214 protein-coding genes (1 of these 214 only partly in view) are annotated in these 227,843 nt (G+C 69.0%); 86 read left to right on the forward strand and 128 right to left on the reverse strand.

Annotation, left to right across the window (positions count from 1 at the left end):
• Positions 1–2: 2 nt before the first annotated feature.
• Positions 3–557, reverse strand: coding sequence for a MarR family winged helix-turn-helix transcriptional regulator (locus ACZ5BU_RS13970; protein WP_465698747.1), 555 nt, complete (start codon positions 555–557; stop codon positions 3–5).
• Between the two features lie 46 nt (positions 558–603).
• On the opposite strand from ACZ5BU_RS13970, the gene ACZ5BU_RS13975 reads away from it, so the two are divergent.
• Entirely contained in the window at positions 604–1,059 is a 456-nt protein-coding gene (locus ACZ5BU_RS13975; protein WP_465698749.1) for a pyridoxamine 5'-phosphate oxidase family protein, read from the forward strand.
• A 96-nt stretch (positions 1,060–1,155) separates the two neighbouring features.
• Here ACZ5BU_RS13975 and ACZ5BU_RS13980 read toward each other — a convergent pair whose 3' ends face one another.
• The 6 genes from ACZ5BU_RS13980 to ACZ5BU_RS14005 all read right to left on the reverse strand — a co-directional run bounded on the left by ACZ5BU_RS13980 (position 1,156) and on the right by ACZ5BU_RS14005 (position 5,558).
• Positions 1,156–1,908: a DivIVA domain-containing protein gene (locus tag ACZ5BU_RS13980; protein ID WP_465698751.1), complete on the reverse strand. Its 753-nt coding sequence runs from the start codon at positions 1,906–1,908 to the stop codon at positions 1,156–1,158.
• 134 nt (positions 1,909–2,042) lie between these two features.
• Complete coding sequence (locus tag ACZ5BU_RS13985; protein WP_465698753.1) at positions 2,043–2,348, reverse strand: YggT family protein; 306 nt, start codon at positions 2,346–2,348, stop codon at positions 2,043–2,045.
• 50 nt (positions 2,349–2,398) lie between these two features.
• The gene (locus ACZ5BU_RS13990) at positions 2,399–2,965 is read right to left on the reverse strand and encodes a cell division protein SepF (protein ID WP_465698755.1); all 567 of its coding nucleotides are present in this window, start codon (positions 2,963–2,965) and stop codon (positions 2,399–2,401) included.
• An 81-nt stretch (positions 2,966–3,046) separates the two neighbouring features.
• Positions 3,047–3,760, reverse strand: a complete 714-nt coding sequence (locus tag ACZ5BU_RS13995; protein ID WP_465698757.1) for a YggS family pyridoxal phosphate-dependent enzyme — start codon at positions 3,758–3,760, stop codon at positions 3,047–3,049.
• A 76-nt stretch (positions 3,761–3,836) separates the two neighbouring features.
• A complete protein-coding gene (pgeF, locus tag ACZ5BU_RS14000; protein ID WP_465698759.1) occupies positions 3,837–4,565 on the reverse strand; it encodes a peptidoglycan editing factor PgeF in 729 nt (242 codons plus the stop codon).
• Positions 4,566–4,574: 9 nt separating this feature from the next.
• Positions 4,575–5,558, reverse strand: a complete 984-nt coding sequence (locus ACZ5BU_RS14005; RefSeq protein WP_465698761.1) for a S41 family peptidase — start codon at positions 5,556–5,558, stop codon at positions 4,575–4,577.
• Positions 5,559–5,614: 56 nt separating this feature from the next.
• Between ACZ5BU_RS14005 and ACZ5BU_RS14010 the strand changes: the two genes are divergently transcribed.
• Complete coding sequence (locus ACZ5BU_RS14010) at positions 5,615–6,127, forward strand: ArsR/SmtB family transcription factor (RefSeq protein ID WP_465698763.1); 513 nt, start codon at positions 5,615–5,617, stop codon at positions 6,125–6,127.
• Positions 6,128–6,252: 125 nt separating this feature from the next.
• Here the strand turns inward: ACZ5BU_RS14010 and ftsZ are convergent, their stop codons facing one another.
• From ftsZ to mraZ, 13 genes are all read right to left on the reverse strand, one after another.
• Positions 6,253–7,791: a cell division protein FtsZ gene (gene ftsZ, locus ACZ5BU_RS14015; RefSeq protein ID WP_465698765.1), complete on the reverse strand. Its 1,539-nt coding sequence runs from the start codon at positions 7,789–7,791 to the stop codon at positions 6,253–6,255.
• Positions 7,792–7,950: 159 nt separating this feature from the next.
• On the reverse strand, positions 7,951–8,691 hold the full coding sequence (locus ACZ5BU_RS14020; protein ID WP_465698767.1) for a cell division protein FtsQ/DivIB: 741 nt from the start codon (positions 8,689–8,691) through the stop codon (positions 7,951–7,953).
• 18 nt (positions 8,692–8,709) lie between these two features.
• Positions 8,710–10,170 carry a UDP-N-acetylmuramate--L-alanine ligase gene (murC, locus tag ACZ5BU_RS14025; protein ID WP_465698769.1) on the reverse strand — a complete coding sequence of 487 codons (1,461 nt, stop codon included), beginning with the start codon at positions 10,168–10,170 and terminating at the stop codon, positions 8,710–8,712.
• Entirely contained in the window at positions 10,167–11,255 is a 1,089-nt protein-coding gene (gene murG / locus ACZ5BU_RS14030; RefSeq protein WP_465698771.1) for an undecaprenyldiphospho-muramoylpentapeptide beta-N-acetylglucosaminyltransferase, read from the reverse strand. The genes murC and murG overlap by 4 nt, the downstream gene beginning before the upstream one ends.
• A 23-nt stretch (positions 11,256–11,278) precedes the next feature.
• Positions 11,279–12,571: a putative lipid II flippase FtsW gene (ftsW, locus tag ACZ5BU_RS14035; protein ID WP_465698773.1), complete on the reverse strand. Its 1,293-nt coding sequence runs from the start codon at positions 12,569–12,571 to the stop codon at positions 11,279–11,281.
• Positions 12,531–13,964 (reverse strand): UDP-N-acetylmuramoyl-L-alanine--D-glutamate ligase, encoded by a 1,434-nt coding sequence (murD, locus tag ACZ5BU_RS14040; RefSeq protein WP_465698775.1) that lies wholly within the window; start codon positions 13,962–13,964, stop codon positions 12,531–12,533. Before murD ends, ftsW begins: the two co-directional genes overlap by 41 nt.
• Entirely contained in the window at positions 13,961–15,028 is a 1,068-nt protein-coding gene (gene mraY, locus ACZ5BU_RS14045) for a phospho-N-acetylmuramoyl-pentapeptide-transferase (protein WP_465698777.1), read from the reverse strand. Before mraY ends, murD begins: the two co-directional genes overlap by 4 nt.
• A complete protein-coding gene (locus ACZ5BU_RS14050) occupies positions 15,025–16,416 on the reverse strand; it encodes a UDP-N-acetylmuramoyl-tripeptide--D-alanyl-D-alanine ligase (protein WP_465698778.1) in 1,392 nt (463 codons plus the stop codon). The genes mraY and ACZ5BU_RS14050 overlap by 4 nt, the downstream gene beginning before the upstream one ends.
• Positions 16,413–17,939 carry a UDP-N-acetylmuramoyl-L-alanyl-D-glutamate--2,6-diaminopimelate ligase gene (locus ACZ5BU_RS14055; RefSeq protein WP_465698780.1) on the reverse strand — a complete coding sequence of 509 codons (1,527 nt, stop codon included), beginning with the start codon at positions 17,937–17,939 and terminating at the stop codon, positions 16,413–16,415. The genes ACZ5BU_RS14050 and ACZ5BU_RS14055 overlap by 4 nt, the downstream gene beginning before the upstream one ends.
• A gap of 68 nt (positions 17,940–18,007) precedes the next feature.
• The gene (locus tag ACZ5BU_RS14060; RefSeq protein ID WP_465698782.1) at positions 18,008–19,945 is read right to left on the reverse strand and encodes a peptidoglycan D,D-transpeptidase FtsI family protein; all 1,938 of its coding nucleotides are present in this window, start codon (positions 19,943–19,945) and stop codon (positions 18,008–18,010) included.
• Positions 19,946–20,209: 264 nt separating this feature from the next.
• Positions 20,210–20,836: a cell division protein FtsL gene (gene ftsL, locus ACZ5BU_RS14065; protein ID WP_465698784.1), complete on the reverse strand. Its 627-nt coding sequence runs from the start codon at positions 20,834–20,836 to the stop codon at positions 20,210–20,212.
• Positions 20,836–21,801 (reverse strand): 16S rRNA (cytosine(1402)-N(4))-methyltransferase RsmH, encoded by a 966-nt coding sequence (rsmH, locus tag ACZ5BU_RS14070; RefSeq protein WP_465698786.1) that lies wholly within the window; start codon positions 21,799–21,801, stop codon positions 20,836–20,838. The genes ftsL and rsmH overlap by 1 nt, the downstream gene beginning before the upstream one ends.
• A gap of 232 nt (positions 21,802–22,033) precedes the next feature.
• Positions 22,034–22,465 carry a division/cell wall cluster transcriptional repressor MraZ gene (gene mraZ, locus ACZ5BU_RS14075; protein ID WP_184833762.1) on the reverse strand — a complete coding sequence of 144 codons (432 nt, stop codon included), beginning with the start codon at positions 22,463–22,465 and terminating at the stop codon, positions 22,034–22,036.
• A 586-nt stretch (positions 22,466–23,051) separates the two neighbouring features.
• Here mraZ and ACZ5BU_RS14080 point away from each other — a divergent pair.
• The 3 genes from ACZ5BU_RS14080 to ACZ5BU_RS14090 are packed head-to-tail and all read left to right on the forward strand — an operon-like array spanning position 23,052 to position 27,649.
• Positions 23,052–23,990, forward strand: a complete 939-nt coding sequence (locus ACZ5BU_RS14080; protein WP_465699258.1) for an AAA family ATPase — start codon at positions 23,052–23,054, stop codon at positions 23,988–23,990.
• A 3-nt stretch (positions 23,991–23,993) separates the two neighbouring features.
• Entirely contained in the window at positions 23,994–25,280 is a 1,287-nt protein-coding gene (locus ACZ5BU_RS14085) for a DUF58 domain-containing protein (protein WP_465698788.1), read from the forward strand.
• Complete coding sequence (locus tag ACZ5BU_RS14090; RefSeq protein WP_465698790.1) at positions 25,277–27,649, forward strand: transglutaminase TgpA family protein; 2,373 nt, start codon at positions 25,277–25,279, stop codon at positions 27,647–27,649. Before ACZ5BU_RS14085 ends, ACZ5BU_RS14090 begins: the two co-directional genes overlap by 4 nt.
• Before the next feature lie 255 nt (positions 27,650–27,904).
• Here the strand turns inward: ACZ5BU_RS14090 and ACZ5BU_RS14095 are convergent, their stop codons facing one another.
• Positions 27,905–28,306 carry a DUF3040 domain-containing protein gene (locus ACZ5BU_RS14095; RefSeq protein WP_238332624.1) on the reverse strand — a complete coding sequence of 134 codons (402 nt, stop codon included), beginning with the start codon at positions 28,304–28,306 and terminating at the stop codon, positions 27,905–27,907.
• 656 nt (positions 28,307–28,962) lie between these two features.
• Positions 28,963–29,709, reverse strand: coding sequence for a methyltransferase domain-containing protein (locus ACZ5BU_RS14100; RefSeq protein WP_465698793.1), 747 nt, complete (start codon positions 29,707–29,709; stop codon positions 28,963–28,965).
• Between the two features lie 194 nt (positions 29,710–29,903).
• Between ACZ5BU_RS14100 and ACZ5BU_RS14105 the strand changes: the two genes are divergently transcribed.
• Positions 29,904–30,263 carry a cupin domain-containing protein gene (locus ACZ5BU_RS14105; RefSeq protein ID WP_465698795.1) on the forward strand — a complete coding sequence of 120 codons (360 nt, stop codon included), beginning with the start codon at positions 29,904–29,906 and terminating at the stop codon, positions 30,261–30,263.
• Between the two features lie 10 nt (positions 30,264–30,273).
• Here ACZ5BU_RS14105 and ACZ5BU_RS14110 read toward each other — a convergent pair whose 3' ends face one another.
• Genes ACZ5BU_RS14110 through ACZ5BU_RS14125 form a run of 4 tightly spaced genes read right to left on the reverse strand, consistent with a single transcriptional unit; the run spans position 30,274 to position 32,804 of the window.
• Complete coding sequence (locus ACZ5BU_RS14110) at positions 30,274–31,485, reverse strand: DUF480 domain-containing protein (protein ID WP_465698797.1); 1,212 nt, start codon at positions 31,483–31,485, stop codon at positions 30,274–30,276.
• Positions 31,486–31,525: 40 nt separating this feature from the next.
• The gene (locus ACZ5BU_RS14115) at positions 31,526–31,774 is read right to left on the reverse strand and encodes a hypothetical protein (RefSeq protein WP_465698799.1); all 249 of its coding nucleotides are present in this window, start codon (positions 31,772–31,774) and stop codon (positions 31,526–31,528) included.
• Between the two features lie 29 nt (positions 31,775–31,803).
• Entirely contained in the window at positions 31,804–32,277 is a 474-nt protein-coding gene (locus tag ACZ5BU_RS14120; protein ID WP_465698801.1) for an SAV_6107 family HEPN domain-containing protein, read from the reverse strand.
• A complete protein-coding gene (locus tag ACZ5BU_RS14125) occupies positions 32,274–32,804 on the reverse strand; it encodes a DUF6504 family protein (RefSeq protein WP_465698803.1) in 531 nt (176 codons plus the stop codon). The genes ACZ5BU_RS14120 and ACZ5BU_RS14125 overlap by 4 nt, the downstream gene beginning before the upstream one ends.
• A gap of 408 nt (positions 32,805–33,212) precedes the next feature.
• Here ACZ5BU_RS14125 and ACZ5BU_RS14130 point away from each other — a divergent pair, with 408 nt between their 5' ends.
• Entirely contained in the window at positions 33,213–33,683 is a 471-nt protein-coding gene (locus tag ACZ5BU_RS14130) for a YbaK/EbsC family protein (protein ID WP_465698805.1), read from the forward strand.
• On the opposite strand, the gene ACZ5BU_RS14135 is transcribed toward ACZ5BU_RS14130, so the two are convergent.
• On the reverse strand, positions 33,670–34,407 hold the full coding sequence (locus ACZ5BU_RS14135) for a nucleotidyltransferase domain-containing protein (protein ID WP_465698807.1): 738 nt from the start codon (positions 34,405–34,407) through the stop codon (positions 33,670–33,672). The genes ACZ5BU_RS14130 and ACZ5BU_RS14135 overlap by 14 nt on opposite strands.
• A 10-nt stretch (positions 34,408–34,417) precedes the next feature.
• Complete coding sequence (locus ACZ5BU_RS14140) at positions 34,418–36,340, reverse strand: N-acetylmuramoyl-L-alanine amidase (RefSeq protein WP_465698809.1); 1,923 nt, start codon at positions 36,338–36,340, stop codon at positions 34,418–34,420.
• Positions 36,341–36,506: 166 nt separating this feature from the next.
• Here ACZ5BU_RS14140 and ACZ5BU_RS14145 point away from each other — a divergent pair, with 166 nt between their 5' ends.
• The 3 genes from ACZ5BU_RS14145 (at position 36,507) to ACZ5BU_RS14155 (ending at position 40,718) form a co-directional block, all read left to right on the forward strand.
• On the forward strand, positions 36,507–37,103 hold the full coding sequence (locus ACZ5BU_RS14145) for a DUF4126 domain-containing protein (RefSeq protein ID WP_465698811.1): 597 nt from the start codon (positions 36,507–36,509) through the stop codon (positions 37,101–37,103).
• Positions 37,096–38,403, forward strand: a complete 1,308-nt coding sequence (locus ACZ5BU_RS14150) for a phytoene desaturase family protein (protein WP_465698813.1) — start codon at positions 37,096–37,098, stop codon at positions 38,401–38,403. Before ACZ5BU_RS14145 ends, ACZ5BU_RS14150 begins: the two co-directional genes overlap by 8 nt.
• A 146-nt stretch (positions 38,404–38,549) precedes the next feature.
• A complete protein-coding gene (locus tag ACZ5BU_RS14155) occupies positions 38,550–40,718 on the forward strand; it encodes a HelD family protein (RefSeq protein ID WP_465698815.1) in 2,169 nt (722 codons plus the stop codon).
• On the opposite strand, the gene ACZ5BU_RS14160 is transcribed toward ACZ5BU_RS14155, so the two are convergent.
• The gene (locus tag ACZ5BU_RS14160) at positions 40,715–41,254 is read right to left on the reverse strand and encodes a SixA phosphatase family protein (RefSeq protein WP_465698817.1); all 540 of its coding nucleotides are present in this window, start codon (positions 41,252–41,254) and stop codon (positions 40,715–40,717) included. The genes ACZ5BU_RS14155 and ACZ5BU_RS14160 overlap by 4 nt on opposite strands.
• A gap of 4 nt (positions 41,255–41,258) precedes the next feature.
• Positions 41,259–42,176 (reverse strand): methylenetetrahydrofolate reductase [NAD(P)H], encoded by a 918-nt coding sequence (metF, locus tag ACZ5BU_RS14165; RefSeq protein ID WP_465698819.1) that lies wholly within the window; start codon positions 42,174–42,176, stop codon positions 41,259–41,261.
• Between the two features lie 58 nt (positions 42,177–42,234).
• Between metF and ACZ5BU_RS14170 the strand changes: the two genes are divergently transcribed.
• Entirely contained in the window at positions 42,235–43,302 is a 1,068-nt protein-coding gene (locus ACZ5BU_RS14170; RefSeq protein WP_465698821.1) for a polyprenyl synthetase family protein, read from the forward strand.
• On the opposite strand, the gene ACZ5BU_RS14175 is transcribed toward ACZ5BU_RS14170, so the two are convergent.
• Positions 43,283–43,711 carry a helix-turn-helix domain-containing protein gene (locus ACZ5BU_RS14175; protein WP_465698823.1) on the reverse strand — a complete coding sequence of 143 codons (429 nt, stop codon included), beginning with the start codon at positions 43,709–43,711 and terminating at the stop codon, positions 43,283–43,285. The two genes, ACZ5BU_RS14170 and ACZ5BU_RS14175, sit on opposite strands and share 20 nt — an antisense overlap.
• Positions 43,712–43,787: 76 nt before the next feature.
• Between ACZ5BU_RS14175 and ACZ5BU_RS14180 the strand changes: the two genes are divergently transcribed.
• Positions 43,788–44,126, forward strand: a complete 339-nt coding sequence (locus ACZ5BU_RS14180) for a DUF4180 domain-containing protein (protein ID WP_465698825.1) — start codon at positions 43,788–43,790, stop codon at positions 44,124–44,126.
• Here ACZ5BU_RS14180 and ACZ5BU_RS14185 read toward each other — a convergent pair.
• From ACZ5BU_RS14185 to thiE, 3 genes are read right to left on the reverse strand one after another with little or no spacing between them, the layout of a single operon-like run.
• On the reverse strand, positions 44,109–44,519 hold the full coding sequence (locus ACZ5BU_RS14185; protein ID WP_465698827.1) for a barstar family protein: 411 nt from the start codon (positions 44,517–44,519) through the stop codon (positions 44,109–44,111). The genes ACZ5BU_RS14180 and ACZ5BU_RS14185 overlap by 18 nt on opposite strands.
• Positions 44,516–44,947: a guanyl-specific ribonuclease gene (locus ACZ5BU_RS14190; RefSeq protein ID WP_465698829.1), complete on the reverse strand. Its 432-nt coding sequence runs from the start codon at positions 44,945–44,947 to the stop codon at positions 44,516–44,518. Before ACZ5BU_RS14190 ends, ACZ5BU_RS14185 begins: the two co-directional genes overlap by 4 nt.
• Positions 44,944–45,585 (reverse strand): thiamine phosphate synthase, encoded by a 642-nt coding sequence (gene thiE, locus ACZ5BU_RS14195; RefSeq protein WP_465698831.1) that lies wholly within the window; start codon positions 45,583–45,585, stop codon positions 44,944–44,946. The genes ACZ5BU_RS14190 and thiE overlap by 4 nt, the downstream gene beginning before the upstream one ends.
• Before the next feature lie 42 nt (positions 45,586–45,627).
• Between thiE and thiO the strand changes: the two genes are divergently transcribed.
• From thiO to ACZ5BU_RS14220, 5 genes are all read left to right on the forward strand, one after another.
• Positions 45,628–46,755 carry a glycine oxidase ThiO gene (thiO, locus tag ACZ5BU_RS14200; RefSeq protein WP_465698833.1) on the forward strand — a complete coding sequence of 376 codons (1,128 nt, stop codon included), beginning with the start codon at positions 45,628–45,630 and terminating at the stop codon, positions 46,753–46,755.
• Positions 46,756–46,924: 169 nt separating this feature from the next.
• Complete coding sequence (locus ACZ5BU_RS14205; protein ID WP_465698835.1) at positions 46,925–47,854, forward strand: lytic transglycosylase domain-containing protein; 930 nt, start codon at positions 46,925–46,927, stop codon at positions 47,852–47,854.
• Positions 47,855–47,927: 73 nt separating this feature from the next.
• Positions 47,928–49,919 (forward strand): Stk1 family PASTA domain-containing Ser/Thr kinase, encoded by a 1,992-nt coding sequence (gene pknB, locus ACZ5BU_RS14210; RefSeq protein ID WP_465698837.1) that lies wholly within the window; start codon positions 47,928–47,930, stop codon positions 49,917–49,919.
• 42 nt (positions 49,920–49,961) lie between these two features.
• Positions 49,962–50,843 (forward strand): DMT family transporter, encoded by an 882-nt coding sequence (locus tag ACZ5BU_RS14215; protein WP_465698839.1) that lies wholly within the window; start codon positions 49,962–49,964, stop codon positions 50,841–50,843.
• An 8-nt stretch (positions 50,844–50,851) separates the two neighbouring features.
• On the forward strand, positions 50,852–52,048 hold the full coding sequence (locus ACZ5BU_RS14220; protein WP_465698841.1) for a glycoside hydrolase family 15 protein: 1,197 nt from the start codon (positions 50,852–50,854) through the stop codon (positions 52,046–52,048).
• Here ACZ5BU_RS14220 and ACZ5BU_RS14225 read toward each other — a convergent pair.
• The gene (locus ACZ5BU_RS14225) at positions 52,045–53,115 is read right to left on the reverse strand and encodes a glycoside hydrolase family 172 protein (protein ID WP_465698843.1); all 1,071 of its coding nucleotides are present in this window, start codon (positions 53,113–53,115) and stop codon (positions 52,045–52,047) included. The genes ACZ5BU_RS14220 and ACZ5BU_RS14225 overlap by 4 nt on opposite strands.
• Positions 53,116–53,247: 132 nt before the next feature.
• Here ACZ5BU_RS14225 and ACZ5BU_RS14230 point away from each other — a divergent pair, with 132 nt between their 5' ends.
• Both ACZ5BU_RS14230 and ACZ5BU_RS14235 read left to right on the forward strand, forming a co-directional pair.
• Positions 53,248–53,745: a SigE family RNA polymerase sigma factor gene (locus tag ACZ5BU_RS14230; protein WP_465698845.1), complete on the forward strand. Its 498-nt coding sequence runs from the start codon at positions 53,248–53,250 to the stop codon at positions 53,743–53,745.
• Positions 53,735–54,937, forward strand: a complete 1,203-nt coding sequence (locus ACZ5BU_RS14235; protein WP_465698847.1) for a hypothetical protein — start codon at positions 53,735–53,737, stop codon at positions 54,935–54,937. Before ACZ5BU_RS14230 ends, ACZ5BU_RS14235 begins: the two co-directional genes overlap by 11 nt.
• Before the next feature lie 23 nt (positions 54,938–54,960).
• Here ACZ5BU_RS14235 and ACZ5BU_RS14240 read toward each other — a convergent pair whose 3' ends face one another.
• Entirely contained in the window at positions 54,961–55,485 is a 525-nt protein-coding gene (locus ACZ5BU_RS14240) for a hypothetical protein (protein WP_465698849.1), read from the reverse strand.
• A 61-nt stretch (positions 55,486–55,546) separates the two neighbouring features.
• On the opposite strand from ACZ5BU_RS14240, the gene ACZ5BU_RS14245 reads away from it, so the two are divergent.
• The gene (locus ACZ5BU_RS14245) at positions 55,547–55,984 is read left to right on the forward strand and encodes a VOC family protein (protein WP_465698851.1); all 438 of its coding nucleotides are present in this window, start codon (positions 55,547–55,549) and stop codon (positions 55,982–55,984) included.
• A 100-nt stretch (positions 55,985–56,084) separates the two neighbouring features.
• Here ACZ5BU_RS14245 and ACZ5BU_RS14250 read toward each other — a convergent pair whose 3' ends face one another.
• The gene (locus tag ACZ5BU_RS14250) at positions 56,085–56,639 is read right to left on the reverse strand and encodes an SAM-dependent methyltransferase (RefSeq protein ID WP_465698853.1); all 555 of its coding nucleotides are present in this window, start codon (positions 56,637–56,639) and stop codon (positions 56,085–56,087) included.
• A gap of 86 nt (positions 56,640–56,725) precedes the next feature.
• On the opposite strand from ACZ5BU_RS14250, the gene ACZ5BU_RS14255 reads away from it, so the two are divergent.
• Positions 56,726–57,598, forward strand: a complete 873-nt coding sequence (locus ACZ5BU_RS14255; protein WP_465698854.1) for a DUF222 domain-containing protein — start codon at positions 56,726–56,728, stop codon at positions 57,596–57,598.
• A 624-nt stretch (positions 57,599–58,222) separates the two neighbouring features.
• Here the strand turns inward: ACZ5BU_RS14255 and ACZ5BU_RS14260 are convergent.
• The 3 genes from ACZ5BU_RS14260 to ACZ5BU_RS14270 all read right to left on the reverse strand — a co-directional run bounded on the left by ACZ5BU_RS14260 (position 58,223) and on the right by ACZ5BU_RS14270 (position 59,887).
• Positions 58,223–58,912 carry an alpha/beta hydrolase gene (locus tag ACZ5BU_RS14260; protein WP_465698856.1) on the reverse strand — a complete coding sequence of 230 codons (690 nt, stop codon included), beginning with the start codon at positions 58,910–58,912 and terminating at the stop codon, positions 58,223–58,225.
• A gap of 9 nt (positions 58,913–58,921) precedes the next feature.
• Positions 58,922–59,059, reverse strand: coding sequence for a hypothetical protein (locus ACZ5BU_RS14265; RefSeq protein WP_465698858.1), 138 nt, complete (start codon positions 59,057–59,059; stop codon positions 58,922–58,924).
• Positions 59,060–59,365: 306 nt separating this feature from the next.
• Positions 59,366–59,887 (reverse strand): hypothetical protein, encoded by a 522-nt coding sequence (locus ACZ5BU_RS14270; protein WP_465698860.1) that lies wholly within the window; start codon positions 59,885–59,887, stop codon positions 59,366–59,368.
• 46 nt (positions 59,888–59,933) lie between these two features.
• On the opposite strand from ACZ5BU_RS14270, the gene ACZ5BU_RS14275 reads away from it, so the two are divergent.
• A complete protein-coding gene (locus ACZ5BU_RS14275; RefSeq protein ID WP_465698862.1) occupies positions 59,934–60,422 on the forward strand; it encodes a WapI family immunity protein in 489 nt (162 codons plus the stop codon).
• Between the two features lie 10 nt (positions 60,423–60,432).
• Here the strand turns inward: ACZ5BU_RS14275 and ACZ5BU_RS14280 are convergent, their stop codons facing one another.
• From ACZ5BU_RS14280 to ACZ5BU_RS14300, 5 genes are all read right to left on the reverse strand, one after another.
• Positions 60,433–61,410, reverse strand: coding sequence for a ribose-phosphate diphosphokinase (locus tag ACZ5BU_RS14280; protein ID WP_465698864.1), 978 nt, complete (start codon positions 61,408–61,410; stop codon positions 60,433–60,435).
• An 85-nt stretch (positions 61,411–61,495) separates the two neighbouring features.
• A complete protein-coding gene (locus tag ACZ5BU_RS14285) occupies positions 61,496–62,518 on the reverse strand; it encodes a threonine aldolase family protein (protein WP_465698866.1) in 1,023 nt (340 codons plus the stop codon).
• Positions 62,515–63,888, reverse strand: coding sequence for a class II 3-deoxy-7-phosphoheptulonate synthase (locus ACZ5BU_RS14290; protein ID WP_465698868.1), 1,374 nt, complete (start codon positions 63,886–63,888; stop codon positions 62,515–62,517). Before ACZ5BU_RS14290 ends, ACZ5BU_RS14285 begins: the two co-directional genes overlap by 4 nt.
• A gap of 43 nt (positions 63,889–63,931) precedes the next feature.
• Entirely contained in the window at positions 63,932–64,324 is a 393-nt protein-coding gene (locus ACZ5BU_RS14295) for a DUF2237 family protein (RefSeq protein ID WP_465698870.1), read from the reverse strand.
• Positions 64,325–64,336: 12 nt separating this feature from the next.
• Complete coding sequence (locus ACZ5BU_RS14300) at positions 64,337–65,101, reverse strand: lysophospholipid acyltransferase family protein (RefSeq protein WP_465698872.1); 765 nt, start codon at positions 65,099–65,101, stop codon at positions 64,337–64,339.
• Positions 65,102–65,356: 255 nt separating this feature from the next.
• Between ACZ5BU_RS14300 and ACZ5BU_RS14305 the strand changes: the two genes are divergently transcribed.
• From ACZ5BU_RS14305 to ACZ5BU_RS14320, 4 genes are read left to right on the forward strand one after another with little or no spacing between them, the layout of a single operon-like run.
• Positions 65,357–66,127, forward strand: coding sequence for an alpha/beta hydrolase (locus ACZ5BU_RS14305; protein WP_465698874.1), 771 nt, complete (start codon positions 65,357–65,359; stop codon positions 66,125–66,127).
• Positions 66,120–66,830, forward strand: coding sequence for a hypothetical protein (locus ACZ5BU_RS14310; RefSeq protein WP_465698876.1), 711 nt, complete (start codon positions 66,120–66,122; stop codon positions 66,828–66,830). Before ACZ5BU_RS14305 ends, ACZ5BU_RS14310 begins: the two co-directional genes overlap by 8 nt.
• 54 nt (positions 66,831–66,884) lie before the next feature.
• Entirely contained in the window at positions 66,885–68,114 is a 1,230-nt protein-coding gene (locus tag ACZ5BU_RS14315; protein ID WP_465698878.1) for an ornithine cyclodeaminase, nickel-pincer nucleotide-dependent, read from the forward strand.
• Between the two features lie 25 nt (positions 68,115–68,139).
• Positions 68,140–68,559 carry a YybH family protein gene (locus ACZ5BU_RS14320; protein WP_465698880.1) on the forward strand — a complete coding sequence of 140 codons (420 nt, stop codon included), beginning with the start codon at positions 68,140–68,142 and terminating at the stop codon, positions 68,557–68,559.
• A 36-nt stretch (positions 68,560–68,595) separates the two neighbouring features.
• Here the strand turns inward: ACZ5BU_RS14320 and ACZ5BU_RS14325 are convergent, their stop codons facing one another.
• The gene (locus ACZ5BU_RS14325) at positions 68,596–69,558 is read right to left on the reverse strand and encodes a hypothetical protein (protein WP_465698882.1); all 963 of its coding nucleotides are present in this window, start codon (positions 69,556–69,558) and stop codon (positions 68,596–68,598) included.
• A gap of 105 nt (positions 69,559–69,663) precedes the next feature.
• Between ACZ5BU_RS14325 and ACZ5BU_RS14330 the strand changes: the two genes are divergently transcribed.
• Together ACZ5BU_RS14330 and ACZ5BU_RS14335 are read left to right on the forward strand one after the other, a co-directional pair.
• Positions 69,664–70,413: an enoyl-CoA hydratase-related protein gene (locus tag ACZ5BU_RS14330; RefSeq protein ID WP_465698884.1), complete on the forward strand. Its 750-nt coding sequence runs from the start codon at positions 69,664–69,666 to the stop codon at positions 70,411–70,413.
• A gap of 40 nt (positions 70,414–70,453) precedes the next feature.
• The gene (locus tag ACZ5BU_RS14335) at positions 70,454–71,191 is read left to right on the forward strand and encodes a phytanoyl-CoA dioxygenase family protein (RefSeq protein WP_465698886.1); all 738 of its coding nucleotides are present in this window, start codon (positions 70,454–70,456) and stop codon (positions 71,189–71,191) included.
• Here the strand turns inward: ACZ5BU_RS14335 and ACZ5BU_RS14340 are convergent.
• From ACZ5BU_RS14340 to ACZ5BU_RS14370, 7 genes are read right to left on the reverse strand one after another with little or no spacing between them, the layout of a single operon-like run.
• Positions 71,181–71,873, reverse strand: coding sequence for an endonuclease/exonuclease/phosphatase family protein (locus ACZ5BU_RS14340; protein ID WP_465698888.1), 693 nt, complete (start codon positions 71,871–71,873; stop codon positions 71,181–71,183). The genes ACZ5BU_RS14335 and ACZ5BU_RS14340 overlap by 11 nt on opposite strands.
• A complete protein-coding gene (locus tag ACZ5BU_RS14345) occupies positions 71,870–72,997 on the reverse strand; it encodes an ROK family glucokinase (protein ID WP_465698890.1) in 1,128 nt (375 codons plus the stop codon). Before ACZ5BU_RS14345 ends, ACZ5BU_RS14340 begins: the two co-directional genes overlap by 4 nt.
• 58 nt (positions 72,998–73,055) lie before the next feature.
• Positions 73,056–74,000 (reverse strand): ROK family glucokinase, encoded by a 945-nt coding sequence (locus ACZ5BU_RS14350; RefSeq protein ID WP_465698892.1) that lies wholly within the window; start codon positions 73,998–74,000, stop codon positions 73,056–73,058.
• Positions 73,991–74,389, reverse strand: a complete 399-nt coding sequence (locus tag ACZ5BU_RS14355; protein WP_465698894.1) for a hypothetical protein — start codon at positions 74,387–74,389, stop codon at positions 73,991–73,993. Before ACZ5BU_RS14355 ends, ACZ5BU_RS14350 begins: the two co-directional genes overlap by 10 nt.
• Positions 74,386–75,702, reverse strand: coding sequence for an ArsA family ATPase (locus tag ACZ5BU_RS14360; protein WP_465698896.1), 1,317 nt, complete (start codon positions 75,700–75,702; stop codon positions 74,386–74,388). Before ACZ5BU_RS14360 ends, ACZ5BU_RS14355 begins: the two co-directional genes overlap by 4 nt.
• A 4-nt stretch (positions 75,703–75,706) precedes the next feature.
• Complete coding sequence (locus ACZ5BU_RS14365; RefSeq protein ID WP_465698898.1) at positions 75,707–76,138, reverse strand: SRPBCC family protein; 432 nt, start codon at positions 76,136–76,138, stop codon at positions 75,707–75,709.
• A gap of 4 nt (positions 76,139–76,142) precedes the next feature.
• The gene (locus ACZ5BU_RS14370) at positions 76,143–76,610 is read right to left on the reverse strand and encodes a hypothetical protein (RefSeq protein WP_465698900.1); all 468 of its coding nucleotides are present in this window, start codon (positions 76,608–76,610) and stop codon (positions 76,143–76,145) included.
• 105 nt (positions 76,611–76,715) lie between these two features.
• On the opposite strand from ACZ5BU_RS14370, the gene ACZ5BU_RS14375 reads away from it, so the two are divergent.
• The 6 genes from ACZ5BU_RS14375 (at position 76,716) to ACZ5BU_RS14400 (ending at position 82,535) form a co-directional block, all read left to right on the forward strand.
• On the forward strand, positions 76,716–78,503 hold the full coding sequence (locus ACZ5BU_RS14375) for an AMP-dependent synthetase/ligase (RefSeq protein WP_465698902.1): 1,788 nt from the start codon (positions 76,716–76,718) through the stop codon (positions 78,501–78,503).
• A gap of 90 nt (positions 78,504–78,593) precedes the next feature.
• Positions 78,594–79,496 carry an ABC transporter ATP-binding protein gene (locus ACZ5BU_RS14380; protein WP_465698904.1) on the forward strand — a complete coding sequence of 301 codons (903 nt, stop codon included), beginning with the start codon at positions 78,594–78,596 and terminating at the stop codon, positions 79,494–79,496.
• Positions 79,493–80,227 (forward strand): ABC transporter permease, encoded by a 735-nt coding sequence (locus tag ACZ5BU_RS14385; protein WP_465698909.1) that lies wholly within the window; start codon positions 79,493–79,495, stop codon positions 80,225–80,227. The genes ACZ5BU_RS14380 and ACZ5BU_RS14385 overlap by 4 nt, the downstream gene beginning before the upstream one ends.
• Positions 80,228–80,231: 4 nt before the next feature.
• Complete coding sequence (locus tag ACZ5BU_RS14390; RefSeq protein WP_465698911.1) at positions 80,232–81,479, forward strand: sensor histidine kinase; 1,248 nt, start codon at positions 80,232–80,234, stop codon at positions 81,477–81,479.
• Complete coding sequence (locus ACZ5BU_RS14395; protein WP_465698913.1) at positions 81,472–82,116, forward strand: response regulator; 645 nt, start codon at positions 81,472–81,474, stop codon at positions 82,114–82,116. Before ACZ5BU_RS14390 ends, ACZ5BU_RS14395 begins: the two co-directional genes overlap by 8 nt.
• Before the next feature lie 20 nt (positions 82,117–82,136).
• Complete coding sequence (locus tag ACZ5BU_RS14400; RefSeq protein ID WP_465698915.1) at positions 82,137–82,535, forward strand: STAS domain-containing protein; 399 nt, start codon at positions 82,137–82,139, stop codon at positions 82,533–82,535.
• On the opposite strand, the gene ACZ5BU_RS14405 is transcribed toward ACZ5BU_RS14400, so the two are convergent.
• From ACZ5BU_RS14405 to ACZ5BU_RS14420, 4 genes are read right to left on the reverse strand one after another with little or no spacing between them, the layout of a single operon-like run.
• Positions 82,536–83,408, reverse strand: coding sequence for a carbohydrate ABC transporter permease (locus ACZ5BU_RS14405; protein WP_465698917.1), 873 nt, complete (start codon positions 83,406–83,408; stop codon positions 82,536–82,538).
• Positions 83,405–84,445, reverse strand: a complete 1,041-nt coding sequence (locus ACZ5BU_RS14410; RefSeq protein ID WP_465698919.1) for a carbohydrate ABC transporter permease — start codon at positions 84,443–84,445, stop codon at positions 83,405–83,407. Before ACZ5BU_RS14410 ends, ACZ5BU_RS14405 begins: the two co-directional genes overlap by 4 nt.
• The gene (locus ACZ5BU_RS14415; protein ID WP_465698921.1) at positions 84,442–85,692 is read right to left on the reverse strand and encodes an extracellular solute-binding protein; all 1,251 of its coding nucleotides are present in this window, start codon (positions 85,690–85,692) and stop codon (positions 84,442–84,444) included. Before ACZ5BU_RS14415 ends, ACZ5BU_RS14410 begins: the two co-directional genes overlap by 4 nt.
• Positions 85,689–86,918, reverse strand: coding sequence for a hypothetical protein (locus tag ACZ5BU_RS14420; protein ID WP_465698923.1), 1,230 nt, complete (start codon positions 86,916–86,918; stop codon positions 85,689–85,691). The genes ACZ5BU_RS14415 and ACZ5BU_RS14420 overlap by 4 nt, the downstream gene beginning before the upstream one ends.
• Positions 86,919–87,029: 111 nt before the next feature.
• Here ACZ5BU_RS14420 and ACZ5BU_RS14425 point away from each other — a divergent pair, with 111 nt between their 5' ends.
• Together ACZ5BU_RS14425 and ACZ5BU_RS14430 are read left to right on the forward strand one after the other, a co-directional pair.
• Positions 87,030–88,748: a glycoside hydrolase family 36 protein gene (locus ACZ5BU_RS14425; protein ID WP_465698925.1), complete on the forward strand. Its 1,719-nt coding sequence runs from the start codon at positions 87,030–87,032 to the stop codon at positions 88,746–88,748.
• Positions 88,749–88,760: 12 nt separating this feature from the next.
• Positions 88,761–89,756 carry a LacI family DNA-binding transcriptional regulator gene (locus ACZ5BU_RS14430; protein ID WP_465698927.1) on the forward strand — a complete coding sequence of 332 codons (996 nt, stop codon included), beginning with the start codon at positions 88,761–88,763 and terminating at the stop codon, positions 89,754–89,756.
• A gap of 11 nt (positions 89,757–89,767) precedes the next feature.
• Here ACZ5BU_RS14430 and ACZ5BU_RS14435 read toward each other — a convergent pair whose 3' ends face one another.
• The gene (locus ACZ5BU_RS14435; RefSeq protein WP_465698929.1) at positions 89,768–90,652 is read right to left on the reverse strand and encodes a LysR family transcriptional regulator; all 885 of its coding nucleotides are present in this window, start codon (positions 90,650–90,652) and stop codon (positions 89,768–89,770) included.
• 69 nt (positions 90,653–90,721) lie between these two features.
• Here ACZ5BU_RS14435 and ACZ5BU_RS14440 point away from each other — a divergent pair, with 69 nt between their 5' ends.
• Positions 90,722–91,462, forward strand: a complete 741-nt coding sequence (locus tag ACZ5BU_RS14440) for an SDR family oxidoreductase (protein ID WP_465698931.1) — start codon at positions 90,722–90,724, stop codon at positions 91,460–91,462.
• On the opposite strand, the gene ACZ5BU_RS14445 is transcribed toward ACZ5BU_RS14440, so the two are convergent.
• Complete coding sequence (locus ACZ5BU_RS14445; protein ID WP_465698933.1) at positions 91,422–92,624, reverse strand: MFS transporter; 1,203 nt, start codon at positions 92,622–92,624, stop codon at positions 91,422–91,424. The two genes, ACZ5BU_RS14440 and ACZ5BU_RS14445, sit on opposite strands and share 41 nt — an antisense overlap.
• 67 nt (positions 92,625–92,691) lie before the next feature.
• Here ACZ5BU_RS14445 and ACZ5BU_RS14450 point away from each other — a divergent pair, with 67 nt between their 5' ends.
• The 3 genes from ACZ5BU_RS14450 (at position 92,692) to ACZ5BU_RS14460 (ending at position 95,380) form a co-directional block, all read left to right on the forward strand.
• Positions 92,692–93,669: an ArsR/SmtB family transcription factor gene (locus ACZ5BU_RS14450; protein WP_465698935.1), complete on the forward strand. Its 978-nt coding sequence runs from the start codon at positions 92,692–92,694 to the stop codon at positions 93,667–93,669.
• Positions 93,670–93,758: 89 nt separating this feature from the next.
• Entirely contained in the window at positions 93,759–94,367 is a 609-nt protein-coding gene (locus ACZ5BU_RS14455) for a hypothetical protein (protein WP_465698937.1), read from the forward strand.
• 44 nt (positions 94,368–94,411) lie between these two features.
• On the forward strand, positions 94,412–95,380 hold the full coding sequence (locus ACZ5BU_RS14460; RefSeq protein WP_465698939.1) for an EamA family transporter: 969 nt from the start codon (positions 94,412–94,414) through the stop codon (positions 95,378–95,380).
• Here ACZ5BU_RS14460 and ACZ5BU_RS14465 read toward each other — a convergent pair.
• From ACZ5BU_RS14465 to ACZ5BU_RS14495, 7 genes are all read right to left on the reverse strand, one after another.
• Positions 95,373–96,536: an alanine--tRNA ligase-related protein gene (locus ACZ5BU_RS14465; protein WP_465698941.1), complete on the reverse strand. Its 1,164-nt coding sequence runs from the start codon at positions 96,534–96,536 to the stop codon at positions 95,373–95,375. The two genes, ACZ5BU_RS14460 and ACZ5BU_RS14465, sit on opposite strands and share 8 nt — an antisense overlap.
• A 234-nt stretch (positions 96,537–96,770) precedes the next feature.
• Positions 96,771–97,889 (reverse strand): glycosyltransferase family 4 protein, encoded by a 1,119-nt coding sequence (locus ACZ5BU_RS14470; protein ID WP_465698943.1) that lies wholly within the window; start codon positions 97,887–97,889, stop codon positions 96,771–96,773.
• On the reverse strand, positions 97,886–99,124 hold the full coding sequence (locus ACZ5BU_RS14475; RefSeq protein ID WP_465698945.1) for a M48 family metallopeptidase: 1,239 nt from the start codon (positions 99,122–99,124) through the stop codon (positions 97,886–97,888). The genes ACZ5BU_RS14470 and ACZ5BU_RS14475 overlap by 4 nt, the downstream gene beginning before the upstream one ends.
• The gene (locus ACZ5BU_RS14480; RefSeq protein WP_465698947.1) at positions 99,117–100,586 is read right to left on the reverse strand and encodes a hypothetical protein; all 1,470 of its coding nucleotides are present in this window, start codon (positions 100,584–100,586) and stop codon (positions 99,117–99,119) included. Before ACZ5BU_RS14480 ends, ACZ5BU_RS14475 begins: the two co-directional genes overlap by 8 nt.
• Before the next feature lie 258 nt (positions 100,587–100,844).
• Complete coding sequence (locus ACZ5BU_RS14485; protein ID WP_465698949.1) at positions 100,845–101,906, reverse strand: C40 family peptidase; 1,062 nt, start codon at positions 101,904–101,906, stop codon at positions 100,845–100,847.
• A gap of 291 nt (positions 101,907–102,197) precedes the next feature.
• The gene (locus tag ACZ5BU_RS14490) at positions 102,198–102,401 is read right to left on the reverse strand and encodes a hypothetical protein (protein WP_465698951.1); all 204 of its coding nucleotides are present in this window, start codon (positions 102,399–102,401) and stop codon (positions 102,198–102,200) included.
• Positions 102,402–102,509: 108 nt separating this feature from the next.
• Entirely contained in the window at positions 102,510–103,817 is a 1,308-nt protein-coding gene (locus tag ACZ5BU_RS14495) for an NYN domain-containing protein (protein ID WP_465698953.1), read from the reverse strand.
• A gap of 174 nt (positions 103,818–103,991) precedes the next feature.
• Here ACZ5BU_RS14495 and ACZ5BU_RS14500 point away from each other — a divergent pair, with 174 nt between their 5' ends.
• Positions 103,992–105,785: a DEDD exonuclease domain-containing protein gene (locus ACZ5BU_RS14500; protein ID WP_465698955.1), complete on the forward strand. Its 1,794-nt coding sequence runs from the start codon at positions 103,992–103,994 to the stop codon at positions 105,783–105,785.
• Here the strand turns inward: ACZ5BU_RS14500 and ACZ5BU_RS14505 are convergent.
• Positions 105,782–106,201 (reverse strand): hypothetical protein, encoded by a 420-nt coding sequence (locus tag ACZ5BU_RS14505; RefSeq protein WP_465698958.1) that lies wholly within the window; start codon positions 106,199–106,201, stop codon positions 105,782–105,784. The two genes, ACZ5BU_RS14500 and ACZ5BU_RS14505, sit on opposite strands and share 4 nt — an antisense overlap.
• An 84-nt stretch (positions 106,202–106,285) precedes the next feature.
• Between ACZ5BU_RS14505 and ACZ5BU_RS14510 the strand changes: the two genes are divergently transcribed.
• The 4 genes from ACZ5BU_RS14510 (at position 106,286) to ACZ5BU_RS14525 (ending at position 112,835) form a co-directional block, all read left to right on the forward strand.
• A complete protein-coding gene (locus ACZ5BU_RS14510; RefSeq protein WP_465698962.1) occupies positions 106,286–107,083 on the forward strand; it encodes an MmyB family transcriptional regulator in 798 nt (265 codons plus the stop codon).
• A 51-nt stretch (positions 107,084–107,134) separates the two neighbouring features.
• Positions 107,135–107,419: an Lrp/AsnC family transcriptional regulator gene (locus ACZ5BU_RS14515; protein WP_465698964.1), complete on the forward strand. Its 285-nt coding sequence runs from the start codon at positions 107,135–107,137 to the stop codon at positions 107,417–107,419.
• 123 nt (positions 107,420–107,542) lie between these two features.
• Positions 107,543–111,103 (forward strand): hypothetical protein, encoded by a 3,561-nt coding sequence (locus ACZ5BU_RS14520; RefSeq protein WP_465698965.1) that lies wholly within the window; start codon positions 107,543–107,545, stop codon positions 111,101–111,103.
• 1,045 nt (positions 111,104–112,148) lie between these two features.
• Entirely contained in the window at positions 112,149–112,835 is a 687-nt protein-coding gene (locus tag ACZ5BU_RS14525; protein WP_465698967.1) for a hypothetical protein, read from the forward strand.
• Between the two features lie 39 nt (positions 112,836–112,874).
• On the opposite strand, the gene trpD is transcribed toward ACZ5BU_RS14525, so the two are convergent.
• The 3 genes from trpD to ACZ5BU_RS14540 are packed head-to-tail and all read right to left on the reverse strand — an operon-like array spanning position 112,875 to position 115,306.
• On the reverse strand, positions 112,875–113,918 hold the full coding sequence (gene trpD, locus ACZ5BU_RS14530; RefSeq protein ID WP_465698968.1) for an anthranilate phosphoribosyltransferase: 1,044 nt from the start codon (positions 113,916–113,918) through the stop codon (positions 112,875–112,877).
• Between the two features lie 4 nt (positions 113,919–113,922).
• Complete coding sequence (locus tag ACZ5BU_RS14535; RefSeq protein WP_465698970.1) at positions 113,923–114,342, reverse strand: Rv3143 family two-component system response regulator; 420 nt, start codon at positions 114,340–114,342, stop codon at positions 113,923–113,925.
• A 46-nt stretch (positions 114,343–114,388) separates the two neighbouring features.
• Positions 114,389–115,306: a cytochrome c oxidase assembly protein gene (locus tag ACZ5BU_RS14540; RefSeq protein WP_465698972.1), complete on the reverse strand. Its 918-nt coding sequence runs from the start codon at positions 115,304–115,306 to the stop codon at positions 114,389–114,391.
• A gap of 142 nt (positions 115,307–115,448) precedes the next feature.
• Here ACZ5BU_RS14540 and ctaE point away from each other — a divergent pair, with 142 nt between their 5' ends.
• The 4 genes from ctaE to qcrB are packed head-to-tail and all read left to right on the forward strand — an operon-like array spanning position 115,449 to position 119,633.
• The gene (gene ctaE, locus ACZ5BU_RS14545; protein ID WP_465698974.1) at positions 115,449–116,051 is read left to right on the forward strand and encodes an aa3-type cytochrome oxidase subunit III; all 603 of its coding nucleotides are present in this window, start codon (positions 115,449–115,451) and stop codon (positions 116,049–116,051) included.
• Positions 116,048–116,914: a cytochrome bc1 complex diheme cytochrome c subunit gene (gene qcrC, locus ACZ5BU_RS14550; protein WP_465698976.1), complete on the forward strand. Its 867-nt coding sequence runs from the start codon at positions 116,048–116,050 to the stop codon at positions 116,912–116,914. Before ctaE ends, qcrC begins: the two co-directional genes overlap by 4 nt.
• Complete coding sequence (gene qcrA / locus ACZ5BU_RS14555; protein ID WP_465698978.1) at positions 116,911–117,966, forward strand: cytochrome bc1 complex Rieske iron-sulfur subunit; 1,056 nt, start codon at positions 116,911–116,913, stop codon at positions 117,964–117,966. The genes qcrC and qcrA overlap by 4 nt, the downstream gene beginning before the upstream one ends.
• A 5-nt stretch (positions 117,967–117,971) precedes the next feature.
• Positions 117,972–119,633 carry a cytochrome bc1 complex cytochrome b subunit gene (qcrB, locus tag ACZ5BU_RS14560; protein ID WP_465698979.1) on the forward strand — a complete coding sequence of 554 codons (1,662 nt, stop codon included), beginning with the start codon at positions 117,972–117,974 and terminating at the stop codon, positions 119,631–119,633.
• 45 nt (positions 119,634–119,678) lie between these two features.
• Here qcrB and ACZ5BU_RS14565 read toward each other — a convergent pair whose 3' ends face one another.
• Positions 119,679–120,143 (reverse strand): MarR family winged helix-turn-helix transcriptional regulator, encoded by a 465-nt coding sequence (locus ACZ5BU_RS14565; RefSeq protein WP_465698981.1) that lies wholly within the window; start codon positions 120,141–120,143, stop codon positions 119,679–119,681.
• Between the two features lie 40 nt (positions 120,144–120,183).
• Between ACZ5BU_RS14565 and ACZ5BU_RS14570 the strand changes: the two genes are divergently transcribed.
• Positions 120,184–120,957, forward strand: coding sequence for an alpha/beta hydrolase (locus ACZ5BU_RS14570; RefSeq protein WP_465698983.1), 774 nt, complete (start codon positions 120,184–120,186; stop codon positions 120,955–120,957).
• 50 nt (positions 120,958–121,007) lie between these two features.
• Here the strand turns inward: ACZ5BU_RS14570 and ACZ5BU_RS14575 are convergent, their stop codons facing one another.
• The 4 genes from ACZ5BU_RS14575 to ctaC all read right to left on the reverse strand — a co-directional run bounded on the left by ACZ5BU_RS14575 (position 121,008) and on the right by ctaC (position 125,490).
• A complete protein-coding gene (locus tag ACZ5BU_RS14575; protein ID WP_465698985.1) occupies positions 121,008–122,255 on the reverse strand; it encodes a L,D-transpeptidase in 1,248 nt (415 codons plus the stop codon).
• Positions 122,256–122,432: 177 nt separating this feature from the next.
• Positions 122,433–122,828 (reverse strand): cytochrome c oxidase subunit 4, encoded by a 396-nt coding sequence (locus tag ACZ5BU_RS14580; protein WP_465698987.1) that lies wholly within the window; start codon positions 122,826–122,828, stop codon positions 122,433–122,435.
• Positions 122,825–124,606 (reverse strand): aa3-type cytochrome oxidase subunit I, encoded by a 1,782-nt coding sequence (ctaD, locus tag ACZ5BU_RS14585; protein WP_465698989.1) that lies wholly within the window; start codon positions 124,604–124,606, stop codon positions 122,825–122,827. The genes ACZ5BU_RS14580 and ctaD overlap by 4 nt, the downstream gene beginning before the upstream one ends.
• A complete protein-coding gene (gene ctaC, locus ACZ5BU_RS14590) occupies positions 124,603–125,490 on the reverse strand; it encodes an aa3-type cytochrome oxidase subunit II (protein WP_465698991.1) in 888 nt (295 codons plus the stop codon). The genes ctaD and ctaC overlap by 4 nt, the downstream gene beginning before the upstream one ends.
• Positions 125,491–125,584: 94 nt before the next feature.
• Between ctaC and ACZ5BU_RS14595 the strand changes: the two genes are divergently transcribed.
• The 16 genes from ACZ5BU_RS14595 to ACZ5BU_RS14670 all read left to right on the forward strand — a co-directional run bounded on the left by ACZ5BU_RS14595 (position 125,585) and on the right by ACZ5BU_RS14670 (position 147,375).
• The gene (locus tag ACZ5BU_RS14595; RefSeq protein WP_465698993.1) at positions 125,585–126,700 is read left to right on the forward strand and encodes a cysteine desulfurase family protein; all 1,116 of its coding nucleotides are present in this window, start codon (positions 125,585–125,587) and stop codon (positions 126,698–126,700) included.
• Positions 126,697–126,909 (forward strand): sulfurtransferase TusA family protein, encoded by a 213-nt coding sequence (locus ACZ5BU_RS14600; RefSeq protein ID WP_465698995.1) that lies wholly within the window; start codon positions 126,697–126,699, stop codon positions 126,907–126,909. Before ACZ5BU_RS14595 ends, ACZ5BU_RS14600 begins: the two co-directional genes overlap by 4 nt.
• Before the next feature lie 29 nt (positions 126,910–126,938).
• Entirely contained in the window at positions 126,939–127,661 is a 723-nt protein-coding gene (locus ACZ5BU_RS14605; RefSeq protein ID WP_465698997.1) for an SIR2 family NAD-dependent protein deacylase, read from the forward strand.
• A 72-nt stretch (positions 127,662–127,733) separates the two neighbouring features.
• Positions 127,734–133,385 carry a pullulanase-type alpha-1,6-glucosidase gene (gene pulA, locus ACZ5BU_RS14610; protein ID WP_465698999.1) on the forward strand — a complete coding sequence of 1,884 codons (5,652 nt, stop codon included), beginning with the start codon at positions 127,734–127,736 and terminating at the stop codon, positions 133,383–133,385.
• Between the two features lie 27 nt (positions 133,386–133,412).
• Positions 133,413–134,822: a serine hydrolase domain-containing protein gene (locus tag ACZ5BU_RS14615; protein WP_465699000.1), complete on the forward strand. Its 1,410-nt coding sequence runs from the start codon at positions 133,413–133,415 to the stop codon at positions 134,820–134,822.
• A gap of 47 nt (positions 134,823–134,869) precedes the next feature.
• Complete coding sequence (locus tag ACZ5BU_RS14620; protein ID WP_465699002.1) at positions 134,870–135,808, forward strand: NAD-dependent epimerase/dehydratase family protein; 939 nt, start codon at positions 134,870–134,872, stop codon at positions 135,806–135,808.
• Positions 135,809–136,082: 274 nt separating this feature from the next.
• Positions 136,083–137,666 carry an amino acid permease gene (locus ACZ5BU_RS14625; RefSeq protein ID WP_465699004.1) on the forward strand — a complete coding sequence of 528 codons (1,584 nt, stop codon included), beginning with the start codon at positions 136,083–136,085 and terminating at the stop codon, positions 137,664–137,666.
• A complete protein-coding gene (locus ACZ5BU_RS14630) occupies positions 137,663–138,283 on the forward strand; it encodes a DUF1989 domain-containing protein (protein ID WP_465699006.1) in 621 nt (206 codons plus the stop codon). The genes ACZ5BU_RS14625 and ACZ5BU_RS14630 overlap by 4 nt, the downstream gene beginning before the upstream one ends.
• Positions 138,280–138,912 carry an urea amidolyase associated protein UAAP2 gene (locus ACZ5BU_RS14635; protein ID WP_465699008.1) on the forward strand — a complete coding sequence of 211 codons (633 nt, stop codon included), beginning with the start codon at positions 138,280–138,282 and terminating at the stop codon, positions 138,910–138,912. The genes ACZ5BU_RS14630 and ACZ5BU_RS14635 overlap by 4 nt, the downstream gene beginning before the upstream one ends.
• Positions 138,913–138,914: 2 nt before the next feature.
• A complete protein-coding gene (locus ACZ5BU_RS14640) occupies positions 138,915–140,870 on the forward strand; it encodes a 5-oxoprolinase/urea amidolyase family protein (RefSeq protein ID WP_465699010.1) in 1,956 nt (651 codons plus the stop codon).
• Complete coding sequence (gene atzF, locus ACZ5BU_RS14645; RefSeq protein WP_465699012.1) at positions 140,867–142,456, forward strand: allophanate hydrolase; 1,590 nt, start codon at positions 140,867–140,869, stop codon at positions 142,454–142,456. Before ACZ5BU_RS14640 ends, atzF begins: the two co-directional genes overlap by 4 nt.
• 238 nt (positions 142,457–142,694) lie before the next feature.
• Positions 142,695–143,957, forward strand: a complete 1,263-nt coding sequence (locus ACZ5BU_RS14650; protein ID WP_465699014.1) for a M20 family metallopeptidase — start codon at positions 142,695–142,697, stop codon at positions 143,955–143,957.
• Positions 143,958–144,010: 53 nt separating this feature from the next.
• On the forward strand, positions 144,011–144,781 hold the full coding sequence (locus tag ACZ5BU_RS14655) for an amidohydrolase family protein (RefSeq protein ID WP_465699016.1): 771 nt from the start codon (positions 144,011–144,013) through the stop codon (positions 144,779–144,781).
• Entirely contained in the window at positions 144,739–145,140 is a 402-nt protein-coding gene (locus ACZ5BU_RS14660; RefSeq protein WP_465699018.1) for an amidohydrolase family protein, read from the forward strand. The genes ACZ5BU_RS14655 and ACZ5BU_RS14660 overlap by 43 nt, the downstream gene beginning before the upstream one ends.
• Before the next feature lie 33 nt (positions 145,141–145,173).
• Positions 145,174–146,475, forward strand: coding sequence for an amidase family protein (locus tag ACZ5BU_RS14665; protein WP_465699020.1), 1,302 nt, complete (start codon positions 145,174–145,176; stop codon positions 146,473–146,475).
• 90 nt (positions 146,476–146,565) lie between these two features.
• A complete protein-coding gene (locus tag ACZ5BU_RS14670) occupies positions 146,566–147,375 on the forward strand; it encodes a MerR family transcriptional regulator (RefSeq protein WP_465699022.1) in 810 nt (269 codons plus the stop codon).
• Here ACZ5BU_RS14670 and ACZ5BU_RS14675 read toward each other — a convergent pair.
• Genes ACZ5BU_RS14675 through ACZ5BU_RS14685 form a run of 3 tightly spaced genes read right to left on the reverse strand, consistent with a single transcriptional unit; the run spans position 147,362 to position 150,212 of the window.
• Positions 147,362–147,853 carry a DUF3830 family protein gene (locus ACZ5BU_RS14675; protein ID WP_465699024.1) on the reverse strand — a complete coding sequence of 164 codons (492 nt, stop codon included), beginning with the start codon at positions 147,851–147,853 and terminating at the stop codon, positions 147,362–147,364. The two genes, ACZ5BU_RS14670 and ACZ5BU_RS14675, sit on opposite strands and share 14 nt — an antisense overlap.
• Positions 147,850–149,235, reverse strand: coding sequence for an amidase (locus tag ACZ5BU_RS14680; RefSeq protein WP_465699026.1), 1,386 nt, complete (start codon positions 149,233–149,235; stop codon positions 147,850–147,852). The genes ACZ5BU_RS14675 and ACZ5BU_RS14680 overlap by 4 nt, the downstream gene beginning before the upstream one ends.
• Positions 149,232–150,212, reverse strand: coding sequence for a D-2-hydroxyacid dehydrogenase (locus tag ACZ5BU_RS14685; RefSeq protein WP_465699028.1), 981 nt, complete (start codon positions 150,210–150,212; stop codon positions 149,232–149,234). Before ACZ5BU_RS14685 ends, ACZ5BU_RS14680 begins: the two co-directional genes overlap by 4 nt.
• A gap of 65 nt (positions 150,213–150,277) precedes the next feature.
• Here ACZ5BU_RS14685 and ACZ5BU_RS14690 point away from each other — a divergent pair, with 65 nt between their 5' ends.
• From ACZ5BU_RS14690 to ACZ5BU_RS14700, 3 genes are all read left to right on the forward strand, one after another.
• Positions 150,278–151,027 carry a maleate cis-trans isomerase family protein gene (locus ACZ5BU_RS14690; protein WP_465699030.1) on the forward strand — a complete coding sequence of 250 codons (750 nt, stop codon included), beginning with the start codon at positions 150,278–150,280 and terminating at the stop codon, positions 151,025–151,027.
• A gap of 68 nt (positions 151,028–151,095) precedes the next feature.
• Positions 151,096–152,280: a M24 family metallopeptidase gene (locus tag ACZ5BU_RS14695; protein ID WP_465699031.1), complete on the forward strand. Its 1,185-nt coding sequence runs from the start codon at positions 151,096–151,098 to the stop codon at positions 152,278–152,280.
• A 5-nt stretch (positions 152,281–152,285) separates the two neighbouring features.
• Positions 152,286–153,473 (forward strand): aminotransferase-like domain-containing protein, encoded by a 1,188-nt coding sequence (locus ACZ5BU_RS14700; protein ID WP_465699033.1) that lies wholly within the window; start codon positions 152,286–152,288, stop codon positions 153,471–153,473.
• Here ACZ5BU_RS14700 and ACZ5BU_RS14705 read toward each other — a convergent pair.
• Positions 153,462–156,368: an FAD-binding and (Fe-S)-binding domain-containing protein gene (locus tag ACZ5BU_RS14705; protein ID WP_465699035.1), complete on the reverse strand. Its 2,907-nt coding sequence runs from the start codon at positions 156,366–156,368 to the stop codon at positions 153,462–153,464. The genes ACZ5BU_RS14700 and ACZ5BU_RS14705 overlap by 12 nt on opposite strands.
• Before the next feature lie 45 nt (positions 156,369–156,413).
• Between ACZ5BU_RS14705 and ACZ5BU_RS14710 the strand changes: the two genes are divergently transcribed.
• Positions 156,414–157,139, forward strand: coding sequence for a maleate cis-trans isomerase family protein (locus tag ACZ5BU_RS14710; RefSeq protein WP_465699037.1), 726 nt, complete (start codon positions 156,414–156,416; stop codon positions 157,137–157,139).
• Positions 157,139–157,801, forward strand: coding sequence for a GntR family transcriptional regulator (locus ACZ5BU_RS14715; protein ID WP_465699039.1), 663 nt, complete (start codon positions 157,139–157,141; stop codon positions 157,799–157,801). Before ACZ5BU_RS14710 ends, ACZ5BU_RS14715 begins: the two co-directional genes overlap by 1 nt.
• An 85-nt stretch (positions 157,802–157,886) precedes the next feature.
• On the opposite strand, the gene ACZ5BU_RS14720 is transcribed toward ACZ5BU_RS14715, so the two are convergent.
• Positions 157,887–159,347 (reverse strand): NAD-dependent succinate-semialdehyde dehydrogenase, encoded by a 1,461-nt coding sequence (locus tag ACZ5BU_RS14720; RefSeq protein WP_465699040.1) that lies wholly within the window; start codon positions 159,345–159,347, stop codon positions 157,887–157,889.
• An 82-nt stretch (positions 159,348–159,429) separates the two neighbouring features.
• On the opposite strand from ACZ5BU_RS14720, the gene ACZ5BU_RS14725 reads away from it, so the two are divergent.
• A complete protein-coding gene (locus tag ACZ5BU_RS14725; protein WP_465699042.1) occupies positions 159,430–160,683 on the forward strand; it encodes an aspartate aminotransferase family protein in 1,254 nt (417 codons plus the stop codon).
• 94 nt (positions 160,684–160,777) lie between these two features.
• Here the strand turns inward: ACZ5BU_RS14725 and ACZ5BU_RS14730 are convergent, their stop codons facing one another.
• Positions 160,778–162,139: an MFS transporter gene (locus ACZ5BU_RS14730; RefSeq protein ID WP_465699044.1), complete on the reverse strand. Its 1,362-nt coding sequence runs from the start codon at positions 162,137–162,139 to the stop codon at positions 160,778–160,780.
• A gap of 226 nt (positions 162,140–162,365) precedes the next feature.
• Positions 162,366–163,076: a TetR/AcrR family transcriptional regulator gene (locus tag ACZ5BU_RS14735; RefSeq protein WP_465699046.1), complete on the reverse strand. Its 711-nt coding sequence runs from the start codon at positions 163,074–163,076 to the stop codon at positions 162,366–162,368.
• A gap of 102 nt (positions 163,077–163,178) precedes the next feature.
• Here ACZ5BU_RS14735 and ACZ5BU_RS14740 point away from each other — a divergent pair, with 102 nt between their 5' ends.
• Complete coding sequence (locus tag ACZ5BU_RS14740; protein ID WP_465699048.1) at positions 163,179–164,627, forward strand: DHA2 family efflux MFS transporter permease subunit; 1,449 nt, start codon at positions 163,179–163,181, stop codon at positions 164,625–164,627.
• On the opposite strand, the gene ACZ5BU_RS14745 is transcribed toward ACZ5BU_RS14740, so the two are convergent.
• The 6 genes from ACZ5BU_RS14745 to ACZ5BU_RS14770 form a co-directional block, all read right to left on the reverse strand.
• Positions 164,614–165,585 (reverse strand): glycine betaine ABC transporter substrate-binding protein, encoded by a 972-nt coding sequence (locus ACZ5BU_RS14745; protein ID WP_465699050.1) that lies wholly within the window; start codon positions 165,583–165,585, stop codon positions 164,614–164,616. The two genes, ACZ5BU_RS14740 and ACZ5BU_RS14745, sit on opposite strands and share 14 nt — an antisense overlap.
• Positions 165,582–166,412 (reverse strand): ABC transporter permease, encoded by an 831-nt coding sequence (locus ACZ5BU_RS14750; RefSeq protein WP_465699052.1) that lies wholly within the window; start codon positions 166,410–166,412, stop codon positions 165,582–165,584. The genes ACZ5BU_RS14745 and ACZ5BU_RS14750 overlap by 4 nt, the downstream gene beginning before the upstream one ends.
• Positions 166,409–167,605 (reverse strand): ABC transporter ATP-binding protein, encoded by a 1,197-nt coding sequence (locus ACZ5BU_RS14755; RefSeq protein WP_465699054.1) that lies wholly within the window; start codon positions 167,603–167,605, stop codon positions 166,409–166,411. The genes ACZ5BU_RS14750 and ACZ5BU_RS14755 overlap by 4 nt, the downstream gene beginning before the upstream one ends.
• Positions 167,598–168,206, reverse strand: a complete 609-nt coding sequence (locus ACZ5BU_RS14760) for an ABC transporter permease (protein WP_465699056.1) — start codon at positions 168,204–168,206, stop codon at positions 167,598–167,600. Before ACZ5BU_RS14760 ends, ACZ5BU_RS14755 begins: the two co-directional genes overlap by 8 nt.
• 147 nt (positions 168,207–168,353) lie before the next feature.
• On the reverse strand, positions 168,354–168,710 hold the full coding sequence (locus ACZ5BU_RS14765) for a HesB/IscA family protein (RefSeq protein ID WP_130446795.1): 357 nt from the start codon (positions 168,708–168,710) through the stop codon (positions 168,354–168,356).
• 182 nt (positions 168,711–168,892) lie between these two features.
• The gene (locus ACZ5BU_RS14770; RefSeq protein WP_465699058.1) at positions 168,893–169,987 is read right to left on the reverse strand and encodes a glycerate kinase family protein; all 1,095 of its coding nucleotides are present in this window, start codon (positions 169,985–169,987) and stop codon (positions 168,893–168,895) included.
• Between the two features lie 104 nt (positions 169,988–170,091).
• Here ACZ5BU_RS14770 and ACZ5BU_RS14775 point away from each other — a divergent pair, with 104 nt between their 5' ends.
• Positions 170,092–170,487 carry a VOC family protein gene (locus ACZ5BU_RS14775; RefSeq protein WP_465699060.1) on the forward strand — a complete coding sequence of 132 codons (396 nt, stop codon included), beginning with the start codon at positions 170,092–170,094 and terminating at the stop codon, positions 170,485–170,487.
• Between the two features lie 10 nt (positions 170,488–170,497).
• On the opposite strand, the gene ACZ5BU_RS14780 is transcribed toward ACZ5BU_RS14775, so the two are convergent.
• Entirely contained in the window at positions 170,498–171,229 is a 732-nt protein-coding gene (locus ACZ5BU_RS14780; protein WP_465699062.1) for an SDR family oxidoreductase, read from the reverse strand.
• A gap of 182 nt (positions 171,230–171,411) precedes the next feature.
• Here ACZ5BU_RS14780 and ACZ5BU_RS14785 point away from each other — a divergent pair, with 182 nt between their 5' ends.
• Genes ACZ5BU_RS14785 through ACZ5BU_RS14795 form a run of 3 tightly spaced genes read left to right on the forward strand, consistent with a single transcriptional unit; the run spans position 171,412 to position 174,438 of the window.
• The gene (locus ACZ5BU_RS14785) at positions 171,412–171,921 is read left to right on the forward strand and encodes a PadR family transcriptional regulator (RefSeq protein ID WP_465699064.1); all 510 of its coding nucleotides are present in this window, start codon (positions 171,412–171,414) and stop codon (positions 171,919–171,921) included.
• Entirely contained in the window at positions 171,918–172,655 is a 738-nt protein-coding gene (locus ACZ5BU_RS14790) for an ABC transporter ATP-binding protein (protein ID WP_465699066.1), read from the forward strand. The genes ACZ5BU_RS14785 and ACZ5BU_RS14790 overlap by 4 nt, the downstream gene beginning before the upstream one ends.
• A 1-nt stretch (position 172,656) precedes the next feature.
• Positions 172,657–174,438 carry an ABC transporter permease gene (locus ACZ5BU_RS14795; RefSeq protein ID WP_465699068.1) on the forward strand — a complete coding sequence of 594 codons (1,782 nt, stop codon included), beginning with the start codon at positions 172,657–172,659 and terminating at the stop codon, positions 174,436–174,438.
• Between the two features lie 10 nt (positions 174,439–174,448).
• On the opposite strand, the gene ACZ5BU_RS14800 is transcribed toward ACZ5BU_RS14795, so the two are convergent.
• The 8 genes from ACZ5BU_RS14800 to ACZ5BU_RS14835 all read right to left on the reverse strand — a co-directional run bounded on the left by ACZ5BU_RS14800 (position 174,449) and on the right by ACZ5BU_RS14835 (position 182,855).
• Complete coding sequence (locus ACZ5BU_RS14800; RefSeq protein WP_465699070.1) at positions 174,449–175,156, reverse strand: SRPBCC family protein; 708 nt, start codon at positions 175,154–175,156, stop codon at positions 174,449–174,451.
• Entirely contained in the window at positions 175,153–176,007 is an 855-nt protein-coding gene (locus ACZ5BU_RS14805) for an FAD binding domain-containing protein (protein WP_465699072.1), read from the reverse strand. The genes ACZ5BU_RS14800 and ACZ5BU_RS14805 overlap by 4 nt, the downstream gene beginning before the upstream one ends.
• On the reverse strand, positions 176,004–178,403 hold the full coding sequence (locus ACZ5BU_RS14810) for a xanthine dehydrogenase family protein molybdopterin-binding subunit (protein ID WP_465699074.1): 2,400 nt from the start codon (positions 178,401–178,403) through the stop codon (positions 176,004–176,006). The genes ACZ5BU_RS14805 and ACZ5BU_RS14810 overlap by 4 nt, the downstream gene beginning before the upstream one ends.
• A complete protein-coding gene (locus tag ACZ5BU_RS14815) occupies positions 178,400–178,906 on the reverse strand; it encodes a (2Fe-2S)-binding protein (RefSeq protein ID WP_465699075.1) in 507 nt (168 codons plus the stop codon). The genes ACZ5BU_RS14810 and ACZ5BU_RS14815 overlap by 4 nt, the downstream gene beginning before the upstream one ends.
• A gap of 92 nt (positions 178,907–178,998) precedes the next feature.
• On the reverse strand, positions 178,999–180,114 hold the full coding sequence (locus ACZ5BU_RS14820; protein WP_465699077.1) for an XdhC family protein: 1,116 nt from the start codon (positions 180,112–180,114) through the stop codon (positions 178,999–179,001).
• Positions 180,107–181,144, reverse strand: coding sequence for a vWA domain-containing protein (locus tag ACZ5BU_RS14825; RefSeq protein WP_465699079.1), 1,038 nt, complete (start codon positions 181,142–181,144; stop codon positions 180,107–180,109). The genes ACZ5BU_RS14820 and ACZ5BU_RS14825 overlap by 8 nt, the downstream gene beginning before the upstream one ends.
• Before the next feature lie 114 nt (positions 181,145–181,258).
• A complete protein-coding gene (locus ACZ5BU_RS14830; protein WP_465699080.1) occupies positions 181,259–182,134 on the reverse strand; it encodes an AAA family ATPase in 876 nt (291 codons plus the stop codon).
• A 106-nt stretch (positions 182,135–182,240) separates the two neighbouring features.
• Positions 182,241–182,855, reverse strand: coding sequence for a nucleotidyltransferase family protein (locus tag ACZ5BU_RS14835; RefSeq protein WP_465699082.1), 615 nt, complete (start codon positions 182,853–182,855; stop codon positions 182,241–182,243).
• 73 nt (positions 182,856–182,928) lie between these two features.
• Here ACZ5BU_RS14835 and nadA point away from each other — a divergent pair, with 73 nt between their 5' ends.
• Complete coding sequence (gene nadA, locus ACZ5BU_RS14840; protein ID WP_465699084.1) at positions 182,929–184,119, forward strand: quinolinate synthase NadA; 1,191 nt, start codon at positions 182,929–182,931, stop codon at positions 184,117–184,119.
• 8 nt (positions 184,120–184,127) lie between these two features.
• Here nadA and ACZ5BU_RS14845 read toward each other — a convergent pair whose 3' ends face one another.
• The 5 genes from ACZ5BU_RS14845 to ACZ5BU_RS14865 are packed head-to-tail and all read right to left on the reverse strand — an operon-like array spanning position 184,128 to position 188,234.
• The gene (locus tag ACZ5BU_RS14845) at positions 184,128–185,363 is read right to left on the reverse strand and encodes a glycosyltransferase (RefSeq protein ID WP_465699086.1); all 1,236 of its coding nucleotides are present in this window, start codon (positions 185,361–185,363) and stop codon (positions 184,128–184,130) included.
• Positions 185,363–185,779 (reverse strand): FAD synthase family protein, encoded by a 417-nt coding sequence (locus ACZ5BU_RS14850; RefSeq protein WP_465699087.1) that lies wholly within the window; start codon positions 185,777–185,779, stop codon positions 185,363–185,365. The genes ACZ5BU_RS14845 and ACZ5BU_RS14850 overlap by 1 nt, the downstream gene beginning before the upstream one ends.
• Positions 185,776–186,501, reverse strand: a complete 726-nt coding sequence (locus ACZ5BU_RS14855; RefSeq protein ID WP_465699089.1) for a CDP-alcohol phosphatidyltransferase family protein — start codon at positions 186,499–186,501, stop codon at positions 185,776–185,778. Before ACZ5BU_RS14855 ends, ACZ5BU_RS14850 begins: the two co-directional genes overlap by 4 nt.
• A 13-nt stretch (positions 186,502–186,514) precedes the next feature.
• A complete protein-coding gene (locus ACZ5BU_RS14860) occupies positions 186,515–186,955 on the reverse strand; it encodes an adenylyltransferase/cytidyltransferase family protein (RefSeq protein WP_465699091.1) in 441 nt (146 codons plus the stop codon).
• Positions 186,956–187,010: 55 nt separating this feature from the next.
• Positions 187,011–188,234: a glycosyltransferase gene (locus ACZ5BU_RS14865; RefSeq protein WP_465699093.1), complete on the reverse strand. Its 1,224-nt coding sequence runs from the start codon at positions 188,232–188,234 to the stop codon at positions 187,011–187,013.
• 73 nt (positions 188,235–188,307) lie between these two features.
• Between ACZ5BU_RS14865 and ACZ5BU_RS14870 the strand changes: the two genes are divergently transcribed.
• Complete coding sequence (locus tag ACZ5BU_RS14870; protein ID WP_465699095.1) at positions 188,308–190,020, forward strand: right-handed parallel beta-helix repeat-containing protein; 1,713 nt, start codon at positions 188,308–188,310, stop codon at positions 190,018–190,020.
• A 172-nt stretch (positions 190,021–190,192) separates the two neighbouring features.
• A complete protein-coding gene (locus tag ACZ5BU_RS14875; RefSeq protein ID WP_465699096.1) occupies positions 190,193–191,875 on the forward strand; it encodes a right-handed parallel beta-helix repeat-containing protein in 1,683 nt (560 codons plus the stop codon).
• A 155-nt stretch (positions 191,876–192,030) separates the two neighbouring features.
• Here the strand turns inward: ACZ5BU_RS14875 and ACZ5BU_RS14880 are convergent, their stop codons facing one another.
• On the reverse strand, positions 192,031–193,407 hold the full coding sequence (locus tag ACZ5BU_RS14880; RefSeq protein WP_465699098.1) for a mannitol dehydrogenase family protein: 1,377 nt from the start codon (positions 193,405–193,407) through the stop codon (positions 192,031–192,033).
• Positions 193,404–194,405: a LacI family DNA-binding transcriptional regulator gene (locus ACZ5BU_RS14885; protein ID WP_465699100.1), complete on the reverse strand. Its 1,002-nt coding sequence runs from the start codon at positions 194,403–194,405 to the stop codon at positions 193,404–193,406. Before ACZ5BU_RS14885 ends, ACZ5BU_RS14880 begins: the two co-directional genes overlap by 4 nt.
• Before the next feature lie 173 nt (positions 194,406–194,578).
• Here ACZ5BU_RS14885 and uxaC point away from each other — a divergent pair, with 173 nt between their 5' ends.
• Both uxaC and ACZ5BU_RS14895 read left to right on the forward strand, forming a co-directional pair.
• A complete protein-coding gene (gene uxaC / locus ACZ5BU_RS14890) occupies positions 194,579–195,991 on the forward strand; it encodes a glucuronate isomerase (RefSeq protein WP_465699102.1) in 1,413 nt (470 codons plus the stop codon).
• Positions 195,992–196,020: 29 nt separating this feature from the next.
• Positions 196,021–197,535: a right-handed parallel beta-helix repeat-containing protein gene (locus ACZ5BU_RS14895; RefSeq protein WP_465699103.1), complete on the forward strand. Its 1,515-nt coding sequence runs from the start codon at positions 196,021–196,023 to the stop codon at positions 197,533–197,535.
• Here the strand turns inward: ACZ5BU_RS14895 and ACZ5BU_RS14900 are convergent.
• On the reverse strand, positions 197,521–198,798 hold the full coding sequence (locus ACZ5BU_RS14900; protein ID WP_465699105.1) for an O-antigen ligase family protein: 1,278 nt from the start codon (positions 198,796–198,798) through the stop codon (positions 197,521–197,523). The genes ACZ5BU_RS14895 and ACZ5BU_RS14900 overlap by 15 nt on opposite strands.
• Before the next feature lie 5 nt (positions 198,799–198,803).
• Positions 198,804–200,408 carry a Wzz/FepE/Etk N-terminal domain-containing protein gene (locus ACZ5BU_RS14905; RefSeq protein WP_465699107.1) on the reverse strand — a complete coding sequence of 535 codons (1,605 nt, stop codon included), beginning with the start codon at positions 200,406–200,408 and terminating at the stop codon, positions 198,804–198,806.
• Positions 200,409–200,578: 170 nt separating this feature from the next.
• On the opposite strand from ACZ5BU_RS14905, the gene ACZ5BU_RS14910 reads away from it, so the two are divergent.
• Both ACZ5BU_RS14910 and ACZ5BU_RS14915 read left to right on the forward strand, forming a co-directional pair.
• Positions 200,579–202,798: a LamG-like jellyroll fold domain-containing protein gene (locus tag ACZ5BU_RS14910; protein WP_465699109.1), complete on the forward strand. Its 2,220-nt coding sequence runs from the start codon at positions 200,579–200,581 to the stop codon at positions 202,796–202,798.
• Positions 202,799–202,930: 132 nt separating this feature from the next.
• Positions 202,931–204,460 (forward strand): fibronectin type III domain-containing protein, encoded by a 1,530-nt coding sequence (locus tag ACZ5BU_RS14915; RefSeq protein WP_465699111.1) that lies wholly within the window; start codon positions 202,931–202,933, stop codon positions 204,458–204,460.
• On the opposite strand, the gene ACZ5BU_RS14920 is transcribed toward ACZ5BU_RS14915, so the two are convergent.
• The 6 genes from ACZ5BU_RS14920 to ACZ5BU_RS14945 all read right to left on the reverse strand — a co-directional run bounded on the left by ACZ5BU_RS14920 (position 204,457) and on the right by ACZ5BU_RS14945 (position 211,072).
• Positions 204,457–205,728: a hypothetical protein gene (locus ACZ5BU_RS14920; protein WP_465699113.1), complete on the reverse strand. Its 1,272-nt coding sequence runs from the start codon at positions 205,726–205,728 to the stop codon at positions 204,457–204,459. The two genes, ACZ5BU_RS14915 and ACZ5BU_RS14920, sit on opposite strands and share 4 nt — an antisense overlap.
• Before the next feature lie 14 nt (positions 205,729–205,742).
• A complete protein-coding gene (locus ACZ5BU_RS14925; protein WP_465699115.1) occupies positions 205,743–206,525 on the reverse strand; it encodes a WecB/TagA/CpsF family glycosyltransferase in 783 nt (260 codons plus the stop codon).
• On the reverse strand, positions 206,522–207,508 hold the full coding sequence (gene gmd, locus ACZ5BU_RS14930) for a GDP-mannose 4,6-dehydratase (protein ID WP_465699116.1): 987 nt from the start codon (positions 207,506–207,508) through the stop codon (positions 206,522–206,524). The genes ACZ5BU_RS14925 and gmd overlap by 4 nt, the downstream gene beginning before the upstream one ends.
• Positions 207,505–208,434 (reverse strand): GDP-L-fucose synthase family protein, encoded by a 930-nt coding sequence (locus tag ACZ5BU_RS14935; protein WP_465699118.1) that lies wholly within the window; start codon positions 208,432–208,434, stop codon positions 207,505–207,507. The genes gmd and ACZ5BU_RS14935 overlap by 4 nt, the downstream gene beginning before the upstream one ends.
• Entirely contained in the window at positions 208,435–209,910 is a 1,476-nt protein-coding gene (locus ACZ5BU_RS14940; protein WP_465699120.1) for a sugar transferase, read from the reverse strand. It lies immediately after the preceding gene.
• Positions 209,911–210,178: 268 nt separating this feature from the next.
• On the reverse strand, positions 210,179–211,072 hold the full coding sequence (locus ACZ5BU_RS14945) for a phytanoyl-CoA dioxygenase family protein (RefSeq protein ID WP_465699122.1): 894 nt from the start codon (positions 211,070–211,072) through the stop codon (positions 210,179–210,181).
• Positions 211,073–211,274: 202 nt separating this feature from the next.
• On the opposite strand from ACZ5BU_RS14945, the gene ACZ5BU_RS14950 reads away from it, so the two are divergent.
• Entirely contained in the window at positions 211,275–212,048 is a 774-nt protein-coding gene (locus tag ACZ5BU_RS14950; RefSeq protein WP_465699124.1) for an SDR family oxidoreductase, read from the forward strand.
• Positions 212,049–212,094: 46 nt separating this feature from the next.
• Here the strand turns inward: ACZ5BU_RS14950 and ACZ5BU_RS14955 are convergent, their stop codons facing one another.
• The 16 genes from ACZ5BU_RS14955 to ACZ5BU_RS15030 form a co-directional block, all read right to left on the reverse strand.
• Positions 212,095–213,129, reverse strand: coding sequence for a hypothetical protein (locus ACZ5BU_RS14955; protein WP_465699125.1), 1,035 nt, complete (start codon positions 213,127–213,129; stop codon positions 212,095–212,097).
• The gene (locus tag ACZ5BU_RS14960) at positions 213,126–214,064 is read right to left on the reverse strand and encodes a glycosyltransferase family 2 protein (protein ID WP_465699127.1); all 939 of its coding nucleotides are present in this window, start codon (positions 214,062–214,064) and stop codon (positions 213,126–213,128) included. Before ACZ5BU_RS14960 ends, ACZ5BU_RS14955 begins: the two co-directional genes overlap by 4 nt.
• A 13-nt stretch (positions 214,065–214,077) precedes the next feature.
• Positions 214,078–215,421, reverse strand: coding sequence for a hypothetical protein (locus tag ACZ5BU_RS14965; protein ID WP_465699129.1), 1,344 nt, complete (start codon positions 215,419–215,421; stop codon positions 214,078–214,080).
• Between the two features lie 10 nt (positions 215,422–215,431).
• Positions 215,432–216,421: a GHMP family kinase ATP-binding protein gene (locus ACZ5BU_RS14970; RefSeq protein WP_465699131.1), complete on the reverse strand. Its 990-nt coding sequence runs from the start codon at positions 216,419–216,421 to the stop codon at positions 215,432–215,434.
• Complete coding sequence (locus ACZ5BU_RS14975; RefSeq protein ID WP_465699133.1) at positions 216,418–217,134, reverse strand: nucleotidyltransferase family protein; 717 nt, start codon at positions 217,132–217,134, stop codon at positions 216,418–216,420. Before ACZ5BU_RS14975 ends, ACZ5BU_RS14970 begins: the two co-directional genes overlap by 4 nt.
• The gene (locus ACZ5BU_RS14980) at positions 217,131–218,243 is read right to left on the reverse strand and encodes an NAD-dependent epimerase/dehydratase family protein (RefSeq protein WP_465699135.1); all 1,113 of its coding nucleotides are present in this window, start codon (positions 218,241–218,243) and stop codon (positions 217,131–217,133) included. Before ACZ5BU_RS14980 ends, ACZ5BU_RS14975 begins: the two co-directional genes overlap by 4 nt.
• A complete protein-coding gene (locus tag ACZ5BU_RS14985) occupies positions 218,240–219,403 on the reverse strand; it encodes a glycosyltransferase family 4 protein (RefSeq protein WP_465699137.1) in 1,164 nt (387 codons plus the stop codon). Before ACZ5BU_RS14985 ends, ACZ5BU_RS14980 begins: the two co-directional genes overlap by 4 nt.
• Positions 219,393–220,580 (reverse strand): HAD-IIIA family hydrolase, encoded by a 1,188-nt coding sequence (locus tag ACZ5BU_RS14990; RefSeq protein WP_465699139.1) that lies wholly within the window; start codon positions 220,578–220,580, stop codon positions 219,393–219,395. The genes ACZ5BU_RS14985 and ACZ5BU_RS14990 overlap by 11 nt, the downstream gene beginning before the upstream one ends.
• A gap of 2 nt (positions 220,581–220,582) precedes the next feature.
• Positions 220,583–221,731 (reverse strand): methyltransferase C-terminal domain-containing protein, encoded by a 1,149-nt coding sequence (locus ACZ5BU_RS14995; protein ID WP_465699141.1) that lies wholly within the window; start codon positions 221,729–221,731, stop codon positions 220,583–220,585.
• 35 nt (positions 221,732–221,766) lie between these two features.
• Positions 221,767–222,342, reverse strand: coding sequence for a dTDP-4-dehydrorhamnose 3,5-epimerase family protein (locus tag ACZ5BU_RS15000; RefSeq protein WP_465699143.1), 576 nt, complete (start codon positions 222,340–222,342; stop codon positions 221,767–221,769).
• A 25-nt stretch (positions 222,343–222,367) separates the two neighbouring features.
• Positions 222,368–223,081 carry a PIG-L deacetylase family protein gene (locus ACZ5BU_RS15005; RefSeq protein WP_465699145.1) on the reverse strand — a complete coding sequence of 238 codons (714 nt, stop codon included), beginning with the start codon at positions 223,079–223,081 and terminating at the stop codon, positions 222,368–222,370.
• A complete protein-coding gene (locus ACZ5BU_RS15010) occupies positions 223,018–223,836 on the reverse strand; it encodes a sugar phosphate nucleotidyltransferase (RefSeq protein ID WP_465699147.1) in 819 nt (272 codons plus the stop codon). Before ACZ5BU_RS15010 ends, ACZ5BU_RS15005 begins: the two co-directional genes overlap by 64 nt.
• 48 nt (positions 223,837–223,884) lie before the next feature.
• Entirely contained in the window at positions 223,885–225,117 is a 1,233-nt protein-coding gene (locus ACZ5BU_RS15015; RefSeq protein WP_465699148.1) for a methyltransferase domain-containing protein, read from the reverse strand.
• Positions 225,117–226,178 carry an NAD-dependent epimerase/dehydratase family protein gene (locus ACZ5BU_RS15020; protein ID WP_465699150.1) on the reverse strand — a complete coding sequence of 354 codons (1,062 nt, stop codon included), beginning with the start codon at positions 226,176–226,178 and terminating at the stop codon, positions 225,117–225,119. Before ACZ5BU_RS15020 ends, ACZ5BU_RS15015 begins: the two co-directional genes overlap by 1 nt.
• Before the next feature lie 172 nt (positions 226,179–226,350).
• Positions 226,351–227,007, reverse strand: a complete 657-nt coding sequence (locus ACZ5BU_RS15025; protein ID WP_465699151.1) for a hypothetical protein — start codon at positions 227,005–227,007, stop codon at positions 226,351–226,353.
• On the reverse strand, positions 227,004–227,360 hold the full coding sequence (locus tag ACZ5BU_RS15030; RefSeq protein WP_465699153.1) for a hypothetical protein: 357 nt from the start codon (positions 227,358–227,360) through the stop codon (positions 227,004–227,006). The genes ACZ5BU_RS15025 and ACZ5BU_RS15030 overlap by 4 nt, the downstream gene beginning before the upstream one ends.
• A gap of 166 nt (positions 227,361–227,526) precedes the next feature.
• Here ACZ5BU_RS15030 and ACZ5BU_RS15035 point away from each other — a divergent pair, with 166 nt between their 5' ends.
• Positions 227,527–227,843, forward strand: the 5' end (the start) of a protein-coding gene (locus tag ACZ5BU_RS15035; RefSeq protein ID WP_465699154.1) for a UDP-glucose dehydrogenase family protein. 1,006 nt of this gene lie beyond the right edge of the window; the window shows 317 of its 1,323 coding nt (coding positions 1–317); it begins with the start codon at positions 227,527–227,529; its stop codon lies off the right edge, out of view.

Consider the following 227,843-nt stretch of genomic DNA (forward strand, 5'->3'; position numbering starts at 1 on the left):
TACTAACCCCGTGAGGGCCAGTTCTCGCCCACGCCAAAAAGGGCACCACCCGGCCTGCTTGGGCGCCGGCCAGGACCCAGCAAAAGAGTATAAAGCACCCCCCCCCCCCCCTCCCCCGCCCCCCCCCCGAGACGGTCGACGACGCCGAGCAGCAGCCGCCGCGCCCTCTCCACCCGTGCATCCCCGAGCTCCTCGCGGAGTTCGGCGTCCAGCGCCGCCCGGTGTTCGCGCGCGGCGGCGATCACGGCCTGCCCGCGGTCGGTGAGCACGACCTGCCGGGCGCGGGCGTCGGCGGGATCCGGCCGGCGGGCGACGTAGCCCCGCCGCTCCAGGTCGGCGATCGACTTCGAGGCGGCCTGCTGGGTCACCCCCAGTCGCTCCGCGAGTGTGCTGATCGTCACCGGGCCGGCGACCAGATGCTGGAACACGACACCGTCGGCAAATCGCGAGTCCGCGAATCCGTCGTCCGCGAGCCGGCGCTGCAGCTCGTCGGCGAGCGCCCAGCCGGCGAACAGCGAGGCCAGCGAGAGGTCGGCGGCAACGGGATCGAACTCCACGCCCGGGACTATACAACCGCGGTTGTGGATCGGCTAATCTACAACCATGGTTGTGCAAGAGGAGTTCGTCGAGCGGGCGCACCGGATCGTCTGGTGCACGGTCGCCACGGCCGGGCCGGAAGGCCGGCCGCGGAGCCGGATCCTGCACCCGATCTGGGAGTACGACGGCCGGCTGACGGGGTGGATCGTCACCCGTCGGACGCCGGTGAAGACGCGGCACCTGGCGCATGCGCCGTACCTGAGCTGCAGCTACTGGGAGCCCGGACACGACGTGGCCGTCGCGGATTGCGAGGCGGAGTGGGTCGACGATGCCGCGACCCGGCAACGAGTGTGGGAGCTGTACCGCGACGCTCCCCCACCACTCGGTTACGACTTCTGGAGTGTGTTCCCCGATGGACCTGCCGCGGAATCACCCGCGCTGCTCCGGCTGATGCCGTACCGGCTGCGGCTGACCGATGTCGAGACTCTCAGCGGCCGCAAGCCGCCATCCGTCTGGCCCTGACAGCCAGTCACCAGGACAGGACCGTCAGTCAGAGGTGTCCAGACATGACGAAGAGGCGGTGCCGCCGGAAAGCACCGCCCCTTCGTGGAGATTTCTTTAGACGCCGTGACCGCCGTGCGCCTGGGCGCGGGCCTCGGGACGGAAACCGTTCCGCGGGCTGAGCGTGTCGTCGCCGTTGCCGAGCGCCTTCAGCTGCTCGGTGAAGTACGTCTTCAGGCGGCTGCGGTACTCGCGCTCGTACGCGTGCAGGTCGTCGATGGTGCGCTCGAGCTGGCCCTTCTGCTTCTCCAGGGTGCCCAGCATCTGCGCGCGCCGCTCGGCGATCTCGCCGTCGAGCTTCTCGGCGCGGGCGCGGGCCTCGCCGGTCATCCGGTCGGCCTTGCCGCGCGCCTCGTTCTCCAGGCGCTCCGCCTTGGCGCGGGCCTCGCCGATGATCTTGTCGGCGGTGTCCTTCGCCTCCTGGACCAGGTCGTCGGAGTGCTTGGTGGCCATCTCCAGCAGCCGCACCGCGGAGCTGGAGGCGTCACCGACCGTGCCGGCCGCCGCGGCCACACCCGGAACCGGAACCGGCGGCTTCGGCTCCTCGGGCTTCTCGACCACGACCGGGGGCTTCGGCTGCTGCACGACCGGCGGCAGTGCGGCGGTCTGGTCGACCGGCCGCTGCTGGTCCGCGCCCGCGCGCTGGGCCGCCGCGAGCTTGGCCCGCAGCTCCTCGTTCTCGGCGAGAAGTCGCTCGAGCTCGGCTTCCACCTCGTCGAGGAAGGAGTCGACCTCTGTGACGTCGTAGCCCTCCCGTAGTCGGACGGGCGTGAACTGCTTCGAGCGGACGTCATCCGGCGTCAGCGGCATCTTTCACCTCGTTTGTCTGTGTCTTGGCGGAGTCCCCGTGGTCTCGCCTTGGCGACTCAGTAGATCACGTTATCGCTTCGTTGTCTTAGAACGGAATCCGGGCTCTACCTACCCACTCCTGAAGACCCTCACCCTCACAACGATCGAAGGGCCGTCGAGTTGATGGCCATCGCCACCGAGACGATCACGAACAGCATCAAAGTGGACAGGTCGATCCGCACTCCACCGGCCCCGATCGGGGGCAGGATCCGCCGCAACGGCTTCAGGAACGGATCGGTGATCGAGTAGATCAGCTCGAACAGCAGCAGCAACGGCCCCTTCGGGTGCCACTGCGGCGCGAACATCACGATCAGGCTGAGCACGAACCGTGCCACCAGCACCAGGAAGAAGGCGAGCAGCACCCAGTAGAGAACGATGAGGACGAGCGCTAGAGCATTCATGTCGAGAACGAGTGTAGAAGACGCCGAAAGCCAGGTCGCGAACCAGAGCGTCAGCTCTGGTTGTAGAACCCGTCCGCGGCGATCTTCTCCTTCTCCTCGGCGGCCACCGTGACGTTCGGCGGGCAGACCAGGAACACCTTGGTGGTGATCCGCTCGATCGAGCCCCGGCAGCAGAAGATCAGGCCGGCGGCGAAGTCGACGAGCCGCTTCGCGTCGGCGTGGTCCATCTCGGTCAGGTTCATGATGACGGGCGTGCCGTCGCGGAAGTGCTCACCGATGACGCGCGCCTCGTTGTAGCTGCGCGGGTGCACGGTGGTGATGCGGGCCAACTCGGTAACCTCCGGGGACGGCGCGACCCCGCGCCGGTCTGGGAACTTGCTGACCGTCGCGCCGCCGCCAAGGTCCGTACGGTCCTGGCGCTCCTCGCGGTGTTCGCGAACTTCGCGGCTCTCCCGGCCGGCTGGCACCGGCTCGGTCTCCTGGGAGTCCCCGTCGACGGCTTCGTCGTACTCGTCTTCGTACTCGTCGTCGTAAGTGTCGTCGTAGCGGGCGTTGTAGCGCTCCCCGTCCTCGACCAAGCCGAGGTACACACCCATCTTGCGCAGTGCGCCGCTCATGGCCCCTCAGCACCTCGATCCGGTTCGACGACACTTCAACAACAACAGTGAGCAGGAAGCGAAACCCGCTCGATGTCGACACTAACCCAGTGGAGACCGCGTACCGAGTAATGCGCGCCCGAGCCGGACGTGTGTCGCACCGTGCTTGATCGCGACCTCCAGATCGTCGGTCATCCCGGCCGAGATCCAGTCGGCACCAGGGTGTTCGGAGCGTAGTCGCGACGCTACGTCCCGCAGTCCCGCGAAGGCTTCCCCGGCATCCGCACCGAGCGGAGCGACCGCCATCACGCCACTGATCTCGAGGCCGTCCGCGGCCGCGATCGCCGCGGCCAGTTCGAGCACGCCGGAAGGCTCGACGCCGCCACGGCTCGCGCCGGTCGCCGCGTCCGCGGACCCGTACGCCGCCAGGCTCACTTGGATCAGGCAGCGCAACGACTTCTCCTCGGCGACGGCCGCCTTCGACAACGCGTCGACGAGGGACGGCCGGTCGACGGAGTGCACGACCGAGGCGTACTTCACCACCGAGCGTGACTTCTTCGACTGCAACTGCCCGACGAAGTGCCAGGTGAGGTCCGGGCAGTCCGGCGCCTTCACCTTGAGCTCCTGTTCGCGGTTCTCGCCGGTGTCGGTGATCCCGAGGTCCGCCAGCGCCCGTACGTCGCTGACTGGGAAGGTTTTGGTGATCGCCACGAGGGTCACCTCGTCCCGGGACCTCCCGGCCGCCTGACAGGCCTTCTCGATCCGCTCCTGCACCAGCTCCAGATTCGCCCGGAGCTCTTCGGCGCGATAACTCATCCACGTCCTCGCTTCGCTGCGGGCGCGGATGAGGCACAAGGTGGGCTGTGCTTTTTGATGCCCTCGCTCCGCTCGGTCATGCGGAGACCAGCTTGATCAGTCCGGCCATCCGGCCGCTCTCGGGGCCTTCGCGGCGGTACGAGTACAGGTTCTCCGACTCGATCGTGCACGCCGTCCGGTCGACCACCTCGACGCCGAGCTCGGCCAGTTGCGCCTTCACACCGGCGGCGACGTCGATCGCGGGCGTGCCCCAGCTCGTCTCCGAGTACGACGCCGGCACCCGCTCGGCGACCTCGGCGCGCATCTCGTCCGGTACTTCGTAGCACTTACCGCACGCGTACGGCCCGAGGACGGCGGTGATGTGCGAGGCGCCGAGTTCCTTCATCGCGTCGACGGTCGCCGGGACGATGCCGGCGTACATGCCCTTGCGGCCGGAGTGCGCGGCGCCGATCACGCCGTCGCCCGACAGCAGGACCGGCAGGCAGTCGGCCGCGCGGACGGCGAGTACGACATCGGACCGGGTCGTGACCAGCCCGTCGGCCTTCGGCGCGGGTCTCATCGGCAGTTCGTCGCCGGGACGTACGACGTGCACGTCCCGCCCGTGCACCTGGTTGAGCAGCGCCATGTGCTCGGCGGGGACACCGAACTCGGTCGCGACCAGCCGGAAGTTCGCCCGGACACCCTCCACGTCCGGACCGGCCGCGGTGCCAAGGTTGAACTCGCCGTACGGCGGTTTGCTGGCGCCGCCGTACCGATCGGTGAAGGCGACCCGGGCGGCGGAGAGGACCTCGTCGTAGCCGAACACGACTGAAGGTTACCCAGCGCCGACCGCCGCACCCAGCACCGCCTGCGCCTCGTCGGTCACACCGTTCCGCTCGGGATCCGGCGGCAGCTCGAGCACATACCCGGCCGCCAGCCGGTAGGCCTCGGCAAAGGCCTGGTCCGCCGGTACGCCGAGGTCGGGAACGACCCCGGTGCCCTCCCAGTTGGTCCCGGTGACCGAGTTCACCGAGCGCGCCACCGGCACGCTCGCCTCGAGCTGTTCGTGCAACTTGAACCCCTCGCGCGGGTGCGCGCCGCCGCCGGTCCGCTCACCCACGACGACCGCCCGCCCGAACTGCTGCAAGTTGTACGCCAGCTCCTCGCCACCCGAGAACGTCGCGGGGCCGGTCAGCACCCAGATCGGCTTGGCGCCGCTGAACCGCGGACCCGGCACGTACGGCGTGGTCCAGAACTGCCGCGTCGTACCGTCGGCCGGTTTGACCAGATCCTGCAGATGGATCGCCTCGTCGGAGTCGAGCAGATGACTGCAGACAAAGGCGACCTGATCGGGAGATCCACCCACGCAGCGGCGCAGATCGATGAGCAACGCGTCGGTCGACGCGAGCAGCGACATCGCTGCCGTGACCGCCGGTCCGGCCAGGTTGGGCGGATAGAGCAACGGCCGGATCTCCAGCAGCCCGATGTTGCCGTCGAGCCGTTCGACCCGCGCCATCCCGCCGGCGTCGAGCGCTGCCCGGCGCCGCCAGTGCGCTTCCTCGGCCACCGGGTCCGTCTCGTCCGGCAGTCCGTCACGGCGGAAGATGAGGCGCAGGTGTTTGTCGAGGTTGCCGACCTGCAGGTCGGCCGTGACCCGCTCGGCGAGTTCCTCCGGGGTCCGGAGCTCGTCGTACCGGCCGTCGGCGGCCGCTGCCGCCAACCGGTCCGCGACCTCGGCGCCGACCTCCGGGAACACGTAGTGCTCGCGGACCAACGCCCCCAGCCGGCCGAGCACGGCCGTGATCTCTTCGATTTCCATGCCAGGAGTAGAGCATCCGGATTGACAAAGCGTCAAGAATCTTCGACGCTTTGATCATGGCGGAGATCGTGGATCACCTGGACGTGTCGAGCGCGGCCCAGTTCAAGGCGCTCGGGCACCCGCTGCGGCACCGGCTGCTGTTCGCGCTGGGGCAGGAGGCGGCGACGATCAGCCAGCTGGCGACCGCGCTCGGTACGGCGAAGGGCAACGTCGCCCATCACCTGGGTGTGCTCCGCGACGCCGGCATGGTGCACGTCGCCGAAACCCGGCAGGTGCGCGGCGGGACAGAGCAGTACTACCGCCGGTCGGTCCGGCGGTTCGGCTTCTCCGGCGAAGGCGCACGGGCGAACAACACCATTGCGCTGCAGGCGGTCGCGGCCGACCTGGAAACGGCCGACGACCCGATGTTCACCGTACGGAACTTGCGGCTGACCGCGGCCCAAGCCGCGGAGCTCGCCGCCACACTCGACCGAGCGGTCGGCGACCTGGCCGACGCCGGACCCGGCGAGTCCCGCTACGGCGTCGTCGTCTCCGTCTACCGACCCCGCCAAGCCGACCCGTCCGCCTGACCTCCCCCACCACTTTGAGAACCCACCAACCAATTTTTCGCTCGCGAAATGGTCGGTGGGTTCTCAAAGTCGGCGAGCCTGAGGCACGCGCGGGCCGATTGAGGTGGTGGGCGTGGTGGTTGGGTTTACTTGAGGAAGTCCGGGATATCGAGGTCTTCCTCGGGTTCCGGCTTCTTCGGCTTGGGCTGGCTCGCGGGGGTGCCGGCGTTGCCGGCGTTGCTCGGGCCGTTCGTCGGCCAGGAGTGCTGGGTCGACGGAGAGGCCGGGGTGTGCGGCGCCTGGCCGGACTGAACCGTACGTACGCCTTCGCCTGCTTGGGGGCGGGCGGAGTTGGTCGTGCCCGTACGGGGCTCCGTCGGGGCCGGCACCGGGACGGTGTCGTCGGTCGGCTGGGGGGACGAAGGTGCCGCCTGAGGCTGGGCGCCCTGTTGGCCCGGGACAGCCTGCGGAGCAGTTGTGCCCGGGTGGCCCTGAGTGGGTTGGGCTGGGTTGGTGCCCGGCTGCCCCGCGCCCGGTCCGCCCGCCTGCCCGGCACCCGCGCCCGGCTGCGCGAAGCCTGACTGGCCCGGCTGTTGCGGCTGGCCGGCCTGCTGGTTCGCGGGGGGCGGTGGGGTCTGGGTCGGGTTGGAGACCGTCATCGGCTGCGAGTACGACTGCGGAGCCGGACGGGTGGTCTGCGGGCGCGCCTGGTTCATGGCCTGTTCGCGGCGCTTCGGCATGCCGCCGTCGAAGCCGGCCGCGATCACCGTGACCCGGACCTCGTCGCCGAGCGCGTCGTCGATGACCGCGCCGAAGATGATGTTCGCGTCCGAGTGCGCGGACTCCGACACCAGTTGCGCGGCCTCGTTGATCTCGAACAGGCCGAGGTCGGAACCGCCCGCGATCGACAGCAGCACACCGTGCGCACCCTCGATGCTTGCCTCCAGCAACGGAGACGAGATGGCCGCCTCGGCGGCGGCGACCGCGCGGTCCTCGCCGCGGGACGAGCCGATGCCCATCAGCGCGGAGCCGGCGTTCGACATCACTGCCTTGACGTCCGCGAAGTCCACGTTGATCAGACCGGGCGTGGTGATCAGGTCGGTGATACCGGAAACACCCTGCAGCAGCACCTGGTCGGCCTGCTTGAACGCGTCCAGCACGGACACGGCGCGGTCGGAGATGGTCAGCAGCCGGTCGTTCGGGATGACGATCAGCGTGTCCACCTCCTCGCGGAGGGTGGCGATGCCGTCCTCGGCCTGGGTGGCGCGGCGCTTGCCCTCGAACGAGAACGGCCGGGTCACGACACCGATGGTCAGCGCGCCGAGCGACCGGGCGATCCGGGCCACCACGGGCGCTCCGCCGGTGCCGGTGCCACCGCCCTCGCCGGCGGTGACGAAGACCATGTCGGCGCCCTTCAGCGCCTCCTCGATCTCCTCGGCGTGGTCCTCCGCGGCCTTCTGCCCGATCGCCGGGTTCGCACCGGCGCCCAGGCCGCGGGTCTCCTCGCGGCCGATGTCGAGCTTGACGTCCGCGTCGCTCATCAGCAACGCCTGCGCGTCGGTGTTGATGGCGATGAACTCAACGCCCTTCAGACCGTGCTCGATCATCCGGTTGACGGCGTTCACGCCGCCTCCGCCGATGCCGACGACCTTGATGAGTGCCAGGTAGTTCTGCGGTGCCGCCACGTCCGCGCCTCTCGCCTCGTTCGTTTCCCGTTGTCCAGCGAAAAGACTGAACCTCAAGTGGATGCTTAGACTTATGTCAACTTTAGATTACGCCGCACGCTACGGGACGCCCGAGACCAAAGTCCACGCGCCTCGCCGGACCGTCCGCGATGTGACCTGTCACCGCTTTTCCCCTTTGGTGACAGGGAGATCGGGCGCCGAGACGTCGTACACCTTGGCGTCCCGCTTCATCAGCACGCTCAGTACCCCGGCCTTGCGCTCGCTGTCATCGGAACTACCCCAAACGACCTTCACCCCGGAGCTCAGGTTGAGCGTGATCGAGTCCGGCGAGGTCGCCGAGATCGTCCCCACCTGGGTCCGCAGCGTGTCCGGCAACGCGGCCGAAACCGTCACCACCGAATGGATCGTGACGTCCCGCCGGACGCCGGTCACCTTCGCCTCCGGCAGCCCGGCCGGCCGGTCCGGGACCGTGCGGTACGACGTACCGGTGGCGTCCACCAGCTCGTACCGCGAGCCGTCGGTGACCACCACGACCGGGACCCGTTCGGTGACCACGATCACGATCTTCCGCGGCCAGGCCCGGGTCACCTGCGCGTCCGCGACCGCCGGGATGGTCCGTACCCGGTCCGCGATCGCCCGCAGATCCACCTTCGCCAACGGGGTTCCGACCGGCGCGGCCGCGGTCTGCTCGATCGTTGCCACCGGCACCGTGTCGGCACCGCTGATCCGGACCCCGGAGACCGCGAACGCCGACGAGAAGTAGAACAACCAGACGACCAGGCCGGCCAGCACGACCAGCCCGCCGCCGATGGCCCAGGGCAGCCAGCTACGCCAGCGCACCAGCCGTTGCCGGCGCGCGAACCGCTGCTGTGCCCGAGCCAGATCGACGCTCTGGCTCATTCAACAAACCCCACCCAATTACTCCACCACAGCAACCGGCGTTGCCTCGGAAGGCTCGCGGGTGGCGGCGCGTTCGGCCAGCAGACCAACGACTTCCGGACCGATCAGCGTCACGTCGCCGGCCCCGAGGGTGACGACCAGGTCGCCCGGCGCGGCCAGGTCCGCGACCAGCTGCGGTACGGCGGACCAGGACGGCTCGAACCGGACCTGATCGGGCTTCAGCGGCACGTGGTTCGCGATCAAGGCCCCGGTGACGCCGGGCTCGGGATCCTCCCGGGCCGCGAAGACGTCCATCACCACGACCTCGTCGGCCAGCGCGAGCGCCTCGGAGAACTCGGTCGCGAAGATCCGCGTCCGGCTGAACAGGTGCGGCTGGAAGCACGCGATCACGCGCCCCTCCCCCGCCACCTGACGGGCCGCGGTCAGGTCGACGGCCAGCTCGGTCGGGTGGTGCGCGTACGAGTCGAAGACCCGGACGCCGTCCTCGAGACCCTTGAACTCGAACCGCCGGCCGGTCCCGGTGAAGGACGCGAGCCCCTCGGCCAGGTCGGCCGCGGAGAACCCGAGCCCGAGCCCGACGGTGAGCGCCGCCGACGCGTTCAGCGCGTTGTGCTTGCCGGCCTGCTGCAGGTGCACCACCGGGAGCTTCCGCCCGCGGTACACCGGTACGAACGACTGGGTCGCCCCGGTCGCGGTGATCTCGGTGACCTGCAGGTCCGCGTCCTCGGACTCGCCGTACGTGCGGACGTCGAGGTCGTGTTCCTTCGCGTACGACGCGAGCTTGCGAGCCCCGGCGTCGTCGTGGCAGATCACCATGAACCCACCCGGCAGCACCCGCCCGCAGAACTCCTCGAACGCCTTGCGGTAGCTGGCCTCGTCGCCGTAGTTGTCCAGGTGGTCCGGCTCGACCGACGTGACGATCGACACCTCGGGCGCGTACGTCAGGAAGGACTTGTCCGACTCGTCGGCCTCGGCGACGAACAGGTCGCCGGTGCCGTCGTGGGCGTTCGACCCGGATTCGTTGAGGTTCCCACCGATCGCGTACGACGGGTCGGCGCCGCAGTGCTGCAGCGCGACCGTGAGCATCGACGTGGTGGTGGTCTTGCCGTGCGTGCCGGCCACGGCGAGCGTACGGCGGCCGACCATCACCGAAGCGAGCGCGGCGGCCCGGGGCAGGATCGGGATTCCGGCCGCGCGGGCGGCGACCACCTCGGGGTTGGTCTCGCGGATCGCGGTCGACACGACGACCGTGTCGGCATCCTTGACGTGCTCGGCTGCGTGGCCGACCCAGCAGGTGGCGCCGAGCGCGCGGAGCGCGGCCAGCACCTTGCCGTCCTTGGCGTCCGAGCCGGACACCTCGATGCCGCGGGACGCCATGATCCGGGCGATGCCGGACATCCCGGCGCCGCCGATACCCACGAAGTGCACGCGGCCCAGCTTTTCGGCAGGCAGCAGCGTGTCAGGTGCGGTGACGATCACGACGCAGACCTCACCACATCGAGGATGATCCGCGCCAGTCGGTCGTCGGCGTCGGTCCGGATCACACCGGTCGCAGCTGTGGACATAGCTGTCAGACGCTCGCGGTCGAGCAGAAGTTGTGGCACGTTCGCCCGGACCCAGTCGACGGTCAGGTCGGCGTTGTCGATCAGCACACCACCACCTACGTCCACCACGGGCTTCGCGTTCAGCCGCTGCTCACCGTTACCGATCGGCAGCGGGACGTAGATCGCCGGCAGCCCGACGCCGGACACCTCGGTCACGGTGTTCGCGCCGGATCGGCAGACCACCAGGTCGGCGGCCGCGTACGCCAGATCCATCCGGTCCACGTAGTTGAGTACGACGTACGGCAGCGGGCCGGTCTGCGGAACCTCGAGGGTGTTCTTCGGGCCGATCGCGTGCAGCACCTGGATGCCGGCCGCCTGCAGGTCCGCGGCGGCGCCGGATACCGACTCGTTGATCCGCTGCGCGCCCTGTGAGCCGCCGGTCACGAAGAGCGTCGGCGCGTCCGGGTGCAGCCCGAAGAACTGCCGGGCCTCGGCCCGGCGCGCGGCCCGGTCCAGCGTCGAGATCGCCCGCCGGATCGGCAGCCCGACGTACTCGGCGTGCGGCAGGTCGGTGCCCGGGAACGACGTCTTCACGTTCTCCGTGCAGTACCGGGCGGCGAACTTGTTCGCGATCCCCGGCACCGCGTTGCCCTCGTGCACCACGATCGGCGTCTTCCGCCGCCAGGCGGCGACGTACGCCGGGGTGGACACGTAGCCGCCGAACCCGACCAGGACGTCCGCCTTGGCGTCGTCGAGGGCCTTCCGGGCGGCGCTGACCGAGGCCAGCATCTTGCCCGGTACGGCGAACAGCGCCGGTGTGGGTTTGCGCGGCAGCGGCACCGGCGGGATCAGCTCCAGCCGGTACCCGGCCTCCGGCACCACCCGGGTCTCCAGGCCGCGCTCGGTCCCGAGGGCGAGGATCTCGATGGTCGGGTCGATCCGGCGCAGAGCGTCCGCCGTGGCGATCAGGGGTGAGGTGTGACCGGCGCTACCGCCACCGGCCAGAACGATGCTGGGCAAGGCTTCCAACGCTCCCGCGGGGTTCATTTGTACGACATACGCCGCGAAGACAACCAGCCGAAACGAGGTCGCCGAGTCTCTTTCAGGGCGGCCTGCGCGCCGGGCTCGGCCTTCGCGAAGGACAGCAGCATGCCGATCGCGATCAGCGTCGGCAGCAGTGCGGAACCACCGTACGACAAAAGCGGGAGCGGGATACCCACGATGGGTAGCAGTCCGATCACCGCGCCGAGGTTGACCACGGTCTGCGCCATGATCCAGACGGTGATCCCGGCGGCCGCATAACGGACGAACGGCTGGGTGTTCCGGGTCGCGATCCGCACCCCGGCGTAGGCGAGCAGCAGGAACAGCGCGATCACGGTCAGCGACCCGACCAGGCCGAGTTCCTCGCCGATCACCGAGAAGATGAAGTCGGTGTGCGCCTCGGGCAGGTTGCCCCACTTCTGCCGGCTGTTGCCGATCCCGACGCCCCACCAGCCGCCGGTCGAGAGCGCGTAGAACGAGTGGTACGCCTGCCAGCCGACGCCGGACGGATCACCGAACGGGTCCAGGAACGACGTCACCCGCTGCATCCGGTAGCGCTCCGCGTTGACGAAGTACGCCGCCACGAGGCCGACCACGCCGATGGTCCCGACGAACAACCGGGTCGGTGCGCCGACGACCCAGATCATGCCGATCATCACGGCCATCAGCACCAGCGCCGTACCGAGGTCGTGCTGGCCGACGACCAGCGCGATCACCAGACCGCACACCGGCACCATCGGCACCAGCAGGTGCTTCCACTGGGTGAGCAGCTTCTCCTTGCGGGCGTACAGGTCCGCGCACCACATCACCATCGCCAGCTTGGCGAACTCGCTCGGCTGGATCTGCAACGGACCGCCGAGGCGCAGCCAGTTCGTGTTGCCGTTCACGCCGACGCCGAGGCCCGGGATGAACGTCAGCACCAGCAGGAACGTCGAGCCGAGCAGCGCGACGTACGCGAGCATCCGGAAGTGCCGCGGCGTCATCCGGGAGGCGACGTACGCCATCGGCAGACCGACGACGACCCAGATCAGCTGCCGGATGAAGATCGTGTAGCTGCTGCCGTACGCGCGGAACGACAGCACGCTCGACGCCGAGAGCACCATCATCAGGCCGAGCACCAGCAGCAGGCCGGTCGCACCGAGCACGATGTGGTACGACGTCAGCGGCCGGTCCAGCACCTCCCGGATCGCGGCGATCCACGGGCGTTCGTTGCTCTTGCGGCGTTCCGGCTGATCTGCGACCGACGTCACGCGATCACCCCAGTCGGCGTACGGCTTCGGCGAAGGCGTCGCCACGCGCTCCGTAGTTGGCGAACATGTCCCAGGACGCGCAGCCAGGGGCGAGCAGCACGGTGTCACCCACCTGTGCGAGCTTCGCCGCCTCCCCCACCACGATCTGCATGGCACCAGTGTCGGTTGACTCGACGACGATCCTCGGGACATCCGGTGCGTGTCGCTGGAGAGCTTCGGCGATCACCACCTTGTCCTGGCCGAGCAGTACGACGGCACGTAAACGATCGCGTGCTGCGACGACCAGGTCGTCGAAGGTCGCGCCCTTGGCCTGACCGCCCGCGATCCACACCACGTGTTCGTACGCGAGCAACGAGGCCTGCGCGGCGTGCGGGTTGGTGGCCTTCGAGTCGTCGACATAGTTGACTCCGGCAACCTCCGCGACGTGCGCGATCCGGTGCTTGTCCATCCGGAAACCACGTAGCGCGTCGCGAACAGCAGTCGCCGGTACGCCGAAGGAACGGGCCAGTGCCGCCGCGGCCAGTGCGTTCGCGACGTTGTGCGGCGCGGGCGGGTTGACGTCGTTGATCGTCGCCAGTTCGAGCGCAGACGTCGCGCGCTGCTCGACGAACGCGCGGTCGACGAGCAGGTCGTCGACGATGCCGAGCATCGAGAGTCCCGGCGTACCGAGGGTGAAGCCGATCGCGCGGCAGCCCTCGACCACGTCGGCTTCCTCGACCAGGTGCTCGGTGGCCGGGTCGGCGACGTTGTACACGCACGCGACCTGGCAGTTCTCGAAGATCCGGCCCTTGTCCGCGGCGTACGCCTCGAGCGATCCGTGCCAGTCGACGTGGTCCGGTGCGATGTTCAGGACGGCGGCCGAGTGCGCCGACAACGAATGGGTGAAGTGCAGTTGGTACGACGACAGCTCGACCGCGATCACGTCGTACGGCTCGGGGTCCATCACGGCTTCCAGCAGCGGCAGGCCGACGTTGCCCGCGGCAACGGCCCGATGGCCGGCCGCCTGCAGCATCGCGGTCAGCATCTGCACTGTCGTGGTCTTGCCGTTCGTCCCGGTGATGCACAGCCACGGCGCGGCGTTGGCCGGATCACGCAGCCGCCAGGCGAGTTCGATCTCGCTCCAGATCGGTACGTCCCGCTCGGCCGCCTGCGCGAGCAGCGGCGCGTGCGGCGGTACGCCGGGCGACGTCACGACGACGTCGACGTCCTTCGGGAGTTCCTGCGTACTGCCCGGACCGAGCGTGATCGTGGCGCCGAGGGTCTCCAGGATCTGCGCCTTCTCACGCAGCGCCTCGGTGTCCCGGTCGTCGAGTACGGCGAGGTGCTCCGCGCCGGCCTGGAGCAGCGAGTCGGCGCAGGCGTAGCCCGCAGTACCGAAGCCGAGCACGACGAACCGCGTCGTCGCCCAGCCGTCGTCGGTGCGTGTCTCGAGACTCATCCGGTGACCCATTCCGCGTAGAAGACCCCAAGTCCGATGACGACGCACAGGCCCTGGATGATCCAGAACCGGATCACCACGTTCACCTGTTCCCAGCCGAGCATCTCGAAGTGGTGGTGCAGTGGCGCCATCCTGAACAACCGTTTGCCGTGGGTCAGCTTGAAGTAGCCGACCTGCAGGATGACCGACGCGGTGATCAGGACGAACAGACCGCCGAGCAGCAGCACCAGCAGTTCGGTGCGGGTCATCACGGCCATGCCGGCGAGCGCACCGCCCAGCGACAGCGAACCGGTGTCACCCATGAAGATCTTCGCCGGCGACGCGTTCCACCACAGGAAGCCGAACAACGCACCGGTCAGACAGGCCGCGACAACCGCCAGATCGCGTGGATCCCGTACTTCGTAACACTTGGCGCCGACGCCCCGCTCGGTCGCGCAGCTCTGGTTGAACTGCCAGATGCAGATCAGCGTGTACGCGCCGAACACCATCATCGACGCGCCGGTCGCCAGCCCGTCCAGGCCGTCGGCGAGGTTCACACCGTTCGACATACCGGCGATCAGTAGCAGGATCCAGATGATCACCAGGATGGCCGGCAGCTCCAGCCAGCCGATGTCCCGGATGAACGAGATGAAGGGCGAGGCGGGCCGCTGCCCGCGGTCGTCCGGGAACTGCAGCGCGAGCACTGCGAAGATCACCGCGACCATCGTCTGGCCGGCCAGTTTCGCCTTGCTGCGCAGGCCCAGGCTGCGCTGCCGGAAGATCTTGATGAAGTCGTCCAGGAAGCCGACGACGCCCATCCCGGCGAACAGGAACAGCACCAGCAGCGCCGACGCGGTCGGCGGCTGCATCGTGAACAGCTTCGCCGCGAAGTACCCGACGATGGTCGCCACGATGAAGACCGTGCCGCCCATGGTCGGCGTACCGCGTTTGACCATGTGCGACTGCAGACCGTCGTCGCGGATCTCCTGGCCGTACCCGCGGCGGGCCAGCCACTTGATCGCGTACCGGGTGCCGATCAGGGTCAGCACCATCGAGACGGCACCGCCGAACAGGATCGAGATCACTGCTGTTCCTCCAGCAGGGCGTCGGCGAGGCTGCGCAGTTTCGCGGCCTTCGAAGACTTCACCAGTACGACGTCACCGGCGCGGAGCTCCCCGCGCAGGAACTCCAGCGCCTCGGGGATGGTCTCGACGAACGTCGACTCGTTGCCCCACGACCCTTCCAGCGAGGCGCCGAGGTGGATCGGTTTCGCACCCTGGCCGACCACGAGCAGCCGGTTCACGTCGAGCCGGACGGCCAGCCGGCCGATCGCGTCGTGCGCCTCCTGCGAGGTGTCGCCGAGCTCGAGCATCTCGCCGAGCACCGCCCACGTCCGCGCGCCGCGGGACCGGCCGATCGCGACCAGCGACTTGAGCGCCGCGCGGGTCGACTCGGGATTCGCGTTGAAGGCGTCGTTGATGATCGTCACGCCGTCGGCGCGCTCGGTCAGCTCCATCCGCGCCGCGGACACCGGGACGGCGGCGTTCAGGCCGTTCGCGATCTGCTCCGGGGTCAGCCCGATCGCTGCCGCGACGGCCGCGGCGGCCAGCGCGTTCGAGACGTAGTGCTCGCCGATGAACTGCAGCTGGACGTAGCCGCCGAAGCCGCCCAGGTGGAGCGTGAACGCGGGCCGCCCCTCGCCGTCGACCTTGACGTCCGTCGCCCGGACGTCGGCCTCGGGCGCCTCCCCGAAGGTCAGTACCTTCTGCGCCGTCCGCGAGCGCATGGCGGCGACCCGATGGTCGTCGGCGTTCAGGATCGCCGTACCACCTGCCGCGACGGCCTCGACCAGCTCGCCCTTGGCGAGCGCGATGTTGTCCTGGGAGCCGAGCTTGCCGATGTGCGAGGTGCCGACGTTCAGCACCAGGCCGATCTTCGGCGGCGTGATCCCGGTCAGGTAGGTGATGTCGCCCAGGCTCCGCACGCCCATCTCGGCGATCAGGTACTTCGTGGACGGGGTCGCCTGCAGTGCGGTGAGCGGGTGCCCGATCTCGTTGTTGAACGAGCCTTCCGGCACCACGGTCTCGCCGTACGGGCTGATCAGCTGCCCGATCAGGTCCTTGGTGCTCGTCTTGCCGGACGAACCGGTCAAGCCGATCACCGTCAGGTCCGGGAGCTTGGCGATCACGTGCCGGGCCAGGTCACCGAGCGCGCGCTGGGCGTCGTCGACAACGATGCACGGGCTGCCGTCGACCGGCCGCGTGGTGAGCGAGACGGTGACGCCTGCGGAGGTCGCCGTACCGACGAAGTCGTGACCGTCGACGCGTTCGCCGGGCAGGGCGACGAACAGCCCGCCCGGTCCCGCGACCCGCGAGTCGATCACCACCGGGCCGCCGACGACAGCGGTGGGCTCGACGCCCACGAGCTCACCGCGGACGGCGTCGGCGATCTCGCCGCAACTGACAGGGATCACCGGTCTGCCTCCAACAGCTCACGCACGGTTTCGCGGTCGTCGAACGGATGGATCACACCGCCGACGTCCTGGCCTGTCTCATGGCCCTTGCCGAGCACGACGACGGTGTCGCCCGGGCCGGCCAGCTCGATCGCGGACGCGATCGCCCGCCGCCGGTCACCGATCTCGTGCAGGTCCACGTCCGGTACGGCGTCCCGCGCGCCGGCGATCGCGGCGGCGCGGATCGCGGCCGGGTCCTCGCTGCGCGGGTTGTCGTCGGTGACGATCACGACGTCGGCCGCCTTCGCCGCCTCGGCGCCCATCGCGGGCCGCTTCCACGGGTCCCGGTCGCCACCGCAGCCGACGACCGCGAACAACCGGCCCTTGGTCGCCCCGCGCGCCGCCCGCAGCGCCAGCGCGACTGCGTCCGGCGTGTGCGCGTAGTCCACGATCACCGCCAGCCCGTCCTCGCGGGTGAACATCTCCATCCGCCCCGGCACGCTCGCAGTCCGCAGCCCGGCGGCGATCGCTTCCGCAGGTACGTCGAGCTGCCGCAGCATCGCGGTCGCGAGCAGCGCGTTGGCGACGTTGAAGTCACCGGGCAGCCCGATCTCCACCGTCAGCGTCTCCCCCGGCCCTTGGATGTCGAGCACCGTCGTGCCGTGCTCGGAGCGGTGCCGGTGCGCAACGGTCCAGTCGGCGTCACCCTTCGTGGACACGGTGACCAGCGGTACGACGGTCTGCGCGGCCAGGCGGCGCCCGTACTCGTCGTCGATCGTCACCACGGCGACATCGCAGCGCTCCGGGGTGAACAACGAGGCCTTCGCCTGGAAGTAGTCCTCGAACGTCTTGTGGAAGTCCAGGTGATCCTGCGTCAGGTTCAGGAAGCCCGCGACCGCGAAACGCGCGCCGTCGACGCGGCCCAGCGCCAGCGCGTGGCTGGACACCTCCATCGCGCACCAGCCGACGGACCGCTCGCGCATCACCGCGAACAGCGCCTGCAGGTCGGTCGCCTCCGGCGTGGTCCGGACGCTCTTCACGACCTCGTCCCCAACACGCGTTTGAATCGTGCCGATGAGCGCCGTCCGGCCGAGCTGCCGCAGGACCGAGTCGAGCAGGAAGCTGGTCGTGGTTTTGCCGTTCGTCCCGGTCACGCCGAGCAGCCGCAGCTCGCGCGTCGGCTCACCGTAGATCCGGGACGCGACCGCCCCGAGCACGTTCCGCGGCTTGTCGACGACCAGAACAGGAAGACCGGTGGCCTCCGCCCGTTCGGCGCCGGCCGGGTCGGTCAGTACGGCGACCGCGCCCGCCTGCTGGGCTTTCGCGACGAACTCCGCGCCGTGCGTGACCGCACCGGGCAGCGCGGCGTACAGGTCGCCGGGGAGGATGGAACGCGAGTCGAGGGACACGCCGGTCACAGCTGCCGGCGACGTTGCCGGAGCTTGTGCATGCGCGACGTTCGCGAGGTCGGCGAGGGACACGGGCACAACGTGCCGTGGCCTGATCGCTGCGACCGCGCCGCCGGCGGCGGTTGGGGTGGACACGGGCCCTGAGGCTACCGCTCCGGACCCGGTGTCTCCTACCTGACCCTGCGTCACCAGCTGCTGGTTCATCACCAGGTGAGCGGGATGTTCGGCTGCGCAGCCCCCGTCGGCGGGACGACGTACTTCTGCAACGCGTAGCTCATCACGTCTCGGAACACCGGACCTCCTTGCAGGCCTCCACCCCGGGCACCCTGGGGATCGTGGAGTACGACGTACGTCACGAACCGTGGGTTGTCGGCCGGGGCGAATCCGGCGAAAGAAGTCGCCCAGTTGCCGTACTTCCCGGTGCCGGGCACGACCTGCTGCGCCGTACCGGTCTTGCCGGCCACCAGGTAGCCGTCGATCGCGGCCAGCGGCGCGGTGCCCTTCTTCGCGGTCACCGACTCCATCATCGTGGTGACCTCCTTGGCGGCCTGCTCGCTCACCACCCGGCGGGCCGGAGCGGTCTGGTTCGGCGTCAGCGTGCCGTCTGCCTGGATGTAGTTGCGGACCAGCTTCGGCGGCTCGTACACGCCGCCGTTCGCGACCGCGTTCACCGCGGCCGCCTCCTGGACCGCGTTCACCGACAGGCCCTGGCCGAACGCGACGTTCGACCTGGTGATCTCCGGCCACTCGTCGCCCGGCGCCAGCCGGCCGTTCGTCTCGCCCGGGAAGTTCAGCCCGGTCGGCTCGCCGAAACCGAACTCGTGCAGATACTTCACGAACTGCGCGATCGGCATCCGCTGCGCGGCCATGATCGTGCCGACGTTCGACGACTTCGCGATCACGCCGGAGATGGTCAGGTTCATCTTGTCGTGCGACCAGTGGTCCTTGATGATCCGGCGCTGGACGTCGATGCTGCCGGGGACCTGCAGCTTGGTGTTCAGGTTGATCTTCCCAGCGTCGGCGAGTGCGGCCATCGTGACGACCTTCTGGACGCTGCCGGGCTCGAAGCTGCGATCCAGCGCGGTGTTGCCCAGGTTGCCCCAGGTCTTCTTGTTGTTCGGGTCGAACGACGGGTAGTTCGCCAGCGCGAGCAGCTCGCCCGTCTTCACGTCCATCACCACGACCGTGCCCGCACTCGCCTTGTACTGCTCGACCGCCTGCTGGATCCGCTTCTCCGCGAAGTACTGCAGGTCGGTGTCCAGGGTCAGCTGGACGCCGATGCCGGGCTTCGGTTCCTGGACGGTGTGGTTCGCGTTCGGGATCTGGTTGCCGCGGGCATCCACCTCGTAGACGGCCTTGCCGTCGACGCCGGAGAGTTTGCCGTTCAGGCCGTACTCCAGTCCGGACAGACCCTTGCCGTCGTCGCCGGTCACCCCGACGAGGCTCGCGGCGATGGTGCCGTTCGGGTGGCTGCGGATCGGGTCTTCTTCGGTGTACAGGCCGGTCAGCAGCGGGACCTGCTGCTCCTTCGGCTTGCCCTTGTTCTGTGCGGCGAGCGGGATGTTCGCGGCCTTCATCTCGGCCTGGATCGCGCTCCACGTCGTCGGGCTCACCTGATGCGCGACGTACGTGAACCGGCCGGTGCCGGACAGTGCGGCGATCAGCTTCGCGGTTGTCGTACCGGGGAGCTTCGGGGCGAGGATCGCGGCCAACTGCTGCGCGACCGGCTTGGTCTGCTGCGGGTCCGCGGTGATCGCGACAGCATCCTCGGTGACGGCGAGCTCGACGCCGTTGCGGTCCTCGATGGTGCCGCGGTCGGCGTGGAGTGTGTACGAGCGGGCGTTCTCCTTGGTCGCCGCGGCGGCGTAGCTGTCCGGGTCGACGCCCTGTAGCAACACCAGCCGCCCGGCAAACAGCGACAGCACGAAAGCCATCACCCCGAACGTCAGCCGCAACCGCAACGCCGGCCGCCCCAACCGCAACATCCGCGGCGCCTTCTTGACCTTCCGCTTCTTCGGCCGACCCTGCGGCCTGTTCTGCGGCGGCCGCTTCTTCCCACCAGCCTTCTTCACCGGCCGCTTCGCAGCGCCCTTCTTCGCCCCCACAGAGCGCGCCGCACCAGCAGCCTTCTTAGCCGGCACCTGCCGCCCAGCACCACGACCCGCCGACGCACGCGGCGCGGCCGCGCTGGAGCGGCCATCGCCGCCCGGCGCTGCACGGCGCGCTCCTCTTCTGCTTTGCGGAGGAGGCGGTCTCGGGTGGATTCGGGGCGTGGGGGGTTCGCGCGCGTACTGTCGGTAGCGGACGGACGACGGGGCTGAGCCTTGCGAGGCGGGTTGCCCCCGCCTGTCGCGGCACCACGCTTACGTGGTGGCGGCTCGTTTCCCCGTCGGTCCGTCATCCGATCATCCCCGTGTGGTCGTGATGGGCTTCTTCGTCGTGACCGGCTTGGTGGTGCCGGTCGTCGGCTTGGTGGTGCTCGTCGGTCTGGTGGTCTTCGTCGGCGGTTTGGCGGTGCCCGTCGTCGGTTTGACCGGTGTCACCGGCTTGACCGGCGTCGTCGGCTTCACCGCAGGCTTGGTGGTCGCCTTCGTGGTCGGCGTCTGCGGGCCGAACATCGTCGTACCGGCCCCGGCCTTGCCCTCCGCCGGTACGCCGAGCACGCGCCCGTCGGACAGCCGCAGGAAGACCGGGTTCGGGTTCGGCACCATGCCCATCCGCAGCGCCCGGTCGGACAGGTTCTGCGGCGACTCCAGCGCCCGTACCTGCTTCTCCAGCTGCTGCTGCTGATCGCGCAGGTCGTTCGCCTGGCTGTTCAGCTTGGTGATGTCGAAGGTCCCGCTCTGCAGCTGCGTGTTCAGCAGCAGCAGGCCGACCAGCCCGGCGGCGAGCAGCGACACCACGAAGATCACGAACGGCATCCGCGGCGGCCGGAACGGCGCGCCGTACACCACCCGCAGCCGTGGCTGCTCCTTCTTCGCGACCGGGGCCGGAGTCACCCGCGCCTTCTGCGGGCTGAAGACAGTACTCATCAGGCCACCAGTCCCCTCTCCCGGATGCGTTCGGCCGCCCGTACGCGAGCGGAGGCAGCGCGCGGATTCGTCGCGACCTCCTCCTCGGTCGGCCGTTCGGCGCCCCGGGTCAGTAGCTTCAGATACGGTTCGTGCCCGGCCGGGATGATCGGCAGGTCGTCCGGTACGTCGGACTTCGTGCCCGGCGCGAACGCCTGCTTGGTGATCCGGTCCTCGAGCGAGTGGTAGCTCATCACCACGATCCGGCCGTGCAGCGCGAGCGCTTCGAGCGCGGCGGGCAGCGCGCGACGCAGTACGTCGAGCTCGCCGTTCACCTCGATCCGCAACGCCTGGAACGTCCGCTTCGCGGGGTGTCCACCGGTACGGCGGGCCGCCTGCGGGATCGCGTTCCGGACCAGCTCGGACAGCCGCGCGCTGTTCGTGAACGGTTCGGTCTCCCGCTCCCGGACGATCCGGTCCGCGATCCGGCGGGCGAACTTCTCCTCGCCGTACTGGAACAGGATCCGGGCCAGGTCGGCCGCGCTGTAGGTGTTGAGAATGTCGGCGGCCGTGGTCGGGCCGGTCGGGTCCATCCGCATGTCCAGCGGCGCGTCCTGCGCGTACGCGAACCCGCGGTCCGCCTCGTCCAGCTGCATCGACGAGACGCCCAGGTCGAACAGGATCCCGTCGATCGCCGGTACGCCGAGGTCGACCAGCGCCCGCGGCAGCTCGTCGTACACCGCGTGCACAAGAGTGATCCGCTCTGCGTACGACGCGAGCCTCTCGCCGGCCAGGCGCAGCGCGTTCGGGTCCCGGTCGAAGCCGATCAGCCGGACCTCGGGGAACCGCCGCAGGAAAGCCTCCGAATGACCACCGAGGCCGAGGGTCGCGTCGACGAAGACCGCGCCGGGACGCGCGAGCGCCGGTGCCAGCAGCGCGACCACGCGCTCCAGCATCACCGGCACATGCCGCTCCGCAGCGTCCATCTCGACCCTTCCCGTCAGTTCCCTGCAGCCGCGGGAACGACCCTGCCCCCGCAGGTCACGTGGTGGTGCGTGGGTAGACAACACCGTCCGGTCAGATCGCGGGTACGCCTTCCGGGGAAGTACCTGCTTGGTCTTGGCGCCGGGGAAGTGACGCCAACACTCCAGGTCGGAAGTCGGACCCGTGATCTCACCGGACGGTCGGTGTCTCTCGGTCCACACACTCTGTTCAGCTTTAGAAGATGCCGGGCAGTACTTCCTCGGAGAGATCGGCGAACGCCTGCTCCTGCTCCGCGGAGTACCGGTTCCAGTTCTCCGTGTTCCAGATCTCCACCCGGTTCATCGCCCCGATGACGACGCAGTCGCGATCCAGGGTTGCGTAGTCGCGCAGCATCGGTGGGATGGTGACCCGGCCCTGCTTGTCCGGCATCTCGTTGGAGGCGCCGGCGAACAACATCCGTAGGTAGTCCCGGGCACCCTTGTTGGTGATCGGAGCCTGCTTCAACTGCTCGGTCAGCTGGACGAACTCACGCTCCGGCCACACGGACAGCGATCGCTCCTGTCCACGCGTGATCACCAGACCGTCGGCCAGCTCGTCGCGGAACTTCGCCGGCAGGAACAGCCGCCCCTTGTCGTCGAGCTTGGGGAAGTGAGTTCCGAGGAACACGCTCCACCTCCCCGTTGCGGACTCTCCGACTCAGGCGAGTGCTTCCACCACTTCAGTTCCACTGCGCTCCACCTTACTCCACTTTCCACCACCGTCAACCAACTTCCGCCCCATTCCGCCCCTGTGCCGCCTGAATCCACGCTCAGCGCCCGCGTGTCGCTGCTGCCTCAACTGCCGCTCGGAACGGCGTGTGGAGCGTGCTGGAGCGCCTTGGTGGAGCGAAGTGGAGCGTCGTGTGGAGCGATGTGGAGGACTGGGTAGAGGACCAGGTGGAGGAAAGTGGAGGACGTGGTTGCGGCTGGTGCGCCCGGGCAGGCATGAACCATTCGTCCGGCCCGCTCGTGAACCAGGTACCGGTTCGCAGCGTCGTACGTCCGACACGCCGCTGGTACCGCCCGTACGCTTGGAGGGACGACTACCGACCCTGAGGGCGTGCGCCGTGACGATCGAACCGCCAACCGACCAGACTCTTGGCCCGACCCCTACCCAGGGTGAGAATGTGTCGGCAGTCAACGAATGGGGAGGACTCAGAGTGAGCACCACCGCGACCAGCTCGCCGCTGGCAGGAGCCGGGGACTTCGACGAGCTGTCCGAGGTGGCGGGACGCGTCCGCCGCGCCATGGAGCAGGTGATCGAGGGCAAGCCCGACGTCGTCGAGGTCGCCATCACGGTCCTGCTGGCCGAGGGCCATCTGCTGATCGAGGACGTGCCGGGCGTCGGCAAGACGATGCTGGCGAAGGCGCTGGCGAAGTCGATCGACTGCAGCGTGCGGCGGATCCAGTTCACGCCGGACCTGCTGCCCTCCGACATCACCGGCGTCTCGGTCTTCAACCAGGAGATCCGCGACTTCGAGTTCAAGCCCGGCGCGGTGTTCGCGAACATCGTGGTCGGCGACGAGATCAACCGGGCCTCGCCGAAGACCCAGGCCGCGCTGCTGGAGTCGATGGAGGAGCGCCAGGTCACCGTCGACACCACGACGTACACGCTGGAAGCGCCGTTCATGGTGATCGCCACCCAGAACCCGATCGAGATGGAAGGTACGTACCCGCTGCCGGAAGCCCAGCGCGACCGCTTCATGGCCCGGGTCTCGATGGGTTACCCGGAGCCGGCCGCCGAGCTGCGGATGCTGGACGGGCACGCGGCCGACGACCCGCTGGCGAACCTGCAGCCCGTCACCGACGGCCAGCAGATCCTCCGTCTGGTCAAGACGGTGCAGTCGGTACACGTGTCGGAGTCCGTGAAGGAGTACGCCGTCGCTCTCGTCGGCGCGACCCGCCGCTCGCAGGAGCTCCGGCTGGGTGCGAGCCCGCGGTCGACGCTGCACCTGATCCGGGCCGCCCGCGCGGCCGCGGCGCTGGACGCCCGCGAGTTCGTACTGCCGGACGACATCCAGGAGCTCGCGGTGCCGGTACTGGCGCACCGGGTGCTGCCTGCGGCCGAAGCGCATCTCGGTGGGCGCGGTGCGGCCGACATCATCTCCGGGCTGGTGGCCACCGTGCCGCTGCCCCGTACCCGTCGGGACTGAGACATGCGGCAGGCTCTGCGCGGACTGACCACCAGGGGGCGGGCGTTCGTCGCGGCCGGGATCACGGCATCGCTGTGCGCACTGCTGCTCGGCCAGAAGGACCTGCTGCGCGTCGGTATCCTGCTCGCCGCTCTACCGGTGGTCGCGGCGCTCGTGGTCGGCCGCACCCGGCTGCGCCTGCAGGTACGCCGGAGCCTCGCGCCGGACCAGGTCCCGGTCGGGACGCAGGCGACGGTCGAGCTGACCCTCAGCAACCAGGGCCGGATGCCTGCCGGGCTGCTGCTGCTCGAGGACCGTATTCCTTATGTACTGGGCCACCGCCCGCGCTTCGTCGTCGACCGCGTGAGCCCGAACTGGCGCCGTACCGTCACTTATCCGGTGAAGTCCGACGTCCGCGGGCTGTTCCAGGTCGGTCCGCTGATGCTGACCGTCGCCGACCCGTTCGGGTTGGTGGAGACGAGCCGGACGTTCACGCGCAGCCAGCACCTGCTGGTCACGCCGCGGGTGTTCAAGCTGCCCGAGATACGGCTGGGCGCGGACCGGGCCGGCGCCGGCGAGAACCGGCCGCGGGCCATCGCGTCCGCGGGCGAGGAGGACGCGACGGTCCGCGAGTACCGCGACGGCGACGACCTGCGCCGGGTGCACTGGCGGTCGACGGCGCGCCGCGGCGAGCTGATGGTCCGGCGCGAGGAGCAGCCGTGGCAGAGCCGGTGCGCGCTGTTCCTGGACGCACGGACGATCTCGCACCACGGGCACGGTCCGTCGTCGAGCCTGGAGTGGGCGGTCAGCGCGGCCGCGTCGGTCGGCATCGACCGGATCCGCCGCGGGTACGTGACGATGATGCTCGGCGGGCCGACCACGCTGTCCGCGATCACGCACCGGACGTCGGCTGCCGTACACCAGCCGCTCTCGCAGCAGGAACTGCTGACCGAGTGCGCGACCGTCGAGGAACACAAGTACGCCGAGCTCGGTCCGCTGCTGAGCGTCGACCGGCGCCCGCAGGAGCCGAGCCTGGTGGTCGCGATCCTGGGCGCGTGCAGTACCGATGACGTGATCGCCCTGAACCGCTGGCGGACCAGCCAGGCGACCGGTGTCGCCCTGGTGCTGGACGCGGCCAGCTGGGCGGTCGGCGCCGAGGCGACCGAGAAGGGGGCCCGCTTGAGTGCCGCCACGGAAGCCACCGAGAACGAACTGCGCCGCAACGGCTGGCGAGTCGCCCGCGTCCGCCGCGGCGACCACCTCCCCACCGTGTGGTCCGGCCTGGGCCTGAGAAGTGGACGTATCGCATGACCGGTCACGCGAGGATCTCGATTGCTGCTTGGGGGGCGACCGCGCTGGGGTCGCTCGTGCTGACGCCGGTGTTCTCCGGGCCGTTCCTGTTCGTCAGCGTGTTCCTGTGTGCGCTGATCACCGCGGTCGGCGTCGGCCTGCAGCACCTGCGCATCCCGCGGATCGTCGTACCGATCGTTCAGCTGCTCGTGCTCGTCGAGCTGCTGTCGCTGTTCTTCCTGCACAGCACGATGAAGTTCGGGCTGATCCCCTGGCGGGCGACCGCGATCGAGTTCAACTCGCGGATGGTCGACGCGATGGACTCGATCAACCGGTTCAGCGCGCCGCTGCCGCAGGACCCGCACCTGACACTGTTCGCGGTGTCGGTGATTGCCGTGACCGGGTTCCTCGTCCACGTGATCGCCGTCCAGCTTCGACAGGCCGCGTGGTCCGGGCTTCTGTTGCTGATCATGTACACCGTGCCCGCGGCGACCGTGCACGGCGGACTGCCGTGGCTGCTGTTCATCCCGCCGGCGATCGGGTACATCGTGCTGCTGTCCTCGGAGGGGCGGAGCCGGCTCAGTCGCTGGGGCCGCCGGATCTCCGGGGTGTCGCACCTCGACGCGTCCGAGCCGGTCGAGGCGTCGGCACTCGGCCAGGCCGGCCGCCGGATCGGGCTGACCGTGGTCGCTATTGCCGCGCTGCTGCCCGCCCTGCTGCCGGCGCTGCCGGAAGGTGTCATCGGCAACGGTCTCGCCGGCGGCACCAACGGCACCGGGATCGGTGCGTCGATCTCGTCCACCGACCCGATGCTCGACATGGGCCGCAACCTCAAACGCGGCGACAACGTCGTCGCGCTCACCTACAAGGGCGGCCCGACCGGCGGTACGTACCTGCGGCTCACCGCGCTCGACCTGTTCGACGGCAACACCTGGCGGATCGCGCCGCGCGGCGCGGAACAGAAGCTGAACGGCAACCTGACCCCGCCGCCCGGCTTCAGCGGCGACCTCTCGAAGGTCCCGGTCACCTCGATGGAGATCAGCGTCACCCGGGACCTGCGCTCGCAGCTCGTCCCGGTCCCCTACCCGCTGCAGTCGATCTCGCTGAAGAAGGACTGGAAGTACGACTCCGGCGCGCTGGACGTGATGTCGAGCAACGGCGGGATCGTCGCGGGCAAGAAGTACAAGCTGACCGCGTACGACCTGGAGCCGACGCCGGACCAGCTGCACGACTCGATCACCACCGGCGCCCCGGACCGGTACACGATGAGCGTTCCGGAGAAGACCCCGGACGCGATCAAGCACCTCGCGTACAGCCTCACCGCGTCGGCCAAGGAGAACAAGTTCGAGGCCGCGGTCCTGCTGCAGAACTGGTTCCGCAGCGGTGGCCAGTTCACGTACAGCACGGAGAACGTCAAGGGCAGCGGAATGGCCTCGATCGAGGACTTCCTGCTCACCAGCAAGAAGGGGTACTGCGAGCAGTTCGCCACCGGGATGGCACTGCTGGCCCGCATCCTCGGCATCCCGGCTCGGGTCGGCATCGGCTTCCTGCCCGGCACGTCCGACAAGGATGGCCTGTACACGGTCCGGATGCACGACATGCACGCCTGGCCGGAGCTGTACTTCCAGGGTGTCGGCTGGGTCCGGTTCGAGCCGACGCCATCCGCGCGGGTCGCGACGACCCCCGGCTGGACGATCGCCGCGAACGAGCCGACGACCACCCCGACGACCGCGCCGACCAGTGGCCCGACGACGCCGGGCGACAAGGCGACCGACCCGGTCGACAGGGCGCGGCATGACCCGAACCTGCCGGACCACAGCGGCAGCCCGATCGTTGGCGGCGGCAACTGGTTCACCCGGGGCGGCGGGCAGGTGATCGCCGGTGGGTTCGGCGTTCTGCTACTGCTGTGCATCCCGTGGCTGGTCCGGACGCTGACCCGCAGGCGACGGTTCCTGCGACTGCCGGGACGGGCCGGGGCCGAGGGGTTGTGGGCGGAGATCCGCGACACCTCCCGCGACCTGGGCCTGGACTGGTCCGAAATCTCGACGCCGCGGCAGACCGGTCAGTGGCTGGTGTCGAAGGTCCCCGACGAGACGCAGCCGGCCGCGCGCCGGCTGGCCCGCGGTATCGAGGCACTCCGGTACGCCGGCGACGAGCACCACGAGGTCGACCTGCGCGCCGACGCGACCGACGTACGGAAAGCACTGTGGGCACAGGCGCCTGCGCGCCGCCGCTGGCGGGCGCGGCTGCTGCCGCCGTCCTGGCGCTGGTACCTGAGCCGCGGCACAACCGAGGCGTCAGACCTACTGGACGAGTTCGACCTGCTGCTGGCCCGCCTGCGTTCGCTCGTAATCCCGAAGCGCCCAACAACAGGCCCAGACCGAGGATGAACCCGCGCCTCCCGGTCACCTGCTAGTAGAACCGCCCTGCGGCCGCGCTCGACTCACGGGTCGAGCGCGCCCCCCGGCCGCACTCCCGCACTCGCGGACACCCCGGCTGCACTCCCGCTCGCGCGTACATTCGGCGGCCGCGCCGATGAGCTCCCGTACCGCACCGCACACCGGGCGTAGAACTCTTCCGACATAAAAACAGCCACACCCGTCCCACCAGGGCACGGGTGTGGCCGGAGACTCAGGCTGTGGCCGTCAGAGGTCTTCTTCGCGGCGCCGGCGCCAGCGATCCTCCATGCGCTCCATGAAGCTGCCGGACGAGTCGTGCTTCGTCCGGTGCCGCTTGGTCGGCGGAGGCGGCGGGATGTCGTCGGACTCCCCCGCGTTGCTGATCCGCTTCATGCTCAGCGCAGCGATGTACAGGCAGGCAACCATCATCACGAAGCCGATGACTCCGATGATGGTATTGGGAATGATTGCACCGGTCATCAGCACCGCGATGCCCAGCACGAAACCAACGCCGGCAAGCACTGCACGGCGCCGGTAGTACAAGCGCACATTGGTCCCACGCATGGCGGAAACGAACTTCGGGTCTTCCGCAGCAAGGGCACGTTCGAGCTGCTCGAACTGGCGCTGCTCTTCTTCCGAGAGGGGCACCGTCGATCCCTCCATGATGAGCGCGATCTCGATAGGCCGCCTCCAGTCTAGGCCGCGCCCGCGTCACACGAAACCCTGACCGCCTGTCCAGCGCGTCACGGTCCCGCAACTGCCCCGCCAACAGACGTCCCAAACCACTCCAACCGGCGTGTCGCCCACACCCGCCCACAGCAACCAAGCCCCAGGTAGCACCCCCATCACCCTCCGTCGCATCCCACCACACTCCGACCAGCCGTGATGCGGGTGCAGCGCGCGGTGCGGTGCGGGTGCGCGCTGCGGCGCGCGGCGGCGCGGGTGCGCGGTGCGGGGGTGGTGCGGTGCGGGGTACCGGTTGCTGCGGTTGCCGGGTGGTACGGGGTGGGGCGGTGCGCCGTGCGGTTGCGGTGGTGCGGTACGTGGGGCGGGGCCGTGCGCGGTGCGAGGTGCTGCGGCGCGCGAGGCGAGGCGGGTGCGCGGGGCGGGGCGGCTGTGCGGCGGTGCGGGGTGGGTGCGGGGTGGTGCGGCGCGGTGCGCGGTGTCGGGTGGTGCTGGGTGCCGGGTGGTGCGCGGTGGCCGCGCGGGTGCGGGGTGCCTGTGCGGGACGCGGGGTGCGGTGTGACGCGCGGGGTGGTGTACCGGGCGGGGGGCAGGCGGGGGGTGAGTGCGGGGCGGTGGGGTCAGTGGGTGGCGAGGATGTGTAGTTGGGTGGCTAGGGCGCGGAAGGCGGGGTGCTGGCTGGCGGCGCGTTCGAGGGCTGCCAGTGAGTCGGCGGCGCCTGGTTCGGAGTCGACGAACGCGGACGGGACCAGATCGGCGAACGTCCGGACGCCGTGCACCGTGTGCACCATGAACCCGGCATCGGCCAGCTGGCCGGTGATCCCGGCCTCGTCGAACCGCCGCGGCATCGGGTCGGTCGCACCCCAGCGGCCGTCCGGGTCCTGCAGCGCGATCCGCGCCTCGGCCAGATGCCCGGCCAGCGCCCGCGCGAGCACGACGGCGTTGCGCTGGGCAACCAGCAGGCTCAGTACGCCGCCTTCCCGCAGTACGGAAGCCATCGCCTGCAGCGCCTGCGACGGGTCGTCGACGACCTCGAGGACCCCGTGGCAGAGCACGGCGTCGGCGCTCGACTCCCCCGCCAGGCCGAGGAGCTCGGCCGCATCGCCCTGAACGCCGCGGACCAGTTCGCTGACGCCTTCGTCGCGCGCACGCCGTTCGAGGGAGGCAAGCGCGTCCGGACTCGGGTCGACCACAGTCACCCGGTGGCCCTCGACCGCCAGCGGTACGGCGAACCCGCCGGTACCGCCGCCGAGGTCGACGATGTCCAGCCCGGCACCCGGATCGGTCCGCTCGCGCGCCGCCAGGGCAACGCGTAGCGCCTCACCCACCAACGCCGTCCGTACGCCACGCCGCCGCCGCTCCACCATCAACCCTCCGCCTCATGACCCCCGACATCTCGCCGCGCCACACCCTACTTCCATCCCCTCGCCCGTCCGGCAGACGCACCCGGCCCGACCCGGGGTACGGGCGTAAGCGGCCGATAATTCTCGGCCTCTTCCTGTGGCGACGCCGGAGCGCCATCGTCGGAAGGAAGGGGAGAGCCGATCACCAGGGAGGGATCATGGCCATCTTCAGCAAGTCCTTCGACGAGCCGGACGAGCAACGTTCACCGGACAAGACGCAAGTCGACGTCGTCAAGCTGCCGGGGGCGAGCGTTGCCCGGATCACCTTCCAGCCCGGCTGGCGCTGGTCCGAGTGCATCCGCCCCGTCGTCGGCGGCGACTCCTGCCAAGTGCACCACGTCGGAACGCTGCTCTCAGGAGAGTTGGAGATCGTGCACGACGACGGCAGCAAGGCACGGCTAACGCCCGGCATCGCCTACGTGATCGAACCCGGGCATGACGCGTGGGTCGTCGGCGACGAGCCTGCGGTCGGCTTGGAGTTCGAGTCGCTCGCAGCGGAGAGGTACGCCAAGTCCTGAAAAGCATGGGTCAGGACGGGGTGCGGGCGATGACGTACAGGCGACGAGTGGTTTCGGCGCGGGCGGTGATGGGTCCGCGGAGGTACCACTCGACGTCGGTGAGACCGGCTGACTCGAGGACGTTCACGACCTGGGTCGGCTCGTGCAGGACGTAGTCCAGCTCGACCTCGTGGCCCAGGAGTTGCTCCACGTGCAGGACCTCCGCGCCGGCGTGCAGCGCGAGCACCAGCCAACCGCCCGGGTCGAGCGGACGCGTCAACGCGGTAATCGCGTCGGGGAGCTCCGAAGCGGCCAGGTGGATCAGCGAATACCACCCGAGGACGGCGGCCCAGCCGGAGCTCGCCGGTGGGCGGGCGAGCCGACGGAGGTCGCCGACCTCGAAGTGCAGGTGTGGGAACCGGCGGCGTGCCTCGGCGACCATCTCCGGCGACATGTCGATCCCGGTCGCGTCCGCGTGCCGATCGGCGAGGTACGCCGTCACGTGCCCAGGCCCCGAACCGACCTCGACCACCGGGCGACCGTTGGCGTGGGCAACGACCCGGTCGAGCAGCCACCGCTCGAACGGCAGCCCGTCGAGCTCGTCGAGCAGCTCGTCCGCGTACGTCGTCGCGACCGCGTCGTACGCCGAACGCACCCGGTCGTCACGTACGTCTGTTCCGTCGGCGATCACCGTGTCGCGGTCGACGGTCTCCACCGGCGCGACTGTCTCCGCTTCCGGCACCGGGCCCAGGAGGTGGATCCAGCGCCGGTCGTGCTGCCCGGCGCGGCGCTCGAGCTCGCGGACCAGCGGCTCGGGGCGGGCCGCCATCCGCTGGAGGCACGCTTCCACATCGGTACGGTCGTCGAAACGGTGCAGGCGCTCGGTCCGCGTCCGCAGCTCCCCCGGCGCCTGCGCACCACGCAGCAGCAGGACCGTGATCAGCGCCCGCTCGTCCGCTCCGAGCTCGAGCTTCTCGTCCAGGATCTGGTGATACTTCAACGTCCGGCGACCCGTGTCCGCCCAGACGATCCGCAACAGCTCACGGTCCCGGAGCCCACGGGCGACCCGCTCGACGGCGCCCTGGTCGTAATCGACGACCGGCTCGCGGTTGCTGGTCTGGTTGCAGGCGCTCCGCAACGCGTTCGCCGTCAACGGGTACGACGCCGGCACGGTCAACTGCTTCTCCAGCAAGCTCCCCAGAACCCGCTGCTCCTCGACATCCAACACCGGAAGTCCGCTCACCCGGCTGACCCTAATTCAGAACCCGGGCCGCGCGGGGCCGTCAGCCGGGTTGGTAGGTCTCCGGCAACGTCAGCGGCTCGAACGCAGTGCCGTTGCAGGACGGGCAGAGAATGTCGGATGCCAGACCAGAGCCCGCGCACTCGGTGCAGAGGCCGTCATGCCAGGAGTCGCCGGACAGAGCCTGGTGCGGTCGTGGGTAGTGCGTGTCCGGCAGGTAGCACTCGGCGCCGGTGACGGCGTGGACGCGACCGCACAGGTCCTTGCCCAGGCCTCGGGTGGGTTCGCTCACGGTCGGGATCTCCTCAGGTGCGTGGTGGTTCAGCTGGCTTGCATCCAGGACTGGGTGAGGACGGACTGCGGGTCGGTGGTGGCGGTGAGCACCGGGCTGGTGGACAGCCGCAGGCTGGCCTCCACCTGGGTGTAGAACGTGTCGACCGCGCGGACCAGGTCGTCGGCCTCACGCGTGCTGACGGCGCGCTCCAGGCCGGCCTCGGCAGCGGCGCGCTGCGCGGCGCCGGCGGCGAAGAACGTCGCCCACTCGCCGAACTCCGGCGCGACCTCGGCGAGCAGCACCCACGCGTTGCGCTGGACGCGGCGGCGGCTGCCTGAGCGGACCGGACGGGCGCGTACGGCGAGCACCGCGGCCGCAACTCGGAGCGCCGCGACATGCGCGCTCGAGTAGCGGATCAGGTGGTCGCTGGTCTCGGTTGCCTCGGCCAGCGCGGCCCGGGCACGGAACAGCTCGCGGCTGGCCGCACCGGCCGCAGCCGGCGATACCGGTGAAACTGTCATCGGTCGGTCACCCTTTCCAGTTGCCAACGGCCCGAGTCCGGGTCGTGGGCGAGATCGAACATCTCCTGCCGTCCGAACCGGCCGCAGCCGGCTTCCACCCGGAACACCGAACGCTCCGGGCCCCATTCCGCGTCCAGCACACCGGTGGCAGCCGGCGAGTGGGTGGGGAGCGTGGCCACGCCGGCCTGGTGGGTCCGGGCCGGCCGGGTCCGGGCCGCCGAACAGACCTCGGCGACCGTGGCCGCGTCGATCCGCGAGAGCGAGTCGTCAGCGGCCGGCCGGCGGCCGTCCCGGGCGTCGAACGCGAGCATGCCGCCGGTCCGCAGCGCCGGGTCCGCGAACGCCAGCGGGTCGTGCGTCCGGCCGGTGCCGATCACGCCGCGCTCCCACCAGGCGGCGGTCTCGGTCCACTGCGACCGGATCGCGCGCACCCGCCACAGCCGGCCACGCCAGAGGAACTGGTCGGGGGTCAGCACACCGCCAACGTTCACCGAGTGCACCTCGACGGCGTCGTCGAACTCCCACATGGTCCATCTCCTCCTGCTGTCCAAAGCTTCCCCGGGTCGGCGGCCCGGCGGGTGGGCACGGGGTGGGGGTCGAGGACCACCCCGGTGCCCGGCCCGCCGGGGCCACCGGATTCCGATGCGGCCGCAACTCCGCACCGGAGCCGTCCAGCTGTCCGATCCGCCCCGGGCCGGCCTCCCGACGAAACCGGGACCGAGGCAATCGAACATCTGTTCGAACACTGGAAGCGTATCGCCGCCCGCCGACAGTCGTCAACGGGAGCGTGGATCGGCGCGCCGGGGACCGGGGCAGCACCGGTCGCCAGGCGGCTGCGCAGGGTCCCGATCTCCATGACCTCATCGTCGACGACGCCACCGACAATTTCCGGACGGCGGTCAAATCGGGGTGACAAGGTACCTAAGCTCACCAGGGTGAGCAGTCATCCCAATGTGCAGAAAGTGGCCGCCGCGCTGCGGGCGGCCGGTGCGACCGGCGAGATCGTGATCCTGGGCGAGGCGGTGCCGACCGCGGCGGCCGCGGCGGCGGAGCTCGGCTGCGAGGTCGGCGCGATCGCGAACAGCCTGATCTTCGACGGCGACGGCGCGCCGGTACTGATCCTCACCTCGGGCGCGCACCGGGTGGACACCGCGAAGGTCGCCGCCGGGCTCGGGATCGGGAAGCTGAAGCGGGCCACGCCGGAGTTCGTCAGGGAGCACACCGGTCAGCCGATCGGCGGCGTCGCCCCGGTCGGGCACCCGGGCCGCGTCCCGACGTACGTCGACACCGCCCTCGAGCAGTACGCCGTGATCTGGGCCGCAGCGGGCATCCCGCACTCGGTGTTCCCGACCACCTACGCCGAGCTGCTGAAGCTCACCGGAGGTACGGAGCTCACGGTCGACTGAGGACCGTGGGAATCGCGGTCTGTACGAAGCGCCGGGTCAGCCCAGCGCGGGTGTGCCGCCACCAAGGCCCGGTCCGGACGTCGTCGGTGTACCGGCGCCGGCGGATGTCCTCGACGACGTCCGCGGGCGCCCCGAGCCGAGGCAGCACGTCGAACGCGGCCCGCTTGCTGATCAGGTCCCCGGTCGCCAGCGTCACGTGCGCCCGCGCGATCGTGAGCAGGCCCAGGTCGACCCAGATGTCGGCGTACCACGGCGTGCGCTTCCGGGTGGCCGGCAACCAGAACTCGCGCAGGTCCCGGCGGACGAACTCGAACAGCTCCTCGTCGGTCGTTGCCGGCAGCAACTCCGCGGGCGCCGGGCCGAACAGCGTCCGGTTGCCGATGGCAAGCTCCCGCCTGGTCACCGGCGTCACCGGCCGGTCGAAGTACCGCTGGTGGGCGAACGTCGGGTGCCGGACCGACAGATCCGCCAACCGGTCCACGGCCATGTAGGAGCAGTGCAGCTTGGCCGCCAGCGGGTCGGCCCGGATCAGCTCCCGGTGTACGTCGGCCACGGCCGGAGACGGCGGCTCCGAGACCACGACGATCACGTCCAGGTCGCTGCGCCCCAACTGGTAGTCCCCCAGCGCCAGCGACCCGTGCAGCCAGACCGCCTCGACAGCGGCCGCGGAACGCACAGAACTGACAAAGCCGTCCAGCAACGGCTGGACGGCTTCGTCGATCACGCGGGCAAGGTTAGACGGCCGGGCGGACGTCCACGTCGGCGGCCCGTACGTAGGCCATCCGGTGCCCGAACCAGATCTGGTAGTACTTGTCCGCGCCGAGCACCTGGACGTGGTCGGTCGGCGGCTGCCCGTCGAACGTCACGGCCCGGTAGTAGTCGGTCTCGATGTTCAGGTCACCGACCGGATAGGCCTGACCCGCACCGATCGAGTACTGCAACGGCGTCACCTTCTGGTACGGGATGCCGGCCGGGTACGCCGACTGCTCCGGGTACGCCCGTCCGTACACCGGCACCGACGCGAGACCGGCCTTCGGCTTCACGACCAGACCCGGCTTGGCGAACGCGTCCGGCGCCGACGCCGGGCTCTTGAACCAGCCGAGAGCGCCCAGGTACCAGACGGCCACCCAGTCGCCCTGACGTTGCGCCACGACGTACTCCGAACCTGCGGCGGCCCGCGAGCCCATGTCGGACACCTCGGTCGTACCGTCCGAACCGTCCGGGTGCAGACCGAGGTCCTTGACCAGCGGCGCGTTGTCGTCCGGCGCCTGGCGCAGGTAGACGAAGTTGGTGCCCTGCGGCGTGCACGGCGTACCCGGGGTGTCGCAGCTGTTGACGACCTGGACGTTGCCCTGGAAGCCCGGCTTGATCGTCACGATCGAGCCGGCCCGAACCGGCAGCACGGACTTGCCCCAGATCGGCGCGCCGAGCAGGTCGAAGTAGTGCTCCCAGTCCCAGTACGGTCCCGGGTCCCAGTGCATGCCGCGGACCGTGGACGGGACCGTGCCCGGCACCTGGTCGTGGCCGATGATGTGCGCCCGGTCGAGCGGGATGTCGTTCTTCACGGCCAGGTAGCGCACGAGTTTGGCCGAGTTGCGGTACAGCGACTCGGTGAACCAGGTGGCGCCCTGCGGCGCGAAGCCCTCGTGCTCGATGCCAATGCTGTGCATGTTCACGTACCAGTTGCCGGCATGCCAGGCGACGTCCTTGGCCTTCACGTGCTGCCAGACGTGACCGTCGTTGGACCGCATCGTGTAGTTCCAGCTGACGTACGTCGGGTCCTGCACCAGGTTCAGCACGCCCTGCCAGGTGCCCTCGGTGTCGTGGATGATGACGTAGTCGATCTTCCCGGTCTTCGGCCGATCCGCGAGGTCGTGGTTGCCGTAGTCACCATCGGTACCGAAGGTCGAGTACGGCGCCGGCAGCCACTCGCAACCGAGCGACACGGGGCACTCCACGTTCGAGGTGGACGGCTGGACGCCGGCCGGCAGCGACAGCTTGCCCAGCTGCGACTTGTCCGGCGTCACGGCCAGCGCCGGCATCACGATCTGCTGGCCGGTGTTCGTGGTCCGGGCGGCGCCCTTGGCCATGATCGAGTAGACGTCGTCGGCGAAACCGCCGGCGCCGACCTTGTCCCAGGCCTCGGCGTACGAGGCGACCGCGCCGTACCACTGAGCCGGTGAGGTGCTCGTGCCGACCGGCAGGCCGAGCGACTTCTGGTACGACGCCAGCACCGCGGCGCCGCCGTCGATGTTCGAGCTGGTGTCGGTACGCAACGTGGACTGGTCGATGCCGGTCAGCTCGGACGCCGTCTTCAGCGTCTGCAGCGACTCGGCGGTCGCGACCTTCTGCTTGCCGGACAGGTCGGCGACCTCGGACGCACCCAGGCCGGTGAGGTGCATCGGGCCGTAACCACCGGTGGTGCTCGGCGCGCCGGCGTGGTCGTCCCAGCGCGACTCGGCGTACGAGACGGCCAGCAGGACCGGCTCCGGTACGCCGTACTTCGCGGCCGCCGCACTGTAGGCCGACTGACCGCTGACGGTCGCGGCAGCAGGCTGTGAGGCCTGGGCTGGTGGACTTCCCAACGACACGCCGACCACGGCGGTCGGCAGCGCTACCGCAGCGAGTGCGGCAAGAATCTTCGGACGACGCAGCATGTTGATCTCCTGAACCCGTGGGCGGGGTGCCTGCCGGTCACACAGACCGGCAGCCTAGTCACTGTGGGTCTGGACGACGCGGATGTCAACGGTTAACGAAAACTCACGTCGTCGGGTTCGATACTGACGAAAAGACGACGGACACCTCGGGTTACGGAGTACCGCGATGGAAGTGCTGCCGCTGGCGGTGACGACCGGCTGGGCGAGTGGTGTGAACGCCTATGCCTGCGTACTGATCCTCGGTCTGCTGGGCCGGTTCGCCGGTGCCGGCGACGTACCGCACGCACTGACCACGACGCCGGTGCTGATCGCGGCCGGCGTGCTGTTCGCGTTCGAGTTCGTCGCCGACAAGATCCCGTACGTCGACTCCGCGTGGGACGCGATCTCGACGGTGATCCGGCCGACCGTCGGGGCGATCATCGCCGCGCTGCTGTCCGGCCACGCGAGCACGCTGCACCAGGCGGTGGTCACGACCGTCGGCGGTCTGGTGGCGCTGCTCTCGCACACGGTGAAGGCGAGTCTGCGGCTCGCGATCAACACCTCCCCCGAGCCGGTCACCAACATCGCCGCCTCGTCGGGAGAGGATGTCGCGGTCGCCGGTGTGGTGTCGCTGGCCGCGTTCCATCCGGTGGCGGCGCTGATCATCGCCGGGATCCTGCTGGTGATCGGCCTGATCGCGGTCTACTTCGCGTTCAGGTTCATCCGGCGCGGGTATCTCAGGTTCAAGGCGTGGCGAGAGAAACGTGGGAACAGTAGTGGCTGACGTGATTGTGGTCGGGGCCGGTCTGGCCGGTCTCGCGAGTGCTGTGCGCTTGGCGAAGCTCGGCCACCAGGTGACCATTTGCGAACGTGACGAGCACCTTGGTGGTGTGCTGGGTCGCGTAGCTGCTGACGGCTTCACCTGGGACGCAGGAGCTGCCAGTACGACGCTCCCGGCCGCACTGCGCGACCTGTTCCGCAAGAGCGGCCGCCCGATCGAAAGCCTCGTCCAGCTGGAGCCAGTCAGCGAGCCGCGCCGCCACATGTTCTCCGACGGCTCAGTGCTCGACCTGCCGATCGGCGACCGTGGCTCGCAGGAGGAGGCCTGGACAGACCTCGCGGGTGCGCCCGTGGCTGCGCAGTGGACCAAGCTGGTCGACGGGTACGGCGACACGTGGCAGCTGCTCCGCAAGACGTCGCTGGAGCCGCCGCTCGAGGACAAGCTGCCGATGAAGACCATCCGCGCTCTCAAGCCGTGGCAGTCGCTGGAGAAGGTCGCACAGCGTGAGCTGACCGACGAACGCGCCCGTGCAGTACTCAGGCTGTTCGCAGCACAGGGCGGGTCCGACGCAGGGCTCACACCGGGGTACGTGGGCGTCTGGTCGTACCTGGAACGTACGTTCGGCCGCTGGACGATCCCAGGTGGCTTCGGCGCGCTGGCCGACGCTCTCGTGCAGCGTGCGAGCGAACGGAAGATCACTGTCCGCACCAGCGCGGAGGTGGTTGCGGTGACGACGGCCAACGGCGCAGTGAGCGGCGTACGGCTGTCGGACGGTGAGGCGATCCCTGCAGACATCGTGGTGAGCGACATCGACCCGCGGGTGCTCTACGAGAGCATGGTCGACGACCCTGCCGCCAAGAAGGTGCGCAAGCGGATCCTGTCGACACACCAGGCACAGGCGGCGTACGTCGTACACCTGGGCCTCAAGGACCCGGTGCCGGCGCTGCCGTTCGAGACTGTGCTGCACGGGACACCGACCGTGGTCGTGCGGACAGGTGGTACAGCACCGGCCGGTCACCAAGCGTGGTCCGTGCTGGTCCACGGCTACCCCACCGACGACGTACTGGACCTCTTGGTCGCCCGTGGTCTGCCCGTGAGAGACAACGTGGTGTCGCGGCAGACCTCGCCGTCCTGGTGGGCCGGTGTGGCCTGGGAGGGCTACAGGACCGCTCGCCGCCGCGCCTCGAACGTGTCCCCGGTCAAGGGCCTCTACTGCGTCGGCGCGGGCGCGCACCCGGGCTCAGGGGTACCCGCGACCACCCTCGGCGCGGCGATCGTGGCGGACGCGATCGGGAAGGCCTGAGACCCGCGTGGGGTTATGCACCTGGGACAACTAAGATTGGTTGTTCCTGTTTTCTGAGTCGGGCTGTGTCGGGACTGTGCCCGGCGGTAGAGAGGACCTCGGTGGATCAAACCCCCACATCGGCCGATCACGACAACCATGAGGCTGTGGAGCGGGCTGAGCTGGCGGCTGAGCAACAACATGTCGACCGGGTGTACGGCCGGGTCGAGGAGGCCGCCCGGTCCGCGTCCCGGATCGCCGTCGAAGGACACCAGCGCGGCCAGGCGCAGAACGTCGGCCGCGTCCGCGAGGAGGAGCAGACCGGTCTGTACGAGCGGGACGTCCTGGTGTTCGCGGCCGCCCGCCGGATCGCGGAGCTGGACGCGGAGCACGAGGGCCTGGTGTTCGGCCGGCTGGACTCCGACCGCGGCGACGACCAGCCGGCCGCCGCGACCGCGGACGAGCTCGACAAGCTGTACGTCGGGCGCATCGGGGTCCGCGACGCGGAGTACGAACCGCTCGTGATCGATTGGCGGGCCCCTGCGGCAGAGCCGTTCTACCGGGCTACGCCGACCGACCGGCAGAAGGTGGTCCGGCGGCGCGTGCTCCGGAACAAGGGTGCGAAGATCGCCGGCCTCGAGGACGACCTGCTGGCGCCGGAGCGGGCGCCGGAGGACCTGCCGGTAATGGGCGAGGGTGCGCTGATGGCGTCGCTGTCGCGGGCCCGTGGGCACACGATGCGCGACATCGTCGCCACCATCCAGGCCGAGCAGGACGAGGCGATCCGGGCACCGGCCCGTGGCGTCACCGTGATCGGCGGCGGACCGGGGACCGGCAAGACCGTGGTCGCGCTGCACCGCGCGGCCTACCTGCTCTACAGCGACCGCCGGCGCTTCGAGCGTGGCGGCGTACTGGTCGTCGGTCCCTCGGCGGCGTTCATGGCGTACATCGAGCGGGTACTGCCGAGCCTTGGCGAGAACACGGTGTCGCTGCGGGCCGTCGGTGAACTGGTCGACGGCGTGAAGGCGACCGCGGTGGACAACGCCGAGGTGGCCGCGATCAAGGGCTCGCTGCGGATGCGCAACGTGCTGGCGCGCGCGGCACGGGACCGGGTGCCGAACGTGCCGACGACGCTGCGCGTGTTCATCGGCGGTGCGACCGTCGAGCTCGACGCCAATCAGCTCGACAACGTCCGCCGCAACGCGTTGCGTCGGACGGCGCGCAACCGGGCGGCTGCCGAGGCGCGGAAGGGTCTGGTCGCCGCGTTGTGGCAGCGGTTCCCGGAGGACCTGCGCAACGGACCGCTCGGCGACCGTGAAGCATTCGGCGACCGGGTGACCGACACTCCGGCGTTCCGGACGTTCTTCAGCCAGTGGTGGCCGGTACTGACCGCAGAGTCCGTACTGCGCTGGCTGGGCGACGCACGGCGCCTGCAGCGTTGGGGCCGCAACGACCTGACCCCGGCTGAGGTCAACGCGCTCGCTACCGCGATCCGTACGACGGACGAGTTCACCATCGCCGACGTGGCGTTGCTGGACGAGCTCAGTACGTTCCTGGGCCGCCCTCCGGTCGTGGAGAACACCGACGAGGAGTTCGACTGGCTGGAAGGGCTCACGGACGGCGTCAACGAGGTACTGACCAGCTCCGAGCGTCGTGCCCGGGCGGCGGCCGCCCGCGAGGCGGAGGAGCCGGAGGAGTACGCGCACGTCCTGGTGGACGAGGCGCAGGACCTCTCCCCCATGCAGTGGCGGATGGTCACCCGGCGCGGCCCGCAGGCCAGCTGGACGATCGTCGGCGACCTCGCGCAGAGTTCCTGGCGGGACCCGGCCGAGGCTCAGGCCGCGATGGACTCGATGCTGTCGCACCTGCAGCGGCACACGTTCCGGCTGTCCACCAACTACCGGAACTCGGCGGAGATCTACGCGTTCGCGGGTGAGGTGATCCGGCAGTCCGTCCCGAACGCCGACCTGCCGAACGCGGTCCGCAGTACCGGCGTCGAGCCGGAGCACCGGGTCTTCGACGCGGCCAAGGTGGCCCAGGCCGCCGGCGACGCGGCCATGGAACTGCTCCAGCTGGTCGAGGGCACCGTCGGTGTCATCGTCCCGCCGGCGCTCCGCCCGGCCGTCGACCCGGTGCTGGCCGAGCTGGGCGATCCGCGGGTCGTTGCCGTCAGCCCCTTGGACTCCAAGGGGCTGGAGTACGACGGTGTCGTGGTCGTGGAGCCGGACCGGATCGTCAGCGACACACTGGGTGGTGTACGCGCCCTCTACGTCGTACTGACCCGGGCGACCCAACGGCTCATCACCGTCAACAGCACCACCCGCTGGCTGCCTTAACCCCGCGGTACGACGTACTGCACAAGGTCGGCCTCGTTCGCGGCGAGGTCGGCCCAGCGGGTGGTGAGGTGCAGGATCGCGAGACCGCTCGTCGGGTACTTCTGGGTGAGCTCGACGCGCTCCGGGCTGGTGCCGTCCAGTGCGAGCTCGTCGGCCAGCCACGGGATGCCCGGCGCGTGGCCGACGACGACCACCGTACGGGCCTCCGCCGGGGCCTCGTGGATGACGTCGAGCAGGGTGTCGGTGTCGGCGTTGTAGACGCGCTTGTCGTACCAGACGTCCTTGGCGGTCACGCCCGCGTCGGCGAGGTACTTCCAGGTCTCCCGGGTGCGCTTCGACGGCGAGCACAGGACCAGGTCCGGTTCGATGCCTTCGGCAACGAGATGCCGGCCGGCCGCGCTCGCGTCCGCGCGGCCGCGGTCGGCCAGCGGCCGTTCGAGGTCCGGCAGCTCCGGCCTGCTCTCCGGCGGCACCGCCTTCGCGTGCCGGAGCAGGACGAGGGTACGGTCGATCAACAGGTCCGACGGGTCAGCCATCAGGTCAGGATACGACGGCCGTCTTGAGGTTGAGGAAGACCTGTCGTGTCGCCGTGGATCTGTTCAAGGTGATGAAGTGAATGCCCGGTGCGCCGCCCTCGAGCAGGCGTTCGCACAGCTCGGTCGCGATCTCGATCCCGACCTCACGGACAGCGGCCGGCTCGTCCTCGACGGCGAGCAGCCGCTCGGTGACGGCGGCCGGCAACGCCATCCCGGTGAGCTCGGCCATCCGCTGGATCTGCTTGATGTTCGTGACCGGCATGATGCCCGGCAGCACCGGGATGTCGCAGCCGAACGCGGCCGACCGCTCGACCAGCCGGAAGTAGTCGTCGGCGCCGAAGAACATCTGCGTGATCGCGTAGTCGGCACCGGCCTGCGCCTTCGCCGCCAGCACCTGGGCGTCGGCCTCGAGCGAGGCCGCCTCGGGGTGCTTGTCCGGGAAGGCGGCGACGCCGACGCAGAAGTCCCCGAGCGAACGGATCAGCTCGACCAGCTCGACCGCGTGGTTCAGGCCCTCGGGGTGCGCGACCCACGGCTGGTTCGGACCGCCCGGCGGGTCGCCGCGCAGCGCGAGCATGTTCCGGACCCCGGATCCGGCGTACGCGCCGATCACCGAGCGGAGCTCGTCGCGGGAGTGCGCGACACAGGTCAGATGCCCGAGCGGCGTCAGCGACGTGTCCTGTGCGACCCGCTCGGTGACCCGGATGGTGCCGTCCCGGGTGGTGCCGCCGGCGCCGTACGTGATCGAGACGAAGGTCGGGTGCAGCTGCTCGATCTCGCGGATCGACCGCCACAGCACCTCCTCGGCCTCGGGCGTCTTCGGCGGGAAGAACTCGAACGAGAAGGACCGCTCCCCGGACGCGAGCAGCTCGCGGATCGTCGGCGCACCGCCGGGCAGCGTCGAGGGAAGTCCGTTCGCCATGGCGTTCAGGTTACCCGGGGTGAACGTGCGCGTCTGCAGACCGACTACGCTCCGAGACGTGGACGATGTCGACATCCCGGGCGGAATCCAGCGGGCGCTGAGTGGGTTCCTCGACCGGCAGGAGCAGCGGCTGGCCGCGATCGGGCCGGAGCTGACCGAGCAGGTACAGGCCGCGCGGGACGCGACCAGCGGCGGCAAGCGGCTGCGTCCGTCCTTCTGTTACTGGGGTTTCCGGGCCGCCGGCGGTGATCCGGCGCTGCCGATCCTGCCGGCCGCGGCGAGCCTGGAGATGCTGCACGTCAGCGCGCTGGTGCACGACGACGTGATGGATTCGTCCGACGTACGGCGGGGTCAGCCGGCCGCCCACCGCCGGTTCGAAGCGCTGCAGCGGGAGCGCGCCGAGAAGACCGGGCGCGGCGGCGACCCGGTCGGCTTCGGCGTCGGCGCCGCGATCCTGCTCGGCGACCTGTGCCTGATCTGGGCCGACGAGCTGCTGCACACGTCCGGGTTCGACGCGGCCGCCCTGGCCCGGGCGGAGCAGTACTTCGACGCCGTCCGGGTCGAGGTCACCGCCGGGCAGTACCTCGACCTGGTCGCGCAGGCGAGCGGCGAGTCGGACATGGACCTGGCGCTGCGCGTCCTGCGGTACAAGTCGGCGACGTACACGATCGAGCGCCCGCTGCACATCGGGGCCGCGCTGGCGGGCGGGGACGAGCGGCTGATCGCGTCCCTGTCCGGGTACGGCGCGCCGCTGGGTGAGGCGTTCCAGCTGCGCGACGACCTGCTCGGTGTGTTCGGGGACCCGGCCCTGACCGGGAAGCCGGCCGGCGACGACCTGCGCGAGGGCAAGCGGACGGTGCTGATCGCGTACGCCGTCGACCACGCGTCGGAGATCCAGCTGACCGAGTTCAACCGCCTCTTCGGCCGGCCCGACCTGGACGACGACGAGATCCAGCTGCTCCGCGAGATCCTCACCGACTCCCGCGCCGTACAGGCCTGCGAGGACCTGATCACCGACCGCACCGAGGACGCGCTCGACGCCCTCGACCGGGCGGACCTCGCCGACGACACCGCACGGAAGGCGCTGACCGACCTGGCGATCGCGGCTACGTCGCGGGTGGTGTAGCCAGCAGGTTGATCAGGCGGAGCAGGTCTGCGGTCGCGGACAGGTCGCCGAGCACGATCACCTTGAGGACGGCACGTTCCTCGTCGTAGATCGTCTCCGCCTTGAGGTGGACGGCCTCCGGCTGGTTCAGCGCACCGTGGATGTGGGTGGTGAGCCGGTCCGCGGTGGCGCGGTCGACCGCGTCGATGTGGACGATGCTCGACGCCTCGACGTGCCGCGCGGAGGCGTCCACGTCGACGACGGCGGTCGGCGTACCGGTGAACTCCTCGAGGTCCTCGCGGCTGATCCGGTACTGCTTCCCGATCCGGACCGCCTTCAGCCGGCCGTCGCGGACGTAGTTGCGGATCGTACGGACGTGCAGGCCCAGCCGGTTCGCCACCTGCTCCACCGAGTACAGCTCCTGGGCCATGCTGTCAGCCTAAGGCACTTTCCTTAGAATTCCCTATAAATGGTCATCGACCGGCACTTAGGGTAGTTTGAGGTACATGGTTCAGGTGTACGTCAGCGAGGTACCGCTCACCGAGGAGAGTCAGACGGTCCAGCTCATCGTCGACGCGTACTACTCCCATCAGGCGGAGTGGATCGCGTTCACGCCGGAGCAGCTCGGCGACGAGTTCTTCGAGCTGCGGACCGGGCGGGCCGGGGCGATCACGCAGAAGTTCGTGCAGTACCAGATGGGTCTGGCCGTGGTCGGCGACATCGCCGACCGGGTCGCTGCGAGCAAGCCGCTGGCGGACTGGGTGCGGGAGAGCAACCGCGGGCGCAGCCTGCTGTTTGCGGGGAACCTCGACGAGTTGCAGGAGCTGCTACAGCACCGGCAGTGAGCGCAGCAGGTCGGGCGTGGTCGCTTCGGCGATCAGGACCCGGAGCTGGCCCGAGTTCGTGGTGTCCTCGGTGAAGATCTGCAGCGCCACGTCGACGGTGTCGTGGTCGTGCTCGAGCAGGTTGCGCAGCCCGGTCCACAGCACGACCTCGGGCGTTCCGGTCGACCGGTCGCTGAGTGAGTCGGCCAGCGCGTCCCAGTTGCGCCCGAACCAGCGCGGCAGGTCGAACGCGGTCGCGCACAGGTCGAGAAAACCGGTCTTGTCCTGGATCTCGCTCGTGTCGAGCAGCACGAACCCGAACCCGGCGGCGGCAGCGTCCCGCCGTACGGCGTCCGCGCCGGGAGCGGACGGCCAGCGGTAGACGCCGGGCGCCAGCCCGCGCAGTGACTTCATGAAGTTCCCCCGTCTTCCGCGATGCGGCGGAAGGACTTGTAGTGGTCGTCGGTGTAGTAACGCTCGCCGGCGTTCCCGGTCACGATCCGGCGGGCACCGCGGTCCTTCTCCCCCGGGGTCTTCACGGTGTACTCGTGGTAGTAGCCGCGGTCGTGCTTCGGCAGGATCTTCTCCAGGTTGCCGAACACCACACCGTCACGGCTGTACGGGTACGGGCCGCCCTGGTCGATCAGCTTCAGCGTGTTCTGCGCCTCCTGCGGGAGGTCCGCCACCGCGACGTACTTGAGCCCGCTGGTCGGATCCGTACCGCCGGACTTGCTGCTTGAGGTCTTGGCCGAGCAGCCGAACAGCGAGGCAGCCAGAGTGATCACCATCATCGCGATCACCACGACCGCGACGACCCGCGCGGTCTTCTGGTTGTTGATCACGCCAGGAGCCTCCGGCTGAACTCGGCCGCCGCGGCTCCCGGGTCGTCCGCCTCGGTGATCGCCCGGACCACGACGACGCGGGTCGCGCCGGCCTCGATCACCTCGTCCAGCCGCTCCAGGTCGATGCCGCCGATCGCGAACCACGGCTTCGGCTGCCGCCGGCCGGCGGCGTACGACACCAGTTCCAGCCCTGCTGCCTGCCGTCCCGGCTTGGTCGGCGTGGCCCACGTCGGACCGACGCAGAAGTAGTCCGAACCGACCTCGTCCACCGCCGCGTTCACCTGGCTGAACGAGTGCGTCGACCGCCCGATGATCGGCCCTGGACCGACGAGCGCCCGGGCGGCATGCACCGGCAGGTCCCGCTGACCCAGGTGCAGTACGTCGGCTCCCGCCGCGAACGCGATGTCCGCACGGTCGTTGACCGCCAGCAGCTTGCCGTGGCGCTTGCAGGCATCCGCGAACACCTCCAGTGCGGCCAGCTCGTCCGCGGCCTCCATCTCCTTCTGCCGGAGCTGCACGATGTCCACGCCACCGGCCAGCGCGGCGTCCAGGAACTCTGCGAGGTCACCCTGCTTCTCCCTCGCGTCAGTACACAAGTAGAGCCGGGCATCCGCGAGACGGTCGGTGTGGTCAGTCACACCGCAAAGCCTGCCATGACGTGCCAGACGTAGGGTTACGGCATGCCTGATGTGGTTGTTGTAGGCGGCGGACTGATCGGGCTGGCGACAGCGTGGCGGCTGGCCGTGGAGGGGATCCAGGTAACTATCTGCGACCCCACACCGGGCGCGCAGACGTCCAACGTCGCTGCGGGCATGCTGGCTCCGGTCACAGAGGTCGAGTTCGGCGAGGACGACCTGCTGGCGCTCAACCTGGCCTCCGTCAACGCCTGGCCCGCTTTCGCCGCCGAACTGGAGGAGCTGACCGGACAGCCCGCAGGACTGCACCAGACAGGCACGCTGTCGGTCGCGTACGACGTCGACGACATGGCAGTGCTCCGACGGGTCGCTGACTACCAGCGCCGACTCGGCCTTGAGGTGGAGGACCTGTCGGGACGTGACGCCCGCAAGCGTGAGCCCTTGCTCGCCACAGGTGTCTCCGGCGGCGTCTGGGTCCCTGGTGACCACTCGGTCGACAACAGGCAGGCCGTGGCCACTCTCCTGCGCGCAGTGGAGCTGTCCGGCGTCGAGCTCATCCGCCGGCGCGTGACGCGGATCATCACCTCCGGTACGACAGCTACCGGCGTACTGCTCGACAACGGCGACACCCTGCAGGCAGGGCAGATCGTTGCGGCAACGGGTCCGTGGTCCGCGCAGCTGGACGGCGTACCGGACGAGCTGCGTGCGCCGGTACGGCCGGTGAAGGGCGAAGTACTGCGATTGCGTGTACCCGAGGCGTACCGCCCGGCGTTGCGGCACACCGTACGTGCGACGGCCCGCGGGTTTTCCGTCTACCTCGTCCCGCGTCCGGGTGGCGAACTGGTCGTCGGTGCCACGAGTACCGAACTCGGTTACGACACCCGGGTGCTCGCCGGCGGGGTGTTCAACCTGCTCCGCGACGCCCGGACCGTACTGCCGATCACCGACGAGCTCGAACTCGTCGAGGCGATCGCCGGGCTCCGGCCGGCGACTCCGGACAACGCGCCGGTGCTCGGGCCGTCCGGCCTGGATCGGTTGCTGTGGGCAACTGGTCATTACCGGAACGGCGTACTTCTGACCCCGGTCACCGCGCAGATCCTGGCCGACACCGTGCGTACCGGAACCCTGCCGGAGCTGGCCAAGCCCTTCCTGGTCAGCAGATTCGGCCACTGACTCACAGTTGCCCGAAGCAACCGGAAAGATTGTGAACGACAACAATGTAGTTCAGCCTTGAATTGTAACCTTTACGTTACAGGCGTAACACCAACCCCATTCGCCCCTGTTGTCACATCAGTCCCAGCACATACGGTCAAGGGACGTACACAACGGGGAGTTGGTTGCGATGCGCAACGTTGTTCGGATTCTGACCGGCCTGGCCGTGCCGGTACTGACCGCGGCCGTGATCACCGCCGGCTCGCCGGGCTTCGGCTCGTACAAGATCAAGGACGGCGACACCCTCGGCCAGATCGCCGGGCGGTACGGCACCACGGTGAGTCAGCTGGTCGCGCTGAACAAGCTCCCCGGCAACGGCAACGCGATCTACGCGGGCGAAGTACTGAGGGTCCCGGTCAAGACCTCGACGCCGGCGAGGCGCTCGCAGCTCGGGCGGGTGACGTACGTCGTGAAGTCCGGCGACACGATCTCCGCGATCGCCAAGCGCTTCAGGTGCTCGCAGGCGAACCTGCTCGCCGCGAACCGGCTGAAGCCCGGCGACCGCATCTATGCCGGCAAGCCGCTGCTGGTCCCGGTGAAGATCCGGCCGAAGAAACGCACCGACAACACCTTCGCGGGCCGCAGGTACGCCGACCACATCGTCGCCCAGGCGAACCGCAACCGCGCGATCCTGAAGAAGCGCAAGCAGCCGACCCGCAGCCAGCTGCGGTCACTGATCGTGAGCGCCGCCAAGCGGTACGGCGTCGACCCGCAGCTCGCGCTCGCCGTCGCCTGGCAGGAGTCCGGCTGGAAGCAGCGGGTGGTCTCGCCGGCGAACGCGATCGGCGCGATGCAGGTGATCCCGTCGACAGGGCGGTTCGCGTCCCGGATCGTCGGCCGCGACCTCGATCTGCTGATCGCGCGCGACAACGTCACCGCGGGCGTCGTACTGCTCAGCCGGCTGACCGGTGCCGCCCAGCTGAACATCGCGGTGGCGGGCTACTACCAGGGCCTCGGCGGCGTGAAGAAGAACGGCATGTACGCCGACACGAAGTCCTACGTGGCGAACGTCCTCCGGATCAAGGCGCAACTGGAACGCGGGTGGGACCCGCTGCGGTGAGCCTGGCGCAGCGACACTGAGCCGTTATCTACACTCTCTGCAGAACGGTTTGGGGAGAGGCGGCTCACCGCAAGTGACGGACGACGTGGACACGCAGGTCAGCGACCGCCTCGTCGGGCGTGTGCTCGACGGTCGGTACCGCGTGGGTGCCCGTGTCGCGAAGGGCGGGATGGCCACCGTCTACCAGGCGCTCGACATGCGCCTGGACCGGACCGTCGCACTCAAGGTGATGCACGACGGGCTCGGTGACGACGCGCAGTTCACCCGCCGGTTCGTGGCCGAGGCCCGCGCCGCCGCCCGGCTCTCGAACCCGAACGTGGTCGCCGTGTTCGACCAGGGCGACGACGACGGGACGTTGTTCCTCGCGATGGAGTACGTCCCGGGCCGCACGCTGCGTGACGTCATCCGCGAGGAGGCACCGCTCTCCCCCGCTCGCGCGCTCGACCTGCTGACACCGATCCTGTCCGCGCTGTCGGCCGCACACGACGCGGGCATCGTGCACCGCGACATCAAGCCCGAGAACGTCCTGATCTCGGACAAGGGCGCGGTGAAGGTCGCCGACTTCGGTCTGGCCCGCGCGGTGAGCGCCAGCGGAAACACCGCCACCCAGGGCCTCCTGATGGGCACGGTGTCGTACCTGGCGCCCGAGCTGGTCACGGACGGCAGCGCCGACGCCCGCTCGGACGTGTACTCGGCCGGCATCCTGCTGTACGAGCTGCTCACCGGCAACAAGCCCCACTCCGGCGACACCCCGATCCAGGTCGCGTACGCGCACGTGCACAACGACGTACCGCCGCCGTCGCTCGAGCAGCCGGACATCCCGCCGTACGTCGACGCGCTCGTGCAGCGCGCGACCGCACGGGACCGGGATCTGCGGCCCACCGACGCGCGGGTGTTCAGCCGTCAGGTGCACCGGGTACGTAGCGCGCTCGACGAGGGGCTGCCGGACGACCCGGAGCTGACCGGCGACCTGACTGTTCCGATCCAGCAGATCCGGCAGGACAGCGGGTACGACGACGGCTACACCCGCGGCGAACCCGACCCAGCGAGCCAGCCGATCCGCCACGACACGATCGTCGTACCGGTGGACCACGGACGGCCGACGGGTGCGCCCGCCCAGACACCACCGGCAACACCACCGGCAACACCGCCGGCGCCGGTCGGCAAGGCCCAGCCGCCGCGCCGTTCGCGCGGGCCGATCGCGCTGATCGCAATCCTGGCGCTGGCGATCGGCATCGGCACCGCCGCCTGGTACTACGGCATCCACCGCTACACGTCCACGCCGTCGCTCGTGGGGATGACGGTCGCCGCTGCTGAGGCCGAAGCGGGGAAGGCGGGGCTGAAGGCGAGCCTGGACAATCAGGACTTCTCCGAGGACGTGCGCAAGGGCGATGTGATGCGCACCGACCCGGCGCCGGGCGACCGGATCCGGAAGAACGGTGACATCGGTCTCACCGTCTCGAAGGGTCCCGAGCGGTACCGGGTGCCGCAGCTCGTCGGGCTGCAGCTGGACGCGGCGCAGCAGGCGCTGTCGCCGATCAAGCTGATCACCGGGCAGATCAACGAGCAGTACAGCGAGACCGTCCCGCAGGGCCGGGTGATGGCGATCAGCCCGAAGTTCAACACGGTCGTGAAGCCCGGGACCGCGGTGAACTTCGCGGTCAGCAAGGGCCGCAAGCCGATCGACGTACCGGACCTGACCGGCAAGCCGTACCGGGACGCGAGGGCGACGCTGAGGAACCTTGGGTTCACCGTCACCCGCAGCACGCAGTACGACCAGAAGGTGCCCGAGGGCAACGTGATCAGCCAGAGCCCGAACAGCGGCACGTTGTTCGCCAAGGACAAGGTCACGCTGGTCGTCTCGCTCGGACCGCCGCTGGTCGAGGTGCCGAACGTGAAGAGGAAGACCACCGCCGAGGCGCAGCAGATCCTCACCGACGCCGGCTTCAAGGTCACGGTCCAGAAGGCGCCGTTCAACCTCGGCCTGAACATCGTCGCCGCGCAGAACCCGGGCGCCGGCCAGAAGGTGAAACCGGGTTCGACGATCGTGATCACCGTGCTCTGATCGTTTTGCCTTACAGATAAGCGATCTGATCTGATGTAAGGCGTGAATCACCCTCGTGTTGCTGTACTGGCGCTCCTGTCTGTTGCGGCGGCCTGGGGGTCGACGTTCTTCCTGACCAAGGACTTGCTCACCAGGATGGACGTCGCCGACTACCTGGCGTTGCGGTTCCTGATCGCGTCGGTCGCGCTGCTGCTGATCCACCCGCCCGCGATCGCCCGGTTGAGCCGGCTGGACCGCGGCCGGGCCGTTGCCCTCGGCATCACGTACGGCATCGCGCAGCTGGTGCAGACGGAGGGCTTGCGGCACACCTCCGCCAGCGTCTCCGGCTTCGTCACCGGCATGTACGTCGTGTTCACGCCGCTGCTCGGCGCGGTCATCCTGCGGCACAAGATCGGCCGCTGGGCCTGGTTCGCCGTGATCCTCGCCACGGTCGGCCTCGGCGTTCTGTCGCTGCGCGGCCTCAGCCTCGGCACCGGTGAGCTACTGACGCTCGCGTCCGCCGGTCTCTACGCGCTGCACATCATCGGTCTTGGTGCCTGGTCGACACCCAAGAATGCGTTCGGCCTGTCGTCGCTACAGATGATCGTGATCACGTGCGTCTGCGCGATCGGCGCCGTACCGGGAGGGTTCTCGTTGCCGCCGACGGGTCACGACTGGGTCAGCGTGGTCTACATGGCGCTGATCGCCGGCGCGCTCGCGCTGATCGTGCAGACCTGGGCGCAGGCCCACCTGACTCCCACCCGGGCGGCGATCGCGATGACAATGGAGCCGGTGTTCGCGTCGGCGTTCGCGGTGCTGTTCGGTTCGGACAGCCTGAACTGGCGGATGCTCGTCGGCGGTGCGCTGGTGGTGTCCGCGATGTACCTTGTCGAACTGGCGCCACGACGTAAGTTCGAGGCGGAAGTGCAGCACCTGGCGCAGTAGGGGGACTCATGCGGGAGGACCGGCGACGCGACCGGTGGTTCCCGTACGTCGTCATCTTTGTGGTACTGGCCGTTCTGGCGGGCGGGACGATCAACAACCTCGTCCGCAACCCGCAACCACGGTTGGTCTCCGACGGCATCCCGCACGCGGCGGTGCGTTCGGCGCTGGGCAGTGAGCCGTACGACGACCTGGTCCGGCACGCGCTCGCCGACCTCGACTCGCTCACCCTCCCGAGCGGCGGCACGCTCGCGGGCGAGAACGGCCCGTGGCGGTACGTCTGGCCGCGGGACGCTTCGTTCGTCGCCGTCGCCCGCTGCGCGATCGGCCAGTACGACGATGCATTGAAGGTGCTGTCGTTCCTCAACCGCGTCCGCCCGTCGACCGGCCGCTGGGAGGCCCGGTACACGGCCGACGGCACGCATGTCCGCGATGGCCGCGAACCTCAGCTGGACGCGTCCGGATGGGTGCTGTGGGCAACATGGTTCTGCCGCGCCGGCCGTCAGTACTGGGGCATGGTGACCGAGTCGGCCGACCAGATCGTCCGCGAACTCGGCCCTGACGGACTACCGGCCCGCTCCCCCGACTACTGGGAACGTCCCGAGAAGGAGGTGACGCTGGGTACGGTCGCGCCGCTGCTGACGGGTCTGCGTTCGGCCGTCCGGATCGCCACCGAACAACACCAGCCGGCCCAGGCCGCCCGGTGGCAGGCGGGTCTCGACAAGTTGTCGGCGGCAACCGATCGGGTCTTCGGACCGGACTACCCGCGGACACCCGCTCGCGCCACGGGCCTGATCGAACCAGGGGTCGAGCCGATCGGCCTTGGCGGCGGCGCCGACGCGTTCGTGACAGTCCTCGGGCCGCCGTTCGCCCCGGCCCGTCCGGTCGTCAGTACGGCGATCGACAACGCGTACGCCGCACTGACCCAACCGAACGGCGGTGTGACACCAGGAGAGGACTGGCGGGCGGACGGGGTGTCATGGACGCCCCAGACCGCCCTGTTCGCGTTGAGCGCGGCCGCGCGCGGTGACCAGGACACTGCCAACACCCTGCTCACCTGGTTGGACCACCACCGCACCAAGCTCGGTGCCCTGCCGGAGAAGGTCAACCGAGACCTGGAGCCGGCCGGTGAAGCACCACTGGCCTGGACTGCGGCCCTGGTGGTTCTTACCGACACGGCCCTCCACAACCCGCTGCTGATCCCCTAGCAGATCTCCATGTCGTCGTGGCTCGGCGTTGCCGGCCGGTGCGTGCTGGTACGGGTGGAGTAGAAGAACGCGGTCGACGCGATGTCGTCCTGCAGCGGGAGGTAGCGGCCGCCGGAGCGCCAGCCCAGGGCCTGTACGTCGACGCTGAGCCGCTCCTTGAAGCGGATCGGGTCGGGCAGGTGGAACCGGTACATGCCGAAGCGTTGCTGGCTTTGGTACTGCCCGTCCGGGCGGATCACCTGCGGCATGCCGAGGTACGGCGTACTGAACTCGGTGTAGCCGCCGAGGTGCGGTACGTCGAAGTTCCACGCGCCGCCGAAGTAGTCCTCGGTACCCGTACCGCAGATGGTCGGGAACTCCTCGTCGCCGTCCAGGTAGAACTTCACCTCGCCCTCACCCCACCAGCCGGTGCTGTTGACGCCCCAGGCGAGATACGTACCCACGTAGTGCCCTGGACCTTCTACACCGTCCAGCAACGTGTGGACCGTCTTAGCGGCCAGCGGGTTGCTCCTGCGCCACTGCGCATGCAGGTGCGCCGCCTTGTCCGGTACTGCGCCCAGCCAGTAGTCCACCTGGAAGTAGACGATCACGGGCTCGTCGTGGGTGTTCTCGATCGTCAGCTCGGCCTGCTGCCTGAACGGCATCTCCCAGTAGCAGTTGAAGCCGCCGTTCGGGTTCACCGCGACCGGCAGCGAGTTCACCTGGGCGAACTTGCCCCAGCCCGAGCAGAAGAAGTCACCGACCGGCGTCTCGACGGCCGGGTTGTCGTCGCCGTCCCAGAACGCCCGCAGGATCAGGCGGCGCCAGTTGTCGACGTGGGTGGTCAGCCAGACATGCGTGATGCACCCCGGCCCGGTGATGTCCGCGAGGGTCGCGGTCTCCCCCGGACCGATCTCGATCGACGGCGAGACCTTCCAGCCCTGGCCGAGGTCGCGGGCCGCGTGCGCCCCGGTCCCCTCGGTCCGCCGCCCGCCCTGGCCGGGCTCGCCGGTCGGGTTCTCCGCACTGATGGAGCGCGTCTCGACGTCGGCGAGCGCGCTGATGCCGGTGAGGTTCCCAAGTGTCATAACGCGACCTTAGGCCGGAGCGGGCTCGGTGAGAAATCGATTGCCCATGTTGTGGACCCAGCGTGGACTCAGCAGATCGGCCCTAGGCGTCGTCTGTACTGGTGTAGGCCGTTATCAACGGGAGGGGACGTAGTGACGTTCGACGAATGGCTCCGCTCCGGGTTGCCACCGCTGCTGCGGTTCGCGACCGTGCTGTGCGGGTCGCCGCATCTGGCCGAGGACGTCGTACAGGACGTCGCGATCAAGGCCCAGAAGAAGTGGGACCGGATCGGGAAGGCGGAGAACCCGGACGCGTACGTCCGCCGGATGGTGGTCAACGAGTACCTGTCCTGGCGCCGCAAGTGGTCCCGGTACGTGCCGATCGCCGAGGTCGAGCAGGGCAGCAGTCCGGATCACGCCGACCGTACGGCGGACCGCGACGAACTGCTCGGCGAACTCGGCAAGCTTCCGCGCCGGCAACGGGCGGTGCTGGTCCTGCGGTACTACGGCGGGCTGACCGACGCGGAGATTGCCGAGACCCTCGGCTGCTCCGGAGGCACCGTCCGCGCGCACGCCTCCCGTGCACTCGCCACCCTGCGCATCGAACTCCGGCGCGCACCTCTGACCGAGGAAGTCCACCATGCGTACTGAACAAGACCTCCGTGAAGCTTTCGACCAGTTGGCCGGCACCGCACCACATCCGGGCGATGTCCGCTTGGCGCTGCAGGACCGGCCTCCTCGCCGTACCGCGCTGATCATCGGCACGGCGGTGGCCACCGCAACCGCAGCGACGGCCGCGGTCGTCGTACCGCACGTCATCTCGTCCGGCACCCCGGTGGCCGGCCAGGGCAAGCCGGACTCGGCGTGGTCGTACTGGGTCGACCTGAACCTGCCGAAGACCGTGGAAGCGGCCGGCGAGCGGTTCAGTGCGAACCGCCAGGACTACGAGCTGTTCGACACCAGCAAGCCGACCACGCCGACGTACTGCCAGCTGCAACTGCATCGCAACGGCGACTTCGACCCGTCGACGATTCCGGCCGGCAGTCCGACGATCGACCTCGGCGGGCGCAAGGCCCGCGTGGTCACGTCGTCACCGTCGAAGCCGTTCCTGCCCGCACCCCGGACGTACTTCTTCTCCTTCGCCGCGAAGGTCGACAAGGTCCTGGCATGGCAACCGACCGCCGGTGTTTGGGCCCTGCTCACCTGCGAGTCGACGAGCCCGACCGGAAACGCCGTGGAGCCCTCGCTCAAGGCCGACCTGGGCCTGGCGACCAGCCTCGCCAGGTCGATCGCGCCGCCGGCCCGCGTCCTGCACTCGCCCTTCAGGCTCGGCAAGCTCCCCGACGGCATCACACCGCGCCAGGTCGGCTACCAGCCGGCCCGGTCAGGTGTCGCCCTCTCCGGCGGCTTCACCGTGCTGGCGAGCGACGACAACCCTGCGACGGGCTACGTGCCGATCGCGCCCAAGCCGGCGAGTCTCGTCACCGGCAATCCCTGGGACCCGGAGGCCGGTGACGATCTGTCGATCCGGTACGACACCAGCCCGCTGTGGAACCAGGCGACCCTGCTGCGGGGCGGCAACGCGGTCGCCGTCATCCACGGCATGAAGGCGTACCTGATCAATCAGACGATCACGTACTCGAAGAAGGACCCGACGAAGGCGACCGCGTCCGGCCCGCTGAACACCCTGCGGCTCGAGAAGGACGGCGTCGCGGTCGTGATCACCAGCTACAGCGCACACCCGACTCTCGAGAGCCTTCGTCGGATTGCCGACAATCTGCAGTTGACCAAGAGCCCGCAGAGCCCGGCCAATTGGTTCGACGCCGCGACCGCGATTCCGTGAACCGGTCTTCTTAGGATCAGAGGTCAACAGGGGCGGACCGTGGCGTCGAGGCTCGTGAAGGAGAGACAGGCCCACGGCCGGCCCTGGTCGCGCTTGGCGCGGACGATGAGCGGGTACGCGTCCGCGCCATGCACCTGCGGGCTCTTCTCGGTCGGGAACGACCCGACCGCTCCACCGCGGGCCTCGGCCGCCGCCTTCACGTCGGCGACGGTGACGCTGCTGCTGGACGACTTCTCGGCCGCGGCCTTCGCGTCGGTCGCGACCTGCAACGCGAACTTGATCTCCGGCGGCTTCGACCAGGTCGTCTGCGACACCGGGATGATCAGCCCGAACATCACGAGCCCGATCGCCGTGACGATCTGCCGCAACCGCCGCGTCTGATCAGTCAGCAGCAACGCGGCACAACAGATCGCCAGGAACAGCGTCAGCCCACGCAGCACCCAGTGCCGATCCAGCCGACTGTCCACCGCGAGCCCGGCCGCGACTGCGATCACCAGACAGATCCCGGCAGCACCCAGCGCGCGAACCCGTGGAGACAGTGATTGCATGCCGCAGACAATAGACGCTCGCCCCTAGGGTGGTCGCACACACCACGTGGGAGGTAACAGGATGGCGCTGCTCCGGATGGACAACGTCGGAATCGTCGTCGACGACCTCGACGCCGCGATCGCGTTCTTCGAAGAACTCGGCCTGGTACTGGACGGCCGCGGCGAGGTCGAGGGCGACTGGGTGGATCGTACGGTCGGCCTCACCGATGTCCGCTGCGCGTTCGCGATGCTGCGCATGCCGGACGGCCGCGGTCGCCTCGAGCTGGCGAAGTACCACTCCCCGGCCACGATCGACGCAACGCCGCCGAATCCGCCACACAACACGCTCGGCATGCACCGGGTGATGTTCGCGGTCGACGACATCGACGACACCATCGACCGGCTCCGCCGGCACGGCGCCGAACCCCTCGACGGGGTGGGCGAGTTCGACGGCGGGTTCCGCCTCTGCTACCTCCGCGGCCCAGCCGGCATCATCCTGGCCCTGGCCGAACAGATCTAGAACGTCGTCCGGGCCTTCCGCCTCCCCCACCTGGCCATACGCAATCCTCTAGCTGTTCCTACGCGCGATCACTCGGGTGAGACCCAGCGTCCGACCCCCATCAGCACGCAACATGCGCGCCTCCTCGCGCCCCGGCCGGCGGCAACACCTCGTACTCCTCCACCGGCCCCGGCTGCACAATCCCGATCCGCCCACCAGGCTTCACGAACCGCGACGAAAACCCTTCCGCATAACCCAATGACCGAGCCTCTGCGTACACCGGATGAACCCGCCCCTCCACGCCCGCCTCGACCACCCGCCGCAGATTCTCCTCCGGCGCGATCCACAGGTCCGTGGCCCAGACCTCAACCCCGAACTCCTTGGCCAGAAACACCGAACTACAAGCGTTCCCGCACCCCAGATCAAGCACCCGCATCCCCGCGTCGAACGGCATCAACCCAGCCAGCGCCTCCGCCTGCCACACCGGATTGGGCCCCATCGAAGCATCAACCATCCACCTCGCCGAGTACCCCGCGGACCGCGGATACCGCACGTTCCTCAACAGCCGCTCAAGCTCCGCATCATCCATGCGCCCGAAGTCTCCGCTCCCACCCAACCCCACGCAAACCCTTATCCAGCACGTCAGCTGACCATCCCAACCCGCCTCAACACCCACCGGCAGACTCCTTTCTCCTTACAGGCAAGGGATTCCCGGCACCGCGCGATTTGGCCGTCACCGTTCCGTGACCTACAATAGAACACATGTTCGACACCGACCTGGACGACCTCGACACCACGGCCCTGCTCTCCGTGGCCGCCGAGTACGCCCAAGCCCAGGAAGAGGCCGCGGTCGGCATCCTGCGTACGACGCTCGCCTTCGCCGACCGCAACGCCGTCGTCGAATGGATCGACGGCGAACCGCTTCCCGGCCACGAACGGATCCGCGTCTACGGCGGCGAGGGATGCCCCGGAGTCGCCGAGTTCGCTCCGATCGAGCTCGGCGCCGTACTGCGCATGTCCTCCGGTGCCGCCTCCTCATTGCTCGGCGAAGCCCTGGCCCTGCGCCACCGCCTCCCCAAGATCTGGGCGGCCGTCCTCGCCGGAAACGCCGTTGCCTGGCGCGCCCGCAAAGTGGCCCACGCCTGCCTGCCCCTACCGCTCGAGGCCGCCGCCCTCGTCGACGAGCGTGTGGCCGACATCGTGAACACCGTCACCCCGGGCCAACTGGCCAAGATCGTCACCGCAGCCCTCTGGCAAGCCGACCCCGAACGCGCCAAGGCCCACGCCGAATCCACCGCCCGCACCCGCGGCGTGTTCGTCTCCCAGTCCGACCCCGCCGATGACCACGGCACCAAAAGCATTTGGGTCCGCGCCGCCACCGGAGCCGTCATCCGCTTCGACGCCACCATCGAAGACCTGGCCTGCGCCCTCAAGACCCTCGGCGACCCAGACACCCTCGACGAACGCCGAGCCAAAGCCATCGACTGGATCTCCGACCCAGCCGCAGCCCAGCACCTACTGGAGGTAGCCCGCCACCTGGCCCAAACCCAACCCCACAAACCAACTTCGGAGCCAACTCCCGAGCCGAACGAGCCCGCAGCGGACCCGACTACCGGAGACGCGTCGCCCCACTAGCCCTCGCCGACACTCTCCAGGAACGGCTCGCCGCAATCAAACAAGACGCCTACAGCAACGGATCCGGCGGAAGCAGCAAACGCAGACAACACACGCTGTACGTGCACCTGACCGACCAGACCCTTGCCACCGGCAACGGCGTGCTCCGGGTCGAAGAGCTCGGCCCACTCCTCGCTACCCAGTTGACCGAACTACTCGGCCACGACCAGGTGATCCTCAAACCAGTCATCGACCTGAACGACGAGATCAGCGTCCACAGCTACGAGATCCCCACCCGGATCCGCGAACGTGTACGGCTACGACATCCGGTCGACATGTTCCCGTACGGCACCGCCGAGGCAACGCCACGGATGGACCAAGACCACATCACGCCGTACGACGGAACCGGCCCACCAGGCCAAACCTCGACCCACAACCTCATACCGCTGAACCGGCTCCACCACCGCGCGAAAACCTTCGGCGGCTGGAGCAACCGACGCCTGCCCACCGGAGCCATCGAATGGACCAGCCCCCACGGATTCCGCTTCCACGTCGACCACACCGGCACCCACCCACAACCACGCAGCAACCGAGCAGCCGCAAACCGCACCCACACCGTCGACCCTGAACAGCACGCCCGCCCAGCTACTTTGCAGCCGCCCCACCAGCCGACGACAAGGCATCGAGTACGTCCGCAAGACCCTGCGGATCACGCCGAGCAATGTTGTGCCCCACCGGAATCTCGTGCACCTTCCAGTCCGGGGCCTTGCGCAACCGCTCCGTCAACTCCACGAACGGGCTTCCCGTCCACGCGCCACCACTGATGTACGTCCGCCCAAGCCCGAGCCACGACCGGCCTTCCAGCCTGACCGACTGCACGAAGCTGGCCAACGGGTGCGGCCGTGCCCGGGGATCCATCCCGTCAGGCACGCCGACCCACCGACCGTCAGCGCTCGCCCCCGCGATGAACAGCTCCCGGAAGACATCGCTGGTCAGCGACCAACAGGAATCCCCGTCCTCCGGAACGTATGCGTCAATGAACACCAGCTGCTCAAGCCGATCCCCCAACCGATCCGCAACACCGGCAATCACCAACCCGGCATAGCTATGCCCACACAACGCGAGCGGTCCTCCACTACTCCGCTCAACAACCTCAGCAACCTGGTCGATGTGCACCTCAAGATTCGCCGGCCGCTCCACATCCCCCGGCCCGTGCAACTCCAACCCAGCCAGCGTCACCGCCACAACCTCATGCCCGCGCTGCCGCAACTCCTGCCCCACCGAGTCGAAAGCCCACCCGCCCTGCCATCCACCAGGCACCATCAGAAACTTCACCGCGCCATCCTAGGCAGGCTCCTCAGGACCGCTGCTCACGATCGCTGCCCGCTCGGTACCGGTGTCGAAGAAGCGATCGAGGTACGCCCGCGGCTTGCGCTTGCTCTCCCGTATCAAGGAGAAGATCTCGGCACCGTCGCCCGGCACGTCGGACAGGAGATACGCTGCGCGAGACCCAGATATCGGTCGGAACCGCCGGCAATCGTCGCCGCATACTCGAGGGCCTCAGCCTCAGCGCGCTCAATGGCGTGATCGAAGGAACGAGCCCGCCACAACGTGATGCGCTCCTCGTACGCCTTACCTTCGACCCCTGCCGGACGCCCGAGCCGAAAGACGCACCGCACCGCATACCAACCGGCATCACCTTCATCAGCCACAGCCGGCAGTCTGCTAGCACGCAGGCCGGTCACGCATTCATATTTCGGGCTCCTGCGGCGCCGGACGAGCTTCGGGTCAGGCGGTGCTGTCAGGTTCGGACGCACCCGCATCACGTTGACGATCCACGTCGTCGCGGCGCCACCGTCGGTTTTGGCCCCACATCGCGGCTCCGCTCACAGCTGCGGCCACCCAAGGGAACCACAGCCAGGCTCTCGACCAGGCGCCGGTGTGCACGACGTTGTTCTCGTCGTCCCCCATCGGACCGCCCGGTCGGTAACTCGCTCGCACGGAATGGCCTGGTTCGACGAAGCCATCAAGCTTCACGTCGTCCTTGATGATCGTCCCGTCGTCGCTCGCCCATCGGCCCGAGTTCGTGCAATGCCCTCGCGGGCCGGAATCGCAGACGGTCGAGGTCTCGGTGAACGTTCCCCAGTACACCGGCTGGTCGCGGTGAGCGACGGCAAGGACACCCATCACAATGAACGCTACGCGGGCGCCCGCCGTGCTCGCGTAGAAGAGGCCATGCCCGATGGAACGCAAGCCGTTCCAGACTCCGCTCCGACTCGCCACGAGCCAAGCATTCCAGTAGGGATCCACGAGCCCGTCCCCCGGCATGCGCTCGTTCCGGCCTAGCATCAGGCGCGTGAGACTCGAGTCCTTGACCGGTTACTACCTGGACCTGGCTGTGGTCGCCTACCAGTTTGATTCCGGCGAGTCGACGTCGGAGCAGGCGGACTGGGACGCCAATTGGCTCGTCATCCACGGCAAGGTGTGGGACGGCGTTCGGTCGTGGGAATTCCACGACCCGTGCATGACGACGTGGGAAGCGCGAGAACTCGCGTCCTGGCTGCGCGGCCTGGGCGACGCGAATCCGGCAACCGTCGCAGCCGCCGGTCGTGACGAAGAGTGGCTTTGTTTCACGGAACCGAATCTGATGTTCGATCTCGCCGGAGCGTCTCAAGGCATCACGACATTGGATATCTACTTCAACGCAGAATCGCGCCCGCCTTCCGGCTCGAACGACAACCGCAATGGGCTCGGTCACCTGGTTCGGCTAGCAATTCCGCAGGCCGGCATCGCACTAGCCGTGAGCGGTTGGGAAGTGGACCTCACCAACTTCCCTGTGCGGTGACTCCCGAGTACTAGAAGGGGAGTTTGGGTTGGGGTGGGGCGTGGGTGGGGTCTACGCCGTCGAAGAGGCTGCTGACGGATTCGCCGGCGTGGATTCGTTTGATGGCTTGGGCGAAGAGGCCGGCCACCGAGGTGATCTGGAGTTCGGGGAAGCCGGCAGGGCGTGGGACGGTGTCGGTGCTGATGACCTCGGTGATGGAGGGGTGGGAGCGGAGACGTTCGACAGCTGCGCCGGCGAAGAGGCCGTGGGTGCAGGCGACGGCGGCTTGGGTGCAGCCGAGGTCTTTGAGACGGTCGAGGAGTTCGATGATCGAGCCGCCGGTGGCGATTTCGTCGTCCAGGACGATGGCGCGCTTGCCGGCCACGTCGCCGACGATCGCGTCGATCACGACCCGGTCGTCGGCCAGGCGTTGCTTGCTGCCGGCCGCGACCGGTACGCCGAGCAGCCGGGCGAACTGGGTCGCGGTCTTCGCGTTGCCGAGGTCGGGGCTGACGACAACGGTGTCGGAGAGGTCGCGGCCGCGGAAGTGGTCGGCGAGTACGCCGATCGCGGTCAGGTGGTCGACCGGGACCGAGAAGAACCCGTGCACCTGCGGGGCGTGCAGGGCCATGGTGAGGACCCGGTTGGCGCCCGCGGTGGTCAGCAGGTCGGCGACCAGGCGGCCGCCGATCGAGATGCGGGAGGCGTCCTTCTTGTCGGAGCGCGCGTACGCGTAGTGCGGCATGACGGCGGTGATCTGCGCGGCCGACGCGCCGCGGGCGGCGTCGATCATCAGCAGCAGCTCCATCAGGTGCTCCTGCGTCGGCGGTACCAGCGGTTGCACGATGTACACGTCTCGTTGCCGGCAGTTCGTCTGCAGTTGTACCTGCAGGCAGTCGTTGCTGAAACGGTGGATCTCGACCGGCGAAAGCGGTACGCCGAGATCACCGCAGATCTGCTCCGCCAACTCGATGTGGGCACTTCCGCTGAACACGACGATCTCTCGCACGGCTCTCCCCGAACGCTGCAACCCGATACCGGCAGCCTACCTGGCGCATCCCGTCCAGGACTGCCGAGGATCGCCGGCTGCCGGTTCAGGTGAGGATGCGGGCGAGGACTGTTGCGGCTGTGCGGCAGTCCTCGGCGGAGGCGTCGAGGTGGGTCACGATCCGGAGTTGGGTGGCGCCGACGCCGCCGACCAGTACGCCGGCTTCCTTCGCGGCCGCCACTACCTCGGCGACTGTGCGACCGGTGGCGGCGAGATCGGCGACCACGATGTTCGTCTCGACCTGGTCGGGCTTCACCGAACCAGGCGCCGCGTCCGCGAGCACCGCGGCGATCGCCCGCGCGTTCGCATGGTCCTCGGCGAGGCGGTCGACGTTGTGCTCGACGGCGTACAGCCCGGCCGCGGCGAGCACACCCGCCTGCCGCCAACCGCCACCGAAACGCTTCCGCCAGACGCGGGCCTCACGGATCAGCTCGGCAGAACCGACCAAGACGGAACCGACGGGAGCGCCGAGCCCCTTCGACAGGCAGACACTCGCCGCGGCGGCCCGCGAGGCGTACGACGAAACGGTACGGCCGGTCGCCACCGCGGCGTTCCACAGCCGGGCGCCGTCGAGATGCAGCGGCAACCCACGCAAGGAGAGTTCGTCGGCGAGGGCGTCGAAGGAATGCTGGATCGACCCGCCGCCGAAGTTGTGCGTGTTCTCGACCGAGACGGCCGATGTCACGACGAAGTACGGCCCGAGGTCGGGGGCGATCAGCGCGCGGATCTGCTCGAGGTCGATCTGCCCCGACGGCGCGCTCCACGTCCGCGTCGTCACACCGCTGACGGCCGCATGCGACCCGAGCTCGGCGCGGACGATGTGTGCGCTCGCCTCGCACAGCACCTCACCGCCGGGCGGTACCAAGGCCCGTACGCCGAGCATGTTCGCGAGCGACCCCGTGACGGTGAACAGTCCGGCCTCGTGCCCGAGCAGACCTGCGACGTGCTCCTCGAGCGCGTTGACGGTCGGGTCCTCGCCGTACACGTCGTCGCCGACCGGAGCCGACGTCATCGCGGCCAGCATCCCAGCCGACGGGCGGGTGACAGTGTCCGAGCGCAGATCGATCATGCCTGCGCGCCCCGGAGCCGCTCGGCGACCAGGAACGCGAGCTCCAGTGACTGGTGCCGGTTCAGCCGCGGGTCGCAGGCCGTCTCGTACCGGTTCACGAGGTCCTCCGCGACCAGCTCCTCACCACCGCCCAGGCATTCGGTGACGTCGTCGCCGGTCAGCTCCATGTGGACGCCGCCCGGCCAGGTCCCGACCTGCTCGTGCGCGTCGAAGAAGCCCTGCACCTCGTCCATCACGTCGTCGAAGTTACGGGTCTTGTAGCCGTTCGGCGTCTCGAACGTGTTCCCGTGCATCGGGTCGCACACCCACGCGATCGGCGAGCCGTGGTCGCGTACGGCCTCGAGCAGCGGCGGCAGCGCCGAGCGGATCTTGCCCGCGCCCATCCGGGTGATGAAGGTGAGCCGCCCCTCGATGCCCTTCGGGTTCAGCTTGTCGATCAGCGCCCGGATGTACTCCGGGGTCGTGGTCGGGCCGATCTTCACGCCGAGCGGGTTCGACAGCGAGGCGAGGAACTCGACGTGCGCGCCGTCCAGCTGCCGGGTCCGCTCGCCCACCCAGAGCAGGTGGCCGGACACGTCGTACGGCTGCTCGGTGCGCGAGTCGATCCGGGTCAGGGCGTGTTCGTACTCGAGGATCAGCGCCTCGTGCGAGGCATAGAAGTCGACGGTCCGGAACTCGTCCGACGTCGCGCCGCAGGCCCGCATGAACGCGAGCGCGCGCTCGATCTCGGACGCCAGCTGCTCGTAGCGCCGGCCGACCGGCGACGACTTCACGAAGTCGGTGTTCCAGGCGTGCACCTGGTGCAGGTCGGCGTACCCACCGGTGGTGAACGCGCGGGTCAGGTTCAGCGTCGCGGCGGCCGCGTTGTAGACGCCGCGCAGCCGGGCCGGGTCCGGGATCCGGGACTCGGGAGTGAACTCGAAGCCGTTGACGGCGTCACCGCGGTACGACGGCAGCGTCACGCCGTCCCGCGTCTCCTCGCCGGACGACCGGGGCTTCGCGTACTGCCCCGCGATCCGGCCGATCTTCACGACGGGAACGCTGGCGGCGTACTGAAGGACGACGGACATCTGCAGCAGCACCCGGAGCTTCGCGCGGATGTTCTCCGCGGTCACACCCGCGAACGTCTCCGCGCAGTCGCCGCCCTGCAGGATGAACGCCTCGCCGCGCGCAACCGCACCGATCTTCGTGGTCAGGTCGTCGCACTCACCGGCGAACACCAGCGGCGGCAGCGTCCGGAGCTCGCCGATCACCTGCTCGAGGGCGGCCGGGTCCGGCCACTCCGGCTGCTGCAGCGGCTTCAGCGCCCGCAGCTCGTCCAGCGTCGGAACCCCCGGCACCTGCCCAGTCGTCAACGTCGCGAATTGCATGCAGCCAACTCTAGGCGAACCGCCAGAACGGACGGTTACCGTCTCAGGTCAACGACCCCGGATCGGACGGTACGTCGACCGCATGCGCACGCAGTACGGACAGCGGGATCGTGTCCAGCGCCCGCGCATGGGTGGACGCCAGTACGACGGGAGCCGCCGCCCCGTCGTGGTACGCCTGAAGCCAGCGGGCCGCCACGACGCACCAGCGGTCCCCCGGCTGGAGGCCGGTGAAGCTGTACTCCGGACGCGGTGTGACGAGGTCGTTCCCGACGGAGGTCTGATGCGTCAGGAACTCCGCGGTCATCACCGCGCAGACGGTGTGGCTGCCGAGGTCCTCGGGACCGCTCGTGCAGCAGCCGTCGCGGTAGAAACCGGTGACCGGGTCGGTCCCGCACTCCTGCAGCGGCTCGCCGAGGACGTTGAGGTCGCTGTCCATCCGCGCAGGCGCTCAGCTTGCCTTCGTGTCGCCGAAGCGGACGTGTTCGTCGATCGATTCGCCGGCCTTGAGCAGTTCCTTGGCCTTCTCGGCGTACATGTCGACGTACTCCTGGCCGGACAGCCCCATCAGTGCGTACATGATCTCGTCGGTGACCGAGCGGAGCACGAAGCGGTCGCGCTCCATGCCCTCGTAGCGGGAGAAGTCCATCGGCGCGCCGAACGCGACGCCCGGCCGGACCAGGCGCGGCAGCAGCCGGCCCTTCTCGCGGTAGAACAGGGTCGGCTTCATCCGGCCCGCCGGCTGCAGCTTCTCGGTGTCGATCATCGCCACCGGGATCACCGGTACGCCGGCCACGATCGCCATCCGGGCCACGCCGGTCTTGCCCTTGTACAACCGGCCGTCGGGCGAGCGGGTGCCCTCCGGGTAGATCCCGAACAGGCCGCCCTTCTCGAGGATCTCCAGGCCGGTGTTCAGCGCGGCCAGCGAGGCGCGGCCGCCGGAGCGGTCGATCGGGATCTGGCCGACCGAGCGGAAGAACGTGGCGACCAGCTTGCCCTTCAGGCCGGGGCCGGTGAAGTACTCGGACTTGGCCGGGAAGACGATCTGCCGGGGCACCGAGACGGGCAGGAAGATCGAGTCGCAGAACGCCAGGTGGTTGCTGACCAGCAGTGCCGGTCCGTCGGCCGGCACGTGCTCGAGGCCGGTCACCTTCGGCCGGAACAGGAGCTTGATCAGTGGTGCGACAAGGAACCGTCTCAGGAACAGATACAGCATCCGCCTCGACCTCCGTCAACTCGCCCCGACACACATCTACCCAGACACGACAACCCCGGCGCGTCAACCGTTCCGGTGCGGACACTACGTTCCAGCTTCCCCCTCAGGCAATGTCACCGCCAGGAATGCGGGTGTTGCTCACCGTGTTGTCACCTGGATGCAGACTGGATGCAGACTGATCGCAGCCTTGATGCGACGATTGTCACGCGCACTTGAGGCGCGTTTGTGAGGACCGTGAACGGCGAGGAGTCGAGCGTGCCAGTGCTAGCCCACGCGGAGGAGTTTCGCAGTCCCGGGACCGGGGAGAACGCCGCCGTCGGCGTCCTGCTCAGTCACGGATTCACCGGCTCGCCGCGCTCGATGCGGCCGTTCGGCGAGCACCTGGCCGCCGCGGGGTACGGCGTGGCCGTTCCGCGACTGCCCGGTCACGGCACCACCTGGCAGGAGATGAACAAGACCTCCTGGCAGGACTGGTACGCCGTTCTCGACAACGAGCTGGAGCGCCTCCGCAAGGAGCACGACCAGGTGTTCGTGATCGGCCTGTCGATGGGCGGCTGTCTCACTCTGCGGCTGGCCGAGGAACACGGTACGGACATTTCCGGTCTGGTCCTGATCAACCCGTCGGTACAGACCGACGACAAGCGGCTCGCCCTGCTCCCGGTGCTGGCTCGGCTCCTGCCGTCGTTCCCCGGCATCTCCAACGACATCAAACTGCCGGGCGTGGACGAGGGCGCGTACGACCGGATGCCGCTGCGCGCGCTGCTCTCGCTGTCGCAGCTGTGGAAGCTCACCCGGGCGGACCTGGCGAAGGTCACCCAGCCGGTGCTGTTGTTCCGCAGTACTGTCGATCATGTGGTGGAACCGAGCTCGGGACGGACGGTACTGTCCTCGATCTCGTCCCGCGACGTGACCGAGACCCTGCTCGAGGACAGCTATCACGTGGCAACTCTGGACAACGACGCACCGCGGATCTTCGCCGACTCCGCGGCCTTCATCGGCCGGCTGAGCGGTCGCGTCGATGCGTGACAACGGACTGACCGCGACGTCGTACACGTCGCTCGGGGGGATCGACCCGCTGGTGGCCGAGCCGGTGCTGGACGCCCTCAAGGCGGCCGGCATCGCGGCGTACTGCGAGAACCAGAGCGAGGCCCTGAGTGAGGTCGTGGCGCCCGAGGAGGCCGAGGAGCCGGTCCGGATCCCGGTCGGGTACGACGAGATCTTCGTCGACGCCGAGGCGGTCGAACGGGCCCGTCCGGTGATCGACCGCAGTACCGAGGACGCGGAGTGGAAGTCGCTGGTCGAGCAGTTCAACCAGCCGTCCGCGCCCGGGCACGACGGCGGCGAGGACCCTGTACCGCGGTGGCCGGCCAGCGAGGACGTCGACGACAAGTACGAGCCGCTGATCGACGTACCGGCCGGGCTGACCATCCAGGACGACGCGCCGGAGGAGGACGAGAAGCCGGCCAAGAAGGCCGACGACCCGCACGACCACTTCGTCCCGCCGGAGCCGCCGCGCGGCCCGCGGCTGGACTGGATCAGCCGGGCCGCCTGGCTCGGGCTGCTCGGCGGTCCGCTGCTGCTGATCGCGGCCGCGGTCTTCGACTTCGGCACCGGGCGGATCACCACGCTCGCGGTGGTCGGGTTCATCGGCGGATTCCTCACCCTGGTGCTCCGGATGAAGGACCGGCTGCCCCCCGGTGACGGCGGCGACGACGGGGCGGTCGTCTGAGTTAGCATGCGGATCGTCGGACAATCCGACGACGTCGCGTTTGGGAGGTACCCCGTGCAGGTCACCGAGACGGTGGAGATCACCGGCCACCTGATGGACACCGGGCTGCTGTCCCGCGTCCTCGACGACATCCGCGGGTACGGCGGCGAGTACACGCTGGACAAGTTCGACCTCGGGTACGACAAGGACGACCCGTCGACCGTACGGATGACCGTCGGCGCGGAGGACGAGGAGTCGCTGCAGCGGCTGCTGATGCGGATCCAGACCAAGGGCGCGAACCTGGTCGACCCCGGTACGCCGGAGATCACCGAGGTCACCCAGGACGGCGTGTTCCCGGACGGGTTCTACTCCACCACGAACCTGCCGACCAGCGTGCGGCTCGGCGGTCACTGGGTCCTGGTACAGAACCCGGAGATGGACTGCGGTCTGCTCGTCGAGGGTGACGCCGTACGGACCATCCCGATGTCCGACGTACGCGCAGGGATGAAGATCATCACGAGTGCGCAGGGCGTGCGAGTCACTCCCCCGATCGTGGCGAGCACCGAGGACGGGTTCGGCTTCATGGAGTCCGACGTGTCGTCGGAGAAGCCGCAACGGGTGCTGGTGAAGCAGGTCGCGGACGGAATGCGCGAGGCGAAGGCGAACGGGCAGAAGGTGCTGTGGGTCGGCGGCCCCGGCATCGTGCACACGGGCGCCGCGCCCGCGATGGTCGCGATCGTCGAGGCCGGGTACGTCGACGTACTGTTCGCCGGCAACGCGCTCGCGACGCACGACATCGAGTCGTCGCTGTACGGGACGTCGCTCGGGGTGGACCTGGCCCGCGGGCGTGGTGTCGAACACGGCCACGAGCACCACATCCGCGCGATCAACACGATCCGCAAGGCCGGGTCGATCCGGGCGGCGGTCGAGCAGGGCGTCCTGACGTCCGGGGTGATGCACGCACTGGTCCGGCAGGGCAAGAAGTTCGTGCTCGTCGGGTCGGTACGCGACGACGGACCGCTGCCGGACGTCTACACCGACGTACTCGAGGGTCAACGGGCGATGCGGGCCGAACTCGAGGACGTCGGGTACTGCCTGATGGCCGCGACCATGCTGCATTCGGTTGCTACCGGCAACATCTTGCCGGCGTCGATCCCGTTGACCTGCGTGGACATCAACCCGGCGACCGTGACCAAGCTCGCCGACCGCGGGTCGTCGCAGGCCCGCGGGATCGTGACCGACGTCGGGCTGTTCATCGAGCACCTGGCACGTGAGCTGTCTCCCACCTACGCCGACACCAAGTGACCCCTCCGCGGGTGAGGCTGGTCGCATGGAAGACTTCGAGACGTTCCTGCGCCGCTTCGAGGAGGCCAACACCGCGTTCGTGAACGGGGATCCTTCGCTCTGGCTCCCGTTGGTGTCGCGCAGCGAGCAGACCTCGATCTTCGGCGGGTTCGGCGGGCAGGAGGTCGGCTGGTCCGAGATCGGGCCGCGGTACGAGTGGGCGTCGGCGCAGTTCCGCGACAGCGGCGCGGAGATCCGGTTCGAGTACCTGGACAAGCACGTCGGCGCGGACACGGCGTACACGGTCGCGATCGAACGCGGCACCGTCCACCACGTCACCCAGACCGAGCCGGTCCCCCACCTGCTCCGCACCACCATGGTCTTCCGCGCCGAGAACGGCCAGTGGAAGATCACCCATCGCCACGCCGACCCCCTGAACCCGAAGTCCACCCCGTCCGGCCCGTAAACCCCACCCGCCGTACGCCGGCCGTACGGCGGACCGTCACTCCCGCCCGAGGCGCGTCGGGAGGCGGGTGCCGGGGGTGCGTTGGGGGCGGTCAACCGCCCCGAGTTCCGCGTCGGTCGCGCCGGAGCGGTCCGGGCCGGAGCCGCGGGCGAGGGAGCGGTCCAGGGCGAGGGAGGCGAGGTTCTGCTGCCGGACGCTCCGGTCCAGCCGACTGGCGAAGTCGCCGACCGCCCGGGACTCGTCCTCGACCGTGGAATGCACCGGGAACCGCTGCTGCCACGGCACCGCGAGATGATGGTTCGCGACGATCGCGCCGGTGTAGGTGGCGTCCGGGTCGATGTACCCCTGCCCGCCGATGGGGATCACGACCAGGCTGTTGTGGTCCAGGCCGGAACTCTGCCCGGCGACGACCTGCGAACCGTCCGGGCTGGCCGCCTCGTAGTACTGCGTGCCGTACATGCTGTCCGGCACGCAGCACGCCTTGATCGAGGTGATCAGGTCAATGCCGGTCGTCGGCCGTTCGAACCGGACCGCCTGCCGGGTGGCCGTCTCGCTCAGCTCGACCGGCTGCACCGCATGCTCCGCGTCCTGCCCAAGGTCCTGCCCGAGGTCCTGTCCCGTGTCCGACCCGACCTGCCGCTGGAGGTCGGCGCCGAACTCCTTCATCGAGGCGACGATGTTCCGGAGGCTCGCGTTCTGCGGACGGACCTTCGATCCGGCGTCCCACAGATGATGGTGCGCTACCACCACGGAGTCGTACGACGCCTCCGGATCCAGGTACGGCCGGGCGAGATCCTGTCCGATGACGACGCCGCGCTCCAGGTGCTCCGAGGCGCGGCCGACCTCCACGACCCAGGCGTTGTAGTACGCCTCTTCCTCGTGATGGACGTCACCGGACCGTTCGGTCGTAGCCTTCGCCGCGGCCGCGATCTGCGCACCGGTGGCCGGCGGGTCGAAGTGCACCACGTGCCAGGCGTTCGTGTCGCTGAGGTCGAGCATCGGTCTCCTCCGAGCGGGTCGTCGGGCGTCGATCCTAGTGACGGAAGGGGTCTCCGCCCGCGCCGGAACTGCTGCGCGGGCGGCGATGGGTGTTGGATGGGTTCCATGACCGAACTCGTGCACCTGGCAGTGGACGGCGGCGTGGCGACGATCACGCTCGACTCGCCGCACAACAAGAACGCGTTGTCGCAGCAGTTGACCGGGGAGTTGCTGGCTCACCTGGAGACGGCCGGTGCGGACGACGCCGTGCGGGTGATCGTGGTTCGGTCGGCGCTGGACGTGTTCTGCTCGGGCGCCGACCTGTCCGAGGCGACGACGGTCGGGATGGGCGTCGGCGCGCAGCGGATGGTCGACGTACAACGGGCGATCGTCGCGAACCCGAAGCCAGTGGTCGCGCGGGTCGCCGGGCCGGTGCGGGCGGGTGGCATCGGGATCGTCGCGGCGGCCGACCTCAGCGTGGCGGGAGAGAGCGCGACGTTCGCACTGACCGAAGTGCGCCTCGGCCTCGCGGCGGCGACCATCTCGCTCACGGTCCTGCCCCGCCTCACCGACCGGGCCGCGGCGTACACCTTCCTCACGGGCAACGCGTTCGACGCCCTCGAAGCAGCGCGGCTCGGCCTGCTCACGCTGACGGTCCCCGACGCGGACCTGGACGACGCCCTCGACACGGTCCTCACCTCCCTCCTGAAGGGCGTCCCTCAGGGCCTCCGCGAAACCAAGAAGCTCCTCAACCGCGAGCTCCTTGCCGATATCGATGCCCGCGGCAAGGACCTTGCGGAGCTGTCCGCGAGTCTCTTCGGCTCCCCCGCCGCCCAGGACGCCATGCTCGCCTTCCTCAACCGCAAGAAGAAGTAATTCGTTTGCCGGTCCGGTACCCCGCTGCTGGACTGGCTCCATGATCACCGGCGCGCAGTTGACGCAGTTCCGGGAACAGGGGTACGTCGTCGTACCCGGCGTCCTCACCGACGAGCAGGTCGCCGCCGGCCGCCGGGTCGTCGCGGCGATGCTCGAGCGCAAACCGCCGGAAGGTGCCGGTGTGCACTTCCTCTGGCCGGAGCTCCACGACACGCATCCGCTGCTGAGGCTCTACCGGGCGGCGGGGATCGGCGAGCTGGCGTCGCAGTTGGTGCGGCCCGAGCTCGGGTTGCTGGAGCCGGACCAGGCGCAGGTCGCGACCACCATCCCACCGTGGCCGCACGTGCCGGGCGGACCGCACGTCGACGGGATCACGCCGTGCCTGGAGGACGGTACGCCGGGGACGTTCACGATGCTCGCCGGTGTTTGGCTGACACCGCACGAGGTGGTTGATCGCGGCAACCTTTACATCTGGCCGGGTACCCACCTCGGGTTCGGCGCCTATCTTGCCGAGCGTGGCGCGGATGCGCTCGCCAGGGTCGACGAGATGAACCCAGGACCGTACCCGGACATCCCGCTCGGCGACCCGATCCAGGTCACCGGTCCAGCGGGCAGCGTGCTGTTCGCGCACTACTTGCTGGCCCACAACATCGGCGGTCACGCCGGCAGCGCGGACGACGTACGCCGCGAGACGCTCTACTACCGTCTCCGCACCGAGACCCACCGCGCCAACTGGCGCCAGGTCGTCACCGATCCTCTGCTGGAGTTCAGAGACTGAGCTCGACGAGCAATGGCAGGTGGTCGGAGGCGGCGGACAGATCCTCGTGCGTAGCCGGGAGGTCGCGGAGGCGGCCGGTCAGCTGGGGTGAGAGTTCGGCTGCGTCGATGCGCCTTTGTGGGTTACTGGAGCTGAACGTAGGACCCGCGTCGGCCCCCAGGTCGACCAGACCCTCCTCGGCCAGCCGCTTCCAGACCGGGCCATCGGGTTCTTCGTTGAGGTCGCCGGCCAGGAGGTAGGGCGTGTCGAAGGACCGGCACAACGTCAGGACCTGAGCCACTTCGTGGATGCGGCCGCGGGGGTGGAGGCCCAGGTGGCAGACGACCACTGCCAGGCGGGTGGCGCCCAAGTGCAGGACGCCGCCGACCGCGCCGCCGGGGAGCTGGGTCGCGATGAAGTTCAGCCGGCGGCGGACGAACGGGCGCCAGATGCGGCGGGACCGGATCCCGGTGAGATGGATGCCATCGGCAACCAGGATCGCGTTACGGGCGGACGCGGCGACGTACCGCATCCCGAAGGTCGCGGCCATCGCGCGGCGTTTGCGGCGGGTGCCGAACCAGGTCGGCGCCTCCTGGACCAGCATCACGTCAGGTGCGCAGGCGCGGACAACCCGCGCGAGTGCCGTACTGTCGTCGCCCCAGCGGTGCACGTTGTACGACAGCACCCGTAGACCGTCGGTCACGCGTCAGGATCGCCGTTCGCGTCGGCGTGATGCAGGTCGGCGTCCGTACGCATGCCGGTACGGCGGCCGGCCGACTTGCGGGCCGCCCGTTCCAGCCGGGTCGACCGCGCCGCAGCGGTCTTCGCTGTCACCGCAGTGGTCTTCACCCGGACGCGGCGCAACCAGGTCGCCTCTTCACGCGCCAGGTCCGCCGCACCGACCAGCCCCGCCTCGGGACCGAGCACCGCACGGACGATGCGCGCCTCGGGCCGGAAGCCGCGGCCGGTCAGCGTCCGCTTGAACGCCTCCCGGGCCGGCGCGAGCAGCAGCTCGCCCGCGTCGGACACGCCGCCGCCGATCACGAACGTACCGGGATCGAGCGCGGCGGCCAGGTTCGCGAGGCCGATGCCGAGCCAGCGGCCGACCTCCTCGAGCAGCTCGACCGCGACCGGGTCGCCGTCCTTCGCCAGCTCGGTCACCATCGGGCCGTTGATCTTGCGCGGGTCGCCGCCGGCCGCGCGGAGCAGGTTGTGCGCCACCGGCGACCCGGACAGCGCCAGCTCGCGCGCCTCCCGGGTCAGCGCGTTGCCGGACGCGTACTGCTCCCAGCAGCCGCGGTTCCCGCACTCGCAGCGGTGACCGCCCGGGACGATCTGCATATGCCCGAACTCGCCCGCGATCCCGAACTTCCCGCGCTGCAAGGCGCCGTCGTTCAGGATCGCGCCGCCGATACCGGTACCGAGCGTGACGCAGACCAGGTGGCTCTCACCCTGCCCGCCGCCGAACCGCCACTCCGACCAGGCGGCCGCGTTGGCGTCGTTCTCGACCACGACCGGCAGGCCGAGCCGGCGCTCGACCGCGTCCCGCAGCGGCTCGTGCCGCCAGGCCAGGTGCGGCGCGAACAACACCGACGAACGCGTCCCGTCGACGAACCCGGCGGCACCGATGCCGACCGCGATCACGTCGTGCCGCGACTCCAGGTCGTGGACGATCTCCGCGATCGCGTCCTCGGTCTCCTTCGGGTCCTTGGTCGGGGTGTCCCGGCGCAGCCGGTCGAGGATGTTGCCCTCCGGGTCGACCACCCCGGCGGCCACCTTGGTCCCGCCGATGTCGATCCCGATCGTCAAAGCCTGCGTCAGCGCCACGGCACGCCTTTCGTCGCGGTATCCCCCGCGAGACCAGTATCCCAGGTCAGGTCGCAGGTCATCGTCTGGCCAGGTCCGCGGCACCGATCAGGCCCGCGTCGTTGCCCAGTTCGGCCAGGCTGAAGGCGGCGTGCGGCCGGTTCGCCTTCGCCGGAAGCACCTTCTCGAACGCCTGCACCGCGGCCTTCATGATCAGGTCCTTCGCGGCGCTCACGCCGCCGCCGACCACGATCAGCGTCGGGTCGAAGATCGTGGCGAAGCTGGCCAGGCCCTCGCCGAGCCAGCGGCCGAGGTCCTCGAGCAGCTCGACCGCGCACGGGTCGCCCTTCATCGCGGCCTCGGTGATCATCGGCCCGGTCAGCGCGGCCGGGTCGGTGATCCCGCACACGCTCAGCATCTGCGCCGCCCCGAGCGACCCCGACTCGGCGCGGGCCCGTCCTTCGCGCACCAGCGCCGTACCGGACGCGTACTGCTCCAGGCAGCCCCGGGAACCGCAGCCACACCGATGTCCACCCGGTACGACGCGCATGTGGCCGAGCTCGGCCGCGACACCGTTGGCGCCGCGCAGCAGCTTGCCGTCGATCACCACACCGCCGCCGATCCCGGTACCGACCGTGATGCAGACCATGTGCTCGACGTCCTTGGCCGCGCCGAACGCGAACTCGCCCCAGGCGGCCGCGTTCGCGTCGTTCTCGACCACGACCGGAACCTTCAGGGTCTTCGCGACGCGCGCACCGAGCGGCTCGTCCCGCCAGGCCAGGTTCGGCGCGAACAGCACGGTCGAGCGGTCCGACGAGACGAAACCGGCCGCGCCGATCCCGACCGCCGTCACGTCGTGGCCGGCGATCAGTTCGGCGGCCGCGTCGCAGATCGCCGCCGCGGTCGCGTCGGTCGATTCCGCCGGGGTGTCGCGGTGCGTCCGCGCGATGATCGTGCCGTTCTCGTCGACCACGCCGGCCGCGATCTTCGTACCGCCGACGTCGATGCCGATGGTCAGTCCCATGGTTCGGGGTCCTCACTCACGTCGATCCGGTCCACCCGGGACCGGGCCGATTCCTGGGCCGGTTCTTGGGCCGGTTGCTCCTCCGGCGGCGAGGACCGCGACGCTGCGTCCTCCCGCGCCTGCCGGGCCGCGTCCGCGGCGGCCTCGAGCAGAGATCTCAGCGAGCCCAGGACGTGCGCGGCCGCGGTCGACAGCTGCTCGATCGTCTCCGGGCTGGTGTTCCGGACCCGGTGGATCAGCTGACACACGGGGCACCAGACACAGTCCGGCCCCAACTTGTGCTCGTGCTCATGCTTCGCGTCGTCAGGTGGCGCGTCGCTCGCCGCGTTCTGCAGTACGGCGAACAGCTTGGCGGCTTCCTCCGCCACCGAACCAACGGGTTCCTTCACCGGCCTTCCCCGATCGCCGCTTCCCGCCGCGCGAGCTGCTCGTGGTACTCCGCCGTCAGACCCTGCGCCAGCTCCTGCGCGGACTCCAGCGGACCGGCGCCACTCGGCACGTCGGCCGGCACCGGGCGCGTGGTCTCCTTCGGCGCGAACCGGACCTGCAGCCGTCCCTCGTCCAGTCGCGCACCCGCGACCACACCACGCGCCAGCGCGGCCGGCAGCGGCAGCACCCGCCGGTAGGAACCGACGGTGATGATCAGCTCGTCGCCGTGCCGGGCGAGTTCCAGTTCGTCGGCCGATGCCAGCGGCAACGGCATGGTCAGCGTGTAGGTCCGCCCGTCGGTGTCGATGTGCCGGTCCACCCACAGCGACGTGTCGTCGGTGGCCCGCGCAAACGGGTCGTCCCCGCCGTACATCTCGACCGCGAACGCCGCCAGCTCCTCGACGCCGACCGGTTCACAGACCCGGTACGGCGACTCCCAGATCGGCAGCGGCCGGAACGAGTCGGCGACCTCCTCGAGGATGCCCCGCTGGGCGGCGACCCACTGCCGGCGCCACGTGTCCGCGCCGGCGGCCGGGAACACCCGGTTCGCCACGACGCCGTCCACGCGGTACCCGTACAGCGAGAGCCTGGTCAGCGAACGGCGGGCCTCCGCGACCACAACCGCCTCCGGCGTCAGCACCAGCCGCACCGACGCGTCCGGACCGGCCAGCAGCGTACGGATGTCCGACAGGTCGCTCTGCAGCCGGCGCAACGCGTCGAACACGTTGTCGTCCGGCATCGGCAGACTCGACCCGCGGCTCAGGAACGGCCGGAACGTGCGCATCATCTTGCGCTCGGCGTTGAAGATGCGGTCCATGTACCAGTTCAGGGCCTCGGGCAGCGCGAGCAGCCGGAGCGTCTCCGCGGTCGGCGCGCAGTCCACGACGATCACGTCCCAGCGGCCGGACCGGACGTGGTCGCGGACCTCGAGCAGCGCGAGCACCTCCTCGGCGCCCGGCAGCACGGTCAGCTCCTCGGCCTCGATCGGGTCGACGCCGACCATGTGCAGCACCGAGCGAAGGTAGCTCTGGATGTCACCCCAGGACCGCTCGAACTTGCGCTGCGCGTCGATCTGCTGGACGAACAGCAGGTCGTCGATCTCGGTCGGCTCCGGACCCACCTCGGAGTCGAACGCGTCCGACAGCGAGTGCGCGGCGTCCGTCGACAGCACCAGCGTGCGCAGCCCGCGGAGCGCCGCGAGCGTGGCCGTCCCGGCAGCGGAGGTCGTCTTGCCTACGCCGCCCTTACCTGTGTAGAGCAGTACCCGGGTCACTGGATCAGGACTCGACGCGCTTCTTGAGGCCCTTGAGGGCGGTGTCGATGATGACCTTCTCGGCCTTGCGCTTCAGCATGCCGATCATCGGGATCGCCACGTCGACGGCGAGCCGGTACGTCACCTCGGTCCCCTCCGCACCCAGGTCCTTCAGGACGTAGGCGCCGTCCATTCCCTTGACCATCTTCGCCTCGACCAGCGTCCAGGTCACCTCGTTGCGGGACCAGACGTAGGCCAGCGTGTACTCGTCGGAGATCGCGCCCGCGTCGACCTTGAAACGGACCTTGTTCGGCCGGCCGGCCTCGTCGGTGGACAGCACCTCGGTCTCGCGCATCGAGTCGGCCCATTCCGGATAGGCCGCGAAGTCCGCGATCACCGCCATGATTTCCTTGGGTTTCGCGTTCACCACAATGGTCGAGGTGGTCTGTTCCGCCATCGATTCACCTCTTAGCCGGCCTGGGTCGGATGTGTTGCGGGACCGCCGGACCCCCCGATGGATCCGCGTCCTCCCCGGAGACTATCGCGGGATCGGATCCGGGACGGCGTTCGCCCGCCGCGCGGCCCGCCTCGGCCTCGTCCTTGAAGCGCCACAAGCGCTCCCGGTACGCCGCGACGTACCGCTCCTTCAAACGCTCGACGCCCCGCCCGCGGACCGGTTTCGCCGGGTCGACCCGCAGGTACCAGTGCACGACGACGCCGTCGCGGACCGCCTCCAGCCACCACTCCGCCGTACCGGTCGCGGCGCCGGTGACCGACCAGCGGACGCCCTCGAGACCGCGCCGCTCGGACGGGGTCAGGGTCAGCTCCGGCCACCACTCGCGCCAGAGGGTGTCCGAACCGAGTCGCTCGGCGACGTAGGCTGGATCAGCAACGACCAGGTCGTCGCAACTGATGTCGAGCAATGGCATGGCTGAAACCTAGTTCCGTGGGTCACATAAAGGTGGCTACTAGTGGGTAGGTGACTGTAGCGTGCGCCGGAAGTCGACAATTCGTGACCGACTGAGGAGACGCGGATGCGTGAGTACACCGTTCCTGCTGTGACCGAACCGCCCACCGGGAGCCTGAGCGACCCGGTGTGGGCGAACGCGTCCTCCCATCCTGACACCGCCGTCTTCAGCCGCCGTACCGGTGCCACCTGGACCGACGTCACCGCGGCGGAGTTCGCGCAGCAGGTGACCGGCGTGGCGAAGGGCCTGATGGCGGCCGGGATCAAGCCTGGTGAGCGGGTCGCCCTGCTGAGCCCCACGCGGTACGAGTGGACCCTGATCGACTACGCGATCTGGAGCATCGGCGCGGTCACCGTACCGATCTACGAGACCTCCTCGGCCTCGCAGATCCAGTGGATCCTGACCGACTCCGAGGCGGTCGTCGCGATCGTCGAGAACGCGACGCACGGTGCCGTGGTGGAGTCCGCCCGGGCCGAGGCGCCCGCGCTGCGGGAGGTCTGGCAGATCGAGGCCGGTGCGGTCGACCACCTGACCGGGCTCGGCCAGGAGGTCACCGACGCCGAGTTCGACAAGCGCCGCTCCGCGGTCACGCCGGCCGACCTGGCCACGCTGATCTACACCTCGGGTACGACGGGCCGCCCGAAGGGCTGCAAGATCAGCCACTCGAACTTCCTGGACGAGCTCGGCCCGGCGGTGAAGATCCTCGACGACCTCTTCGACACCACCGGTGCCAGCACGCTGCTGTTCCTGCCGCTGGCGCACGTGTTCGCCCGGATCATCCAGGTCGGCTGTGTGATGAAGCGGGTCAAGGTCGGGCACAGCGCGGACGTGAAGAACCTGGTCGAGGACCTCGGCGCGTTCAGGCCGACGTTCATCCTGAGCGTGCCGCGGGTGTTCGAGAAGGTGTTCAACTCGGCCGCGCAGAAGGCGCACGCGGACGGCAAGGGCAAGATCTTCGACGCCGCCGCGGAGACCGCGATCGCGTACTCGCAAGCGCAGGACAAGGGCGGCGCGGGCTTCGGGCTGAAGGCCAAGCACCTGCTGTTCGACAAGCTCGTCTACGGCAAGCTGCGCGCGGTGCTCGGCGGCCAGGTGCAGTACGCGGTGTCCGGTGGCGCGCCGCTCGGCGACCGGCTGGGGCACTTCTTCCGCGGGATCGGCGTGCCGGTCCTGGAGGGGTACGGCCTGACCGAGACCACCGCCGCGGTGTCGGTCAACCTGCCCGACGACATCCGCATCGGCACCGTGGGCCGGCCGCTTCCTGGTGTGACGGTCGGTGTCGCGGACGACGGCGAGCTGCTGTTCAAGGGCGGCCAGGTCATGCAGGGCTACTGGAAGAACGACGACGCGACCGCGGCCGCGATCGACGCGGACGGCTGGTTCCACACCGGCGACCTGGGCGAGTTCGACGTCGACGGGTTCATCAGGATCACCGGCCGGAAGAAGGAGATCCTGGTCACCGCGGGCGGGAAGAACGTCTCGCCGACGCAACTCGAGGACCAGATCCGCCTGCACCCGCTGGTCTCCCAGTGCATGGTCGTCGGCGACGGCAAACCGTTCATCGCCGCCCTGATCACGATCGACCCGGAAACCATCGTCCCGTGGGCGACCGAACGCGGTAAGCCGACGGATGTCGCCTCCCTCACCGACGACCCGGACCTGATCGCCGAACTCCAGAAGGCCGTCGACGACGCCAACGCCACGGTCTCCCACGCCGAGGCGATCAAGAAGTTCTCCGTCCTCCCGATCGACTGGACCCAGGAGTCCGGCGAGCTCTCCCTCAAGCTCTCCCTCCGCCGCCACGTGGTCATGAAGAACCACACCTCCGACGTCGAGGCCCTCTACGGAAAGTAGGTAGTACTCCCGGGATCAGCCGATCGGATGATCCCGGGTCGAGCTTGTCGGGCGATGTGGGGGTGGTGCCGGTTCGGCGAAGCTCGTCGCATGAAGATTGTTGAGGTTTCCGGCCTGCGGAAGGTCTACGGCGGGCGGACGGTGGTCGACGACGTCTCGTTCAGCGTCGACGAAGGGGAGATCTTCGGGATCCTCGGGCCGAACGGTGCCGGGAAGACGACGGCCGTCGAGTGTGTCGAGGGGCTGCGGGTTCCGGACGCTGGGCGGGTTCGGGTCGCGGGGCTGGATCCGGTTGCGGATCACGCCGCTGTCACCCAGGTGCTCGGGGCGCAGCTCCAGGAGAGCGAACTGCAGGCCAAGCTGACCGTACGCGAGGCCCTCGAGCTGTACGCCGCCTTGTACCCGCACCCCGCCGACTGGCGACCGCTCGCGGAGCGCCTCGGCCTGACCGCCCAGCTGAACTCCCGCTTCGGCGTCCTCAGCGGCGGTCAGAAGCAACGCCTGTTCATCGCGCTCGCGCTGATCGGCAACCCGCGCGTGGTCGTACTCGACGAGCTGACCACCGGCCTCGACCCGCGCGCCCGCCGCGACACCTGGGGGGTCGTCGAGGACGTCCGCGCCCGCGGGGTCACCGTCCTCCTGGTCACGCACTTCATGGAGGAGGCGCAGCGGCTCTGCGACCGGATCGCGCTGATCGACAAGGGCCGGATCACCGCGCTCGACACCCCGCAGGGCCTCATCAGCCGGACAGCGGGAGCCACGGTCATCTCGTTCACGCCGTCCGCCCCGCTCGACGACGAGGACCTGGCCGGTCTGCCCGCGCTCGCGTCCGTCGAGCAGAAGGACGGCCGGTTCACGCTCGGCGGATCCGACGAGACCGTCACCGCGCTGCTGTCGCTGCTCGCCCGGCAGCGCATCACCGCCCACCAACTCCGCGTCACCGACGCCACCCTCGACGACGCCTTCCTCGACCTCACCGGAGCCACGAAATGACCACGATCGCTGTCGTGCGGTCCGAGGCGCGGTTGTTCCTCCGCGAGCCGGGCATCCTGTTCTCGATCATCGGCTTCCCGCCGCTGCTGCTGGTGATCCTCGGCTCGATCCCGAGCTTCCGGAAGGTCGACGACGGCCTCGGCGCGCGGCTGATCGACCTCTACGTGCCCGTACTGGTCCTGGTCGCGCTGATCGTGACCGGACTCCAGGCGATGCCGCCGCTGATCACCGGCTACCGCGAGCGCGGCGTCCTACGCCGGATGTCGACGACGCCGGTCCGGCCGTCCGCGCTGCTGACCGCGCAGATGGGGCTGTTCGGAGCCACCGGCCTCGTCTCGGTCGTACTGTGTCTGGCGATCGGCCGGCTCGCCTTCGACGTACGGCTGCCGCAGCAGCTCGGCGGCTACGTGCTCGCGCTGCTGCTCACCGCCGTCGCCGCGCTCGCGCTGGGTGCACTCGTCTCGGCGCGAGCGCGGACCGCACGGATCGCGACCGCGTTCGGCATGGCGGCGTTCTTCCCGAGCCTGTTCTCGGCCGGACTGTGGCTGCCGGTCCAGTCGATGCCGCACACGTTGCGGGAGATCGTCGTACTGCTGCCGTTCGGTGCCGCGTCACAGGCGCTGAACCAGGCTGCGGCCGGGCACTGGCCGGCGTGGTCACATCTCGGAGTACTGGCCGGGTGGACGGTGCTGGTGTCGGTCGCGGCCGCGCGCTGGTTCCGCTGGGAGTAGCTTCGTGCAGACTGAGCAGGTGACGACGGCCGACAGCGATCTCGATCAGCGCCGGGCGGCGTTCCAGCGCTGGGCGCCGTACTTCCTGCTCGGCCTCGGCACCCTGCTGGCGCTCGCCACCTCGGGGATCCTGACCCCGATGGCCCGCGACCGGGAGATCGGGCTCGCGCTGGTGGCGACCGCGCTGGTCATGCAGGTCTGGTGGACCTGGAGCGGCCGCATGCATCGCGGCCCGAACGCGGTCTCGGTCACGTTCTACGTGGTTCGCTGGGTGATCGCTTGCGCGCTGACGGCGCTGAACGGCTTCTTCGCGTTCTACGTCGTCGCGGGGTACTACGACGCCGATGAGATGATCCCCGGGCGCAAGCGGCAACGGCTGGCGCTGTTCGCGTGTACGCTCCCGGTCGCCGGCGCACAGAGCGGCCACTGGCCGCCGCACGGTCCGATGTGGCTCGCGTTCGCCGGACTCGTGATCGCCAACAACGTCCTGCTGACCGTCGTGAAGCACTTCGCCGAGCAGCAGGAGGCGCGGTCGCAGGCGCGGGCCGACACGATCACCGAGCTCGAACAGGCCCACAAGGAGAACGCCGCGCTGCAGGCCCAGTTGCTCGTCCAGGCACGCGAGGCCGGTATCGCCGACGAGCGCCGCCGGCTGGCCGCGGAGATCCACGACACGATCGCGCAGGGTCTGACCGGCATCATCGCCCAGCTCCAGGTGGTCGCCAACACGTCGGACCCGGCCGTGATCCACGACCGGGTCGGCCGGGCGAGCGAGCTGGCCCGGCACAGCCTCGGCGAGGCGCGCCGTTCGGTGCAGAACCTCGCGCCATCGGGCCTGTCGCACGACGGTCTGCCCGAGGCGCTCCGCAAGACCGTCGACCAGTGGTCCGAGCGGACCGGCATACCCGCCGAGTTCACCCTGACCGGTACGGCGCAGCACCTGCACGGCGAGTTCTCCGCGACGCTGCTGCGGATCACGCAGGAGGCACTCGCGAACGTGTCGAAACACGCCGCCGCGACCCGCGTCGGCGTGACGCTCAGCTTCATGGACGACGAGGTGACGGTGGACATCCGCGACGACGGCAAGGGCTTCGACCCGCTGGCGGTACCGGCCCGGTCGGGCACCGGCGGCTTCGGGCTGGACGGGATGCGGGCCCGCGCCGAACGGATCGCCGGCGCCCTGACGGTCGAGTCCGAACCGGGTTTCGGTACGGCGATCTCGGCTCACGTACCGTTGGTGCTCCATGCCTGAGAAGATGCCTGACATCACCTTGCTGCTGGTCGACGACCACCCCGTCGTCCGCAACGGTCTGCGCGGAATGTTCGAGGCCGCCGACGGTTTCACCGTGCTCGCGGAAGCGCCGGACGGCGTCCAGGCGGTCGAGCTGGCCGCCGAGCTCGAGCCGGACGTGATCCTGATGGACCTGCGGATGCCGGGCGGTGGCGGCCTGGACGCGATCACCGAGCTGACCCGCCGGCGGATCCGGTCGAAGGTGCTGGTCCTCACCACCTGGGACACCGACACCGACACGCTGCCCGCGATCGAGGCCGGCGCCACCGGGTACCTGCTCAAGGACGCGCCGCAGGAGGAGCTGTTCAACGCGGTCCGTCAGGCGGCGGAAGGCCGTACGGTCCTCTCCCCCGCGGTCGCCTCCCGCCTGGTCACCGCCGTCCGCAACCCGGCACCGGCTCCACTGGCCGCCCGGGAACGCCAGGTCCTCGCACTGGTCGCGAAAGGTACGTCGAACCGCGACATCGCCCGCGAGCTGTTCATCAGCGAGGCGACCGTGAAGACCCATCTCAGCCACGTTTTCACCAAGCTCGGCGTGACCGATCGCGCGGCCGCGGTGGCCAAGGGCTACGACCAGGGAATCCTCGGCCGCGATTAAGCGCTGGGTACTTGTCCGGCATGACGGCTATCCCGAAACCACAGGTGGCCCGTTCCGTCCGCACGCCGGCGGCCGTGAGCGGGCCTTTCGTCTGCAGCTGGAGCGCGGTCGGTGACTGCGCGATCGTCCGCGTCGCTGGTGCGATCGACGTCGGTACGCTGACCACGCTCGCCGAGGAACTCCGGCACGTGATCACCACCAAGCTCCCGCGGCTCGTCGTCGACCTCCGCCGCGTCACCAGGATGGAGGCCGCCGCACTCGAAGTACTGGCCGACGCCCACGACCTCGCCGTCGAACACGGCGGCTGGCTACGCACCTCCGGCGCCGACCAATGGCTCCCCGACCTGATGCGCAACACCCGCCCCGTCGCCCACTATCCCAACCTCGCCGACGCCCTCCCGTCCTACCGCCGCAGCTGATCACTTTCCGCCGGTGAAGGTGATGCCGTTGGTGAGTTGTTTCTGGGCGGTGAAGAAGATCAGCAGGCACGGGATCGTGATCAGTACGGACGTTGCCATCAGCAACGGGGTGTCGGTGCCGTTGACGGACTGGAAGCCGGCCAGGGCGAGTGGGAGGGTCTTCCACTGGTCGGAGTTGATGTAGATCGCCGGGCCGAGGAAGTTGTTCCAGTAGCCCATGAAGAGCAGGATCGAGACCGCGACGACCGCGGGGCGGGCCAGTGGCAGGTAGACGAGCAGGAACATCCTGAACCAGCCGCAGCCGTCGACGACCGCCGCGTCGGCCAGCTCGTCCGGCATCCGGGCGAAGAACTGGCGGAACAGGAAGATGTAGAACGGCGACCCGAAGAACGCCGGCAGGATCAGCGGGTACAGGGTGTCGACCATGCCGAAGTTGTTGAACAGCATGAACTGCGGCACCATCGTCACCTCCCCCGGCAGCAGCATCGTCGCGAGTACGACGGCGAACAGCACGCCCGCGAACCGCACATGCAGCCTGGCGAACGCGAACCCGGCCAAGGAACACGAGAACACCGTGCCGATGATCGGGACGAGCGTGGTCAGCACGGAGTTCAGCGCGTACCGCCAGAACGGGAACGACGTCACCGCCCGCACGTAGTTGTCCCACAGGAACTCGTGCGGTACGACGCTCGCCCCCGAACTGCCGACGCCCGCGAGCGAACGCAGCGAGGTCGCGATCATCCACAGGAACGGGTACACGAAGACGAGCGACCCCAGCGCGAGGACGACGTACAGGACGACCGTCGTGCCGAGGTTGCGGCGCCAGAACGGCCGGTCAGCCCGTAGCGCCAGGGGTTCAGCGATCGCGGTCATCGGCGTCTCCGTTTTCCCGACAGCTCGGTCTCGTAGTAGACGGCGAACGCGCTCCCGCGCAGGGTGACCGCGGTCAGTGCCAGGATCACCACGAACAGGATCCAGGCGAGCGCGGACGCGTACCCCATCCGGAAGTTCTGGAACGCGTTGTCGTACAGGTAGTAGACGAAGAACAGCAGCGAGTCCTTCGGGCCGCCCTTCGCGATGAAGCCCTGGGTGAAGATCTGCAGCGAGCCGATGATGCCGGTCAGTGCGTTGAACAGGATGATCGGCGACATCTGCGGCAGCGTCACGTGCCAGAACTGGCGTACCGGCCCGGCGCCGTCGAGCGCGGCCGCCTCGTACAGGTTGGACGGCACGTCCTTCAGCCCGGCCAGGTAGATGACCATCGCGCCGCCGACCGTCCAGAGGCTCATCAGGATCACCGTCGGCAGTGCCCACGACGCATCGTTGAACCAGCCCGGCCCGTCGATCCCGAAGCGGCCGAGTACATCGTTCATCAGGCCGTACTGCGGGTTGAACACCCACAGGAACAGCACCATCTGCGCGACGCCGGAGACCAGGCTGGGGAGGTACCAGACCGTACGGAAGAACCGCATGCCCGGTAGGTCGGTGTTCAGCAGCAGGGCGACGAGGAACGCCAGCACGGTCTGAAGCGGCACGCTGATCACGGCGTAGAGCAGGGTCACCTTCAGCGCCTGTGCGACCTTCGGGTCCTGGAGGGCTTCGGTGTAGTTGGCGAGGCCAACAAATCGAGGCGGCGTGATCAGGTCCCACGAGGTCAGGCTGACGTAGATCGAGGACGCCATCGGGCCGACCGTGAACAGGCCGAACCCGATCAGCCATGGTGACACGAACAGCCAGAACGCGATCGTCTTGTCGGCCCGCGGCCACCTCCGCCGCGCCCCGTACGCCGCCAGCCCGATGACGGCGTACAGGGCGATCAGCAGGAGCAGGAACGGGACCAGCGGGACCAGGGCGCTCGGCACGCCCCAGGACGACGCCAGGTTCCGGATCCAGCCGACGGTGGGATTCACTTCTTCAACGCCTGCGTGCACTTCTCGCCGAGTTGCGGCAGCACCTTGGCTACGTCGTCCTTGCCGGTGCCGAGCGCGGTGTAGCTGGTCATACCCTTCTCGGCGTCACCGGAGATCTGCGCCTCCTTCGGCACCGACACGTCCACCACGCCGGACTTCAGCGCGGTCGTGAACGCGGCCAGGTTCCGGTCGGCCGGCAGTACCTTCTCCAGGGTCGGCGCGGACGCCTCGATGATCGGTACGCCGAGCGCGGTGTTCCCCTGGATCAGCTGGTCCTGCGCAACCTGCTGCGTGCTGGCGAACTCGACGAACTTCTTCGCGGTCTCGAGCTGCTTGCCGCTCGCGTTCTTCGCGATGCCGAGTCCGTCGACCTCCATCGGGAACCCCTTGCCCGGAACCGGGACGAGCGTCCAGCCGGGCTTGCTGATCTTGGCGAAGTCGGCCACCGTCCACGGCCCGAAGTCGCTGAACGTGGCGAGCCGCCCGGCCGCGAACCACTGCGCCTGGTCCTGTCCCTGGATGTCTGTCGACGTCGGCGCGTACCGGTTCTTCTGCATGTCGACGACGTACTGCGCGGTCTTCACGCCGGTCGGGTCGCCGAAGGTGCACGCGGTCGCGTCGGAGTTGTAGTAGCTGCCGCCGGCCGCGGTCAGCCAGCCGCGGAACCAGAGGTTGCTGGACCCGTACACGCGGGCCTTCCCGTCACCGTGCGAGAGCTTCGCGGCAATCGCCTTGAACTCGTCCAGCGTCAGCGGTGTCGTTGCGCTGGGCAACGGTACGCCAGCGGCCTTGAAGGCGTCGGTGTTGATCGCCATCACCTTCGGTTTCGCGGCGAACGGCATCGCGTAGTACTTGTCCTGGTACTTCATCGCGCCCGAGATGTTCGGCTGCACGTACTTTCCCGGATCGACGGTCTGTTCGGCGAAGCTCGGCGCGAACCCGGCCAGGCTGGTGTTGCTGATCTCCATCACGGTCGACTGGGTACCGGCCGCGATCGACGTCTGCAGCTTCTGCTCGTAGTCGGACTGGATCCAGTTCGTGGTCACCTTGGTCCCGGGGTTGGCCTTCTCGAAGGCGGCGGCGATCGCCTTCAGCGAGGCCGCCTCGGAGTTCGTGCCCCAGAACGAGAAGGTGATCTCGGCGCTGTCGTTCGCCGGGTTGTTCGCGGTGCTGGACGCGGGCGCGTTACCGGTCGCGCAGCCGGCGGCCAGCAGGACGGCGAGCGCGGCGGGGAGGAGCTTCTTCATGAACGGTCCTTGGGGTGGACGACCCGGGCGGTGCTGCCGGGCGCGATCGAATGGGTCTGGGTGCCGACCGTCACGGTGAGCGGACCCGGTCCGCTGTGCACGGTGACTTCGGTGCTGTGCTTGCGTTCTTGCTGGATCCGGAGGGTCCAGGCACCGATCGGCAGATTGTCGACAATCAGATTGCCGACCTCGGTGGGCAGGTGGGACGTGATGCTCAGGGCGGCGTTCGGTGCGTCCGGGCGCAGCCCGAGCAGACCGGCGACGAGGTGCTCGACGACCGTGAACGAGATCTCCGGGTAGTCGTCGCGGCTGTCGATCAGGTGTTTCGTCCAGCGCCAGGCCGACTCGTCCCGGCCGTGGTCGAAGAGGAACTCCGGCCAGTAGCTGAACGACTCGATGTTCTGCGGCGGATGCTGGGTCATCTGTGCCTCGAGGTAGTCGAGGAACTTCTCGTTGCGCTCCCCCTTCCCACTAAGCCCGAACAGCGGGACGAGTGTGTGCGACTCCAGTCCCCAGTCGAAGTCGAGCCCGTCCTTGGTGATGCCGCGGGCGAAGTGGTCGCCGTTCCACCACTCGTCGTAGCCGGCCTGGATCTTCTCGGCCTCCGCGTGCCGGCCGAGTTTGCGGAGTGCTGCGTACTGCGCGGCGAGGCCGTCACCCGCTCTCAGCAGGGGCGCCTCGCGTTCGTTGTACGTTGCCGTACCGAGGAAGATGTCGGCGGTTCCGGCGGCCTCGGGGATGCCGTCGCCGTCGGAGTCGTGCGCGGCGACGAACTCGCCGACGCTGTGCCGGTAGTACGCGGCCAGGTCGGGGTCGTCGATCCAGCGCCGGTCGCCGGTCCAGTCGTACTGTTCCAGCGCCCGGTAGGTCAGGTCGAACACCGCGGGGATCTCCCGGACGAAGTGCTCGTCGGAGTGGTAGTCGAGGGCCGCGATCCGGCCGTCGAAGTGGAATGCCCAGATCGGGAACCACTTCCGGACCGGGGTCGCCGACCGGGCGAAGTGCCGGAACATCGCGAAGTTCTCCGCATCGAGGCCGAGCAGGTGCGCGCCGGCCGCCTGGTGGCAGACGTCGCGGGAGTAGAACATCGGCCGCGACGGGTAGCCGGCCCAGTAGGACGGCAGGTTGCCCGGGGCGGCGTCTGTCTGGACCCACGCCAGGGCCCGGTCCCGCGCCCAGGTGTAGGCGTCCTCGACGTACGCCAGATCGGAGCTGACAGCCAGCACAGGCGGTCTCCTCGCACAATGCAAAATCGGATATTAGCGGTAAAATTAGAGAGCCGGTCGAGTTGTGTCAATAGCTTCTTAGCGGCGAGTTTTACCGCTATAGTCCAGCTCGTGACGACATTCGAGATCCGCTCTCCCGATGGTCGGACCGCCCGGACGGCGAGCCTGAGCGGGCCCGGCACGGTGACCGAGCGCGCTGGGGGCGAGCCCGGAGTCCTGCGCTACGACGTGGCCACGGACGGACCCGTGACGCTCCGGTGGACGTGGCCTGCGGAGGACGCGGTGACGTTGTGGCAGGCGACGCAGGATTCCCGCCGCAACCTCCCCACCGACTGGGGTTCGCACCGCGACGTCCGCTCCGTCCGCTCCGCCCCGGTCGCGGCGCTGGTCGACGCGCAGAGCCGCGGATTGTTGACAATCTCCTTGTCGTCAAACGTACGAGCGTGCGACTTCGCAGTCGGCGTGAACGAGGAGACGGCGGAGCAGCTGATCGAGCTCACCGTCACCGATGTCGAGGGCGACGGTTTTGTCCTGCGGATCGATCTGAGAGCCCAGCACTTCTCCGACGCATTGCGTGCTGTCACCGCCGAGTGGGCGGACGAGTTGGGCTCGCGGGTCGCCGCGGTGCCTGAGGTGGCTCGGGAAGCGATGTACTCGACCTGGTACAGCGACCACCAGCACGTGTCGGCCGCGTCGGTCGAGCGGCACGCCCGGGCGGGTACGGCGTACGGGACCAAGGCGGTGATCGTCGACGACGGGTGGCAGACGGACGACACGCGGCGCGGATACGCGTACTGCGGCGACTGGGAGCCGACAAGCGAGACCTTCCCCGACATGGCCGACCATGTACGGCGGGTGCACGACGTCGGGCAGCGGTACGTGCTGTGGCTCGCGCCGCCGTTGATCGGCGTGTACTCGAAGGCGTGGGAGCAGTTCGAGGACCGTACGCTCGGATTCGCCGACGGCGAGGTGACCGCCGTACTCGACCCGCGCTACCCGGAGGTCCGCGAACACCTGGTGGAGTGCTGCATCCGTCCGGTACGGGACTGGGGTGTCGACGGGCTGAAGCTCGACTTCATCGACTCCTGGGCGCGGGACCACGGTCCCGCAGGCCCGGGCACCGACTGCGAGTCGGTCGACGAAGGGGTCGAGCGGTTCCTGCAGGCGGTCACCGACGAGCTGCGCAACCTGCGGTCCGACGTGCTGATCGAGTTCCGGCAGGACTACGTGCATCCGCGGCTGTGGCAGTACGGCACGTTCCTGCGGGCCGGCGACTGTGCGCTCGACCCGGTCGAGAATCGGGTTCGGATTGTAGATTGTCGACTGTTGGCAGGTGACCGCGCGGTTCACTCGGACATGCTGATGTGGCACCCGTCGGCGTCCGTCGAGAACGTCGCACAGCAGTTCATCGGCGCGCTGTTCAGCACAGTGCAGGTGTCGATGGAGCTGGACGCGCTGTCGGCGGAACACGAGCGCCTCGTCCGGCACTGGCTCGGCTTCCTGCGCGACCACGCCGACGCCCTGCTGCATGGCGTCCTGCTGCCGTCGAGGCCGGACGCGCGCTACCCGCAGGTGCGTGCGGTCGGTACGGCGGAAACCGTCGTCGCCGTGTTCACTGACCCCGTGGTGCGGGTAGAGGACCCCTGCACCCTTGTGGTGAACGGAAGCGCCGGGTGCCGGCTGTACGTCGAAGGTGCGTCCGGTGGGCCTGTGGATCTCGTAGTGTCGGACTGCTCCGGCCTCGAGATGTACCGGGAGACCACGACGGCGCCCGACGTCTGGGTGATCGACGTACCGGTCGGCGGCGTGGCCCGGATCGTCCGGAACTAGGGGGAATAGACTTTGGTTGCACAGAAGCCGCGGCGGACGACGGTCGCGGACGTCGCCCGGCTGGCCGGAGTGTCGGCGATGACGGTGTCGAACGTCCTGAACGCACCGCACCGGGTCGCGCCGCCGACCGTACAGACCGTGCGCGCCGCGATCGAGGAACTCGGGTACATCCCGAACCACGCGGCCCGCGCACTGTCGTCCGGACGCAGCCAGGTGATCGGCCTGCCGCTGTACTTCGAGGACGACGACAACGACGCCGGTCTCGGCGGGTTCCTGCACGGCCTGCTCGGCGGGCTGGTGAAGGCGGCCGCCGTCTCCGGGTACGGCGTCCACGTGACCACACCGACCGAGGGCGCGACCGAGATCGCCCTGTACGAGAAGCTGATCGCGGCGCGGCAGGTCGACGCGATCGTCGTGCTCGAGACGATGCCGCACGATCCGCGAATCGAGTTCCTCAGCCGCCGGCGGTTCCCGTTCGTCGCGTTCGGGCAGACGGCGGCGGACCAGCGGCAGTGCTGGGTCGACGTGGACAACGCGAAGTCGATGGCGGGGATTGCCGACTTTCTACAATCGACGGGGCGCGAGCGGGCGGTGTACCTGGCGACCGACAACGCGCTGCCGTGGGTACGTCAGCGGCAGGACGGCTTCGTGCGGCAGTTCCCGTCGACGGACGTGAAGTCGTTCGAGTCACTGGAGGCGGTGGCGGCGTACGTCCAGGAGGCCCCGGAACTGCCGGACGCCTTCGTGGCGGACAACGACGCGTACGCCGTGGTCGCGATGCGGACGCTGCAGCGGCGCGGGATCGCGGTCGGTCGGGACGTCGCCGTCACCGGGTTCAACGACTTCCCGTTCGCGAGCATGCTCGACACTCCGTTGACCACCGCCCGGATCCCGCTCGGTGACATCGCCGGCTGTCTGTTCGACCGGGCATTGCACGAGATCGCCGGCGAACCCGACGAACCCGGCCGCCTGGTCACCGCCCCACTGGTAGTCCGCTCCAGCGCCTGACCGGCTCTCCGTCAGTGCGCGGCCGGTGGTTCGGTCGAGTGCCTGACCGCGGCCTCGACGAACTTGGCGAGGGCGGCCGATCGACTGCCGGCGGGCCAGACCACCAGCATTCGGTACGGCTCGACGTCAGCCACCGGGCGGTAGACCACGTCCGGGCGGATGTTGCGCTCGGCCATCGACCGCGGGACCAGCGCGACCGCCTGCCCGAACGCGACCACCTCGAGCAGCTGTGACGAGTCCTGCACGATCGGCCCGTCCACCGAGTCGTCCGGCCGCGCCGACCAGTAGTTGCGCTCAGCAACCTCAGACCGGCTCCACCGCGGCGCCGGAATCCCGGCCAGGTCATCGGCCCGCAGCACCTCCCGCGCGGCCAGTTCATGCCCGGCCGGCAACGCGGCTACGCGCGGCTCCTCGTACAGCTCCTGGGTTTCCAGTCCGCGATCGTCGAACGGCCGGCTGACGAGTGCGACATCCGCACGCCCGTCGCGGATCATGTCCGCCTGCTCCCCGAATCCACTCACCACCACCTGCACCCCGGGCAGCTCCCCTCCGAGCTCACCGACGATCCGGTGCAGCAACTCCGTGGCGACCCCGGGTTTCGCCGTCACGATCAGCCCACGTGCGGACGTGCCCGCCCGCTGCGTCCGCCGTACCGCCGAATCCAGCGCGTCGAGCACCGGCCCCGACTCCTTGAACAGCATCTCCCCCGCCGTCGTCAGCGCGAGCCGCGTCCCCGACCGGTCGAACAGGTCGATGCCGAGCCGGTGCTCGAGCTGCCTCATCGCCCGCGACAACGGCGGCTGGGCGATCCCCAGCCGCTCGGCCGCCCGGGTGATGTTCAGCTCCTCGGCGACCGCACGGAAGTAGCGCAGCTCGCGGATCTCTGGTTCCGGCATACCTCCAGGGTATGGCGGACCACCTGATCGGTGTTGGTGTACGCCGGCCCGGCGCGCTGGACTGGTGGCATGAATCAGAACGAAGTCGCCCTGGTCACGGGCGCGAACAAGGGCATCGGCCACGAGATCGTCCGGCAACTCGCCAGCCGCGGGTTCACCGTCTACCTCGGCGCGCGCAACACCTCCCTGGGTACGGCGGCCGCGGCCGAGCTGGACGGTGATGTGCGGTTCGTCCAGCTCGACGTCACCGACGTCGACTCGGTCGCCGCCGCCGCGAAGCAGATCGAGGCCGACTCCGGCCGGCTGGACGTACTGGTGAACAACGCCGGCATCGTCGCCGAGTGGGGTACGGCGGTCGCCGACATCACCGCCGAGCAGGTACGGACGGCGTACGAGGTGAACGTCATCGGCGTGGTGTCCACGATCAACGCGTTCGTACCGCTGCTCCGCCGCTCGCCGAATGCGCGGATTGTCAACATGTCCAGCGGCCTCGGCTCGGTCAACCTGTTGTCGGAACTCGACGGACGCCTCGCAACGCAAGGCCTGCTCGCGTACAGCTCCTCGAAGGCGGCCCTCAACGCACTCACGCTCGTCTATGCGAGCGCCCTGCGCGCAGACGGCATCAAGGTGAACGCCGCGACGCCCGGCCTCGTCCCCACGGACCTGAACACGCAGGCCTCCGTACCGCGAGGCACCCGGACCGTCGCGGACGGCGCCGCCGTACCGGTTGCACTGGCGACGCTCCCCGCCGACGGACCGACCGGTGTGTTCAGAGGGCCTGAGTCGCTGGACGACGTGGCTCCGTGGTGAGTGCCTGACGGGCGATCAGCAGCGTGGTCGCCGTACCGAGGAGACCGGCCAGCGCGATCGTGAGGTTCGGTGCGAGGAACGAGCCGACCACGCCGCCGAGCGCGATGCTGACGCCCTGGATCGCCATCAGCCCGCTCGTTTGGATTGTGAACAATCGACCGCGGTACGCCGGTTCGACCTCGTTCAGGATCAACGGATCGACGCCCTGGTTGAACGCGTACCCGGCACCGGAGACCGCCAGCAGGACAGCCGCCACCGGGATCGGCGGCGTGGACAGGAACGCGACCATCGGCAGCTGACTCGTGAGCAGGAACGGGACGACGAGCCGCCGCCGCGTGGACGGAGCGAACCGCGCGACGACGAGCTCGCCGAGCACGCTGCCGACCGCGTACCCGGTGAACAACGCACCGGCGGTCGCGGCCGCGGTACCGACCTGCGCCGTGTACGCGACGGCGAGCCCGTCCGGGAGGGACGAGAACGCCGGCGCCACCCAGGTCAGCAGGATCAGGTTGCGGAGCTTGACGTTGCCGAACAGCAACTGCAGCCCGGCCCACGAATCCCGGACCGCGTTCCGCCGGCGCTCCCCCGGCGGCGTGTACGGCGTCCCGGTGCCGATGAGGATTGCCGACAATCCGAATGTCAGCACTTCGACGATCAGCAAGGACTTCGCGCCGATCGCCGCGACCGCGATCCCGCCGAGCGCGAACCCGGTCAGCACCGCCGCCTGACCGATTGCCCGAAGCAACGACCGGCCGACCGGGAACAGCTCCGCCGGCAACAGGTACGCCAGGCTCGCGGCCCGGGCGCCGGCGAAGATCGGCGCGATCATCCCGAGGCCGACCAGCAGCCCGAGCAGCCCCACGACCGGCATCCCCGGCAGCAACATCGCCAGCACGCACGTCGCACTCAGCACGTCGCACGTCACGAGCACCCGGCGCGCGGGGAACCGGTCCGTCATCGACGACAGCAGCACGCCGCTCACGGCGTACGGCAGGAACGAACACACCAGGACCAGCGCCGACAGCAACGGTGAACCTGTGCGTTCGAAGATCAGGATCGACAGTGCGACCTGCGCGCCGACCGTTCCGAGCATGGAGACGGTATGGGCGGCGTACACGGAACGCATGCCGGGGACACGGAGTACAGCACGGTAGGACCTCACGCAGCGAGCGTGTGGCACAGTCGGCCCGCGGGCGTAGAGTTTTGGTTGTGGCCGAAAGTTCTGTCCGATGACGGTACTGCGCTTCACGCAGGCCGACACGCTGCGCTGCCGCTTCGGCGCCTCGCAGCTGTGGGAGACGATGTCGGCGGTCCGGGTCCTGAACGGGTCACGGCACCGGCAGTTGTACGCGGACTGGGTTGCGGCCAAGCAGGAGGCGGCCGGCAAGCTGGACCTGCGCGGACTGAAAGCCGTCCAACCGCGGGTCGGGTTCACACCGGACTTCCTGACGCCGCCGCCGAAGGCGTCCCGGGCGAAGTTCGCGACCGAGATCGCGCGGGTTCGCAGTACGCCGCTGGAGAAGGTCCGCGCGGAACTCATCCAGTCCCGCGACGACCTGAGGAACCCGGCCGCACCCCAGATCGACAAGATGCTCGAGGACCTCGCGGGCACCCGTGAACGGCTCGCGGACGAGATCGAGAGCGCGTGGGAGGCCCTGGTCGAACCGGACTGGCCGTTGATCAGCCGCGTACTCGAGGACGACATCGCGTACCGCGGCCGGCAACTGACCGACGGCGGCCTGGCCGGGCTCTTCGACGACCTGCATCCGACCCTCGCCTGGGAGGACGACAAGCTGATCGCGACGCGGTACCGCTCCGAGGACCGCGACCTGTCCGGCCAGGGCCTGCTGCTCGTACCGGGCGTCTTCGCCTGGCCGTACCTCGTGATGGTCGTCGATCCGGCGTACCACCCGACGCTCGTCTACCCGGCCCGCGGCGCCGCGCGGCTGTGGTCCGACGCGCCCGCTCCCCCGGATTCGCTGGCCCGCCTCCTCGGCCGGACCCGCGCCACCCTGCTCGTCGCGCTCGATCCGCCGGCCACCACGAGCGACCTCGCCGCGCAGTACCACCTCGCCCTCGCCACGGTCGCCGAGCACCTGTCGGCGCTGTCCGGCGCGGGGCTCGCGACGCGGCGGCGTACCGGTCACCAGGTGCACTACCGCCGTACCGAGGTGGGACAGGCCGTCATCGACGCCTCCGTCGGATAGCTGTCCGGCGGCGCGAGAATGCTGCAGTGAACAAGCCTACGAAGGTCCCGCCGCCAAGCACGCGCCACACGCGACGGTGGCCGGCCTCCTTGGCCGTCATCGCGGTACTCGCCCTGCAGGTCCTGGTCCCTCCACAGATCAACGCGCTGCCGCGCTGGCTGATGCCGGTCCTCGGTGGGCTTCTCCTGCTGCCGCTGGTGTACATGAACCCACTTCATCTGCACCGCGATGAGCCGTGGTTGCGAAAAGTCGAGGTCGTGCTGGTCTCGATCCTGGTCGCGGTGAACGCGTACTACCTGGCCGGGATGATCTTCTTCCTCAACAACGGCGACGCGAACGAGGCCAAGGTGCTGGTGAAGAGCGCGGTGCTGATCTGGGTGACGAACGTGGTCGCGTTCGCGGTCTGGTACTGGGAGATCGACCGCGGCGGGCCGTTCGCCCGGGCGCCCGAGCACGAACGGGAGGCGGAGCGCGCCGACCTACTGTTCCCGCAGATGACGGTCGACCTGGCCGGCTGGAAAGGCTGGCTGCCCGGCTTCACCGACTACCTGTACGTCGCGTTCACCAACGCGACCGCGTTCAGCCCGACCGACACGATGCCGCTGACGGCCCGGACCAAGGTGCTGATGGGGATCCAGTCGGCAATCTCATTGTTGACAATCGCCATCATCGCGGCGCGCGCGGTGAACGTCCTGTGAGATCTCACTCGACAGGCTTGTAATGGGCGTGAGACCGTTTGCCCATGTACAGCACGAAGTCGGTGGGGTTGGGGTTCGCGGTCTTCTCCGCGGTCACGTTCGGCGGGTCGGGCCCGTTCGCGAAGGCGCTGATCGGAGCCGGTCTCACGCCGCAGCAGGCGGCCTGGTTACGGATCCTCGGGGCCGCCGCGGTGCTCGTTCCGCTGGTCCTGGTGTTCCGTGGCCGCGCCGGTCTGCGCGCGGCGCGGGCGTCCTGGAAGGCCCTGGTGCTGTACGGCCTGACCGGGATCGCCGGGTGCCAGACGCTGTTCTTCGTCGCCGCGAGCCGGCTGCCGGTGGGCGTCGCGCTGATGCTCGAGTTCTCCGGTCCGGTGCTGGTGGTCGGGTGGCTCAAGTTCGGCCAGAAGGTCGCCGTACCGCGATCGGCCGCGATCGGCGTGAGCATCGCGGTGGTCGGGCTCGCGACGGTGGCCGAGATCTGGTCCGGGTTGCGGATCGACGCGATCGGTCTGCTCGCCGGGCTCGGCGCGGCCGCGTGTCAGGCGACGTACTTCATCCTGATCGACAAGCTCACCGGGGCTGCCGATCCGTTGGTGATGACGGCGGCCGGCAGCGTGGTCGGTGCCGGCGTCCTGACGTTGATCGCGGCGCCGTGGACCACGCCGTGGCACGTGCTCGTGGACACGATCGCGATCGGCCACCGGCACGCGCCCGGCTGGGTGATGGCCGCGTGGTTGATCCTCGTCAGTACGGTCGTCGCGTACCTCGCCGGAGCGGCCGCGGTGCAGCGGCTGTCGGCGCCGATCGCGGGCGCCGTCGCGTACGTCGAGGTGGTCGCCGCCTGTGTCTTCGCGCTGATCCTGCTCGGCGAGATGCTGCGGACCAACCAGATCATCGGTGGCGCGATCGTCCTGGTCGGCGCGTTCGTGGCCCAGTCGTCGGTGGGGAAGGTCGCGTCTCCGGAGATTCCCGACGCTCCCCGCACCGACGACGTGCCGGCCACGGTCATCTGAGCGAGTCCACCAACTCCCGCGGCAGCCCGTGGGTCTCGTGCAGGTACTCGTAGTCGGTGTCGTCCAGCAACTTGTGGAACCGCTCGTGGCTGAGGACCTTGCGGCCCCGGTCGAGCAGGTCCCCGAACCGGATCTCCTCGTCGATCAGGATCCGCCGGATCAGCGTCACCGTCTCGCCCTGGTGGAAGTGGTTCTGGGTGTGCTCGAACAGCTCGACCGGCAGGTCGGACAGCGAGCGGGACTCGTCGTCCTGCCAGAGGATTGTCAACAATCTGCGGATCAACCGGCGGAGCACGTAGCCGCGACCGGTGTTCGACGGGTGCACGCCGTCGCCGACGATCACGATGCTGGACCGCAGGTGGTCGATGACGATCCGCTGAGATCGCTCGTCGAGCTTCCACAGCTGCGGGATGATCCGCATCCACGGCTCGAACAGCGAGGTCTCGTACACCGAGTCCTTGCCCTCGAGCAGCATCGTCAGCCGGTCCAGCCCGAGACCGGTGTCGATGTTCTGCTGCTTCAGTTCCTCGAGCGAGCCGTCGTCGAGGCGGCGGTACCGCATCATCACGTGGTTCCACACCTCGACCCACCGGTCGTCGGTGGTCGGCGTACCCTCCGGCTCCCTGTCGCCGGTCCAGACGAAGATCTCCGAGTCCGGGCCGCACGGGCCGGTCGGGCCGTTCGACCACCAGTTGTCCTCGGTGGTCAGCTCGATCGGCAGGCCGAGCTCCTGCCAGGTACGCAGCGATTCCTGGTCCAGCGGCACCTGCTCGTCGCCGCCGAAGACGGTCACGTACAGGTGCTTCGGGTCCAGGCCGTAGCCGGTGGTGAGCAGCTCGTACCCCCACCTCAGCGACTGGCTGCTCCCGTAGTCCCCGAGCGACCACGAGCCGAGCATCTCGAACACGGTCAGGTGGGTGGAGTCCCCGACCTCGTCGAGATCCGTGGTGCGCAGGCATCGCTGGATGCCGGTGAGTCTGCGCCCCAGCGGATGAGGTTCGCCTTCCAGGTACGGCGTGAGTGGATGCATGCCGGAGGTGGTGAAGAGCACCGGATCACCGAGCCGCGGGATGAGCGTGGACCCGGTCGTCGGGACGTGGCCGCGGTCGATGAAGAAGTCGATGAAGGTCCTGCTGATGTTCCCGTTGAACGTCATGGTTCTGTCCTTTGAGAGAGGACCGGAACCAGACCACCGGGCTACAGAAACAACAACACCGGCGAACCGTTTCCGGTCGCCGGTGGAAGTTTCAGGATGTCAGGCCGCGGCAGCCGGAGAGCGTGAAGCTCGTACGGCTGCGGCAAGTCGGAACATCCGGTGCATGTCGGCCAGAGTACACGAACCCTGGCACCTCGTGTCCACACCCATTCCTCGTCCGGCGAGTCAGGCGCGTCAGACGTCCAGCAGCTCCCGCAGCACGGCCCCCGACCGATCCCAGCCCCACTCCGACTCGACCCACTTGCGACTCGCCGCCCCCATCGCCACCCGGTCCTGTGGGTTTGTCAGCAATCCGACGATGCGCACACCAACGGCCGCTGGGTTGTACGGATCGACCAGATAACCCGTCGTACCGTGCAGAACCGTGTCGGCCGCACCACCCGAGTCGCCCACCACAACCGGCTTCCCGCACGCGGAGGCCTCCAGCGTCACGATCCCCAAAGCTTCCGGCTCCAGCCCGAACCGCCGCGTTCGGCACGGCATCGCGAACACGTCCCCCGCATCGACGTACGGCGGAATCTCCGCCCACGGCACCGGCCCGGTGAACACCACCGCGTCCGACACCTCGAACCGGCTGGCGAGCTCCTCGAGGTACCCGCGATCCGGTCCACCACCGACCAACAGCAGCCGCGCACCAGGCACCGACTGCAGGACCCGCGGCCACGCCCGGATCAAGGTGTCCTGCCCCTTCCGCCGGATCAGCCGCGACACGCAGACGACCACCGGAACCCCGACCAGCCCGAGCCCCTGCCGGATCTGCTCCCCGCCAACTCCCGGGTGGAAGCGAACCGGATCCACTCCCGGCGTCAGCCGCTGCACCCGCCGAGCAGCGTCCGGCGACAGCGCTGGGGTGATCTGCTCCGCGCACCACGACGAGACCATGGTGAGCGTGTCCGCCGCGTCCCCGATCCGCCGCAACGCCTGCCGCGCGCCCGGTACGCCCGCCCACCAGGTCTCGTGCCCGTGCGTCATCGCGACGATCCGCCGCGCCCCCGCCCGCCGCAACGCCGGCCCCATCAACCCGAGCGGCGCGGCGGCCCCGAACAGCACCCGATCAGCCTCGTACGAGCGCATCAGCTCCACGGCCTGCCGGGTGACCCGTGCCGTCGGCAACAACATCGACGTCCGGTCCCGTACGACCGGGAACGGCAGCCGGGCGTCGTACGCCGAATCGCCCGGCTCCCGTGAGGTGTACACGACGACGTCCGGCAGTTCAGCACACAACGAGCGAACGAACGTCTCGATCCCACCTTGGCGCGGCGGGAAGTCGTTGGTGACAACGAGGACCGTCATCGCTTCGCCAATGGCGGCACCGACGAGCCGTTCTGCGCGGCCCATGCGCGGCCCATCGCGATCCGCTCCGGCGGGGTCGGGTGGGTGGCGAACATCCAGTATCGCCACCGGCTCGGGTCCAGGCCGGAGATGTTCCGGACCGCCAGGTCGCGCTGCATCGCGACGAAGTCCTGCGGGTCGTTCGTCAGCTTCAGCGAGTGGTAGTCGGCGCGCGCCTCGATCTTGCGGCTGACCAGGTTCTGCACCGGGCTCGCCAGTGTCGTGGCCGCAACGACGAGCGCCACGAACAGGCCGGTACGGCGTGGATCCGCCATCCGGGCCCCGAGCAACAAGTACAGCAACGTGACGCCGAACGCCGTACCGAGAACGCCGATCAGGGTGCCGTGCAGTACGTCGTCCTCGGCCGCGTGACCGAGCTCGTGCGCGACGACGAGTCGCACCTGCTCGGGCGGCGTGCCCTTGAGCAGCGTGTCGTAGACGACCAGCCGGCGGGTCGATCCGAACCCGGAGACGTACGCGTTCAAGGCGGTCGTACGTTTGGACGCGTCCGCGACCAGTACGTCCTTCACCGGTAGGCCGTCCTCGGCCGCGAGCCTCAGGAAGTCGTTGCGCAGGGCACCGGCCGGCATCGACGTGAAGTGGTTGAACCGCGGCTCGACCAGCACCGGATAGGCGAACGAGACACCCAGTACCAGCAACGCCGCGATGATTGCACCCGGCAACCACCAGCCGCGCTGCCACCGTTTCGCCAGCGCGATCAGCACCACCGCGACCACCGCGACGCCGAGCGACGTGATCAGCCAGTTCACGCCGCGGTCCCAGACCCAGAGCCGCCAGTTCTCGACGGACAGCCCGTACTTCCGGCTGACCCGCTCGGCGAGGACGTCGGTCGGTACGGTCAGCAGGTTCGTGATCAGGGCGATCCCGGCGACCGTGACCGGTACGGCGAAGACCCAAGGACGCACCCGCAGCGCGTCGTACAACTTGCGCCCCAGCGGGCTGAAGCCGATCGCGAGCGGGACGACGACCGAGATGATCCAGGACGCCGTCGACCACCGAAGGATCTCGTGCCGGAACGCGTTCTGCCGGGCGATCTGCGCACTGGTGAAGTCGAGCGCGGCATCCGGCTTCGGCAGGTCGATCAGGTGCCACGGCGTGGTGACGGCGATCGTGAAGACCAGCGCGACCGCCAGCAGACCACCTGTCGCCCACGGCGCACGAGAACTCTTAGGCACCTGCGAGCCGTTCGAGGTACTTCTGCCACTGCACGACGAACTCCGCCTCGGTCGTCCCGAGGACCGACTTGAACGCGTCGGCCAGCCCGGTCGAGCTCTTCGACGCGTGGACGGCGCGGTAGAACGCCACCAGCTTGTCCTGCCCTTCACGCTCCGCGATCAGCCGGCACGCCAGCCACGCCGACTCGTACGCCTGCGGCAACTCGCTCGCCGACGCCGCGAACGCCTCGGGAGTCGGCAATGTCGGCGGCACGTGACCGGCCCGTACCGCCTTGAACAGCTCCTTCGCCGCCGAGTCGTCCTGCACCGGTACGGCCGTGAACGCGACGTAGTCCGCGAAGCCCTCGGCCAGCCACAGCGGGACCGGCGAGGCGGTCGCGTTCGACGCGACGTGGGTGGTCTCGTGGGTCAGCACGATCCGCCGGCCCTGCTTGCCGAGCTCCTCGAACAGCTTCGGGTTCGCGACGATCCGGATCGGCGCGCCGACGGCCGGTGTGTCCAGCTCGGCCATCGTGACCGCGGCGATCTGGGTGTACGTGTTCGGCTGCGCGCCGAGCACGCCTTCCATCTGCGACTGCTTGGCGGGCAGCAGGATGACCACCTTCTGCCGCCAGTTCTTGCCCCAGACCTTGCTGACCGACTCGACCGCCTTGTCGGCGACCGAGACGTAGCTCTTCGCGTCACTCTCCGAATCGAGGCTGATCACCAGGCTGTGCTTGCCCTTGGCCAGCTCAATCGGGCCGAGGGCCCAGACCGCCTGCCGCTGCCCGGTCGCGAACCGCTCCGAGAACGAGGCCGCGTACGTCTTCCCGTCGCGGTTCACGAACGTCACCGGAAGCGTCTCGCGCGCCGGCGTCACGTCGTACCCCGAGAGCTGCCAGGAGACCTCGACCTGCGCGAGCCAGGACTCCGACCCGCCGAGCTCGGCCTGCCGGTCCGGGGTCAGCGCGCCGGTGTCGTCGCTCACGTACCGTAGCTGGAACGTACCGAGCGGGAGCTTGCCCAGGTTGCCGAAGATCGTCCGCGCACTGGCCCGGAACGCGGTCGCCTTCGGGTCGATGACGCTCATGAACTCGGTACGGTTCTCGTTCTCGACCGCGTCGGTCAGCTTCTGCAGGACCGCCTCGCCGGCGACCGCCCGCTGGACACCGGCCTCGGCCTGGTCGGGCGTGCTCGGGGTCGAGGCCGCGGGCTGGTGCGTGCCGCGCGAGTTGGGGTCGGCGGGCGCGTTGGCGACGTGCTGCAGTCCGGCGTACCCGGCCCCGGCGACCAGGCAGACCGCGACGCCGAGGGCGACCTTCTTCAGGATCGGCCCGAACGGCGGCCTCGGCAGCTGCTCAGCGTCGCCGGCAGGTGCCTGTGGGTCACCGTCGGAGGGGACCATCGGCAGCGGAACCGTGTCGCCGTGCTCGTCGATCACCTCGGCCCCTCGCTGCTCACCTGCCCCAGTCAGGCGGGACACCCGGCCTCCTCCGACAGTACGGCATCACGAAATGACTCAGCGGCCCCGGGGACAGGAATCCCCGGAGCCGCAGAGTATGTCAGAGGGTGTCTGAGAACTCTGCGCCGTCGCGAGCAGGTGCTCGGTGCGGTGCATCGGCGTGCGGGAGCGAAGGTCTCGATGCGGAGCATCGTGGCCTTTGCTCACGTGCGGCGAGGTGCCGTGCCGAGTGCCGCGCAGTAGGCGCAGAGTTCTCAGACACCCTCTCAAGATCTCAGGTCAGCCCGGGCGGACCATCGTGTTGATGGGCATCTCGTCGAGCGGGGCGATCTCCACGCTCTTGCCCGGACGCGGCGCGTGCACGATCCGGCCGTTGCCGAGGTAGATCGCGACGTGGCTGATCGGGCTGTAGTAGAACACCAGGTCGCCCGGCGCCAGCTCCGAGCGGCTGACCTGGCGGCCCTCGCCGGCCTGCGCCTTCGAGGAGTGCGACAGCGAGACGCCGGCCTTGCCCCAGGCGTACATGCTCAGACCGGAGCAGTCGTACGAGCTGGGGCCGTCGGCACCCCACACGTACGGGTCGCCGAGCTGGGACAGCGCCGCGTTCACCGCGATCGCGCCGCGGCCGCTGGCCGGGATGTTCGGGAAGTTCTTGTCGTCGCCGGTCCGGTCGCCGTCGCGGGTCGGACGCTGGTTGCGCGCGTTCTCCGCGTCCTTGGCGTTCTCCTCCTCGATCCGCTTGCGGTCGGCCGCGCTCAGCTTGTCGAGCACCTTCTGGGCCTTGTCGAGGTTGCCGTTCAGCTGGTTCACGAAGCCGGTCTGCTTGGCCTGCACGGCCTGCAGTGCGGCCAGCTCGGTCTGCTCGCTCGCCTGCAGATCGGTGAGCTTGCCCTGCGCGAGCTGGTAGCGACGGAGCGCCGAGTTCTGCTGGCCGGCGAAGGCCTGGGCCGTGGACGCCTGGCTGAGGAACTGGTCGGGGTTGTTCGAGAGCAGCAGCTGGGCGGTCGTCGAGATCCCGGAGGTCTGGTAGCCGGCGACCGCGAGCGAGCCGATCTGGCGCTTCACGGCGTCGACCTGGGCCTGCTGCTTGGCGATACCGGACTTCAACGCGTTCACCCGGGCCTGGGCGGCCGTGATCTGCCCGCGGAGGTCGTTCGCCGACTCACCGGCCACTTCGGCCTGGTGCTGCAGGTCGGCGACCTGCTGCTTCGCCTCCGAGAGGGTGGGCGCGGGATCGGCGTCGGCCGCTCCCTGGATCAGGATCACGCCGGCAGCGACAGCAGTGCTGGTGATGGCGGCGAGGGCGATTCCCTTGGTGCGGTTGATGCGTCCGATGGACACAGCCCGGTCGGTCCCTTCCTCTGCTCGCGCCGTCCCCGTTGACCGGGTCCACCACGGACTCGCACGTCCGCGGTAGCCGCCGGATCACTCCCTCGGCTTACCGTTGCCCGGTCGGCCGGTGCGGCCGACACCCTGAGGCGACGAGAGGTAACAGTAGTGACCGTTTCGTGACCAGTGCAATTCGCCCCTCGGGTTTGATCGAAAATTAACGAAGACAGTTCGCGGCCGGACGACCGTTTCGCCTTCGGTTACAAGGGTTTCGGCCGGCTCGGGACAGATGGTCCTGACATATCAGCCGGTCCGCTCCCCGGGGTCCACGTCCGGCTGGATGCTGTCCACGGCGTGCACCAGGCGCAGCGGTGGGACCAGCCCCGAGTCGGCGAGCGCGTCCAGGGCGGCCTTCTCGTCGTCGTCGATGCGCAAGCTGCCGGACCGTTCGGCCGAGAACCCGAGCACAACCGTGACGACGCAGTCCTGACAACCCGGACCTCTCATCACACAAGCGTCGCAGTCGATCAGCACAACATCCTCCAAGTGGGGAAGCACCCGGACTTGCATCCGGCTGAGAAGGACGCTAGAGAACCCCACCGACAGTTTCTGCGACTACGTTCGGGCGATCCGCGCCACCAGGCTCGTTGCCGACAGCGCGCGGGCGCCGAGTTGGACGATGCTTTCGGCAACTTCGCGGTCGGTGGAGACCACGACCACCGGGCGGCCCGGCGGCTCCGCGCGAACCAGTTGCCGGATCACCTCGTCGGCGATCACCCCGGCCGGGCTGAACCGCACCCGGACGCCGCGCGGTGGGTTGAGTTGCACCGGCCCGGACAGCTCCGCACCGTCGAACACCACCGTCACTTCGACACGACGCTGCGCGACCAGCGCCCCCAACGCCGTGACCAGGCGCTGACGCTGCGAATGCAGGGGTGAGTTCGGCCAGGCGGTCTTCGTGACGTTGTAGCCGTCGACGATCAGATGCACCTGCGGCAAGGCCAACAGTTCGTCGAACAGCGCCGGGTCGTCCGCAGGCGCCGTACGTCCGACCGGAGCAGCCTCGGGCTCGTAGCCGGCCACCGTGTCCGCCGGACGGAGCTCTCCCCCGGGCGGCAACGCCAGCTCGCGACGCAGTCCACTCGCTGCCTCCAGCAACGTGTCCAGCAACAAGCGGGTCCGCGTCGTCGCGAGCTCCCGTTCCTGGCCCGCCGTCCGCCGGGCCGCGTGCTCGATCGCTTCCAGCTCGGTGATCCGGGCGCGGAGTTTGCGCAGCTCACGGTCCACTTCGGCACGGGCCGCGTCGACGCGTTCGTCGGCGGTCTCGGCCTCCTTGGTGCGCTGCTCGACCTCGGTCTGCAGGCCGGTGATCCGCTGGCGCGCCTCGTTCAGCTTGCGGCGGAGCGTGACGTTCTCGGCCTTGAGCTCGTTGACCTGTTCACGAAGGCGTTCGCGGACCTGACGGGTCTCGGTACGGGCCTGGTCGAGCTGGTCCGCCAGCCGATCGACCGCGGCGGCGTCTGCACGCGGGTTCTCCACCGGGACCTGTGCGGCGGCCGCGACGCGCTGCTCCCAGTCGTCCGGGCGGAGCAGGTACGCGAGCGCGGCGACCTCGACCGGGTCGGCCGCCGGTACCGGTACGCCGTCCGCGACCGCGTCGCCGAGCTCGGGGTGCTCACGCCGTACCTCGAACGCGGTCAGCTTCCGGAAGTGGTCGTCGGTCTCCAGGATCGGTCCGAGGACCGAGGCCGACAGCTTCGCCCGCTTGGCCGGCGCGAAACTCGCGAACCGGCGCAACGGGGCCGGGACGTCGGTCGCCGGGAGCTGGCCAAGAGCGTGTGCGGCGAGGGTCAGGACACGTTGCCGGACCGGTTCAGGCAGAGTCGTAGCGGCGGAGCTCGCGGCAGTGCCGGCCTCAGTCACCGGTCCGCTGTCCGGCTGGAACGGCGGCCAGAACGGGCCGGTGACGCGGACCACAGTGAACGGGCCGCCGGGCCTGATTCACGGTGATCGCCTGTGTACGCATACAGAGAGCCTAGTCGACTCGCAGGCGTGTCACCTGCGGAATTGTCGGTGGCGGCTCCTAGCGTCGTGACCATGACCAGCCCAGGGCGTGCGCACACCACGGATTCGCTGTCTCCGATCCGCGGTGTCCAGCACAGTTTCGACGACCTGGGGACACCGCTGCACGCCATCACGTTCTGCGTCGTCGACCTGGAGACCACCGGCAACCCACCGGGCGAGGGCGGCATCACCGAGATCGGAGCGGTCAAGGTGCGCGCCGGTGAGGTGATCGGTGAGTTCCAGACGCTGGTCCACCCGCCCGAGTCGATCCCGCCGTTCATCGCCGTACTGACCGGCATCTCCGACCTGATGGTTGCCTCGTCGCCCCGGATCGAGTCGGTGCTGCCCGCGTTCCTCGAGTTCGCGCACGGATGCGTGATGGTCGCGCACAACGCGCCGTTCGACATGGGCTTCCTGAAGCACGAGACCCAGGTGCACGGGTACGACTGGCCCGACTTCGCCGTCGTCGACACCGCGCTGCTGGCGCGCCGGGTGATCACCCCCGACGAGGCACCGAACTGCAAGCTCGGCACGCTGGCGAAGTTGTTCCGTACGACGACCACGCCGAACCACCGCGCCCTGTCCGACGCGCGCGCGACCGTCGACGTGCTGCACGGGCTGTTCGAGCGGGTCGGCTCGTTGGGCGTGCAAACGTTGGAGGACCTGCAGACGTTCTCGTCCCGGGTCGCACCCGCGGTCCGGGAGAAGCGCCACCTGGCCGAGTCGTTGCCGCACGCACCGGGTGTGTACCTGTTCACCGACGACCGCGGCGAGGTGCTGTACGTCGGGAAGTCCAAGGACCTGCGCACCCGCGTCCGGTCGTACTTCACCGCCTCCGAGACCCGGAACCGGATCGGCGAGATGGTCGGCATCGCCACCGGGGTCCGCGGCATCGAATGCGGGACGCCGCTGGAGGCCGAGGTCCGCGAGCTCCGGCTGATCGCCGAACACAAGCCGCGGTACAACCGGCGCTCGAAGTTCCCCGAGCGGCAGCACTGGCTGAAGGTCACGGTCGAACCGTTTCCGCGGCTGTCGCTGGTGAAACAGGTCCGCGACGACGGCGCCGGGTACCTCGGCCCGTTCAGCTCGCGGAAGACGGCCGAGCGGGCGATGGCCGCGCTGCACGAGGCGTTCCCGATCCGGCAGTGCACCGCGCGGATGTCCAAGCACCCGTCCCTGTCGCCGTGCGTGCTGGCCGAGATGGGCCGCTGTGTCGCGCCGTGCGACGGGCGGATCTCGGCCGATTCGTACGGTGAGTTCGTCACCGGGCTGCGTGCCGCGCTGACCGCCGACCCGACCCCGGTGGTCGAGGCGCTCGACCGGCGGATCGACGTACTGTCCGCCGACGAGCGGTTCGAGGACGCCGCGGTGCACCGGGACCGGCTGAGCGCGTTCGTACGGAGCTCGGCGCGGATGCAGCGGATGGCGTCGGTGTCCGGGTGCGCGGAGATCTGCGCGGCCCGGCGTACCGACGACGGCGGCTGGGAACTGCACGTGATCCGGCGCGGCCGGCTGGCGGCGGCCGGGTTCAGCCCGCGCGGGACGGATCCGCGTCCGCACCTGGAGATGCTGCGCGCGTCGGCCGAGACCGTACTTCCCGGGATCGGCCCGGTGGCGACCGCGACACCGGAGGAGATCGAGCTGATCCTGCGCTGGCTCGAACTCCCCGGCGTCCGCCTAGTCGAGATGGACGGCACCTGGACCTGCCCGGTCAGCGGCGCCGGCCGTCACGTGGGTCGCCTCGACAATGCCCACTCCGACCTCCACCAGCACCCGACCGAGCGGCGGCGGCACATGCGTCCGTTGGGCCCTGTGCGGGTCGGTTAGGCCTCGACGAACTGGTAGTCGGTGCGGATCCGGCCGTCCGGGGCGAGCAGGAGCAGGTCGATGCCGATGGCAAGCGCCTCTCCCCCGCCGGCAGGCACCATCGCCCAGCGCAACTTCACCAGGTCGTGGAGTACGGCAGCCTCACCATGCGGGACGAATTCGTACTGCCCGGGAGCGACGAACTCGCCGTACGCCGTGCTCACCCGGTGCATGAGCTCCTCGTGCCCGCGGGCCTCGAGGGACGCGGTGACACCGATCTCGGTGGCGCGCTTGACGATCTCCTCCGGCGGTTCGAGGAGATGCACGCCGTCCTCGGTCCACAGTTCCTCGACGGCCTTCCGTCGGGCGTCGGCGTCGGGCTCGTTCCAGACTGCTACATAACGATTTGCCAGCTCTTGGGCTGTGTTGTTGTTCACGTATCCGAGCTTCTCTGGCGCGGTGCCGGCCGGACAATTCCCTTGGCGGTATGGACTGTCGGTGGCATGCGTTAGAACTCTGACATGGGATCCGAGTTGGCGGTGGGGTTGCGGTCGTGGCGAGCGCGGCGGCGGGTGAGTCAGCTCGAGCTGGCGGTCCGGGCCGGGACGACACAGCGGCACGTCAGCTTCATCGAGAGCGGGCGGTCGGTGCCGGGCCGGGACATGGTGATCCGGCTCGCGGAGTCGCTCCAGGTCCCGCTGCGGGAACGCAACCAGTTGCTGGTCGCCGGTGGGTACGCTCCGGCGTACGAGGAGACGCCGTACGACGCGCCCAGCCTGCGGGCGATCCGCTCGGCGTTGAGCGGCATTCTCGAGGGGCATCGGCCGAGTCCGGCGGTGGTCGTCGACCGGCGCGGTGACGTGGTGCTCGCGAACCGTTCGTTCGACGCGCTCGTCGCGGGCGTCGCGCCGTACCTGCTGGAAGGGCCGGTCTCGGTGCCCCGGCTGTTCCTGCACCCGGACGGGCTGGCGCCACAGATCGTGAACCTGGCCGAATGGTCGTGGCACGTGATCGACGGGCTCACCCGGGAGGCGGCACTTGTACCGAACCTCGAGGCGGACCAGCTGATCGCGGAGCTCGTCACGCTGATCCCGCCGCGCCCGATGACCGGGCCGGACCATCTCGGGTTCGCCGTACCGCTGCGGCTGCGCTCCGGCGACGGCGAGCTGCGGCTGGTCACGACGCTGACGAGGTTCGGTACGGCGATCGACGTCACCGTCTCCGAACTGCGGATGGAGGCGTTCCTGCCCGCGGACGAACCGACGGCGCGGGCGCTGCGGGGTCTCGGCCGCACTATGCTTCAGCGGGTTGAGACGTGAGTACAGCGTGAGTTCCGGAACCGGTTCTGAGGATTCTGAGGAGAGGACGGCATGGTCACCGCGATCGTGTTCATCAAGGCCGACGTCGCACGGATCCCGGAGGTCGCCGAGGCGGTCGCCGCCATCGACGGCGTCAGCGAGGTGTACTCCGTGACCGGCGGGCTCGACCTGATCGCGCTCGTACGGGTCGCACGGCACGACGACCTGGCCACCGTCATCCCCGAACACGTCAACCGGGTCCCCGGCGTGCTGAGCACCGAGACGCACATCGCGTTCCGCGCGTACTCCAGCCACGACCTGGAGGCGGCCTTCAGCCTGGGCGAGGAGGGTGTCTGAGAAGCGGTCCGATCGGATCCGGCTGACACGAGCTGAAGTTACGGTTGACCACATGAACGTCTGGGGTCAGTTCCGAGTCGTGCGGGTCCGCGCCTGCACGCCGGCCACACAGCGAGGACGCGGATGAGCAACCCACCCGCCGGCTGGTACCCCGACCCCACCGGGCAGCCCCACAGGATCCGCTTCTGGAACGGCGAGAAGTGGACCAACCAAACCGAACACGAAGACATGGCGGAACAACTGGCCGCCGCGGCCGACGAAACCTCCGCCGACCACACGCCGGCGTCTGACGACCGTGGGCCCACGCCTGCCGATCGTGCTCCGGAGCCGAGCGACCGTGGGGACGGGGTGAGCGACCGTACGTCGTCCTCCCCCGGCACGCCCGCGTCCAACCAGCCGTCGTGGACCAACACCACGCCCACGCCCCAGGAACAGCCGGCGCCCAACCAGTCGTCATGGCCCGCGCCTGACCAGGAACCGCAGCAATGGCCCGGTCAGCAACAGTCGTGGCCCGTCCAGCAACCCGACGCCCAGCAGCAGTGGCCGACGCAGCAGACCGGCGCCGACGCGAACCAGCCAGCCTGGTCCGCCAACCAGCAGCCCTGGGGTGCCGACCAGTTCAGCTCCTACGACCAGCCAGGTGCTGACCAGCACCAAGCAGACAACGCCACACCGCCGCAGCAGCAGTGGACCCGCAACCAGAACCAACCAGCCTGGTCCGCAGACCAGCAACCGTGGAGCCCCGACCAGTTCACGTCATACGACCAGCCCGACGCCGAGCAAACCCAGCTCCCACCCACACAAGAACATTGGCCAACCCAGCAGCCAGGCCCCGACGCCCAGCCGCAGTGGCCGGCGCAGCAGACCGGCGCCACCACGCCCCAGCAGCAGTGGCCCGCGCAGCAGAGCGGCGCCGCCACGCCTCAGCAGCAGTGGCCGGCACAGCAGACCGGTGCCGACGCGAACCAGCCCGCCTGGTCGGCCGAACCGCAACCGTGGGGCGCTGACCAGTTCACGTCCTACGACCAACCCGACGCCGAACAAACCCAGATCCAGCCCGCACAAGAACAATGGCCAACTCAGCAGCCGAACCCCGACACCCAGCAGCAATGGCCAGCACAGCAGCCCGGCCCCACGACGCCTCAGCAGCAGTGGCCCGCGCAGCAGAGCGGCGCCGCCACGCCTCAGCAGCAATGGCCGGCACAGCAGACCAGTGCGGACGCGAACCAGCCCGCCTGGTCGGCCGAACCGCAACCGTGGGGCGCTGACCAGTTCACGTCCTACGACCAACCCGACGCCGAACAAACCCAGATCCAGCCCACGCAAGAGCAGTGGCCATCCCAGCAGCCGAGCTCCGACGCCCAGCCGGGCCCCGGCGCCCAGCAGCAGTGGCCGGCGCAGCAGAGCGGCGCCGCCGCGCCTCAGCAGGAGTGGCCGGCGCAGCAGGCGGGCGGGGACGCGAACCAGCCCGCCTGGTCGGCCAACCAGCAGCCGTGGGGCGCTGATCAGTTCACGTCGTATGAGGAGCCGAACCCGGCGGCTGGGCAGACCCAGATCCAACCGTGGCCTGATGCCGAGCAAACCCAGCAACAGCCGTGGTCCGGTCAGCAGTTCCCGATTCACGAACAGGTAGCGCCTGAGCCCTCCTGGAACGGGTTGCGGTCCGTGCAGGAGGACGGTGCGACTGGTACCGCCTCGGCCGAGCAGTCGGGTGGTGATTGGTGGCAGCCGGTGGAGACCCCGCCACTCTGGGGTGCGGCGCAACCCAGCAACGAGGTACCAGCAAACGACGGGCCGCGCCTTCGAGCCGTCTCGCCGGACCAGTACGCCCAGTCGCAAGCGTCGACGCAGACGGCCGACGTACAACCCGCCGTGCCCGCCTCGAGCGGACCGACCGCGGCTGAGCGTGCCCGCGCAACCTGGGGCGCCCCCGAGCTCGCCCCCGCCCCGGCAGAACACTGGACCCAACGCGACCCCGCCGAAGCAGAAGCAGCCGAAGCCGCCCTGGCCGTCGACGACGACGACGACGACGACGAAATCGAAGCCACCTCCGACCAACCGGCCACCCCAACCCTCCGACTCGCCGCAACCGCAACCGCAGCCGACACCGACGCCGACGCAGCAACTCAAGCGGACGCTGACACCGACCAGCCAGCAGGCGACGCCGGTACGCAGACCGCCGACGTCTCCAGCGCGAGCGCCGCAGGCGCGGCCTCGACGGAAGCGACCGCTGAGAGCTCGGCACAGGACACGGATGAGGCGGCTGCTCGGGCGGCTGATGCCGAGACCGATCAGCAGGCAGCGGAGGATGCCGAGGGACTTGTACTGCCGCCTGACTGGGGTAGCCCCGCGGATGGCGAGCAGGACGACGAGGCCGGTGACGTACCGTCCTGGGGCGTCGAGGCCTCGGACGAAGAGGACCTACAGACCCCCGACGAGGCTGCTCCGCTCTGGACGGTTCCCGAGCAGACGCCCACCACGCCTGAGCCGCCAGTGCAGCTCTGGGGCGACCAGCCCAGCCCCCAGAACCAGCAGGCCGCGCAGCCCGCAGGTAACCAGCAGACCGGGCAGGACCAGCCTGGTAGCGGTCAGCTCTGGGGACCGCAACAGCAGGGTACGGCGGGTGCCGAGGCTGCCCCGGCTGACAACGGCTGGGGTGTCGGCGACCAGCACGGCGTACAGGAATCCGCTCCGTGGGGTCAGCAGAACGGCCAGAACGCCAACCAGGCATGGAGCGGCGGTCAGAGCTGGCCGGTACAAGAGGCTCAGCAGAGCAGCAACGGCTGGGGCGGCGACAACCAGCAGTCCGGTCAGCAGCAGTGGGCCGCCCAGCAGGGCGCGGGTACTCAGCAGGCCCCGCAGCGCGCCTGGGGTGACGACGGCAACCAAGCGTGGGGCGGTCAGACGGACCTGAGCTCCGGCGTCGGCAAGCGCGAGAAGGGCAAGACCAAGAAGTCGAAGAGCCCCGGTGGCGGCGGTCCGTTCAGCGGGAAGCTGCCACTGGTCATCGGCGGTGGCATCGGTCTCGTCCTGGTCATCGTGACCGTGGTGGTACTGCTCACCAGGGGCAACGACAAGACCGCGGACCCGAACCCGACCAGTTCGCCGACGCAGACCACGTCGGCCTCACCGACCGGCGGGACCACTCCCGGACAGTCGAAGAACCCGAAGCTGCACGAAGGCGACAACCGGATCGCGTCGACGGCGATCTCGTTCCCGCGCCGGAACCCGCCGTGGTCGGACCGCAAGCGCCTGGTCCGGCAGCTGCAGAACTCGAACGGCCAGCGCATCGTGCTGACCGAGAAAGCGGTCGACCAGGACGACTGGTCCGCGGACATCTTCGTCGGCGGACTCGGTACGGCGGCCGGCTTCACCGGCGACCCGAAGGCGACCGCGCTGTCGCTGTCGACGCAGCTGCGCGACGACATGTACGGGAACATCCCGGTGACGTTCAAGCCGCTCGCGAACGGTGCCGTGAAACGCTCGGACAAGTCCGGGTGGTTCGTACAGCAAACCGTGACCACGACCGCGGCCAAGGTGACCGACCGGGTGCTTACGCTGACGGTTGCCGTCTTCGACCTCGGTGACGGAACGGCGGTCGCGTACATCAGTGAGATCCCGAACAACCGCCCGGATCTGAGAGAGGCCGCGGCCGAGGCCTACAGAGGAATTCAAGTTGGCTGAGAACGAAGACCCCACCCCGCCGCCGACCCCGTCGGACGGTGCGGATCCATTGGCCGGTACGCCGCAAGCACCACCGGCGCCGGCGCTGCGTCCTGCGCAACCGGAGGACCCGACTGCTTCCGCAGACCCACTGCTCGGCCAGTCGCCCGCGCCCGCACCACCTCCGCCGCCCCAGGCACGCCCCCAACACGCAGCCCCACCCCAACAGCCCCACTGGACCACCCAGCCGGCCGCACAGCCGCAGGGCGGGCAGCCGCAGGGCGGGCAGCTTTGGGGTGGACCGCAGCCCCAACAGCAGGCCGGGCAGCAGCCCCAACCGCGGCCTCAACAGCAGGCTGGACAGCAGCCCCAGCAGCCACCCCAGCAGCAGCCTGGGCTGCCGCCGCAGCCGCCGCAGCAGCAGCGGCCCGGTCCGCAGCATGCTGGGCCACAGCGGCCCGGCGCTCAGTCGGCGAACCCGCAACAGCCGAACCCGCAGCAGCAGCCCGGCCAGCAGCCGGCGCGTGCTCAGCACGCGGCTCCTCCCCAGGGACCGCAGTACGCGGCTCAGCAGCGCCCACCGCAGTCCGGTCCGCCCCAGGGCGGACAGATGTGGGGTGTACAGCCGCAGCAGCCAAGCCAGCAACCTGGTCAACGGCCCGCAGGCTGGCAAGCACAGGCGATGGGACAACAGCCAGGCCAACCACAGCCAGGCCAACCGCAGCCGGGTGGACCGCAGCCAGGCGGACCGCAGTCAAGCCAACCGCACCCACGCGGACCCCAGCCAGGCCAACCGCAGCCAGCGGGACCACAGGCAAGCGGACCGCAGCCAGGCCAAACAAGCAGCCCGCAAGGCGGGCACAACAGCCCCCAGGGCGGCCAGCACGGCGCTCAGCAACGAGCTGTGTTCACCGAGGTGATCGCCCAGGCAGCTGGGCCCAACGTGAAGCCGGCAGGCACTCACGCTCGGGCAGCCGTGCCCAACACGCCGCCAGGGAGCGGGCCCGCCATCAGCCCGGCAGGGAGTGGGCCTGCCATCAGTGGGCGGGCCAGGACTGTCGGCGCCGTGGTGCTCGCGGTGGCTGCCTTGGCGGCTACCGGGCTGAGCGTCGGCTGGATCTGGAACAAGGCCGACGCGACCACCCCGGTAACACTCCCCACGAGCGGACAGCCGTTGGAGACGGTCAGTCCGTCGGTGAAGCCTTCGGCCACGCCGACCCCGGTCGGCAAGGTGCTCGGCACCGAGATGATTGCCGCGAACAACGACTCGATGCCGAACATGAGCTCGGCGTGGAGCAACACGTACGAGCGCACCGGCCTGTTCGGCGGCGCCGCGATCTGGTTCACGGTGCACAGCAACTACGACGGCAAGGGCGCGAGCTGGGGCAACTACACGGCCTTCGGCCAACTCCCGCCGGACATCCCGTACAAGAACTCGGCGGCCGGTCTGAAGGAGGCCGCCATCCAGATCGGCGCGCGAGCGATCAGCAGCCTGTACGGCCCGAAGACCACGATCATGCCGCATCCCACTCACACGGTGCTCACGGTCAACGGCCACCCCGGCCACGAGATCGTCGCCAAGGTGCCGGTCAAGGTGCCGAAGCTGGCCGAGACGTACTCGACCGTGATGATCGCCGTGATCGACCGCGGTGACGGCACCGCGGACGTGTCGATCGCCGACATCGCCGGCTCAACCCCGGCGTGGCAGAACGTCTGGCGCTACAAGGTCAGCCAGATCAAGATCAACCGATAGCAGCTGCGGGCCGGCCCCAACGGCCGGCCCGCAAAGCAATCAGCCGCGAACGTCAGCGCAGGCAGCGATCCACCGGTCCAGCACGTCCTTCGCCGCACCGGAGTCGATCGCCTCGGCGGCCCGGTCCATCCCGGTCCGGATCCGCTCCGTCACGCTGCCGGCCTCAGGCGTGTACGCCGCCAGCGCGGCACCGGCGTTCAGCAGTACGACGTCACGCACCGGCCCCGTCTCGCCATCGACGAGCGCCCGGACGACCTTCGCGTTGTACGTCGCGTCCGCGCCCTTCAGCGCGTCCGCCGACACCGGCTCGATCCCGAGCTCCCGTGGATCCAGCGTGACGGGACCCTCGACGTTGCCGCCGCCAACGGTCCACACCTGTGACGTCGTACGGGTGGTCAGCTCGTCGAGGCCGTCGTCGCCGTGGAACACCAGCGCGTCGATCCCACGCCGTGCCAGCACGCCGGCCATCAGCCCGGCCACCCGCCCGTCCGCGACGCCGACGGCCTGTGCCGACGGGTCGCCCGGGTTCGCGAGCGGGCCGAGCAGGTTGAAGGTCGTCGGTACGCCGAGCTCGCGGCGCGGTACGGCGGCGTTCCGCAGCGCGGGGTGGAACGCCGCTGCGAAGCAGAACGTGATCCCGGCCCGCTCCCCCACCTCGGCCACCTGCGGGCCGGTGAGGTCGAGCGGGATGCCGAGCTCCTCCAGGACGTCGGCAGCGCCGCACGCGGACGACGCCGCCCGGTTGCCGTGCTTGACGACCTTCGCGCCGGCACCCGCGGCGACGATCGCCGACATCGTGCTGATGTTCACCGTGTGGGCCTGGTCGCCGCCGGTACCGACCACGTCGAGCGTCCGGCCCGGCACGCTGATCGGCGTCGCGAACTCGCGCATCGTCCGCACGAGCCCCTCGACCTCGGTGACCGTCTCGCCCTTGGACCGCAGCGCGATCACGAACCCGGCCAGCTGGGCCGGCGTCGCGGCGCCGGACAGGATCTGCTCCATCGCCCACGCGGTGGCGGCGGCCTCCAGGTCCTCGTGCCGCAGCAACGGCCCGAGGACGTGCGGCCAGGTGTAGGCGCTCACGGAGTCAGGAAGTGATGGCGGGGAGTGCGGCCAGCCGCTGCCGGAGCAGGTCGGCGGTGACCTCGGCCAGCTTGATCGGGTCGATCGGGTGCGAGACCGCGCCCTCGGCCCGCGACCAGGTCGCCAGCCACGCGTCCTGCGGGCGGCCGGTGATGACCAGGATCGGCGGGCACTGGAAGATCTCGTCCTTCAACTGCCGGGCGATGCCCATGCCACCGGCCGGAACGGCCTCGCCGTCCAGGACGGCCAGGTCGATCCCGCCCTTGTCCATGGTCTTGATCACGGCCGGCTCGGTCGCGCACTCGACGTACTCGAGCTCGGGCAGATCGGCCGCCGGCCGCTTGCCGAGGGCCAGCCGGACGGACTCCCGCGTCGTACGGTCGTCGCTGTAGACCAGGACCTTCAGCGGACGCTCTGAACTCATCGATCCATCCCAAGCTGTGTACTCGTTAAAGCGGACACCGCGAATGCTACCGGGGCGGCTGTCCGGCCCGGCGAGCCTGTTCCTCCAACCGGTCCAGCCGCCGGTCCTCGCGCCGCGCCTCACGTTGCGATTCGCGAACCCACTGGACGAACAGTACGGCGAAGAACACCACGCCGACGAGGTCGCCCGAACCCCACAACAGGCCGCCCGCGATGTACTGGTCGCGCAGCGGCGACGGCGGCCACGACCGGACGAAACTCGTGTACCAGTCCTCCGCGATCAGCTTGTTCGCGCCCATGATCGTGATCCCGAGGAACGCGTGGAACGGCAGCGTCAGGAACGTCAGGATCAGCCGGAACGGGTAGATCACCCGGCCGGGCACCGGGTCCAGTCCGAGCAGCGGCCAGAAGAACAGCGATCCGACCAGGATGAAGTGCAGGTGCAGCAGGTCGTGCAGCACGGCCGAGCGGAGCGTCGCGTCGTACCAGCCGCTGAAGTACAGCGCCCAGGGGCTGAGGACGAACAGCGTGAAGCCGATCAGCGGGAAGCAGATCACCTTCGCGAACCGCGAGTGCAACACGGAGAGCAACCACTTCCGCGGCCGTCGCGGCAGCGTCCGGAGCGCCAGCGTGACCGGTGCGCCGAGCGCCAGCGCGAGCGGCGTCATCATCGACAGGATCATGTGCTGCACCATGTGCACGCTGATCAGGACCGTGTCGTACGTGCCGATGGCGGACTGGGTCGCGATCACGGCACTGCCCAGACCGACGCCCACGAACGAGAACGTGCGGCCGCGGGACCATTTGTCGCCACGCTTCCGGAGCTTGTGGACGCCGTACAGGTAGAGCGCGCCGAGGACCACGATCACGCCGAGTAACACCGGTTCGAAGGTCCATGCCGTCAGCAACCGGAGCGCGGTCAACGGCTCGATCTGGTCGCCCGGGGCGGCGTGAAGGGGAAGCACGCTTCCACAGTAGGAACAGCCCGTCGGCGACATGCACGGGGGTGGTCGTAGCGCTGAACGCGAGGACCGACATAATGACCGCGTGGCCACTGCAACCGCGCTCCCAGCGTCTCGTGAACACGGTCATGCCGACCGTCCCAGCATGGTCAGTGTCGGCACGATCGTCTGGCTCTCGAGCGAACTGATGTTCTTCGCCGCCCTGTTCGCGGCGTACTTCACGATCCGGTCGGTGACGACCGCCGCCGCAGCTCCGGGAACGGACAACCTCTGGAAGCTCATGACCGAGCATCTGGACGTCCCGTTCGCCGCGGTGAACACGACGATCCTGGTGCTGTCGTCGGTCACCTGCCAGCTCGGTGTCTTCGCCGCCGAGCACGGGAAGGTCGGCCGGAACGGCTCGGCGCTGAACCCGCGGAACTGGGGCATGCGTGAGTGGTTCATCCTCACCTACCTGATGGGCGCGGTCTTCGTCGCCGGACAGGTGACGGAGTACACCGGGCTGGTGCAGGAGGGCCTGACGATCTCGTCGAACGCGTACGGATCGGTCTTCTACCTGGCCACCGGGTTCCACGCCCTGCACGTGACCGGCGGCCTCATCGCTTTCATGTTCGTCCTGGCCAGGACCTACATGGCTCGTAAGTTCACCCACGAACAGGCCGTCTCGGCGATCGTCGTGTCGTACTACTGGCACTTCGTCGACGTGGTCTGGATCGCCCTGTTCGCGACCATCTACCTGCTCAAATGAGTGAGAAGAGAAATCCCTTGTCACCGGCGCGCTTTCTCTCCGCGCGACGACGGCACCGGTCCGCCGGCCTCGTCGTGCTCCTGTTCGGCCTCCTGGCAGTGGGTTCGGCGTACGCCGCCTTCGCCCCTGACAACGCGGTGGCGGACAACTCGGCCCAGTCCCAGCAGATCGAGGAGGGCAAGAAGCTCTTCGCGGTCGGCTGCGCCAGCTGCCACGGCCTGAACGCCGAGGGCGGCACGAACGGCGCGGGCAAGTTCGCCGCTCCGTCGCTGATCGGCGTCGGTGCCGCGGCGGTCGACTTCCAGGTCGGTACCGGCCGGATGCCGGCGATGCAGCCGGGCGCGCAGATCCCGCGCAAGACCCCGGCGTACTCGCAGGAGGAGATCGAGGCCCTGGCCGCGTACGTCGCCTCGCTCGCCCCCGGCCCCGCGGTCCCGGCCTCGGAGTCGTACGACGTGAGCAAGGCCACCGACGAGCAGATCACCCGCGGTGGCGAGCTGTTCCGCACCAACTGCACGGCCTGCCACAACTTCGCCGGCCGCGGCGGTGCGCTGCCGAACGGCAAGTACGCGCCGTCGCTGATGGGCGTCAGTGAGAAGCACATCTACGAGGCCATGCTGACCGGCCCGCAGCAGATGCCGGTGTTCTCCGACCAGGTCATGCAGCCGCAGGACAAGCAGGACATCATCGCCTACCTGAAGGCGCTGCAGAACCAGAAGGACCCGGGTGGCTTCGGCCTCGGCCGACTCGGCCCGGTCTCCGAGGGCCTGTGGGGCTGGTTCGTCGGAATCGGCCTGCTGGTCGCCGTAGCCGTCTGGATCGGCGCCAAGGGCGTCAAGGCCAAGGGAGCGAAGGCCGAATGAGCGACGAGAAGAACCTTCCGGTCAAGGCGGAGGACGAGCACCACGGCACCGCCCTCGAGGTGGCGGAGCCGATCCCGGACCCGGGTCTGGAGCCGCACGAGCCGCGGATCACCGACATCGACCCGAAGGCCGCCGACCGCGTCGAGCGCCAGGTGTCGTCGATGTTCGGCCTCGCGACCGTGCTCGTGCTGGGCGCCTGCGTGGCGTACTTCGCGATCCCGCGGTACTCGATCCTCGAGTTCGGCCCGCTGTCCGGCAACGCGAACAACATGGTGATGGGCCTGTGCATCGGGCTCGCGCTGTTCCTGATCGGGGCCGGCGCGATCCAGTGGGCCAAGAAGCTGATGGTCGACGAGGAGATCGCCGAGGACCGGCACGCCGCGCACTCGTCGCCCGAGCAGATCGCCGAGATCACCGAGGCGTTCAAGCAGGGCGCCGCGGAGTCCGGGTTCGGCCGCCGCAAGATGATCCGGAACTCGCTGATCGGTGCCCTCGGCGCCCTCGGCCTGCCGGCCATCGTGCTGCTCCGCGACCTCGGCCCGCTGCCCGGCCGGTCGCTGTACAACACGATCTGGGCCAAGGGCATCCGGGTCGTCAACGACGTCACCGAGCGTCCGATCAAGCCGTCCGACCTGGTCGTCGGCCAGCTGGTCAACGCGGCGCCGGCGAACCTGGCCCCGATGCAGGAGTCGGACCCGGTCGGCTACCAGAACGCGAAGGCGAAGGCCGCGGTCATCGTGGTCCGGATCAAGCCCAGCGAGATCCGCACCAAGCCGGGCCGGGAGAACTGGGGCGTCGACGGGATCCTGTGCTACTCCAAGATCTGCACCCACGTCGGCTGCCCGATCTCGCTGTACGAGCAGACCACCCACCACGTGCTCTGCCCGTGCCACCAGTCGACCTTCGACCTCTCCGATGCTGCGAAGGTCGTCTTCGGCCCTGCTGCGCGGCCGCTGCCTCAGCTACCGTTGGCAGTGGACAGTGAGGGCTACCTGGTTGCGCAGAGCGGCTTCACCGAGCCGGTCGGCCCGAGCTTCTTCGAACGAGGGTGACAACAGTGTCAACAAACACAGAGTTCCCCGGACCGGTCAAGTGGATCGACGACCGCCTCGGTATCGCGAAGATCGGGAAGAAGAACCTCCGCAAGATCTTCCCGGACCACTGGTCGTTCATGCTGGGCGAGATCGCGCTCTACAGCTTCATCATCCTGATCCTGACCGGCACGTTCCTGACGTTCTGGTTCAAGCCCTCGATGGCCGAGGTCGAGTACCAGGGCTCGTACAGCCTGCTCAAGGGTCTGCACATGTCGGAGGCCTACGCCTCGACGCTGAACCTGAGCTTCGACGTCCGCGGCGGGCTGCTGATCCGGCAGATCCACCACTGGGCGGCGGTGCTGTTCATCGCGGCGATGATGGTGCACCTGCTCCGGATGTTCTTCACCGGTGCGTTCCGCAAGCCGCGTGAGCTGAACTGGCTGATCGGCTTCGGGATGCTGTTCCTCGGCATCATCGAGGGCTTCATCGGGTACGGCCTCCCCGACGACCTGCTGTCCGGTACCGGTCTGCGGATCACCAACGGCATGATCCAGGCGTCGCCGGTGGTCGGCACGTACATGAACTTCTTCATCTTCGGCGGTGAGTTCCCCGGCGGCGACTTCGTCTCCCGGTTCTTCATCGCGCACGTGCTGCTGATCCCTGGCATCATCCTGGGGCTCGTCACGGCGCACCTGTTCCTGGTCGTCTACCACAAGCACACGCAGTACGCCGGTCCCGGCCGGACGCAGAAGAACGTGGTCGGCTACCCGCTGTTCCCGGTGTACACGGCCAAGGCCGGCGGCTTCTTCTTCGTGGTCTTCGGCATCACCGCGCTGATGGGCGCCCTGATGCAGATCAACCCGGTGTGGCTGTACGGGCCGTACAACCCGGCGGAGGTGACCGCGGGCTCGCAGCCGGACTGGTACATGGGCTGGCTGGAGGGCTCGGTACGTATCTTCCCCGGGTTCGAGTCGCATTTCTGGGGCATCACGCTGAGCTGGAACCTGATCATCCCGGCGCTGATCGTGCCACCGGCGTTCGTCACGCTGGTCGCGCTGTATCCGTTCATCGAGGGGTGGATCTCCGGCGACAAACGGGAGCACCACCTGCTCGACCGACCGCGGGACGTGCCGACCCGGACCGGTGTCGGCGTCGCGTTCATCACCTTCTACGCGCTGCTGTGGATCGGTGGTGGTAACGACCTGATCGCCACCCACTTCGGCATCTCGCTGAACCACGTGACCTGGTTCCTCCGGTTCGCGGTGATCCTCGGCCCGATCCTGGCGTTCTGGGTGGCCCGCCGCTGGGCGATCTCGCTCCAGCGCGCGGATCAGGACCGGCTGCTGCACGGTCTGGAGACCGGCGTCATCGTCCGCTCCCCCGAGGGCAAGTACACCGAGAGGCACCAGCCGATCTCGACGTACGAGGCGTACTCGCTCACCGCACGGGACCGCCTCGTGCCGCACGAGCTCGGCCCGGACACCGACGACAACGGCGTCCGAGCCCCGCGCCGCGCGCTCAACAAGGCCCGCGCCGCACTGTCCCGGTTCTACTACGCCGACGCAGTGCAGAAGCCGACCACCCAGGAGCTCGACGAGGCGCGCGAGCACGCTCACGACGCCGACGAGATCCACGAGCTGTCGGAGACGGAGACCTACCGAGAGGTCACCAGCGACCGCTCCTGACGTGGTACCACGCAAAAGGCCCCGGCTTGCCGGGGCCTTTTCGTTTTATCCCAGGGCTTCGGAGACGGCGCCGAGGTAGTCCTTCACCAGGGTCTGCTGGCCTGTGTCCAGGGCCTGGGTGGTGCCGATCAACCGGTCCAGCAGCGGGCCGAAGAACTGCCAGCCGAGGTCCACTGCTCTGTCGGAAACCTGGAGCTGGGCGCTGCGGCCGTCTGTACGGCTCCTGAGGCGTTCTACCTGCCCGGCGGCCTCCAGACGGTGGATGACAGCCGTTGTCGCCTGAGAAGTCATCCCAAGCTGTTGGGCCAGCCAGCTGGGCGTCGCATCCACTCCGGCCCGCTCGGCATCCAGAAGCCGCACCAGAGCCCGTACGTCGGTCCCATGCAAACCGGTCGTCCGAGCGAAGTCCCCGATCGCCAGCTCCAGCTTGAGCGCAACGTCGCGCAGCCGGTGCACCAACTCCAGCGCAGCGGCCCGCTCGGGATCGGCCGGCATCACTCCTTCACGCATACCCTCAATTTACCTCACTCAGTGAGCTATTCTCGGCAACATGAGCTTCCACGACGCGTACGACGCTCTGCTCGAACGGTGGGGCGTACCGCTCGAACACCTCGACATCGCCGGCACCCACGTCATCGCCTGCGGCCCGTCCGACGCCCCGCCGGCCTTGCTGCTCGCCGGCCACGGCGCCACAGCTCCCGTGTGGTTCGCCGTCGCGCCCCGCCTCGCGGAGCGGTACCGCGTCTATGCCCCGGACCTCCCCGGCGACGCCGGCCTCAGCACAGCTCCCCCACCCCGCACCGTCGTCGACCTCATGACGTGGCTGTCCGGCGTCACGAAGGGCCTCGACGAGCCGCTGATGATCGGCCATTCGTACGGCGCCTGGATCGCGCTCACGTACGCACTCGAGGCACCTGTACGGAAGCTGGCCCTCCTCGACCCCACAGACTGCTTCACCGGCCTCAGACCCAGCTACGTGGCCCGAGCCCTCCCGATGCTGCTGCGCCCGTCAGAGGCCCGCTACAAGTCATTCATCCACTGGGAGACCCAGGGCCTCCCCGTAGACCCCACGTGGCTCCAGCTGGCCGCTCTAGGCTCTTGTCAGCCCACAGCACGCCCCGTCAAACCCCAACGCCCCAAGAGCTTCCAAAAGCTGCCTCAGACAGTCGTAGTAGTCGCCGACCGCACCAAGGCCCACGAACCACACCAACTGGCCCAGAGAGCCGCCTCCGCCGGCGCAGCCGTCGTACACCTCCCGACCGCAACCCACCACTCCCTCCCAGCCCTCCACGCCGAAGACCTGATCACTGCGTTGGGCATATGAAACGGCCCTGACACCGGGGTGGGTGCCAGGGCCGTTCAGAGACTGCTGGGTCAGGACAGGGCGGAACCGGCCTTGTAGGCGGCCCAGGTGGTGTTCCAGTCGGTCCAGCCGTTGCCGGGCTCCATGGTTCGGGTGGTGCCGGTCACGGTGACCGGGTCGCCGATCAGGGTCTGGTTGAAGTACCACTGGGCGTCCGCGAGGCTCATGCCGACGCAGCCGTGGCTGACGTTGACGCTGCCCTGGCTGCCGACCGACCACGGTGCGCCGTGCAGGAACTCACCGGAGCTGGTGACGCGCTGGGCCCACTTCACGTCCGGGATGTTGTAGTAGTTCGGGTCGCCGGGCTTGATGCCGACGGTGGCCGCGTCCATCCGCTTGGTCGTGAACTTCTCCATGATCACCTTGACGCCGCTGCGGGTGGTGAACCCGTCCTTGCCGGCGGTGATCGGGATGGTGCGGGCCAGCTTGCCGTTGATCGTGACCGTCATCACGTGCTTCTTCACGTCGACGTGGCTGACCACGGACCTGCCGATGGTGAACTGGATCGTCCGGCTGGCCGTGCCCCAGGTGTTGTTCCCGGCGTTGACACCCTGGGTGTCGACGTTGACGGTCACCTTCGTGCCGGTCGGCCAGTAGTTCTTCGGCCGGTAGTTGACCTGCTTGCTGTTCACCCAGTGCCAGGTGCCGTCGACCGGGACCGAGGTCTTCACCGAGAGCCGCTTCTCGACCGCGGCGCGGTCCTTGACCGGGTTGTTCCAGTAGATCTGGACCGGGTACGCGACGCCGACGGTGTCGTTGTTCAGCGGGGCGATCGAGGCCTTCAGGCTCCTGGAGGCCCGCAGCGTCCTGAAGTTCGAGCTGACCGGCACGGTGGCGCCGTCGGCGCCCTCGGCCGAGCCGTTCAGGGTGTACGTCGCGCCCGGCTTCAGCAGGTCGGCCGACGTCCACTGGGTCTTGTCGCCGTTGAAGTTGCCGGCGACCTCGTCACCGTCGTCGTCCTTCAGCGTGATGGCGGTGAGCTTGCCGCCCGTACTGGTGACCGTGACCGGCTTGTCCGGCTGCACCGACGTGGCGCCCTTGGCGGGCACGACAGCGATGCTCGCGGCCTGGTTGCTCCCCGACGGGGTGGTCGAGTCACCGGGCGTGCTCGAGGCGCCCGGGGTACTGCTCTGCGACGTGGAGGCGCCTGGCGTCGACTGACTGCCGTTGCCGTTCCCGTTGGCCTTCGTGTCGCTGCACGCCGTACCGGCCAGCAGCAGGACACACACGCCCGCCACGGCAAGGCCGTGCTTCCGCACCGAACCGCTCACCATTCCCCAGCTCTCCCCTGTTTAGTCAAACCGCGGTAAGGGTAACCTCCCGCAGCGACATTTCCCTGCATCGCGGTGTTGATCGGGTACCCGTTCGCACTAGACAAGACGCACGAAAACGCCGTCCGGTTCGTTCCCGGACAGCGTTTCTCGTACGAGTCTCAACTAGTGAGCGTGGTCCCCACGGTAGTACTCGAAGATGAAACCGCTCAGTGTGATGATGCCGATCCCGACCCCCGCGATGAACAGCCACCAGCCGAACACGATGCCGAGCACGACCACCGCCAGCGTCAGCCCGCACCACAGCGGCCACCACGAGTACGGCGGGAAGAAGCCGAGCTCACCGGCTCCCTCGACGATCTCCGCTTCCTTGCGGTCCTCCGGACGGGCGTCCATCCGGCGTGCGGTGACGCTCAGGTAGAAGGCCACCAGCAGCGACAGGAAGAACGTCATCACCAGTGCGGTGGTACCGGTGGGGTCCTCCGACATCAGCCAGTAGATCGGCGTGACGACGACCAGGAACACACTCAGGATCCCGAAGACCCAGGCCTCGACCTTCACGCCTCGTCCTTCCCGTCGGTCTCGGTACCGGACTCGTCGAGCCGCTCGGCCAGATGGCCGACCCGGCCCTGGTCCTCGCCCGCGTCCAGCAGGTTGTCCTTACCAGCCCCGTTCGCCGGGTACTCCGCCAGTGCGAGCTCGGCGTGGTGCAGGTCGAACGCCGGGGACTCCGAGCGGATCCGGGGCAGCTTCTCGAAGTTGTGCCGCGGCGGCGGGCAGCTCGTCGCCCACTCCAGCGACCGGCCCCAGCCCCACGGGTCGTCGACGCCGACCGGCTGCTTCTTGCGCGACTTGTAGATGTTGTAGAAGAACGGCAGCATCGACGCGCCCAGGATGAATGCGCCGACGCTGGAGACCTCGTTCAGCGTGGTGAAGCCTTCGTTCGGGCTGTAGTCGGCGTACCGCCGCGGCATGCCCTCGACACCCAGCCAGTGCTGCACCAGGAACGTCGTGTGGAAGCCGATGAACAGCAGCCAGAAGTGCAGCTTGCCGAGCTTCTCGTCGAGCATCCGGCCGGTGAACTTCGGCCACCAGAAGTAGAACCCGGCGAACATCGCGAACACCACGGTCCCGAACACGACGTAGTGGAAGTGCGCGACCACGAAGTACGAGTCGGACAGCTGGTAGTCCAGCGCCGGCGAGGCCAGGATGACGCCGGTCAGACCGCCGAAGAGGAAGGTGGTCAGGAAGCCCACCGACCAGAGCATCGGCGTGTCGAACGACACCGAGCCGCCCCAGATCGTGCCGATCCAGTTGAAGAACTTCACCCCGGTCGGGACCGCGATCAGGAACGTCATGAACGAGAAGAACGGCAGGTTCACCGCGCCGGTCACGAACATGTGGTGCGCCCACACCGCCACCGAGAGGACCGCGATACCGAGCGTCGCGCTGACCAGGCCGATGTAGCCGAAGACCGGCTTGCGGCTGAAGACCGGCAGGATCTCGGTGACGATGCCGAAGAACGGCAGCGCGATGATGTACACCTCGGGATGGCCGAAGAACCAGAACAGGTGTTGCCAGAGTATTGGCCCACCGTTGGCCGCGTCGAAGACATGGGCCCCGAGTGTTCGATCCGCCTCCAGCACCAGCAGCGCCGCCGCCAGGATCGGGAACGCGATCAGCACCAGGATCGAGGTGACCAGGATGTTCCAGGTGAAGATCGGCATCCGGAACATCGTCATCCCGGGCGCGCGCATGGTGATGATCGTGGTGATGAAGTTGACCGCGCCCAGGATCGTGCCCAGACCCGCCATCCACAGACCCATGATCCACAGGTCGCCGCCGACGCCCGGCGAACGCACCGCGTTCGACAGCGGGGCGTAGGCGAACCAGCCGAAGTCGGCCGCGCCGCCCGGGGTGAAGAAGCCGCTGATCGTGATCAGGCCGCCGAACAGGAACAGCCAGTAGCTGAACATGTTCAGCCGCGGGAACGCGACGTCCGGGGCGCCGATCTGGATCGGCATGATCTCGTTCGCGAAGCCGACGAACAGCGGGGTCGCGAACAGCAGCAGCATGATCGTGCCGTGCATCGTGAAGAGCTGGTTGTAGACCTCTTCGTTCACGATCTGCAGGCCCGGCTTGGCCAGCTCGGCGCGGATCAGCAGCGCCATCACGCCGCCGATCAGGAAGAACGCGAACGACGTGATCAGGTACATGTGCCCGATCAGCTTGTGGTCGGTCGTGGTCAGGTACTTGACCAGCAGCTGGCCCTTGCTGCGCCGCCGCGGCAACACGGCGGTGCTACCGATGGCGCCGGTGCGCTCGGCGAACTCGGTCACTTCTGGCCCTCCCCTGAACCGGGAATGGTGGTGGCGTCGGCGCCACCGGTGGCGGCTCCGGTCTGGCCCTTGGCGGCCAGGTCCTTCAGATGTGCGTCGTACTCGTCACGGGAGACCACCTTGACGCTGAAGACCATGCGGCTGTGATAGAGCCCGCAGAGCTCCGCGCACTTGCCCTCGAAGGTGCCGATCTTCGTCGGGGTCAGCTCGAACTTGTTGGTCCGGCCGGGGATGACGTCGAGCTTGAAGTAGAACGACGGCACCCAGAAGGAGTGGATGACGTCCGGCGAGGTCAGGTCGAAGTGGACGGACTCGTTCACCGGCAGCCACAGCGTGGCCGGCCTGTCCATCGTGCCGGTCTCCCAGACGCCCTGCTGCCCGTCGACGGTGTCCTTGTAGTTGAAGGTCCACTGCCACTGCTGGCCCACCACGTTCACGGTGTGCTGCGGGCTGGCGTCCATCTTCGTGACCTGGTTGCCGTGCTCGACGGTGTAGAAGAAGAGCACGCCGATGATCGCGAACGGCGCCAAGGTGTAGAGCACCTCGAGCGGCAGGTTGTACCGCACCTGCCGGGGGGCGTCGTCATTGCGCTTGCGGTACCGCACGCTGACCCAGAGGATCAGGCCCCAGACCATCACGCCGACGATCAGGGCTGCGGTCCAGGCACCGATCCAGAGGCTGCGGATCGCCTCGGTCCGGTCCGATGCGCCCTCGGGCAGACCGAGTCGCTTCCACTGCTCAGTGGTCGCCGACGAACAACCGGTCAGCAGCGTGGTGCCGAGCACCACAGCCGCACCGACCAGCAGGCGTCGCTTCGCCGGACGTGTGGCGCCGGCAGAACTTGCCGGTCGCTCCTCCACTCCGGGCGTGCCGTTCGAACCCACGGGGCGCCTTTCCCTTCCCAAGTGAGACTGACGACCAAACACTACTGGACACCATTCGCGTCCCTGCGCATAGGTAGGGCTTAGCGTTTCCCGTGTGAGCGAGCGTGCGTATCTGGACGCGGCGTCGGCGGAGCCGTTGCACCCGGCAGCGCGCGAAATGTTGCTGTCGGCAGTGGATTCCGGATGGGCCGATCCGGTCCGGCTGCACCACGAAGGCCGGACCGCGAGGCTCCTGCTGGACAACGCCCGCGCGGTGCTCGCGGACGCGGTCGGCGTACGGCCGGACGAGCTGTACCTGACCACCTCCGGTACGGCGGCGATCCAGGCCGGTCTGACCGCCGTACGGTCCGCGCGCCGCCGCGTCGGGACCGCTGTCGTCCACACGGCCGTCGAGCACTCAGCGGTCCTGCACAGCGCCGGGTCCGACGGTGTCGAGGTCGCGGTGGACGTACGCGGCCGAGTGGATCGGGAGGCCTTCAAGGACGCGGTACGGCGACCCGGCGTGGCGGTGGCCGCTGTTCAGTCCGCCAACCACGAGGTCGGTACGAGGCAACCGATCGCAGCGATCGCCGAGGACTGTGGCGACGTACCGCTCTTCGTGGACGCGTCGGCGTCGGTGGGACACGACGTCGTACCGGACGGGTGGTCGGTGCTGGCGGCAAGTGCTCACAAGTGGGGCGGCCCGGCCGGGGTCGGGCTGCTGGCGGTTCGGAAGGGTACGCGGATCGCTCCCGCGTGGCCGATGGACGAGAGGGAGGACGGCCTGTCCCCCGGCTTCCCGAACGTGCCGAACGCACTGGCCGCGGCCGCAGCATTGCAGGCCCGGCTGGCGGAGGCCGAGGAGCTCGACAAACAGCACAGAGCCTGGATCGACGAGGTACGGCATCGTGTGGCCGAGGACATCCCCGACGTAGAGGTAGTAGGCGATCCGGACGACCGCCTGCCGCACATCCTCACGTTCTCGTGCCTGTACGTAGACGGTGAAGCTCTGGTGACCGCACTGGACGCGGAAGGCTTCGCCGTCTCCAGCGGCTCCGCCTGTACGTCCAGCACGCTGCGGCCGTCACACGTACTCGCAGCAATGGGTGTGCTGACTCACGGCAACGTCCGGCTCTCTCTGGCGCGTGACACGAAGCATGACGACGTACGCCGGTTCTGCGCCGTGCTGCCCGGGATCGTGCAGCGGATCCGGGCGGAGGTGGGGATGTGAACGTCGACCTCGACTGCACCGGCCTGCTCTGCCCACTCCCGGTGATCAAACTCGCCAAAACACTACCGACCGTCGCCATCGGCGACACAGTCACAGTCCTGGCCGACGACCCAGCAGCAGCCACAGACATCCCCGCCTGGTGCCGAATGCGCTCCCAGGACCTCGTGTCGGCAACCGAAAACCAGTACGTCGTCCGCCGAACCAAGTGAAACACCACCGAATGGATACCGTCGGGGGTGTGATCGACGCTGAGCGCATCGCTGTGCTGACTGGGGCGGGTATCTCTACTGCCTCGGGTATCCCTGACTTTCGGGGGCCTGAGGGGGTGTGGACGAAGAATCCGGCTGCGGAGGCGATGTTCGACATCGACGAGTACGTCGCCAGCCGGGAGGTTCGGGTGGCTACGTGGAAGCACCGGCTCGCCGTACCGGTCTGGACGGTCGAGCCGAACCCCGGCCACCTGGCCCTGGTCGAGCTGGAGCGGCAGGGCCGGCTGACCGGGCTGATCACCCAGAACGTCGACGGGCTGCACCAGAAAGCGGGTTCGTCACCAGAGCTGGTCCACGAGCTGCACGGCACGGTCTGGTACGTCGACTGTCTGCAGTGCGAGCGCCGGCTTCCCGTGGCTGACGTACTCCCCCGGCTGGAGTCCGGGGACGAAGACCCGGCCTGTGAGGTCTGCGGCGGCATTCTCAAGTCGGCCACGGTCTCCTTCGGTCAATCCCTCGACAGAGCCGTGCTGGACCGAGCCGTCGCCGCGACCGAGGCAGCAGACCTCTTCCTGGCCGTCGGCACCTCTCTGCAGGTCTATCCAGCCGCAGGTCTCTGCGACCTCGCGTTGAACTCAGGCAAGCCGCTGATCATTCTGAACGCGCAGCCAACACCGTACGACGAGCAGGCGACCACGGTGCTCCGTACGCCGATCGAGACCACGCTCCCGGACCTCGTGACCTTACCGTGATCTTCGAGGCCTCCTCACGGTAGAACCAGGGGGCTACCGTCCCCGGCATCAGATGGCGGGGAGGGGTGCGTGATGCGCGGGTTCAGGGGTTGGACGGCAGGATTCACCGCGGCCGCGGTGGTGGTACTCGGACTGGGCACACCGACCCAGGCCCCGGCAGCAGCCGCGGCGGAGCGGGTGGTCACACTCGCGGGCTCGCTGCAGAGCGAGCTGGGGTGTGCGGGTGACTGGGACCCGGCCTGCGACGCGACCAGTCTCGGTACGAGTGCGCCGTACACGAAGGTGTTCGACGTACCCGCCGGTTCGTACGAGTACAAGGTCACAGTCAACAAGAGCTGGGACGAGAACTACGGCGCCGGCGGCGTCCTGAACGGGCAGAACATCCCGCTGCGGATCGAAGGCCCGGCGAAGCTCGAGTTCAGCTACAACGACACCAGTCACCTCGTCACGGTGAAGCCGATCGACCTGGCCGGCCCGACGGTGACGCCGGCCGACAGGACGCTCGCGACACCAAGCCTGCGGCAGGGCCTCACGAAGGAACGCTTCTACTTCCTGATGGCGGACCGGTTCGCGAACGGAGACAAGTCGAACGACTCCGGCGGCCTCACCGGCGACCGGCTGCAGACAGGGCTGGACCCGACCGACAAGGGCTTCTACCACGGCGGCGACCTGGCCGGTGTGATCCAGAAGCTCGACTACATCAAGTCCCTCGGTACGACGGCCATCTGGCTGACGCCTTCGTTCAAGAACCGCCCCGTGCAGGGCTCCGGCGCGGACGTGAGCGCCGGGTACCACGGCTACTGGATCACCGACTTCACCCGGATCGACCCGCATCTGGGCACCAACGCGGACATGAAGCGGCTGATCGACCTCGCGCACCGCAAGGGCATGAAGGTCTTCTTCGACATCATCACCAACCACACCGCGGACGTCATCGACTACCAGTCCGGCAACCACAGCTACATCCCGAAGTCCACCTCGCCGTACAAGGATGCCCAGGGCAACGTCTTCGACGACAAGCAGTACGCCGCCGGGGACACGTTCCCGGCGCTGGACCCGAACACGTCGTTCCCGTACGTGCCGATCTTCGACTCCGCGGCCGACCAGACCGTGAAGGTGCCGGCCTGGCTCAACGACCCGACGCTGTACCACAACCGCGGCGACTCGACCTTCGCCGGTGAGAGCGCGGAGTACGGCGACTTCTCCGGCCTGGACGACCTGTTCACCGAGCAGCCGAAGGTCCGCGACGGGATGATCGACGTCTACAAGACCTGGGCCGAGTTCGGCATCGACGGGTTCCGGATCGACACCGTCAAGCACGTCAACCTCGAGTTCTGGCAGAAGTTCTCGCCGGCGATCCTGGCCGCGGCGCGCGGCGCGGGCGCGAAGAACTTCTTCATGTTCGGCGAGGTGTTCGACGCGAGCCCGCAGTTCATGTCGACGTACACGACCAAGGGCGACCTGCAGGCGACGCTCGACTTCGGCTTCCAGCAGAACGCGGTCGCCTATGCGAAGGGCGACCCGAGTACCAAGCTGCAGGACTTCTACGCGGACGACGACTACTACACCGACACGGACTCCAACGCGTACGAGCTGCCCACGTTCCTGGGTAACCACGACATGGGCCGCGTAGGTACGTTCTTGAAGCAGAGTGGTGCCTCTGGGCAGGACCTGCTCGCACGGGACGAGCTTGCGCACTCTCTGATGTACCTCACGCGCGGCCAGCCGGTTGTGTACTACGGCGACGAGCAGGGCTTCACAGGTCCTGGCGGCGACAAGGACGCGCGGCAGGACATGTTCGCGACCAAGACGGCCGAATACACGGACGACGAGGTTGTCGACGGCACGGGTACGACGACGATCGGCAGCAAGGACAGGTACGACGTCAACGCGCCCATGTACAAGCACATCGCGGCGATGGCGCAGCTGCGGGCGCAGTACCCTGCGCTGTCGGACGGGCGCCAGGTGAACAGGTACGCGTCCAACAACAACGGGCTGTACGCGTTCAGCCGGCTCGGTAGTGACAACGTCGAGTACCTGGTGGTGGCGAACAACTCCAAGACGGCTGCGTCCGCGACCGTACCGACGTACGGGCCGAACACGTGGCTCAAGCCGATCTACGGCGGCAGCAGGTCTGTGAAGACCGACCGTGAAGGCAGGGTCGTCGTCAGCCAGGGCCCTCTGTCCGTGACGGTGTACCAGGCCCAGACGAAGGTCCCGCCGCGCGCCAAGGCACCTAGCGTCTACATGAGCTCCCCTGAGCTCGGTGCGACGGTCGGCGGGCGTGCGGAGATCGCTGCTGCGGTTCCTGAGAACACACCGGCCACTGTGACGTTCGGCTACCGGCCCGTGGGTACGACGGCATGGCAGCGGCTGGGGTCCGACGACAACGCGCCGTACCGCGTGTACCAGGACGTCACCGGGCTTCCCAAGGGCACGCTGCTGGAGTACCGCGCAGTACTACGTGATGTGTCCGGCAACTACTCGGTCTCCGGCTCGTACGGCGTTGTTGGTGACGCTGCCGCACCGGGTGGTGGTGGCGGCTCCACCGGACCGGTCGTACAGCCGGCCAACGTGTCCGTGCCTGGTGACCACAACACCGAGATGGGCTGCGCAGCGGACTGGGCGCCGGACTGCGACCAGGCACAGCTGAAGCTGGACCCCAACGACAAGGTGTGGAAGGGCACGTACACCATCCCGGCCGGCGAGCACGCGTACAAGGCAGCCATCAACAAGACCTGGGACGTGAACTACGGAGCCGGTGGCGTGCAGAACGGCGCCAACATCTCCTACACCGCACCGACCGGACCAGTCACCTTCTACTACGAGCACGGGCGGCACTACGTCACGTCCAGTGCGCAGGGACCGATCATCACCGCGCCGGGCTCGTACCAGAAGGCACTGGGCTGCTCGGCGGACTGGGACCCGGCCTGCATGCGACCCTGGTTGACCGACGAGGACGGAGACGGGACCTACACCTGGTCCACCAGTGAGCTGAAGGCGGGCAACTATGAGGCGAAGGTCGCGCACAACCTGTCCTGGGACGAGAGCTACCCGGCGCAGAACGTGCCGGTCGTGGTACCGAGTGACGGCCTGGTCGTCACATTCTCGTACGTGCTCGCGACCCACCAGTTCACGGTGACCACCTCCAAGCCCGGCGCACACCCGGATCTCAGCCAGGCGAAGGCGTACTGGCTCAACCGGGACACGCTCGCCGTACCGGCCGTCGACCACCCGGAGCGGTACCGCTGGCGGCTGCACTGGTCCGACACCGGTTCGCTGAAGGTGGACGCCGACGACATCGGCGGCTCGTCGACAGCACTGCGCTACGACCCGACAGAGGTCAAGCCGGGCTACACCACGCTGCGGCTCGACTATGCAGACGTGGAAAAGATCTTGAAGGGCCAGCTCGGCCTGGCGCAGTACGACGACACCGGACGGCTGCTGGACGCCACAGGCGTACAGATCCCAGGCGTGCTCGACGATGTGTATAGCAGCGCAGTCAATCGCTCCTATGGCGTCACCTGGCAAGCCGGCAAACCCACCTTCACGGTGTGGGCCCCCACGGCGCAGGACGTCCGCCTACTGGTCGGCGCAGGTGCTGTGGCGATGCACCGCAACTCAGACGGATCCTGGGAGGTCACCGGGCCCCGCTCTTGGAAGGACGCTTCGTACCGCTTCGAGGTCACGGTCTACGCGCCCAGTACTGGAAAGGTCGAGAAGAACGTCGTCACTGACCCGTACTCGGTTGCGTTGACGACTGACTCGACCTACTCGGTTGCAGCAGACCTGAGCGACCCCGCGGGCAAGCCGGCGTTGTGGAAGGACACCGCCTCGCCGAAGCTCACCCGTGGTGTCGACTCGACGATCTACGAGCTGCACGTACGGGACTTCTCGATCAACGACAGCACAGTGCCGGCAGCGCACCGCGGTACCTACCTGGCGTTTGCCGACAACGGCAACGGCACGAAGCACCTTCGCTCCCTGGCAGCCGCTGGCCTCAACACGGTGCACTTACTACCTACCTTCGACATCGCTTCGATCCCAGAGACCAACCAGCAGGCACCTGCGTGCGACCTGAAGTCCTTGCCGGCCGACTCCGACCAACAACAGGCCTGTGTCACCGCCGTAGCAGCCAAGGACGGCTTCAACTGGGGTTACGACCCGTACCACTGGCTGGCACCGGAGGGGTCGTACGCAACGCAGAAGGACGGCCTGCCACGGGTAGCCGAGTTCCGCACGATGGTCGGCGCACTGCACAAGTCCGGCCTGCGCGTGGTGCTGGATCAGGTCTACAACCACACCCCGGCCGCGGGCGAGGCACCGACGTCGGTGCTCGACCAGATCGTGCCGGGGTACTACCAGCGGCTGGACGCGACCGGCAAGGTCGAGAACTCCACCTGCTGCAGCAACATCGCCACCGAACACCTGATGGCCGAGAAGATCATGGTCGACGGCACGGTGAGCTGGGCGCGCAACTACCACGTGGACGGCTTCCGGTACGACCTGATGGGCCACCACAGCAAGGCGAACATGCTGAAGGTCCGCGCCGCGCTGGACCAGCTGACGTTGGCGAAGGACGGCGTGGACGGCAAGTCGATCTACCTGTACGGCGAGGGCTGGAACTTCGGCGAGGTCGCGGACGACGCACTGTTCGTCCAGGCGCGGCAGGGCAACCTCGGCGGCACCGGCATCGGCACGTTCTCGGACCGCTTGCGCGACGCGGTCCGCGGCGGCGGGCCGTTCGACGACGACCCGCGGATCCAGGGCTTCGGCTCCGGCGAGGCGAGCGACCCGAACGGGGCCGCGGTGAACGGTACGCCGGCCGACCGCGCGAAGCGGCTCGCCCACGACACCGACCTGGTCCAGCTCGGCCTGGCCGGGAACCTGCGGTCGTTCACGTTCAAGTCGGTCTCCTCGGGTACGGACGTCCGCGGTGACCAGGTCGACTACAACGGAACGCCGGCCGGGTACGCCGACCAGCCGGACGAGGTGGTGACGTACGTCGATGCCCACGACAACGAAACGTTGTGGGACACCCTGACGTACAAGCTGCCGTCGGACCTGCCGATGCCGGACCGGATCCGGATGAACACGTTGTCGCTGGCAACGACCGCGCTGGCGCAGACGCCGTCGTTCTGGCACGCCGGCGCGGACCTGCTGCGGAGCAAGTCGCTGGACCGGAACTCGTACAACTCCGGCGACTGGTTCAACACGCTGGACTGGACCGGCACGGACAACGGCTTCGGCCACGGCCTGCCGCCGAAGACCGACAACGAGGCCAAGTGGCCGTTCATGAAGCCGCTGCTCGCCGACCCGGCGTTGAAGCCGTCCGCGGCCGATGTGACCACGGCGTCCGCGGCCGCTGCCGACCTGCTCAAGCTGCGGTTCTCCACTCCCCTGTTCCGGCTGGGGACCGCGGCGCTGATCAACCAGAAGCTCACGTTCCCGGTGAGTGGTACGACGCCTGGCGTGATCACGATGCGGATCGACGACACCGTCGGTGCTGATGTCGACCCGGCGCTGAAGGGGGTGCTGGTGGTGTTCAACTCCACCAACGCCGCTGTCACGCAGCACGTGCCGGGGCTGGCGGGCGCCAACCTCACGCTGTCGCCGGTACAGGCAGCTGGTTCGGACCCGGTGGTCAAGCAGACGACCTGGACGGCCGGCACCGGTACGGCAACGGTCCCGGCGCGGACAGTCGCCGTACTGGTCCAGCATTAGAGCGCACGGAGGGATAGCGTGCTGGGGGTGACCAGACTTCCACGGAGTACACCAGAGGCCCAGGGCCTGTCCGCCGCCGCGCTCGACAGTTTCGTCGGAGCGCTCGACGGCGGGCAGCCGGAGATCCAGACAGTCATGGTGGTGCGGCACGGACACGTGGTGCTGGAGGACGCGTGGGCGCCGTACCGGTTCGACGATCGGCACCTGTTGTTCTCGGTGTCGAAGAGTTTCACCTCGACGGCCGTCGGGCTCGCGGTCGACGCAGGATTGTTGACAATCGACGATCCGGTGATCTCGTTCTTCACCGCGGACGTGTTGCCGGAGACGATCAGCGACAACCTGGCCGCGATGAAGGTCCGGCACCTGCTGACGATGACGACCGGCCACTCGAAGGACACCGTCGAGGCGCTCAGCCGCGACCGCCGGATGGTGAAGGTCTTCCTCGGCCTCGACGTCGAGCACGAGCCCGGCAGCCTGTTCGTGTACAACAGCGGCGCGACGTACATGTTGTCGGCAATCCTGCAGCGACTCACCGGCGAGAACCTGCTCGACTACCTGCGGCCGCGGCTGTTCGAGCCGCTCGGCGCGACCGAGGCGACCTGGCAGGTGTCGAAGGAAGGCATCACGGTCGGCGGCTGGGGGCTCAGCCTCAACACCGAGTCGCTGGCCTGCTTCGGGCAGCTCCTGCTGCAGCACGGCGAGTGGAACGGCACACGGCTCGTACCGGCCGAGTGGTACGAGGCCGCCACCTCGAAGCAGGTCCCCAACGACAATGAGGAGAACCCGGACTGGAAGCAGGGCTACGGCTACCAGTTCTGGCGCGGCCGGCACAACACGTACCGCGCCGACGGTGCGTTCGGGCAGTTCATCGTGGTGTTCCCGGAGTACGACACGGTACTCGTCACCACGAGCGCGACCGGAGACATGCAAGCGATCCTGAACACCGCGTGGGAGTACCTGCTGCCGGCACTCGAGGGCAAGGACGTGCCCGAGGCACCGCGGCCGGCGCAGCTCGAGCTGCCACCACCCGGCGGCGCGACACCCGAGCCGGGTGACGGGCAGACGTACCGTTTCGCGGGGCGGAACGCGGCAGGTCTGACCGCGGTTCGGCTGGACCCGGACGGCACCGGCACGTTCACGTTCGAGGACCCGCGAGGTGGGACGCACGATCTGGTCTGCGCACCCGGTTCCTGGCGCGAGCAGACGGCGCAGGGCACCGTTGCGGACGCCGGCCCCGACAGCGGTGAGCGGATCCTGACCAGCGCGTACGGCGACGGCGACGCGTTCGTCGCGACGTTCCGCTGGGTCGAGACGCCGTTCGTCGCGACGCTCAGCTGCCGCGTCGACAACGGCCGGATGACCGTCGACGGAAAGCTCAACGTGTCGTTCGGGCCGACCGAGTTCACCGAGGTTTCGGAGCAGATGTCACAAAGCTGAGCCGCCACGTGTCCTCCGGGTCGTAATCAGAGACGACGGAGGACGAGATGAAGGTCTTGGTGGCAGGCGCGACCGGCGGACTGGGCCGGTCGCTGGTACCGCAGCTGGTCGCGGCCGGACATGAGGTGACCGGGATGATCCGGTCCGAGTCCGGCGCGGCCGGCGTCCGCGCATTCGGTGCGGACGTCGTACTCGCCGACGGTCTGGACGCGGACGCGGTCCGCGCCGCGGTGGAGTCGGTCCGCCCGGAGGTCGTCGTCCATCAGATGACGGCGCTCAAGGGCGGCATCGACTTCAAGCACTTCGACGACAGCTTCGCGCTGACGAACAAGCTGCGGACGGTCGGTGTCGACAATCTGATTGTCGCCGCACAGGCTGCCGGCGTACGGCGGTTCGTCGTCCAGTCGTACGCCGGCTGGAACCTGCAGCACGGTGGACCGCCGACCCGGACCGAGGCCGACCCGCTCGACTCGGACCCGGTGCCCGCGCAGCGGCAGACGATGGCCGCCATCAAGCACCTGGAGTCCGCGGTACTGAACGCCGACGGCCTCGAAGGGATCGTGCTGCGGTACGCGAACTTCTACGGGCCGACCGCCGACCTCGGCAAGGGCGGGTCGATGGTGGAGCTGATCCAGAAGCGCCGGCTGCCGGTCATCGGCGACGGTACGGGCGTCTGGTCGTTCATCCACTACGACGACGCGGCCGCGGCCACGGTGAAGGCAGTGGAGAGCGACGTCACCGGCGTCTTCCAGATCGCCGACGACGACCCGGCCGAGGCGGCCGTCTGGCTGCCCGAGTTCGCCCGGATCCTCGGCGCGAAACCACCCCGGCACATCCCGTCCTGGCTGGGCCGCCTGGCCGTCGGCGACGTAGGCGTGGCCGCGTTCACCGAGATCCGCGGGGCCGACAACACCCTCGCCAAGAAGACCTTCGGCTGGCAGCCGCACTACGCCTCCTGGCGCGAGGGTTTCAGCCAGGGGCTGTGAAGCCGGAACGGTGAGAGGTTTTCTTTACTTCTGCGTTACCGGCGATGACGCCCGCCGAAATCGGCGGGTCCTGAACTGAAATGGACCCGCCGCAACGGCGGGGCGCCCCTAGGGTTCCGCTGCCGGCCTGGCCGGCAGGACTGGTCCGAGAGGGGAGGCGGGACCGTCGGCGTCGTCGCGACGGTGTCGTTCCACGGCGGGACAAAAGCCCGGGAGGCCTTGAAAGGCCCCGGGCTGCTGTGCGCATTCCCGGGCCGATCCAGCGGAGGCCGGAATGCCAGGATCAACTGCAGCATCCCCCGAAACACTGACCACGGATCAACTGGGCGCGCGAGATCTCGGCCACTTCGGCTACGCCCAGCAACTCTCGCGCCGGGTCGGCAGCTACGCGTCGTTCGCGGCCGGATTCTCGTTCGTCTCCATCCTCACCACCGTGTTCCAGCTGTTCGGGCTGGGCTTCGGCTTCGGCGGTACGGCGTTCTTCTGGACCTGGCCGGCCGTCCTCGCCGGGCAGTTGACGGTGGCGTTGTGCTTCGCCGAACTCGCCGCGCGGTACCCGTTGTCGGGCGCGATCTACCAGTGGGCAAGGCGGCTCGGCGGCGCCGTCGCCGGCTGGTTCGCCGGCTGGACGATGGTGATCGCGCAGATCATCACGCTGGCGACGGCCGCCATCGCGCTGCAGGTCGTCCTGCCCGCGGTGTGGCCCGGCTTCCAACTGGTCGGCACCGACTCCGCCCTGGCGTCCAAGGACGGCGCCGCGAACGCTGTTCTCCTCGGCTGCATACTGCTCGCCGCGACGACCCTGCTGAACGCGACCAGTGTGCGGATCACCGCGTTGGTCAACTCGGTCGGCGTGACGTGTGAGCTGATCGGGGTCGTGCTGATCGTCATATTGTTGACAGGCAAGGCCGAGCGCGGACCGTCCGTCGTCCTGCACACGACGAACCTCGACGCCTCGACCGGGTATGTCGTACCGCTGCTGATCTCGGCGTTGATGGCGGCGTACGTACTGGTCGGATTCGACAGCGCCGGCGAGTTGTCGGAGGAGACGCACAAGCCGCGCGCGACGACGCCTCGTACGATCGTGCGTGCGGTCGTCGCCTCCGGGATCGGCGGCGCGTTCCTGATCGTCGCGGCGCTGATGGCCGCGCCGTCGCTGACCGACGGCAATCTGGCGACTCAGGGTCTGCCGTACGTGCTGACGAGCCGACTGGGCACCACCACCGGCAAGCTGCTGCTCCTCGACGTCGCGCTCGCCGTTTGCGTGTGCACGCTCGCGATCCAGACCGCGGCTGCTCGGATGATCTTTTCGATGGCACGCGACAACGTGCTGCCGGGATCACGACAGCTGCGGAAGGTGTCCACGCGAACCGGAACACCGGTGGCAGCGACAGTCGTACCCGGTGTGCTGGCCGGGGTCTGCCTGGTCGTGAACGTCGGCAACGCCGGCCTCTTCCTCGGCCTCGCCAGCGTCTGCATCATGCTGCTGTACGTCGCGTACCTGATGGTCACGACGCCCTTGCTGGTACGACGGCTGTCCGGCCGCGGGCTGCCGGCCGGCACCGACGAGAACGGGCGCCCGCTGTTCTCGCTCGGCCGCTTCGGGCCGCTCGTCAATATCGTTGCCGTCGGCTACGGACTCGCGATGGCGGTGAACCTCGGCTGGCCACGCGCCGCGGTGTACGACCCGGCCGGTGCCGGCTGGTACCTGCACTACCTTCCGCTGATCACGCTCGCCGTCGTCGCTGCCGGTGGTGCGATCGCGTTCCTCGGCCAGCGCACGGCGTACTACGCCTCGATCGGCCTGCCCGCCGAGGTCGGCACCCCGGCCGTCGAGCCGGAAGGAGCGAGCGCGTGACCCCGGCCCACGCGCACGACATTCCACCGGCGGCGGCGTGGTCCGCGCCGGTTCGCGCGGGACGCACCGTCCGGCTGACGGCTTTGGGCGACGACGCGAACGCATCGGTGCTGCTCGTCGGCGCCGACCGGCTCGATCGTCTGAACGTCCCCGACACGTTGAAGGCGCAGATGTCGGCGCGGATCAAGCCCGGCATGGTGCTCATGTCGGACCGCGGCCTGGCACTTGCGACCGTACTGGATTCCACGCTGGACTGGCACGACTGCCTGACCGGCGCACTCCCCGACCGGTTGCTCCTGCTCGAGCTGATGAAGCACGGGCTCGGCGAGGCTGATCTGCACGGCTGCATCAACTTCTTCAGCAAGGTCGCGGTCGCCGACGATGGGGCCCTTGCCTTCGTGCCGGGGCACGCACACGCGGGTGACTCGGCAACGCTTCGGGCCGATCAGGATCTGCTGATCTTCATCTCGACCGCCCCGCACGCATTGTCGGACCTGCCCGGCGCGGGGGTGGCCGTACACATCGAAACACCCGAGCACACGGAGAATCCCGTGGATCCCGAGCTGCGAGAGGAAGCGCACCGCGCACTACGACTGACCCGGGAGCTGATCGCGTGACGGCCACCGCGACCACCGGCACCGCAACCACCGTCGCACTCGATGCGGTAATCGAGGCGGGCGACGGCGCCCTCGTGACCGTGCCCGCCGGTGGACGGTTGCGGATCGTCGACCTGCACGGCAACCAGGCCGTAGACACGTTGTTCTACGACGCCCACGACATCGGCAACCGGTACTCCGCCTTCGACACGATCCGCGAACAGCGGGCCGTCTTCCTGACCACCGGATCGCGGCTGCTGTCGACCAGGCTCGACGAGCTCGCGGTGATCACCGACGACACCTGCGGCCGGCACGACACCGTCGGTGGTGCGTGCTCGCAGGAGAGCAATGTCATCCGGTACGGCGAGTTCACGCGGCATCAGCACGCCTGCCGGCAGACGTTCCTGCGGTACGGCGCGGAAGCTGGCATCGGGCAGCGTCAACTCACCCACAACGTCAACTTCTTCATGAACGTACCGGTGACCCCGGACGGCGGCCTGACCTTCGAGGACGGGCTGTCCGCGCCCGGGAAGTACGTCGAACTGACCGCGAGCCGCGACCTGTTCGTCCTGATCAGCAATTGTCCGCAGGTCAACAATCCTTGCAACGGCTGGAACCCGACGCCCATCCAGCTGCTGGGCAGGTGGTGAGGATGGCGGCAACCGTCACCGTTGTTGCCCCGGGCACCCAAACGACCGTGCAGGATCTGGCCGGCCGGCCGGGACTGTGGGACGTCGGAGTACCGCCGTCCGGTGCGGCCGACGAATTGACGTTCGCGCTCGTGAACGCCGCGGTCGGCAATCCGGACACCGCGGCCGGGCTGGAGTGTGTCCTCACCGGGCCGGTGCTCACCTGCGACGAGGACCGGCTGATCTGTGTCGGCGGGGCTGTCAACAATGCGACTGTCGACAATTGGCGGCTCCGGCCGGGGCTGGTCGTCCGATGGCCGGCCGGCACCGTACTGGACGTCGGTCCGATCGACGGCCCGGGGATGCGCGGGTACGTGGCGATCCAGGGCGGCCTCGAGGTGCCGCGCGTCCTCGGCAGCCGCTCCACGTTCGTCCTCGGCGGCTTCGGCGGCCACGAAGGCAAGCCGCTCGCGACCGGCGGACGGCTTCGCCTCGGCCGGCGGGAGAACCTCCTGACCCCACTGTCCGTCGAGCTTCCCGTGATGTCGGACTCCTGGCAGGTCCGGGTGATTCCTGGACCGCACGGGGCGCCGGAGCACCTCACGCTCGAAGGGGCCGAGGCCTTCTTTGCCAACAAGTGGATTGTCGACCATCGATCGGACCGCACCGGCGTCAGGCTGATCGGGCCGGCGCCCGGCTGGTCCCGCACCGACGGCGGCGAGGCGGGTCTGCATCCGTCGAACGTGCACGACTCGGCCTACCCGGTCGGCGGCATCATGCTGTCCGGTGACACCCCGGTCGTGGTCGGGAAGGACGGCCCGTCGCTCGGTGGCTTCGTCGTACCCGCGGTGGTCATCGAGGCAGACCGGTGGATGCTCGGCCAGTTGCGCCCCGGAGACTCGGTGCAACTCGTACCGGTGACGCCCGAGGTCGCGTCCGAGGCGATCCGGTCCCGCCGCCGCTGGCTGACCGATCTCCGGCAGGAACCCGTACCGGTCGCTGTCTCGGCCGGTACGCCGGACCGTCCGAAGGCCCTGCACCGCGGCGACCGGTCGGCAACGGCACCGGCGTACACGATCAGATGCGCGGGCGAGCGGCACCTCCTCGTCGAGGCGGGACCGGCCGAGCTCGACCTCGCGGTCCGGGTCTGGATCCACCTGCTGGCGCAGGCGTTGCGGGACGACCGGCCGGCCGGCGTCACGGAGATCGTCGAAGGAGTGCGTTCGCTGCTCGTCGCGGTCGACTCGGCTCGCATCGGGCTGACCGAACTCGCGGAGCGGCTCGCATTTCTGGCCGCGGGCCTGGACGATCCCGAGACGGTCGTGCTGCCGGCCCGCGAGGTCGTACTGCCGATCGCGTTCGACCATCCGGAGGCGCACGAGGCGATGCGCCGCTACGCCACGTCGGTCCGGCCGGACGCGCCGTGGTGCCCGGACAACGTCGAGTTCATCCGGCGCGTCAACGATCTCGCCGAACGCGACGAGGTCTTCGACATCGTGCAGGCCGCGACGTACCTGGTGGTCGGCCTCGGCGACGTGTATCTCGGTGCACCCGTCGCCGTACCGGTCGATCCGCGGCATCGGCTCGTCACCACGAAGTACAACCCGGCGCGGACCTGGACACCGCAGAACGCCGTCGGGATCGGTGGGATCTATCTGTGCGTGTACGGGATGGAAGGCCCCGGCGGGTACCAGCTGGTCGGGCGCACCGTCCCGGTCTGGCGCTTGTCCCCCGCCGACGAGCAACCTTGGTTGCTGAGGCAGTTCGACCTGATCAGATTCACTCCGGTGAGTGCGGAGCAACTCGCGCACGAGCGGGCCGAGATCGCTGCCGGGCGCGCGGACCTGAAGACCGCGCCCGCAACGTTCTCGCTCGCCGACGTACGCCGGATCGAGCAGGAGGCACCGATGGAGATATCGACCGTACGGGCCCGCCGCCGCGCCGCGTTCGAGGCCGAGCGGGCGAGGTGGGGCGCATGAACAACGAGTGGATCACGCGGGTCGAGCCGGTCGTGCCGCTGCCCGGGCCGTTGCACGGCCTGACGATGGCGCTCAAGGACAACATCGATCTCGCGGGTGTGCCGACGACGGCAGGTGACCCGCGGAACTCGTTGCCCGCGGCACGCAACGCGTTCGTCGTCGACCGGTTGATCGCGGCCGGTGCCGTACCGCTGGGCAAGGCGAACCTGGACCAGTACGCGACCGGCCTGGTCGGCACGCGGTCGCCGTACGGGCCCTGTCACTCCCTCTTCTCGGAGCGGCACGTGTCGGGCGGCTCGAGTTCGGGCAGCGCTGTCGCGGTGGCGAGTGGGCAGGTCGACTTCGCGCTCGGGACCGACACGGCCGGGAGCGGCCGGGTACCGGCGGCGTTCAACCGGCTGGTCGGTATCAAGCCGAGCCGTGGGCTCGTGTCGGCGCGTGGCGTCGTACCGGCCTGCCGGTCGCTGGACTGCGTGACCGTGATGGCGCGCACCGTCGCAACCGCGCGGGCGGCGTACGAGGTGATGGTTGCCTACGACCCCGACGATGCGTGGTCGCGCCGGGCCGCCGACCTGCCGCGGCGTCGGCCTGGCCGCGCGGAGAGTCCTGTCATCGGCGTTCCGGATCAGGCACTCGACCTGGATCCCTTGCACGACAGGGCCTGGCAGGCAACGCTCGACGAGGCCCATCGCCTGGGCGAGGTCGTCAAAGTGGACGTGCGGCCGCTGCTCGAGGCCGCCGACCTGCTGTACTCCGGACCTTGGCTGGCCGAACGCTGGCTGGCGTTCGGCGACAAGCTCGACGACGACCCGGCCGTCGACCCGACCGTGCGGACGATCGTGCGTGGTGGCGAGGCACTCACCGCCGCGGCAGCGTTCGCGGGCTTCGACAAGCTCGCGACACTGGCCCGCGCGAGTGAGTACGTGTGGACGCAGGTCGATGCGCTGCTTCTGCCGGTGACGCCCGGGCATCCGACGTTGGCCGAGGTAGCGGCCGATCCGATCGGCGTGAACAACCGGCTGGGCCGGTTCACCAACATGGTCAACCTGCTCGACCTGTGCGCGGTTGCCTTCCCGGGTACGGATCGGGCCGACGGTCTTCCGTTCGGGATCCAGTTGCTCGCGCCGGCCGGCCACGACCACGAGCTGATCTCGTTGGCGGCCCTGTGGTGCGGTGAGTCCGTGCCGCCGGGTGCTCCGGACGACGAGATCCTGCTGGCGGTCGCCGGCGCTCATCTCTCCGGTCAGCCACTCAACGATCAACTGGTACGGCGCGGCGGCCGGCTCGCGTACACCGCCCGCACCGCGACGTCGTACCGGATGTATCTCGTCGACGGCCCACGTCCCGGGTTGACCCGGACGCTGAGCGCCGCCGACGGTCCGGGGATCGAGGTCGAGGTGTGGAGCATGCCTGGCGCCGAACTCGGTGGGTTCGCGTCGACCGTCGACCCGCCGCTGGCAATCGGTCCCCTCGAACTGTCGGACGGCCGGCAGGTGCTCGGTTTCCTGTGTACGGCGGACGCCGCGGACCCAGCCCGCGACATCACCCCCTCCGGGAGTTGGCGCGCGTACCTGACCGGACGCTGAGCCCGAGGCGGGCGTACCCGGCCGGGGTCGATGCCGAGGCGGGTGTACCTGGCCGGGCGCTGAACCCGGCGCGGGCGTACCCGGCCAGGCGCTGAGTCCGAGGCGGGCGCATCCGGCCGGGGTCGAGGCCGTGAACACCTCCTAGGGACTGGCGATAGGCAATTACCTATCGCCAGTCCCCATTTCCTGTCTCCACCTCCGGCTCTGGGCAAGTTGTGGCGCTCTAAGGTGGGTGAGCATGAGCCTGACGCCCGCTGAACAACAGGTACTGGACCGGATCGACGAAGAGCTGGTGGTCCGGATCACCCAGGATCTGCTCCGCGCCCCCGGTCAGAACCCGCCGGGCGAGGAAGCCGCCACGGTCGCCACTCTCGCGGCGGCAGCGCGCGAACTCGCCCTCGACGTGGCAACGGTTCCCGTCGAACCGGGCCGCGACAACGTGACAGTGACTCTTGCCGGCGGCAACAACCCTGGCCTGTTGTTCCTCGGTCACACCGATGTCGTGCCGGTCGGTGACGGGTGGACGCTCGATCCGTACGGCGGGGCGGTCCGGGACGGGCAGATCTACGGGCGCGGCGCCTCCGACATGAAGGGCGGCCTGGCTGCCGCGCTGGCCGCCCTCGCAGCGCTCCGCGGTACGGCGTTGAGCGGGCCGGTGGAACTGGCCGCCGTGGTCGACGAGGAGGAGACCGGCAAGGGCATTCGCGCGTACATCGAATCCGTGCAGCGCCCGCCTGTGGATAACTCGAGTCCGAGCAGCTCGCCCACGGATAGACTTGAAGCGGAAAGGACAGGGGCGCAACAGCAGTACGTCGGGTGCATCACCGCCGAGCCAACGGATTTGCAGACGATTGTCGCTGCGCGGGGCGACTCGTACTTGCAGGTTGCGGTGCACGGGCGGGCCTCGCATGCGGGGAACCCGGACGGTGGCGCGAACGCGATCTACGGCGCGGCAGCCGTCGTCGCCGAGATCGAACGCCTGCACGCCGAGCTCGCCAAGGCACCGCATCCCCTGCTCGGCCCCGCGACCTGGAGTGTCGGCCAGATCAACGGGGGTACCGGCGGCTCGATCGTCCCGGCCGAATGTGTAGTGGTCGCCGACCGCCGGCTCCTTCCGGGCGAGTCCCCCACCGACGTACTCGCCGACCTAGGTCGCCGCGTTGCCGCGCTCCGGTTGGAGGATCGTGGACTGACCGTCGAGCTCTCGATGCCGATGGAGATGCCCGCGTTCGAGACGCCCGAGGATGACGAGCTCGTCCGCGTGACCGAGGCCGCGCGGTTCGACGCCGGCGGTCCGCCGATGCCGCTCGCGGGGTGGACGGCCGCATGCGACGGCGGGTATGTCGCGCGCGATCTCGGCGTACCGGTCGTCGTCCTCGGCCCCGGGTCGGTGACCACGCAGGCGCATCGCGCCGACGAGTCGGTCGCGATCGCGGAGCTCGTGACGGCGGCGCGCGCGTACGCGTTGATCGCACTGCGGCTGCTGGGCCCGGCGAAGTGAGTCGGCCGGCTCTGCACTCGGGGTCGGATCGCCGGGTCCTGCATTCGGGTTCGGTGCTGGACGTCCAGTCGGGTGAGGTGCGGGCTGCGGACGTTCTCCTTGTTGACAATCGGATTGTCGACGTAGGGATCGGGCTGGACGGGGAGGAAGGCGTCGACTGCACCGGGACGTTGCTGGTGCCCGGGTTCATCGACTGCCACACGCATGTGGCCTTCGGACCGCCCGGTATGGACGCGCTGCGGCTGCCGCGGTCGGCTCGGGTGTTGTCGGCGGTACCGGCGTTGCGGACAGTGCTGCGGCTCGGGGTGACGACGGTACGAGATGCGTGGGGCGCTGACGCCGGCGTACGGCTCGCGATCGAGAACGGGTGGATCGAGGGGCCCGAGCTGTTGCTGAGCCTGCGGCAGGTCGGTACGACGGGCGCGATCGGGGACGTGTGGGCGCTGCGGACCGGGCCGCTCGAGTTCTACGGGGATCCGTCGCTGCCGGATCCGATCTTCGACGGGGCCGATGCCGGGCGGGCCGTCGTACGGCGGATGGTGCGGGCGGGCGCGGACTGGATCAAGGTGACGGCGACCGGGTCGATGGCGCTCGGGACCGGCGTGCACGATCTCCAGCTGACATTCGACGAGCTGGCTGCGGTGGTCGACGAGGCCCAGCGGCGTGGTGGGCGGCGCGTGATGGTGCACGCGCACGGGGCGCGGGCGGCCGAGCTCGCGGCACGTGCGGGTGCGGCGAGTGTCGAACATGGGACGTACCTGGACGAGCCGCGGTTGCTGCGATGGCGGAGGCCGGTACCTGGTACGTGCCGACGTTGTCGGTGACTCAGTCGGATCCGGAGCATGCGCCGGAAGGGGCGGCCGAGGCGCATCGGGTGTCGATGCGGCTGGCGATCGACGCCGGGGTCCGGATCGCGATGGGGACCGACAATCCCGTGCGGCCACATTCGGAGGCGTTGTGGGAGCTGAGGCATCTGGCGGCGGCCGGGCTCGGTGACGCAGGGGCGTTTCGGGCGGCGACGATCGACGCGGCGCGGCTGCTGGGGCTGGCGGACGACCGCGGGGAGATCGCGGCCGGCAAGCGCGCTGATCTGGTCGTGCTGGAAGGCGTTGGGCTGGACTGCGCGGCCCTGGAGGATCGGGTCCGGCGGGTGTTTCACAACGGGGTCGAGGTCGGGGGTTGACCCTGACACAGTGTCAGACCGTAGACCTGGCGCATGTTCACAGCTGGAGAGGTTGCAGAGCGGATTCGGACAGGTCGGACGACGTCGAGGGCAGTCACCGAGGAGCTGCTTGCCCGGATCGCGGCTGACACGACGGTCAACGCGGTCGTCGAGGTAGGTCGCGAGCACGCACTGGAGGCAGCAGACCGCGCCGACGAAGCACGCACGGGCGGCGGGCCGCTCGGGGTGTTGCACGGGGTGCCGATGACGGTGAAGGACTGTTTCAACGTTGCCGGCCTGCACACGACCTGGGGGAATCCAGCGTTCGCAGGGTACGTCGCCGACGACGACGCGATCATCGCGGAACGGTTGCAGCGCGCCGGGGCGAATATTGTCGGCAAAACGAATGTCCACACGATGCTCGCCGACTTCGGACAAACGTCGAACGAGCTCTACGGCCGGACCAACAACCCGGCCGACGTGACCCGGACCCCAGGCGGCTCGTCCGGTGGAGCCGCGGCAGCACTCGCTGCGGGGCTCACCTACCTCGAGTACGGATCCGACCTGGTCGGATCGATTCGGCTCCCGGCCGCCTACTGCGGGGTCTACGGGCTGAAGCCCACCAACGGACTCGTCCCGCAACGAGGCTTCCAGGTCCCCGGTACGCCGTACCTTCCGAGCGAACTGCCCAGCTTGTCGACAATCGGACCACTCGCCCGCTCGGCCGCGGATCTGCGGATCGCACTCCGCGCAACCGCCGGACCCGAGGCCCCGTACTCGTACACCCTCCGCCCACCGAGGCACCAGCATCTGAAGGACTATCGCGTCGGCGTCGTCACAGACCACCCGGCCGCTCCGGTCACCGGCGAGGTCGGCGCTGCGCTGTCCGACACGATCGATCGGCTGGCGAGCAGCGGCGCGAAGATTGTCGACAGTTGGCCGGACGGTGTCGAACCGAACGAACAGGCCGAGGAGTTCGGGCGTCAGGTCGAACTGTTCTTCGCGCTCTACGGCGGCGAACCGACCTCGTTGACCGTCGACCAACTGCTCACCACCGAACGGAACCGCCTGGCAGCCCGGGCGAAGTGGCAGCAGTACTTCGAAGACATCGACGTGTTCCTGTGCCCGACGAGTTTCACCGTCGCGTTCCCGCACGGCTCGACGACCATCGACGGACGGCCGTACGAGGCGCAGGTGTTCTGGATCTCCCACGCCTCGCTCACCGGCCACCCTGCGCTCAGCATGCCGATCGGCCGAACGGCGACCGGACTGCCGACAGCTGCTCAGGTCATCGGCCCCTGGCACGAGGACGACACGGCCATCACGTTCGCCGAACTCCTGCGGCAAGGAAGCTGATTGCCGGCCGACGAGTTCCGCCCAGCCGCAGGGCGACACGCTCGCTGTTCACATGAGGATTGTTGACAAACTACTGGTTGACTGGCTGGCATGTTCGCGATCGGTGAGTTCGCCCGCCACGGCCGGGTGTCGATTCGGATGCTGCGGCACTACGACGCGATCGGCCTGCTGCGTCCGGCGTACGTCGATCCCGCGACCGGGTACCGCAGCTACACCGCGGCCCAGCTCGCCGACCTGAACCGGATCGTCGCACTGAAGGACCTCGGCTTCTCCCTCGACCAGGTCAACAAGATGACTGTCGACAATCTGACGCCGGCCGAACTCCGCGCGATGCTCACCCTGCGGCGCGCGCAACTGGAGGATGCCGTTGCCGAGAGCAACGCGCGGCTCACCCAGGTCGAGGCCCGGCTGCGCGGTCTGGAAGCCGACATCCCGGCCGCGGACATCATCGTCAAGGAACTGCCCGCAGTACGGCTCGTCGGGCTGACCGCGACCGCCGCGAGCTTCACGCCCGACGACATCACGCCCGTCGTACACCCGCTCTGCGCGGAACTCGGCCGACGCCTGCCGGACTCGGACGTACGACCGGCCGGCCGCCTGACCTGCCTGTACGAACAGGACAGTGACGAGGTCGTCGTACGAGCGACCGTACCGGCGGCGGTCGATGCCGGAGGCAACCTCAACAGTCTGGAAATCTTCGACCTGCCGGCCATGCAGGCGGCGACCCTGGTGCATCGTGGCCCGATCGACGAGGTCCTCCCGTCCTGGCAGGCACTCGCGCGCTGGCTCGACGACAACAGCCGTCGCGCCGCGGAACCGGCCCGCGAGCTCTACCTCGACACGCCGGAAGACCCGTCAGGTTGGGTCACCGAGCTACAGCAGCCGTTCACAACCGATTGAACGAGAGCGTCTCCCCGCGCGCCCCGCCCATCCACAGGTCCTGGCACGCCGCCGCGAACTCGTCGAGGTTCTCGGTCACCGCGCCGAACACGTTGCCCGGGACCCAGCCTTGATCGCCGTTGATCAGCAGGTTGTTGCGTCCGTAGAACACCGCCAGGTCGACGATCGCACCCATCGTCCCGGTTCCGGTGCTGTTCTCGTAGCCGTACGCCGGGTTCCCGAGATCGTCGGAGTCGAACGAGAACCAGCACAGGTCCCCAGGGATCGGCGTGACCGTCGTGTTCTCCTTCCCCGGATCGGGCGCGAAACCGGGCAGCAGCGTGTAGATCTCGTTCCGCGCGTACTTCCCGTGGAACACCGGCGCCGACAGCGGCAACGCGTCCCACACCGCCGCGCAGGTCCGTGGCGCGACGTCGTCGAGGAGCTTCGCGACGCAGGTCACGCCGCGCTTGTCCAGGCTGACGGTGATGTGCTTCATCGTGCCTCCAAGGTCGGGGTACGGCGATGCCAGTCGGTCGCGGCCTGGTAGGCCTGACCGACCCGCAACGTCAGATTGTCGGCATGCCGATTGCAGACAATCTGCAATCCGACCGGCAGATCGGCCGAGGTGAACCCGCACGGCACGCTCAGCGCCGGCTGCTGGGTGAGGTTGAACGGATAGGTGTACGGCGTCCAGTCGGTCCAGTCCGGCGACGCCGAGCCGTCCGGTACGTCCTGCCCGACCGGGAACGCCGTGATCGGCAGCGTCGGCGTGACGAGAACCTCGTACTGCTCGTGGAACCGCCCCATCAGCGTCCCGAGCTCCATCCGGACCGCGGTCGCGTCGAGGAAGTCCGAGGCCGAGTACGCCGCGCCGAGCTCGGCGACCCGTCGCAGTCCCGGGTCGACGCGATCGTCAACGGTATAAGCGGAAAGTACCTTCGCGGCGCCGGACCACCACAGCACGTTGAACGCGTCGATCGGATCGCTGAAGCCCGGATCGACCTCGGTCACCTCGGCGCCGAGGCCGGCCAGCACGTCGACCGCGCCGCGCACCAGAGCCTCGACCTCAGGATCATTGTCAACAAAACCAAGATCGGGCGAGAAGGCGATCCGCAGGCCGGCAATCCCGTCGTCCAAGCCGTCCAGGAACGACCGTGCCGGCGTCGGCATCGCGGACCAGTCCCGCGGGTCGTAACCGGTCACGATGTCCAGCAGCGCCGCCGCGTCGCGCACGGTCCGGGTCATCGGCCCCGCGTGCGACAAGGTCCCGAAGGCGCTCGGTGGGAACAGCGGGATCAGCCCGTACGTCGGTTTGAGCGCGACCGTGCCGGTGAACGCCGCCGGGATCCGGACCGAGCCGCCGCCATCGGTGCCGAGCGACCACACGCCCATCCCGAGCCCGACCGCCGTCGCGGAGCCGCCGCTCGAACCGCCCGAGGTCTTCGTCGGATCCCACGGGTTGCCGGTCGCGCCGTACGAGAAGGAGTCGGTGACGCCCTTCCACGAGTACTCCGGCGTCGTCGTCTTGCCGAGGATCACCGCGCCGGTCTCACGCAGCCGGGCGACCGCCGGGGCGTCCTCGTCCCACGGCCCGGCCGCGTCGATCATCGTGCTGCCGCGCAGGGTCGGCCAGCCCTTCGTCCACAGCGCGTCCTTGATCGATGTCGGTACGCCGTCACCGGGTCCGAGTGGCTTGCCGGCGTGCCAGCGGGCTTCCGACTCCTTCGCCGCGGCGATCGCGCCTTCCGCGTCGACCAGCACGAACGCGTTGACCTGATCGTCGTACCGCTCGATCGCGTCGAGCGCGGCCTGGGTCGCCTCGACCGGGGACAGCGCGCCGGTCCGGTAGCCCTCGATCAACTCGGTTGCTTCAGTCATCGATCTCCTGTCGGAATGTAGCCGAGCTTCTTGTCGACAACGTTCAGCAACGGCTCGCCGGCCAGCCAGCGGCGCGCATTGCCGGCGAACTGGGCCGCGAGGGTGTCACGCCAACCGATCACGTCGCCGGACATGTGCGCGGTGATCGTCACGTTCTGCGCGGTCCAGAGCGGGTGTTCCGGCGGCAGCGGTTCACGGTCGAAGACGTCCAGCGTGGCCGCGATCCGTCCGGTCGCCAGCGCGTCGAGCAGTGCAATTTCGTCGACAATCGGACCACGGGCAACATTGATCAGGTGCGTCCCCGGCCGCATCGCAGCGAGTACGCCGGCGTCGACGAGACCGCGGGTCGCCGCGGTCAACGGCGCCGCGAGTACGAGGTGATCCGCCCAGCCCACCTCAGCCGGAAGATTGCTGCTGGCAACGATCTCGCCGAAGTCCGGGTCGTCCCCTCGCGCGACCCGGCCGGCCCCCCGCACCCGCAACCCGGCCGCGCGCAACAGCCGGGCGGTCTCTCGCCCGATCGCCCCGGTCCCGAGGACCAGCGCCGTCGTGCCCAGGACGCTCCGGGTCTCGCGGTGCTGCCATCGCTGCTCGCGCTGCAGTCCGTAACTGCGCCGGCTGTCCTTCGCATGTGCGATCACCGCACCGAGCACGTACTCCGCGATCGGGCGGTCGAACACCCCGTGCGCGTTGGTCACCACGACCGCCGAGTCGCGCAGTTCGTCGAAGAGCAACGTGTCGACCCCTGCTGCGGTCACGTGGATCCACTCGAGTGATCCGGCGTCTGCCCACACGTCCCGAACCGCGGTCGAGAAGAAGTCCCAGAGCAGCAGCGCCCGCGCTCCCCGAACCGCCGCGCTCAGTCCGTCCGCGGCGCAGTACCGGAAGTCGATCGGCAGGCCGGCCAGGCCCGGCGGACGGTCCGTCGCCTGCTCACAGAGCACCGCGACAGCGGGCTTCCCGGCGGCGGCTGGCACGGTTCGAGGCTAGGAACTTGCTGGTAGGATTGTCAACAATCTACTCATAGCCGCACACTGGCTCGATGAGCACGCGTCCCCACACGCACCCGCTGCCGGCCGCGGTGCCTCCCCTGTTGCAGACCGGCATCGGCGTCGTCGCACCGTACGACTTCGCGCTCGACCGCGAACTCTGGCGCTGGGTCCCCGACGACGTCACGCTGCACGTCACCCGGACGCCGTACGCGCCGATGGCAGCGACCGTCGAGATGGCCGTGCACATCTCGGATCCGGAACTGATCGCGCGCACCACGTACAACGTGCTCGCGGTCGCCCCGCTCGCGGTCGCGTACGCGTGCACGTTCGGCAGCTTCGTCGGCGGGACGGCCGGTGAACTCGCGCTTGTGGATGCAATGGTCGGCGCGGGCGCCCCGGCCGCGGTGACCACGAGCGGCGCGCTGCTGCTCGCACTCCGGCGGCTCGGGATCAACCGGATCGCGACCGTCACGCCGTACACGAACGACCTGACCGCCGGGCTGACCGCGTTCCTCGCTCAGGCCGGCATCGAGGTGGTGGCGACAGCCGGGCTCGGACTGATCGCGCAGATCTGGGCGGTTCCGTACGAGACGACCGTCGAACTCGTCCGTAGTGTCGACAGCGAACGCGCCGAGGCGATCTTCGTCAGCTGCACGAACCTGCCGACGTACGACGTGATCGCCGGGCTGGAGGCGACGCTCGGCAAGCCGGTGCTGACCGCGAACCAGGTGACGATGTGGGCGGTCCTCGAGCTTGCCGGCCGGACCGGGATCGGACCGGGGCAGCAACTGCTCGTGTGACAAGGAGCTGACAAGAAAGCTGACAAGAGGATTGTGGACAATCCGCCGAACGGAAGGGGTGACCAAAGGTGTCCGACCTGCTCGAGCAGGCGGTCGAGCCGGACGAGTACGCCGGGCGGCTGGCCCGCGTCCGCACCGTCCTGGCCGAGCGCGGCCTCGGCGCACTGGTGGTCAGTGATCCCGCGAACCTCTTCTACCTGACCGGGTACGACGCCTGGTCGTTCTACACACCGCAGTGTCTGCTCGTTCCGGCCGACGGCGAGGTGCACCTGTTCGCGCGGGCGATGGACGCGGCCGGCGCGTCGTACACGTGCAACCTGCGCACCGAGCAGATCCACGGTTACCCCGAGCAGCTGGTACACCGGCCCGACGTCCATCCGTACGACTGGATCGCGAGCGTCTGCCACGACCTGGTGCCGGCCGGTGCCGACGTCGCGGTCGAGGCCGACGCGCACTACTTCACGCCGCGCGGTTACCTTGCCCTCAGCAACGGGTTGCCCGGCCGCCGGCTGGTCGACTCGGCCGAGCTGGTGAACTGGGTCCGGCTGGTCAAGTCCGAGCACGAACTGCGCCAGCTGCGGGTCGCCGGCTCGATCGCCGAGCAGGCGATGCGGATCGCGCTCGACCAGCTCCGGCCCGGCCGCCGACAGTGCGACCTCGTCGCCGAGATCCTCGCCGCGCAGGCCACCGGTACGCCCGAGCACGGCGGCGACTATCCCGCGATCGTCCCCATGCTGCCGACCGGCCGTGCCGCCGGTACTCCGCACCTGACCTGGACCGACCGCCCGTTCGTCGCCGGTGAGGCGACCACGATCGAACTGGCCGGCGTGTTCGGCCGGTACCACGCGCCGCTCGCCCGGACCGTGATGCTCGGCGACCCGCCGCGGCGGCTGCGCACTACCGCGAAGATCGTTGCCGATGGTATGCGTGCCGCATTGTCAACAATCCGGCCAGGCGTCACCGGTGGCGCGGTGCATGCAGCGTTCAACGACGTCATCTCCGCGCACGGCCTGGTGAAGGAATCGCGGATCGGGTACTCGATCGGTATCGGGTACCCGCCGGACTGGGGTGAACGCACCGTCAGCCTGCGTCGCGAGGAGACCACCGTCCTGACCGCGGGCATGGCGTTCCACGTCATCCTCGGGATGTGGATGGACGGCTGGGGTTACGAGCTGTCCGAGCCCGTGGTGGTCACCGCGGACGGAGTGGAACGACTGACCGGTCTGTCCCACGAACTGACGATCAGGAGGTAATCGCCTTGTCAGCACTCCCGTACGCCGCACGCGCCACCGGTCTGGTGGGCTCGGTGATCGACTCGAGTACGTCGCTGCTGCACAAGCAGACCCACGACATCGTCCGTTTCGCGATGGGATCACCCGCGGCCGAGGCCGTACCGTCGCAGATTCTGTCCGCGATCGCGGCCGACGAGCTGAGCCGCCCGGACGCCTACGACTACGCCGCCACCGAGGGCGATCCGCCGCTGCACGCGGCGGTGCTGGAGATGCTGCGCGGTACCAGCGACGAGACGACCGCGGACCGGCTGACGATCACGGCCGGCGGCATGCAGGGCCTCGACCTGTTCTGCAAGATCTTCGTCGACCCGGGGGATCTGGTCGTCGTCGAGTCGCCGACGTACACGAACGGCAGCGCGACCGCGCTCTCGTACGGCGCCGAGCTCTTGGAGGTACCGGTCGACGACGATGGGATGATTGTCGACAATCTACCGGGCCTGCTCGACGGGCGCCGGCCGAAGGCGATCTACACGATCCCGACGTTCCAGAACCCTTCGGGCGCGACGCTTTCGCTGGTACGACGGCAACGCCTGCTGGAGCTGGCCCGGTCGTGGGGCTCGATGGTGATCGACGACGATCCGTACGGGCTGCTCCGGTTCGCCGGTGACCCGCTGCCGACGTTGCGGGAGCTGGGTGCGGGCGATCCGCTGGTGTTCTCCGTGCGGACGTTCTCGAAGATCGTCGCGCCGGGGCTCCGGGTCGGTTGGGTGGATGCGGATCCGGAGCTGCAGCAGCTGTTGATCAATGCGAAGCAGGCGATGGACACATGTACGAACCTGCCGGCGCAGCGGCTGCTTGCCGGGTTCCTGCGCGGCGGTCATCTCGAGGAGCACCTGGTCGCGCAGCGAGCGGAGTACAAGCGACGCAAGGAAGCCATGCACGCGGCGCTGACCGAGCACTTCGGCGACATCGCGCGGTGGACCGATCCGGAGGGCGGGTTCTTCTTGTGGATCACGCTGGAGAACGGCGTCGACACCGAGGAACTGTTCGAGGTCGCGCTGGCTGAAGGTGTCGCGTTCATCCCTGGCACGGCCTTCTCCCCCAGCGGCCGGTTCTCGGACGCGTTCCGCGTCTGCTTCGCGTCCACCACTCCCGACCGCATCCACGAAGGTATCGCCCGCCTCCGCCGAGCGACAGACAAGCTAGCGGGCTAGTCCCTGGGCGAGTAGGTGGGCCAGGTGGTGTGCGGTCCGGGGGGTGCCTTGGGCGATCTGGGTGCGGCAGCTGAAACCGTCGGCCAGGACGGTTGTTGTCTCGGGCAACGAGCGTACGGCGGGCAGCAGGCTGCGCTCGCCGACCGCCTTGGAGATGTCGTAGTGGTCGCGCTCGAAGCCGAAGTTACCGGCCAGGCCGCAGCATCCAGGCGCTGCGAGTTCAGTGTCGATGCCGGCGGCCGCCATCAGCTTGCGATCGGCGTCGAAGCCGAGGACGGCGTGCTGGTGGCAGTGCGGTTGGACGAACGCCGCTCCCCCGGCCTGCGGTGGTTCCCAGCCGGACTCGAGGAGCAGCTCCGAGAACGTCCGCGTGTTCGCTGCCAACAATGCGACAAGCGGATTGTCGACAATCAGCGCAGGCGCGTCGTGGCGGAGAGCCGCCGTACAACTGGGTTCGAGCCCGACAATCGGTGTGCCCGCCTCCAGATGTGGCGCCAGGGTCGCGAGTGAGCGGCTGAGGACGCGGCGGGCGGTCGTCAGTTGACCGGTCGAGATCCAGGTGAGGCCGCAGCAGACCGGCTTGTCCGGGAGTACGACCTCGAATCCCGCGGCCTCCAGCACAGCAACCGCATCGCGCCCGATGTCCGGCGCGAGGTAGTTGGTGAAGGTATCCGGCCACAACACAACCCGCGAGCCACCACCAGCTGATCGACCCCGACTCTTGAACCAAGCAGTGAAGCTCTGCGCGGCGAAAGCCGGGACGTCCCGTTCAGCAGCGATGCCACCGAGTCGCTTCGTCAAGGACAGCCCGGCAAACCGGTTCGCAACCTTCGGCGCCCGGGACGCGAGCCGCGACCACAGCGGCAGCCAACCCATCGACCAGTGCGACAACGGCCGCGCCCACGGACGACGCGCGTAGTGGTGGTGGGTGAACTCGGCCTTGTACGTCGCCACGTCCACGTTGACCGGGCAGTCGGAAAGGCACCCCTTGCAGGACAGGCACAGGTCGAGGCCGTCGCGTACCTCGGTCGATCGCCAGCCGTCCGTGATCAGGTCGCCCTGCAACATCTCCCAGAGCAGGTGCGCCCGCCCGCGGGTCGAATGCTGTTCTTCCCGGGTCACCTGATAGCTCGGGCACATCACGCTGCCCGACGTCTGCCGGCACTTGCCGATCCCGACGCAGCGCCGTTGCGCCTGCGCGAAGTCGTGCCCGTCGTCCGGATAGTCGAAGATTGTCAACAATCGACGATCCTTCGCCGGACCGTCGTGGCGGATCGCGGCGTCGAGCGGCGGCGGGCCGACGATCATCCCCGGGTTCATCACGCCGCCCGGATCCCAGATCCGCTTCAGCTCACCGAACAGGGCGACGCCGTCCGCGCCGTACATCTTCGCGAGCAGTTCACCGCGTGCCCGCCCGTCGCCGTGCTCGCCGGACACCGATCCGCCGAGCCCGACGACGAGGTCCGCGGCCTGCTCGACGAACTCTCGGTACGTCGCGATCCCCCGAGGACTGAGCAGATCGAAGTCGATCCGCATGTGCATGCAGCCCTCACCGAAATGCCCGTACGACGCACCCGACAATCCGTGCCGCCCGAGCAGTTCGTCGAGTCCGCGCAGATAGGCACCGAGACGTTCGGGCGGTACGGCAGCATCCTCCCAGCCGCCCCACGCCTCGGCCCCGTCCGCGCGCCGGGTCGCGAGGCCCGCGGCGTCAGTACGGCACCGCCACAACACGGCCTGCGCCCGAGGGTCGGTCACCAGCGAGGCGGTCGCGCCCGAGTCGCGCAACTCCGACAGCATTGCCTCCGCTCGGGCGGCTGCGACCCCCGCGTCGTCGCCGCCCAGCTCGACCAGCAGCCAGGCTTTCCCATCAGGGAGACCGGCGTGGACCGCGGCATCGCGGACCTCCGTCGGCAGCCGGTCGACAAGTTCGTCGTTGATCGATTCCATCGTCAGCGGCGCGTGCCGCAGTACGACCGGAACGCAGTCCGCCGAGGTGATCGAGTCGGCGAACCCGAGGACACAGAGAACCCTTGCCTTGGGCAACTCAACCAGCCGGACGGTCGCCCGCAGCGTCGCCGCCAGTCCGCCTTCGCTTCCGGACAGCAGGCCAGCCACGTTGTAGCCGTCGAGCAGCCGGTGCAGCGCGTACCCGGAGATCTGCCGGGTGAACTGCCCGAACCGCCGCCGGATGAGCAACTCGTGCCGGTCCGCGAACGCCTGGAGCGCCCGGTGCAGTTCTCCTCCGAAGCCAGGACGCACTGCCATGACCGCACGGTCACCGGCCGAGCCGACAGTCAGCCGTGTCCCATTGCCAACAATCAGATCGAGCGATTGCAGATTGTCTGCAGTAGTACCCCAGGCGACTGAGTGGGCGCCGCAGGCGTTGTTCGCGATCATCCCGCCGAGCGTCGCCCGGCTCGCCGACGACGGGTCGGCACCGAACGCGAGCCCGTGCGGTTTCGCCGCCGCCAGCAGGTCGGTCAGTACGACACCCGGCTCGACCACTGCGGTACGCGCGACCGGGTCGAGGTCGAGGATCCGGTTCACGTGCCGCGATGCGTCGATCACCACGCCACCGGTCCGTACGCTGCCGATCGCGTTGCCCGCCATCGACGTACCGCCACCGCGCACCACCACCGGCGCTCCGGCCGCGGCGGTCAGCGCGACGGCCGCCGCCAGGTCGTCGGCGTCGGCCGGTACGACGACCAGATCGGGTACGGCGCGATAGTTGGAGCCGTCCGCGGCGTACAAAGCGCGGGTCCCGCGATCGTCGCCGACGGTGCCCCGGAGTTCGTGACGGAGCGTGCCGAGCAGCCGCCGAACGTCGTACGCCGAGTTATCCACAGGGCCGTGCGCAGCAGGTCCAGTCGCCGGGCGCTCTGGGGTTAGCATTGTCGACAATCTACCTATTCGGCGCATTTCAAGCCAGGAGGTCCGATGGTCACGGTGGGGCTGCTCTATCCCGGACACAGCGCCGAGGACGATTATCCCGCGCTCGAGGCGAGGCTGAACGGCGAGGTCAGGTTGCCGGTCGTCATCACCTCGGTGGGCGAGGACGCGCACCGGGTGGACGCGCTCCTCGACCTCGGCCGGGCGGAGCGGCTTGCCGAGGGCGCAGTGCAGCTGAAGCAGGCGCAACCGGACTCGGTGATGTGGGCGTGTACGTCGGGCAGCTTCGTGTTCGGCCGGGAGGGTGCGAACATCCAGGCGGGCGGGGTCGCGCAGGCGGTCGGCGTACCGGCGTCGTCCACGTCGATCGCGTTCGTGGACGCGTGCAAGTCGCTGGACATCTACCGGGTCGCGGTCGCCGCGTCGTACCCGGAGGACGTCGCGCAGCACTTCGTCCGGTTCCTCGCCGCGGCCGGCATCGAGGTCGTGTCGATGGGCAGCAACGGGATCGTCACCGCGGCCGAGGTCGGTACGCTGACCGCCGACCAGGTGATCGACATGGTGAAGGCCGCCGACCACCCGGACGCCGAGGCGGTCCTGGTCCCGGACACCGCGATGCACACGCTCGCGATCATCGAGGAGCTGGAGCTCGCGACCGGCAAGACCGTACTGACCGCCAACCAGGTGACCGTGTGGAAGGGGCTCGAGCTGGTCGGGCCGGTCCCGTCGTTGCCGGACCTCGGGACGTTGTTCTCGACAGGGGAGATCGAGTAGTGACCGGTTACATCGAGCCGCTCGCGCAGCAGTCGACGCCGAGCATCATCGCCGACAAACTGCGCAGGGCGATCGGCAGCGGGGAACTGAAGCCCGGCGCCCAGCTCAACGAGGCGGCGCTCGCCCGCCAGCTCGGCGTCAGCCGCGGACCGCTGCGCGAAGGTATGTCGCGACTGACCCAGGAGGGTCTGCTGGTCTCGATCCGCAACCGCGGACTGTTCGTGATCGACATGACGCCCGCCGAGATCCGCGACATGTACTTCACCCGCGAAGCGATCGAGTGGGCCGCCGCGTACCTGATCCTCCGCGACGGCGACTTCGAGACGGTCGGGCTGCAGCTGCACGGGATCGTCGAGAAGATGAAAGCCGCCGGCAACGACTCGGCCGCGGTCGGCGAACTCGACATCGCGTTCCACGAGCTGCTCGTACGATCGTCCGGCAGCAAGCGCCTGCTGCGGATGCACCAGACGTCCATCATCGAGACCCGGATGTGCATCCACGCCCTGGAGAAGACGTACGCCACCGAGGACAAGCGCATCCTCGAGCACCACCAGCTCGCCTCGGCGATCCGCAGGGGCGAGGTCGAACGCACCGAAGTACTCCTGTCCGACCACATGGACGACGCCGTCCAGCGCCTCACCAAACAGGCCTCCGGCCGCTGACCCCCCAGGCCGTCGGCCGCTGACCCGCTGGACGAGTCCGGCGACCGCGACCCGGTCGACACCGCGGAGCAGGCGGTCTACGAGATCAGCTGTTCACTGCGATGCCGATGTACTTGGTCTCGAGGAATTCGTCGATCCCGACGGATCCGCCCTCGCGGCCGAGGCCGGACTGTTTGACACCGCCGAACGGGGCGGCCGGGTTCGACACGATGCCCTGGTTGAGTCCGACCATGCCGGTCTCGATCGACTCGGCGACGCGGAGCGCGCGGCGTAGGTCGTTCGTGAAGACGTACGCGACCAGCCCGTACTCCGTGTCGTTGGCCGCCCGCACCACCTCGTCCTCGGTCTCGAACGGGGTCAGCGGTGCGACCGGACCGAAGATCTCCTGGTCCGCCATCGCCGCCTCCCGGGGTACGCCGGTCAGCACTGTCGGCGGATAGAAGTACCCGTTGCCCGCGGCAACCTCTCCCCCGGTGAGCACGGTCGCGCCGCGGTCGACCGCGTCAGCGACCAGCGACCGTACCTTCTCCAACCCGGCCGCGTCGATCAGCGGACCGACGTCCACTCCCGCCTCGGTCCCGCGGCCGACCGTCAGCGCACCCATCCGCTCCGCGAGCCGCCGACCGAACTCGTCGATCACCGAATTGTGGACAAACAGACGATTCGCCGCCGTGCAGGCCTCGCCCATGTTCCGCATCTTCGCCGCGACCGCCCCGGTCACCGCCTCGTCCAGGTCGGCGTCCTCGAACACGATGAACGGCGCGTTCCCGCCGAGCTCGAGCGACGTCCGCAGTACCTTCTCCGCGCACTGCTCCAGCAGGATCCGCCCGACCCGGGTCGACCCGGTGAACGACAGCTTCCGCGCCAGCCCCGAGCGGATCAGCGGCTCCATCACGCCGCCCGCATCCATCGCGGTGACACAGTTGACGACCCCGGCCGGTACACCGGCCTCGGCCAGGATCTCCATCAACGCGAGCATCGACAGCGGCGTCTGATGCGCCGGCTTGATGACACTGGTACAGCCCGCGGCGAGCGCCGGCCCGAGCTTGCGGGTGCCCATCGCCATCGGGAAGTTCCACGGCGTGATCAGCAGGCACGGACCCACCGGCTGCTTGGTGATCAGGAACCGCGCGTTGCCGGCCGGCGCGGTCTGGTACCCGCCGTCGATCCGCAGCGCCTCGGAGGAGAAGTGCCGGAAGAACTCGGCCGCGTACGCGATCTCGCCGCGCGCCTCGGCCAGCGGCTTGCCCATCTCCAGCGTCATCAGCAACGCCAGCTCGTCGGCCCGCTCCATCAACAGCCGGTACGCCGTCATCAGCAGGTCGGACCGGTCACGCGGCGACGTTCGCGCGAAGTCCGCCTGCGCCGCAACCGCCGCGTCGAGCGCGGCACGACCGTCGGCCGGTGATGCGTCGGCGACCGCGCAGAGCACCTCGCCGGTGGACGGATCTACGACGTCGAACGTCGCGCCGCCGGCGGCATCGGTCCACTTGCCGTCGACGAACAACCGCTTCTCGACCGCCTGGACCACGCTGGACTCGTCCATCTGCACCCCTTCACCGGCCTCAACTGCTGAGATACGCTGATTGTCAACAATCCTACAGTCTAGGAGAGAAGAGGGAAGTCCCGTGGCCGAGCTCTCGCAGATCCTCAAACAGGCAACCGGCGTGGTGGCGGCCCGTGGCCAGGGCGTCCAGTTGTTCGACGAGGACGACCGCCGGTACCTGGACTTCACCGCCGGCATCGGCGTCACGTCGACCGGGCACTGCCATCCACGGGTGGTCGCCGCCGCGCAGGAGCAGGTCGGCCGGATCATCCACGCGCAGTACACGACCGTCATGCACCGGCCGCTGCTGACGTTGGTCGACCGGCTCGGCGAGGTACTCCCCCGGCACCTCGACCGGCTGTTCTTCGCGAACTCGGGCAGTGAGGCGATCGAGGCGGCCCTGCGGCTGACCCGGCAGGCCACCGGACGGCCGAACGTGATCGTGTTCCACGGCGGCTTCCACGGCCGGACCGTCGCGGCCGCGTCGATGACGACGTCCGGCACCAAGTTCCGCTCGGGCTTCAGTCCGCTGATGGCCGGCGTCCACGTGTCGCCGTTCCCGGACCCGGGCCACTTCGGCTGGCCGGTCGAGCAGGCGACGGACTTCGCACTCAGCCAGCTGGACTACGTACTGCAGACGTTGAGCACGCCGGCCGACACCGCGGCGTTCTTCGTCGAGCCGGTGCTCGGCGAAGGCGGTTATGTCCCCGCCAACGAACGGTTCTTCGCCGGCCTGCGCGAACGCGCCGACGCCCACGGGATCCTGCTGGTCGTTGACGAAGTACAGACCGGCTTCGGGCGGACCGGCAAGTTCTGGGGCGGTGACCACTTCGGTTCGCGTCCCGACGTGCTCGTGACCGCGAAGGGTCTCGCCTCGGGCTTCCCGCTGTCCGCGATCGCGGCGTCGTCGGAGTTGATGGAGAAGGCCTGGCCCGGTTCGCAGGGCGGTACGTACGGCGCCAACGCGGTCGCCTGCGCCGCCGCGCTGGCCACTCTCGACGTGATCGAGGACGAGGGCCTGGTGCAGAACTCGGCCGATCGCGGTGCTCAGCTGAAGCAGGCGCTGCAACTGGTCGCAGACAAGTACGAGCAGATTGTCGACGTTCGCGGCCTCGGACTGATGATCGGCAACGAGTTCCGGGACGCGGACGGAAAGCCCGACGCCGCGACCGCGGCCGCCGTACAGCAGGAAGCCGCGCGGCGCGGACTGTTGCTGCTCACCTGTGGCGCTTGGGGCCAGGTCGTGCGGTTCATCCCGGCGCTGGTCGTCTCCCCCGACGAGATCGACGAAGCCGCCGGGCTCTGGTCGGACGCGGTCTCCGCCGTTCTCGGCTGACCGCACCCCGCTCGAGAAGCACCCGGCCCGCCTTTCCGGAAACTAATTCGCTCTCTGCGGCGAATTGTTTCCGGAAAGGCGGGCCGGGTTGCCGTCAGGCCTTGGCGGGCGCCGGCTCGAGTGCCACTGGCGGCGGGGCGTCCTCGGTCCCCGGGATCTCGGTGCCGTTGATCGGGCAGCGCGACGTCTCCGGGACCTTGGCCAGCGCGAGCGCGCCGATCAGACAGGCCGCCATCATGTAGTACGCCGGGACGAGCGAGTCGCCGGTCTTCGCGGTCAGCCAGTCGTTGACCGCGGGCGCCGTACCGCCGAACAGCGAGGTCGACACGTTGTACGCGATCGCGAATCCGGCGTACCGGACGTGTGTCGGGAACATCGCCGGGAAGGTCGCGGAGATGGTCGCGAGCTGCGGCACGTACAGCAGGCCGAGCACCGCGAAGCCGACGATCGCACCGGCCAGGTTCGTCCCCATCAGCAGGAACATCGGTACGCCGAACACGAACAGCCCGGCCAACGATGCCCACCACAACGGTTTCCGCCCGAGCCGGTCCGACGCGCGGCCGGCGAACGGGACGAACACCATCATTGTCAACATTCCTATGATCGGCACGATCAGCGACTGGTCCGAACTCAGGCCGATCTCCTTCTCCAGGTACGTCGGCATGTACGTCAGCAGCGTGTAGTTCACGACGTTCAGTGCGATCACCATGCCGCCCAGGCGCAGGATCGGCGCCCAGTACCCGGACAGCAGGTCCTTGAACTGGGTCGCGGTCTCCTCCTCCTTCTGGCCCTTCGCCTCGAGTTCGCGGAAGACCGGCGTGTCCTCGAGCCGGGACCGCAGGTAGACGCCGACCAGGCCGAGCGGCGCGGCGACCAGGAACGGCAGCCGCCAGCCCCACGCGTGCATCTGCTCGTCACCGAGGACGAGCGAGAAGCCCAGCATCAGCAGCGCTCCGAGCGAGAACCCGGACAGCGTGCCGAACTCCAGGAAGCTGCCGAGGAACCCGCGCTTGCGGCTCGGCGCGTACTCGGCCATGAAGGTCGCGGCACCGCCGTACTCGCCGCCGGTCGAGAAGCCCTGGATCATCCGCAGCAGCACCAGCAGGACCGGCGCCCAGTACCCGATCGTGTGGAACGAGGGGACCAGACCCGCGCACAGGGTGGCGCCCGACATCATCAGGATCGTGATCGCCAGCACGTGTTTGCGGCCGAGCCGGTCGCCGAGCGGACCCCAGACCAGACCGCCGAGCGGACGGACCAGGAACGAGACGGCGAACGTCATCAGCGCCAGCAGGGTCTGGCTCTGGGTGTCGCCGGGGAAGATCGCGGCCGAGATGTACGTCACGCCGTACGCGTAGATGCCGTAGTCGAACCATTCCGTGGCGTTTCCGATCGCCGACGCGGCGATCGCCTTCTTCAGAACTCCGGGCGGTTGCTCCTGTTCGGTCGGGCTCACGGGCGGACTCGGCGGGCCGTCCTGGGGCCGCGGCTGCGGGCTCGCTGGCGGCCGGCTCGCCGGCGGCTGGCTCTCGGCGTCCACGATTTCCTCCTGTCGTCTTACGGCCTCACCCGGGTGCCCCGCCCGCCATATTCCACACGTCCACGTCAGGTCGTAGTTTTGTTGACAATCCGAAGATTAACCATGTGCATTCGTGAACCACAAGCAATCGGAGAGAGTTGGATCAGGCCCGGCCGGCGAGCGCGGCGAGACCCGCGGTGATGACCGTGATGCCGAACTCGAAGCGCTCGTCGCCACTGGCGCCGGCCGTCAACGGGCCCGCGAGCGCCACCACCAGCGGGAACCGGTCGACCGGTTGCTCCGCGAGGAAGGTGCGCAAGCCGCTCACGAAGGCTTCGACGTCCTCCGGCGTCCAGTTCGTCGCACTCTGAACCGTTTCCTCGAAGGCGACGGCCGTGACGTAGAGCGGAATCAGGTCGACCGCCCAGGCCGCGGCCTGGTCCGGAAGGTTGCCGGCCTTCAGCAACGCCAGCATCCGCTCGGTGGTCTGTAGCGCCCGCTCCCCCAGCGGCACCGTGCCGATCGCGGCCCGCGCCACCCCCGGATTGGCCCGCATCGCCCGCAGCATCTCGCGCATCAGCGCCTTGAGCTGCTCCTGCCAGCGCGCGGCGTCCACCGGTTCGTCGAACACCATCTGTGCGTTGGCCCGCTCGACCAGGAGCTGATCGAGCTCGCGCTTGTTCGCCACGTGGGCGTACAGCGACGCGGGCCCGGTCCGGAGCTCCTGCGCGATCTTGCGCATCGAGACTCCTTCGTACCCCTCCTTGCGGAGGACCTCCATCGCGGCGTCGACGATCCGCTCGCGGGTGAGCGGCGCCTTGCGCTCGCGAACGGGCTTGGCGGGGGGAATCGGCTGCCACGGGGATTGACTCATGCGATCACTGTAGCGAACACCGTACTTGACGCGAACACTGTTCGCGTGTAGAACAGTGTTCGTCAACGAACACCGTTCGAAAACTCCTCCTGGAGGCCAATTATGAGCACCACACTCGAGAACTCACCACAAACCACGACCACCCCACGCGGTACGCCGTACCGCTGGCGCTGGCTCGTCCTCGTGACGATCCTGATCGCCGAGATCATGGACCTGGTCGACGCGACCATCGTCAACATCGCGGCGCCGTCGATCCGGGCCGACCTCGGCGGCTCGGAGTCGGCGATGCAGTGGATGCTGGCCGGCTACACGCTGGCGTTCGCGATCGGCCTGATCACCTTCGGCCGGCTCGGCGACCTGGTCGGCCGCCGGCGGCTGTTCGTGATCGGCGCCCTCGGGTTCACGGTCGCGTCCGGGCTCTGCGGCCTGGCCACCAGCCCCGAACTGCTGATCGGCAGCCGGGTCGCGCAGGGCCTGCTCGGCGCGGTGATGATCCCGCAGGGCTTCGCGATCGCGAAATCCGTCTTCCCGCCGGACGAACTCGGCAGGGCGTTCGGCATGTTCGGCCCGGTGATGGGGCTGTCCGCGGTCGCCGGGCCGATCCTGGCCGGCGTACTGATCGACGCCAACTGGTTCGGCGCCGGCTGGCGGACCATCTTCTTCATCAACGTCCCGATCGGCATCGCCGCCCTGGTCGGTGCGCTGCGCTTCATGCCCGAGGTCAAGACACCGGGCGCCACCCGGCTCGACACGATCGGCGTGCTGCTGGTCAGCGCGGCCTCCGGCCTGCTGATCTACCCGCTCGTGCAGGGCCGCGAGCTCGGCTGGCCATTGTGGACAATCCTCATGTTGACAAGCTCGGTGATCGTCTTCGCCTTGTTCGGCTGGCGGGAGCGCCGGTCCGGCAACCCGGTCATCGACCCGTCACTGTTCCGCAACCGCGGCTATGTCGCCGGCCTCGCCGTGATCACCACGTTCTTCCTCGCGATGAACGGCTTCATGATGGTCTTCAACCTGTTCACCCAGCTCGGTCTGCACTACAGCCCGTTGAAGGCCGGCCTCGCGATGGTGCCGTTCTCGCTCGGGATCGCGATCGGCGCACCGCTGTCGGCCGGGCTCCTCGCCCCGAAGCTCGGCCGCACGGCGCTGCAGCTCGGCGTCGCGGTGATGACGCTCGCGATGACCGGCGTCTGGTTCACCCTGCACTCGTACGGCGACGCGACCACGATCTGGAACCTGGTCCCCGCGACCCTGGCCACCGGGATCGGCGCCGGGATGGTGTTCGCGCCGCTGTTCGACATCATCCTGGCGTCCGTCGACGACCAGGCCGCGGGGTCGGCGTCCGGCGTACTGACCGCCATGCAGCAGTACGGCGGAGCGATCGGCGTCGCCGTGATCGGCACGATCTTCTTCCAGCTGCTGCCGGCCCACTCGTTCCTGGGCGCCACCAAGACCTCGGTCCTGGTCGCGATCGGGTTGTTCGTCGTCAGCCTCGCGGTGACGTACTTCCTCCCGAAGCGGGCCCGGGAGGAGAGCGTCAGTCACGGCTGACGAACCCCTCCTTCACCAACCAGTCCATGGCGACGTCGGCGGGCTCGCGCCCCTCGACGTCGACCTGGGCGTTCAGGTCGATCAGTACCGGGTCCGTGAGCTTGTCCGACACCGGCTGGAACAGATCCCGTAGCTGCGGGTACTTGTCCAGCACCTTCTTGCTGAACACCGGCGCGACGTTGTACGCCGGGAAGTACTTCTTGTCGTCCTGCAGTACGACCAGGTCGAGCGACTTGATCCGCCCGTCGGTCGTGTAGATCTCCCCGAACCGGCAGTCACCGTGACTCGTCGCGGCGTACACCGCGCCGGTGTCCAGCGTCCGGATGTTGTTCCGCGGTACGCCGGAACCGATCGGGATCCCGTAGTGCTTGAGCATCGGCTCGAACCCGTCGTTGCGGTTCGCGAACTCCGACTCGACGCAGAACGTCCGCTCCTTGACCGGCAACGACCGGACCTGCGACAGCTTCGTGATGTGCAGCCGATCGGACTCCTTGCGGGTCATCGCGAAGCCGTAGCTGTTGTTCATCGGCGCCGGCTTCAGCCAGATCAGCCCGTACTTCGCCGCGTCCTCCTTGGCCACCGCCTCGTACTGCTGCTGCTTGTCCGGGATCCCGGTGTCGTGGCCGAGGTACGAGATCCACGCCGTACCGGTGTACTCCCAGGCCATCTGGATCTGGTCCTGGATCATCGCCTGCCGGGACGTGTCGCTGCCCGGCATGTTGGTCAGGTCGTGGACGTTCGCGCCGGCCGAGCGCATCAGGATCGCCGCGATCTTGCCGAGGATCAGCTGCTCCTGGAAGCTCTTCGATCCCACGCCGATCGTCAGCCCGTCAAGGCTCTTCACCGAACGCAACGGACCCTGCAGCGCACCGATCGGCACGAAGCCGCCGCTGGTACCGAGCCCGCAGCCGGACAGTACTAGAAGGAGCGCGGTCGCTGCCGCTATCAGCCGCTTCATCCGAGCCCTCTCGGTCGGGTCACTTCTTCGAGTACGCGGCCCGCCCAGTCGATCAGCAGCGCGAGCGCGCCGACGAGGATCGCGCCGCTGATCAGTACCGGGTACCGCAGCAGGCGGATGCCGGTGGTGATCAGGCTGCCCAGTCCCCCGGCGTCGATGAACGTCGCGAGGGTCGCCGTACCGACCAGCAGCACCAGCGCGGTCCGGATGCCGGCCATGATCACCGGTACCGCGAGCGGGAGTTCGATCCGGCCGAGGACGGCGAGACTCGACATGCCCATGCCCCGACCGGCTTCGACGAGCGTGCTGTCGACACCTTGCAGGCCGACGATCGTGTTCCGCAGGACCGGCAGGATCGCGTGCAGGCAGAGTGCGACGATCGCGGTCCAGAAGCCGAAGCCGAGCCAGATCGCGAGCAGCACGATCAGGCCGATCACCGGCGCGGCCTGGCCGGCGTTCGCCACCGCGACCGCGACCGGTGCCGCCCTCCGGGATCGCGGGCGGGTCAGCATGATGCCCAGCGGTACGGCGACGACCAGCACGATGATCGTCGCGACCGCGGTCAGTTCCAGGTGTTCGATTGTCAACTGTCCGACGAGCTTCCACTCGAGCTGGCGCTGCTCGATCGAGTCGAGCGCGGCCCGCGACCGCCAGATCGCCCACGCTCCGATGACGATCGCGACGACCAGCGGCTGCCCGACGAGCATCGCCCACGACGGCCGCCGCGCCCGGCCCGTCGCCAGGCCGGCCGCGGTCTCCTTCGCGTCAGCCCGGTTCTCCGGACGCTCCGGATGCTGCAGGTCAGGTCCGGGGTCCACGACGGTCACAGCGCGACCTCGTCGGATTGTTGACCATCCTCTTGTTGACCGTTCTCTGGTTGGCCGTTGCTCTCCTGGATGCGGGCGAGCACGGCCTGGAAGTCGACGACCCCGAGGTACTCGTCGCGGCGCCCGGTGACGACCGCGCTGCCGTGGCTCGACATCAGCATCGTGTCGAGCGCGTCGTTCAGCGTCGCGCGCCGGTCGATCGTCACCAGGTCGGTGTCCTCGTGCGGCGCCGGCACATTGTCGACGTCTGACAGATCGGTGGTCCACATCCAGTCGACCGGGCGGCGCCGGCGGTCGAGGACGACGACCGAGTCGTCACCCGCCTGTGTCGCGGCCCGCAGTACGACAGGTGCCGGATCGCCGATCTCCGCGATCGTCGGCTGGTTCAGCTCGATCTCGCTGACCCGGCTCAGGGTCAGCTGCTTGAGTGCGGCGCCCGCACCGACGAAGTCCGCGACGAACCGGTTCGCCGGGTTCGCCAGGATCGCCTCCGGGGTGTCGTACTGGGCGATGTTCGCGCCCTCGGTCAGGATCAGGATCCGGTCGCCGAGCTTCACCGCCTCGTCGAAGTCGTGGGTAACGCAAACGATCGTCTTGCGCAGCTCCTCCTGGATGCTGAGCAGTTCGTCCTGCAGCCGCTGCCGGGTGATCGGGTCGACCGCGCCGAACGGCTCGTCCATCAGGATCACCGGCGGGTCGGCGGCCAGACCGCGGGCCACCCCGACCCGCTGCTGCTGCCCGCCGGACAGCTCCCGCGGGTAGCGGTTGCGGTACCGGGCCGGGTCGAGGCCGACGAGTTCGAGCAGCTCGTCGACGCGTTCGGCCGTACGGCGTTTGTCCCAGCCGAGCAGCCCGGGGACCAGCGCGATGTTCTGCGTCACGGTCATGTGCGGGAACAGGCTGCCGCCCTGGATCACGTACCCGATCCGCCGCCGCAGGTCGTCGTCGTCCTGCCTGCCGATGTCCTCGCCGCCGATCCGGATGCTGCCGGACGTCGGCTCGATCAGCCGGTTGATCATCTTCAGCGAGGTGGTCTTGCCGCAGCCCGACGGGCCGACGAACATCACGATCTCGCCGGCCGGGATGTGCAGGGACAGGCCGTCGACGGCTGCTTTCTTCTGGCCCGGGTACCGCTTCACGACATCGGTCAACTCGATGCCGACGCCGCTGACGTCGGGTTCGGATTCAGGCACGGATACCCCTCGAGGTGGTCAGGCGGCCGACGAGCAGCAGCATGGCGTCCAGGATCAGAGCGAGCAGGACGACGCCGATCGTGCCGACCAGCGCCGAGTTGAGAGCGTTCTTGCCACCGATCTGGGTCAGGCCGGTGAAGATGAAGCTGCCCAGGCCGGGCCCGAGCACGTACGCCGCGATGGCCGCGATCCCCATCGACATCTGGGCCGAGACCCGGACGCCGGCCAGGATCACCGGCCAGGCCAGCGGGATCTCGATCCGGAGCAGGGTCCGGATCGCGCCCATCCCCATCCCGCGCGCCGACTCGATCAGCGTCGCGTCGACACCGGCCAGACCGACGACGGCGTTCCGCAGGATCGGCAGGCAGGCGTAGAAGGTGACCGCGACGACGGAGGTCGCCGTACCGATGCCGGCCAGCGGGATCATCAGCCCGAGCAGGGCGAACGACGGAATGGTCAGACCGACGGCGCTGAGGCCGCCGGCCAGGGCCGCGATGCGCGGGTTGCGGTGCACGACGACTGCCAGGCCGACCGCGATCACGGTCGCCAGCAGCACGCACTGGATGACCAGGCTCAGGTGCTGGTAGCTCTGATAGAGCAATTGCGAGTGACGCTCAGTTATGTAGTCCCACACGCGGGCACAGGTACCCAACAAGCGTTCGCTTACACATCGGCACGGTCGCTACCTAAGTCCGCACAGGCCAAAGCCCCTGGTCACCGCGACGGTGACCAGGGGCTTCGGGGTGACTCAGTTGAACGAGTCGCCGCAGGCGCAGGAGCCGGTGGCGTTCGGGTTGTCGATCGTGAAGCCCTGCTTCTCGATGGTGTCGACGAAGTCGATCGAGGCACCCTTCAGGTACGGCGCGCTCATCCGGTCGGTGACGACACTCACACCGCCGAAGTCGGCCACCACGTCGCCGTCGAGCTGACGCTCGTCGAAGAACAGCTGGTACCGCAGCCCGGAGCACCCGCCCGGCTGAACGGCGACCCGCAGCGCGAGGTCGTCGCGGCCTTCCTGGTCGAGCAGCGCCTTCACCTTGGCGGCGGCCCCGTCGGTGAGGAGAACACCAGTGGCAACGGCCTGCTCGGTCTGCGCTTCAGTCATCCCTGACTCCAGTCATCTACTCAAGTGCCTACGCACGAACTCCGTCGGCACGGAAGTCTCTTGTCAACACAGGACAACAGACGCCGTCCCGCGCTCATTCCCATGGTCGCACACCAATTTCACAGATCAACCATCCTGGTCGGAGGCTGATCACCGCGCCCGGGTGCGATCGTGACGTACGGTCAGCGCGCCCACGTCCGGGCGACCCGCTCCGCCACTGCGGCCAGCGAGCCGTGCGGATCGGCGAACGCCTGCTCCTCGCCCACCGCGTCCACCAGCGCGTACGCCGACTCGACGCCCATCGACCGCATCTCGCGGGACCCGATCAGGACCTTTCCGGCGAGTACGACGCACGGCCGCATCGCGTCGTTGGCGACCTTCGCGACACCGGCGATCACCTTGCCGTCGCGGGACTGGAAGTCGAACGCGCCCTCGCCGCTGATCACCAGGTCGACCTGGGACGCCTTCTGCTTCAGTCCGGTCAGCTCGGCGACCAGGTCGATACCGGACACCCGCTCCGCGCCGAGGAGCAGCAGCGCGTACCCGAGACCGCCCGCGGCGCCAGCGCCCTTCTGGTCCGCGGTCTTCCGGTCGGCGAGCTCGGCGAAGTGCGTCAGCCAGCCGTCGACCTCGGGCTTCCGCTCGTCGCTGATGCCCTTCTGGGATCCGAACACGTTGGTGGCGCCGCGCAGGCCGAGCATCGGGTTCTCGACGTCGCTCGCTGCCACGAACTCGATTCCCTGGACGCGCTCGCGGGCGGCCGTCAGGTCCACCGAGGTCAGTGCGGCGAGGCCGGCGGCACCGGCGTCCAGCCGACCCGATTCGGCGGTTGCGCCGAGCGCGGCGAGCAACCCGGCGCCGGCGTCGTTCGTACCCGAGCCGCCGAGTCCCAGGATGATCCGCTTCGCGCCCGCGTCCACGGCCGCCGTGATCAACTGGCCGACGCCGTACGTCGACGCGTCCTCGGGACGCCGGCTCTTCGGCTCCACCAGGTGCAAGCCGCACGCCTGCGCGGTCTCGACGTACGCCGTCTCCCCGGCCAGCAGCACCGTCGCAGGCGTCTCCTCACCGAGCGGGCCGTGGACCGTGACGGACAAGAGTTTCCCGTCGACGACCGCGGACAGTACGTCGATGAACCCGGGTCCACCGTCGGCCATCGGCGCGACCAGCACCTGAGCCTCCGGATCGCGCCGCCGCCACCCCTCCTCGATCGCCGCCGCGGCCTCCACAGCCGTCAACGTCCCCGCGAACTTGTCCGGCGCAATCAGAATCCGCATACGCACATCCTCTCGTACGCCGCCCACCCGCCGAACGCGCGTCCACTCCGCTGGTCCTGATCCACCTCGTGTCGTTGGGCCGCCGACGCGGTTAGATCGGTGGCATGAAGACGATCCTGTTCGCGCTGCGCGTGAGTGACCTGGAGCGTTCGCTCGCCTTCTACACGGCGGTCGGCTACCGGACCCTGTCGACGATCCCGCTCGACGGCGGCGCGACGTTGGTGTGGCTCCGGCTCCCCGCCGAGTCCTCGGTCTCGCTCGAGCTCGTTCACCGTCCGGCCGACGGACCGGTCGCGGCCGGCGGCTTCGAACATCTCGCGATCGAGGTCGACTCGCTGAGCGAGACCATCGCCCGCCTCACCGCCGCCGGCCTGAACCTCACCGAACCCGAACTGCCCGGCGGACCGGAAGGACCGCGCACGTGCTGGCTCGCCGACCCGGACGGCTACCGGATCGAGCTGGTGGAATGGCCTCCGTCCGGCGCGCCGGCCTTCGACTGATCGGCCCGGTTCAGAACACTCCTCCGCCGGCGGCGAGGTTCTGGCCGGTGATCCAGCGCGCCGCGTCGGAGGCGAGGTAACCGACGACCTCGGCGACCTCAGCCGGTTCGCCCACCCTGCCGAGCGCCGACATCGACGCCGCCACGGCCCGATCGCGGTCGGGCAGCAGGTCCGTGTCGGTGAAGCCAGGCGACACCACGTTCACCGTGACCCTTCGCGGTCCCAGTTCCCTGGACAGTACGCGGCTGAACTGCTCGACGGCGCCCTTGCTGCCCAGGTAGAGCGACGTCTCGGTGAACCACATCTTGGTGCCACCGGTCGAGATCGTGATGATCCGGCCGCCTTCGCGGACTCTTCGCGCAGCCTCCTGCAGTGCGAAGAACGTCCCCTTCGCGTTCGCTCCGAAGACCAGGTCGTAGTCCTCCTCGGTACAGTCGACGAGCGGCTTGACGACTGCCACCGCGGCGTTGGAGACGACGATGTCGAGCGAACCCAGCGCATTCTCTGCCTGCTCGAACAGGCCACGTACGCCGGGAACGCTGGCCAGATCGGCATGGAACGCGGACACGGTCCGACCCGCCTTCGTCAGCTCGCCGACGACCGTCGTCGCGGCGTCCTCGTTGTTGACGTAGCTGAACGCGACCACGGCGCCGGCGGCCGCCAGGCGCTCCACCACCGCGCGCCCGATGCCGCGCGATCCGCCGATCACGAGCGCGTTCTTGCCGTCGAGTTCGTTGCCCATGTCTCTCCTCACATGGCCGGATTCCTCGGCCCCCAGGGTGCACCGGACGTCATCAAGGCCCGGTTCGGTCGCTGCGAGTAGTCTCACCGATCCATGGGGCCGTCGATCGAACTGCGACAGCCAACTTTGACAGGCGGAGGGATAACCGCTATCTATTAGCTAACCGTTAGGGGGTCTGTCCGGTGCAGGACGCGGTACTGGCGATGCTCGCGAAGGAGCCGTCGCACGGATATCACCTGCGGGCGCGGCTGCGGCAGAGTCTCGGCCCGCTCGGCGACGCGATGAATCCCGGGCAGATCTACGTGACCCTCGCGCGGCTCGAGAAGGCTGGTCTGATTGTCTGCAATCCGGCCGAACACGCAGACCGCAAGGTGTACGAGCTCACCGCGACCGGACAGCAACGGGTCGGGGCCTGGCTCAGCGACGTCGGCGCGAAGCTCGACCTGCCGGAGTTCCACCTGAAGCTGGTCGTCGCCGCGGCCGCCCGGCTCGCCGACCCGGTACAGCTCGTCGCCGCGCAACGCCGCGAACTGCTGCGGAGCCTGCGGGAGGCGCAACACGCGGTACTTGCCGAACCGGCCGGCTCGACCGCCGCCGTCCTGCTCGAAGGCGTCGTACTGCGGTTGCAAGCCGATCTGCGCTGGCTGGACGTCTGCGAGCGCGCCTGGTCCAACGAATCCGAGGACGCATGAACGAGAGTGCCCTGGTTCAGGTCCGTGGTCTGACGAAGGAGCACGGTTCCGGCGCGAGCTGGGTCCGCGCGGTCGACCAACTGGACCTCGACATCCCCGAGGGACAGACGCTGGCGGTGATGGGCCCGAGCGGGTGCGGCAAGTCCACCTTGCTGCACCTGCTGGGCGGGCTGGAACGCCCCACGGCCGGAGAGGTCCGGGTGGCAGACCGTCGTACCGACACGCTCAGCGAGCGTGCGCTGGCGCGGCTCCGGCGCCGCTCGATCGGGTTCGTGTTCCAGGCCTTCCACCTGGTCGATGAGCTGACCGCGGCGGAAAACGTCGAGCTACCCGCGTTGCTCGCCGGTCGCTCACCGCGTGCGGCCCGGCGGCGCGCGGCGGAACTGCTCGACCGCGTCGGGCTGGACGACCGGGCCCGGCACCTGCCCTCCGAACTGTCCGGTGGTCAGCAGCAGCGGGTCGCGATCGCTCGCGCCCTCGCCAACGAACCACGGGTCGTACTCGCCGACGAGCCGACCGGCAATCTCGACACCGCGGCGACTCACGACGTACTGCGCATCTTCGCGGAACTGCGCACCGCCGGGCAGACGCTCGTGATCGTCACGCACGACGAACGGGTGGCGGCCACCGCGGACCGACTGATCTCGATGCGCGACGGGATGTTCGTCGACGACACCCAGCTGACCACGGCCGGCTCCGGACGGCTGAGCGGTTTGATCGGGCTGGACGGCTGAGGTGGGGTACGTCGTTCTCGTCGTACGTCTGGTGCTGGCCGACGTACGACGGCACAAGGCGCATGCCGCGATGCTCGTACTCGCGGTGACGGCGGCCGTCGCGACCCTCGATCTCGGGCTGTCGTTGCAGGGCGCGAGCGAGTCGCTCTACCGGCAGACCCGAGCCGCGACCGGAGGTCCGGACATCGTCGCGCTCTCGGGAGACACCGGGCCGGCGGTGACGGCGGCCCTGGCGTCGCTTGCCGACAATCCGGATGTCAACGATCACAACGGGCCGTACAAATTGGTGTACGCCGATCTGACCGCCCACGGCGCATCGTCCGGCGTCGTGGTGCAAGGGGCGAGTCGTACGCCGGGCGCCGTGAGCCGTCCGCTGCTCACCGCCGGCGAGTGGATCCGGCCCGGCGGCGCGGTCCTCGAACGCGGGCTCGCGACCGCGCTCCACGTACGGGTCGGCGACCGGGTCACCGTGGCCGGCCGCTCGTATCCGGTACTCGGCATCGCCGTGACCGCAGCGACCGCGATCTACCCGTGGGCCGCCGGGATCGGACCGCTCGGTGGGCCGAGTGACGCGACCGGTCTGGTGTGGATGACCGCGGCGGACGCCCGGACCGTGGCAGGCCGGGATCTGCCGGTGACGACGGCGATAGACCTCCGATTACGCGATCCCAACGCGACGAAGGCGTTCATCGCTGCACATCATGTAGACACCGCGCGGGTGACCATGCACTCGTGGCAATTCTTTGCTCAGCAGGACGCGGTGATCCTGCGTGGCACGCAGCCGATCCTCGTCATCGGCGGGTGGCTGCTCGGATTCCTCGCCGTCACTGGGATCGCTGCGCTGGCGACCGGACGCGCTGTCGAACAGACCCGGCGCGCGGGATTGCTGAAGGCGGTTGGTGCTACGCCCGCGTTGATCGGTGCTGTGTTGTTGACGGAGTTCCTGGCCTCGGCGTTGGTCGCCGATGGGCTCGGGCTGGTGGTGGCCCGTCTGCTCGAGCCGGCCATTGCGAATCCGACCGCAAGCCGGATCGGCGATGTCGTCGGGCCTGATGGGCGCACGCTTGTCGCTACAGCTGTCCTCGCGCTCGCCGTCGCGGTCCTGACTACATTGCTGCCGACCGTTCGCGCCATGCGCACTGCGACGGTGGCGGCGCTCACGAGCCGGGCGCAGCAGCCTCGTCACCGGCCCTGGTTGACTGCGCTGTCGGCCTTCCTGCCAACACCTCTTCTACTGGGGATCCGGCTGACCGTGCGTCGGCCCGGTCGCGCCGTACTGCACGCGTGCTCGACCGCTGCGACGCTGATCGGGATCACTGCGTTGCTGATGGGCTCTGTGCAACCTGTCAGGGGGTACGGGCCTGGGCCGTCGGCGTTGCCGAACATCCGGGAGGTGCAGAACCATCGGCTGCTGTTGGCGGTGACCGTTCTACTCGTCGCGCTGGCTCTGGTGAACACCGCCGCGATCACATGGATGCTGGCGATGGAGGCGCGGGTCAGCATGGCCGTCACGCAGGCGCTCGGGGCGACGCCTGGTCAGGTGTCGGCGGGGTTGTCGCTGGCGCAACTGCTGCCTGCGGTGCCTGGGGCGGTTGCCGGGGTGTACGTCGGCATCGCGCTGTTCGGGTTCTTCCACGCCGGCGGGCTGATGATGCCACCGTCGTGGCGGTTCGTCGCGGCGGCACTCGCGACGCTCGCGGTCACGACCGCGTTGACCGCAGTACCCGCACGACTCGCGGCCCGCCGGCCGATCGCACGCACGCTCAGTGCCGAGACGAGCTGACGACGGGGGCTCAGCGACGGAACAGCCGGCGGAGGACGAGGGCCAGTACTGCGCCGATCAGGTACGGCGCCGCGCGCTTGGCGAGCATTGGGAGCACCGTGCCGGCCAGGTCGAGGGCCACGGCCTCCGTCTCAGCCGATTCCTCGTACGACCTCACGCCTGCCGCCGGCGAGGCGGCCGGTTGCTCGGAGGTTGCCGCTGCCGCGGCGGGTTGTTCGCCGGTGGCAGACGGTGCGGCAGCTGGTTCCTCCGCGCCCGCAGCTCCGGCCGCGGGCTCGTTGAGTCTGGTTTTGAGGCAAGTAGTGAATTGCTCCAGGAGTTTGTCGGAGACCTCCTGGATCAGGCCGCGGCCGAACTGGGCGGGGCGACCGGTGATGGTGAGGTCGGTGTCTACGGTGACCTCGGTGGTGTTGCCGGACGTGCCGGTGAGGCGGGTGGTGACGCGGGCGGTCGCCGTACCGTTGCCGCGCCGGTCCTTGCCCTTGGCCTCGATCACGGCCGCATGGGTGGACTCGTCACGTTCGAGGAAGGTGCCGGTGCCGGAGTACTGCAGCGACACCGGCCCGAGCTTCACCTTGCACGTCCCGGTGAAGTCGTCGCCCTCGTACGACGTCAGGGTGGCGCCGGGGAAACAAGGCACCACCCGTTCGAGGTCGTTGAACGCGGCCCACGTCTCCTTCACCGGGGCCGGTACGACGAACTTGTGCTCCAGCTTCACGCCGTACCTGCCGCTGCTAACACCGCGCGCCGGGTCAGGACTGTCGCGAGGTGCCGGCGGTAGTCCGCGTCACCGTTGCCGTCGGACACCGGCGACGTACCGTCCGCGGCCCGCGCCGCCGCTTCCCGTACGGCGTCGGCGGTCGCGGGCTGCCCCACCAGGGCCGCCTCGACCGCCGTCGCCCGCACCGGGGTGGAGCCCATGTTCCCGAGCCCGACCCGCGCCTCCGCGATCCGGTTACCGTCCAGGCGTACCGCCGCCGCGACCGAGACGATCGACCAGGCCTGCGCGACCCGGCTGAACTTCTCGTAGTGCGCTCCCCACCCGGTGTACTTCGGTACCCGTACCTCGACGAGCAACTCGTCCTCGCCCAGCGCGGTGGTGAACACGCCCTGGAAGAACTCCGACGCCGGGACCGTCCGAGCACCGTCCGCACCCGCGATCACGAACGACGCGTCCAGCGCGACCGCGACGGCCGGCAGGTCCGCCGCCGGATCCGCGTGCGCCAGCGAACCGCCGAACGTGCCGCGATGCCGGATCTGCGGATCCCCGACCGTTGCCGTGGCCAACGAAATCAGCTTGGCGTGTTCGAGCACCAGCGGATCGGACTGGACCGTGCTGTGCGGCGTCATCGCACCGATCACCAGCGCGTCCCCGTCGTCGCGGATCCCGCGCAGATTGTCGATCTTCCTAATGTCGACAATCGTCTCGGGCGCGGCCAGCCGCAGCCGCAACGCCGGCATCAGGCTCTGCCCGCCCGCGAGTACCTTCGCGTCGGAGTGCTCACGCAGCAGCCCCAACGCCTCGTCGACCGTCGTCGGTGCGAAGTAGTCGAACGCCGCCGGAATCATGACTGGGCCTCCTTCTCCTGGGCGCCTTCCTGGATCGCTTTCCAGACCCGGTACGGCGTGCACGGCATCTGCACGTCCGTGACGCCCATCGGCCGGAGAGCGTCGACAATCGCATTGACGACAGCCGGCGTCGACGCGATCGTGCCCGCCTCTCCGACGCCCTTCACGCCGAGCTGGTTCGTGGTCGACGGCGTCTCGGTCCGCGCCGTCTCGAACGCCGGCAGATCAGGTGCCGCAGGCAACGTGTACTGGTCGAACGACCCGGTCACGAGCGTCCCGGAATCGTCGTGCACCGCCTCCTCGTAGAGCGCCTGCGCGATGCCCTGCGCGAGTCCGCCGTGTACCTGGCCTTCGACGATCATCGGGTTCACCACCACGCCGATGTCGTCCACGCAGACGTACGACCGTAGCTTCGTCGCGCCGGTCTCGGTGTCGACCTCGACCGCACACAGATGCGTACCGTGCGGGAACGAGAAGTCCTGCGGATCCAGCGTCGCGTCCGCGTCCAGCGACCCGTCACCGGCGCCCTCCAGTTTGTGTCCTTGGAAGACCGCGAACGCCAGCTCCGCCATCGTCATCCCGGCATCCGTACCGCGGACCCCGTACCGCCCGGCGGAGAACTCCAGGTCGTCCTCGTTCGCCTCCAGCAGCTGCGCCGCGATCGGCTTCGCCTTCTCGATCACCTTGTCGGCGGCCGCCAGTACCGCCATCCCACCGACCGCGAGCGAGCGCGATCCGTACGTGTCCAGCCCGCGGACGGCGACCTGCGTGTCACCGTGCAGTACTTCGACATCCTCGAACGCCACGCCCAGCCGGTCCGCGACCAGCTGACTCCAGGCGGTCTCATGTCCCTGCCCGTGCGGACTCGTCCCGGTCACCACCTCGACCTTCCCGGTCGGCAGCACCCGGATCGCCGCCTGCTCCCAACCACCACCGACGTACCCCATCGAACCGAGCCAGCGCGACGGCGCCAGGCCGCACATCTCGGTGAACGTCGACACGCCGATGCCGAGCTGCACCGGATCACCGGCGTCCCGGCGCTCGGCCTGCTCCTTGCGCAGGTCGTCGTACCGGAAGAGCTCGCGGGCCTTCGCGGTCGCGGCCTCGTAGTTGCCGGAGTCGTACCGCAGCCCGGAGACCGTCGAGAACGGGAACTCCTCGTGCTTGATCCAGTTCCGTTCGCGGATCTCGAGTGCGTCGACGCCGACCCGCGCGGCCAGCTCGTCCATCAGGCGTTCGATCGCGTACGTCGCCTCGGGCCGGCCGGCGCCGCGGTACGCGTCGGTCCACGTCTTGTTGGTGAAGACGTTCGTGATGCCGAGGTGGTACGCCGGGAACTTGTAGATGCCGTTGTACATGAACGCGCCGAGCAGCGGGATCGCCGACGTGACCAGACCGAGGTACGCACCCATGTCGGCGATCAGCTCGACCTTCAGCCCGGTGACCGTGCCGTCGGCGTTCGCGGCGAGCGTGAGCTGCTGCCACTGGTCGCGCCCGTGGTGTGCGGCCATCAACGACTCGGACCTGGTTTCGCAGTATTTACAGGGCTTTCCGGTACGGCGGGCCGCGATCACCGTGAGCACTTCCTCCGGGGTGAACTGCAGCTTGCCGCCGAAACCGCCGCCGACGTCCGGCGCGATCACCCGGATCTTGGTCTCCGGGATGCCGAGCACGAGCGCGATGAAGATCTTCACGAAATGCGGTACCTGCGTCGACGACCAGACCGTCATCTGCTCGGTCGTAGGATCGACGACAATCGAACGAGGTTCCATGAACGCCGGGATCAGCCGCTGCTGGCGGTACTCCCGCTCGATCACGATGCCGCCGTCGCGGGCGGCCGCGATCGCCGCCTCGACGTCGCCGCCGGTACCGGACTCGGCCGAGTCGTACGACCAGACCGCGGACACGTTCGTCCCGAGATCCGGATGCGCGAGTACTTCGTCGCGGGCCGCGGCCTTCAGTTCGAGGGCCGGTGTGAGTTCCTCGTAGTCGACGTCGACCAGGTCGGCGGCGTCGTTCGCCTCGGCCACCGAGCGGGCGATCACCATCGCGACGATCTCGCCGGCGAACGCGACCCGGTCGACCGCCATCGACGGGTGCGGCGGTGCCTTCTGGTCGGGTACGACGGCCCACGCGTTCGGCAGTGCGCCCTGCTCCTCGGCGATGTCGGCGCCGGTGATCACCGCCACGACACCCGGCGCCTCCTTCGCGGCGGAGGTGTCGATCGACGTGATCCGCGCGTGCGCGAACGGGCTCCGTACCATCGCGAGGTGCTGCATGCCGGGCAGCACGATGTTGTCGGTCCAGCGGGTCCGCCCGGTGATCAGCCGAGCGTCCTCTTTGCGTAGGCGGGCCTTGCCGACCTCGGCGGTGGGACGTGCTTCTGTAGTAGTCACCGCACACCTCCGGCCCCACCCGGCGCCGCACCCGGCCCACCGGCCGCGGTCGCTGCGTAGGCGCGTACTGCCTTGACGATGTTCTGGTAGCCGGTGCAACGGCACAGGTTGCCTTCGAGTCCGAGCCGGATGGCCTCATCGTCGGCATTCGGATTGTCGACAATCAGATCGATGGATTGCATGATCATCCCCGGTGTGCAGAAGCCGCACTGCAGGGCGTGGTTCTCGTGGAAGGCCTGCTGCATCGGATGCAACTGGCCGTCGGTAGCGAGTCCCTCGATCGTGGTGATCTCGTGGCCGTCGGCCTGTACCGCGAGCATCGCGCAGGACTTCACGCTCCGGCCGTCCAGGTGGACCGTGCAGGCGCCGCAGTTGCTGGTGTCGCAACCCACCACGGTGCCCGTCTTCCCCAGTTGCTCGCGCAGATAATGCACCAGCAGCGTGCGCGGCTCCACGTCGTCCGTGAAGCTGCTTCCGTCGACCTTGACCGTGATCCGGGTCATCGCCCCGCCTCCAGATGTCAGCTACCGCCGTACTTTCGATCCTGCTCCTGTTGTGTTCCCGCCCACAAGGCGCTGAGCCCCACCACACCCGCTCAGTGGTGGATCGGTCCCGCGGCCGCGGAAAGTCGTTGCCCGGCGCCACCCCAGCGCTGGGCGATGATCTCGGCGGCGATGCTCACCGCGGTCTCCTCCGGGGTTCGTGCGCCGAGGTCGAGGCCGATCGGGCTCGACAGCCGCGCGACCTCGGCCTCGCTCAAACCCGCCTCCCGCAAGCGTTTCAGCCGGTCGTCGTGGGTGCGCCGCGAGCCCATCGCGCCGATGTACGCGACCTGCGGCAGCCGCAGCGCGACCTCCAGCAGCGGTACGTCGAACTTCGGGTCGTGGGTCAGAACGCAGATCACCGTCCGGTCGTCGATCCGGCCGGCCGCGGCCTCACCGGACAGGTAGCGGTGCGGCCAGTCGACAATCACCTCGTCGGCGAAGGGGAAACGGGACGCCGTCGCGAACACCGCCCGCGCATCGCATACCGTCACTCGATAGCCGAGGAACGAGCCGAGTCGCGCAACCGCAGCTGCGAAGTCGATCGCGCCGAACACCAGCAAACGCGGCACGGGCGCGTACGACGACACGAAAACGCGCATCCCTTCACCACGGCGCTGTCCGTCCGGCCCGTACTCCAGCGTCTCGGTCCGGCCGTTCGCCAGCAGCCCTCGCGCATCGTCGACAATCGCATCGTCCGCACGTTCGGAGCCGACACTGCCCGCCTGCCCCTCGGGCCTGACGATCACGCGCCGTCCGATCCACTCCTGGTCCGGGTGCGCCACGACCGTCGCCACCGCGACCGGACGGCCTTCGGCGATGTCGGCCGCGACCTCCCCCAGCTCTGGGAACGTCGTCCGGTCGACCTTCTCCACGAAGACGTCGAGGATCCCACCGCACGTCAGCCCGACCGCGAACGCGGACTCGTCGCTGACGCCGTACCGCTGCAGCACCGGCTCGCCGGACTCGAGGATCTCCTCGCCGAGTTGGTAGACCGCGCCCTCGACGCAACCGCCCGACACGCTGCCGACCGCCTCCAGCCCGGGACCCACCAGCATCACCGCACCGGGTGGCCGCGGCGCCGACTGGAACGTCGCGACAACGGTGCCGACGGCAACGGATTCGCCGGCTTCCCACCAGGTCAGCAACCGGTCGAGCACGTCACGCATCGGCGACCACCTCCAGAAGTTCCGCGAAGCTGGCCAGGCTGTGCCCGGCGACGAGATCGTCCAGGTACGGAAGTACGGCGACGATCCCGGACTGCACCGGTTCGTACCCGCGCTTGCCGCGATGCGGGTTCAGCCAGACGACGCGGTGCGCCAGGCCGGCGAGGCGCTGCAGCTGCGCGCCGAGGAGTGCGGCGTCGCCGCGTTCCCAGCCGTCGCTGCACACGACGACGACCGCGCGTCGCGCCGTACCGCGTTGGCCCCAACGGTCCAGGAACACCTTCAGTACCTCGCCCAGGCGGGTGCCGCCCGACCAGTCCGGTACGACGTCCCCGGCCGCGCGCAGGGCGAGCTCCGGATCGCGGTGCCGCAGCGCCGGGGTCACCCGGGTGAGCCGCGTGCCGATTGTGAACACTTCGATTGTCGACAATCCTTGCTGGACCATCGTGTGCGCGAGCCGCAGCAGGCTGTCGGCGTACGGGCGCATCGAGCCGGAGACGTCGATCAGTACGACGACGCGCCGGGGGCGGACGCCACGGCGGCGGTAGTGCACGCGGGCCGGTTCGCCGACCTGACGGAGCTGGGCGCGGAGCGTGCGGCGCGGATCGATCTCGCCGCGGTGCGCGGGGCGCCGACGGTTGGCGCGACGGAGGGGCGCGCGCGGGTGCAGGGTGCCAAAGAGCCGGGACAGTTCGGCGCGGTCGATTGCAGACAATCCTGCGACGTCGCGGTGGCGGAGGACTTCCGTCGTACTCGCGGAGACGTTGAGGGTGCGGTCGCCCTCGGTGCCGTCGGTTCCGTCGTCGTCGGAGGAGTCGAGGGCGGCTTGGACGGAGGTTTGTGGGGTACGGCTCTGGACGACGCCGCGGGCGCGGTCGCCGGTGAACCACGCCGCGAAGACCTCGTCGTACCGAGCGGTGTCGTCAGGACCGCTGCAGAGCGCGGCGCGTCCCGCCCAGTAGACGTCCGCGGTCAACGTGGCGTCGAGCGACGCAACTGCTTGCAGAAAGAGCTGCACCCGGTCAGCAGTCACCGCAAGACCAGCATGCCGCAGCGCACTGCCAAACCCAGCCAACGCCAGATCCACAGCCGGCCCGGAGCGCGCGGACCCGGGACGAGAGGGCGCGGGAGTGGGAGTCATGTGCGGTCAGCTCGCCAGGAGGCGGTCTAGGGATTCGCGGACTCGGTCGGTGTCCTCGCGGTACTTGAGTACGGCGCCGAGGGTTGCGGCGGCGGTCTCCACGTCGAGGACGTCGGTGCCGAGTGCGTCGAGGGCGCGGGCCCAGTCGAGGGTCTCGGCGACGCCGGGTGGTTTGAGCAGGTCGAGGTCGCGCATCCGCTGGACGGAGCGGGTGACCTGTTCGGCGAGGCGGGCGGAGACCTCAGGTAGGCGGGTACGGACGATCTCGATCTCGCGGGCCAGGCCGGGATGGTCGATCCAGTGGTACAGGCAGCGGCGCTTGAGCGCGTCGTGCACCTCGCGGGTGCGGTTGGAGGTCAGTACGACGATCGGCGGTACGTTCGCGGCGACCGTACCGAGTTCGGGGATCGTCACCTCGTACGTCGACAGGACCTCGAGCAGGAACGCCTCGAACTCGTCGTCGGCGCGGTCGATCTCGTCGACCAGGAGTACGGCGGGGCTCTCGCGTAGGGCACGCAGTACCGGACGGGACAGCAGGAACCGCTCGTCGAACAGGCTCTTCTCGACCTCCTCGACGGCCGCGTCCGAGCTGGTCGCCTCGACGGTGCGCAGGTGCAGGATCTGGCGCGGGAAGTCCCAGTCGTACAGCGCCTGCGACGCGTCGATGCCTTCGTAGCACTGCAACCGGATCAGCTCGATGTCGAGCGCCTCGGCGATCGCCGCCGCCAGCGAGGTCTTGCCGGTACCGGGTTCACCCTCCAGCAGGAGTGGACGATGCAGGGCGAGCGCGAGATATCCGACCGTGGCCAAGCCCTCTCCGGCAAGGTATCCGGTCGCCCTCAGACGCTCGGCCAGCTCAGCCGCCGAGCCGACGGCATTCACTCCTTCAGCATTCACCTACTTCGCGACGTTGCCAACCCTGCCCCGGCGGGCCGATCGCCTTTCCGGAAACTATCCGGCGCCTGGCGACGAGAATGTTCCGGAAACCTCAGCGGTGCCCCGGCGGAAGCGAGTCAGCGGTGTCCACGTCCGTACCGTCGGCCACGTCGGCGCACTCGACCAGGTCGGCGCCGTGGGCACGCAAGTACGCCCGCGCACCTTCGTCGCCCCGCGCCGACGAGATCACCCCGTCCCAGTGCTCCCGCCCGATCACCACAGGATGTCCTGGCGCCCCTTCGTACGTCGCCCGCACCAGTGCCTGCGCACCGACGCCCCCCATCACCCGCTCCACGGCAGCCACCGTCAGCCCCGGCACATCCACCGTGACCACAACAACCGCGATTGGAGAGCCGGACGAGGCGTGGGAACGTAAGTGGGTCAGGCCCGCGCGGAGGGAGGCTCCCATGCCCTCCGGCCAGTCTGTTGCCTCGACTACCTCGACCGGCTCGGCGGTCAATGAAGCTCGGACTGTTTCGGCGGCGGCGCCTACTACGACGACAACTGGGTCGCAGCCGGCGGCAGTGAGGAGGCGGGCGGTGCGGACTACCCAGGGGGTGCCGGTCGGGTCGCGGATCAGGGCTTTCGGGGTACCCATGCGGCGGCCGGCGCCTGCCGCCAGGACCAAGCCTGCGACGGCGGCGTCCGGAGTACCGCGCTTCTTCACATCGGCAGCGTACTGATTTCACAGTCTGGGCAGTGACGTCCACCGCGCGGTGGACCGCGACACGCGTGGCACGATGTCTGACGTGACGACGATCGCAGACGGCTCGAAGTCCCTTCCGTTGCTGTTCCTCGGGCAGAACACCGACCCGCATTCGGAGCGCGGGGTCGAGTGCCCGGGTGCGCTCCCGCCGGCGTCCGACCCGGATCTGGTGGAGCGGGCGCTGAAGGCGAAGGCGGCTCTTGGTGACCAGGTGTTCGTGCTCGGGCACCACTACCAGCGCGACGAGGTGATCCAGTTCGCCGACGTCACCGGTGACTCGTTCAAGCTGGCCCGGGACGCGGCGGCCCGCCCGGACGCGCCGTACATCGTGTTCTGCGGCGTGCACTTCATGGCGGAGTCGGCCGACATCCTCACCAACGACCAGCAGACCGTGATCCTCCCGGACCTCGCGGCCGGGTGCTCGATGGCGGACATGGCCCGCATCCAGCAGGTCGAGGCGGCCTGGGACGCGCTCGCCGACGCGGGCGTCGCGGACGTCACCGTACCAGTCACGTACATGAACTCGAGCGCCGACATCAAGGCGTTCTGCGGCCGCCACGGTGGTGTCGTGTGTACGTCGAGCAACGCCGAGACCGCGCTGAACTGGGCGTTCGAGCAGGGCGAGAAGGTGCTGTTCCTCCCGGACCAGCACCTCGGCCGCAACACTGCCGTACTGCAGCTGGGCATGTCTCTCGACGACTGCGTGGTGTACGACCCGCACAAGCCTGGCGGCGGCCTTACGAAGGAGCAGCTGGCCGCGGCGAAGATGATCCTGTGGCGAGGCCACTGCTCGGTACACGGCCGGTTCACTGCCGAATCGGTCGACGACGTCCGTTCCCGCGTACCGGGCGTGAACGTGATCGTGCACCCCGAGTGCCGCCACGAGGTCGTCACGAAGGCCGACCAGGTGGGCTCCACGGAGTACATCATCAACGCCCTGGAAACGGCCGAGCCTGGTACGTCGTGGGCCGTCGGCACCGAGCTCAACCTGGTGCAGCGGCTCGCGAAGCAGCACACCGACAAGAACATCGTGTTCCTCGACAAGACGGTCTGCTACTGCGCCACGATGAACCGGATCGACCTCCCGCACTTCGTCTGGGCCCTCGAGAACCTGGTCGCCGGCCACGTCGTCAACCCGATCAAGGTCGACCCCGACACCGAGCACTACGCCAAGGTCGCCCTCAACCAAATGCTCGCCCTACCAGGCAAGACCGCAACCGACTGATCAGAGCGTCAGTCGGCAGTGACGCGTGCTGGGGTGTACCACTCGGCGAGTAGGTCCGGGAGGCGGTCGGGGCCCCAGCGGTCGACGGGGGTGATACGGCCGGTCAGGGTGGACAGGCCGCGGGCGAGTTCGCCGACGACGTCGCCGCGCCAGGGGACAGTGACGCCTTCGCCGGGGCCGACGATGACGGCAGGCCCGCCGCGGTCCACGCAGACGACCGGGCAGCCGGAGGCGAGGGCCTCGGTGACAGCCCAGCCGGCGGCCTCACGGAACGCGGGGGCGAGCAGGGCGTCCGCGCGGAACATCGCGGCCAGCACCTCCTCGCGCGGCAGCGCACCCATGAACTCGACCCGGTCGCGGACCCCCAACTGCCACGCGAGGCTCTCGGCGCGTCCCCAGTCGGGTCCGTCGCCGATGATGCGGAGCTCCCAATCGGACGCCTCCGGCCGGGCCAGTGCGCTGATCGCCAGCAGCACGCCCTTCCACGGGATCAGCCGACCGACGAACAGCGCCGTCTTCACCTTGGCGTTGAACGGCTCATAGGGCCCGGACGCAGTGAAGCGCCGGATCGCGACGTTCGGCTGGACGACGATCTGCCGCGCGTACGGCGCGAACGCCTCCGCGACATCGTTGTTCTGGGCAACCATCAGGTCCGCGGTCTGCGCCATCCGGCGGCCGGTCACGCGGCGCCGTACGCCGGTGTACACCCGCCGTACCAGCTCCCCCACCACGCCGCGCGGGCCGAGCCAGTGCGCCATCGACAGCGGCGCCGTCGTCGACCCGCCGACCGGGCCCCAGATCACCTTCGCGGACGACGGCTCGACCACGCCGGCGCCCATCCAGTCGACCGCGAACGTCAGGTGGTGGATCACGTCGAACGAATGCAACGCGTGCAGTTCCCGGGCCGTACGGCGGGCCAGCCCCTGCCACAGCGGGTAGTACCAGTACACGTCCGAAGGCCGGCGCCGGAGCCGGAGAATCCACCGCGGCAGCTCCAGCGGTACGACGGTCAGCCCGGGCACCGGCCGGGCCGCGAGCTCCTCGTGGATCTCGTGCACGAACTTGCCCCGGGTCAGCAGCCACACATCGTGGTCGCGCGCCGCGGCCTTCGCCCACGCCCACCCCGCGCCCGGCTCGGACCCGCCCGTCGGCCGGCAGGCGTACGCGCTCAGCAGCACCTTGGGGCGCACCCGAGGACCCTGCGCCGTCGGATCCTCGTACGCGCCCTCAGGCCGGCCAGGCATCAGCTCATCCCCTCCAGAAGCCTGCGCAGATCGGTGCTCGAGGTGGAGGCGGTGTACGGGAAGTAGTGCACCTGTGCGCCGACCTCACCCAGCAGCCGTTCCAGTCTGGTCCCCTTTTCGGTTCCCTTCCAGTCGTCCCCCTTGAAGAGGACGTCGTACCGCAGTTGCTGCCACATCTCGAACTTGTCGCTGGACCAGTCGCTGACCACCTCGTCGACCAGGTCGAGCGCTCGAATGACGTCCATCCGCTCCTGGTGCGGTACGACCGGCGGGCGGCCCTTGATCCGGGCCACGACGTCGTCCTCGACGACGCCGGCGATCAGGTGGTCGCAGTGCTCGCGGGCGCGGCGGAGGATGTTCAGGTGGCCGATGTGGAACATGTCGTACACCCCCGGGGCGTAGCCGACGACCGTCATGCCCGCACCCCCAGGACTGACATCTCGCGGTACCACTTCCCGACCGCGGCGACCAGGAAGAGCAGGTTCAGTACGAGCAGGGCGCCGTACAGCACGACGAAGACCGACGGGGCACCGAAGGCGAGGAAGACCAGGCAGAGTACGCCGTAGTCGGTCGGTGCGATGAGCAACGACTTGACCACGGAATCCCCACGCTCGTTGGGTTTCGCGGCCGCGCCGTGCCGCCGGCGCAGCTGGTCGATCAGGATCAGCCCGAAGAACAGCACCGACGACATGCAGACGTAGGCGAGCGGGACGAGCAGCACGAGGTGGTTGCCGAAGGCATCGAAGCGGTAGAACGAGATCAGTACGGCGCTGTGCAGCAGCACGATCTTCACCGCGTCGATCATGTGGTCCAGCCACTCCCCCAGCGGCGAGCCGCCGCCGCGCAGCCGCGCGAGCTGGCCGTCGGCGGAGTCCAGGCCGTACCCGAGGACGAGCAGCGCGGTGACCAGCAGCGCGACGCCGAGGGACGGGCGTACGGTTGCCACCAGCACGATCCCGACGAGCGAGCAGAACCCGGACGCCAGGCTGACCTGGTTCGGCGTCCGCCCGGCGAGGAACGCCGCGGCCGCGAACACCCGGCCGATCCGGCGGTTCACGAACCGCGAGTACGCCGGAGTACCGGCAGAGGGCTTCTGCGCCTGGGAGAGCCGCGCGACGGTGTCCCTCAGCGCGCTCATGCGACCGACACGCTCATGCGACCGAGCTGCGTGACTGCCGCTGGTCGATCGCGGCGCGCAGGATCGGGCTGCGGGAGGCCCGCCCGGCCGGCAGGACCGTGATCAGCCCGGCCGGGACCCCGGCCAGCTCGTCCACGCTCAGCACGCCGTCCGCGCCGCTGGCAGCGAACACGGTCTGCACGCCCAGTACGCCGGTCAGCCAGTCGGGCCGTACGTCGTCGACGGCAACGACCTCGTCGACGCAGCGCAGATGCTCGACGATCTGCGCCCGCTCGAGCAGCGGTACGAACGGCCGTCCGCCCCACGCGTCCAGCGCCCACTCATCGGACAGGACCGCCACCACCAGCCGGTCACAGAACTGGCGCGCGCGCTGGAGCACGTCGATGTGCCCGACGTGGAACAGGTCGAAGACCCCGGCGACGCATCCCGTGCGCGGCAAACTGCTTTCCCCCAACACGAACTCCTGCACTTCCTCTTGCCCGGCGCTGCCCCCTGCGCCTGGCGCGACTTTATACCCGGCGGGCACGACCCGCCCCGCGTCCCGTGAGCGACCGGCCGCGGGCGGCGTGCCGGGCGATCGCATCGGTGTAGATCCTTTCCGTGGCCACCAGGTCACGCTCCGGAGTGAAGCGTTCCAGGTAGACCGTACGGGCTCGTTCGCCGCAGGCTATCGAAGTGACGGGATCAGCCACCAACCCGATCGCCTTCCGCAGCGATTCCGGATCGCCGGGCTCGGTCAGCGCCCCGGTCTCCCCGTCGTCGACGAGCTCCGCCAGCGCTCCGAGCCGGGATGCGACCACCGGTACGCCGTGCGCGAAGGCCTCCACAACCACGAGTCCGAAGGTCTCATACGAACGGGCCGGTACGACGGCGACGCGCGCGGATCGGAGAACATCCATTCCGGCCGCCCAAGGTAGTTGACCGAGCACCTGAATCGACAGGTCTTTTCGAGCCCGTTCCTCGGCCGCCGCACGCAACGGGCCGTCGCCGACGACAACCAGCCGGCCGAGCAAGGAATCCCATGCCTGCAAGAGATCCGCGAACCCCTTGTCCTCGCTCAATCGCCCGAGAAACACCACCGCGTCCCCGGCGCCGGTCCTCGTTGCGCCTTCGTGCGGTACGGCGTGCGGCTTCACCACGAACCGGTCCGCGTCGAAGCCTGCCGTCACGTACCGGTCGCGGACGAAGCCTGACGGTACGACGAACGTGTCGACGTACCGCTGCCACGTGTGGAAGGTGTTGTGCACGCCGATGCTCGTCGCCAACGGCAACGTCTGCGCGCGCGACTCGCGGTAGCAACCGTGCCGCACCGCCGCGACCGGCAGCTTGCCGATGCAGGACTCGCACGGCCGGCCGTCGCGCTGCAGGACCGCGTTCGCGCACAGCAGGCGGAAGTTGTGCAGCGTCGCGACGACGGGGAGGTTCAGGCGGGACGCCGCGCGCAGTACGGAGGCGCTGAACAACGGGAAGGTGTTGTGTACGTGCACCACATCGGGCCGTTGCGCTTGCAATAGCTGCGTTAAATCGCGTTCCGCCGAAAATGACCAGACGGAGCGAAACGGTAACAGCGCGCGATCTTTTCGGTTCAGATTCGCGATGTCGTCGCTGTTTCGGGCGTACAGGTCGACGTCATGTCCTGAGTTACGCAACAAATCAATCGTTTGTGCGACAACCGTGTTCTCACCGCTGGGTTGACCGGTCCGGTAACGGTTGTGCAACATGGCGACCCGCATGGCACTACCTTAAGTCCTGTACTGATCGCATTTGGCTACACCTGGTCTCTCGCCTGTTCCCAGGAGAAGTGCATTGAGGAAGTTGTGGTCGGCGGCGCTGGTTGCCGGAGCGCTGACCGTCGTCGCGGTCGCGGTACCCGTGATCGCCAACGAGAACAAGGCAACGACGGCGGCGAAGTTCCAGGAGTCGGAGCAGGCTGCGGGACGGGTGCTGCCCTCGCACCGGCCGGGCAAGGCGTCTCCGACGGCGGCTCCGCGCCCAACCGAGCCGTCCGCGACCACTGGTACACCGTCGACGAAGCCGCGGCCGACGCGAAAGCCTGGGGCGACGACCACACCGACGACCGGCGCGACGAAGCCGGTCGGGCCTGAGCTTCCGAAGCCGCCGGCGGTCGACTCCGGCGAGGCCGGCCCGGCGGTCGCCGGACCGTGCAGCGGCGTGGTGATCAAGCCGGGCCAGGACGCCGCCGCGATCGTCAGCTCCAAGCCGGCCGGTACGACGTTCTGCTTCGCCGCCGGTGTCCACCGGATCAGCTCGACGATCCGCCCGAAGGCCAACCAGGTCCTCGCGAGCGCGCAGCGCGCCGTACTGACCGGATCCGTTCCGCTGAGCGGCTGGGCCCGCTCGGGGTCGGCGTGGGTGGCCCGCGGGGCGCTGCCGGCGGCGTACGGCAAGAGTGGTGAGTGCGAGGACAACAAGGCGAACATCTGCTACCTGCGGGAGCAGTTGTTCCTGGACGGTACGCATCTGACGCGGGTGGCGAGTGTGTCGGCGGTTCGAGCCGGCACGTTCTACGCCGACTACGCGGCGAACGCGATCTACCTCGGCAGCAACCCGGCCGGGCACGACGTCGAGATGTCGAAGACCGCGACGGCGATCGAGTCGAACGCCGGTGGCGTGGTCGTTCGCGGGTTGACGATCGAGCACTTCGCCAGCGCGCCGCAGGCCGGGGCGCTCGTGTCCGGGCCGGGCTGGAAGGTGACCGCGAACGACGTCTCGTGGAACCACGCGGTCGGCGTGATGCTCGTCGATGCCGACAAGACGATTGTCGACAAGAACCTGATCCACCACAACGGACAGCTCGGCCTCGGGCAGTACAGCTCGGCCGCGGCCGCCGTCACCCGGAACGTGATCAGCTCGAACAACACCGACGGGTTCTGGATCGCCGACTGGGAGTCCGGCGGGATCAAGTCCACCCGCTCGTCCGGGACCGTGAGCGGCAACCTGATCAGGTCGAACAAGGGCGTCGGGATGTGGGCCGACGTCGCCGACGACGGCCGGGTGATCTCCGACAATCAGATTGTCAACAATGCTGCGGACGGCATCCGGTACGAGATCAGCCGGAACGGCACCATCGAGGGGAACACCGTGACCGGCAACGGGTTCGGCACCGGGCGCGGATCGGGTACGTCGCTGTGGGACGGCGGCGGGATCAACGTCAACACGTCGACCGGCGTCACGATCAAGGGCAACCGGGTCTCGGGCAACGTCAACGGCGTCACGATCCAGTCGCGCACCCGTGGCAGCGGGCCGTGGGGCACGTACCTGCTGCGCGACATCCAGGTCAGCGGGAACGTCATCGAGATGACCGGCGGTACGGAGGCGACCGGCATGGTCCAGAACTCCGGCGCCGAGGTACCGGCCGGGGAGGTCGTGTTCACTGGCAACAAGTACGTACTCGACAGCCTCGGCACCCAGCGGTTCGCCCGGTTCGGCACAAAGCTGACCGCCGCCGGCTGGCGCGAAGCCGGCCTCGACAAAGTCGGCAGCTTCCTAGCGAACTGAGCCCCGCTCGTCGCCCACCCGCTCGTCGCCCGGCGGGGGCTTTCGCTTGCCTTTCGCAACATAATTGTGCGCTACGTATTGCCACGACTACGTGACGTAGGGGTAACCTGCGAAGCGAAGCCGCGCCATGGGGGGTGCGCTCAGGGCTACCTGTGCCACCGGAGGCTCCGCTATGAAACGAGCATTTCTGGCAGTAGTTGTCGTCGGCACCAGTCTGGTTGCCGTCGGCCCGCTACCCGCGAGCAGCACACCGCTCCGCACCAACCAGCCGCCCAGCGAGTCACAGCCCACGAGCGCGACACCGGGCGACGCGTGGGAGGGTGTCGGGGGGTTGCCCGAGGGTGAGCAGGGCGTGGCGACGCCGCCGCGGGATGGGTCGTTTCGGACCGGGCCTGTGCTTGCGCCGGCGTGTACTGGGGTCACGATCGGCACCACCGACGACGCGGCTGCGATCGTCGACCAGGCGCCCGCGGGTACGACGTTCTGCTTCACCGCCGGCCTGCACCGGATCAGCGAGCCGATCCACCCGAAGGCGAACCAGGTCCTGGCCAGCGACCGCGGCGCCGTCCTCACCGGCTCCGTCCGCCTGACCCGCTGGTCCCCGTCGAACACCACGTCAAACACCAGGTCGAGTGCCGGGATGAACCGCGCGTGGGTGACCACCGGGGTGCTACCGGCCGCGTACCCGCAGACCGGGCAGTGCGAGGACAACCAGGCGAACACCTGCTACCTCCGCGAGCAGGTGTTCCGCGACGGCAGGCACCTGACCCGGGTGGCATCCCGCGACAAGGTTGCCCCAGGCACCTTCTACGCCGACTACGCGGCGAACGCGGTCTACCTCGGCGATGCGCCGTACGGGCACGCGATCGAGATGTCCAGTACGCCGACCGCGATCGAGCCGGGCGGGAACAACGTGATCGTCCGCGGGTTGACGATCGAACACTTCGCCACTCCCCCGCAGGGCGGCGCGATCGTCCTCGGGCTGGGCTGGCACGTGTACGCGAACGACATCCGCTGGAACCACGCCGTCGGCGCGATGCTCATCAACGCCGACGGTGCCGCACTCGAGCAGAACCGGATCCACGACAACGGTCAGCTCGGCGTCGGGCAGTACAGCACGCTGAAAGCCACGATCAGCGCGAACGAGGTCAGCGGCAACAACACCGACGGCTTCTGGATCGCGGACTGGGAGTCCGGCGGGATCAAGACCACCTGGTCGAGCGGTGGTTCGGTGTGCGGCAACCTGATCGAGGACAACCGCGGCATCGGGTTGTGGAGCGACGCGTACGACGACAGCCGGACGTTTGCCAACAATCAGATTGTCGACAATGCGGCGGACGGGATCCGGTACGAGATCGGCCGCAACGGCGTGATCGAGGACAACGTGGTCAGCGGCAACGGCTTCGGTACCGGACGCGGATCGGGTACCTCGCTGTGGGACGGCGGCGGGATCAATGTGAACACGTCGTCCAACGTGCAGGTCCGCGACAACGTCGTGGCGAACAACGTGAACGGGATCGCGATCCAGTCCCGTACTCGCGGCTCCGGACCGTGGGGAACGAACGTGCTCCGCGACATCGTTGTCTCCGGCAACCAGGTGACGATGCGCGGCGGTACCGCGGCGACCGGCATGGTGCAGAACTCCGGCGCCGCGATCCCGGCCGGCGAGGTCACGCTGAACGGCAACACCTACGTACTGGACAGCCTGAGCGCCCAACGGTTCCAGAAGGCAGGCCAGTGGTACACCGCCAAACAGTGGCAAACCACCGGCCAGGACACCACCAGCTTCTTCACCCTCGGCAAAGCAGTCCTGGACGCCACCGGCATCCTCACCGTCCTCCCCACCACCAACTGACCCAGTAGCCGTCAGCCGAGGTCAGCGGTCGGCAGCTCGACAGGTAGTGCACCGACGAGACAGTGTACGCGCGGACGAGCTCACGCTCAGGTGTCCTACCCACCGGTGGACACCTCCTGTCGAGCTGCAGATCGCCCGCCCCGAAACACCGTCTGTCAGTGGGTGAGGCCGGTGACGTGGTTGATGAGGAGCTCGCGGAAGACGGTGGAGTCGTGGAGGTCGGGGGGGAAGATTGTGTCTACTGCCAGTAGGGCGTCGACCAGTTTGGTGGGGTCGGTGATGTTGGCTACTGCGGTTTGCAGGCGGGGGGCCTGGGGGTCGTCGAGGTCTGGGGTGCGGAGGACGTAGACCATCCAGGCGGCGACGGCGAGGGAGATCAGGTGTGGTTCGGCGCCGGCGGCGAGGCGGTCGCGGACGGTGCCGAGCATGCGGACGGGGAGTTTGACCGAGCCGTCCATGGCGACCTGGCGGGTACGGTGCTTGAGGGCCGGGTTCTCGAAGCGTTCGAGGACGGTCTCGCCGTACGCCGCTAGGTCGAGGCCGTCGGGTGGGGTCAGGGTCGGGATGACGTCCTCGGTCATCAGCCGGCGCGCGAGACCGCCAAGTTCCTCGTCGCGGACCGCCTCGGCGATCGTCTCGTACCCGCGCAGCGCGCCGAGGTACGCGAGCATCGAGTGGGTGGCGTTGAGCATCCGCAGCTTGGCCTGTTCCCACGGCGCCACGTCCGACGTGAGCACCGCCCCGCCGCGCTCCCACGCGGGACGGCCCCCGGCGAACTCGTCCTCGATCACCCATTGCAGGAACGGCTCCGCGACCACCACGGCCTCGTCCCGTACGCCGAGCATCCGCGCGGCCTCGTCGCGGTCGGCGTCGGTCGTCGCCGGGACGATCCGGTCGACCATGCTCGCCGGGAAACGCGTCCCCTCGAACGCCGGCGGCACCTTGCCGAGCGCCTCGAAGTAGTCGGTCACCAGCTTGCGCAGGAACGGGCCGTTGGCGACCAGATTGTCGCAAGAGAGGATTGTCAACGATTCGTCCCGGCGGGCGATCGCGGCGGCCAGTTGACCGACGACGGTGCGCGGCGGCCGGCCGGTCAGGTCGGCCTGGATCTCCGGGTCGTCGAGGTTGAGTCCGTCGCCCGCGGCCCGGTACCCCTTCTCGGTCACGGTCAGCGTCACCACCGACACCGCCGGGTCGGCGATCCGCGCGACCACCGCCTCCGGGTCCTCAGGTGCGGTGAGTACGTCGCGGATGCTGCCGATCACCTGGATCGACGGGTCGCCGAGCCCGCGTTCGAGGACGGAGTACAGGCCGTCCTGGGGTGCGAGCTGGTCGCGGACGGTGGTGGAGCGCTGGCTCACCCCGGCGATCCCCCACCGGGTCTCGCCGGTCGCGACCACCGCGCGTTCGGTGACGACGGCCTGATGGGCCCGGTGGAACGCGCCGATCCCGAGGTGCACGATCCCGACCGACAACGCCTTCGGGTCGACCGCGAGGGCGACGGGCAGATTGGTGAGACTCAGCCTGGTCAAGCTTTGGTTCCCTTCTGTGGTGCCGGTCCGGTCGAGTCCCGGACGATCAGTTCCCCGTGCAGGTTCCCGTGTGCTCCACGTGCGGCCTCCGGGTCCTCGAGCATCGCCAGCAGCAGTTCGACTGCGAGCCGGCCGGCCTCCTGCTTCGGCAGCCGGACCGTGGTCAGCGCCGGCCGGGCCATCCGCGACATCGCGATGTCGTCGACCCCGACCACGCTGAGGTCGCCGGGCACCGAGATGCCGCGGCTGTGCAGCCGGGCGAGCAGGCCGATCGCGACCAGGTCGTTGTACGCGACCACCGCCGTCGCGCCGGTCGCGACCACCTGGTCCGCGGCCGCCATTCCGCCTTCGTAGGTCGGGGCGAAGTTGCCAACCGGTGCGAGCTGGGCGCCGAGCGTCTCGACGGCGTTCCGGAGCCCGACGCCGCGGTGCTGGGTGGACCAGGACGAGGCCGGTCCGCCGACCCAAGCGATCCGGTAGTGGCCGAGGGCAACCAGATGGGCCACGGCCTGGCGCATGCCGTCCTCGTTGTCGTAGTTGATCCCCGGCAGGCCCTCGGCCGCGCGGTTGACGAGTACGACGGTGGTGTCCTGCGCGATGGCGGCGAGCTCGGCGTCACTGGCGCGGGGCGAACACAGGACGACGCCGTCGACCTGCTTGGACAAGGCCCGGACCAGGCCGGCCTCGGCGGCCGCGTCCTCGTCGGTGTCCGCGACGAAGACCGCGAGGTCGTGGCGGCGGGCGCGCGCCTGTACGCCTTTCGTGAGGCTGGCGAAGAACGGGTTGGCCAGATCCGGTACGACGAGTCCGATGGTCCCGGTCCGGCCGGTGATCAGACCGCGGGCGGCGCGGTTCGGCGCGTACCCGAGCTGCTCGACCGCCGCGGCCACACGAGCCCGAGTAGCGGCGTTCACCATCTCAGGCAGCGAGAGCGCCCGCGACACGGTGGACGGCGAAACGCCGGCCAACCGCGCCACATCCCGGATCGTCGCTGCCACACCCACCTCCACAGCCGCCGGCCCTGCCGGTGCCGGGCAAGGCGTGGGCGGGGGTTGGTCGTGCACCACTCTGCAATCGGTTGCGGTTTGTGTCAAGAACCCGTCTATTGTGCCAACAGTGCCTGCCTGCAATCCTTTGCAGTGCCGTTTCAGAACCGCTCATCGGAGGACAGATGCCGAAGGCTTTGCAGCCCCATCCGGACCGTGCCCTGCCGGCCGGTCCGGCCCGTGACGTCGCGCGCCGGATCCACGCCTCGACGAAGGACCTGCCGCTGCTCTGCCTGCACGGGCACGTCGACATCGGGCTGTTCGCCACCGACGCGCCGTTCGGCAACCCGGCCGAACTGCTGGTCGTCCCGGACCACTACGTGACCCGGATGCTGGTCTCCCAGGGCGTCTCCCCTGACAAGCTCGGCCTCCCTCGCCGGGACGGCAAGCAGTCCGCGGAGCCGCGGGAGATCTGGCGGGAGTTCTGCGCCAACTGGCACCTGTTCCTCGGTACGCCGAGCCGGTACTGGCTGGAGCACGAGTTCGCCGAGGTCCTCGGCCTGGACGTGCACCCGTCCGCGGAGGCCGCCGACGAGTTGTACGACCGGATCATGGCGCGGATCGCGGAGCCGGAATTCCGCCCGCGCGCGCTGCTCGACCGGTTCAACATCGAGCTGATCTCCACCACGGACGCGGCCACCGACGACCTCGCGCAGCACGCGAGCCTCGACAAGGACCTGCCCGGCCGCGTGATCCCGACGTTCCGCCCGGATGCCGTGGTCCATGTCGACCGGGACGGCTGGCCCGGCCTGATCGCGCAGCTCGGCAAGCTCGCCGACGTCGACACCACGACGTACGAGGGATTCCTGCAGGCGCTCCGGCGGCGCCGGCAAGACTTCATCGCCAAGGGTGCGCGCGCCACCGATCACGGTCACCTGAGCGCCGCCGCGACACCGCTCACCGACGCCGAGGCGGCCCGGATCTACGCCGGCGCGCTCAAGGGCGATGTGACGGCGGACGACGCCGCAGCGTTCGCGGGAAACATGTTGTTCCAGTTCGCGGTGATGTCGGCCGAGGACGGACTGGTCATGCAGCTGCACCCCGGCGTACTGCGGGACCACGACCCGGCGATCTTCACGACGTATGGCCCGGACCAGGGCCACGACATCCCGGTGCCGACCGAGTTCACCCGGTCGTTGCGCCCGCTGCTCGAGCGGTTCGGCCACGCCGAGGGGTTCCGGCTGGTGCTGTTCACCGTGGACGAGACGGTTTACAGCAGGGAGCTCGCGCCGCTCGCCGGTGTCTACCCGGCCGTACGGCTCGGGGCGCCGTGGTGGTTCCTGGACAGCCCGGACGGCATGCGCCGCTTCCGCGAACTCGTCACCGAGACGGCCGGTTTCTACAACATGTCAGGCTTCGTCGACGACACCCGCGCGTACCTGTCGATCCCCGCGCGGCACGACCTGGCCCGCCGAATCGACGCCGGCCACCTGGCGAACCTCGTCGTACAGCACCGCCTGGACGAGGACGACGCGCTGCGGGTCGCGAAGGCGCTCGCGTACGACCTCGCGAAGGACACGTACCTCTCGAGCAGGTAGTCTCACGCAATCTTCTGGAAGGGATTGCGATGAGGCGTGGGGCCGTCGCGGCTGCTGGTGCCGCGGTGTTGTTGGTGTCCGGCTGTTCGTCGGACTCGGGTAAGCCACCCGAACCCACGCCGGTTGTGACCGTCACCGTCCCGACCGCTCCCCCGGCCGCCGCTTCCGCCGTACTCGGACCGACCGGCCCGGGTACGGCGAAACCCTGCGCGGGTACGTTGATCCCGGTCGGTGCGGACCCGCAGCCGGTCATCGACGCCGCCGCCGAGGGCACGACGTTCTGCTTCGCGAAGGGCGTGCATCGGCTGACCCGCGCTGTTCGACCGAAGACAGGTGACACGCTCGGCGGACAGCCTGGCGCGGTGCTGAGTGGGGCCGTCAGGTTGACCGGCTGGAAGCGCACCGGCACGAGCTGGTCGGTGCAGGGTGTGTTGCCGGCGGCGTACGACCTCAAAGGTCAGTGCGAGGACAACAAGACGAACCCCTGCCAGCGAGGCGAGCAGGTCTTCGTCGACGGCAAGCACCTGACCCGCGTGATGAGCCTCGCCCAGCTGAAGCCCGGCACCTTCTACGGCGACTACACGACCAACACCGTGTACGTGGCCGACGACCCGACCGGGCACGTGGCAGAGCTGTCCCGTACGCAGACCGCGATCGACAAGTCCGCCGACAACGTGACGGTGACCGGACTGACGATCGAGCACTTCGCCAGCCGCCCGCAGGCCGGTGCGCTGCAGGCCGGTCCCGGCTGGAAGGTGACGTCGAACGAGGTCCGCTGGAACCACGCCGTCGGCATCATGGTGATCGAGGGCGACAGCGCCGAGGTCACCCGCAACACGGTCGCCGACAACGGCCAGCTCGGCATCGGCCAGTACAAGGCGAAAGACGTCCGGATCAGCGCGAACCTGGTCACCCGCAACAACACCGACGGATTCTGGATCGCGGACTGGGAGTCCGGCGGGATCAAGTCCACCCGGTCGTCCGGTGAGGTGAGCGGCAACGACATCGTCGCGAACCGGGGCGTCGGGATGTGGAGCGACATCGCCGAGTACGACCGCCGTATCACCGGGAACCGGATCCGGGACAACGCCGCGGACGGCATCCGGTACGAGATCAGCTACGCCGGCGTGATCGACCAGAACGTTGTCGAGCACAACGGTTTCGGTACCGGCCGCGGTTCCGGCGGCACGCTCTGGGACGGCGGCGGCATCAACGTCAACACGTCGGCCGGCGTCCAGGTCCGGGGCAACCTGATCAAGGACAACCGGAACGCACTGTCGATCCAGTCGCGCACGCGTGGCGAGGGGCCGCGCGGTACGTACGTCCTGCGTGATGTGCTTGTCGAGGGCAACCTGTTCGTGATGACCGGCCCGACCGCGTCGCTCGGCGTGGTCGAGAACAAGAAGTCACCGGCGCAGCCCGGTGCGATCACCTTCCGCCGGAACAGTTACCAAGGTGCTGACAAGTTCGCGTACCACGGCAAGACGCTGACGTGGTCGCAGTGGCAGCAGTCCGGTTTCGACCAGGACTCAGTCAGCAGCTAGCGCACGTCTTCGATGTCTTAGACGGTCGGCGTCGCAGATCGCCGCGGCGACCAGGAGGTGCACGGTCATCGAGGACAGGTCGGACAGGCCACTCTCGTTCAGTGAAGCGGCCGTCACGTACCCGAGCAGCAGCGCGCCGCAGGCCTTGACGTACGGCGTGGGCGCGCGAAGCACCGACACCCACGCGAGGATCAGTGCGAGCGCGACGATCGCGACCGCCAGCAGCCCGGTCTCCCAGTAGAGCCCGAGCCAGCTGTTGTCGATCGCCATCACGTCGACGTCGCCCTCGCCGCGGGTCAGCAGGACCCGTTTGTTGCCGAGGCCGTGGCCGATGATCGCGGTCTGCGTCGACACCTTCTCGTCGACGACCGCCTGCCAGCTCGTCGTCCGGCCGCTCAACGAGGCGATCTGCCGCGTGCCTTGGCCGCGCAGCAGCCAGGTGTGCAACGAACCGATCGTCAGGAACGCGAGCCCGAGCAGCCCCGGTACGACGAGGCAGGCGATCCGGCCGAGCCACGTCTTCCGGGTGATGATCAGCGCGATCACCAGCCCGAACGCGACCGCCGCGGCCGACGTCCGGGTCCGGCTGGCCGCGATCAGCACGCCGCCGAGGCCGATCAACGCGAACGCGGGCAGCGCCGACAGCTTGCGGCAGAGCAGTCCGATCAGCGCGAGCCCGAGCAGGATCGCGCCGACCTCGCCGACCCGCGGCGGCAACATCGGGATGATGACGCCTTGCAACCGGGAGCCGGTGCCGAGCGAGCGGAGCGGCCGCCACGCCTGCGACGGCGCGTACGCGAGACTCAGTACGACGGTTGCCCCGAGCAACAGGTGGGCCCACAGATGCGCGCGGACCAGCCGCTCCGGGACCGAAACCAGCGGCCGCCACAGCAGGAAGACGAACAGCAGCCCGATCAGGAACCGGGCCAGCCGGGTCAGCGGTCCCATCGGCTCGGCGAGCAGGAACGCGGTCGCGCAGGCGAACAGGACGTACATGACGTAGAGCCAGCTGGCCGGATTCACCCGGGTCCGGAACCCGGGCTTCGTCGCCGCGACCGCGACCAGGAAGACCGCCCCGAGCAGCACGCCTTTCGCCATGCTGTTCGTGGACCCCGTCGTACCCTGCGGAGCCGCGACCCGCGACGACCACGGCTGGACGCCGAGAACGAACAGGCACCACAACATCAACCAGAACCAGGCCGGCCGCTCCTCCGTGTTCTCGACCGTGCCCGGGACGGGTGGTGCCAGAGTCCCGACAGACACAGACATCAGTCCAGCGGCTTGTAGTTCAGCGGGATGCCGAGCGTCTCGTCCTGCGAGGCCGTACCGATCAGCACGACACCGAGTACCGGGGCGCCGGCGAACTGCAGTGCGCCGGTCAGCCGCGCGACGTCCATCTCCTTGTCGAGGCCGACCTGGACGACCAGCACCGACGCGTCGACCGCGGCGGCGAGCGGGCTGATCCCGTGCCGACCGACCGAGGCCGGTCCGTGGATGACCACCGAGTACCCCGGGGGCAGGTCCGCGACGATGCCTGGGACCAGCGACGGGCCGACCGCCTCGGCCGTCTCCTCGTGGTTCAGGCCGGGCGGCAGGACGTACAGGTCCGCGACCGTACCGGGCCGGAACAGCTTGCGGGCACGGATGGCGCGGGTCGCGGCCGGCTCGTTGACCAGGTCGGTGAGCCCTTCGTGGCCGGTGAGGTGCGGGAGGACCGGCGTACCTTCGATGTCGGCCAGGACCAGCAGGGTCTCGCGGCCGTCGCGGGCGTTCGCCTCAGCCATCGCCAGGGCGATGCCCGCCGAGTTCGGGGTCGGGGACGCCGACACGACCAGCAGCGCGCCGGGGCTGCCGCCCGCGATCGCGCGCGGGTTCAGCTCGCGGCGGGCCAGCGCACCGCTCGCCTCGGCGCCGAGGGCGGTGATCTCGTACTGCGGCAGCTCCGGGGCGGACCGCTGCCAGAACCGGCGGCGATGCCCCTCGGAGGCCGCCATCACCGGGGCGCTGGCGGCCCGCGCCGCCTGGTCGCGGGTCAGGATGTACGGCGTCAGGTGCGACCGGAGCAGGGCGAGACCGAAACCGAGCACCAGGCCGAGGATGCCGCCGACGAGGATGTCGCGGGCAACGATCGGCGACGAGGTGGCCGTGTCGGTCGTGGCCGGAGTCACGAGCTCGCTGCCGGCGCCGACGGTGGACAGTGCCTTCAGCATCGCGGCTGCGTCGTCCGCGGCCTGCCGGGCCTCGGTCGCCAGCGTCACTCGCTGGTCCCGCAGGGCCGCCGCTGTCTGGTTGTCGCCCCGGCCGACCGCCTCGTCGATCTGGCTGGCCAGACCGCGCGACTGCAGCGTCGCGGTCTTGGACCGGCCCTGCGCCTGCTCGGCCAGGTTGGTGAGCAGCGCCTTGGCCTCGTTGTTGCGCTGCATCAGGTAGATCGTGGCGATCGCGTTCGCCCGGTCGACCGCTTTCTGGGCGGTCGGGCCGTCGGTGGTGACCAGGTACGCGTTGTCGGTGACCGCCTTCACGCGGGTCACCGCGGCCAGGTCCTGGATGGTCTGGTCGTTGTTCGGCATGCCGAGCGACTTCACCACGGCGGCCAGCAGCGTCGGGCTGGCCATCACCCGGGCCTGGGTCTCGGCGGGCAGGTCCATACCGAGCGGGCCGGTCTTGTCCGCGCCGGTGGACAGCTTCCCGACCAGCGCGGGCGGTACGGCCGGGCCGATCACCAGCTGGCTGGACGCCGTCCAGCGGATGGTCTGGGAGAGCGCGAACACCGAGGCGCCGAGCAGTCCGAGCAGTACGCAGCCCAGGATGAGCCACTTCTGCCGCAACAGTGACTGAGCGGTCTCCCGCCAGACCACAGTGCCCGGTTCCATGTAATACCTCGCTCCGCTCGGTGCCGGCCACCCAGGATATCCACAGGTCCGGGCGGCCCGCGTACACGATCACGTCTCGGTGCCTTACTCTCTGTCCTGGGGGAGCTTCAACTGAAGAAACTGGGGTACGGCGCCGTGAGACAGCGCCGGATTGTGTCCTAGGGGGGACATTGACGAAACGACGGCTGTTCACGCGGCTGGGGATCGCCGGGACGTTACTGGCAATCGCAGGAACGCTGCTCATCGCGCCGCCGGCGCAGAGCGTGGAAGCATCGCTCGCGGCAACCAGCAGCTCGACCTGGCAGACCAACGCCAGCGTCCAGGGCCTGGCGGTTGCCGACGGCAAGGCGTACGCCGGGGGCCGCTTCACCAGCGTCCGCCCGCCGGGCGCCGCCGCCGGGACGGGCGAGGTCGGCCAGGCATACCTGGCCGCCTTCGACCAGACCACCGGTGCGCTGGTCACCGCGTTCAACCCGGTGCTGAACGGCCAGGTCTACGCGGTCGCCGCCTCGGCGGACGGCTCCCGGATCTTCGTCGGCGGCGACTTCACCACGGTCAACGGCCAGACCCGGAACCGGATCGCCGCCTTCGACACGGCCACCGGCGCCCTTGTGGCGGACTGGAAGCCCTCGGTGTCGTACCGGGTGAAGACCATCGCCGTCTCCGGCACGACGGTGTACTTCGGCGGCTCGTTCGGCCTGGTGAACAACGTGACCCGCAACCGGCTCGCCGCGGTGACCACCGACACCGGCACGCTGCTGCCGTGGGCGCCGGACGTGAACGGCGACGTGTACGCGGTGGACGCCGCCGACGACGCCTCGAAGGTGTACGCCGGCGGCCAGTTCAGTACGGTCAACGGCACCAACCAGAACACCGTGACCAGCCTCGACCCGGTGACCGGCGCGGTACTGCCCTTCCCCGGCGCCTCCGCAGTACCGCTGCCGAACGGGTCCTGCACGACCCGGGTGAAGACGATCGACGCCAGCGGCGACACGGTGTACTTCGGGAACGGCGGCGACGGCGGCGGGTGCTTCGACGGCACCTGGGCGGTCGACATCGCGACCAACACGCTCAAGTGGAAGAACCAGTGCCTCGGCGCGACCGAGGCGGTCAAGGTCGTGAGCGGCTGGCTGTACAAGGGCTCGCACGCGCACGACTGCGCCAACCAAGGCGCCGGCGGCTTCCCGCAGGGCTTCGGGTACCACTTCCTGCTGTCGGAGAAGCTGACCGACGGCACGCTCGGCCCGTGGTTCCCGAACACCGACGCCGACCCGAACAGCGTCACGAACGTCGGCCCGCTGGCGTTCGCGACCGGCGGCAGCGACCTGTGGGCCGGCGGCGACTTCCTGCACGTCAACGGTGTCGCCCAACAGGGCCTGACCCACTTCACCAACGCGCTGCCCGGCGCGGCTCCGGCCAAGCCGGCCAAGCTGCTTCCGTACAGCGTCCAGCCGGGCGTCGTGCAGATCCACTTCCCGACTGTGGTGGACAACGACGACAGCACGCTGACGTACCGGCTGCTGAAGGGCTTCAGCAACGCCACGATCGCGACGTGGACCGCCCAGTCCACGCCGTGGAACCAGCCGTGGCTGAGCTACACCGACACGTCCTCGGCTCCGGGTGACGTGACGAACTACCGCGTCGAGGTCACCGACGGCAGTACGACGATCCGCGGCAACTACTCGGACCCGATCACGGTCGCCTCGACGGCGTCCACGGCGTACGACCAGCTCGTCAGCTCGGACGGTCCGCAGGCGTACTGGCGGCTCGGTGAGCCGGCCGGTACGACGACCTCGGTGGACTCCTCCGGGCAGAGCAACAACGGCGCCTTCACCGGTGTCACGCTCGGCAGCGCCGGTGCGATCGCGGGCAACACCGCGATGACCGCCAGCACGACCCAAGGCCGGATGGTCGGCGAGAAGGCGTACAGCATGCCGCAGCAGTTCACCGTCGAGGCCTGGGTCAAGCAGAGCGGGTTCGGCAACGGCGGCCGGATCATCGGCTTCGGCAACTCGAAGACCGGGAGCAGCGGTGGCGGCGGCGACCGGATGCTGTACATGCGGACGAACGGTTCGATCGTGTTCGGCGTCAACGACGGCGCGCAGCGGACGCTGACCAGCCCGTCGGGCAACAACGACGGCAACTGGCACCAGGTCGTCGGTACGTACGACAACGGCAGCATGAAGCTGTACGTCGACGGTGTGCTGAGCGGTAGCGCGCTCGTGGGTTCCGCGTCGGTGTACTACGGGTGGTGGCGCGTCGGCTATGACCTGGCGGGCACGTGGCCCGGCGCCGGAGCGACCCAGACCGGTATGGGAATCGACGAGGCGGCCGTGTACCCGTACGCGCTGTCCTCTCTGCAGGTGCAGTCTCACTACGCGGCCAGGTGAAAAGGCTTCTCTGGCACAAAGTCATAACGCGAACCGGGGGCCCGCTTCCAGTGGGCCCCCGGCAGCGCTAGTGTCCGACGCTGGCGCGTGATGAGGCACGCGCTGTGAGGCCCCGCCTGTGTTAGGACATAAATGAAGAAGTTAGTGCTGGCCCTTGTCACCGGTGCGGCCGTTCTGGCCGCGGCGCTGATCCCGTCGGGACCGCCTGTGCAGGCGGCGACCCCGGGATTCGCGACGGCGGTGTCAGCGATCAAGCAGCCGTCGTGGCAGACCAACAACAGCGTGAACGCGCTGGCGATCGCCGGGAACACGGTGTACGCGGGTGGTCTGTTCACCAGACTCCGCCAGCCGGGCAAGGCGTCCGGTCAGGCGCCGGAGACCCAGCGTTCGTACGTCGCCGCGTTCAACCGCACGACCGGAGCGCCGACCGCGTTCGCACCGGTACTGAACGGTCCGGTGTACGCGATCGCCACCAGCCCGGACGGCAAGTGGGTGGTGGTCGGCGGCGACTTCACGATGGTCAACGGGGTCCGGCGCAGCAAGATCGCGATGTTCTCGGTCGCCACCGGCAAGCTGGTCGCCGCCTGGGACCCGGTCGTCACGGCCCGGGTGAAGGCGCTGGCCATCTACGGCAACAGCGTGTTCATCGGCGGCGCGTTCGGCAAGATCGACGGCGCGGTCCGCAACCGGCTCGGCGCGGTCCGGCTGATCCAGGGCGACCTGCTGCCGTGGAACCCGAACGCCAACGACGACGTGTACGCGATCGACGTGTCCGACAACGGCACCCGGGTGTTCGTCGGCGGTCCGTTCAGCACGATCAACGGCAAGGACCACTACTCGCTGGCGATGCTGAACAACACCTCCGGCGCGGCGTTCACGTTCCCGGCCGCCGCGGCGATCCCGAAGCCGACCGCGACCTGCACGACCCGGGTCAAGGACATCGACACCCTCGGCGACAACGTGTACGTGTCCAACGGCGGTGACGGTTCCGGCTGCTACGACGGCGTCCTCGCCGCCTCGGTCTCGACCGGCAAACTGCTCTGGCAGAACAAGTGCCTCGGCGCGACCGAAGCGATCAAGGCGATCGGCAACTGGCTGTACAAGGGCTCGCACGCGCACGACTGCAGCTCGACCCCGAACGGCTTCGGCAACGGCACCGGGACGCACTACCTGCTGGTCGAGAGCACGGTCAACGGCTACCTCGGGTCCTGGTTCCCGAACACCGACGCGAACCTGAAGAGCACCACGAAGGTCGGCCCGCTGGCGATGGCCGGTACCGACAGCGACCTGTGGGTCGGCGGCGACTTCCTGCACGTCAACGGCCAGCTCCAGGTCGGCATCACCCGGTTCACGAACACCCCCGGCGGCGCGGCTCCGGCCGTACCGAAGGCGCCGACGCTGACCGCCACCTCGAGCGGCCGGGTGTACGTGACGTACGGCGACTCGTACGACCTGGACAACCTGACGCTGACGTACAACGTGTTCCGTGGCTCGCTGAACATCGGCTCGCAACGGCTGACGACGTACTTCTGGCAGCCCCGGAAGACGTACCAGGTCGTCGACCGCGGCCTCCAGCGCGGATCGACGTACACGTACCACGTCGAGGTGCACGACGGGCGGAACATCATGAAGGGCGCTTCCGCCAGCATCAAGATCCCCTAGGCAGCAGCAGCGGCGCGGCGGTGGGCGGCGATCGCCCGGTGTGCCTCGTTCCACCACAGCAGCAAGGTGGCGAACGAGGCGCCGGCCAGCCCCCACGCCGCGCCCTTCGGGCCCCACAGGTACGCGCCGGTGATCCCGCAGGTGATCAGTACGACCGACGAGATCAGGCGTACGCGCAGGCCGCGGGTGGCGGCCGTCAGCGCGCGGAGAATGGCGAAGGCGCCCGCGTTCGAGGCGCCGAGGGCCTGCAGCAGGATGACCGGGACCAGTACGGCGTGCGCCTGGTTCCAGACGCCCGGGCCGAGCAGTTCGCGGCCGACGACGGCCGGTAGCAGCAGGAAGACCGCGCCCCAGGCCAGCGCGCCGGCGCCGATGCCGAACGAGATCGCCAGGCCGGCCAGCCACAGGCGGCGGTACGAGTGCTTCAGCGCCCGCGACGCCTCGGGGACCGAGATCATCCGGATCCCCTGGTTCAGCACGTTGACCGGGCCGAGCAGGACCTGGGCGCCGCGGATGCCCGCGGTCGCGACCAGCCCGGCGGCGGCCGTGATACCGAGCATGTAGACCTGGATGGTGCCGGAGACCGCGAGCATCTCCCCGACGTACTTCGGGCTGAGGTCCCAGTTCCGCTTCACCCACTCGCGGATCAGTTGCCGGCGCGGCGCGACGCCCGCCTGGAAACGGCCGGCGATCGCGGCGATCACCGCCCCGAGACCCCAGGCGAACGTCAGTGTGAAAGCCGAGGTGGTCCTGGTCAGGTAGAGGCCGCCGAAGATCGCGAGCATCGCCAGTAGCCAGATCAGGTCGTTGATGAAGGCTTTCTGGCCCTCGCCTACTACGAAGAAGGCCCAGCGCCAGGCGTCCTGCAGCAGGAGGCCTGGCATGGTCAGGGCGAAGGCGAGCAGCACGCCCTTCGACGGAACGCCTGGGAATGCCGCGATCGCGAGGCCGACCAGCATCGCCAGGAGGCCACAGAAGATCGCGGTGGCCGTACTGGCTCGTACGGCTCGTTGCCATTCCGGCGTGCGGGTGCCGGAGTGGCGGACGGCCAGCGGCTCTGTGGAGACGGCCCGGGAGACGTTGAGGGCGATGGTGTAGCCGCCGAAGGCGAGGGCGTAGACGCCGAAGTCCGCGACGGTACTCGAGCGGGCGACGACCACGCCGACGGCGAGGTTGCTCAGGCTGGACAACGCCTGGTCGGCCAAACCCCAGGAGGCGCGGCCAGCCGGTCCGGCCAGCCGACGCAACTTCGGCCGCCGGAACTTCACCGCCCCAACCTAATCTAGACGGGGCGCGGCGGCTGCCGGAGCACGCCCAGCAAGAACCGCGGGATGCCCAGCACGTACCGCTTCCAGAGCCGCCGCGGCTCCTTGTACAGGCGGTAGCTCCACTCGAGCCCGGCGCGCTGCATCCACCGCGGCGCTCGGTCCAGCCGGCCGGTGTGGAAGTCGAACGCCGCGCCGACGCCGATCAGGATCGTCGCGTTCAGCCGGTCGCGGTGGTCCGCCATCCAGCGCTCCTGCTTCGGCGCGCCGAGCCCGACCCAGACGATGTCCGGACGGGCCTCGTTCATCCGCGCGATCGTCGCCGCGTCCTCGGCCTCGGTCAGGGCCCGGTACGGCGGGCACTCGACGCCGACGACCTTCAACGCGGGATGCCGCTCCTGGAACCGCTGCCGCAGTTCCTCGGCCACGCCCTCGGCGCCGCCGTAGAAGTACTGCGTCCAGCCGCGCTCCGCCGCCTCGGCGAGCACCCGTTCGAGCAGGTCCGGGCCGGCGACCCGGTCCATCTGTTCGAACCCGGCCTTCTGGCCGGCCCAGACCAGCGGCATCCCGTCCGGAACCGTCAGGCCGGACGTGTTGTAGACCTCGGTCAGCCGCTCGTCGGCGCGCGCGTGCAGCAGCGCGTTCATGTCGGTGACACAGACAAGTTGCCGCTCGCCCCGCTCGATCCAGCCGGCGAAGGTACCGACCGTGTGGTCGAGGTTCGTCACACTGACGTGGATACCGAGTACGTCGACTCGCTCGGTGGTGGCGGTGGTGGACTCGGCGCGGAGCTCGGTCATCGGTCCTCCCCCTTCACAGCAGCGAGGTCGGCGTCGACCATGATGCGGACCAGTTCGGGGACGTGCACCTGGGCCTTCCAGCCGAGCTCGGTGGCAGCTCTGGACGCGTCGCCGATCAGCGAGTCGACCTCGGTCGGACGTTCGTACCGCTGGTCGTGGTCGACGTACTGCTCCCAGTCCAGCCCGACGTGCTCGAACGCCAGCGAGACGAAGTCGCGGACGGAGTACGACGTACCGGTCGCGATCACGTAATCCGCGGGCGTGTTGTGCTGCAGCATCCGCCACATGCCCTCGACGTACTCCGGGGCGTATCCCCAGTCGCGGCACGCATCCAGGTTGCCCAGGTACAGCCGGTCCTGCCGGCCCGTCTTGATCGCCGCGACCGCGCGGGTGATCTTCCGGGTCACGAACGTCTCGCCGCGGCGCGGGGACTCGTGGTTGAACAGGATCCCGTTCACCGCGAACATGTCGTACGCCTCGCGGTAGTTGCGGGTCATCCAGTACCCGTAGAGCTTCGCGGCGCCGTACGGGGAACGCGGGTAGAACGGGGTGTCCTCGTTCTGCGGCGGAGGCGTCGCGCCGAACATCTCCGAGCTCGACGCCTGGTAGAACCGGCAGTCCAGCCCGATCATCCGGATCGCCTCGAGCAACCGCGTCGTCCCCATCCCGGTCGTGTCACCGGTGTACTCCGGCTCGTCGAAGCTCACCCGGACGTGCGACTGCGCGGCCAGGTGGTACACCTCGGCCGGCTGGATCGACGCCAGCAACGTCACGAGCCGCGAACCGTCGGTCAGGTCGCCGTAGTGCAGGAACAGCCGCTTGTCCTGGGCGTGCGGATCCTCGTACAGATGATCGATCCGCTTGGTGTTGAAGGTGCTGGCACGCCGGATCAGGCCGTGCACCTCGTACCCCTTGGACAGCAGCAGTTCGGCCAGGTACGAACCGTCCTGGCCGGTGATGCCGGTGATGAAGGCCTTTTTCATGATTGGTTCTCCACGTACCAGCGGTAGGTGGCGGCCACACCGTCTTCCAGCGAAACAGAGGGTTTCCAGCCGAGCGCGAGCAGCCGGCTCACGTCGAGCAGCTTGCGCGGGGTGCCGTCCGGCTTGGACAGGTCATTGCTCAGGGCACCGGTATAGCCGACGGTTCGGGCGACCAGCTCGGCCAGTTCGCGGATCGTCACGTCGGCGCCGACACCGACGTTGATCGGCTCCGGCTCGTCGTAGTGCTCCAGTAGGTGCAAGCAGGCATCCGCGAGGTCGTCGACATGCAGGAACTCACGCCTCGGCGTCCCACTCCCCCACAACACCACCTCGGGTGCATCGGCTTCACGCGCCTCATGGAAGCGGCGGATCAACGCCGGCAGCACGTGCGAGCTGGTCGGATCGAAGTTGTCGTTGGGCCCGTACAGGTTCGTCGGCATCGCGGAGATCCAGCGCAGGCCGTACTGCCGCCGGACGGCCTGGACCTGCATGATGCCGGCGATCTTCGCGATCGCGTACGCGTCGTTGGTCGGCTCCAGCTCACCGGTCAGCAGGCTCGACTCGCGGATCGGCTGCTCGGCGTACTTCGGGTAGATGCACGACGACCCGAGGAACAGCAGCCGCGGTGTGCGCACCTCGAGCGCGGCGTCCATCAGGTTCACCTGGATGCGCAGGTTGTCGCTGAGGAACTCGGTCGGGTGGTCCCGGTTCGCGAGAATGCCGCCGACCCGGGCCGCGGCGTCGATCACCACGGCCGGGCGGTGCTCCCGCAGGAACGCGAACGTGGCCGCCCGGTCCCGCAGGTCGAGCTCGGCCGACGACGCGCCGATCAGGTTGGTGTGGCCGGCCGCTTCCAGGCGGCGCCACAAGGCCGAGCCGACGAGGCCGCGATGGCCGGCCACGTACACCGGGGCATGGAGATCCATTCAGTACGCTCCCGCACCGTAGATCACCGCGCGTACGGTCTTCCAGAGAATCAGCAGGTCCAGCGTCATCGACCAGTTGTCGACGTACCGCAGGTCGAGGCGGACGGACTCGTCCCAGGACAGGTCGCTGCGGCCGCTGACCTGCCACAGGCCGGTCATGCCGGGCTTGACGAGCATCCGCCGCGAGTCGTCGGCGGCGTACAGCGCGACCTCCTCGGCCAGCGGCGGCCGCGGCCCGACCAGCGACATGTCGCCGCGCAGTACGTTGAACAGCTGCGGCAGCTCGTCGAGGGAGAACCGGCGGATCCACCGGCCGAGCGGCGTCATCCGCGGGTCGTTGCGCATCTTGAAGATCACGCCGTTGCCGTCGCTCAACGCGTACAGGTCGCTGAGCCGCTGCTCGGCGTCGACGTACATGCTGCGGAACTTCAGCATGGTGAACTCGACGCCGGCGCGGCCGACCCGCTGCTGCCGGAACAGCACCGGCCCGGCGCTGGTCAGCGTGACGGCGAGCGCCAGCCCGATCAGCACCGGCGACAGCAGCAGAATGATGCCGAGGGCAACCACACGGTCGAAAACGGCCTTCATCAGGTGCGGACCGCCGCTGACCGACGGCCGCTCCAGGTGCAGCAGGGACAGGCCGGCGACCGGGCGGATCGAGATCCGCGGACCGGCGACCTCGATGATGCCCGGCGAGACGATCAGCTCGACGCCGCGCTGCTCGAGCGCCCACGACAGCCGGCGCAACGACTGGCCGGCCAGCTCCGGGTCGGTCGCGATCGCAACCACCTCGACAGCGTGCCGATCGGCGGCGGCAAGGATGTCGGGCTCGTCCAGGGCCTCGACCTCACCGGACTCGCCGCGCGGCCGGCAGGTCGCCACCACCCGGTAGCCGTCGGTCGGGCGGCTCTCGAGGTGCTCACACAGCGTCGCGGCCGGGCCACTGCGCCCGACCACGAGAACCCTGTGCATACAGCGACCCCGGACCCGGTGCCGGTGCAGGTCCTTCCGCAATGCGTACCGCAGCAGCAGCGCGGCGATCACCATCACCGGAATCGCCAGCACCACGAACCCGCGGGCGATCTCGGCCTTGGTCACGTACGACGTCATCGCAACCGCGGCGGTCAGCCCGACGCCGGCGCGCAGCAGCGACCGGAACTCGTCCGGCCCGGCCCCGTAGAACCGCGAGTCGTACCCCTTGGAGAGCGCGACCACCGCGACCCAGGCCAGCGGCAGCAGGCTGCTCACCACGAGATAACTGGAACCGACGTGGTACCCGAAGCGGGTCAGCAGCGCGACCGAGACCCCGAGCATCGCGGCCAGCAGGTCTCCGCCGACCGCGGCCCACCGGTAGACCCCGACCCACCGCGGCTCGGTCGACCGCGAGGACAACGGAACGATCGCCGGAACCTCGTGCGGGACGACCCAGAGCGGCCGACGGCTGTCTACAGCGTCCGGCGCTTCTGCTCCGCTCACAGCGGCCCGTTCCCTCCTGCAACGACTCCGTCACTTACAGTGTCCGGCGCCGCGTGCAGAGTGTCCTTGTTAACCCGCGCGTCGTCGCCGAGTCACCGAAGATTACTACGCACGCAGGTCGCGAGCGACCACCGACCCGGATCCCTGGGGACAACCTTCGCGCCGGAGCCGGCACGTCGATGAAATGTCAGCAGAACAGCAGGTCCGGCCGGCTCACCAGGAGCCGGCCGGACCCATCTGCCGCAGCGTAGGTCGGGGTCGGTCGGGCTCAGCCGACCCCGACCTTCGGGGTGTCGAAGGACTCGACGACCTCGGCCGGGACGTGCTCCAGGTCGCTGACCCGGAGGTAGTCGCCCATCGTCGTACCGGTGCACTCCGAGTCGATGTTCGGCGCCGCCCGGCCGGCCAGCGCGTCACCGAGGTGCACCGTACGCAGATCGATGCTGAACCGGGTCCGCCCCGACGTGTTCGGCACGCTCGAGTGCAGCTGGGCCCCGGAGAACAGGATGATCCCGCCGGGCTTGCAGATCGGCCGGACCTGCGGCACCAGCTCCACCTCTTCCTCCGGCACCGGCTGGACCCGGGTGTCGGTGCCGATCTGGGAGGCGGCGATCTGCCGGCTGGTCGCGTTCCACTCGGCGTAGTTGTAGACGCGCGAGCTGTTCTTGACCGGCGTCTGCCAGTACCGCGGATGGAAGGCCAGCCCGTTGTCGTCGCTGATCTCGAAGATCGGCAGCCACCAGTTGAGCTGGACGTACGGCGCGGAGTACCAGGTGTCGCGGTGCGGGTGGAACGCGAACGCGATCCCGGTGGTCAGGTAGTCGTTCGACGTCGAGCTCCGCATCCGCGGTACGTCGAAGTACGTCTGGTCCCGGTCACAGCCGAAGTCGGCCAGCATCTCCTGGATCAGCCGCTTCGACTCCGGGTGGTGGATGAACCGCGGCTTGAGCTCGGCCAGCAGCGCGGCGTACTCCTCGACCGCCATGTCGAACTGCGCGGTCTCCGGGTCCAGCGGTGCGAACGCCTGCCGGGCCATTTCGCCGGCGAACTCGGTGAGTGCCAGCGTCGACGGGCGCGGCGAGTAGACGAACAGATCGCCGTCGTACAACTTCTTGCGGCGATCGTCGTCACTGACCGTCGCATCGAAATACACAGAATGCATCGGTAGGCCCCCCGGCCACTCGAGTTAGGACGGGCTTTCAGCAGCCCACTACCAGTAAATCCCCGTGGCGCCGGAAACGTTACACCTCACGCCGCGCCGAAAACCGGACGGTATCGAATTCGGACAGGCGGCTGCGGCAGCGCACATGCTAAATTACAGTTCAGCAACACTTTTCAAACAAATCGGAATAACTATGACCGCAATGTCTTCCGATACCCATTCCGACGACCTGGCGAGCGCGGTGAAGCCGGCGAAGGCACTTGACGGGCGCGCGGCGATCGTCACCGGCGCCAGCGGCGGTATCGGCCGGGCGATCGCCGTCGCACTCGCCGCCTGTGGAGCCGCGATCTGCGTGGTCGGCCGCGACGAACGCCGGCTTGCCGACACCGTCAGCGCCGTCGAGGCCCACGACCGGCCGACCGTCGCGCTGGCGTGCGATCTCACCGAAGCCGGCCGGATCGAGCAGCTCGCCGAACTCGCCGAGACCGCGCAAGGCGGGCTGCATGTGCTTGTCCACTCGGCCGGTATCTACCTGCGCGACGAGATCGGCGCAGCGAGCGTGGACGAGCTCGATGCCCAGTACCAGGTCAACGTCCGGATGCCGTACCGGCTCACCCAGGCGGTGCTGCCGATGCTCGTGCGTGACCGCGGCGACGTGGTGTTCGTCAACTCCACCCAGGGCCTGTCCGCCGGCGCAGGCGTCGGTCAGTACGCGGCGACCCACCATGCGATGCGGGCGGTCGCCGACAGCCTGCGGGCCGAGGTGAATCCCGACGGCGTCCGGGTCACGACCCTGCACGTGGGCAGGACGGCCACCGCTCTGCAGGAGCGGATCTTCGCCGCCGAGGGCCGTCCGTACACGCCGGAGGCGCTCATCCAGCCGGAGGACCTGGCCGAACTGGTGGTCGCCGCGGTGACACTGCCGAGGCGGGCGCAGCTCGCCACCCTGACCGTCTGGCCGACCCGGCCGCGCTGAGCGGCCTGAGCCGGCCGGAGAGCCGGCGACAAATCCGCTGGTGAATTCAGCTGGGAGCGGACGGGCCATTGCCGGCCGTATTCGGTTCGTCAACTCTGCGCAACCACGCTTCGCGCCAATAGGTGTGAATTGCCCGCGGGCAGAATCGGTGATACCTGCCCACACAGGTGACCTGATCGAGAATGACACAGTCGCGCAGGTGGATCATTCGGCCGGTGTGCTCCTCGATGATCTTGTCGACCGTCTTCAGAACCCGGGCCCGGCGTCCGCAGAACGGCAGCATCTCGCCGTCGAAGATGAGACCTCGATTCTTGCTGTTCGGGCCCAGCGCGGCCATGATCTCTTCCTTGCTCTTCACCTCGACCAGCTCGCCGGGCTGGAGCCGCAACGGCTCGGGTCTCGGGCCCGGACCGGTCCCCTTGTAGAACGGGTACGGGCGGCCGTCGGCGATGCGCAGCCGGCTTGGCAGCCGACGGCTCAACGCCTGGAACTTGTTGAAGAACAGGATGAGCAGGCCACGGATCACGAACAGCGCGCTGAAGTTGCCCGATCTCACGTCCTCGACGTACTGCCCCATCTCCAAGGCAGGTAGCGGGCTGGAAGCCCGCATGACCTCGGTAGCGGCGCAGCGATACAGCGTCGCGCCGTCGTCGTCGACTCCGGCGACAGTGTCGTCGGCCAGGGTCTGCTCGGTGGCGACCGGGTTCGCTCCGGCCTGCGGCGCTCGGAGCGGTACGCCTTCGGGCGTCTCCAACCACTCCTCCCGCCAGAACAGCAGGCAATCAGCCTGGCAACCGCCATGGGCACTTCCGTCGCAGCGGGCGCCGATGAGGTGCACCGTGTTCTCGAGCTTGCGCAGACCGGTCGAGGGCCTGTTGATGGTGTCGCACGTCTTGTGGGCGATCTTGTCCACCGGCAGTTCGCGGCCCGCGAACTCGAGCATTTCAGGCATGAACGGCTGCCCGTCCAGCCTTCCGTTCGCATCCAGAGTCGCCAGGATGTCCTCCCGGCTGCGGACCCGCACCCGGTCGCCTGGTCGCACGGCACCGGACGTGGTACCAACCGGCTGTGTCGTGGTCATGATGTGGTAGCTCCTCCCGCGGCCTTCAACGCCGCGTCGCCCTGTGTCTTCGGCCCGCCCGCCACGAACAGCGGATCGCCGTTTCGGTGGATCGCCCGGTGGAATCCGCTTCTGGCCAGATGGGAGACGAGAATCCGGTAGCAGGCCAGCCGGTCACCGCGGGAGAGCGGTGCCCGGGCGATCGCCTCGAGGTATCGCCACCCGTATTCGGCGACCAGTCGAGTGGTCGTCTGGCCGGCCCGCCGTGGGTCCAGATTGGTACAGAGCGCAGGGATGGTCGCTCTCCGGTCTCCGCGCTCGGGGTGATCCCGGCGGAAGAACAGGAGCTCGGGGACCTGGTGGAAGCGTCCACGGAACGCGAGCTCGGCGATCCACGGCCGGGCGCCGTGGTGATAGCTGTCCTTGGGCCGGATACTGCGCACGACCTGGGTTCTGATCACGCCGTACTCGTCGTCCGCGCCGTCGGTGACGACCAGGCTCCGGAAACGTTCCTTGGGGTCCGCCGAGCCGGTGGCCAGGGTGTAGTCGTACCGCCGGACGATCGTCCCGGTCTCGTCGATGATGGCCATGTCCGCATGGCTGAGCACCACGTCCGGGTGCGCGTCGAGGGCCTCGACACAACGAGCGAGCAGGTCGCGGCCGTACAGGTCGTCGTGGGACGCGAACTTGAAGTACTCGGCGCGGGCCTCGCTGATGACGAAGTTGTGGTTCGGGGTGGCGCCGATGTTGCGCGGCTGGCGGACGTACCGGATCCGCTCGTCCTGCGCGGCGTACCGGCGGCAGATCTCTTCGGTGTCGTCCGTCGAGGCGTTGTCGGAGATGATCAGCTCGAAGTCGGTGAAACTCTGCGCGAGCAACGCATCGAGCGACTCGCCGAGATAGCGCTGCCCGTTGTACACGGGAAGGCCGATGGTCAGCCTTGGGATGCCGGTCACGATGGTCTCGCTTTCATGGTGATGGAACCGGTACGGACGATGTGGGCGGGGTGGCCGGGTCGGCCGGGCCGGCTACTGTGGGGTCGGCCACCGCGTCCGCCTGCCGGCGATCACGCAGGCCGGCCCGGAACTGCCGCCACCAGACGGCACTGCCGAGCATGGTCGCCGCGGCGACTCCCCAGGCAGACCCGAGTGCGCCGTCCGCGACGCTGCCCCCGGCACCTCCGGCCAGGTAGAGGCAGGCGCAGATCAACGTGGCCCGCATGCTCCTGGGGGCTGCGGCCAGTCCTCGCAGGCCGGCAGCCGCGCCGTTCCAGAACGCGATCCCCACGAAGGCCAACGTGGTAGGAAGCATGAGCGCCTTGGCCGGCGCCCACAGCGATCCGATCAGCCGGGTCCCGAGCGCGTCGGGTACCAGGAACATGACCGTCAGCCCCCAGAGGGCGACGCCCACGGCCTGCACGATCGCCAGCGCCGCGCAGAAGACGACGAAGGCGCGGAGCGAGCGGCGCAGCATCCGTGCGGCTTCGGGAACGGCAACCATGCTCAGGCCCTGCACGACCGCGAGCCACGGCCCGAGCAGGACCTCGGCAGCCCGCACCGAGCCGACGGCCGACAAGCCCGCGAGCGCTCCTACGCTGACGAAGCGCAGCTGGGTCACCGTGCTCATGCTCAGGTTCTCGACGAGGTAGCGAGACCCGAGTGTGCGCTGCTGGGTGAGCCACATCCGGATCCCGGCAGGGCGCGGAACGACCCTGGCCTGGAGGATGCCCAGGAGTGCCGCGACGCAGCCGGCTCCTCCCCAAGCCGCCACGAACCAGGGCACCCCACCCTCGTGGCCGGCAAGAGCGATCAACGGGACGAGTGCCAGCCCCCAGACAAGGTCGTTGATGAACGACTTGCGTCCCTGTCCGGACGCGAAGAACGCGTACCTCCAACTGTCCTGCAGCAACAACCCGGGCAGCAGAACGCCGAGGACGACGAAGGCTGCCCCGAGGGTTCCTCCGAGTACGAGGCCCACCGCCGCGCAACCGGCACCGATGACGCATCCGACGGCGAGCGCGGTACCAGTGGAGTTGCGCACGGCACCACGCCAGGCATCGGCCGCGACGCCGCTGAACCGAACCACCAGTGGATCGGTGGCCAGGCCGCGCGAGACGTTCAGCGAGAAGCTGTAGGTCACGTAGGCCAGGCTGAAGATGCCGAACCCGCTGGGGCCGAGCGCTCGGGCCACCAGCAGGACGACCAGGAAGTTGGTCAGGCTGGACACCGCCTGGTCGGCGAGCCCCCAACCCAGTCGGTGGGTGGTTCCGTGCCGTCGCAGGACGCCCAGCTTCAGGCGGAAGTGTGCGTTCACCGCTGTCCCCTCAGGCCCAGATGTCTCGGTGCACGTTGAAGATCACGCGCGACCCGTGGGGATCGATGTTGATCGGAAACTCCTTCAGCCCGGGAACCGCGCGCCGAACGGCGGCCTGGTGCTCGACCGGGCAGCAGACCAGGACGAACCCGCCGCCGCCCGCCCCGGCGATCTTGGCGCCCGTCGCTCCGGCGGCGAGAGTGGCGTCGACTGCCTGGTCGAGTTCGGAACTGCTGACGCCACTGGCCAACTGGCGCTTGGCCTCCCAGCTCTTCCCCAGCGCCTGCCCGACCGCCTCGGTCTCGCCTCTGCGCAGGCCGTCGGCGGCCTCGCCGGCCAGCATCTTCAACAGATCCAGCTGCGCGAGGCGGTCGGCGACGTTGGCCGACTGCTCCTTGAGGATCGTGTCCGCGCTCCGCGTGATACCGGTGTAGAAGAGCATCAGCTCGGACTGGAAGGCGCGGCGCAGCTCCGGTTCCAACCGGATCGGGTCCACCACGACCCGGTCGCCCGGACCGAACCGCAGGTCGCAGATGCCGCCGTACGCCGCGGCGTACTGGTCCTGCTTGCCGATCGGCTTTCCACAGCGTTCGATCTCGATGGTGCAGGCGCGGTCGGCCAGCTCCTCGGCGGAGACCTGTACGCCCTGGTAGGCGAACAGGGCGTGCAGCAGGCCTACGGTCACCGACGAGGAGGATCCGAGGCCGGAACCGCTCGACGGGATGTCGGCCAGGGTCGTGATCTCGACACCACCCTTGATGCCGGCCATGTGCATGGCCTCCCGGACGAGGTCGTGCTGCACGTCGGCGACCCGGCTGACGATCTCCTTGCGGGAGTAGTTGATGTAGATGTCGTCGTCGAAGCGCTGCTTCACCACGACATACACGTACTTGTCGATCGCGGCGTTGAGCACCCGGCCGCCGTGCTCGCGGTAGTAGCCCGGCAGGTCGGTGCCTCCGCCGACGAGGCCGATGCGCAGCGGCGTCTGGGTGATGATCATCGCTCTGCTCCTCGTGGCCAGCGCCGGCGTGCCCGCTCGAGCGCTTCCGGGGTTCCGATGTCGAGGAAGAAGGCGTCTCCGACGTCCACGACCCGTGATCGGCCCACCAGCTGTGGCAGCAGGTGCCGGCCCACGTCGACGGGAGGATCTCCTTCGATGAGATCGAGCACCGCGGCGTCGAAGACGTACAGACCGGCGTTGGCCAGGTCGCTCCGTGGGTGCTCGGGCTTCTCGTCGAACCGGACGACCAGTCCGTCCTGGACCTCGACGATCCCGCACTGCTCGGGACGCGGTGCGTGGAACACGGCCATCGTGGCGAGTGACGGAGCTGCCCTGTGCGTGTCTCTGTGGGCGTCCACCAGCTGCCCGATGTCGAAGGTCGTCAGGTTGTCGGCATAGACCGCGAGGAAGTGCGACTCGCCGTCCACGAAGTCCCGGTTCGCGCGCAGCGTTCCAGCACTACCGAGCAGCTCGGGCTCGTGCACCACATGCACGAACGGCGGCCTGCCGGCCCGGGCCGCGACGTGCTCCTCGACCTTCTCGTGCAGGTGGTGCACGTTGACCAGTACGTCGTCGACGCCCGCCGCCGCGAGCGCATCGAGCCAGTGGTCCAGCATCGGACGTCCGCCGACCTCGACCAGGCACTTCGGAACCCGGTCGGTGAGTGGGCGCAGCCGCGTGCCCAGGCCGGCGGCCAGTACGAAGGCCTTCACGACTCCACCTTCCGGACGACTCCGAGCGCACGCATCTTGGCGTTCGCGTTCGCGAGGATCTCGTCGAGCCCCGGCAGTCCCTCGAGCCAGTCCGCGTACTCGGCGACCGAGTCGACCGGCGTACGCCGTGGCTTCCAGCCGAGCTCCTCCAGTGCCGCGAGGTCGGAGACGATATGGCGGGTGTCGCCGAAGCGGAACTCGCCACTGACCACGGGAGGCGCGTCCGAGCCGTACTGGCGCCGGACGACGTCCGCGAACTCCGTGGTCGTGTACGGCGTGCCGCCACCGACGTTGAACGCCCTGCCCGCGGCCCGCGGATCTTCCAGCGCGAGGAGGTTGGCATCCACGACGTCGTGGATGTTGACGTAGTCGCGGATGGCCTTGCCGTCCTCGTAGAGCACGGGCGCGCTACCGAGCAGGTAGTGGAGGTTGAAGATCCGGCACGCCCCGGAGTACGCGTTGTAGACCGACTGGCGAGCCCCCTGCACGATGCTGTAGCGCAGCGCGACCGTCGGGATGTCGTAGCGGCGCCCGAGGTTCAGCGCGACCATCTCCTCGCCGAACTTTGACATGCCGTAAGCGTTCTGCGGGTTGGACACGCTCTCCGGCGTACGTCGTAGCTCGAGCTCGCCGCCGCACTGCGGGCACGGGATCTCCCATTGGCCCTGGCGCAGCGCGGACTCGGGCCGCATGCCCGGCGTCTGGTCGCCGTCCTTCGGGCAGTGGTACAGGCCCTCACCCATCGCGGACTGCGAGGACGCCACCACCACGCGCTGGAGATCCAGGCCCTCGGCCACGGCGATCTCGAAGATCAGTGCCGTCGAGGTGACGTTGACGTCGGTGAACCTGGCGAAGTCGGTCAGGTAGTCCTGATAGGCGGCGAAGTGGAACACCGCATCACAACGCCGCAGCAGGTTTGCGAGCAGCTCGCGGTTGCGCACGTCACCGACGTACAGCTCGACCCCGGGAGTCAGGTACGACGGACGCCCGTCACGATGCACCGGTGCCGTGAGTGCGTCGAGCACCGTGACGTCGTGGCCCTCGGCAACCAACCGGTCGCAGGTGTGCGAGCCGATGAACCCGGCCCCGCCGGTCACCAGGATCCTCATGCCCGCACCCGCTCTCCGGCCCGATGGACCTCTCGGTAGACCTCGAGGGTCTGTTCCCCCGTACGCGCCCACGAGTACTCCGCCGCGCGGGCCAGGCCGAGCGGCCGCAGCGAGTCGCCTTCCGGACCACAGGCGCGAACCAACGCGTCCGCGAGCGAGTCCGGGTCCTCGGGGTCGGCCAGCAGTGCCGCATCGCCGGCCGTCTCGGCCATCGCGCTGCGGTCGGACGTCACGACCGGGCATCCGCACGCCATCGCCTCGAGGATCGGCAGCCCGAAGGTCTCGTTGAACGACGGGTAGGCGAAGGCCGCGGCGGCGCGGTAGAAGAGCACGGTCTCCTCGAGCCGTACGCCGCCCACCCACACCACGTCGTCGGCGATGCCCAGCTCCTCGGCCAACGCGTGCAGGCGCGCGACGTACTGGACGTCGCGGCCGTGGCCCACCACGGCCAACTGGTGACCGTCGAGGCGCGGCCGCGCCAGCGCGAACGCGCGCAACAGGCCGTCACAGTTCTTGTAGGGCCACAACGACGAGACGAAGAGCACGAACGGCCGCTCGACCCCGTACCGCTTGATCTCGGTCCGGGCCTCGTCGGTGTCACCGGGCCGGAACGTGGTGTGGTCGACGGCTTCCGGGATCAGGCGCAGCTTGGCCGGATCGACGTCCAGGTAGGTCTGCACCTCGGTACGCAGGCTCTCGGAATTGATGATGATCGCGTCCGCCACCTTGGCCGTGTGCGGGTAGCTGGTCCGCCGGTACGCCCGCACCAACGGGTTGATCGCCTCGGGCGCGGTGAACGCGTGCATGGTCTTGAAGTGCGCCACGATCGCCGGGGCCGGCCGCACCAGCGGGGCGATCAACGTGTTGAACACGTCGATCCGCGCGGCCCGGAGTCGCGGCGGGGCATAGAGCTGTTCGGTGAGCACGCGCAGCCGCTGCCGCTCGTTGGACCACGGAAAGGTGAGGAAGTGGACGCCCGGACCGTAGTTCCCGTGGTCCTTGCGGGATCGGGGGCTCACCATCAGGTGCAGTTCCTCACCCTCGTCGAGCCGGGCAGCCATCTCGGGGATCACGCGCGTCCAGAACCAGTGCGCACCCGAGGGGTTGTCCGGATCGTCGGTGAGCAGGTTGATCGCCACTCGCATCGGTTCAGAAGACATGCGCCGCAACCTCGGTCTCGGCCATCCGGGACTGACGCACGTACTGCGCCAGCAGGTGCATGCAGGCCTGGTGCGCGTCCTCGATGACCCCGTAGTTCCGGGTGTCGACGTGGATCGAGACCGTACTCAGGGAACGCGCCGGCTCGCCGTCGAAGCCCGTCAGCGCGATCGTCGACAGGCCGTTCGCGTTCGCCCACTCCAGAGCCCGGACGATGTTCGGCGACCGGCCCGACGACGAGATGGCGATCAGTACGTCGCCCGGGCGCGCCTGCGACTGCAGCTGGTACTCGAAGACGGCGTCGTACCCGATGTCGTTGGCGATCGCGCTGAAGATCTCCACGTTGGTGCTGAGGCTGAACACCCGGGTGTTGAGGTCGGTGCCGGTGCGGACGCCCTTCACGTGATCGCACTGCAGGTGGTTGGCGATCGACGCCGACCCGCCGTTCCCGCAGGCGAAAACGGCCGCGTCGCGGTTGTGGGCGGCCAGCAGGATCTCGGCGGCCCGGTCGAGCTGAACCAGATCGACGGTGGCGAACGCGCGGGACAGTTCGGAGACGTACTCGCCACCGTAGGCGTCGGCCCGGTCGAACCGATGCGCCGGGAACCTGCGCCGGCTGTTGCCGTTGGCACCGTTCGCGGCGTGTTGCCCGAGGATGAACTCGACCGCGCCGGCGAGATCCGGGTACGACGTCACGCCCGGCTCGGCCGTACCTGCTGGGCCGATGTGCACCGGGCATGCGCCGACAGACCTGGCGAGGCCGATGTCGGCGCTGCTGTCGCCCACCACCCAGGACGCCGAGAGGTCCAGGTCGAGCGACTCGGCCGCGGCCAGCGCCATCCCCGCGGCCGGCTTACGATCGGCGCTGGTGCGGGCGAAGGACTCGACGGTGCCGTCGGGGTGGTACGGGCAGAACAACCACAGATCGACGTGCGCGCCCTGCCGGGCCAGCTCGGCGATCATGTGCTTGTGCACCTGCTGGACGTCCTCGATCCCGTAGAAACCGCGGGCGACGCCGGCCTGGTTGGTGACCACCGCCACCGGGACGCCGGCCCGGTTGAGCTCGGCGATCGCCACGATCGAACCCGGGATGAACTCGACCCGGTCGACCGTTCCCACGTAACCGTGATCGACGATGATCGTGCCGTCCCGGTCGAGCAGAACTCCTGCCTTGCCCATGGTTACCGCCTCCCTACCGCGTCCGCGGCTGTGACGGGGTGTGGCTCCGGCAGCGGGACGACGTACGTGGCGCCCCAGCCGGCGCCGTCGGCCTCGAGCTGGGACATCACCTCGTCGACGATGTCCCAGGTCAGTACGAGGACGACGTCCGGCCGCGCAGCGCGCAGGTCGTCGACCGACCGGATCGGTACGCCGCTGCCCGGGATCCGGCGGCCGTGCTTGGCCGGTGACGCGTCGACGGTGAACGGCAACAGGTCAGGCCCCACCTTCGCCAGGTCGAGCAGCACAGGCGCCTTCGACGGCGCACCGTAGGCAGCGACGCTGCGGCCGTCCGCCTGGTAGCCGGCGAGCAGGTCGTGCAGCGCGGTCGCGGCGGCGACGGCGTGCTCGTGCAGGGTGGTCAGGCGCGTCTCGCCGTCGATGCCGGCCGCCGCCTCGCGGGCCAGCACGTCGCGGACCGAGTCGTCGGCGCCGATCCCCGCGGACTCGTGCCGCAGCATCACCTGCAGGCTGCCGCCGAACAGGTCGACCTCGCGGACCGAGACCACGACCAGTCCGTGGATCGCGGCCAGCCGGACCACCGCGCCAAGCGACAGGTACGACCAGTGGCCGTGCCGGATGGTGTCGAACTGGTTGCCCTCGACCAGCGGAAGCAGGTGGTGGAACTCCAGCACCAGCAGCCCGGACGGTGCCAGCCGGTCCGCGCGGAGACCGAGCATCTCGCCGACCGCCGGCTCGTGCGCGATGCCGTGCACGTCGACGACCAGGTCGGCGCGCTCGTCGCCCTCGGCAGTCCGGCAGCCGGCCGCGCGCAGGTGACCCAGCCACGAGCCGCCATGGTGGCTGGCGAACTCGTGTACGACCCGGCCGGCGATCTCCGGGTGGTCGCGCAGGATCTCCTTCACCGAGGTCTCGGCGTGCGCCAGGCTGGTCGCCGACTCGATCGCCCGTGGCGGCTCCGGCATCTGCGGCTCCACCGGACCCAGCTGGACCAGCGTGCAGGACCGGCACAGCCACAGCTCCAGCGGCCAGCGCGGGTCCTCGCCGGTGGTGTCCACCGGCGGGAAGTAGTCGGCGCACGGCTGCGCTCCGAGGTCGATCACGCGCGCGGTGTCCACCGACCCGCAGCCGCGGCAGTTGAGGCTCGCCACGTCGATACTCCTTCGGTGTTTCGCATGCTGGTGGGTCATCGGTTGATCCGTTCTGTGCGGGCACCGCGAATCAGCGCGAGCGCATCGGCGAGCGAACCCGCCTCGGCGTCCCGGCCCGAGCGCAGACTGACCGGCAACGGCCAGGCGATCGCGAGGTCCGGGTCGTCGTAGGCGATCGCGACATCCTCGGCCGGGTCGTGCCGGCGATCGATGCGGTACGACACATCGGCCGGCTCGGTGAGCGCCTGGAACCCGTGCGCACATCCCGCCGGAACGTAGAGCGTGCGCTGGCTGTCCCCGGTCAGGGCGAAGCTGGCCTGGTTCAAGAACGTCGGGGAGTCCGGCCTCAGGTCGACGATCACGTCCAGCACCTCGCCGTACGAGCAGCGCACAAGCTTTGCCTCACCCGCGCCGGAGCGCAGATGCATGCCCCGCAGCACACCCTTCGCCGAGCGTGACAGGCTGTCCTGGACGAAAGCGTCGGGGTCGATCCCGACCGAGCGCACCACATCGGCGTCGAAGGTGCGGGAGAAGAATCCGCGCTCGTCGACGTGCGGAACAGGCTCGAAAAGGTAGGCGCCGGCGATCGCCTCGACCGGTGTCGCCTTCATCGCCCGCCCCCGGAGCACGCGAGGATCACCACGTCAGAACCGCCTTCGCAGTCGTGTACGCCTCGGCGTACGGCGCCCGGCATTCCATCCCGCGCAACCGGGCCAGCCCGGCGAAGACCTCTTCGTCGAACCAGTCGTGCGGGACCTGGGACGGATACGCCTTGTGCAGCAGCGCGACCTTCTCCCGGAGCTGGTCCTCGGTGAGTTCGACGTACAGCCACGGCCGGCTGAGGTCGCCGTCCCACTTGGGGATCTCGTAGTGCAGCACCAGGTGGTTGCGCCACACCGTCGGCGCCAGCTCGGCGATCAGACGGTGGTCCTGGTGCGCGTCGGTCCGGCTCGGCGCCAGCACCAGGTCGGGGCGCCGGCTCCCCCCGGCCGTTGCCTCCAGCAACTCCTTGGTCTGGTTCCAGTACGCCGGCAGCCGCCCGTCCGGGAGCTCCGCCGACGTCACGGTCACCTCGCACTCGGGCAGGAACAGCTCGGCCGCCCGGCGCGCCTCCTCCAGGCGGGCCGGCGTACCGGTCGCGATCACGAACTCGGCCGACAGCTCCGGCACCGACTCGGCCAGCTTGAGCAGCGTGCCGCCGCAGCCGATCTCGATGTCGTCGGGATGGGCGCCCAAGGCAACCAGGTGGACCGGCCCGTCGATCAGGCCGAGCTGGAACGGCAGCATCAGCTCGCCACCACGTCTGCCGTCCGGGCGGCGTTGCGGGCCGAGTGGCTCCACAATGCCCACGGCTTCTTGCCGGAGCGGTACAGGTCCTCGAGCATGCTGCGCTCCTTGAGCGTGTCCATCGGCGCCCAGAACCCGTGGTGCGGGATCGCCTCCAGCCTGCCGATCGCGGCCAGCCGCGGGAACGCGTCCCCGACCAGGTCCTCGCCCTCGTGCAGGACGTCGAAGATCTCCTTCTTGAGGACGAAGTACCCGCCGTTGATCCAGACGTTCAGGTCGGTGGCCGAGCGCAGTCCGGTGACCCGCGAGTCGGCGCCGAACTCGACCACGTGGAAGGAGTCCTGCGGTGTCACCGCGAGCAGGCTCGCGGTGATGTCGCTGGTCATCACGTGGTCGACGATCTTGTCCATCGGCGCGTCGGTCAGTACGTCGCCGTAGTTGGCCAGGAACGCGTCGTCGTCCTCCAGGTACGGGCGGACCCGGCGCAGCCGCTCACCGATACTGGTGTCGATCCCGGTGTCGACGAAGGTGATCTTCCACTCGCTGATGTCGGACTCGAGCAGCTCGATCTGCTGCCCGCCCTTGGTCATCACGAAGTCGTTGGAGACGGTCTCCTCGTAGCGCAGGAAGTACTCCTTCACCGAGGCCCCGCCGAACCCCAGCGGCAGGATGAACTCGGTGTGACCGAAGTGCGCGTAGTACCGCATCACGTGCCACAGGACCGGCCGGTCGCCGATCGTCATCATCGGCTTCGGTGCGGAATCCACGCCGCTGCGCATCCGCAGCCCGTGCCCCCCACAGAAGATCACGACCTTCATCTCGGTACTTCCCTTCCCCCCGGAGGTTTTTCAGAGCCCAAACACGATTCAGAGCAGTTCGAGACGTGGGATCGGTACGACGAACTGCGCGCCCCACTCCCGTGCGTAGCCGAGCTGGTGGACGATCTCCGCGCGCAGGTTCCACGGCAGGATCACGATGTAGTCGGGGCGCGTCTCGGCCAGGCGCTCCGGGGCGAAGATCGGGATGTGCGTGCCCGGCAGGTACATGCCGTGCTTGTGCGGGCTGCGGTCGACCGTGTACGGCAGCAGGTCCTCGCGGATGCCGCAGTGGTTGAGCAGCGTGTTGCCCTTGCCAGGAGCGCCGTACCCGGCGACGAACTTGCCGTCGCGCTGCGCCTGGATCAGGAACTCGAGCAGGTCGGACTTGATCTTGAAGACCTCGGCGGCGAAACCCAGGTGGCCCTCGACCGTGTGCAGCCCGGCCTCCTCCTCGTCCTGCAGCACCTTGACGACGAGGTCCGACGGGTCGCCCGCGGTCTCGGCCGGGGTGCTGAACACCCGCAGCGAGCCGCCGTGGCTGGCGAGTTCCTGGACGTCGACCACCGTCAGGCCGGCCTTGGCCAGCGCCTCGGACGCGGTCCGCAGCGTCAGGTACTGGTAGTGCTCGTGGTAGATCGTGTCGTACTGGCGGTTCTCGATCAACCGGAGCAGATGCGGGAACTCCAGCGACACCAGGCCGTCGTCCTTCACCAGCGCCCGCAGGCCCTTCGCGAAGTCGACGATGTCCGGGACGTGCGCGAACACGTTGTTGCCGACGACAAGGTCCGCCTGGCCGTACCTGGCCGCGGCGTCCTTGCCGGTCGCCTCACTGAGGAAGTAGCTCTCCGTACGGATGCCCTTCTCGTTCGCGATCTTCGCGATGTTCGCGGCCGGCTCGATGCCGAGTACCGGGATGCCCAGGTTTGTTGCGTGCTGCAACAAGTAGCCGTCGTTGCTGGCGGCCTCCACGATCAGGCTGTTCCGGTCGAGCTTCAGCCGCTCCTGCATGTCGACGACGAACCGGCGCGCGTGCTCGACCCAGCTGGTCGAGTACGACGAGAAGTACAGGTAGTCGCTGAACACGTCGTCGGCCGCGACGTACGCCGGCAGCTGGACGAGCAGGCAGTTGTCACAGATCCGGACGTGCAGCGGGTAGAACGTCTCGCCGCTGTCGAGCTGGTCGGCGCGCAGGTAGCTCTCGCAGGGCGGCGACATGCCGAGGTCGACGAACGTCTGTGTCAGGGGCTCACCGCAGAGCCGGCAGGGGATCTGGTCGGCCATCAGTTCAGCTCCTTCGGTCCCGGGAACTGCGCGTCCGTCTGGCGGCGCAGGTTGCCGTCGACCAGGTTCGCGTTCAGCAGTTGCTGGATGCGGCGCAGGCGGACGAACTGCGCCGAGTTGAAGTCGTCGAGCGTGAGGCCGTGCCGCTGGTAGGCGTCGTACAGCTCGTCGACGCCCTTGCGGACCGACCACTGCAGCTTCAGGTCCGGGAACGTCTCGTAGAGCTTGCTGAAGTCGACCTTGTAGTTGCGCAGGTCCGGCCCGGCGCCGTCGGCGATCGAGAGCGTCGAGCCGGGGACGGCCGCGCGGACCATCTCGGCGATGTCGCGGACCTGGACGACGTCCTCGGGCCGGCCGACGTTGAACGCCTCGTCGTGGATCGTCTCCCGCGGCGACTCCAGGACCTGCAGGAACGCGCGGCTGATGTCCTCGATGTGCACGAGCGGCCGCCACGGGGTGCCGTCGCTCTCCAGCCGGACCTGTCCGGTGGTCAGCGCGATGGCGGTCAGATTGTTGACAACAATGTCCAGCCGCAGCCGGGTCGAGGCGCCGTACGCGGTCGCGTTCCGCAGGTACGTCGGGCTGAAGGTGTCGTCGGCGAGCTTCGACAGCTCCTGCTCGGCCAGCGCCTTCGTCTCGCCGTACGCCGTCACCGGGAACATCTCGGCGTCCTCACCGACCGCCTCCGACCCGGCCGCGCCGTACAGGCTGCACGAGGACGCGAACAGGAACCGCTCGATCCCGGCGTCCTTCGCCGCCCGGGCCAGGTTCAGCGTGCCGTCCAGGTTGACCGAGTACGTCGCCGCCTTGTCCAGGTTGCCGAGCGGATCGTTCGACAACGCGGCCAGACACACCACCGCGTCGTACCCGGCAAGTTCCCGGGCGGTCACGTCCCGTAGATCCCGCGGCACCCGATCCCCGATCGGCTCCGGCCCACCCAGCAGGTCGCACCCCTCGTACAACCCGGAGTCCAGCCCGGCCACCTGATGACCCGCACTCCGCAGGAACGGCACCATCACCGCCCCGATATAACCCCGATCCCCCGCCACCAGAACCTTCATCCCGATCCCCTCACACCGGCGCACATCCCGTCGCCCAATACAGATCCGCCGGAAGGCCCCCTGATACAGCCAATTTCCCCGCACCAACAGACGGCACCCACACCCCAACCCTCAGTCACCCACCGCTGACTGGCCGCGCCCGCGAATCCACCCTCGACCGAGACCGACTCGGTCAGCGTTCCTTCGACTTTGAGGTGCCGGTGCTGGGCGGTCGGTGGGGGTTCGCCTGTGGCGCGGCCGCCGGCTTCGGGGCGGTGCCGGCGGGAGGACTGTCGCGGAGAATCGCCGCCTGCCGCAGCAGGTCCCCGGGCACGGGAATCCGGTGCGGTGTGGTCTGCACGCCCTGCCGCTGCGGTCCGATCTCCGGGCGCCCTCCCCCGGTCAGCCCTTGCAGGTCCCGATCCGGTAGGCCGCGCTGCCGGCCCAGACGCTCGCCCGTGATTGCCGCCGGGTCGGCCGACCGGTGCGCGAACGCAACCACCTGCCGGTACGGCTTGGCGTCGGGGTCCGCGACCACCCGGCCCCCCTCGATCTTGGGCAGCGGATCGAACTCGCGATAGGTCAGCCGGTGCGACGGACCCATCGGCCGCTCGTCGAACACCGGCACCTTCAGCTCGGCGCAGTCTCTCAGGTCGTGCGACCGCGGACCGTAACCCAACTGCTTGCCTTGGTAGTTCGCCTCTTGCCCCTGCTGCAGGGCCTTCAGCCCGTTGATTACCGCCACGTACTCTTTGCCGGCGTCGCTGCTGGGATCGCGCTTGTACTCCGCGCTCAACTCGTTGATCTGTTGCCTGAGATCCTCATGGATCATCAGGTGATAGGTGGTCACCACTTCTCGGGATCAGCAGGCGGCTCGTACGGCGGGACGTCCAGGTCCCAGCCACCCTCGCGGGCCGCGTCCTCGAACGACACCCAGTCCTCCGGGCGGGCGTTTGCCAGGCGCTCGCGGGTGATGGCCTCCATCTTGCGGTCGGACTCGGCGTCTTCCTTCAGGCGCTCGTACTCGGCCCACTGCTCGAAAGTGATCACCACACCTTCGGGCCGGGGTTCGTCGCCGAAGAACACCGGCTCGGTCTCGCCGGTGCGGAACAGTTGCAGGATTCTGCCCAGGCTGCGGCCGACCGTGGCGGTGTCGATGATGTGCAGGGTGTCACCGTTCGGCAGCTTGAACTGGGCTTCCATGGTTACTCCGATGTCGGGAGGGCCGGACACGTTCCGTGTCCAGGATAGTTTCCGCGGGGAATTTCTCGGGGGAGATTTCCACAGGGGTGTATCAGCGTGGTGCGGTGGTTGCTCTCATGGGCGCTGGGGGTGTGGGGACGTCGGAACCGAGCCTGTGGGGGGCGTTATGAAAGTTGCCGTGTTCGGCTTGGGGTACGTGGGGTCGGTGACGGCGGCTTGTCTGGCTGCTGCCGGGCACGAGGTGTGGGGGGTGGATGTCGACACCGCCAAGGTGGAGCCGATCGTCGAGGGGCACAGTCCGGTGGTCGAACCGGGGCTGGACGAGCTCGTCGCGGCCGGGGCCACCTCCGGGCGGCTGCGGGCGACCACCGATCCGCGGCTGGCGCTCGAGCGGGCCGATGTCTCGCTGATCTGTGTCGGTACGCCGTCGACGCAGGCGGGCAGTACGGACCTCACCTACATCAAGCGCGCGGTACGGGACAT

Source organism: Kribbella sp. NPDC031520, assembly GCF_055580825.1.

Bases quoted from the DNA above. Each gene is read 5' to 3' on its own strand.
- ACZ5BU_RS13975 (WP_465698749.1), top strand. From the start codon at position 604: ATGGTTGTGCAAGAGGAGTTCGTCGAGCGGGCGCACCGGATCGTCTGG.
- ACZ5BU_RS13980 (WP_465698751.1), bottom strand. From the start codon at position 1,908: ATGCCGCTGACGCCGGATGACGTCCGCTCGAAGCAGTTCACGCCCGTC.
- ACZ5BU_RS13985 (WP_465698753.1), bottom strand. From the start codon at position 2,348: ATGAATGCTCTAGCGCTCGTCCTCATCGTTCTCTACTGGGTGCTGCTC.
- ACZ5BU_RS13990 (WP_465698755.1), bottom strand. From the start codon at position 2,965: ATGAGCGGCGCACTGCGCAAGATGGGTGTGTACCTCGGCTTGGTCGAG.
- ACZ5BU_RS13995 (WP_465698757.1), bottom strand. From the start codon at position 3,760: ATGAGTTATCGCGCCGAAGAGCTCCGGGCGAATCTGGAGCTGGTGCAG.
- ACZ5BU_RS14005 (WP_465698761.1), bottom strand. From the start codon at position 5,558: ATGGAAATCGAAGAGATCACGGCCGTGCTCGGCCGGCTGGGGGCGTTG.
- ACZ5BU_RS14010 (WP_465698763.1), top strand. From the start codon at position 5,615: ATGGCGGAGATCGTGGATCACCTGGACGTGTCGAGCGCGGCCCAGTTC.
- ACZ5BU_RS14020 (WP_465698767.1), bottom strand. From the start codon at position 8,691: ATGAGCCAGAGCGTCGATCTGGCTCGGGCACAGCAGCGGTTCGCGCGC.
- murD (WP_465698775.1), bottom strand. From the start codon at position 13,964: ATGAGTCTCGAGACACGCACCGACGACGGCTGGGCGACGACGCGGTTC.
- ftsL (WP_465698784.1), bottom strand. From the start codon at position 20,836: ATGAGTACTGTCTTCAGCCCGCAGAAGGCGCGGGTGACTCCGGCCCCG.
- rsmH (WP_465698786.1), bottom strand. From the start codon at position 21,801: ATGGACGCTGCGGAGCGGCATGTGCCGGTGATGCTGGAGCGCGTGGTC.
- ACZ5BU_RS14085 (WP_465698788.1), top strand. From the start codon at position 23,994: ATGCGGCAGGCTCTGCGCGGACTGACCACCAGGGGGCGGGCGTTCGTC.
- ACZ5BU_RS14090 (WP_465698790.1), top strand. From the start codon at position 25,277: ATGACCGGTCACGCGAGGATCTCGATTGCTGCTTGGGGGGCGACCGCG.
- ACZ5BU_RS14100 (WP_465698793.1), bottom strand. From the start codon at position 29,709: ATGGTGGAGCGGCGGCGGCGTGGCGTACGGACGGCGTTGGTGGGTGAG.
- ACZ5BU_RS14105 (WP_465698795.1), top strand. From the start codon at position 29,904: ATGGCCATCTTCAGCAAGTCCTTCGACGAGCCGGACGAGCAACGTTCA.
- ACZ5BU_RS14120 (WP_465698801.1), bottom strand. From the start codon at position 32,277: ATGACAGTTTCACCGGTATCGCCGGCTGCGGCCGGTGCGGCCAGCCGC.
- ACZ5BU_RS14125 (WP_465698803.1), bottom strand. From the start codon at position 32,804: ATGTGGGAGTTCGACGACGCCGTCGAGGTGCACTCGGTGAACGTTGGC.
- ACZ5BU_RS14140 (WP_465698809.1), bottom strand. From the start codon at position 36,340: ATGCTGCGTCGTCCGAAGATTCTTGCCGCACTCGCTGCGGTAGCGCTG.
- ACZ5BU_RS14145 (WP_465698811.1), top strand. From the start codon at position 36,507: ATGGAAGTGCTGCCGCTGGCGGTGACGACCGGCTGGGCGAGTGGTGTG.
- ACZ5BU_RS14160 (WP_465698817.1), bottom strand. From the start codon at position 41,254: ATGGCTGACCCGTCGGACCTGTTGATCGACCGTACCCTCGTCCTGCTC.
- metF (WP_465698819.1), bottom strand. From the start codon at position 42,176: ATGGCGAACGGACTTCCCTCGACGCTGCCCGGCGGTGCGCCGACGATC.
- ACZ5BU_RS14175 (WP_465698823.1), bottom strand. From the start codon at position 43,711: ATGGCCCAGGAGCTGTACTCGGTGGAGCAGGTGGCGAACCGGCTGGGC.
- ACZ5BU_RS14180 (WP_465698825.1), top strand. From the start codon at position 43,788: ATGGTTCAGGTGTACGTCAGCGAGGTACCGCTCACCGAGGAGAGTCAG.
- ACZ5BU_RS14185 (WP_465698827.1), bottom strand. From the start codon at position 44,519: ATGAAGTCACTGCGCGGGCTGGCGCCCGGCGTCTACCGCTGGCCGTCC.
- thiO (WP_465698833.1), top strand. From the start codon at position 45,628: ATGCCTGATGTGGTTGTTGTAGGCGGCGGACTGATCGGGCTGGCGACA.
- ACZ5BU_RS14205 (WP_465698835.1), top strand. From the start codon at position 46,925: ATGCGCAACGTTGTTCGGATTCTGACCGGCCTGGCCGTGCCGGTACTG.
- ACZ5BU_RS14220 (WP_465698841.1), top strand. From the start codon at position 50,852: ATGCGGGAGGACCGGCGACGCGACCGGTGGTTCCCGTACGTCGTCATC.
- ACZ5BU_RS14225 (WP_465698843.1), bottom strand. From the start codon at position 53,115: ATGACACTTGGGAACCTCACCGGCATCAGCGCGCTCGCCGACGTCGAG.
- ACZ5BU_RS14235 (WP_465698847.1), top strand. From the start codon at position 53,735: ATGCGTACTGAACAAGACCTCCGTGAAGCTTTCGACCAGTTGGCCGGC.
- ACZ5BU_RS14240 (WP_465698849.1), bottom strand. From the start codon at position 55,485: ATGCAATCACTGTCTCCACGGGTTCGCGCGCTGGGTGCTGCCGGGATC.
- ACZ5BU_RS14245 (WP_465698851.1), top strand. From the start codon at position 55,547: ATGGCGCTGCTCCGGATGGACAACGTCGGAATCGTCGTCGACGACCTC.
- ACZ5BU_RS14255 (WP_465698854.1), top strand. From the start codon at position 56,726: ATGTTCGACACCGACCTGGACGACCTCGACACCACGGCCCTGCTCTCC.
- ACZ5BU_RS14285 (WP_465698866.1), bottom strand. From the start codon at position 62,518: ATGATCGATCTGCGCTCGGACACTGTCACCCGCCCGTCGGCTGGGATG.
- ACZ5BU_RS14290 (WP_465698868.1), bottom strand. From the start codon at position 63,888: ATGCAATTCGCGACGTTGACGACTGGGCAGGTGCCGGGGGTTCCGACG.
- ACZ5BU_RS14295 (WP_465698870.1), bottom strand. From the start codon at position 64,324: ATGGACAGCGACCTCAACGTCCTCGGCGAGCCGCTGCAGGAGTGCGGG.
- ACZ5BU_RS14300 (WP_465698872.1), bottom strand. From the start codon at position 65,101: ATGCTGTATCTGTTCCTGAGACGGTTCCTTGTCGCACCACTGATCAAG.
- ACZ5BU_RS14310 (WP_465698876.1), top strand. From the start codon at position 66,120: ATGCGTGACAACGGACTGACCGCGACGTCGTACACGTCGCTCGGGGGG.
- ACZ5BU_RS14320 (WP_465698880.1), top strand. From the start codon at position 68,140: ATGGAAGACTTCGAGACGTTCCTGCGCCGCTTCGAGGAGGCCAACACC.
- ACZ5BU_RS14325 (WP_465698882.1), bottom strand. From the start codon at position 69,558: ATGCTCGACCTCAGCGACACGAACGCCTGGCACGTGGTGCACTTCGAC.
- ACZ5BU_RS14330 (WP_465698884.1), top strand. From the start codon at position 69,664: ATGACCGAACTCGTGCACCTGGCAGTGGACGGCGGCGTGGCGACGATC.
- ACZ5BU_RS14335 (WP_465698886.1), top strand. From the start codon at position 70,454: ATGATCACCGGCGCGCAGTTGACGCAGTTCCGGGAACAGGGGTACGTC.
- ACZ5BU_RS14350 (WP_465698892.1), bottom strand. From the start codon at position 74,000: ATGGGACTGACCATCGGCATCGACGTCGGCGGTACGAAGATCGCGGCC.
- ACZ5BU_RS14365 (WP_465698898.1), bottom strand. From the start codon at position 76,138: ATGGCGGAACAGACCACCTCGACCATTGTGGTGAACGCGAAACCCAAG.
- ACZ5BU_RS14370 (WP_465698900.1), bottom strand. From the start codon at position 76,610: ATGCCATTGCTCGACATCAGTTGCGACGACCTGGTCGTTGCTGATCCA.
- ACZ5BU_RS14375 (WP_465698902.1), top strand. From the start codon at position 76,716: ATGCGTGAGTACACCGTTCCTGCTGTGACCGAACCGCCCACCGGGAGC.
- ACZ5BU_RS14380 (WP_465698904.1), top strand. From the start codon at position 78,594: ATGAAGATTGTTGAGGTTTCCGGCCTGCGGAAGGTCTACGGCGGGCGG.
- ACZ5BU_RS14385 (WP_465698909.1), top strand. From the start codon at position 79,493: ATGACCACGATCGCTGTCGTGCGGTCCGAGGCGCGGTTGTTCCTCCGC.
- ACZ5BU_RS14395 (WP_465698913.1), top strand. From the start codon at position 81,472: ATGCCTGAGAAGATGCCTGACATCACCTTGCTGCTGGTCGACGACCAC.
- ACZ5BU_RS14400 (WP_465698915.1), top strand. From the start codon at position 82,137: ATGACGGCTATCCCGAAACCACAGGTGGCCCGTTCCGTCCGCACGCCG.
- ACZ5BU_RS14405 (WP_465698917.1), bottom strand. From the start codon at position 83,408: ATGACCGCGATCGCTGAACCCCTGGCGCTACGGGCTGACCGGCCGTTC.
- ACZ5BU_RS14415 (WP_465698921.1), bottom strand. From the start codon at position 85,692: ATGAAGAAGCTCCTCCCCGCCGCGCTCGCCGTCCTGCTGGCCGCCGGC.
- ACZ5BU_RS14435 (WP_465698929.1), bottom strand. From the start codon at position 90,652: ATGCCGGAACCAGAGATCCGCGAGCTGCGCTACTTCCGTGCGGTCGCC.
- ACZ5BU_RS14440 (WP_465698931.1), top strand. From the start codon at position 90,722: ATGAATCAGAACGAAGTCGCCCTGGTCACGGGCGCGAACAAGGGCATC.
- ACZ5BU_RS14450 (WP_465698935.1), top strand. From the start codon at position 92,692: ATGACGGTACTGCGCTTCACGCAGGCCGACACGCTGCGCTGCCGCTTC.
- ACZ5BU_RS14460 (WP_465698939.1), top strand. From the start codon at position 94,412: ATGTACAGCACGAAGTCGGTGGGGTTGGGGTTCGCGGTCTTCTCCGCG.
- ACZ5BU_RS14465 (WP_465698941.1), bottom strand. From the start codon at position 96,536: ATGACGTTCAACGGGAACATCAGCAGGACCTTCATCGACTTCTTCATC.
- ACZ5BU_RS14470 (WP_465698943.1), bottom strand. From the start codon at position 97,889: ATGACGGTCCTCGTTGTCACCAACGACTTCCCGCCGCGCCAAGGTGGG.
- ACZ5BU_RS14490 (WP_465698951.1), bottom strand. From the start codon at position 102,401: ATGAGAGGTCCGGGTTGTCAGGACTGCGTCGTCACGGTTGTGCTCGGG.
- ACZ5BU_RS14500 (WP_465698955.1), top strand. From the start codon at position 103,992: ATGACCAGCCCAGGGCGTGCGCACACCACGGATTCGCTGTCTCCGATC.
- ACZ5BU_RS14510 (WP_465698962.1), top strand. From the start codon at position 106,286: ATGGGATCCGAGTTGGCGGTGGGGTTGCGGTCGTGGCGAGCGCGGCGG.
- ACZ5BU_RS14515 (WP_465698964.1), top strand. From the start codon at position 107,135: ATGGTCACCGCGATCGTGTTCATCAAGGCCGACGTCGCACGGATCCCG.
- ACZ5BU_RS14520 (WP_465698965.1), top strand. From the start codon at position 107,543: ATGAGCAACCCACCCGCCGGCTGGTACCCCGACCCCACCGGGCAGCCC.
- ACZ5BU_RS14535 (WP_465698970.1), bottom strand. From the start codon at position 114,342: ATGAGTTCAGAGCGTCCGCTGAAGGTCCTGGTCTACAGCGACGACCGT.
- ctaE (WP_465698974.1), top strand. From the start codon at position 115,449: ATGGTCAGTGTCGGCACGATCGTCTGGCTCTCGAGCGAACTGATGTTC.
- qcrC (WP_465698976.1), top strand. From the start codon at position 116,048: ATGAGTGAGAAGAGAAATCCCTTGTCACCGGCGCGCTTTCTCTCCGCG.
- qcrA (WP_465698978.1), top strand. From the start codon at position 116,911: ATGAGCGACGAGAAGAACCTTCCGGTCAAGGCGGAGGACGAGCACCAC.
- ACZ5BU_RS14565 (WP_465698981.1), bottom strand. From the start codon at position 120,143: ATGCGTGAAGGAGTGATGCCGGCCGATCCCGAGCGGGCCGCTGCGCTG.
- ACZ5BU_RS14570 (WP_465698983.1), top strand. From the start codon at position 120,184: ATGAGCTTCCACGACGCGTACGACGCTCTGCTCGAACGGTGGGGCGTA.
- pulA (WP_465698999.1), top strand. From the start codon at position 127,734: ATGCGCGGGTTCAGGGGTTGGACGGCAGGATTCACCGCGGCCGCGGTG.
- ACZ5BU_RS14620 (WP_465699002.1), top strand. From the start codon at position 134,870: ATGAAGGTCTTGGTGGCAGGCGCGACCGGCGGACTGGGCCGGTCGCTG.
- ACZ5BU_RS14625 (WP_465699004.1), top strand. From the start codon at position 136,083: ATGCCAGGATCAACTGCAGCATCCCCCGAAACACTGACCACGGATCAA.
- ACZ5BU_RS14640 (WP_465699010.1), top strand. From the start codon at position 138,915: ATGGCGGCAACCGTCACCGTTGTTGCCCCGGGCACCCAAACGACCGTG.
- atzF (WP_465699012.1), top strand. From the start codon at position 140,867: ATGAACAACGAGTGGATCACGCGGGTCGAGCCGGTCGTGCCGCTGCCC.
- ACZ5BU_RS14650 (WP_465699014.1), top strand. From the start codon at position 142,695: ATGAGCCTGACGCCCGCTGAACAACAGGTACTGGACCGGATCGACGAA.
- ACZ5BU_RS14660 (WP_465699018.1), top strand. From the start codon at position 144,739: ATGGCGGAGGCCGGTACCTGGTACGTGCCGACGTTGTCGGTGACTCAG.
- ACZ5BU_RS14665 (WP_465699020.1), top strand. From the start codon at position 145,174: ATGTTCACAGCTGGAGAGGTTGCAGAGCGGATTCGGACAGGTCGGACG.
- ACZ5BU_RS14670 (WP_465699022.1), top strand. From the start codon at position 146,566: ATGTTCGCGATCGGTGAGTTCGCCCGCCACGGCCGGGTGTCGATTCGG.
- ACZ5BU_RS14675 (WP_465699024.1), bottom strand. From the start codon at position 147,853: ATGAAGCACATCACCGTCAGCCTGGACAAGCGCGGCGTGACCTGCGTC.
- ACZ5BU_RS14680 (WP_465699026.1), bottom strand. From the start codon at position 149,235: ATGACTGAAGCAACCGAGTTGATCGAGGGCTACCGGACCGGCGCGCTG.
- ACZ5BU_RS14690 (WP_465699030.1), top strand. From the start codon at position 150,278: ATGAGCACGCGTCCCCACACGCACCCGCTGCCGGCCGCGGTGCCTCCC.
- ACZ5BU_RS14705 (WP_465699035.1), bottom strand. From the start codon at position 156,368: ATGCTAACCCCAGAGCGCCCGGCGACTGGACCTGCTGCGCACGGCCCT.
- ACZ5BU_RS14710 (WP_465699037.1), top strand. From the start codon at position 156,414: ATGGTCACGGTGGGGCTGCTCTATCCCGGACACAGCGCCGAGGACGAT.
- ACZ5BU_RS14720 (WP_465699040.1), bottom strand. From the start codon at position 159,347: ATGGACGAGTCCAGCGTGGTCCAGGCGGTCGAGAAGCGGTTGTTCGTC.
- ACZ5BU_RS14735 (WP_465699046.1), bottom strand. From the start codon at position 163,076: ATGAGTCAATCCCCGTGGCAGCCGATTCCCCCCGCCAAGCCCGTTCGC.
- ACZ5BU_RS14740 (WP_465699048.1), top strand. From the start codon at position 163,179: ATGAGCACCACACTCGAGAACTCACCACAAACCACGACCACCCCACGC.
- ACZ5BU_RS14745 (WP_465699050.1), bottom strand. From the start codon at position 165,585: ATGAAGCGGCTGATAGCGGCAGCGACCGCGCTCCTTCTAGTACTGTCC.
- ACZ5BU_RS14765 (WP_130446795.1), bottom strand. From the start codon at position 168,710: ATGACTGAAGCGCAGACCGAGCAGGCCGTTGCCACTGGTGTTCTCCTC.
- ACZ5BU_RS14770 (WP_465699058.1), bottom strand. From the start codon at position 169,987: ATGCGGATTCTGATTGCGCCGGACAAGTTCGCGGGGACGTTGACGGCT.
- ACZ5BU_RS14775 (WP_465699060.1), top strand. From the start codon at position 170,092: ATGAAGACGATCCTGTTCGCGCTGCGCGTGAGTGACCTGGAGCGTTCG.
- ACZ5BU_RS14780 (WP_465699062.1), bottom strand. From the start codon at position 171,229: ATGGGCAACGAACTCGACGGCAAGAACGCGCTCGTGATCGGCGGATCG.
- ACZ5BU_RS14790 (WP_465699066.1), top strand. From the start codon at position 171,918: ATGAACGAGAGTGCCCTGGTTCAGGTCCGTGGTCTGACGAAGGAGCAC.
- ACZ5BU_RS14805 (WP_465699072.1), bottom strand. From the start codon at position 176,007: ATGATTCCGGCGGCGTTCGACTACTTCGCACCGACGACGGTCGACGAG.
- ACZ5BU_RS14815 (WP_465699075.1), bottom strand. From the start codon at position 178,906: ATGACCCGGATCACGGTCAAGGTCGACGGAAGCAGCTTCACGGACGAC.
- ACZ5BU_RS14820 (WP_465699077.1), bottom strand. From the start codon at position 180,114: ATGCGTGACGTGCTCGACCGGTTGCTGACCTGGTGGGAAGCCGGCGAA.
- nadA (WP_465699084.1), top strand. From the start codon at position 182,929: ATGTCTGACGTGACGACGATCGCAGACGGCTCGAAGTCCCTTCCGTTG.
- ACZ5BU_RS14845 (WP_465699086.1), bottom strand. From the start codon at position 185,363: ATGCCTGGCCGGCCTGAGGGCGCGTACGAGGATCCGACGGCGCAGGGT.
- ACZ5BU_RS14850 (WP_465699087.1), bottom strand. From the start codon at position 185,779: ATGACGGTCGTCGGCTACGCCCCGGGGGTGTACGACATGTTCCACATC.
- ACZ5BU_RS14855 (WP_465699089.1), bottom strand. From the start codon at position 186,501: ATGAGCGCGCTGAGGGACACCGTCGCGCGGCTCTCCCAGGCGCAGAAG.
- ACZ5BU_RS14865 (WP_465699093.1), bottom strand. From the start codon at position 188,234: ATGCGGGTCGCCATGTTGCACAACCGTTACCGGACCGGTCAACCCAGC.
- ACZ5BU_RS14875 (WP_465699096.1), top strand. From the start codon at position 190,193: ATGAAACGAGCATTTCTGGCAGTAGTTGTCGTCGGCACCAGTCTGGTT.
- uxaC (WP_465699102.1), top strand. From the start codon at position 194,579: ATGCCGAAGGCTTTGCAGCCCCATCCGGACCGTGCCCTGCCGGCCGGT.
- ACZ5BU_RS14895 (WP_465699103.1), top strand. From the start codon at position 196,021: ATGAGGCGTGGGGCCGTCGCGGCTGCTGGTGCCGCGGTGTTGTTGGTG.
- ACZ5BU_RS14905 (WP_465699107.1), bottom strand. From the start codon at position 200,408: ATGGAACCGGGCACTGTGGTCTGGCGGGAGACCGCTCAGTCACTGTTG.
- ACZ5BU_RS14915 (WP_465699111.1), top strand. From the start codon at position 202,931: ATGAAGAAGTTAGTGCTGGCCCTTGTCACCGGTGCGGCCGTTCTGGCC.
- ACZ5BU_RS14925 (WP_465699115.1), bottom strand. From the start codon at position 206,525: ATGACCGAGCTCCGCGCCGAGTCCACCACCGCCACCACCGAGCGAGTC.
- gmd (WP_465699116.1), bottom strand. From the start codon at position 207,508: ATGAAAAAGGCCTTCATCACCGGCATCACCGGCCAGGACGGTTCGTAC.
- ACZ5BU_RS14935 (WP_465699118.1), bottom strand. From the start codon at position 208,434: ATGGATCTCCATGCCCCGGTGTACGTGGCCGGCCATCGCGGCCTCGTC.
- ACZ5BU_RS14945 (WP_465699122.1), bottom strand. From the start codon at position 211,072: ATGCATTCTGTGTATTTCGATGCGACGGTCAGTGACGACGATCGCCGC.
- ACZ5BU_RS14950 (WP_465699124.1), top strand. From the start codon at position 211,275: ATGTCTTCCGATACCCATTCCGACGACCTGGCGAGCGCGGTGAAGCCG.
- ACZ5BU_RS14955 (WP_465699125.1), bottom strand. From the start codon at position 213,129: ATGACCACGACACAGCCGGTTGGTACCACGTCCGGTGCCGTGCGACCA.
- ACZ5BU_RS14970 (WP_465699131.1), bottom strand. From the start codon at position 216,421: ATGATCATCACCCAGACGCCGCTGCGCATCGGCCTCGTCGGCGGAGGC.
- ACZ5BU_RS14980 (WP_465699135.1), bottom strand. From the start codon at position 218,243: ATGAGGATCCTGGTGACCGGCGGGGCCGGGTTCATCGGCTCGCACACC.
- ACZ5BU_RS14985 (WP_465699137.1), bottom strand. From the start codon at position 219,403: ATGTCTTCTGAACCGATGCGAGTGGCGATCAACCTGCTCACCGACGAT.
- ACZ5BU_RS14990 (WP_465699139.1), bottom strand. From the start codon at position 220,580: ATGGGCAAGGCAGGAGTTCTGCTCGACCGGGACGGCACGATCATCGTC.
- ACZ5BU_RS15000 (WP_465699143.1), bottom strand. From the start codon at position 222,342: ATGAAGGCGACACCGGTCGAGGCGATCGCCGGCGCCTACCTTTTCGAG.
- ACZ5BU_RS15010 (WP_465699147.1), bottom strand. From the start codon at position 223,836: ATGAAGGTCGTGATCTTCTGTGGGGGGCACGGGCTGCGGATGCGCAGC.
- ACZ5BU_RS15015 (WP_465699148.1), bottom strand. From the start codon at position 225,117: ATGGCCGACCAGATCCCCTGCCGGCTCTGCGGTGAGCCCCTGACACAG.
- ACZ5BU_RS15020 (WP_465699150.1), bottom strand. From the start codon at position 226,178: ATGAAGGTTCTGGTGGCGGGGGATCGGGGTTATATCGGGGCGGTGATG.
- ACZ5BU_RS15030 (WP_465699153.1), bottom strand. From the start codon at position 227,360: ATGGAAGCCCAGTTCAAGCTGCCGAACGGTGACACCCTGCACATCATC.